General features: G+C 68.8%; 180 protein-coding genes, 6 tRNA genes, 1 other RNA gene and 1 pseudogene. 103 read left to right on the top strand and 85 right to left on the bottom strand.

The annotated features are described in order from the left end of the window. The first annotated feature begins 20 nt into the window (after positions 1 to 20). The 8 genes from serS (at position 21) to ffs (ending at position 2,598) form a co-directional block, all read left to right on the top strand. A complete protein-coding gene (gene serS / locus OV287_RS13905) occupies positions 21 to 1,304 on the top strand; it encodes a serine--tRNA ligase (RefSeq protein WP_267534501.1) in 1,284 nt (427 codons plus the stop codon). 111 nt (positions 1,305 to 1,415) lie between these two features. Beyond that, positions 1,416 to 1,502, top strand: a tRNA-Ser gene (locus tag OV287_RS13900). Between the two features lie 43 nt (positions 1,503 to 1,545). Beyond that, a tRNA-Ser gene (locus OV287_RS13895) sits at positions 1,546 to 1,635 on the top strand. 84 nt (positions 1,636 to 1,719) lie between these two features. Further along, positions 1,720 to 1,796 (top strand) — tRNA-Arg (locus tag OV287_RS13890). 27 nt (positions 1,797 to 1,823) lie between these two features. Then, positions 1,824 to 2,291 carry a tRNA adenosine(34) deaminase TadA gene (tadA, locus tag OV287_RS13885; RefSeq protein WP_043399052.1) on the top strand — a complete coding sequence of 156 codons (468 nt, stop codon included), beginning with the start codon at positions 1,824 to 1,826 and terminating at the stop codon, positions 2,289 to 2,291. 5 nt (positions 2,292 to 2,296) lie between these two features. After that, positions 2,297 to 2,383, top strand: a tRNA-Ser gene (locus OV287_RS13880). Positions 2,384 to 2,396: 13 nt separating this feature from the next. Then, positions 2,397 to 2,483 (top strand) — tRNA-Ser (locus tag OV287_RS13875). Positions 2,484 to 2,505: 22 nt separating this feature from the next. Further along, positions 2,506 to 2,598: signal recognition particle sRNA small type (ffs, locus tag OV287_RS13870), an RNA gene on the top strand. A 52-nt stretch (positions 2,599 to 2,650) separates the two neighbouring features. Here the strand turns inward: ffs and OV287_RS13865 are convergent. Then, the gene (locus tag OV287_RS13865) at positions 2,651 to 4,024 is read right to left on the bottom strand and encodes a glycosyltransferase family protein (protein ID WP_267534500.1); all 1,374 of its coding nucleotides are present in this window, start codon (positions 4,022 to 4,024) and stop codon (positions 2,651 to 2,653) included. Positions 4,025 to 4,302: 278 nt separating this feature from the next. Here OV287_RS13865 and dnaX point away from each other — a divergent pair, with 278 nt between their 5' ends. The 4 genes from dnaX to recR all read left to right on the top strand — a co-directional run bounded on the left by dnaX (position 4,303) and on the right by recR (position 7,519). Further along, on the top strand, positions 4,303 to 5,517 hold the full coding sequence (dnaX, locus tag OV287_RS13860) for a DNA polymerase III subunit gamma/tau (protein WP_267534499.1): 1,215 nt from the start codon (positions 4,303 to 4,305) through the stop codon (positions 5,515 to 5,517). Positions 5,518 to 5,695: 178 nt separating this feature from the next. Further along, entirely contained in the window at positions 5,696 to 6,514 is an 819-nt protein-coding gene (locus tag OV287_RS13855; protein ID WP_267534498.1) for a DNA polymerase III subunit gamma/tau, read from the top strand. Between the two features lie 87 nt (positions 6,515 to 6,601). Then, positions 6,602 to 6,919, top strand: a complete 318-nt coding sequence (locus tag OV287_RS13850) for a YbaB/EbfC family nucleoid-associated protein (protein WP_043399057.1) — start codon at positions 6,602 to 6,604, stop codon at positions 6,917 to 6,919. Between the two features lie 6 nt (positions 6,920 to 6,925). Further along, the gene (recR, locus tag OV287_RS13845) at positions 6,926 to 7,519 is read left to right on the top strand and encodes a recombination mediator RecR (protein WP_267534497.1); all 594 of its coding nucleotides are present in this window, start codon (positions 6,926 to 6,928) and stop codon (positions 7,517 to 7,519) included. A gap of 10 nt (positions 7,520 to 7,529) precedes the next feature. On the opposite strand, the gene OV287_RS13840 is transcribed toward recR, so the two are convergent. From OV287_RS13840 to OV287_RS13830, 3 genes are all read right to left on the bottom strand, one after another. Then, positions 7,530 to 9,326: a protein kinase domain-containing protein gene (locus OV287_RS13840; RefSeq protein ID WP_267534496.1), complete on the bottom strand. Its 1,797-nt coding sequence runs from the start codon at positions 9,324 to 9,326 to the stop codon at positions 7,530 to 7,532. Positions 9,327 to 9,333: 7 nt separating this feature from the next. Continuing rightward, a complete protein-coding gene (locus OV287_RS13835; RefSeq protein WP_267534495.1) occupies positions 9,334 to 11,235 on the bottom strand; it encodes a FecR domain-containing protein in 1,902 nt (633 codons plus the stop codon). Between the two features lie 71 nt (positions 11,236 to 11,306). Then, positions 11,307 to 12,830, bottom strand: a complete 1,524-nt coding sequence (locus OV287_RS13830; protein ID WP_267534494.1) for a carboxypeptidase regulatory-like domain-containing protein — start codon at positions 12,828 to 12,830, stop codon at positions 11,307 to 11,309. A gap of 334 nt (positions 12,831 to 13,164) precedes the next feature. On the opposite strand from OV287_RS13830, the gene mglB reads away from it, so the two are divergent. The 14 genes from mglB to OV287_RS13760 all read left to right on the top strand — a co-directional run bounded on the left by mglB (position 13,165) and on the right by OV287_RS13760 (position 28,513). Then, positions 13,165 to 13,644: a gliding-motility regulator GTPase-activating protein MglB gene (mglB, locus tag OV287_RS13825; protein WP_002626753.1), complete on the top strand. Its 480-nt coding sequence runs from the start codon at positions 13,165 to 13,167 to the stop codon at positions 13,642 to 13,644. A gap of 11 nt (positions 13,645 to 13,655) precedes the next feature. Further along, complete coding sequence (gene mglA, locus OV287_RS13820) at positions 13,656 to 14,243, top strand: gliding-motility regulator Ras-like GTPase MglA (RefSeq protein ID WP_267534493.1); 588 nt, start codon at positions 13,656 to 13,658, stop codon at positions 14,241 to 14,243. Positions 14,244 to 14,292: 49 nt separating this feature from the next. Continuing rightward, positions 14,293 to 15,048 carry a dihydrolipoamide acetyltransferase gene (locus OV287_RS13815; RefSeq protein ID WP_267534492.1) on the top strand — a complete coding sequence of 252 codons (756 nt, stop codon included), beginning with the start codon at positions 14,293 to 14,295 and terminating at the stop codon, positions 15,046 to 15,048. 9 nt (positions 15,049 to 15,057) lie between these two features. Next, positions 15,058 to 17,424 (top strand): tetratricopeptide repeat protein, encoded by a 2,367-nt coding sequence (locus tag OV287_RS13810; RefSeq protein ID WP_267534491.1) that lies wholly within the window; start codon positions 15,058 to 15,060, stop codon positions 17,422 to 17,424. A gap of 22 nt (positions 17,425 to 17,446) precedes the next feature. Further along, positions 17,447 to 18,214, top strand: a complete 768-nt coding sequence (locus OV287_RS13805; protein WP_267534490.1) for a hypothetical protein — start codon at positions 17,447 to 17,449, stop codon at positions 18,212 to 18,214. Further along, on the top strand, positions 18,211 to 18,891 hold the full coding sequence (locus OV287_RS13800; protein WP_267534489.1) for a hypothetical protein: 681 nt from the start codon (positions 18,211 to 18,213) through the stop codon (positions 18,889 to 18,891). The genes OV287_RS13805 and OV287_RS13800 overlap by 4 nt, the downstream gene beginning before the upstream one ends. A 106-nt stretch (positions 18,892 to 18,997) precedes the next feature. After that, a complete protein-coding gene (locus tag OV287_RS13795; protein ID WP_267534488.1) occupies positions 18,998 to 22,300 on the top strand; it encodes a tetratricopeptide repeat protein in 3,303 nt (1,100 codons plus the stop codon). Then, positions 22,297 to 23,688, top strand: a complete 1,392-nt coding sequence (locus OV287_RS13790) for a tetratricopeptide repeat protein (protein ID WP_267534487.1) — start codon at positions 22,297 to 22,299, stop codon at positions 23,686 to 23,688. Before OV287_RS13795 ends, OV287_RS13790 begins: the two co-directional genes overlap by 4 nt. 8 nt (positions 23,689 to 23,696) lie before the next feature. Then, on the top strand, positions 23,697 to 23,990 hold the full coding sequence (locus OV287_RS13785; protein ID WP_267534486.1) for a hypothetical protein: 294 nt from the start codon (positions 23,697 to 23,699) through the stop codon (positions 23,988 to 23,990). A 25-nt stretch (positions 23,991 to 24,015) separates the two neighbouring features. Next, complete coding sequence (locus OV287_RS13780; RefSeq protein ID WP_267534485.1) at positions 24,016 to 25,380, top strand: AgmX/PglI C-terminal domain-containing protein; 1,365 nt, start codon at positions 24,016 to 24,018, stop codon at positions 25,378 to 25,380. Positions 25,381 to 25,418: 38 nt separating this feature from the next. Continuing rightward, complete coding sequence (locus tag OV287_RS13775; RefSeq protein ID WP_267534484.1) at positions 25,419 to 25,868, top strand: cyclic nucleotide-binding domain-containing protein; 450 nt, start codon at positions 25,419 to 25,421, stop codon at positions 25,866 to 25,868. 76 nt (positions 25,869 to 25,944) lie between these two features. Beyond that, the gene (locus OV287_RS13770) at positions 25,945 to 26,502 is read left to right on the top strand and encodes a hypothetical protein (protein ID WP_267534483.1); all 558 of its coding nucleotides are present in this window, start codon (positions 25,945 to 25,947) and stop codon (positions 26,500 to 26,502) included. 120 nt (positions 26,503 to 26,622) lie between these two features. Continuing rightward, positions 26,623 to 27,885, top strand: a complete 1,263-nt coding sequence (locus tag OV287_RS13765) for a hypothetical protein (protein ID WP_267534482.1) — start codon at positions 26,623 to 26,625, stop codon at positions 27,883 to 27,885. A gap of 16 nt (positions 27,886 to 27,901) precedes the next feature. Then, positions 27,902 to 28,513 (top strand): polysaccharide biosynthesis/export family protein, encoded by a 612-nt coding sequence (locus OV287_RS13760; protein WP_267534481.1) that lies wholly within the window; start codon positions 27,902 to 27,904, stop codon positions 28,511 to 28,513. Positions 28,514 to 28,651: 138 nt separating this feature from the next. On the opposite strand, the gene OV287_RS13755 is transcribed toward OV287_RS13760, so the two are convergent. The 6 genes from OV287_RS13755 to OV287_RS13730 form a co-directional block, all read right to left on the bottom strand. Beyond that, on the bottom strand, positions 28,652 to 29,476 hold the full coding sequence (locus OV287_RS13755) for an inositol monophosphatase family protein (protein ID WP_267534480.1): 825 nt from the start codon (positions 29,474 to 29,476) through the stop codon (positions 28,652 to 28,654). Positions 29,477 to 29,493: 17 nt separating this feature from the next. Continuing rightward, the gene (locus OV287_RS13750; protein ID WP_267534479.1) at positions 29,494 to 30,042 is read right to left on the bottom strand and encodes a TlpA family protein disulfide reductase; all 549 of its coding nucleotides are present in this window, start codon (positions 30,040 to 30,042) and stop codon (positions 29,494 to 29,496) included. Positions 30,043 to 30,047: 5 nt separating this feature from the next. Beyond that, a complete protein-coding gene (gene mpl, locus OV287_RS13745; RefSeq protein WP_267534478.1) occupies positions 30,048 to 31,514 on the bottom strand; it encodes a UDP-N-acetylmuramate:L-alanyl-gamma-D-glutamyl-meso-diaminopimelate ligase in 1,467 nt (488 codons plus the stop codon). Then, on the bottom strand, positions 31,507 to 32,682 hold the full coding sequence (locus OV287_RS13740; protein WP_267534477.1) for a serine hydrolase domain-containing protein: 1,176 nt from the start codon (positions 32,680 to 32,682) through the stop codon (positions 31,507 to 31,509). Before OV287_RS13740 ends, mpl begins: the two co-directional genes overlap by 8 nt. Next, positions 32,679 to 33,578, bottom strand: a complete 900-nt coding sequence (locus OV287_RS13735) for a S66 peptidase family protein (RefSeq protein ID WP_267534476.1) — start codon at positions 33,576 to 33,578, stop codon at positions 32,679 to 32,681. Before OV287_RS13735 ends, OV287_RS13740 begins: the two co-directional genes overlap by 4 nt. A 128-nt stretch (positions 33,579 to 33,706) precedes the next feature. Beyond that, a complete protein-coding gene (locus OV287_RS13730; protein ID WP_373371827.1) occupies positions 33,707 to 34,846 on the bottom strand; it encodes an RsmB/NOP family class I SAM-dependent RNA methyltransferase in 1,140 nt (379 codons plus the stop codon). A gap of 198 nt (positions 34,847 to 35,044) precedes the next feature. On the opposite strand from OV287_RS13730, the gene OV287_RS13725 reads away from it, so the two are divergent. Then, a tRNA-Asn gene (locus OV287_RS13725) sits at positions 35,045 to 35,117 on the top strand. A gap of 127 nt (positions 35,118 to 35,244) precedes the next feature. After that, complete coding sequence (locus OV287_RS13720; protein WP_267534475.1) at positions 35,245 to 35,424, top strand: hypothetical protein; 180 nt, start codon at positions 35,245 to 35,247, stop codon at positions 35,422 to 35,424. A 269-nt stretch (positions 35,425 to 35,693) separates the two neighbouring features. On the opposite strand, the gene OV287_RS13715 is transcribed toward OV287_RS13720, so the two are convergent. From OV287_RS13715 to OV287_RS13700, 4 genes are read right to left on the bottom strand one after another with little or no spacing between them, the layout of a single operon-like run. Then, a complete protein-coding gene (locus OV287_RS13715) occupies positions 35,694 to 35,942 on the bottom strand; it encodes a hypothetical protein (protein ID WP_267534474.1) in 249 nt (82 codons plus the stop codon). A 31-nt stretch (positions 35,943 to 35,973) separates the two neighbouring features. After that, entirely contained in the window at positions 35,974 to 36,441 is a 468-nt protein-coding gene (locus tag OV287_RS13710; protein ID WP_267534473.1) for an SMI1/KNR4 family protein, read from the bottom strand. Between the two features lie 16 nt (positions 36,442 to 36,457). Continuing rightward, positions 36,458 to 36,928, bottom strand: coding sequence for an SMI1/KNR4 family protein (locus tag OV287_RS13705; RefSeq protein WP_267534472.1), 471 nt, complete (start codon positions 36,926 to 36,928; stop codon positions 36,458 to 36,460). A gap of 2 nt (positions 36,929 to 36,930) precedes the next feature. After that, entirely contained in the window at positions 36,931 to 37,287 is a 357-nt protein-coding gene (locus OV287_RS13700) for a hypothetical protein (RefSeq protein WP_308809564.1), read from the bottom strand. Positions 37,288 to 37,441: 154 nt separating this feature from the next. Here OV287_RS13700 and OV287_RS13695 point away from each other — a divergent pair, with 154 nt between their 5' ends. From OV287_RS13695 to OV287_RS13675, 5 genes are all read left to right on the top strand, one after another. Continuing rightward, entirely contained in the window at positions 37,442 to 38,470 is a 1,029-nt protein-coding gene (locus OV287_RS13695) for an ABC transporter ATP-binding protein (RefSeq protein WP_267534471.1), read from the top strand. Next, positions 38,467 to 39,303 carry an ABC transporter permease gene (locus OV287_RS13690; protein WP_267534470.1) on the top strand — a complete coding sequence of 279 codons (837 nt, stop codon included), beginning with the start codon at positions 38,467 to 38,469 and terminating at the stop codon, positions 39,301 to 39,303. Before OV287_RS13695 ends, OV287_RS13690 begins: the two co-directional genes overlap by 4 nt. A 2-nt stretch (positions 39,304 to 39,305) precedes the next feature. Beyond that, positions 39,306 to 40,112, top strand: coding sequence for an ABC transporter permease (locus OV287_RS13685; RefSeq protein WP_267534469.1), 807 nt, complete (start codon positions 39,306 to 39,308; stop codon positions 40,110 to 40,112). Positions 40,113 to 40,191: 79 nt separating this feature from the next. Continuing rightward, complete coding sequence (locus tag OV287_RS13680; protein ID WP_267534468.1) at positions 40,192 to 41,568, top strand: cupin-like domain-containing protein; 1,377 nt, start codon at positions 40,192 to 40,194, stop codon at positions 41,566 to 41,568. Positions 41,569 to 41,642: 74 nt separating this feature from the next. Further along, entirely contained in the window at positions 41,643 to 43,022 is a 1,380-nt protein-coding gene (locus tag OV287_RS13675) for a cupin-like domain-containing protein (protein WP_267534467.1), read from the top strand. A 15-nt stretch (positions 43,023 to 43,037) separates the two neighbouring features. Here the strand turns inward: OV287_RS13675 and OV287_RS13670 are convergent, their stop codons facing one another. The 4 genes from OV287_RS13670 to OV287_RS13655 all read right to left on the bottom strand — a co-directional run bounded on the left by OV287_RS13670 (position 43,038) and on the right by OV287_RS13655 (position 47,686). After that, the gene (locus tag OV287_RS13670) at positions 43,038 to 44,393 is read right to left on the bottom strand and encodes a metallopeptidase TldD-related protein (RefSeq protein WP_267534466.1); all 1,356 of its coding nucleotides are present in this window, start codon (positions 44,391 to 44,393) and stop codon (positions 43,038 to 43,040) included. A 189-nt stretch (positions 44,394 to 44,582) separates the two neighbouring features. After that, positions 44,583 to 44,843 carry a hypothetical protein gene (locus OV287_RS13665; RefSeq protein ID WP_267534465.1) on the bottom strand — a complete coding sequence of 87 codons (261 nt, stop codon included), beginning with the start codon at positions 44,841 to 44,843 and terminating at the stop codon, positions 44,583 to 44,585. Between the two features lie 191 nt (positions 44,844 to 45,034). Then, complete coding sequence (locus OV287_RS13660; RefSeq protein ID WP_267534464.1) at positions 45,035 to 46,822, bottom strand: serine/threonine protein kinase; 1,788 nt, start codon at positions 46,820 to 46,822, stop codon at positions 45,035 to 45,037. 12 nt (positions 46,823 to 46,834) lie between these two features. Further along, the gene (locus OV287_RS13655) at positions 46,835 to 47,686 is read right to left on the bottom strand and encodes a DUF2381 family protein (RefSeq protein WP_267534463.1); all 852 of its coding nucleotides are present in this window, start codon (positions 47,684 to 47,686) and stop codon (positions 46,835 to 46,837) included. Positions 47,687 to 47,931: 245 nt separating this feature from the next. On the opposite strand from OV287_RS13655, the gene OV287_RS13650 reads away from it, so the two are divergent. Next, positions 47,932 to 49,212, top strand: coding sequence for a TldD/PmbA family protein (locus tag OV287_RS13650; RefSeq protein ID WP_267534462.1), 1,281 nt, complete (start codon positions 47,932 to 47,934; stop codon positions 49,210 to 49,212). Between the two features lie 39 nt (positions 49,213 to 49,251). On the opposite strand, the gene OV287_RS13645 is transcribed toward OV287_RS13650, so the two are convergent. The 4 genes from OV287_RS13645 to OV287_RS13630 all read right to left on the bottom strand — a co-directional run bounded on the left by OV287_RS13645 (position 49,252) and on the right by OV287_RS13630 (position 53,579). Beyond that, positions 49,252 to 50,331, bottom strand: a complete 1,080-nt coding sequence (locus OV287_RS13645) for a hypothetical protein (RefSeq protein WP_267534461.1) — start codon at positions 50,329 to 50,331, stop codon at positions 49,252 to 49,254. Positions 50,332 to 50,348: 17 nt separating this feature from the next. Beyond that, positions 50,349 to 52,253 (bottom strand): hypothetical protein, encoded by a 1,905-nt coding sequence (locus OV287_RS13640; RefSeq protein WP_267534460.1) that lies wholly within the window; start codon positions 52,251 to 52,253, stop codon positions 50,349 to 50,351. Positions 52,254 to 52,386: 133 nt separating this feature from the next. Continuing rightward, positions 52,387 to 53,394: a Rieske 2Fe-2S domain-containing protein gene (locus OV287_RS13635; protein ID WP_267534459.1), complete on the bottom strand. Its 1,008-nt coding sequence runs from the start codon at positions 53,392 to 53,394 to the stop codon at positions 52,387 to 52,389. A 14-nt stretch (positions 53,395 to 53,408) separates the two neighbouring features. Next, entirely contained in the window at positions 53,409 to 53,579 is a 171-nt protein-coding gene (locus tag OV287_RS13630) for a Xan family putative trans-acting RiPP leader peptide (protein ID WP_267534458.1), read from the bottom strand. Positions 53,580 to 53,713: 134 nt separating this feature from the next. On the opposite strand from OV287_RS13630, the gene OV287_RS13625 reads away from it, so the two are divergent. The 3 genes from OV287_RS13625 (at position 53,714) to OV287_RS13615 (ending at position 76,355) form a co-directional block, all read left to right on the top strand. Further along, on the top strand, positions 53,714 to 54,898 hold the full coding sequence (locus OV287_RS13625; RefSeq protein ID WP_267534457.1) for a cupin-like domain-containing protein: 1,185 nt from the start codon (positions 53,714 to 53,716) through the stop codon (positions 54,896 to 54,898). Positions 54,899 to 55,177: 279 nt separating this feature from the next. After that, positions 55,178 to 56,437: a hypothetical protein gene (locus tag OV287_RS13620; RefSeq protein ID WP_267534456.1), complete on the top strand. Its 1,260-nt coding sequence runs from the start codon at positions 55,178 to 55,180 to the stop codon at positions 56,435 to 56,437. A gap of 19 nt (positions 56,438 to 56,456) precedes the next feature. Continuing rightward, on the top strand, positions 56,457 to 76,355 hold the full coding sequence (locus tag OV287_RS13615; RefSeq protein ID WP_267534455.1) for a non-ribosomal peptide synthetase: 19,899 nt from the start codon (positions 56,457 to 56,459) through the stop codon (positions 76,353 to 76,355). Between the two features lie 58 nt (positions 76,356 to 76,413). Here OV287_RS13615 and OV287_RS13610 read toward each other — a convergent pair whose 3' ends face one another. The 6 genes from OV287_RS13610 to OV287_RS13585 all read right to left on the bottom strand — a co-directional run bounded on the left by OV287_RS13610 (position 76,414) and on the right by OV287_RS13585 (position 86,020). Then, positions 76,414 to 76,872 (bottom strand): Imm26 family immunity protein, encoded by a 459-nt coding sequence (locus OV287_RS13610; RefSeq protein ID WP_267534454.1) that lies wholly within the window; start codon positions 76,870 to 76,872, stop codon positions 76,414 to 76,416. A gap of 3 nt (positions 76,873 to 76,875) precedes the next feature. Continuing rightward, positions 76,876 to 77,694, bottom strand: a complete 819-nt coding sequence (locus OV287_RS13605) for a hypothetical protein (protein ID WP_267534453.1) — start codon at positions 77,692 to 77,694, stop codon at positions 76,876 to 76,878. A gap of 99 nt (positions 77,695 to 77,793) precedes the next feature. Continuing rightward, entirely contained in the window at positions 77,794 to 78,639 is an 846-nt protein-coding gene (locus OV287_RS13600; protein WP_267534452.1) for an outer membrane lipoprotein-sorting protein, read from the bottom strand. Then, positions 78,639 to 79,937 (bottom strand): ABC transporter permease, encoded by a 1,299-nt coding sequence (locus OV287_RS13595; RefSeq protein ID WP_267534451.1) that lies wholly within the window; start codon positions 79,935 to 79,937, stop codon positions 78,639 to 78,641. Before OV287_RS13595 ends, OV287_RS13600 begins: the two co-directional genes overlap by 1 nt. After that, a complete protein-coding gene (locus tag OV287_RS13590; protein WP_267534450.1) occupies positions 79,937 to 81,979 on the bottom strand; it encodes an FtsX-like permease family protein in 2,043 nt (680 codons plus the stop codon). The genes OV287_RS13595 and OV287_RS13590 overlap by 1 nt, the downstream gene beginning before the upstream one ends. 96 nt (positions 81,980 to 82,075) lie before the next feature. After that, the gene (locus tag OV287_RS13585) at positions 82,076 to 86,020 is read right to left on the bottom strand and encodes an SDR family NAD(P)-dependent oxidoreductase (protein ID WP_267534449.1); all 3,945 of its coding nucleotides are present in this window, start codon (positions 86,018 to 86,020) and stop codon (positions 82,076 to 82,078) included. A gap of 114 nt (positions 86,021 to 86,134) precedes the next feature. On the opposite strand from OV287_RS13585, the gene OV287_RS13580 reads away from it, so the two are divergent. Then, positions 86,135 to 87,643: a class I SAM-dependent methyltransferase gene (locus tag OV287_RS13580; RefSeq protein ID WP_267534448.1), complete on the top strand. Its 1,509-nt coding sequence runs from the start codon at positions 86,135 to 86,137 to the stop codon at positions 87,641 to 87,643. A 100-nt stretch (positions 87,644 to 87,743) separates the two neighbouring features. After that, on the top strand, positions 87,744 to 88,715 hold the full coding sequence (locus OV287_RS13575) for a fatty acid desaturase family protein (protein ID WP_267534447.1): 972 nt from the start codon (positions 87,744 to 87,746) through the stop codon (positions 88,713 to 88,715). A gap of 15 nt (positions 88,716 to 88,730) precedes the next feature. Here the strand turns inward: OV287_RS13575 and OV287_RS13570 are convergent, their stop codons facing one another. The 3 genes from OV287_RS13570 to OV287_RS13560 are packed head-to-tail and all read right to left on the bottom strand — an operon-like array spanning position 88,731 to position 92,657. Continuing rightward, positions 88,731 to 89,897 carry a pyridoxal phosphate-dependent aminotransferase gene (locus tag OV287_RS13570; RefSeq protein ID WP_267534446.1) on the bottom strand — a complete coding sequence of 389 codons (1,167 nt, stop codon included), beginning with the start codon at positions 89,895 to 89,897 and terminating at the stop codon, positions 88,731 to 88,733. 35 nt (positions 89,898 to 89,932) lie between these two features. Continuing rightward, positions 89,933 to 91,450, bottom strand: coding sequence for a class I SAM-dependent methyltransferase (locus OV287_RS13565; RefSeq protein WP_267534445.1), 1,518 nt, complete (start codon positions 91,448 to 91,450; stop codon positions 89,933 to 89,935). A gap of 55 nt (positions 91,451 to 91,505) precedes the next feature. Continuing rightward, entirely contained in the window at positions 91,506 to 92,657 is a 1,152-nt protein-coding gene (locus OV287_RS13560) for a cysteine desulfurase family protein (protein ID WP_267534444.1), read from the bottom strand. Between the two features lie 272 nt (positions 92,658 to 92,929). On the opposite strand from OV287_RS13560, the gene rnk reads away from it, so the two are divergent. The 6 genes from rnk to OV287_RS13530 all read left to right on the top strand — a co-directional run bounded on the left by rnk (position 92,930) and on the right by OV287_RS13530 (position 100,067). Continuing rightward, positions 92,930 to 93,334, top strand: coding sequence for a nucleoside diphosphate kinase regulator (gene rnk / locus OV287_RS13555; protein ID WP_267534443.1), 405 nt, complete (start codon positions 92,930 to 92,932; stop codon positions 93,332 to 93,334). A 184-nt stretch (positions 93,335 to 93,518) separates the two neighbouring features. Further along, complete coding sequence (locus OV287_RS13550) at positions 93,519 to 94,994, top strand: anthranilate synthase component I family protein (protein ID WP_267534442.1); 1,476 nt, start codon at positions 93,519 to 93,521, stop codon at positions 94,992 to 94,994. Continuing rightward, a complete protein-coding gene (locus OV287_RS13545; protein WP_267534441.1) occupies positions 94,991 to 95,563 on the top strand; it encodes an anthranilate synthase component II in 573 nt (190 codons plus the stop codon). The genes OV287_RS13550 and OV287_RS13545 overlap by 4 nt, the downstream gene beginning before the upstream one ends. Then, positions 95,560 to 96,375: an aminotransferase class IV gene (locus OV287_RS13540; protein WP_267534440.1), complete on the top strand. Its 816-nt coding sequence runs from the start codon at positions 95,560 to 95,562 to the stop codon at positions 96,373 to 96,375. The genes OV287_RS13545 and OV287_RS13540 overlap by 4 nt, the downstream gene beginning before the upstream one ends. Before the next feature lie 192 nt (positions 96,376 to 96,567). Beyond that, on the top strand, positions 96,568 to 97,533 hold the full coding sequence (locus tag OV287_RS13535) for an ABC transporter substrate-binding protein (RefSeq protein ID WP_267534439.1): 966 nt from the start codon (positions 96,568 to 96,570) through the stop codon (positions 97,531 to 97,533). Next, positions 97,530 to 100,067, top strand: a complete 2,538-nt coding sequence (locus tag OV287_RS13530; RefSeq protein WP_267534438.1) for an ATP-binding protein — start codon at positions 97,530 to 97,532, stop codon at positions 100,065 to 100,067. Before OV287_RS13535 ends, OV287_RS13530 begins: the two co-directional genes overlap by 4 nt. Before the next feature lie 51 nt (positions 100,068 to 100,118). Here the strand turns inward: OV287_RS13530 and OV287_RS13525 are convergent, their stop codons facing one another. After that, positions 100,119 to 100,934, bottom strand: coding sequence for a pseudouridine synthase (locus OV287_RS13525; protein ID WP_267534437.1), 816 nt, complete (start codon positions 100,932 to 100,934; stop codon positions 100,119 to 100,121). Between the two features lie 191 nt (positions 100,935 to 101,125). On the opposite strand from OV287_RS13525, the gene OV287_RS13520 reads away from it, so the two are divergent. From OV287_RS13520 to OV287_RS13510, 3 genes are read left to right on the top strand one after another with little or no spacing between them, the layout of a single operon-like run. Continuing rightward, a complete protein-coding gene (locus tag OV287_RS13520) occupies positions 101,126 to 101,545 on the top strand; it encodes a hypothetical protein (RefSeq protein ID WP_267534436.1) in 420 nt (139 codons plus the stop codon). 10 nt (positions 101,546 to 101,555) lie between these two features. After that, positions 101,556 to 102,032, top strand: a complete 477-nt coding sequence (locus tag OV287_RS13515; RefSeq protein WP_267534435.1) for a phage holin family protein — start codon at positions 101,556 to 101,558, stop codon at positions 102,030 to 102,032. Next, the gene (locus OV287_RS13510; protein WP_267534434.1) at positions 102,029 to 102,907 is read left to right on the top strand and encodes a hypothetical protein; all 879 of its coding nucleotides are present in this window, start codon (positions 102,029 to 102,031) and stop codon (positions 102,905 to 102,907) included. Before OV287_RS13515 ends, OV287_RS13510 begins: the two co-directional genes overlap by 4 nt. An 87-nt stretch (positions 102,908 to 102,994) precedes the next feature. Here OV287_RS13510 and OV287_RS13505 read toward each other — a convergent pair whose 3' ends face one another. The 4 genes from OV287_RS13505 to OV287_RS13490 are packed head-to-tail and all read right to left on the bottom strand — an operon-like array spanning position 102,995 to position 104,969. Next, positions 102,995 to 103,567 (bottom strand): GNAT family N-acetyltransferase, encoded by a 573-nt coding sequence (locus OV287_RS13505; RefSeq protein WP_267534433.1) that lies wholly within the window; start codon positions 103,565 to 103,567, stop codon positions 102,995 to 102,997. A gap of 5 nt (positions 103,568 to 103,572) precedes the next feature. After that, a complete protein-coding gene (locus OV287_RS13500) occupies positions 103,573 to 104,154 on the bottom strand; it encodes a hypothetical protein (protein ID WP_267534432.1) in 582 nt (193 codons plus the stop codon). 33 nt (positions 104,155 to 104,187) lie between these two features. Then, entirely contained in the window at positions 104,188 to 104,682 is a 495-nt protein-coding gene (locus OV287_RS13495; protein ID WP_267534431.1) for a type II TA system antitoxin MqsA family protein, read from the bottom strand. After that, positions 104,679 to 104,969: a DUF4258 domain-containing protein gene (locus OV287_RS13490; RefSeq protein ID WP_267534430.1), complete on the bottom strand. Its 291-nt coding sequence runs from the start codon at positions 104,967 to 104,969 to the stop codon at positions 104,679 to 104,681. The genes OV287_RS13495 and OV287_RS13490 overlap by 4 nt, the downstream gene beginning before the upstream one ends. 183 nt (positions 104,970 to 105,152) lie before the next feature. On the opposite strand from OV287_RS13490, the gene OV287_RS13485 reads away from it, so the two are divergent. The 3 genes from OV287_RS13485 (at position 105,153) to OV287_RS13475 (ending at position 107,518) form a co-directional block, all read left to right on the top strand. Continuing rightward, the gene (locus OV287_RS13485; RefSeq protein ID WP_267534429.1) at positions 105,153 to 106,445 is read left to right on the top strand and encodes a threonine/serine exporter family protein; all 1,293 of its coding nucleotides are present in this window, start codon (positions 105,153 to 105,155) and stop codon (positions 106,443 to 106,445) included. A gap of 138 nt (positions 106,446 to 106,583) precedes the next feature. Beyond that, on the top strand, positions 106,584 to 106,811 hold the full coding sequence (locus OV287_RS13480) for a hypothetical protein (protein WP_267534428.1): 228 nt from the start codon (positions 106,584 to 106,586) through the stop codon (positions 106,809 to 106,811). Then, complete coding sequence (locus OV287_RS13475) at positions 106,808 to 107,518, top strand: biliverdin-producing heme oxygenase (RefSeq protein WP_267534427.1); 711 nt, start codon at positions 106,808 to 106,810, stop codon at positions 107,516 to 107,518. The genes OV287_RS13480 and OV287_RS13475 overlap by 4 nt, the downstream gene beginning before the upstream one ends. A gap of 39 nt (positions 107,519 to 107,557) precedes the next feature. Here the strand turns inward: OV287_RS13475 and xdhB are convergent, their stop codons facing one another. The 3 genes from xdhB to OV287_RS13460 all read right to left on the bottom strand — a co-directional run bounded on the left by xdhB (position 107,558) and on the right by OV287_RS13460 (position 111,928). Then, a complete protein-coding gene (gene xdhB / locus OV287_RS13470; protein ID WP_267534426.1) occupies positions 107,558 to 109,945 on the bottom strand; it encodes a xanthine dehydrogenase molybdopterin binding subunit in 2,388 nt (795 codons plus the stop codon). Between the two features lie 5 nt (positions 109,946 to 109,950). Next, a complete protein-coding gene (gene xdhA / locus OV287_RS13465; RefSeq protein ID WP_267534425.1) occupies positions 109,951 to 111,402 on the bottom strand; it encodes a xanthine dehydrogenase small subunit in 1,452 nt (483 codons plus the stop codon). A 112-nt stretch (positions 111,403 to 111,514) separates the two neighbouring features. Beyond that, complete coding sequence (locus tag OV287_RS13460) at positions 111,515 to 111,928, bottom strand: DoxX family protein (RefSeq protein WP_267534424.1); 414 nt, start codon at positions 111,926 to 111,928, stop codon at positions 111,515 to 111,517. A 115-nt stretch (positions 111,929 to 112,043) separates the two neighbouring features. Between OV287_RS13460 and OV287_RS13455 the strand changes: the two genes are divergently transcribed. Continuing rightward, positions 112,044 to 113,213, top strand: coding sequence for an AI-2E family transporter (locus OV287_RS13455; protein WP_267534423.1), 1,170 nt, complete (start codon positions 112,044 to 112,046; stop codon positions 113,211 to 113,213). A gap of 79 nt (positions 113,214 to 113,292) precedes the next feature. Here OV287_RS13455 and OV287_RS13450 read toward each other — a convergent pair whose 3' ends face one another. Beyond that, complete coding sequence (locus OV287_RS13450; protein WP_267534422.1) at positions 113,293 to 114,924, bottom strand: pre-peptidase C-terminal domain-containing protein; 1,632 nt, start codon at positions 114,922 to 114,924, stop codon at positions 113,293 to 113,295. A gap of 65 nt (positions 114,925 to 114,989) precedes the next feature. Next, positions 114,990 to 115,478 (bottom strand): YqaA family protein, encoded by a 489-nt coding sequence (locus OV287_RS13445; protein ID WP_267534421.1) that lies wholly within the window; start codon positions 115,476 to 115,478, stop codon positions 114,990 to 114,992. A gap of 132 nt (positions 115,479 to 115,610) precedes the next feature. Between OV287_RS13445 and OV287_RS13440 the strand changes: the two genes are divergently transcribed. From OV287_RS13440 to OV287_RS13430, 3 genes are all read left to right on the top strand, one after another. Further along, a complete protein-coding gene (locus OV287_RS13440) occupies positions 115,611 to 117,569 on the top strand; it encodes a trypsin-like serine peptidase (protein WP_267534420.1) in 1,959 nt (652 codons plus the stop codon). Between the two features lie 221 nt (positions 117,570 to 117,790). Further along, the gene (locus tag OV287_RS13435; RefSeq protein WP_267534419.1) at positions 117,791 to 118,483 is read left to right on the top strand and encodes a hypothetical protein; all 693 of its coding nucleotides are present in this window, start codon (positions 117,791 to 117,793) and stop codon (positions 118,481 to 118,483) included. A 4-nt stretch (positions 118,484 to 118,487) separates the two neighbouring features. Then, positions 118,488 to 119,828 (top strand): alkaline phosphatase family protein, encoded by a 1,341-nt coding sequence (locus tag OV287_RS13430; protein WP_267534418.1) that lies wholly within the window; start codon positions 118,488 to 118,490, stop codon positions 119,826 to 119,828. A 15-nt stretch (positions 119,829 to 119,843) separates the two neighbouring features. On the opposite strand, the gene OV287_RS13425 is transcribed toward OV287_RS13430, so the two are convergent. The 4 genes from OV287_RS13425 to OV287_RS13410 form a co-directional block, all read right to left on the bottom strand. Further along, on the bottom strand, positions 119,844 to 120,587 hold the full coding sequence (locus OV287_RS13425; RefSeq protein WP_267534417.1) for a head GIN domain-containing protein: 744 nt from the start codon (positions 120,585 to 120,587) through the stop codon (positions 119,844 to 119,846). A gap of 99 nt (positions 120,588 to 120,686) precedes the next feature. After that, complete coding sequence (locus OV287_RS13420; RefSeq protein ID WP_267534416.1) at positions 120,687 to 121,952, bottom strand: hypothetical protein; 1,266 nt, start codon at positions 121,950 to 121,952, stop codon at positions 120,687 to 120,689. Between the two features lie 76 nt (positions 121,953 to 122,028). Beyond that, a complete protein-coding gene (locus tag OV287_RS13415) occupies positions 122,029 to 122,625 on the bottom strand; it encodes a DUF2378 family protein (protein WP_267534415.1) in 597 nt (198 codons plus the stop codon). A 97-nt stretch (positions 122,626 to 122,722) separates the two neighbouring features. Beyond that, positions 122,723 to 124,363, bottom strand: coding sequence for an AMP-binding protein (locus tag OV287_RS13410; RefSeq protein WP_267534414.1), 1,641 nt, complete (start codon positions 124,361 to 124,363; stop codon positions 122,723 to 122,725). 215 nt (positions 124,364 to 124,578) lie between these two features. On the opposite strand from OV287_RS13410, the gene OV287_RS13405 reads away from it, so the two are divergent. Together OV287_RS13405 and OV287_RS13400 are read left to right on the top strand one after the other, a co-directional pair. Beyond that, a complete protein-coding gene (locus tag OV287_RS13405; RefSeq protein ID WP_267534413.1) occupies positions 124,579 to 125,409 on the top strand; it encodes a BON domain-containing protein in 831 nt (276 codons plus the stop codon). Positions 125,410 to 125,446: 37 nt separating this feature from the next. Next, positions 125,447 to 126,022, top strand: coding sequence for a BON domain-containing protein (locus tag OV287_RS13400; RefSeq protein WP_267534412.1), 576 nt, complete (start codon positions 125,447 to 125,449; stop codon positions 126,020 to 126,022). 30 nt (positions 126,023 to 126,052) lie between these two features. Here OV287_RS13400 and OV287_RS13395 read toward each other — a convergent pair whose 3' ends face one another. Beyond that, positions 126,053 to 127,684 carry a R3H domain-containing nucleic acid-binding protein gene (locus OV287_RS13395; RefSeq protein WP_267534411.1) on the bottom strand — a complete coding sequence of 544 codons (1,632 nt, stop codon included), beginning with the start codon at positions 127,682 to 127,684 and terminating at the stop codon, positions 126,053 to 126,055. Positions 127,685 to 127,889: 205 nt separating this feature from the next. On the opposite strand from OV287_RS13395, the gene OV287_RS13390 reads away from it, so the two are divergent. Next, positions 127,890 to 128,339: a hypothetical protein gene (locus OV287_RS13390; protein WP_267534410.1), complete on the top strand. Its 450-nt coding sequence runs from the start codon at positions 127,890 to 127,892 to the stop codon at positions 128,337 to 128,339. Between the two features lie 30 nt (positions 128,340 to 128,369). Here OV287_RS13390 and OV287_RS13385 read toward each other — a convergent pair whose 3' ends face one another. Then, positions 128,370 to 129,479 (bottom strand): AAA family ATPase, encoded by a 1,110-nt coding sequence (locus OV287_RS13385; RefSeq protein ID WP_267534409.1) that lies wholly within the window; start codon positions 129,477 to 129,479, stop codon positions 128,370 to 128,372. 212 nt (positions 129,480 to 129,691) lie between these two features. Between OV287_RS13385 and OV287_RS13380 the strand changes: the two genes are divergently transcribed. From OV287_RS13380 to OV287_RS13355, 6 genes are all read left to right on the top strand, one after another. Next, positions 129,692 to 130,528, top strand: coding sequence for a hypothetical protein (locus OV287_RS13380; protein ID WP_267534408.1), 837 nt, complete (start codon positions 129,692 to 129,694; stop codon positions 130,526 to 130,528). Next, positions 130,525 to 131,424 carry a type VI immunity family protein gene (locus OV287_RS13375; protein ID WP_267534407.1) on the top strand — a complete coding sequence of 300 codons (900 nt, stop codon included), beginning with the start codon at positions 130,525 to 130,527 and terminating at the stop codon, positions 131,422 to 131,424. Before OV287_RS13380 ends, OV287_RS13375 begins: the two co-directional genes overlap by 4 nt. A gap of 146 nt (positions 131,425 to 131,570) precedes the next feature. After that, positions 131,571 to 132,272 (top strand): DUF2339 domain-containing protein, encoded by a 702-nt coding sequence (locus tag OV287_RS13370; RefSeq protein WP_267534406.1) that lies wholly within the window; start codon positions 131,571 to 131,573, stop codon positions 132,270 to 132,272. A 1-nt stretch (position 132,273) separates the two neighbouring features. Beyond that, positions 132,274 to 132,936 (top strand): hypothetical protein, encoded by a 663-nt coding sequence (locus tag OV287_RS13365; protein WP_267534405.1) that lies wholly within the window; start codon positions 132,274 to 132,276, stop codon positions 132,934 to 132,936. Positions 132,937 to 133,162: 226 nt separating this feature from the next. Beyond that, a complete protein-coding gene (locus OV287_RS13360) occupies positions 133,163 to 135,607 on the top strand; it encodes a lytic transglycosylase domain-containing protein (RefSeq protein WP_267534404.1) in 2,445 nt (814 codons plus the stop codon). Between the two features lie 7 nt (positions 135,608 to 135,614). After that, positions 135,615 to 136,421 (top strand): GNAT family N-acetyltransferase, encoded by an 807-nt coding sequence (locus OV287_RS13355; protein WP_267534403.1) that lies wholly within the window; start codon positions 135,615 to 135,617, stop codon positions 136,419 to 136,421. Between the two features lie 6 nt (positions 136,422 to 136,427). On the opposite strand, the gene OV287_RS13350 is transcribed toward OV287_RS13355, so the two are convergent. Together OV287_RS13350 and OV287_RS13345 are read right to left on the bottom strand one after the other, a co-directional pair. Beyond that, positions 136,428 to 137,267, bottom strand: a complete 840-nt coding sequence (locus OV287_RS13350) for a DUF3014 domain-containing protein (protein WP_267534402.1) — start codon at positions 137,265 to 137,267, stop codon at positions 136,428 to 136,430. After that, positions 137,264 to 138,862 (bottom strand): sigma 54-interacting transcriptional regulator, encoded by a 1,599-nt coding sequence (locus OV287_RS13345; RefSeq protein ID WP_267534401.1) that lies wholly within the window; start codon positions 138,860 to 138,862, stop codon positions 137,264 to 137,266. Before OV287_RS13345 ends, OV287_RS13350 begins: the two co-directional genes overlap by 4 nt. A 225-nt stretch (positions 138,863 to 139,087) precedes the next feature. Between OV287_RS13345 and OV287_RS13340 the strand changes: the two genes are divergently transcribed. The 4 genes from OV287_RS13340 (at position 139,088) to OV287_RS13325 (ending at position 141,507) form a co-directional block, all read left to right on the top strand. Next, on the top strand, positions 139,088 to 139,642 hold the full coding sequence (locus OV287_RS13340) for a peroxiredoxin (RefSeq protein WP_267534400.1): 555 nt from the start codon (positions 139,088 to 139,090) through the stop codon (positions 139,640 to 139,642). A 6-nt stretch (positions 139,643 to 139,648) separates the two neighbouring features. Next, positions 139,649 to 140,176: a carboxymuconolactone decarboxylase family protein gene (locus OV287_RS13335; protein ID WP_267534399.1), complete on the top strand. Its 528-nt coding sequence runs from the start codon at positions 139,649 to 139,651 to the stop codon at positions 140,174 to 140,176. A gap of 126 nt (positions 140,177 to 140,302) precedes the next feature. Then, complete coding sequence (dps, locus tag OV287_RS13330; RefSeq protein WP_267534398.1) at positions 140,303 to 140,779, top strand: DNA starvation/stationary phase protection protein Dps; 477 nt, start codon at positions 140,303 to 140,305, stop codon at positions 140,777 to 140,779. A gap of 68 nt (positions 140,780 to 140,847) precedes the next feature. Further along, complete coding sequence (locus tag OV287_RS13325; RefSeq protein ID WP_267534397.1) at positions 140,848 to 141,507, top strand: hypothetical protein; 660 nt, start codon at positions 140,848 to 140,850, stop codon at positions 141,505 to 141,507. Positions 141,508 to 141,585: 78 nt separating this feature from the next. Here OV287_RS13325 and OV287_RS13320 read toward each other — a convergent pair whose 3' ends face one another. Together OV287_RS13320 and OV287_RS13315 are read right to left on the bottom strand one after the other, a co-directional pair. Next, on the bottom strand, positions 141,586 to 143,823 hold the full coding sequence (locus tag OV287_RS13320) for a prolyl oligopeptidase family serine peptidase (protein ID WP_267534396.1): 2,238 nt from the start codon (positions 143,821 to 143,823) through the stop codon (positions 141,586 to 141,588). A gap of 107 nt (positions 143,824 to 143,930) precedes the next feature. After that, on the bottom strand, positions 143,931 to 146,006 hold the full coding sequence (locus OV287_RS13315) for a M13 family metallopeptidase (protein ID WP_267534395.1): 2,076 nt from the start codon (positions 146,004 to 146,006) through the stop codon (positions 143,931 to 143,933). Positions 146,007 to 146,332: 326 nt separating this feature from the next. Between OV287_RS13315 and chrA the strand changes: the two genes are divergently transcribed. Then, entirely contained in the window at positions 146,333 to 147,508 is a 1,176-nt protein-coding gene (gene chrA, locus OV287_RS13310; RefSeq protein WP_267534394.1) for a chromate efflux transporter, read from the top strand. Positions 147,509 to 147,534: 26 nt separating this feature from the next. Here the strand turns inward: chrA and OV287_RS13305 are convergent, their stop codons facing one another. The 3 genes from OV287_RS13305 to OV287_RS13295 are packed head-to-tail and all read right to left on the bottom strand — an operon-like array spanning position 147,535 to position 149,508. Continuing rightward, entirely contained in the window at positions 147,535 to 147,909 is a 375-nt protein-coding gene (locus OV287_RS13305) for a VOC family protein (protein ID WP_267534393.1), read from the bottom strand. Between the two features lie 49 nt (positions 147,910 to 147,958). Then, complete coding sequence (locus tag OV287_RS13300; RefSeq protein ID WP_267534392.1) at positions 147,959 to 148,654, bottom strand: helix-turn-helix transcriptional regulator; 696 nt, start codon at positions 148,652 to 148,654, stop codon at positions 147,959 to 147,961. A 29-nt stretch (positions 148,655 to 148,683) separates the two neighbouring features. Continuing rightward, positions 148,684 to 149,508 carry a glutathione S-transferase family protein gene (locus OV287_RS13295; protein WP_267534391.1) on the bottom strand — a complete coding sequence of 275 codons (825 nt, stop codon included), beginning with the start codon at positions 149,506 to 149,508 and terminating at the stop codon, positions 148,684 to 148,686. 208 nt (positions 149,509 to 149,716) lie between these two features. Here OV287_RS13295 and OV287_RS13290 point away from each other — a divergent pair, with 208 nt between their 5' ends. Genes OV287_RS13290 through OV287_RS13275 form a run of 4 tightly spaced genes read left to right on the top strand, consistent with a single transcriptional unit; the run spans position 149,717 to position 153,110 of the window. Next, positions 149,717 to 150,523 (top strand): hypothetical protein, encoded by an 807-nt coding sequence (locus OV287_RS13290; RefSeq protein WP_267534390.1) that lies wholly within the window; start codon positions 149,717 to 149,719, stop codon positions 150,521 to 150,523. Between the two features lie 26 nt (positions 150,524 to 150,549). Beyond that, a complete protein-coding gene (locus tag OV287_RS13285; protein WP_267534389.1) occupies positions 150,550 to 151,032 on the top strand; it encodes a hypothetical protein in 483 nt (160 codons plus the stop codon). 45 nt (positions 151,033 to 151,077) lie between these two features. Then, a complete protein-coding gene (locus OV287_RS13280) occupies positions 151,078 to 152,214 on the top strand; it encodes an alpha/beta fold hydrolase (RefSeq protein ID WP_267534388.1) in 1,137 nt (378 codons plus the stop codon). Then, positions 152,211 to 153,110 (top strand): alpha/beta fold hydrolase, encoded by a 900-nt coding sequence (locus OV287_RS13275; RefSeq protein ID WP_267534387.1) that lies wholly within the window; start codon positions 152,211 to 152,213, stop codon positions 153,108 to 153,110. Before OV287_RS13280 ends, OV287_RS13275 begins: the two co-directional genes overlap by 4 nt. A 26-nt stretch (positions 153,111 to 153,136) precedes the next feature. Here OV287_RS13275 and OV287_RS13270 read toward each other — a convergent pair whose 3' ends face one another. Together OV287_RS13270 and OV287_RS13265 are read right to left on the bottom strand one after the other, a co-directional pair. Beyond that, entirely contained in the window at positions 153,137 to 153,571 is a 435-nt protein-coding gene (locus tag OV287_RS13270; RefSeq protein ID WP_267534386.1) for a hypothetical protein, read from the bottom strand. After that, complete coding sequence (locus OV287_RS13265) at positions 153,572 to 154,210, bottom strand: hypothetical protein (RefSeq protein ID WP_267534385.1); 639 nt, start codon at positions 154,208 to 154,210, stop codon at positions 153,572 to 153,574. A 149-nt stretch (positions 154,211 to 154,359) separates the two neighbouring features. Here OV287_RS13265 and OV287_RS13260 point away from each other — a divergent pair, with 149 nt between their 5' ends. The 5 genes from OV287_RS13260 (at position 154,360) to hemA (ending at position 162,298) form a co-directional block, all read left to right on the top strand. Continuing rightward, on the top strand, positions 154,360 to 155,625 hold the full coding sequence (locus OV287_RS13260; RefSeq protein ID WP_267534384.1) for a pyridoxal phosphate-dependent aminotransferase: 1,266 nt from the start codon (positions 154,360 to 154,362) through the stop codon (positions 155,623 to 155,625). Positions 155,626 to 155,933: 308 nt separating this feature from the next. Next, a complete protein-coding gene (locus OV287_RS13255; protein WP_267534383.1) occupies positions 155,934 to 157,493 on the top strand; it encodes a hypothetical protein in 1,560 nt (519 codons plus the stop codon). Between the two features lie 170 nt (positions 157,494 to 157,663). Next, positions 157,664 to 159,190, top strand: coding sequence for a glucose-6-phosphate dehydrogenase (zwf, locus tag OV287_RS13250; RefSeq protein WP_267534382.1), 1,527 nt, complete (start codon positions 157,664 to 157,666; stop codon positions 159,188 to 159,190). Between the two features lie 192 nt (positions 159,191 to 159,382). Then, on the top strand, positions 159,383 to 160,924 hold the full coding sequence (locus OV287_RS13245) for a peroxidase family protein (protein WP_267534381.1): 1,542 nt from the start codon (positions 159,383 to 159,385) through the stop codon (positions 160,922 to 160,924). 123 nt (positions 160,925 to 161,047) lie between these two features. Continuing rightward, the gene (gene hemA, locus OV287_RS13240) at positions 161,048 to 162,298 is read left to right on the top strand and encodes a glutamyl-tRNA reductase (RefSeq protein ID WP_267542341.1); all 1,251 of its coding nucleotides are present in this window, start codon (positions 161,048 to 161,050) and stop codon (positions 162,296 to 162,298) included. Between the two features lie 67 nt (positions 162,299 to 162,365). Here the strand turns inward: hemA and OV287_RS13235 are convergent, their stop codons facing one another. From OV287_RS13235 to OV287_RS13225, 3 genes are all read right to left on the bottom strand, one after another. Then, positions 162,366 to 164,144 carry a di-heme-cytochrome C peroxidase gene (locus OV287_RS13235; RefSeq protein WP_267534380.1) on the bottom strand — a complete coding sequence of 593 codons (1,779 nt, stop codon included), beginning with the start codon at positions 164,142 to 164,144 and terminating at the stop codon, positions 162,366 to 162,368. 170 nt (positions 164,145 to 164,314) lie between these two features. After that, positions 164,315 to 165,721 carry a ribonuclease H-like domain-containing protein gene (locus tag OV287_RS13230; RefSeq protein WP_267534379.1) on the bottom strand — a complete coding sequence of 469 codons (1,407 nt, stop codon included), beginning with the start codon at positions 165,719 to 165,721 and terminating at the stop codon, positions 164,315 to 164,317. Between the two features lie 12 nt (positions 165,722 to 165,733). Continuing rightward, positions 165,734 to 168,151: a DEAD/DEAH box helicase gene (locus tag OV287_RS13225; RefSeq protein ID WP_267534378.1), complete on the bottom strand. Its 2,418-nt coding sequence runs from the start codon at positions 168,149 to 168,151 to the stop codon at positions 165,734 to 165,736. Positions 168,152 to 168,301: 150 nt separating this feature from the next. Between OV287_RS13225 and OV287_RS13220 the strand changes: the two genes are divergently transcribed. After that, positions 168,302 to 168,997 (top strand): phosphoribosyltransferase, encoded by a 696-nt coding sequence (locus tag OV287_RS13220; protein ID WP_267534377.1) that lies wholly within the window; start codon positions 168,302 to 168,304, stop codon positions 168,995 to 168,997. Positions 168,998 to 169,009: 12 nt separating this feature from the next. Here OV287_RS13220 and OV287_RS13215 read toward each other — a convergent pair whose 3' ends face one another. From OV287_RS13215 to OV287_RS13195, 5 genes and pseudogenes are all read right to left on the bottom strand, one after another. Continuing rightward, entirely contained in the window at positions 169,010 to 169,480 is a 471-nt protein-coding gene (locus tag OV287_RS13215) for a hypothetical protein (protein WP_267534376.1), read from the bottom strand. Continuing rightward, entirely contained in the window at positions 169,477 to 170,193 is a 717-nt protein-coding gene (locus OV287_RS13210) for a DNA-3-methyladenine glycosylase family protein (protein ID WP_267534375.1), read from the bottom strand. The genes OV287_RS13215 and OV287_RS13210 overlap by 4 nt, the downstream gene beginning before the upstream one ends. 53 nt (positions 170,194 to 170,246) lie before the next feature. Further along, positions 170,247 to 170,954, bottom strand: coding sequence for a SitI6 family double-CXXCG motif immunity protein (sitI6, locus tag OV287_RS13205; RefSeq protein ID WP_267534374.1), 708 nt, complete (start codon positions 170,952 to 170,954; stop codon positions 170,247 to 170,249). A gap of 19 nt (positions 170,955 to 170,973) precedes the next feature. After that, positions 170,974 to 171,690, bottom strand: a pseudogene (gene sitA6 / locus OV287_RS13200) (SitA6 family polymorphic toxin lipoprotein). Positions 171,691 to 171,720: 30 nt separating this feature from the next. Next, entirely contained in the window at positions 171,721 to 173,229 is a 1,509-nt protein-coding gene (locus OV287_RS13195; RefSeq protein ID WP_267534372.1) for an FAD-dependent oxidoreductase, read from the bottom strand. A gap of 220 nt (positions 173,230 to 173,449) precedes the next feature. Between OV287_RS13195 and OV287_RS13190 the strand changes: the two genes are divergently transcribed. The 3 genes from OV287_RS13190 (at position 173,450) to OV287_RS13180 (ending at position 176,043) form a co-directional block, all read left to right on the top strand. Next, positions 173,450 to 174,769: a sensor histidine kinase gene (locus OV287_RS13190; protein WP_267534371.1), complete on the top strand. Its 1,320-nt coding sequence runs from the start codon at positions 173,450 to 173,452 to the stop codon at positions 174,767 to 174,769. Then, a complete protein-coding gene (locus OV287_RS13185; RefSeq protein WP_267534370.1) occupies positions 174,766 to 175,173 on the top strand; it encodes a response regulator in 408 nt (135 codons plus the stop codon). The genes OV287_RS13190 and OV287_RS13185 overlap by 4 nt, the downstream gene beginning before the upstream one ends. Before the next feature lie 132 nt (positions 175,174 to 175,305). Next, positions 175,306 to 176,043 carry a MerR family transcriptional regulator gene (locus OV287_RS13180; RefSeq protein ID WP_267534369.1) on the top strand — a complete coding sequence of 246 codons (738 nt, stop codon included), beginning with the start codon at positions 175,306 to 175,308 and terminating at the stop codon, positions 176,041 to 176,043. Between the two features lie 31 nt (positions 176,044 to 176,074). On the opposite strand, the gene OV287_RS13175 is transcribed toward OV287_RS13180, so the two are convergent. Genes OV287_RS13175 through OV287_RS13150 form a run of 6 tightly spaced genes read right to left on the bottom strand, consistent with a single transcriptional unit; the run spans position 176,075 to position 181,923 of the window. Further along, a complete protein-coding gene (locus OV287_RS13175) occupies positions 176,075 to 177,013 on the bottom strand; it encodes a hypothetical protein (protein ID WP_267534368.1) in 939 nt (312 codons plus the stop codon). After that, positions 177,010 to 178,812, bottom strand: coding sequence for a motility-associated ABC transporter substrate-binding family protein (locus tag OV287_RS13170; RefSeq protein ID WP_267534367.1), 1,803 nt, complete (start codon positions 178,810 to 178,812; stop codon positions 177,010 to 177,012). Before OV287_RS13170 ends, OV287_RS13175 begins: the two co-directional genes overlap by 4 nt. Beyond that, positions 178,809 to 179,534, bottom strand: coding sequence for an ABC transporter permease (locus OV287_RS13165; RefSeq protein ID WP_267534366.1), 726 nt, complete (start codon positions 179,532 to 179,534; stop codon positions 178,809 to 178,811). Before OV287_RS13165 ends, OV287_RS13170 begins: the two co-directional genes overlap by 4 nt. Then, positions 179,531 to 180,466 (bottom strand): ABC transporter ATP-binding protein, encoded by a 936-nt coding sequence (locus OV287_RS13160; protein WP_267534365.1) that lies wholly within the window; start codon positions 180,464 to 180,466, stop codon positions 179,531 to 179,533. Before OV287_RS13160 ends, OV287_RS13165 begins: the two co-directional genes overlap by 4 nt. Before the next feature lie 48 nt (positions 180,467 to 180,514). Next, positions 180,515 to 181,510: a TIGR01777 family oxidoreductase gene (locus OV287_RS13155; RefSeq protein ID WP_267534364.1), complete on the bottom strand. Its 996-nt coding sequence runs from the start codon at positions 181,508 to 181,510 to the stop codon at positions 180,515 to 180,517. Then, positions 181,486 to 181,923, bottom strand: coding sequence for an SRPBCC family protein (locus OV287_RS13150; RefSeq protein WP_267534363.1), 438 nt, complete (start codon positions 181,921 to 181,923; stop codon positions 181,486 to 181,488). Before OV287_RS13150 ends, OV287_RS13155 begins: the two co-directional genes overlap by 25 nt. 35 nt (positions 181,924 to 181,958) lie before the next feature. On the opposite strand from OV287_RS13150, the gene OV287_RS13145 reads away from it, so the two are divergent. Then, entirely contained in the window at positions 181,959 to 182,930 is a 972-nt protein-coding gene (locus OV287_RS13145) for an L-threonylcarbamoyladenylate synthase (RefSeq protein ID WP_267534362.1), read from the top strand. A gap of 25 nt (positions 182,931 to 182,955) precedes the next feature. Here the strand turns inward: OV287_RS13145 and OV287_RS13140 are convergent, their stop codons facing one another. Both OV287_RS13140 and OV287_RS13135 read right to left on the bottom strand, forming a co-directional pair. Further along, the gene (locus OV287_RS13140) at positions 182,956 to 183,684 is read right to left on the bottom strand and encodes an immunity 52 family protein (RefSeq protein ID WP_267534361.1); all 729 of its coding nucleotides are present in this window, start codon (positions 183,682 to 183,684) and stop codon (positions 182,956 to 182,958) included. Between the two features lie 13 nt (positions 183,685 to 183,697). Continuing rightward, positions 183,698 to 185,386, bottom strand: coding sequence for a Tox-REase-5 domain-containing protein (locus tag OV287_RS13135; RefSeq protein WP_267534360.1), 1,689 nt, complete (start codon positions 185,384 to 185,386; stop codon positions 183,698 to 183,700). A gap of 369 nt (positions 185,387 to 185,755) precedes the next feature. On the opposite strand from OV287_RS13135, the gene OV287_RS13130 reads away from it, so the two are divergent. The 4 genes from OV287_RS13130 (at position 185,756) to OV287_RS13115 (ending at position 190,877) form a co-directional block, all read left to right on the top strand. Next, complete coding sequence (locus tag OV287_RS13130; protein ID WP_267534359.1) at positions 185,756 to 187,972, top strand: serine/threonine protein kinase; 2,217 nt, start codon at positions 185,756 to 185,758, stop codon at positions 187,970 to 187,972. A gap of 61 nt (positions 187,973 to 188,033) precedes the next feature. Next, positions 188,034 to 188,963 (top strand): DUF2381 family protein, encoded by a 930-nt coding sequence (locus tag OV287_RS13125; RefSeq protein WP_267534358.1) that lies wholly within the window; start codon positions 188,034 to 188,036, stop codon positions 188,961 to 188,963. Positions 188,964 to 189,245: 282 nt separating this feature from the next. Next, complete coding sequence (locus tag OV287_RS13120) at positions 189,246 to 189,989, top strand: hypothetical protein (RefSeq protein WP_267534357.1); 744 nt, start codon at positions 189,246 to 189,248, stop codon at positions 189,987 to 189,989. Between the two features lie 87 nt (positions 189,990 to 190,076). Next, positions 190,077 to 190,877 (top strand): hypothetical protein, encoded by an 801-nt coding sequence (locus OV287_RS13115; protein ID WP_267534356.1) that lies wholly within the window; start codon positions 190,077 to 190,079, stop codon positions 190,875 to 190,877. Positions 190,878 to 190,998: 121 nt separating this feature from the next. On the opposite strand, the gene OV287_RS13110 is transcribed toward OV287_RS13115, so the two are convergent. Next, positions 190,999 to 192,282 carry an SEC-C domain-containing protein gene (locus tag OV287_RS13110; RefSeq protein WP_267534355.1) on the bottom strand — a complete coding sequence of 428 codons (1,284 nt, stop codon included), beginning with the start codon at positions 192,280 to 192,282 and terminating at the stop codon, positions 190,999 to 191,001. Between the two features lie 182 nt (positions 192,283 to 192,464). Here OV287_RS13110 and OV287_RS13105 point away from each other — a divergent pair, with 182 nt between their 5' ends. Next, a complete protein-coding gene (locus OV287_RS13105) occupies positions 192,465 to 193,490 on the top strand; it encodes a hypothetical protein (protein ID WP_267534354.1) in 1,026 nt (341 codons plus the stop codon). Here OV287_RS13105 and hemH read toward each other — a convergent pair. The 6 genes from hemH to OV287_RS13075 all read right to left on the bottom strand — a co-directional run bounded on the left by hemH (position 193,432) and on the right by OV287_RS13075 (position 201,773). Beyond that, the gene (hemH, locus tag OV287_RS13100) at positions 193,432 to 194,517 is read right to left on the bottom strand and encodes a ferrochelatase (RefSeq protein ID WP_267534353.1); all 1,086 of its coding nucleotides are present in this window, start codon (positions 194,515 to 194,517) and stop codon (positions 193,432 to 193,434) included. The genes OV287_RS13105 and hemH overlap by 59 nt on opposite strands. A gap of 6 nt (positions 194,518 to 194,523) precedes the next feature. Beyond that, positions 194,524 to 194,907: a Co2+/Mg2+ efflux facilitator ApaG/CorD gene (apaG, locus tag OV287_RS13095; RefSeq protein WP_267534352.1), complete on the bottom strand. Its 384-nt coding sequence runs from the start codon at positions 194,905 to 194,907 to the stop codon at positions 194,524 to 194,526. Between the two features lie 61 nt (positions 194,908 to 194,968). Then, a complete protein-coding gene (locus OV287_RS13090; protein WP_267534351.1) occupies positions 194,969 to 195,958 on the bottom strand; it encodes a TerC family protein in 990 nt (329 codons plus the stop codon). 61 nt (positions 195,959 to 196,019) lie between these two features. Next, the gene (gene glgX / locus OV287_RS13085; RefSeq protein ID WP_267534350.1) at positions 196,020 to 198,176 is read right to left on the bottom strand and encodes a glycogen debranching protein GlgX; all 2,157 of its coding nucleotides are present in this window, start codon (positions 198,174 to 198,176) and stop codon (positions 196,020 to 196,022) included. After that, positions 198,173 to 201,256, bottom strand: coding sequence for a malto-oligosyltrehalose synthase (treY, locus tag OV287_RS13080; protein WP_267542340.1), 3,084 nt, complete (start codon positions 201,254 to 201,256; stop codon positions 198,173 to 198,175). Before treY ends, glgX begins: the two co-directional genes overlap by 4 nt. Before the next feature lie 175 nt (positions 201,257 to 201,431). Beyond that, positions 201,432 to 201,773: an SWIB/MDM2 domain-containing protein gene (locus OV287_RS13075; RefSeq protein WP_267534349.1), complete on the bottom strand. Its 342-nt coding sequence runs from the start codon at positions 201,771 to 201,773 to the stop codon at positions 201,432 to 201,434. A 199-nt stretch (positions 201,774 to 201,972) separates the two neighbouring features. Between OV287_RS13075 and OV287_RS13070 the strand changes: the two genes are divergently transcribed. The 11 genes from OV287_RS13070 (at position 201,973) to OV287_RS13020 (ending at position 215,789) form a co-directional block, all read left to right on the top strand. Then, the gene (locus OV287_RS13070; RefSeq protein WP_267542339.1) at positions 201,973 to 202,950 is read left to right on the top strand and encodes an NAD-dependent epimerase/dehydratase family protein; all 978 of its coding nucleotides are present in this window, start codon (positions 201,973 to 201,975) and stop codon (positions 202,948 to 202,950) included. 57 nt (positions 202,951 to 203,007) lie between these two features. After that, positions 203,008 to 203,880, top strand: coding sequence for a PIG-L family deacetylase (locus tag OV287_RS13065; RefSeq protein ID WP_267534348.1), 873 nt, complete (start codon positions 203,008 to 203,010; stop codon positions 203,878 to 203,880). A gap of 138 nt (positions 203,881 to 204,018) precedes the next feature. Next, complete coding sequence (locus tag OV287_RS13060) at positions 204,019 to 205,479, top strand: DUF2380 domain-containing protein (RefSeq protein WP_267534347.1); 1,461 nt, start codon at positions 204,019 to 204,021, stop codon at positions 205,477 to 205,479. Further along, positions 205,476 to 205,946, top strand: coding sequence for an NUDIX hydrolase (locus OV287_RS13055; RefSeq protein ID WP_267534346.1), 471 nt, complete (start codon positions 205,476 to 205,478; stop codon positions 205,944 to 205,946). Before OV287_RS13060 ends, OV287_RS13055 begins: the two co-directional genes overlap by 4 nt. Before the next feature lie 258 nt (positions 205,947 to 206,204). Beyond that, positions 206,205 to 206,447, top strand: a complete 243-nt coding sequence (locus OV287_RS13050; protein ID WP_267534345.1) for a hypothetical protein — start codon at positions 206,205 to 206,207, stop codon at positions 206,445 to 206,447. A 27-nt stretch (positions 206,448 to 206,474) separates the two neighbouring features. Continuing rightward, positions 206,475 to 206,600: a hypothetical protein gene (locus tag OV287_RS13045; RefSeq protein ID WP_267534344.1), complete on the top strand. Its 126-nt coding sequence runs from the start codon at positions 206,475 to 206,477 to the stop codon at positions 206,598 to 206,600. 129 nt (positions 206,601 to 206,729) lie between these two features. Beyond that, positions 206,730 to 207,608, top strand: a complete 879-nt coding sequence (locus OV287_RS13040) for a hypothetical protein (protein ID WP_267534343.1) — start codon at positions 206,730 to 206,732, stop codon at positions 207,606 to 207,608. Between the two features lie 436 nt (positions 207,609 to 208,044). Beyond that, positions 208,045 to 208,710 carry an HAD family hydrolase gene (locus OV287_RS13035; RefSeq protein ID WP_267534342.1) on the top strand — a complete coding sequence of 222 codons (666 nt, stop codon included), beginning with the start codon at positions 208,045 to 208,047 and terminating at the stop codon, positions 208,708 to 208,710. Positions 208,711 to 208,728: 18 nt separating this feature from the next. Then, complete coding sequence (larAH, locus tag OV287_RS13030; protein ID WP_267534341.1) at positions 208,729 to 210,342, top strand: NPN-dependent hydroxyacid isomerase, LarAH14/15/16 family; 1,614 nt, start codon at positions 208,729 to 208,731, stop codon at positions 210,340 to 210,342. An 18-nt stretch (positions 210,343 to 210,360) separates the two neighbouring features. Then, entirely contained in the window at positions 210,361 to 214,764 is a 4,404-nt protein-coding gene (locus tag OV287_RS13025) for an AMP-binding protein (RefSeq protein ID WP_267534340.1), read from the top strand. Then, positions 214,761 to 215,789 carry an NAD-dependent epimerase/dehydratase family protein gene (locus OV287_RS13020; RefSeq protein WP_267534339.1) on the top strand — a complete coding sequence of 343 codons (1,029 nt, stop codon included), beginning with the start codon at positions 214,761 to 214,763 and terminating at the stop codon, positions 215,787 to 215,789. The genes OV287_RS13025 and OV287_RS13020 overlap by 4 nt, the downstream gene beginning before the upstream one ends. Before the next feature lie 114 nt (positions 215,790 to 215,903). Here the strand turns inward: OV287_RS13020 and OV287_RS13015 are convergent, their stop codons facing one another. Then, positions 215,904 to 216,662, bottom strand: a complete 759-nt coding sequence (locus OV287_RS13015; RefSeq protein WP_308809563.1) for an MBL fold metallo-hydrolase — start codon at positions 216,660 to 216,662, stop codon at positions 215,904 to 215,906. Beyond that, a complete protein-coding gene (locus OV287_RS13010) occupies positions 216,662 to 217,546 on the bottom strand; it encodes a GGDEF domain-containing protein (protein ID WP_267534338.1) in 885 nt (294 codons plus the stop codon). Before OV287_RS13010 ends, OV287_RS13015 begins: the two co-directional genes overlap by 1 nt. A gap of 130 nt (positions 217,547 to 217,676) precedes the next feature. On the opposite strand from OV287_RS13010, the gene glgC reads away from it, so the two are divergent. Further along, positions 217,677 to 218,906: a glucose-1-phosphate adenylyltransferase gene (gene glgC / locus OV287_RS13005; protein ID WP_267534337.1), complete on the top strand. Its 1,230-nt coding sequence runs from the start codon at positions 217,677 to 217,679 to the stop codon at positions 218,904 to 218,906. Between the two features lie 54 nt (positions 218,907 to 218,960). Here glgC and OV287_RS13000 read toward each other — a convergent pair whose 3' ends face one another. Next, a complete protein-coding gene (locus OV287_RS13000; protein ID WP_267534336.1) occupies positions 218,961 to 220,385 on the bottom strand; it encodes an RtcB family protein in 1,425 nt (474 codons plus the stop codon). 290 nt (positions 220,386 to 220,675) lie between these two features. On the opposite strand from OV287_RS13000, the gene OV287_RS12995 reads away from it, so the two are divergent. Both OV287_RS12995 and OV287_RS12990 read left to right on the top strand, forming a co-directional pair. Continuing rightward, complete coding sequence (locus OV287_RS12995; RefSeq protein WP_267534335.1) at positions 220,676 to 223,381, top strand: PAS domain-containing protein; 2,706 nt, start codon at positions 220,676 to 220,678, stop codon at positions 223,379 to 223,381. Positions 223,382 to 224,287: 906 nt separating this feature from the next. Next, the gene (locus OV287_RS12990; protein WP_373371909.1) at positions 224,288 to 225,892 is read left to right on the top strand and encodes a PAS domain-containing sensor histidine kinase; all 1,605 of its coding nucleotides are present in this window, start codon (positions 224,288 to 224,290) and stop codon (positions 225,890 to 225,892) included. On the opposite strand, the gene OV287_RS12985 is transcribed toward OV287_RS12990, so the two are convergent. After that, positions 225,858 to 226,637, bottom strand: coding sequence for an SDR family oxidoreductase (locus OV287_RS12985; RefSeq protein ID WP_267534334.1), 780 nt, complete (start codon positions 226,635 to 226,637; stop codon positions 225,858 to 225,860). The genes OV287_RS12990 and OV287_RS12985 overlap by 35 nt on opposite strands. 15 nt (positions 226,638 to 226,652) lie before the next feature. Continuing rightward, positions 226,653 to 227,813, bottom strand: a complete 1,161-nt coding sequence (gene add / locus OV287_RS12980; RefSeq protein WP_267534333.1) for an adenosine deaminase — start codon at positions 227,811 to 227,813, stop codon at positions 226,653 to 226,655. Positions 227,814 to 227,867: 54 nt separating this feature from the next. Here add and OV287_RS12975 point away from each other — a divergent pair, with 54 nt between their 5' ends. Continuing rightward, positions 227,868 to 228,935, top strand: coding sequence for an outer membrane protein assembly factor BamB family protein (locus OV287_RS12975; RefSeq protein WP_267534332.1), 1,068 nt, complete (start codon positions 227,868 to 227,870; stop codon positions 228,933 to 228,935). A gap of 53 nt (positions 228,936 to 228,988) precedes the next feature. Here the strand turns inward: OV287_RS12975 and OV287_RS12970 are convergent, their stop codons facing one another. After that, positions 228,989 to 230,566 (bottom strand): sensor histidine kinase, encoded by a 1,578-nt coding sequence (locus tag OV287_RS12970; protein ID WP_267534331.1) that lies wholly within the window; start codon positions 230,564 to 230,566, stop codon positions 228,989 to 228,991. Between the last annotated feature and the right edge of the window lie 120 nt (positions 230,567 to 230,686).

The following is a 230,686-nucleotide window of genomic DNA, read 5'->3' as shown; positions in this document are numbered from 1 at the left end:
GACTACAACCCCGGCTCGCCATGTTGGATCTCAAGTACGTCGCGCAGAACTTCGATGCGGTGGTCGCCCGGCTGCAGTCCCGTGGCGGCAGCCTGGACCTCGGCCCCTTCAAGAGCCTCGTGTCGGAACGGCGCGACCTCTATGTGGCCATGGAGTCACTCTCCGCGCGCCGCAACACGGCCAACGAGGAGATGAAGCGCAAGGCCAAGGAGGATCCGGCCGCGCTCGAGGCGCTGCGCGGGGAGATGCGCACCGTCTCCCAGACCATCAAGGAGAAGGAGGCTCGCCTCAAGGAGGTGGAGGAGGAGCTCAGCCGCATCCTGCTGGTCATCCCCAACATCCCCCACGAGTCCGTGCCCGTCGGCGGTGGCGCCGAGGACAACGTCCAGGTGCGCGTCTGGGGCGAGAAGCCCAACCTGCCCTTCACGCCCAAGCAGCACTTCGAGCTGGGCGAGAAGCTGGGGATGCTGGACTTCGAGCGCGCCGCCAAGGTGTCCGGCTCGCGCTTCGCCTTCTACAAGGGAGCGCTCGCCCGGCTGGAGCGAGCCCTGGTGAGCTTCATGATCGACGTGCACACCCCCAAGGGGTACGTCGAGATGCTGCCTCCCTACCTGGTGCTGCGCGAGACGATGATGGGCACCGGCCAGCTCCCCAAGTTCGAGGAGGACGCCTTCAAGACGGTGGGCGAGCCCGAGCGCTTCCTCATCCCCACCGCCGAGGTGCCCGTCACCAACTACCACGCGGATGAGATCCTCGATGGTGAGGTGCTGCCCCGGAAGTACTGCGCCTTCAGCCCGTGCTTCCGGGCCGAGGCAGGCTCGGCGGGCAAGGACACCCGCGGCCTCATCCGCCAGCACCAGTTCCACAAGGTGGAGCTGGTGAAGTTCGCCACCCCGGACACCAGCCTCGACGAGCTGGAGAAGATGACGGACGACGCCTGCGACATTCTCCGGCGCCTCGGACTGCACCACCGGGTGATGCTGCTGTGCACCGGAGACATGGGCTTCGGCGCTCGGAAGACCTACGACATCGAGGTCTGGCTGCCTGGCCAGGGGACGTACCGGGAGATCTCCTCCTGCTCGGACTGCGGCGACTTCCAGGCGCGCCGGGCCAAAATCCGCTACCGCGCCCAGAAGGGGGACAAGCCCCAGCTCCTCCACACGCTCAATGGCAGCGGCCTGGCCGTGGGGCGGACGACCATCGCCATCCTCGAGAACTACCAGCGCGAGGACGGAAGCATCGCCATTCCCGAGGCGTTGGTGCCCTACATGGGAGGCCTCAAGGAACTCCGGCCGTTGTCGTAGGACTCAACGTGCTGTCAGCTTCCGGGGCCCGATATCGTTGTTGCAATGGGCCCCGGATGATGTAGAAGGGCGGCCCACGCAGTTCGGTGGTCCGCGCGGCTTCAAGCAGTTGGAGGAGTGGCCGAGCGGCTGAAGGCAGCGGTCTTGAAAACCGCAGGTGGCGCAAGCTTCCCGTAGGTTCGAATCCTACCTCCTCCGATTTTGTTCTTGTCGTTTGCGGTTCTTTGACAGTAAAGGCTGTGGAGAGATGGCCGAGAGGCTGAAGGCACAGGTTTGCTAAACCTGCATACTCGAAAGGGTATCGAGGGTTCGAATCCCTCTCTCTCCGCCACTCATCTTGGTTGTGGAAGCGCGAAAGAAAGTAGTTGTGGTAGAGAGACGGTGGTTGTAGTAGAGCGGTGCAAGGAAACGGCAAGCTCCCTTAGCTCAGCTGGATAGAGCGTCGGACTACGAATCCGAAGGCCGGAGGTTCGAATCCTCCAGGGAGCGCCAACCTTTCCCCTCTCGTCTCTTCCCCTCATGAGTCTGGATGAAGCTTTCATGCAGCAGGCACTCGCGCTCGCGCGGGAAGCCGCTGGACTCGGGGAAGTTCCTGTCGGTGCTGTGGCCGTTCACGATGGCAAGGTCATCGGGGTCGGCTTCAATCGTCGGGAAATCGACCGCAACCCTCTCGCCCATGCGGAGATCTTCGCGCTGGACGCAGCGGCCAAGGCGTTAGGAGCGTGGCGGCTCACGGGTGTCACCCTGTATGTGACGCTGGAGCCGTGCGCGATGTGCGCTGGAGCGCTGGTTCAGTCGAGGGTCACGCGGTTGGTCTTCGGAACGATGGATCCGAAAGCTGGCGCAGTAGGTTCGCTCTACAACCTCGCCGAGGAGCCCCGGCACAATCACCGGCTCCAAGTGATGAGTGGGATTCTGGCGGACGAGAGCCGCCAAATGCTGAAGGATTTCTTCGAGCGACTGCGCGAGAAGAAACGCGACAAGTGAATATTGGAGAGCTGGCCGAGTGGTCGAAGGCACCTGACTCGAAATCAGGCATACCGGGAACGGTATCGTAGGTTCGAATCCTACGCTCTCCGCTGAGTGTCTTATGGAGAGGTGGCCGAGCGGTTGAAGGCGCACGCCTGGAACGCGTGTATATCTGAAAGGGTATCGTGGGTTCGAATCCCACCCTCTCCGTAGTTGTTGTCGTAACAAAGAGCTTGTGGTCGGGACAACGTGGGGACGTGAACCCCGCCAGGTCCGGAAGGAAGCAACGGTAGCGCACCTCCGCGTGTGTCCCGGCCGTTCTTGTGAAGGAGCCGAGTCTTCTGAAAAGAGGACTCGGCTCCTTCTTTTTTTGCCCTTCAGTCCCGTGCGAGCACCGTCTCGCGGCCCACCCGGCCCACCACCCGGAAGCCCGCCGCCCGGAGCTCGGCGAGAGCACGGCCCTCGAAGGTGACGGCGCGGTTGAAGCGCGTGTCTCGCATGGCCTGCTGGAAGTTGGCGTCGTGGGGCCAGTCGCAGGTGGACCAGGGGATGTTCTTGCCGATGTAGAAGAAGCCCCCTGCACCCCACAGGCCCTCGTTGACGATGAGCAGCCCGCTGGCGCCGTCATCCCGGGTGGCCGCGACGATGGCGCGGAATTGATCTCCCCGCAGGTCCCCCGGTGGGAAGAAGTGTCCCGCCAGCAGCGCGGTGGCCAGAGCCATCGCCCCCAGTCCCCACCTCGAGCGGGCGGACTCACGTCCCAGCACGAGGGCAGCCAGCGCCGGAGCCGCGGCCATGACCAGGAGCACCAGCGCCGGATAGAGGAAGCGCTCCTCCTTATGCGCCGTGGCGGTGATGGCCACGAGGTAGACCCCCGCGCAGAAGAGCGGGAGTGGAACAGCGAACCGCCGGCGTATCGAGGACACGCCCTGGGGCACCACAGCCCAGAACCAGAGGGGCAGTCCCGAGAAGAAGGGCCACAGGTAGAAGACCGGCGGTGAGGCGCCGAACTGCCTCGCGGCCTGCCCGGAGAGCACGTTGAAGTCCACGTAGGCAAAGAAGGAGTGGAAGGGCTTGCCCCACGTCGCCCAATCGAGGGCGCCCAAGCCCAGCGCCACACCCAGTCCCCCGAGGCACGCGAAGGCGAGCACCCGCCAGCGTCGTCCCGCCGCCAGCCAGACGAGCGCCGCCAGGACCACCACCGCCGAGCCGTAGCGCGCCACCACTGCCAGTCCCAGTGCCAGTCCGCCTACCAGGCCCGCACGCACCGGGCGCTCGGTTCGATCCAACGCCTCCAGGGCCACCACCAGGAAGGCGGTGGAGAGGGACTCGCCCAGCGTGCGGCCCGCGAAGACGAGCACCGGCCCATAGAGGCCCATGGCGAGCAGGGCGAAGCGGCCCCCCGAAATTCCGGCACGACGCTCGGCGTAGCGGTACGCGGCCCACAACATCCACGCGTGCAGCGCCACCTGCGGCACAGCGAGCAGCGCCCGGTAGGCCACCGGGTGGGTGAGCCACAACACCTCCGCCAGCCGCAGCAACCACGCGGCCACTCCAGGCATGGCCCAGTTGCGCAGGCCCACGCGCCACTCCCAGGCCAATACTCCGTAGCCGTGAGCGCGGAACCAGGCCGGCTCGAGGAGCTGGTACACCTCGTCCGGGTGGATGCGCCCGAGCTGCGCCACCGCGATGAGCGCGGGCAACAGCCCCACCCCGCCCAGCAACACCCCGAGCGGCCACCATCGACGCACACCAGAGAGCGGCACCTCGGCAGTCGGGACGTCAGAAGGCGGAGGAGCGGAGGCGGGAGCGGGAACGGTCATGGGAGGAATGGCGTCGCGACTCTCTCTGTCCTCCCAAGGAAGCGCAAGGCGTGGAACTCGGCACGGCGGAGCACGACGCGGAGTGAAGCAGCGCCTGACCTCGGGCGTCTCATTTCTGGACTTCTGGGGAGAACTTCAAAAGTAGAGCGTCCAGTGCATGGAAGTCGTGCGCTGGAGTGTTCTCCGTGTTTAGATTCGCCGCCCCCATGAGCTACCTCGTCCTTGCCCGTAAATGGCGCCCTCAGACCTTCGACGACATGACCGGCCAGGAGCACGTGGTCCGGACAGTCGCCAACGCCATCAAGATGAACCGGGTGGCTCACGCCTACCTGTTCTGCGGCCCCCGCGGCGTGGGCAAGACGACCGCCGCCCGCCTGCTCGCCAAGGCCCTCAACTGTGAGAATGGGCCCACCCCCGAGCCGTGTGGCAAGTGCCAGGCGTGCACGGAGATCGCCGCGGGCACCTCGGTGGACGTGGCGGAGATCGACGGTGCCTCCAACAACGGCGTGGAGAACGTCCGGGAGATCCGCGAGAACGCCAAGTACCTGCCGCAGCGCGACCGGCACAAGATCTACATCATCGACGAGGTCCACATGCTCTCGGGAGCGGCGTTCAACGCGCTCCTGAAGACGCTGGAGGAGCCGCCCGGGCACGTGAAGTTCATCTTCGCGACCACCGAGGCGCACAAGCTCCCGGACACCATCCTCTCGCGCTGCCAGCGCCACAACTTCCGCCGCATCTCCGCCGCCGTGATGCTCCAGCGGCTCAAGTACATCTGCGAGCAGGAGAAGGTGGCCATCTCCGAGCGCGCGCTCTCCATGGTGGTGCGCCAGTCAGAGGGAGGCATGCGCGACGCGCTCAGCCTCCTGGATCAGATCTTCTCCGCGTGCGGCCCCGAGCCCAAGGATGAGGACGTCGCCGACGCGCTGGGCACCATCGATCGCACGGTGGTGCAGGACTTCGCCGACGCGCTGGTGCGCAAGGACGCCAGGCGCGTGCTCGAGCGCGTGGAGGAAGTCTTCAACCGCGGCACGGACCTCAAGCGGCTCACGGAGGAATTGGCGCTGCAACTGCGTCACCTCTTCGTCGCCAAGACGCTGGGCGAGGCCCCCGCGGAGCTCGCCGAGTCCGAGCGCAATGCGCTCACCGCGCTGGCCAAGGACGCGGATCCGGCGCAGATCTCCCGTCTCTTCGACGTGGTGCACGGGTGCGTCTGGGACGTGTCTCGCGCGGCCCATCCCCGGCTCGCGCTGGAGATGGCACTGCTCAAGGCCATCCAGCTCTCGCCGGTCGGCTCCATCCCGGAGCTGCTCGCCCGAGTGGATCGCCTCGCCGCCGGGCTCGGTCCCGAGGACGCTCGCAAAGTAGCTGCTGGGGCGCCCGGAGGTCGCTCCAGCTCCGCAAACTTTCGCTCCCACTGAGCGACCCTCAGAGCCCGCCCGAGCCCCTGCCCCACCACCTCGCGCGCCCGAGCCCGCCGCACCTCCCGTGGCGGCTGCGGCACCGTCGCGTCCGTGGGAGGCCCGTGCTCAGGCCCCGTCGGCGCCAGCGCCACGAGCCCCCACGCCCGCGCCTGTCCCCGAGCCCGCCAGGCCCGCCATGGCTCCGGCATCGTCTCCCTTTGGCATGTCCCAAGGGGGCCCCGCGCCCGTCACACGTGCGCCCGAGACTCCCGCTCCCGCGCAGCCTGTGGTGCGCGTGACGAACGTGCGCCTGCCTCCGCAGCCGCCGCAGCCCCCTCCTCCCGTCGACGACGAGCGCTACTTCCCCGAGGAGGGCTCCCCCGAGGGCTGTGCCTCCGGCGAGTGCCTGCCTGACGCGCCGCCCGTATCTCTCCCCGCCGAGCCGGAGCCAGAGGCCGAGTCCGTCCGGCCCTTCGACATCCACCACGCCCCGCGCGCCGCGGCCCCCATCATGGCCGCCTCCGGCCGCGACAATCCCCGGAAGCCGCTCCAGGACCGGTGGCGCGCAACGGTGGACACCGTGCGCGATGCCTCCGGCCGACATGCCAAGTCGCTCGCCTGCGGCCGCCTGCTGTGGATTCGCGAGGGTGAGGTGGCCATCGGCTACACGCCCAAGGACGGCTTCCACAAGACAACCGTGGCCGGGGCCGCTGGGCGCACCATCGTCGAGAAGGCGCTCTCCGAGCACTTCGGCCGCCCCACCAGGCTCGTGGTGCAGGACGCCTCCGAGAACGATACCGAGGGCCCTGGCGCGGGCATCATCAGCATCGCCCAGGAAGACGCCCAGGAGCGCGCCGCCTACGAGAAGAGCACCGAGGGCCGGGTCCGCAGCCATCCCGCGATCCGCGCCACCCTGAAGTTCCTGGGCGGCGAGATCGAACACATCCAGGTGTACGACCAGCCCGCGCGCCCGGTAGCCGCCCCGGCGAACGACCCCAGCGACGAGAGCCCCTGACAACCGGCTCGCCCGACGCTAGGGTGCGCGTTTCGCACCATGCCGAGCGGTCCGCGATGCCCGCTCGAGCGTTCTACGAGGAAGCACATGCCCGGCATCGACCTGAACTACTTCATCCGTCAGGCCAACAAGCTCACGGAGAAGATCGAGCAGCGCAAGAAGGAGCTGGCCGAAGAGACCGTCGAGGCCAAGGCCGGCGACGGCCGCGTCACCGTGGTCGCCAACTGCGTGCAGGAGATCAAGAGCATCAAGATCGACAAGTCGCTCGTCGACCCCAACGACCTGGGCATGCTCGAGGACCTGGTCACCGCCGGCGTCAACGCTGCCCTGGCGAGCAGCCGCGAGAAGATGCAGCGCGAGCTCGGTAAGATCTCCGGCGGCGTGAAGATCCCCGGCATTACTTGATAGCGAATGACTCCTGATCCGCTCAATCGGCTGGTCGCCCAGCTCGCGAAGCTCCCCGGCATCGGGGAGAAGACCGCGCAGCGGCTGGCCTTTCACATCCTGCGCGCCCCCGGTGAGTACGCCCAGGAGCTGTCCCAGGCCATCCGCGAGGTGAAGGAGAAGGTGCACCTGTGCGCCCGGTGTTTCTCCCTCACCGACTCGGAGCTGTGCGGCTTCTGCCGGGACGAACGGCGCGACGAGCGCGTGCTGTGCGTGGTGGAGACGTTCGCGGACCTGATGGCCCTCGAGCGCACCCGCGAGTTCAAGGGGCGCTACCACGTGCTGCACGGCGTGCTCTCGCCGCTGGACGGCGTGGGCCCCGAGCAGCTGCGCATCAAGGAGCTGCTCACGCGTCTGGGGGACGGTCATGTCGAGGAGATCATCCTCGCCACCAACCCGGACGTGGAGGGCGAGGCCACCGCGCTCTACCTCACGCGGCTGCTCAAGCCGATGGGCATCCGGGTGAGTCGCATCGCCCAGGGTCTGCCCATGGGTGGCGACCTTGAGTACGCCGACCAGGCCACGCTGGCGAAGGCGCTCAGCGCCCGGCGCGAGCTGTGAGACGCCCCGGCTACCGCGTCACGCGGTAGCCGAAGGGCAGCACCACCGTCACTTCCTTGTCCCGGTGCGCGGGGAAGCGCAGGCGCTCCACCTGCTTCTCCAGGCACTTGCCCACGGGCCGAGTCGCCAGCGCTCCCTGGGTGGCCGCGTCCGCCTTGCCCGAGGAGAAGATGGTGAAGCGCACCTGGACCTGGCCCTCGTCCGCGGGCAGGTCGCGCTTGTACTGCTCGAAGCACGACATGATGCGCGCTCGGTTGCGATTCACCACCCGCTGGATGTCCGCCGCCTCCAGGGACACGCGCTTCACCGTACGCGCCGACGTCTTCGAGGGAACGGGCTCGGCTGGTGCGGCGGGCGGGGCTTCGGCGGCCTCTGGTGCGGCGGCGAGTGCTGTCTGAGCAGGAGGCGGTACCTGGGCGGACGGCGAGGCCTCCGCGGCGGCACTCCCGGGAGACGTGGCCTCCGGTGACGCGGGAGCGGGCTCCTTGGGAACCGGTGGGGGCAAGGGATTCGAGGGAGCGGCCTGGACCACGGGCTGCGGCGCTGGCTGCGGCACTGGCTCGGCGGGCGTCATCCTGACGTTACGACCCACCACGAACGCTCCACCCGCCAGCAGCAGGCAGCTCGCCACGACGCCCAGGACGATTCCACGCCAGCGCGAAGGGCCAGCCATCGCGCTGTTCTTCCCGGGCCGCGAGGGACCGACGCCCTTCCGCGCCTCGGAGGAGACGGTGGGCATGGAGCCCGACATCCGCGAGGAGTCGACGGTCGTCGCAGGCACGGAGTAACCGGCCTGCTTCAGTGTCGTGATGGTGGGGATGCGCGTCTTCTCCGCGTAGCGCTCCTCGCCGAAGCTGTTGCGCAGGTACGCGGCCAGGTGGGCGCCCGTCGGCCGCTGGGGCTCCCTCGACAGGAGGTGCTCCAGGTCGTCCGCGAACTCCGCGGCGGTGGCGTAGCGCTCGTCGGGATCGTAGGCCATCGCCCGGAGCACCACCATCTCCAGCTCCGGGGACAGGTCGGGCCTCAACTCCCGAGGCGGCTGGAACTGCCCCTCCAACAGCGCGTTGAGCACCGCCAGATCGTTGTCCCGGGCGAAGGGCCGCACATGGGTGAGCGCCTCGTAGAGGCTCACGCCCAGCGCGAAGATGTCCGCGCGCCGGTCCACCGGGTTGCCCCGGGCCTGCTCCGGCGCCATGTAGATGTACTTGCCCTTCACCACGCCGGTGCGCGTCTGGGACTGGCGCGACTCGTACTTGGAGATGCCGAAGTCCAGCACCTTCACCTGGCCCTCGTACGTCACGTACAGATTCGAGGGCGAGATGTCGCGGTGGACGATGTTCAGCTTCCGGCCCGACTCGTCGGCGAAGTCGTGGGCGTAGTGCAGGCCCCGCGCCGCGTCCGCGAGCACGCGCAGCACCAGCGGCACCGGCATGTATTCACCCCGGAAGCTCGCCGTGCGCACCGTGGTGGAGAAGTCCTCCCCCGGGAGGTACTCCATGCAGATGTAGTAGCAGCCGTCGGTGAAGCCCAGGTCCTGGATCTGCACGATGTTGGGGTGGGACAGCTTCGCCGCCAGCCGGGCCTCGTCGCGGAACATGTCCACGAACTCGGGCAGGCCCGACAGGTTGGCGAGCATCCGCTTGATGACGACGTTGCGCTCGAAGCCGTCCGCGCCGAGCCGCTTGGCGAGGAAGATCTCCGCCATGCCGCCCTCGGCCAGCTTGCGCACCAGCACGTACTGGCCATAGGCCTGGAGCTGAGCGTCGGGGCTCCCTCCCGCTACCTTTCCAGCGTCAGGGGTCGTCATGCGGGCCTCACTTCAGGGTGCGCACCGTATAGGCATCCGGTGCACCGGGGCGTGACAGCTTGAAAACAACGAGGGGCGGCTGTCCCTCTGGCTCCACCCAGGTATTGAACCGGTGCTTGGAGTCGAGCGCCAGGGGCCGCCCGTTCACGAAGAGCTTTGTGTCCACTGGAGCCACGCCGGCCACGCGCACACGAGACCCCGCGCGTCCGCCCTCCCGGGGAGTGCTGATGACGAGCATAGGCACCGAGTTGTCGAAGACGAGCTCCAGCTTGTTCATCCGCCCGCCGCGCAACGGCCGTCCATCGGGCGACACCGGGGTGATGGACCACAGGAAGTTGCCCTCCCCGAGGAGGCCGGCCTGAAGCGGAACCTGCGGCGTGGAGGACGAGCGCTCCACCACGGGCTGACCGAGTGCCCCGCTCCGGTACACCGCCACCTTGTAGGACGCGGCGCCCTGCTCTGCCTCACAGGTGAAGGTGACGGCCGGGGGCTTGTCCTGGAAGAAGATGGTCGTCTTCTCCGGCCCCTCGGGCACCCGGTTGCGCAGCCGATCCAGCTCGCCCTTGGTGGAACGCTCCGGTCCGAAGGACGCACTACCCCGCGCCACCTGCGAGCCGTCGGGCCTCAGCACCCGCCAGTACAGCGAGCCCCGAGCCGGCGGCAGCACGTTGACGAAGCTGCTCCGAGACGAGCCCGCGAGCACCGGCTTCTTGAAGCCAGAGTCCGAGGCCACCTCCACCCGCACCTCGCCCGCCTCCTCCCACGTGAGGGCCACTTCCATCGGGCGCCGCTGGAACACCTGCAGGCCCTCCGCGGAAGGCAGCGAGAACAGCGCCCGCTCCAACGCCTCGACCCGCGCGGTGGCCTCGCCCGCCACGGTGGCACGCTCGCCTGCGCGCAGGGGCTTACGAGCCCCACCGCGCACCAGCGTCACGTCACCCGCTCGCGAGTCCACGGTGAAACCGTCTCCGGTGCGCCGCACGTCGAGCCGCGCGGCCCCGTCGCTCTCCAGCGAGAGCCCCGGCAGCACCACCCGGCTGGCACGGCCCGGGGCAAGCATCAGCCCCAGCTCGCCCTTGCGCAGGTCCAACCGCGCCTCATCCGTCGAACCGGCGCGAGACACCGCATCCACCACCAGCTCGCCCCCCGAGCCCAGCGAGAGCGTGGACTCCGAGCCCTCCAGCTTCAGCAGCGCCGTGCCCTGGCGCACGCGCACGCTGTCACCAGCCTTGAGCGCCTCGCCATCCTTATCCACCCCACGCCACCGGGCACTGCCCTTCTGGCGCCACTCGGCGCGGCCCGTCGCGGCGTGCACCGTTACCTCGACGGGCGCCAGCTCCAGCACACGCGTCGTCACCCCCTCCACCTTCACCGACGCCACCTGCCCCTGCTCGGCCCGCACCGTCTGCCCGTTCTTCGCCACCACCTCCACGGTGCCCAGCAGCACTTCCACTCGGCCCTCGTCCTGGCCCACGTCCACCTTCACCGCGCTGCCGTCCGCGCCCACGCGGGTGAGACCAAACGGGGTGAGCAGGGTGAGCTGTACCTTCGGGCCCGCCGGCGCCTGAGCCCGGTCCGCCGGCACCCGCGACAGGACAAAGCCGCGCGACACCGCCACCACCACGCCGCTCGAGTCCTCCTCGAGAACGAAGCGCGCGTCCGGCCCCACCTCCACCGTGCGCCCATCGGCGAAGCGCACCGTGACGGCTCCGTCCGCGCCCGTCTCCACCGCGTCACCGCGCGACAACGGGCCTGGCACCGCGGGCGACTGCCTGCCTCCACGTTCGAGCCGGGCCTCGCCTGTCACCACCACGAGCTGCGCGAGCTCCACCACGCCCGCGTCTGGCACCACCACCTCGGCCGGCTTCTCCGCCACCACCACGGGGTGAGGCGGCGTGGACGGAGGCAACGGCTCCTCATCTCCGCAGGCGGTAGCCAGCAGCAGACACAGGGCGGACACAATGCGAGGGCGGAGGGAGCTCACCGGGACTTGGGGAAGAGATCGACGTTGAAGATGGCCTGTTCGCCCTCGCGGACGGTGACGACCTTGGTCTGGGACAGGTGCCCGGGAGCCGAGAAGATGAGGCGATACCTACCCTGCTTGAGCTGGACCTGGAAAGACCCCCGGACGTCCGTACGGCGGCGAAGCTTCGCCTCGGGGATGACCAGCCAGGCCCGGAGCGGCTTGCCCTTCCGGACGCCGCGCACCTGCCCGGAGAGGGTGGCGAGCGCCCCCTTGCTCGCGGAGACCAGGGTGACGGGCAGCTCCGTCCGCGTCCCCACGACGATGACCACGGCCTCTTGCGCCGCCCGGAAGCCCTCGGCCGAGACGTTCACCTCCACGGGCCCCGGAGCAAGCCCCTCCACGCGGACCCGCCCCGTCGCATCGGTGAAGACCTGGGTGGAGCCTACGGAGACGGCCGCGCCCGCCAGGGGACCCCCACTGCGCGCGTCCACCACGGTGATGCGCAGGGAGCCCACCCGCGGCGGCTCCTGACGCACTCGCACCACCCGCTCCGCGCGACCGCCCGCCGGCACCGTGACGCGCTCTTCCGCGGACACGTAGCCCCCCGCGCTCACCCGCGCGAGCACCTCTCCCCGCGGCAGCACCACGCCCGTCAACCGCCCATCCGCGCCGGCAACACGGGGCTCCTGCTCCATTCCGCCCACCGTCAACACCACCCGGGCATCGGGCAGCGGCCTGCCGGACTCCGCGTCCACCACCGAGAGCACGAGCTCACCCGTCTCCGGTTGCGCGGCCTCCTCGACCCGAGCCTCCCGCGCCCCTCCGCCATAGGAGAGCTCGAACGCCACTCCCGCGCGACTGATGACCTGACGTGACACCGCGCCGTCCGCCGTCGTCAGCGAGTCACGCAGGTACTGGTACTCCAGCGCCAGCGCCCCACCCCACTCACCCCGCCGCAGCACCGGGATGAGCAGCGCGCCCCCGGCCGCGAACCCCTCCGACGTGGAGCCGATCGCCACGGGCAGCTCCCCGCGCACCTCCGCGCGCAGACTCCAAGGCAGCGGCACGAGGACGCGGGCGCCCACCAGCGCGGCATGGCGCGCCGTGGGAACGAGCCGCACCTGTCCCTCGTTGGAGAACACCGGAAGCTGCGCGAAGCCGTAGCCCGCGCTCACCTCGGCACGCACCGGCCCCAGGAAGACGCGCGCCGCGGGCCCCACCGAGGCCCTCAACAGACTGCCTCCGGTGACGAGCTGCGCCTCCTGCGAGAGGCTGAAGCCCTCGCGCTGCACGCTGGCCCACGCCCCCAACCAGCCCTCGCCGAATACCGCGGCCCACAGCGCCACGTCATTGGGCGTCATGCCCCCGTACGACACCGTGGGCCCCACCTCCTGGGCCCCTTGGCGGAAGGCCAGCCCGTAGCGCACCCGCACCGAGGCCTGCTCGGCGGGTACACCCTGGGCCCACGCGCTGATCGGCGCGCCCAGGGTGAGCGCAAGTAGGAGAACGGCGAAAAAGGGACGGGGGCGGAACGGCACGGCCGGAGTATAGTGAATACTCGACAGGTCCCCTCCAAACTGGAAGCGACCGGATTTCCACCCCCCCTCTCCCCTCTCAAAAGATGCCCCTCGCTGGAGTCCCCCTTCCCCCTCCCATGCCGCTGAGCAAGCAACCTCTGTGGGCACGTGCCTGCACGCCAGCCCCGGGAGCACATGGTTCTGCGGAAAGAGGTGGCTTCTTGCCGGGGTGGAAGGGCTTTGCTAAAGCTCCCCGGGTCGGGAGCGCCGCACCTAACCTCCGAAATTCATTCCGGAAACCTTCGGGGGCCGCGGGAGTCAAGGTCGAGCGAGACGCTTAGGAGCGTAAACGCCCATGGGCACGCAACTGGTGATGTACGAAGAGGAGTTCACCAAGATCAACGCGGTTTGCGACCGGCTGACCAAGGACGCGAACGCGAAGGTGGTGTTCCTCGTCGACAAGAACGGGCAACTCATCTCTTCCGCTGGGCAGACGCAGAACATCGATACCACCTCACTGGCGTCGCTGACGGCCGGTAACGTGGCGGCGATGGGCGGCCTCGCGAAGTTGATTGGCGAGAACGAGTTCCCCCATCAATTTCATGAAGGGGCCAAGGACTCGCTGTACATGACCATCGTCGGGAGCCGGGTGGTGCTGGTTGTCATCTTCGACAACCGGACCAGCCTCGGCTTGGTGCGCTTGCGCATCAAGAAGGCCAGTGACGAGCTGACCAAGATCTTCGAGAGCCTCGTGAAGAAGACGGATGGTCCCGGGGTCGGCTCTCCGTTCGCCGAGATTTCCGACGACGATATCGACAACCTCTTCAGCGAGTAACCCGGGAAGCCATGTCCTTCATCAACTACTCGTCTCGCGAAATCAACTGCAAGATCGTCTACTACGGTCCCGGGTTGTGCGGGAAGACGACGAACCTGCAGTACATCTACAACAAGACCGCCGCGGAGACGAAGGGCAAGCTCATCTCGCTCTCCACGGAGACGGACCGCACGCTCTTCTTCGACTTCCTGCCGCTGTCGCTGGGTGAGATCCGCGGCTTCAAGACGCGCTTCCACCTCTACACGGTGCCCGGCCAGGTGTTCTACGACGCCAGCCGCAAGCTCATCCTCAAGGGCGTGGACGGCGTGGTGTTCGTCGCCGACAGCCAGGTGGAGCGCATGGAGGCCAACATGGAGTCGTTGGAGAACCTGCGCATCAACCTGGCCGAGCAGGGCTACGACCTGAACAAGATCCCGTACGTCATCCAGTACAACAAGCGGGACCTGCCCAACGCGGTGACGGTGGAGGAGATGCGCAAGTCGCTCAACCAGCGCAACATCCCCGAGTACCAGGCGGTGGCCCCCACCGGCGTGGGCGTGTTCGACACGCTCAAGGCGGTGGCCAAGCTGGTGCTGACGGAGCTGAAGAAGGGCGGCTGAGCACGCAGGGCGGGCCTTCGGGTCCGCCCGCAGACAAGGTCGCTCTTTCGTGCGCTTCGCATCCCTCACCCTCCGAGTGCTGGCCGTGGCAGGCACGGCCTTGTGGGCCCCTGCCTTCGCGCAGCAGGGCCCTGCTGCTGTTTCTGCCCCCGCGTCCACGGAGGCCTCGGCGCCCGCAACCACGGCCCAGGCTCCCGCGGACACGCAGGTACGTACGGCGGACGAGGCCTTCAACACCCGGGTGAGGACGCTCGAGGAGCAGGTCGTCGACCTGAAGGAGAAGATCTACCGCTCCAAGGCGCGCCTGCAGCTCTTGCAGGAGACGGTGCTCGGAGGAGACCTCTCCACCGGAGCGCGCGCAGTGCTCTTCCACCGCAACGAGATGGGCGACTCGTTCGTGCTGGAGTCGGTGGTGTACGCGCTGGACGGCGCGCCCATCTACACCCGCACGGACGAGACGGCGGAGCTGTCCAAGCGCCAGGAGTTCGAGATTTTCAACGGCCGCATCGTGCCGGGCCAGCACCAGGTGGCGGTGCGGCTCGTCTACCGGGGCCATGGCTTCGGGGTGTTCAGCTACCTCGAGGGCTACCGGTTCAAGGTGCAGTCCAGCTACACCTTCAACGCGGAGCCGGGGAAGGTGACGACGGTGCGCGTGGTGGGATTCGAAAAGGGAGGACTGACCACGGACCTGCAGGACCGGCCGGCGGTGCGCTACGACATCGAGTCGTCGCGCGACTCCGGAAAGCAGCAGCCGGCCTCGGACGCCGCCTCGCCGCCTCCCGCCGCGGCCTCCGAAACGAAGTAGGGGCCGGCCTTGGGTACGTCGCGCCTCCAAGCCCTGCTGCTCGCGGCCACCGCGCTCCTGGCCCCCGGGTCTGCGCGCGCCGAGGAGAAGCCGCCCGCGCCTCGCCCGTCCGCCGTCGAGCTGACCTCACGGCTGGACCAGGTGTCCGGGCAGCTCAAGGCCGCCGAGGAGAACATCCGCTTCGTCGAGACGCAGTACACCCAGCGCCCCGAGCCCGGTGACGACGAGCTGAGGCTGCGGCGCTTCTCCAACGGAGAGATTCAATACCTGCTGGAGGACTGGGCCGCTGCCTCGGTGCTCTTCTACGACCTGGTGGGCGACCCGAAGTTCCGCGCCCAGGGGCGCTACCCGGATGCGCTCTTCTATCTGGGAGACTCCCTCTACCGGCAGCAGAACTACATCGGTGCGCGCATCTACCTGCGCGAGCTGCTCACGCTGAGCGACACGAAGCACTACCGGGATGCGCTCGCGCGCTACCTGGAGATCGCCGGCCGGCTCAACCAGTTCACCGGGCTCGACGAGTACATCGAGCGGGCGCGGCGCTTGTCGGGCGGCCAGCTCCCGCCGGAGCTCGACTACGTCTACGCCAAGTGGCTCTTCAAGCGGACGGACCTGCCAGACCCGGAGCGGCGCCAGCGGGCCCGAGCAGCCTTCCAACCCCTGGCCAGCACCGCCGGGGGGAAGTTCCAGAAGCAGAGCGCGTACTTCCTCGGCGTGCTGTCCGTGCAGGAGGGCGACTACGCGGGTGCCGTGGAGCAGTTCCGGCCCCTGGCCACCGAGGCGGTGCAGGAGCCGGAGCTGCAGCGGCTCAAGGAGCTGGCGAGCCTGTCGCTGGGGCGGCTGCTCTACGAGCTGGGGCGGTATGACGAGGCGCTCGACCGGTACGCGGAGATTCCGCGCGACAGCGAGTCCTTCGTGGACTCGCTCTACGAGATGGCCTGGGTGCACGTGAAGAAGGGGGACTTCGAGAAGGCGAAGAACGCCACCGACATCCTCCTGCTGGTGGGGCCCGAGTCCCCCATCGCCCCCGACGCCCGCATCCTCTTGGGACACCTACAGCTCAAGCTGCGCAAGTACGAGGAGGCCACCGCCACGTACGAGGAGCTCATCAGCACCTACAAGCCGGTGCACGACCAGGTGGACACGCTGCTGAAGGCGAACCAGGACCCTGTCGCGTATTTCGACAAGCTGCTGGCGCGCAACGAGCGCACCCTGGACATCACCACGCTGCTGCCGCCAATGGCGCTCAAGTTCGCCACCACGCAGGTGGAGGTGGCGGACGCGGTGCGGATGCAGAAGGACCTCGACAGCAGCCGGCAGGGCGTGGACGAGTCGAAGGACATCGCCACGCGCATCCTGCAGGCCCTGGACGAGCGCGGCCTCCAGGTGTTCCCCGAGCTGCAGGAGGGCTACCAGCGGGCGGACGCGGTGGACAGCGCGCTGGTGCGGGCGGAGCAGTGGCTGGTGCAGGTGGAGGGCGACGTGCTGCGGGGCCGGTTGCAACCCGAGGAGCTCACCGCGCTGGAGGCCGTGCGCCGCGAGCGCGAGGCCCTGGGCGTGCGCCTGGCCAGCCTGCCCACCAACCAGCAGGAGCTGGAGGCACGGCGGGAGCGGATGCAGGCCCGGGTGGATGAGCTGGATCGCGACGCATTCCAGCTGGGCTTCGAGCTGCAGAGCATGAGCGCCATCTCCACCGCGGTGCGCAAGTGGCTGGAGGACACGCGCGCGGAGCGCACCAGCCAGCCCGAGGATGAGAAGGAGTTCCTCGCCCAGCTTCACAACGAGGAGCAGACGGTGGGGGCGCTCGAGGCCGAGCTGAAGCAGCTCCGCTCTCGTCTGGCGAATGAGCGAGCCTCCGCCAGTGCCTTCGTCTCCGGCGAGGAGGTCCTGCGGGTGCAGTACCGAGAGACGCTCCAGCGCGAGCACGGGCTGCTGACCGCCGCCGAGGCCCGATTGTCTGGGGAGGATGCGGCGCTGGTGGCCCGGACGCACGAGACGCGCCAGCGCTCCGAGGCCCTGCGCACCCGAGTGGACACGGCCCGGCAAGTGCTGCGCGCCCAGGTGCAGCGGCGCGGAGAGGTCATCAAGGGCAAGGTGCTGGCCGAGCAGCAGATCTTGCAGAGCTACCACCAGGAAGTGGCCAGCGTGTCCGGAGACGCGCGCAACCTGGTGGGCCGCATCGCCTTCGAGAGCATCCAGAAGGTGCGCAAGCAGTTCTATGACCTCGTCCTCAAAGCGGACGTGGGGCTGGTGGACGTGGCCTTCACCCGCAAGCAGGACAAGACGACGGAGATCCAAAAGCTCTCCGCGCAGAAGGACAAGGATCTGCGCGACCTGGAGAAGGAGTTCGAGGAAGTCCTCAAGGACGAGAACTAGCCCTGGCCTCTGAAAGGAACACATGTCGTACGAGTGCTCATGGTTACCGGAAGTCCTGCTGGCTTCGGCGCTAATGCTCTCAGGATGTTCAACGCCCCAACCCATTGAAGGCGTCGTGCGCCCCAATTCAGGAGAACCTCCCCTGGAGTTTCTTCCAGGACCGATGCCGGGCTTTGGCTCCTTCGACACCTATTCGGATGCTCTGCTCGCCGCGTGCTCGCTCATTCTTTCAAAACCGAATGCGAACGCTGGGCGCGTTGGAGAGCAGGACTTCCCGCTTCGCTGGAGGATCTCAAGCGAGTACTGTGCTTGGCTCTACTACACCCCTGAGCGCAAGTACGAAATGAGCATGCTGACGGATCAGCATAACCTTGACGATCTGGAGGGGAAGAGAAGCTGCTTGCTCCCTTCATATGTGAAGGATCCACGCTATCCGCCGGAAAGTCTCAAATACATTTTCGCCCTTCACAATCATCCTCACGGAAGCACGATTTCCCGAGACGACATCCGGCTCATTGTCGCCAAAGGGGCGAAGCACGGCTTTGGAAGCTCCACGAAGGACGGGGTATTGCAACTCTCAATCGTCGCGTTCTTCTCGAATAAGGCAACAGAGCCTTCGTGTGACGGCTTTCATCAATACATCCCAGCAGCTCATCAAATCAGGAAGTGGTCCAAGACAGCAGGGCAATGGCATTGCGAGCAAACGGGCATCGTTGATTGGCATACAGATGGGGTCGGATTTTCCATCAAGGAAACGAGTGCCTCCTGCCTTGACAAGGATGTGCCATGAAATATCCACTCATTCTGACCATCCTGCTGACCTCAAGCTGCGCCCTGTTCCCGAAACCGCCTCCAGAAGACCCATCCATCCGGTTCCCGAACTTCTACGAAAACTTCGCAACCATCGTTGGAAAGCAGGGTCAACCGTATGAACTGGACGGTGTGACACTCAGGGCCATCAGCATTGCCGCCAATGACTTCATTCCTCCGGGATACAAAAGCCGGTGGTGCTGGGACAGACAAGAATCTCATCTCTATCGAGTCATTCGCCAGGGAGATATCATCTTCGTGGATATCTCCGCGAACCCAAGGGCTTGTGAACAGAAGGTCATGGTTCTGGACGGGGGCGCGAAGTATGCCATCAGCACCGATGGCCGCATCCTCCGCCGCCTGTTCGACGGTGAGCCCGAGGATTTGAACCCGGCCTCCGAGACCACGGCTCAGGAACCGCGAGGCACTCCTGTTCCAGAATCACAGGTGGGCGGCCTGTTTGGCAGGCCGGATCCCAACCTCCCTTCGTCATGGTTCGACGGAGGCACCCGCCATCCGACCCCGGAGTCCCCACCCACTCCCCCTGCCCCCGACTCACCTGACGCCGGTTCCCCAGTTCCGGACGGCGGCACTCAGGCTCCGGACGGAGGTTCACCGGGAGTCCCGTCCCCGGTTTCCCCGCCTGACGCGGGTTGAGCGGCGAGGAGGTGCTCGGGCCTCCCGCCTGGCCGCTCGCCTGCCTGCCCCGGCCCGACAGTCCTTGGGAGCCATCCACCGCGTTGGCTAGGATGCGGAGAATTCGATGCGCCGCTCCCTGCTCCTCACCCTGCTGACGCTGGCCACCGCGCGCGCCGCCGCGCAGGACGTGGCACGTCCGGAGGCAGCCGCGGAAGCCCCTCCGCAGCAACAGGCCCCCTCTCGCTTCTCCGGCCTGGGCCGCACGCCCGAGCAAGAGAAGCTGCTGGAGGAGCTGAGCGAGGCCGTCCAGCGCTACGAGGAGGAGTCTCGCGAGTACAAGCGGGAGATCCAGCGCCTCATCGAGAGGAAGTACCAGGACAGGCGCGACCGGCTGGCGGACTCGTACGAGCGGGCCATCTCCGACATGGAGGCCCAGGAGCGCCTGGAGCGTCTGGAGGCCATCGCCCGCTTCGAGGAGTTCCTCCGGCGCTACCCCGACGAGCCCCGCTACACGCCGGACGTCATGTTCCGCCTGGCGGAGCTGTACTACGAGCGCTCCAGCGACACGCACCTCGTGGCCATGCGCGAGCACGAGGACAAGCTGCGCGCCCTCCCCGAGAGCGCCGAGCCCCCGCCCGAGCCGCAGCCGGACTTCAACCCGTCCATCACCCTCTACCGGAAGCTCCTCTCCCGCTTCCCGGACTACCGGCTCAACGACGGCGCCTTGTACCTGCTCGGCTATTGCCTGGAGAAACAGAACGCCTTCGAGGACGGCCGCGCCACCTACCAGCAGCTCATCACCCAATACCCCACCAGCCGCTTCACCACCGAGGCGTGGGTGCGCATCGGCGAGTACTACTTCGACGCCTATAACGACCCCGACGCGCTCACCAAGGCCGCCGAGGCGTACGAGGCCGCCATCCGCGACACCTCGCACCCGCTCTACGACAAGGCCCTCTACAAGCTGGGGTGGACGTACTACCGCATGGACCGCTTCGACGAGGCCGTCGACCGGTTCATCGCGCTGGTGGATGTCTACGAGGCCCAGCGCGCCGCCCAGGGCGATGAGGCCGGCGGCGGCGACCTGCGCAACGAGGCGCTCCAGTACACGGCCATCTCCTTCGCCGACGAGACCTGGGGCGGGCTCGACAAGGCCAAGAATTACTTCGCGAAGATCGGCCCCCGCCCCTATGAGCCCGAGGTGTACCGGCGCCTGGGTGACGTCTTCTTCGACCAGACCAACCACGCGGCGGCCATCGACGCTTACAAGTTGGTGCTGGAGAAGGACCCCCTCTCGCCGGAGGCTCCGCAGCTCCAACAGAAGATCGTCCAGGCCTACGAGCGCGACCGCAAGCTGACCGAGTCCTCCCTCGAGGCCCAGAAGCTCTCCGAGCTCTACTCACCCGGCTCCCAGTGGTACCAGAAGCACGAGCGCGACCCGGACGTGCTGGCCACCGCGAACGACCTGACGGAGAAGAGCCTCTACTCCAGCGCCATCTATCACCACCAGCAGGCCCTGGTGTTCAAGCAGGAGGGCAAGTTCGACCAGGCCAAGGCCAGCTTCGAGCTGGCCGCCTCTGGCTACAGCAAGTACCTGGAGCGCTTCCCGCGCAGCAAGAACGCCTACGAGATCGAGTTCTACGCCGCGGAGTGTCTCTACAACTCGCTGCAGTTCGGCGAGGCCGCGAAGCACTACGAGGTGGTGCGCGACTCGACCCAGGGCAACAAGTACTTCGCCGAGTCCGCCTTCAGCGCGGTGCTCTCCTCGCAGAAGCAGCTCGAGGTGGACATCAAGGCCGGCAAGCAGCCCGCCCCCACCCCGCTGCGCTCCAGCGAACGCCCCGAGGGCCAGCCCATCAAGCCCTCGGACCTCACCGCGCTGGAGGCGAAGCTGGTGGCCGCCTCGGACACCCACGTGGCGAAGCTCCCCAAGAGCGAGCGCAGCCCCGGCATCGCCTACAAGGCCGCTGAGCTGTACTACGCCCACGACAACTTCCCCGAGGCGCGCCGCCGCTTCGAAGCCATCGTGAAGGCGTACCCCCAGCACGAGGTGGCCCGCTTCTCCACCAACCTCATCGTGGAGACCTTCCTCATCGACCAGGACTGGAAGAGCGTCGAGGAGGTCAGCGGACAGCTCGCCTCCAACAAGGACGTCATCGACCCCAAGAGCGACCTGCACAAGGACCTGGTCCGCTTCAAGCTCGCTGGCCGCTTCAAGCTCGCCGACCAGCTCCTCGCCGAGGGCAAGTACGAGGAGGCCGCCGCCAAGTACATCGAGCTCGTCAACGAGGCTCCCCGCCACGAGTTCGCCGACAAGGCCCTCAACAACGCCGCCGTGGCCTACGAGAAGACCCAGCGCTTCGACTCGGCCCTCAAGCTCTACGAGCGCATCTACCGCGAGTACCCCTCCTCGCCCCTGGCTGACGGCGCCCTCTTCCGCGTGGCCCTCAACGCGGAGAAATCCTACGACTTCGACAAGGCCGTGGAGAGCTACCAGAAGCTGGTGAAGGACTACCCCGCTTCCAAGGACCGCGAGGCCGCGCTCTTCAACGCCGGCAACCTGCTCGAGGGCCAGCAACGCTACGCCGAGGCCGCCGCCGCCTTCCAGCGCTACGCCGAGCTCTTCCCCAATGCCGAGGACGCACCGCGCAACCAGTACCGCGCCGCCCTCATCCTCGAGAAGCGCGAGGACTGGAAGGGAGAGATCCGCGCGCTGGAGGCCTTCGTGCGCAAGTTCTCCTCCCAACCCGCCCAGGTGGAGTTGGTGGTGGAGGCGAAGCGCCGCATCGGCGATGCGTGGGCGAAGCAGAAGAACGAGAAGGAGGCCCTGCGCGCCTATGCGGCCGCCGCCGACGAGTTCGACCGCCGCAAGCTCCAGCCGGATGCCCAGCCGCGCGCCGCCAATGCCGCCGCATTCAGCCGCTTCCAGCTCGCCGAGGCCGTGTTCCGCGGCTTCGACAAGCTCAAGATCGGCGGCAGGGGCAAGGCGCTCGAGCGCAGCTTCACCGCCAAGCGCAACGGGATGAAGTCCGTCAACGAAGCCTACGCTCGCGTCTACCCCTACAAGCAACTGGAGTGGACACTCGCCGCGCTCTACCGCCGTGGCTACGCCCTGGAGCGCTTCGCCAACACCATCATCGAGACGCCCGTCCCCCCCGAAGTGAAGCGGCTCGGCGAGGAGGCCGTCGTCACCTACCAGGACCTGCTCGCCCAGCAGACGGCGACCCTCGAGGACTCGGCCGTCGAGAGCTACGCCGCCACCATCCAGGAGGCGCGCAAGAGCCGCATCTCCAACGAGTGGACCAAGAAGACGCTCGAGTCGCTCCACCGCTTCCGGCCCAAGGAGTACCCGGTGCTCAAGGAGCCCAAGGAAGCCATCGCCTCGGACCTGCTCTACCCCGAGGGCCTCGTCGGAGGTGGCAAGTGAACGTGCGCCGGTTGCTCGTCCCGGGCCTGCTGCTGCTCGCCTCCGCCTGTGCCACCACGCCCAAGCCGGGCCCCGAGACCCAGGCCGCGGCCTCTTCTCCCTCCGCCCCCGCCACACCGGACGAGGGCACTCCGGCCACCAAGGACGCGGCAAAGGCCCCTGCCCAGAACGACAAGGACGCTGGAAAGAAAGCCGCCGCCCCGCCCTCCGCGGATCTGCTGTCCGTGGCCCAGCGCAGCGAGCTGACCGCCGCGGAGTCCAGCTACAAGACCCAGACCGAGCGCCGCCCGAAGGATGGCACGGCGTGGACGAACCTCGGCATCACCCAGGAGCGTCTGGGCAAGCACGACGAGGCCGAGCGCTCCTACCGCCAGGCGCTGGAGCTCACGCCGGACGCGCAGGCCGCTTGGGACAACCTCGCCCGCCTCCAGTGCCGCACCGGCAAGGCCTCCCAGGCCGAGTCCTGGCTGCGCGAACAGCTCCAGGCGAAGCCGGACGCCATCGCCCCGCGCATCTCGCTCGTGCAGGCGCTGCTGTGCCAGAAGAAGCTCGACGCGGCCGCCACCGAGGCCAAGCGCGTCCTCAAGTCCGAGGAGCGCAACGTGCGGGCCATGCAGCTGCTCGCCCAGGTGTACTACCGCGAGCGCAAGTACGAGCTGGCCAAGATGGTGCTGGAGAACGCTCGCACCATCTCCCCCAACGAGCCCGCCACCCACAACGCCCTCGGGCTGGTGCTGCTCGCGCTCGGGACGAAGCCCGCCGCCCTCGAGTCCTTCAAGAAGGCCTCCGAGCTCAAGCCGGACTTCGCCGAGGCGCGCAACAACCTCGGCGCCCTCCTCAACGAGGCCCAGGACCACGCCGCCGCCGCCAAGGAATTGGAGGCCGCCGTCCAGGCCGCTCCGGACTTCGTCTCCGCTCGCCTCAACCTCGGCAACGCCTACCGCGGCCAGGGGGACTTCGCGCGCGCCCTCGCCGAGTACCAGCAGGTGCTCCGCCTCGCCCCCGCCCTGCCCGACACCTACTTCAACCTCGCCATCCTCCACCTCGACGCCGAGCCCCCGGACCTGGACACGCTCGTCCGCCTCCAGTCCTGCCTCTCCTTCTTCGACCAGTTCCGCGCCCGGGGCGGCCGCGACGAGCGCGTGGACGACTACGTCAAGGACGCCAAGAAGGGCATCGAGAAGGAGGAGCGCCGCCGCGAGCGAGAGAAGCGCGAACAGCTCCGCAAGGCCCAGAAGGCCGAGGAAGACCAGAAGAAGGCCGAAGAGGAGCAGAAGAAGGCCGAGGCCCCTCCTTCCGACAAGTCTCCTACACCTGCCGCCACGAAGGGCACGCCCCCTGCCCGTCCAGCCTCCGGCTCGGGTAAAGTCGCCCAGGACAAGAAGTGAGCCCACCCATGCGCCCTGCCCTCGCCCTCCTGCTCCTGCTCGCCGCCGCGCCCGTGCTCGCACAGGATACCGCTGCGCCCAAGCAGGCCCAGGGCGAGTCCAAGGGCTCCCAGGCGGCCGCACAGAAGGACACCAAGAAGCGCAAGGTCATCCGCCTGGAGGCCATCACCGTCGAGGGCCACATCCAGAAACCCCAGGCCTTCTACATCCTCCAGCGCTCCAACCTGAACTTCGACGAGCTCAACAAGGCCGAGAGCTTCACACCCAAGGTCGTCAAGAGCGTGGAGAAGGAACCCTTCTAGGGTAGGAAGGGCTCCAGAGAAGAACATGGCTTCCCCTCAGCCGCAGAGCCGGATCCTCCGCATCGGCCTCCTCCAGGATGGCCGCATCCTCGAGGAGCGCCACCTCCGTAAGCCCGGTGACTTCACCGTCGGCCAGGATCCGAAGTGCTCCCTCGTGCTGCCCCTGCCGGAGCTGCCCGCCAGCTTCCCCGTCTTCGAGTTCCGCGCCGGCCAGTACAACCTCGTCTTCAACGACGACATGCAGGGCCGGGTGAACCTCGGCTCCTCGGACGTGGACTTCCACACTCTGCGCACGCAGAGCATGGCCATGGAGCGCGGTGACCAGTACGTCCTGCCCCTCCAGGAGAGCGCTCGCGGGGTGGTGGAGCTCGACGAGGATCTCCGCCTCTTCTTCCAGTTCATCCAGCCTACTGCCGAGACCGACAGGCCCCAGCTCCCCCCGGACCTCCAGGGCGGCTCGTGGCGGACCATGGACCGGATGTTCTTCGGCATCCTGGCGGCCTCGCTGCTCCTCCACTTCTCCGGCGCGGCCCTCATCATCGCCTCCGAGCCCCCGCCCGAGCCCGAGCTGGAGCTGGACCAGCTGGATGACCGCTTCGCCCGCGTGCTCATGCCTCCCAAGCAGGAGGAGCCCAAGCAGCAGGCCGCTGACACGGCCCAGGCCGCCGCGGACACCGAGAAGGACAAGCCCAAGGAGAGCGACTCGGACAAGAAGCCCTCCGAGGACACCGCCTCCAAGCCCGCCAGCCCCCAGGAGGCCGCCGCCCGGCGCGCCGAGGTCGCCAAGAAGGTGTCCGGCAAGGGTCTGCTGAAGATTCTCGGCTCCTCGGGTGGCGGGGGCGGAGGAGCGTTCTCCGACGTACTCGGCGGCAGCACCGGCGGCGGAGACATCGCCGAGGCGCTGGCTGGCGCGGGCGGCGTCGGCATCGCCACCGAGGCCTCCGTGGGCGCCAACGGCCCGCGCGGCGGCGGTACGGGCAAGGTGGCCGGCATCGGCGACCTCGGCACCAGCGGCGGCGGCAAGGTGGACCTGGGCTCCAAGAAGGAAGTGGAAGTGTCTGGCCGCGTCACCGCCTCTACCCCCGAGGTGGAGAGCTCCGACGTGGACCGCGAGGCGCTCGCCCGCTACATCAAGACCCGCCTCAAGGCCATCCAGGGCTGCTACGAGAAGGAGCTCAAGCGCAACCCCAGCCTCAAGGGCAAGGTGATGGTGCGCTTCAACATCATGCCTTCCGGGCGTACCGGGGAAATCGAAATCGAGGAAAACACCCTCGGGAACGATGCGGTGGCCAGCTGCATCCGCACGGTGGTGCGCGGCTGGGTGTTCCCCTTCAAACCAGATGACGAAGTCCCGGTGGCCTACCCGTTCGTCTTCACCCCGGCGGGGTAGACTGGCGCCAGCAACCTGCATCCCGGGGGGTGGGGGTCATGGAGAAGCTGGCGATCATTTCATCCTCGCCGCTGTTCGAGATGCTCTCCAGCACGGAGCTGGCGCATCTGTCCGAGCTGGCCGAGCAGCGGACCTACGCCGTCGGGGAGCACATCTTCGAAGAGGGAGAGCTGGGAGACAGCCTCTACGTCATCGTCCGCGGGGAGGTAGAGGTAGTCCGCAGCGACAGCGGCGGGGTGCCCCGGCCCCTCACCGTGCTCACCGCCCCGGACTTCTTCGGGGAGATGAGCGTCATCGACAAGGAGTACCGCTCCGCCACGGTGCGGGCGCGCACGGAGGCGGTACTGTTGCGGCTCACCACGCAGAACCTGGCCACCTTCCGTCAGACGCACCGCGACGGCTTCACCTTCGTGGTCATCAACATCGCGCGCATCCTGTCGGCCCGGGTGCGCGAGGCCAATGCCCGGCTCGCGGCCAGGCAGGCGTGAGGGCGTCCTCGCGTTGACACCCCTCGCTCGCCTCTCTAGCGTCAGGAACATGCCCCGGGGCCCAGGAGTGGAGGACATGCGCTACATCGGAATGCTGGTGGTGGTGCTCGCGAGCGCCCTCTCCCTGGCCCAATCAGCCCCCCGTCCGCCCCCGGCCCCCGCGCCGCTCCAGGCCGAGAAGGCCAGCGACGTGCCGGACGTGACGAAGCTCGAGCGCAGCACCAAGGCGATTGCCACCATGCGCGAGGTGCTCCGCGATGTGCTGGGCAAGCTGGAAGAGGCCCGGCGCGCCAAGGACGTGGTGAAGCTCAACTGCGTCAACGAGAAGCTCACCCAGATCAAGGGCCTGCTGCGCATCTCCGAGCAGTCGGACGTGGCGCTCCAGGAGGCGGTCTCCAGCCGGGACTCCACCTCCAGCGAGCACGAGTACACCAAGGTGATGATCGCCCAGCAGAAGGTGGCCCAGCTGCGCACCGAGGCGGAGAAGTGCATCGGGCAGCTCGCTTTCCGAGCGGACGAGAACATGTCGGTGGAGGTGGAGGAGCCCACCGACCTGCCCGGAGGAGACCCCACCCAGCCGCCCCCCGTGGAGGACGTCGTCGTCCGGCCGCCGCCTGCCAGCGCGGTGAGATGATTCCAGTCTGGTTGCCTCCCCCTCCCCCGAACGGCCGTGGCCGTCGGGGAGCACCCCAAGTCCCTTCGAGCACGGACGATGCGCGTGCTATGACCGGAAGCTCGGGGTCTTGACCGTTTCATGACGCAGCCTGCCAACAAGTGGAGGGCCTTGAGCCTGCTGGCCATGGTGGCGTCGTGGCCCGCCTTCGGGCAGGCGCCTGCCTTGGGCGGCTCCAACACGGGCGGCAACGGCATCAAGGTGGGCGATGGCAGGCTGCACGCCACCTTCGACTTCGAGACGCGCTACGACAGCGCCGCCGGCTACTTCCCGCCTCCGGGCAACACCGACCCCAACGTGGTGTCGGACCAGCTCTCCGGGGAGGCCCTGCTGCACATCCGGCCCGGGCTGAGGCTGGAGCTGCCCGGCAAGAAGGTGTCCCTGGACCTCAAGGGCCACGCCGACTACGTCCACTACACCGGCCTCTTCACCCCTGGCTCGACCGCCACCTCCCACGTGCAGGCACTGGCGGACCTCAACATCGCCTTCAACAAGGAAGGGCAGATCGGCGTGGAGCTGGGGGACAACTTCCAGCGCTCGGACCGGACGCGCAGCGCGGCGATTGGCGCGGGTGTGCTGTCGCTCTTCAACGAGCTGCGGTTGCGCGTGCCGCTGCGACCCGGGGGAGGCGCCATCGAGGTGACGCCCCAGGTGGCCTGGGGGATGGAGCTCTTCCAGCCCATGGGAGCCCTGGCCCCGGTGGGCTGCGGCGGCCCCGAGTGCGACCCGGCCCAGGTGAACAGCTTCGACTACAGCGACCTGAGGGCGGGCGTCGAGGGCCGCTGGCGCTTCCTGCCGAAGACGGCGGTGGTGGCGGACGTCGACTTCAAGCTGCGCGACTACCTCAACGGCGACACCGCGAATGCCCTGGTGCTGCAGGGCAAGGCGGGTCTGGCGGGCCTGGTGACGCCGAAGATCGCCGTGACGGCCACGCTGGGCTGGGGCCAGGACCTGGGAGCGGCCACGCCGGGCACCCTGATCGCCCAGTTGGAGGGCAGCTACCTGGTGAGCCCGACCACGACCCTCAAGGCCGGCTATGCACGGACGCTCGAGCCCGTGGCGGCCTTCGGCCAGTTCCGCGATGACCGCGGGTACCTGGAGGGACAGGCCCTGCTCGGTGGCCGGCTCACCCTCCGGGCCACCACGGCCATGGACTTCCTGAGCTTCCAGGGGGACCGGCGCGACACCCTCTTCAAGTTGGATTTCGGCCCCCAGTACCAGTTCCAGAAATGGCTCATCGGTGGGGCTGGCTACCTGCTGAATACCCGGACGTCGTCGGCCACGGGCGCGGGCATCAACTACTCGCGCCACGAAGGGTATGTTCGGATGACCGTGACGTACTGAGACGGCCTTCTGCGTGATGCGCTCCCTCTCCCTCCTCGTGTTGCTGCTCGGCGCGCTGACCGCGTGCCGCACCACCACCTCCTCCCAGGCGATCGACGCCTCGGCCCTCCCCGAGACGCCCGCCTCTGACGGGGCTGAGACCCGCCGCACGCTCGGCCCGGGAGACCTGGTGGACGTGCGCGTCTACCAGGAGCCGGACCACTCGGGCGTCTGGGCCGTGTCCCCCGAGGGCACCATCGACTACCCGCTGTGCGGCAAGGTTCACCTGGCGGGCCGCACCTCGGGCACCGCCGCGGATGTGCTGCGCGACTGCCTCGCGCGCTACCTGCGCCACCCCGAGGTGTCCGTCGCCATCCGCGAGTACAACTCGAAGAAGGTCTTCGTCTTCGGCGAGGTGCAGAAGCCGGGCACGTTCTCCTACGAGGAGGGCATGACCATCATCGAGGCGGTGACGATGGCCGGAGGCTTCACGAAGCTGGCTTCGCCCAACGGCACCCAGGTGGCACGGCAGGACGAGGGCCAGCAATTGAAGATCCGCGTCCCGGTGAAGGACATCCGGGATGGCGCGGAGAAGAACTTCACCCTGCGCCCAGGCGACATCGTCTACGTGCCGGAGAGCCTCTTCTAGTTCCGCATGCTCCCTCTCCCTCTGGGAGAGGGCGGGGGGTGAGGGTAGTCACCTGCGTAAGACCCTCACCCTAACCCTCTCCCAGAGGGAGAGGGGATATCCACGGGGCCGAGGGATGGACTCCGTCTCAATAGACCCTCAGCCGCGCGGAGCCGGTGGTGTCCAGCCGAGGTCTGCGAGGAACCCTTGGCTCTCGGCGATGAGCGCGGAGGCCAGTCCAGGCGCACACGCGAGTACGTCCCCGATTCCCACCTGGAAGGGAACCCCGTCGATGCGCACCATCGCCCCGCCCGCCTCCTGCACCAGCAGCGAGCCCGCCGCCACGTCCCACGGCTTGAGACCGAACTCGAAGAAGCCATCGAACCGGCCCGCGGCCACATAGGCCAGGTCCAGCGCGGCGCTGCCCGTGCGGCGGATACCCTGCGCCCGGACAATAAAGCGCCGCAACAACCCCATCGGGCCCTCGGGCTTCTGGTGCACGTCATACGGAAAGCCCGTGCACAACAGCGCCTGCGACAGCTCCGTGCAGCCCGAAGCCCTCAGCGGACGTCCGTTGAGCGTGGCCCCCTCTCCTCGTGCGGCGGAGAAGAGCTCATCCAGCATGGGGTTGTAGATGGCGCCGGCCAGCACGCCGCCCGGCCCCTCCACGCCCACGCTCACACAGAAGTGCGGCACCCGGTGCGCGTAGTTCGTGGTGCCATCCAACGGATCCACAATCCACCGCAGCCCCGAGCCCTGCGAGGCCCCGCTCTCCTCGGCCAGCACCGCGTGGCCCGGGTAACGCTGACGGATGAAGCCGAGCACCGCCGCCTCGGCCGCCCGGTCCGCGTCGGTGACCAGGTCAATGCCGCCTTTGTACTCGATGGTGCGCTCGCCCAGGAAACGCTCGGCGAGCACCTTGCCGGCGAGCCGGGCTCCCTCTTCGGCGATGCGGCGCAGGGTGGCGGGCGACTCGTCGGACATGACGGCTCCTCCTTCGTCTACTTCCCAGGCTCGGCGAGCAATTCCTCGATCTCCGCCTGGTACTTGGTCAGGTACTCCTCGGCGAAGCCCTCGTGCATGTAACGCACCCGGCCCTTGCGATCGAGCAGCACCGTGGTGGGCATGCCGCGCACGCGCAGCACCTTCTCCGACACCACGGCGTTGGCATCCAGGAGCACGGGCAGCGTCACCTTCGTCTCCTCGAGAAACGGAGGAATGGCGCGAGCGTCCTCGTCCACGTTGAGCGCGTACACCTTGAGGCCCCGCGCGGCGTAGTGCTTGGCCAGGTCCTGGTACATCGGCAGCGCGTCCTTGCAGGGCTCGCACCAGGTAGCCCACACGTCGAGCAGCACCACGCTGCCCCGATCGCTGGAGATGGCATGAGGCTCACCACCCGGGTAGCGCTTGACGGTGAAGTCCAGCGGGGCGGACTCGGCGGACCCCAGGGCTTCCGAGCTGGAGGCCAGCGAGGGAGCGGTGAGCGACGGCATCTTCTGCGCGCACCCGGAGAGGGCGAGCACGACCAGGACGAGGCGGAAGGGGCGCATGGGGCTCATTTTTCCCCGAAGCGGGCCCGCAGCGCGACGAGCAACTTGTCGATGAAGCCCCCAAAGGCGCCGTTGCTCATGACGAGCAGCACGTCCCCGGGCTGGGACTCACGTGTCACGCGCTCGACGAGCGAGGGCACGTCCGTGGCCGAGTCGGCAACAATCCCCTGGGACTTCAGCGCCTCGGTGACGCGGGGCACATTGAGCTCCTCGTCGACAGGCACCTTGTCGTGACGCTCGGGCACCTTGAGGCTGGCCCGGTTGGCGCCGGTGAAGGCATGGGCGTAGTCCTCCTGGTGGATGTTGCGGCGGCTGGTGTTCGAGCGCGGCTCGAAGATGGCCCACAGCCGGCGCTCCGGGTAGCGGTGGCGGATGGCGGCGATCGTCTCCCGCACCGCCGTGGGGTGGTGCGCGAAGTCATCCACCACCATGATGCCGCCAATCTCCGCACGCACCTCCTGGCGCCGCTTCACCCCTTGGAAGGTGGCCAGCCCCTTGGCGATCTCCTCGAAGGACAGGCCCAGCCCTCGCGCGGCGGCGATGACGCTCAGCGTGTTCTCCACGTTGTGCATGCCGGAGAGCGGCAGCAGGACGGTGCCCAACGCGGTGCCACGCTCCACCACCTCGAAGCGCGCGCCCTCGGGACCAAAGCGCACGTTGCGCGGGGTGTAGTCCGCCTCGGCGCCCTCCTTCGCCACGTACGTCACCACCTGGCCCGGGCACGCCTGCGCCAGCTTCACCGCGTTGGGGTACGCGGAACACACCACCAACCGGCCATCCTTCGGAATCAGCCGGACGAACTTGTCGAACGTGGACTCGTAGTGCGGCAGGTCCCGGAAGATGTCCGCGTGGTCGAACTCCACGCTGGTGAGGATGGCCGTCTTCGGACGGTAGTGCAGGAACTTGGAGCCCTTGTCCCAGTAGGCCGTGTCGTACTCGTCGCCCTCGACGACGAAGTGCGGCCCCTTCCCCACCCGGTAGTTGCCCGAGTAGTTCTGCGTGACGCCGCCCACCAGGAAGGACGGATCCTTCCCCGCCTCCACGAGGACATGGGCAATCAGCGAGGACGTGGTCGTCTTTCCGTGAGTGCCCGCCACCACGACGGAGTGCGCCCGGTCGAGGAAGAGCGAGCCCAGCGCGGCCGGGAAGCTCATCTGCGGAACGCGGCGCTCGCGCACGGCGGTGGCCTCGGGGTTCACCCGGCGGATGACGTTGCCGATGATGACGAGGTCCGGCTTCGCCTTGTCGAGGTTGTCCGGGCTGTAGGGCGTGAGCGCTTGGATGCCCCACGTGCGGAGCATGTCGCTCATGGGCGGGTAGACGTTCTCGTCACTACCGGTGACGTCGTAGCCAGCGGCCTTGAGCATGCCGGCGAACGAGCCCATGCCGGTGCCGGCCACGCCGACGAGGTGGATGCGGCGCACGGCGCCGGGGGTGATGGTTTCGAGGACGTTGCCGTTGTCGTCAGCCATGTGCTTTCGGGGTCAGGTCGTTGAGGCCGAGTGCTTCCACGACAAGGTCGTGGAAGACGGGACGGAATTCACGGATGCGCACTTCCTTGCGGCCATGCGCCACACGGTTGGTGATGAGCGCCACCACGAGGGAGCGGCGCAGGTCCACCCAGAGGCTGGTGCCGGTAAAGCCGAGGTGACCCACCGCGCCCGGAGGCGTGTCGCCGATGAAATGGCCCGCGCTGGACAGGCTCACGGAGGGCGTGTCGAAACCCATGGAGCGGGTGCTTCCTTCCACGAGCGGGTCCTGGGCCAGCGCGCGGTACAAGAGAGGCGCCGGAGCAAGCGAGGGTGCCCCCGCACACCCCTCGAGGATGGCCTGGCCGAAGCGGGCCACGTCCACCGCGGTGCCAAAGAGGCCGGCATGTCCGCTGACTCCATCCATCACCCAGGCGTTGTCGTCATCCACCTCGCCGGGCACGGACGGACGCGAGGGAAGCTCACCCCACATGCCCTCCTGGCCGGGAGCGGGCTCGCGAGGACGTGTGGCTCCGGTGAGCGCGACCCGGCCATCGGTGGGGAAGTCGGTGAGCCGGTGGAAGCGCGCGGAGAGGCCCATGGGCTCGGCGACGTGGCGAGAGAAGAGGACGTCCAGGGACGCACCACCCGCGCGGGCGAGGATCTCCCCCAGGAGGATGAAGCCCACGTCGCTGTAGGCGGTGGCGGTGCGCAGGGGGACCTTGAGCGGTGTGGCCGCGGCGGCCTGGATGACCTCGTCGCGGACGCGGGCGCGGGTGGCCGAAGGACAGCCGGGGTCGAGCAGCTCGGGATGAGAGGTGAGTGCCTGGGCGAAGAAAGGCACGAAGGGAGGCAGGCCCGAGCGGTGATAGAGCAGGTCCGCCACCGTGGCGCCCGCGTCCCCCACGGGCGAGCCCGGGAAGAAGCGGGCCACGGGCGTCTCGGGACCGACCTTGCCCTCGGTCCAGAAGCGCAGGAAGAGCGCGGTGGTGCAAAGCACCTTGGTGACGGAGGCCAGATCGAAGCGGGTGTCTCCCGAGACGTTGCCAGCCACCCCGCCGAAGACCTGGACGCCCCGGTGCAGCACCACGGCCTGGGCGGCCGGGAAGATGCCGAAGCTGACGGACTCCTCCAGGAGGCCCTGGAGGTTGGCGATGGGGTGACTGCTCATGCCTGCACCGCTCCTTCCAGGAAGGTGAGGCGGGCAACGCCGGCATCCAACCGCACCTGGGTGCCGAGAGCGACGGGGTAGTTGGGGATGTCGTGGCCGATGGGGAAACCAGCGGCGCACGGCAGCCCCGTCTCCTCGGCGAGCGAGCGGAGGACCTCCGCGCCACTGTAGGGAGCACCCTTCGACTCGCAGTCGGTGAAGTCGCCGAGCACGATGCCGCGCACCTGGTTGAACACGCCCGCGAGCCGCAGGTGCGTCCAGATGCGGTCGAGCCGATAGGGGGCCTCGCCCACGTCCTCGAGCAGGAGGATGGCCCCGTCGAGCGGCGGCATATAGGGAGTGCCCAGCAACCGGGAGAGGACAGAGAGGTTGCCGCCGAGCAGCGGGCCCTCGACGACGCCGGGGACGTAGGAGGCCTTGCCCTCGAGGGGCGGCGGGGGCTCGGGGGACTCGAGCAGCCGGAAAAGGTACTCCTGGACCTCGGGAGGCTGCTTGCCCAGGTGGGTGACGACGGGCCCGTGGATGGTGACGCGGCCGAGCCCCTGGAGGGGCAGGTGCAAGGCGGTGATGTCGGAGAAGCCGACCAGCGCCGTGGGAGCCATGTCCGAGAGCGGGAGCGACGGGAGCAGGCGCATGACGCCGTAGCCGCCCCGAGCACAGAAGATGGCGCGGGCGTTGCGGTCGGTGAGGGCCCGGGTCAGCTCCTGGGCCCGGCGTGAATCCGGCCCGGCGAGATAGCGCCAGGCCTCGTAGAGCTCCGGCTCATAGACGGGGGAGTAGCGCTGAGCGAGGACGCCGAGACCGACCTCGAAGGTAGGCGGGTCGAAGGGACCAGCGGGGGCGACAATGTGGACGGTGTCGCGAGGACGCAGCAGGGGGGGCTTGAGCCAACGCACGGCGCCTTCATAGCACCGGGGGCGCGCATGTCTCGGGCTTCGAGCGCCCCATGTCCGAGGGACAACCTCCCCTCTCCCTCCGGGGGAGAGCCAGGGTGAGGGTGCCTGCCCGACTCCCCTCCAGCCCCCTACCCCTCCACTCGCTCCAGCACCGCCGCGAAGAACCCATCGGTCCCGTGCAAATGAGGAGCACAAAACAGGAACCCCTCCCGGACACACGACGGGTCCAACCACCCCGCCCCGGGAGGCACGAGCCGGAACCCGGGGGACTCGCGCAGGAACCCGAGGACCACCTCCTCGTTCTCCGCACGATTCACGGTGCAGGTCGCGTAGACCACCCGGCCCCCCGGACGCACGAGGCGGCCCGCGCGCGCGAGGATGTCGTGCTGGACCCGAGGCAGCTCGGACAGGGACGCAGGGTCGAGGCGGAAGCGGAGATCCGGCCCGCGCCGCAGGGAGCCCAGCTCCGAGCATGGGGCATCCACGAGCACCCGGTCGGCGAGCACACCCTCCGGAGGCGCACGGAGCACCTGGACAGTCGAGACCCCTGCCCGGGAACACCGCTGGAGGAGCCGGTCGAGCCGCCCGGCATCCGGGTCGTACGCGAGGAGACGGCCCCGGTTCTCCATGGCGGCGGCGAGCTGGAGCGTCTTGCCTCCGGCACCGGCGCACAGGTCGAGCACGGTCTCCCCGGGCCGGGCCTCGACGAGAAGGCCGAGGAGCTGGCTCCCCTCGTCCTGGACCTCGAAGAGGCCCTCGCGCAGGGAATCGAGCCCATAGAGGTTGGGCTTGGGGCCCACGACGTGGAGCGCGAGGGGGCTGAGGGCACCGGGCCGAGTCTCGACCCCCTCGGCTCGCAACCGTTCCGCCAGGGCAGCACGAGTGGTGCGCAGCGGGTTCACCCGGAGCGTGATGGGCCCGGGGACGTTGAGATGGGCGCAGAAGTCCTCGGCGGCAGGGCCGAATTCGCGGGAGAAGTGCTCGGCGAGCCAGTCCGGGAGGGACCAGCGGAGGGCGAGCGACAGGGGCTCCCCGGCCGCGAGGGGCTGGGGCTCCCCGATACCCGAGAGCCGGACGGCGTCCTCCGGGGAGAGGCCGGCGAGCCGATGCAGGAAGGCGTAGAGGAGCGCGGGGACGGGAGCCTCGGGGTTGCCGAGCAGGAAGCCGAGTCGGCGGCGCCACAGGCCGACGTTGAAGACGACCTCGGCGAGGGCCTGGCGCTGCTCGCGGGAGAGGCTCCGGTGGGCGCGGAGGGTCCGGTCGAGCACGCGCTCCGCGGGACTGCCCGAGAGGACATGGGAGAGGGCCTCGGTGACGATGGGGGTGATTCCATCGAGCGCCGACCAGGGGACCGAGCGAAGCCGGTAGAGCGGGTCAAAACGGGTTGTTGACAGGACGGACTCCGTTCTTTAGAAAGCACTTCGTTGTCGCGGCGGTCCACACCGGCCAACGCGCAGCGGACATATTCCCCGATAGCTCAGCCGGTAGAGCGGGTGACTGTTAATCACTAGGTCCGAGGTTCGAGTCCTCGTCGGGGAGCTGAAATAGGGCGTCAGACGAAAGTCTGGCGCCCTTTTCTTTTGCCCTCCATTGACCGTGGGCACAACACGGGCAACCCCCCCCCGACTACAAAGTCAGCACGAGGGCAACCTCGCGCCGGACGGCCATGGAGCAATTCAAGCGGTTCGAGACCGACCCGGAGCACTACAACCCTGCGGGCTCGCCCCACGAGGAGCCCATCTATCCCAATGCGCCGCTCGCAGCGGAATTCCTCACCTACTCGCGCAACGTGGACAAGAACAGCGCCACCTGGGTGAAGAAGCAGCAGGGCTATCTCGCGTGGTGAGCCGACCAGTTCAAGGGCCGGAACCTGCGGAAGGCCACGCTCCTCGATGACATCCTCCCCTCCGTGGAAGGGGCGAAGGCCCGGGGGCATCGGATCGCGGTCCTCAAGCGCGTCTACTCTTGGTTGCGCAAGGTGAAGCACGTCCTCTCGGTGGCCGAGGATCCGACATTCGGACGGCTCACCGTGCCCCAGGCGAGGCCCGAGCAGTGGAAGCGGGACAAGGTGATTCCCCGGGAGCACTACCTGCTCGCCCACGAGTACCTTGCGCCTCACTGGCGCGACGGGATGGACGTGCAGGCGGGCACCGGCTGGCACGTCTCGGAGCTGGTGCGCTTCGCCAGGATGGGCAGCGTGGAGCCATACCGGGGCGAGGCCGAGGGGATCGCGGGCGTGCTGGTGTGTCCCCAAACCAAGAGCGGCGAGCCCATGCGCACCGCCGTGTCCGCCGAAGTGCTGGAGGCGAGGAAGTTCTCGAAATCGCACGCAGCCGCCAGTCCAACGACTGACAATCCGTGCAAGGAGCACTTGAAGGAGGGCTTGGGGGAGATTTCATTCCCCCAGCCAGTAGAGGCCTCGCCGCGTGCGCAACACCTGCTCCAGGAACTCCGAGAAGGAGCTGGCGACTGGCCCGCAGTATTTCGGGTTGGGCCATGCCTCATGGTAGCCGTCCGTCAGGGGGTAGCGGTCGTTCTCCTGGCGGGCCACGTCCACCAGCACGTAGTTGCCATCCTGGACGTCGCAGATGGCCCACATTGATGCGGGCCCATGCGCGTCATCGTCGTTCTTCTTCCCGAAGATGGCCACCCGAGCTCGGACGATCTCCGAGAGAGGAAGTATCTGGTAGGGAGAATCGGGTAGCCGTTCGATCAACTCGGCACCGTTGCAATGCAGGTAGAAGGCCCGGAGGTCGGGGTCCAGCTTCCAACCCACCCGCCGCTCGAACTCCTCGATCTCCTCGGGCGTGGCGGGCGGATAGGGGAAGTGGTCGCGGGAAACTTCTTCCAGCAGGCGGCTCATGGGCGTGGCCACCGTCTCATTCCCCCAGCCAGTAGAGGCTACGCTGGGTGCGCAGAACCTGCTCCAGGAACTCCGAGAACGAGCTGGCGATCTGCGTGCAGTATTCCGGGTTGGGCCACGTCTCGCGGTCCCCATCAATGAGCGGATACCGCCCGTCTACCTGTCGGCTCACGTCCAAGACGACATAGTTGCCGTCGCGCACGTAGCAGAGTGCGTACATCGAGGCTGGGCCACGCGAATCATCATCCTTTCCACGGATGGCTACTCGTGCCCGGACGATTTTCGACAGGGGCAGAATCTCATAGGGCGAGTCCGGCCACTGAATCAGAGCGGCTCCATTGCATTGCAGGTAGAAGGCCCGCAGGTCCGGGTCCAACTTCCAGCTCACTCGCTGCTCGAACTCCTCGATCTCCTCGGGCGTGGCGGGAGGATTTGGGAAGTGATCGCGGGAGACTTCTTCGAGCAAACTGCTCATGGGCGTGGCCATCGTCAGTTGTCTGTGTAAGGCAGGTCGGGACCCACTGTATTCCAGGGCGCTTTCCCGTCGTAGCAGGCGGGATACTCGTCAGTGAACACCTTGTGGGTGTCTGGCTCGGCGGGGATGATGTTATTGGGATCGGTCGGATCTCCGCCGTGCCAGAGATCCCGGATGTGATGGCCCGGCCAAGAGGTGTCGGCCACGGCAGGCCACTCTCCGAACTTCTTGCTCCACTTCTCTCGGAAGGACTCCCGAATATTGTCCCACTTCTTACGCGCGACCTCCTTCGTCGCCTTCGGCAGTGGGGGGTAGTTGCAGCAGCAGTGATAGACGCCGTAGCGGCTCCCGGCCTTCACGGGAACGGGCAAGACAACGAGGCGTCCCTCCCAGTCGAACTTGAGATCAGAACCTTGAGCATCAGCAAGGTCGCCTCGCCACCTACACGCCCTCATCGCCCCTGGAATTACGGGCCTCACGGTGGGCATCGGGTCTTCCCGGGAACCGTGAGCTAGGATGGCGCCCGTGGCACTGATCGAAGCCCACCAGCTCACCCGCACCTTCCGGGTTCCCGTCAAAGCTCCCGGTTTCCTCGGGGCGGTCCGTCACCTGCTGCGCCCCCAGTACACCGAGCACACCGCGGTGGACCGGCTCGACCTGCGCGTCGAGGCTGGCGAGAGCGTCGCGTACGTCGGCCCCAACGGGGCGGGCAAGTCCACCACGCTCAAGATGCTCACCGGCATCCTCGCGCCTACCAGCGGCCAGGTCCGGGTGCGCGGGGTGGATCCCCACCGCGAGCGCGTCGCCAATGCGCGCACCATCGGCGTGGTCTTCGGCCAGCGCTCCCATCTCTGGTGGGATCTACCCATCCAGGAGTCCCTCCGGCTGCTGGGCGACATCTACGGGGTACCGCGCGAGCGCTTCACCCGCAACCTGGACGAGCTCACCGAGCTGCTGGAGCTCGGCGACCTGCTCGCCAGGCCCGCGCGGCAGCTCTCCCTGGGGCAGCGCATGCGCTGCGAGCTCGCCTCCGCGCTGCTCCATGGTCCGGAGCTGCTCTACCTGGATGAGCCCACCCTCGGCCTCGACGTGGCCGTGAAGGAGCGCGTCCGAGCCTTCATCCGCCACATCAACCGCGAGCGCGGTGTCACGGTGATGCTCACCTCGCATGACCTGGGGGACATCCAGGATCTATGTGAGCGCATGGTGATGATCGACGGCGGCCGGATCCTCTTCGATGGGCCGCTGCGCACCATGAAGGAGCGCTTCGGCCGCACGTGCGCCATCCATCTGGCCCTGCGCGGGCAGCCGCCGGATGCGCTCGCCCTGGCGCGGCAGGCCCTGCCAGAGCTCGCCGCCAGTTGCAGCACCCAGCCCGAGCAGCACCAGCTCGTGGTCCAGTTCGACATGGCCCAGGCCCCGGTCGGCTCGGTGGTGGGCCGGCTGCTGGCCGCGCTCCCCGTCCAGGATCTCCGCGTCCAGGAGCCCAGCATCGACTCCATCCTGCGCGACCTCTACGAGAACCGGCTCCTGCTCCAGGAGCCCCGGCGATGAGCGGCCCCGCCTCCCCGGTGGCACTCCGGCAGGACCCTCGCTCCAAGTACCTCGCGCTGGTGTTCATCGGCGCCCAACGCACGCTCGCCTATCCACGCACCGTCCTGCTCAGCCTCTTGAGCAACACGGTGTGGCTCGCCATCTCCTATTCCTTGTGGAGCGCCGTCTTCGACGGCACCTCGCAGGTGGGCGGCCTCGACTGGGCGCGCATGCGGACGTACCTCCTGCTCGCCCAGTCCGCCAACCTGCTCCTCAACGCGTCCTCCTCCGTCCACCGGATGCTGCGGCTCATCCGCACCGGGGACATCGCCATCGAGCTGCTCCGCCCCTACGACGTCCTGACGTCCCAGCTCGCCTTCTCCGCCGGCGCCGCCCTGGTGGAGGCAGTCCTCGGCACGCTGGTGGCCGTCGGGCTCGGCCTCACCGTACTCGACGTGCTCCCCGCCGCCTCCCCCGCCGCGGCCGCGCTCTTCCTGGCGAGCCTCCTGCTGGGGTTCCTCGTCCGCTTCATGGTGGGCCTCATCACCTCGCTGCTCTGCCTCTGGACGAAGAACTGGCTGGGACTGCACTGGATGCAGGCCGCCCTGTTGAGCGTCTTCTCCGGCGCCCTCGTCCCGCTGGACCTCTACCCCGCCTGGCTGCGCTCCCTCTCTCTGGCCCTCCCCTTCCAGGGCATCATCCACACGCCCATCTCCATCTACCTGGGCGAGCTCCAGGGAAGCGCACTCCTCCAGGCCCTGGGGCTCCAGGCACTCTGGGTGGTGGCGCTCTGGGGACTGGCGCGCCTGCTGTGGAACCCGGGCCGGAAGGCCCTCGACATCCAGGGAGGCTGAGCATGCTCGCGAGGCTCGCACACTGGGTGTGGATCTACTGCCGGCTCCAGTTGCTGCACCTGCGCGTGCAGCTCGAGTACGAGGCCGACTTCTGGCTCGGCATCGTCGCCATGGTGCTGCGCCACACCACCGGCTTCGTCTTCCTCTGGGCGGTGTTCCTCCATGTCCCCCAGGTGCAGGGGTGGGGACAGTGGGAGATGATCTTCCTCTACGCGCTGGCCATCATCCCCATCGGGCTGGTGGAGCTCTTCTACGACGGCCCCTGGGAGCTGACGGGGCTCGTCAACCTGGGAGAGCTGGACGGGCTCCTCCTGCGGCCGCTGCCGGCGGCGCTCCAGGTCATCTGCCATGGCTCGAGCCTCCACGGGCTGGGCAGCGTGGCGCTGGGGCTCGTGCTGCTGGGGCGGGCGGTGTCGGAGCTGAACCTCGCCCTGGCTCCCTGGCAGTACGTCTTCATTGCCGCCACCGTGCTCGGCTCCACGCTGCTGATCGGCTCCCTCAACCTCATGGCCCAGTGCGTGGTCTTCTGGGAGCCCGACACCTCCATGCAGCTCCCCGTGCTGGTGCAGGAGATGTCGGCGATCGCCCGCTACCCCCTCACGCTCTATGGCCGGCTGCTGCAGTGGATCACCACCTGGGTGCTGCCCTTCGCCTTCGTCAGCTACTTCCCTGGCACCGTGCTGCTGCACAAGCCCGAGGCCAACCCCTGGCTGGGATATGGAGCACCGCTCGTCGGGCTCGCGGTCACCGGCGTTGCGGGCCTGCTCTGGACGCACTGCCTCAAGCGCTACCAGGGCGTGGGTGGCTGAGCCGAGGGGGGCGTGGGCTCCTCCCCGTCCCGGAGTCCGGTGCTAGACTCCCGGGGCACCCCCGCGATTGGCTTCCACCATGCTGGCCCCCCTCCCCACCCCAGCCTCCGCGCCCCGAGGCGAGCCCTCCCTCGCGCTGCCCCGCTCCTTCTGGAAGGACTTCTCCCAGCGCCACTGGGATCGCGAGCCCGCCGTCTTCAAGCAGCCCTTCGCCCAGCACTTCTTCACCGGCCAGGAGATCTACGAGGCGTTCCTGGAAGCGGCCCTCCGCATGCGCCGGGGCGAGTACACCACCCCCCTGCGCTTCTTCATCGAGCATGAGGACGGTCCCGACGGGCTGCCTCACTACGGGATGGTGCTCTTCCCCGCCCCCTACCTGCCCACGCGCGAGGATGGAGACCTCCCCAACTACCTGGCGCGGCTGGACAAGCTCCTGGGGGGCAAGCGCTTCGGCCTCGTGCTGAACCGCGCCCAGGGCTTCCACTGGAATCACTGGCTACAGGCAACAACCTTCCTGTCCGGCCTCTACGCGTCCGCCGGCGTGCCCCTGGGCAGCAACGACTCGAGCATCTTCCTGGGCAACTACCGCTACACGCCCTTCGGCATCCACAAGGACAACTCGCACGTCTTCAACTTCGTCGTCGAGGGCACGAAGAGGTACAGCCTCTGGCCCTACGAGGCGCTCTCCGGCCGCGACGAGGTGCCCAAGGGTGTCTCCCTCATCGACAAGCCCTGCTCCATTCTCCTGCGCGACAAGCAGGAGGAGGCGGAGCTGCTGTCCCGCGCGTCCTTCCTCGAGGCGTCCGCGGGCGACGTCACCTACTGGCCCGTCTCCTACTGGCACCGCGCCGAGCCCACCGAGGGCATGTCCCTCAGCATCTCGCTCGGGGTGAGCTTCAGTGCCCCGTACTTCACCGCCGACGCGCCCCCGCATGAGTGGCCCGGCCGCCTGCGTCCCACCGAGATGCCCAGCAGGCGCGCCTGGCAGGTGCCCGCCAGCGTGCGCTCCGCTCTGCGTCAGCGCGGCCAGCGCAAGGCCCTGCTCTCCGCCGAGCGCGAGAGCACCGCCGACTGGGTCCGGCTGCTCACCTGCGGCGCCCTCAATGGCGCTCCGCCCGAGGCCCAGGAGACCCCGCTCTCCCCCGACGAGTGGATCCGCGCCCACCCCGAGCGCCCCATCGTCTGCGTGCCCCTGCCCGACAAGCAGCTCCTGGTGTCCGCCATCGGCCGCTCCTCCACCCTCCCCGGCTCCCCTCTTCTCCGCCGCCGCCTCGAGCGCCTCGTCTCCTCCCTCAACCTGGGCAAGCCCCTGAGCGTCTCCGCCCTCGAGCAGGCCTTCTTCTCCCGCCTGCCCTCCCGGGCCTTCTCCCGCGCCTCCTTCCGCGCCCTGCTCGACGACCTCGTGCGCTGGCGCGCCGTCCAGCGCTGCCCCGCTCCCGGCCGCAAGTCGCGCTGAATCCCTTGGCCGGGCATCCCGGCGCGCCCCTTCCCCATTCTCTCTCCGCGTCTCTTCCTCCCCAGGAAACCACCATGCTGGCTCCCCTCCCCACTCCAGCCCCCGCCCCCCAGGCCGAGCCCTCCCTCGCGCTGCCGCGCTCCTTCTGGAAGGACTTCGCCAAACGCCACTGGAACCGTGAGCCCGCCGTCTTCAAGCGGCCGTTCGGCGACCGGGCCCCCACCACCGGGCAGATGTACGAGGCACTCCTCGACGCCGGAGAGCGCGTGCGCCGGGGCGAGTACACCATGCCCCTGCGCTTCTTCATCGAGCACGAGGAGGGACCCGATGGGCTGCCGTACTACTCGATGCTCATGTCCCTCTCCAACCACATGCCGCGCCCCGAGGATGGCGGCGTCGAGGGATACCTGGCGCGCCTGGACAAGCTGCTCGGCGGCAAGCGCTTCGGCATCGTCTTCAACCGGCTCCAGATGTACCAGTGGACCCACTGGCAGCAGCTCAGCAGCTTCCTGTCCGGCCTCTACGAGCAGGTCGGCGTGCCGCTGGGCAACAACGAGTCGTGCATCTTCTTCGGCAACTACCGCTACACGCCCTTCGGCATCCACAAGGACAACTCGCACGCCTTCAACTTCGTCGTCGAGGGCAAGAAGACCTTCAGCGTCTGGCCCTTCGAGACGCTCGCCAGCCGCCCGGAGGTCCCCAAGGATCCATCCCTCGTCAACAGGCCCTACTCCCTCTTCATGAAGGACAAGGCGGAGGAGGACGCGGTGCTGTCCCGGGCGAACTTCATCGAGGCGACCGCGGGCGACGTCACCTACTGGCCCGTCTCCCACTGGCACCGCGCCGAGCCCACCGGCGGAGGGCTGAACATCAGCATCTCCGTCTCCGCGTGCTCCGCGCCGCCGATGTTCACCTCCATGGCGCCCCCGCATGAGTGGCCCGGCCACCTGCGCCACACCGAGCTACCCGGCAAGCGCACCTGGCAGGTGCCCGCCAGCGTGCGCTCCGCCCTGCGTCAGCGAGGCCAGCGCAAGGCCCTCCTCTCCGCCGAGCGAGAGAGCACCATCGAGTGGGTCCGCTGCCTCACCGCCAACGCCCTGGACGCGGCCCCGCCCGAGGCCCAGGAGGCCCCGCTCGCCCCCGACGAGTGGATCCGCGCCCACCCCGAGCGCCCCATCGTCTGCATGCCCCTGCCCGGCAAGCAGCTCCTGGTGTCCGCCATCGGCCGCTCCTCCACCCTCCCTGGCTCTCCCCTTCTCCGCCGCCGCCTCGAGCGCCTCGTCGCCTCCCTCAACCTGGGCAAGCCCCTGAGCGTCTCCGCCCTCGAGCAGGCCTTCTTCTCCCGCCTCCCCTCCCGGGCCTTCTCCCGTGCTTCCTTCCGCGCCCTGCTCGATGACCTCGTGCGCTGGCGCGCCGTCCAGCGTTGCCCTGCTCCTGGCAAGAAGTCGCGCTGAGCCCAGGCGGGCCGCTCATCCCCCCAGCAGCGGCGGGAGGATGAGCGTCGGAGTGCCACAGCCGTCGGCGGTGGGGAAGAACGCCAGGTCCTCCCCCACGCCGCGCAGCGCACGCAACGTCTCCAGCACTGGCAGGCGAAGCTCCACCGGGGCGAGCCGCTTCACGCGCCGGCCCTCGCGCACCTCCCATCCCCCGGCCATCAGGGACACCACTCCGGGGCGCGGCATCGTGGTGAACGTCTCCACGCGCGCCACCAGCTCCGTGTAGTGCTCCGGGAGCGCGTCCCCCCGAGGAACCACGAAGAGGTTGAGCGCGGAGGGCGTGGGGGGCGAGCCCTCGGCACGCAGGCCCCGGCCATTGGGCTCCACCCCGAGCCGGGCCGCCGTGGCCGCCGAGTGGAGGAACCCCTGGAAGCGGCCCTCGTCGACGAGCCGCAGCGCCCGCGCGGGGGCCCCCTCGTCATCCACGCTCCGCCGCCACACGCCAAGCGGATGGAGCGGCTCATCCACCACCGACAGCACCGAGGGGAAGAGCTTCTTGCCCACCGCGCGCGCCAGGGCGGGAGTCGCCACCGCCACATCTCCCCGCAGCATCCACGCCAGCGCCGCGACGAGCGGGGCCGCGACCGCGGGCCGGAGAATGAGCGGCAGGCCCGGATCCGCCGCCTCCGCGGGCCCCTCCAGCGTCTCCACCGCCTCCGCCAGCCGCGCCCGTAGGGGCTCCAGGTTCCACGCCTCGCCCAGCGGCCCGGCCACCCCATCCACGACGGCCCCGCGCGACGTCTCGCAACGCACGATGGCCTCTTGCCGCGCGTCCAGGCTCCCCTGGAGGACACCCTCGCCGCGCACCAGCAGGGAAGCGCTCGCCGTGCACGTGAGCACCGCCGCCTGCACGACGACACCGGGCGGGAGCACCGTCCGGGCAACGTGCTCCGCCAGCTCCCGGGCCCGCTCACCCGACAGCTCCGGGAGCCCTGGCGGCGACACACCCGGTGCCGGCAGAGCAGGAAGCGGAGCGCGAGCATCCGGCCGCACCCGCTCCGAGGCCACGTTCAGCACGCGCTCGAGGTCCTCGGCTCCACCTACGCTCAGCGCCGCGAAGCCGGTGCCCTCCTCCCGCCACACTCGCGCCGCCGCCGACACGGACTCCCCGCGCGAGAGCGAGAAGCGCCCCGGGCCCACCTCGTACTCCAGCGACAACCGGCGGCTCGCAGTGAGGAAGAGCTCGGCCCTGGTGGGCACCTGGCCGCGCGTGAACGCCTCCATCCGCGCCCGGGCCTCCCCGGCAAGCAGGCCCAGGTCCATCCCCGCGCAGGCGCCTTCTTCTGGCGCTCCCGCGCTCACCGGCCTCTCGTGCTCGCCGCTCGCCATGACAGCGCCATCATGCCCCATCCCACGAGGATGCTGCTCCCTACGGGGAAGTGACCGACAAGCATCCCTCTCCCCTCGGGAGAGGGGCGGGGTGAGGGTGCCCGGGCCCGTTCTCCAACCCGTGGCCCCCCGGTGTGGACAGGGGGTTCAACCCGGGTTCACCTCCGCCTCCGACAAAATCCTTTCCGCTCAGGCGTTTGCCGAGATCACCCACCAGAGCGGAGGCATGAAGAGCATGATCCAACCTCCCCATCTGGCCCCGATGCGCTCCGTGGCGTCGCTCTCGATATGGTTCGGCACCCGGATCATCAGCAGGGCCAGCGCCAGGTATGCCGCGAAACTGAAGACTCCCCCTCGTGGATGGGACAGTCCCATCCAGGGGATGAATCGCATGGCGATGAGGTAGCCCATCAGGTTGAGCACGGCCACCAGGAGCGCGAGCCTTGGCATGAGCCCCGGTGTATTGCGCGCGCCACGGAATCGTCAAACCCTTCTGCCCCTGGGCCCCTCGCCGCGGCAGGCGCTGCGCAAGACGGGCGTTCTCTCCCACCACTTCTGGCTTCGTTCCTTTTTGCAAAGGAACTTTTGCCCACCTACTGAGTCGGTCGATCTCTGACCAGGCAGCGCCGAGAAGCCATTCCTCACGGCCAGTCCCAGACGGCGCTCACCGGCGCCTCGCGGCTAAACAAGGCAGCCCCCTCCTTGGAGTCCTCCCGCTTGGGCACGCGCCCGTCCGGGTTGCCCAGCACGATGCACACGGGGAGCTTCCGCCCATCGGGCAGCACGGCCAGGGTGTAGCGTCCCATGATGGCCGCGCGCGGCACGTTCGCCTCGAGGTCGTAAATTCCGGGCCCCGTCCAGAGACGACCGTGCAGCAGCGTCCCCTCGGGCATGTTGCCGTCTCCCTCCGTGATGCGTCCGATGACAGGGCCATCCGTGTAGACGCCCGGCTCGCTCACATCGCTGGGCTGGTTGATGTCCACGACGGCTAGAAGATCGCTATCGAGACCCGGCCGAAGCTTCAACTCCTGGAACATGGCCTCGGTCGCCTCCTTGGGGCAGTCGGCGGGCGCCGGGGGCTTCACCTGGGCGGCGGGGCAGCCGATGCCGGCGACGGCGCACAGCCATGCAGCGAGGAACCTCGAGGGGGTGGAGGGAGTGGTGGACACGGGTGGGCTTCCTTTCTCGGGGCCAGCCCCAGGCAGCAGCGCCTCGGGTGGGGGCGCAAGTGTGGAGTGCACTAGCCACAAGGCAAGGCCGAGCACGGTCAGGCTCGCGAGCAGGACCAGAGGCCACCTCGCGCGGAGCGGGCGGACAGAGGCAGCGGGCGCCTCCTGATGCACCTCCGCATGGCTCTCTTCCTTCTTGGGCGGCTGAGCTTCTTCCGGAGCCTCGCGTACCGATTCCGGCGGCTGGGCCGGCTGTACCACCACCTCCTGGGGTGATGGCCCCGCCGGACTGCCCTCAACGGCAAAGAGCGGCGTCCTCCATGCGGGGGACTGCCTCTCCTTCTCGGCGGCCTTCTCCAGCGCCTCGAGCAGCGCCTGGGTGTCGGGGTACCGGTCCTCGGGCCGCTTCTCCAGCAGCTTCATGGCGATGTCGCTGAGGGAGCGCGGAGCCAGGGGGTTGAGGACATGGGGCGCGGTTGGGGGCACCGAGGCGATGGCGGCCAGCAGTTCCTTGTCGGGCAGCTCCGGGTTGAAGGGGTGGAGGTCGGTGAGCCCCTGGTAGAGCAACACCCCCAGTGCGTACAAATCCGTGGTCACGCCACCCTGGAAGGGCTCTCCCCGCTTCCACGCCTCCGTGCGCGTGTAGGCCAGGAGCTCGGGCGGCAACAGGTGCAGGACGCCTTCGGGCAGGCCCAGTGTCTTCGTCAGGGCTCCCGGCAGGCGCACGGTGCCGAAGTCGATGAGGAAGGGCCTGCCGTCCTCCCGTCGGATGAGGATGTTCTCTGCCTTCAAGTCCCGGTGGTACACACCGCGTGCGTGCAGCACACCCACGGTGCGCACTACGCCGGAGAAGGTGTCCACCAGCGCGGTGGCGTGAGGAGGCTTGCGCCAGCGCCACTGGTGCCAGGTGTCCCCGTCCACGAAGTCGGTGATGATGAAGGCGTAGCCCTTGGTGGGGTTGGGCCAGAAGTCCACCGCGTACACGCGCAGCAGGTTGGGGTGAGAGGCGTAGGTGAAGAGAGCCGCGGCCTCGTGCGCCAGCCGCCGATAAGCGCTCTTCTCCTCCACGTACTGCTCTTCCGTGAGCTCCTCCTTGGATTGGGTGAGGGGGAGCAGCGCCATCTTCATGGAGTAGGGATGGCCGTCGCGCTCCACCTTGAAGACGCGGGAGGAGCCTCCACGGCCCAGCACCTGGACAATGTGCCAGGGCCCCACCGTGTCGCCGCTTTGGAGGTGGTCCGGGTGCAGGGCTTCCGTCATGGGCTGGCCCTCCTAGAGTTCCACATTGAGGATGGGGACGCGCCTGACACCGCTCTTGTCCAACACTTCGACGCGGAAGACCTGGCCCGCCTTCCAGTAGGGCACCTCTGGCTCTACCGCCACGAGCCCCTCCTCACCGGGTGCGAGCTGAGCCTTGTCCATCTCCACGGAGAGCACCTTCACGGGGGTGCCATCCGCTCGGGTGAGTCTCGCGGAGCCTGGCGCCCAGGGTTTCTGCCCCGGGAGGTTCCGCACACGGACGACGGCGAGAGCCCAGGAGCCAGCGCGGTACCCCATGCCTCTCACCACCTTCAGCCCTCCTTGGATGCCGGGCACATCCTCGGTGCTCCGGGCTACCACTCCATTCCTGTCGATTCGGCCCGAAAACACGAGCCCGGCAGGGCCGCCCGCTCCGTACTGGGCCCTCAGCGCCGCGAGCTCCGCCTCCTTCTCCGCCAGCGCCGCTTCCAGAGCCTCGAGGGTACGCGGGCGGCGCACCACCTCCACCTCCTTGTCCACCAGCGTGGGGTGGGAGACGAGCACGAGCGTGGCAACTGCCGGGGAGGCACCGTCCTTGTAGCGCACCCGCACCACCAGCTTCTCCTCGGCCCCCAGGTCGACAGAGGGCTCCACCGCCACGAGGCGCTCCCCCGCCTCTACCCACCGGAAGCGAGCCGGTCGGCCCTCGAGTTCCAAGGAAGCCTTGTCGATGGGGGCGTCGAAGCGAAGGTAGGTGGCGACGCCGGCCGCCACCCGCGCCTCTGGTGCCGATTCATTGGGATTGCTGGGGAGGACAACCTGCCGCTCCTGGCGCTCGCGAGCCGGGGGCTGAGTCTGAGCCACCGAGGGAGGCGCAAGGGACAAAGCGAGAAGAACGAGGAGCGGACGGGACGTTGGTAGTAGTGCCAGGGTGGTGAACCTCTCCGGTTCACCGTAGCAGATGCCGCACCCCGGGCGGCCAAGTTACCCCAGCCCCGCGTCGCGCTGCCGGTGTTGGGTAGTTCTCTCGCCGTGAGCCCACGAGCTTCTCACCCGCAGCCTGGGCCAGCTCCTTCGGACCTCAGAAAAATGGGTAAGGAGGATTAAAAGGGAGGGAGGAGGTGCGCGGGGTGTCCGACTGGTTCGTGGAGCGGCGCGAGGTGAGGGAGCTCATCCACCAGCCCTCGGGGCTGCGCGTCCAGCCGCCCCTGCTCGAGCGAGGCTACGCGGCCCGCCGGGAGCGGCGCGGAGGGGTGGAGCAGGTGTGGACGGAGGTAACCCGAGACTCGCTCCCAGCCGGCGCGCTGCCCGCGGAGGTGGCGGACGGAGCACGTGCGCTGTTCGCCCCCGGCCCGGCGCTGGTGGAAGGCACCGGGGCCCTGGAGGACGGCGTGCGGCGCCTGGTGGAGCGGGCGCGAGAGGCAGGCGCGGTGCAACTGGACGTGCTGCTGCGCGAGGTGGACCAGAGCACCCTCTTCGCCAGCGAGGACCGCCAGGTCTCCGATCGCAGGCGCTATGCCCTCATCGAGCTGAAGGTCCATGGCGCCACCCCCACGGGGACGGAGGAGCTGTGGCGCTGCGCGGCCTACCCGGATGGCGAGCGGCTCCGCGCGGCCCTGCCAGAGCTGGAGTCCCTGGTGGAGCGGATGGTGCGGCAGCTCCACGAGTGCGCCCCCCTCGTCCCCTGTCCCACGGGTGAGCTCCCCGTGGTGTTCCCCCCTGGCTCGGCCTCTGGCTGCTTCTTCCACGAGGTCTGCGGCCACCCTCTCGAGGGAGACGTCGTCGCCCGGGGCGGCTCCTACCTGGCCCGCCGCCTGGGCCAGCGGGTGGCCGAGCCCTTCGTCTCCATCTCCGACGATCCCACCGATGGGCACGGGGCGCTCGCCTATGGCTGGGATGACGAGGGCAACCCCGCGAGGCCCGTGCACCTCCTCCAGGCCGGCGTCATCGGCTCGCCGCTGCTGGATGGATGCAGCGCCCGGGTCCTGGGCCACGCCCCCAACGGGCACGGCCGACGCGTGGGCTTCAAGCACCCGCCCCTGCCCCGCATGGCCCACACGCGCGTGGAGCCGCACCAGGGCAATCTGGAGAGCCTGCTCGCCGGCATTCCCCACGGGCTGCTGGTGCGCCACCTGCTGCCGCGCCACATGAACCTGCTGTCGGGCGACTTCAGCTTCTACGTCATCGAGGCACAGGAGATCCGCGACGGCCGCCCGGGACGAATGGTGTCGCCGGGCATCCTCAGCGGCAACGGCCTGGAGGCCCTCGCGAGCATCGACGCGGTGGGCGCGGACTCGCAGAACCTGTTCGCCACTCGCGGCTGCCGCAAGCTGGCTCACGGCCCGCTGCCCGTCTCCTTCGGACAGCCGGCCGTGCGCTTCCGGCGGCTCGACTTCCGGCCCTGGCGCTGACGCCCGCTCACCCCGGAGCGGGCCGCACCAGCGTCCGGCCTAACGGCACAGGAAGCTCATGTCCGTGCCCGGCACGTACTCCTCGTCCGGAGGAGGCGGAGGGAAGGAGAGCGAGGGGAAGGCAGACGTGCGCATCACGGACACGCCCGGGCCCACCTGAATGGAGGCGGGGGCCAGGGGGAAGGGCCGCGGACCGAACTCCCCGGGCTGCTCACCCTCGGGGGTGTTCACGGTGTCCTTGAAGCCCAGCGCCACCGGATCCGTGGCGCCCGGCGGGACCACGACGGCGTAGTAGCCCAGGGGGCTGACCGGCTCGGACGAGACGTAGAAGCCCATGGGCGACTGGCCCGCGACGGTGCCCGGCTTCGCCCAGTCCAGCGCGTACACCGTGCCTGGGCCCGCCTCCTTCGTCATCTCCACCCCGCCCAGCGGGTTGTTCTCGAAGTCGAAGAAGAAGCCGGGGGAGAGCACCCAAACGAGCGCCACGCCCCCCGTCAGAAGCTGATTGATGGAGTTGCCCGTGTGGGTGGCCAGAGCGGACAGGGCCCCGGCCTCGCCCACCACCATCGCTATCTGCGAGACGCAGGAGGTGTTGAGCGTACGCAGGGGGCTCAGCGAGGTGGTGGGGTGGTACCTCGCCTGGGGCATGGGCTCGAAGTCGGGCGCGGGGAAGGCCTCCGCGGCGCCGATGACGATGCCGTTCTGGGACGCCTCGGCCCGGATGGCATAGGTGATGGACTCGTCCCTCGGCACGCCCTGCGCCAACTGCCACGTGGCGCCCGGGGTGACAGTGTCGCTGCTGGAGTCGGCCACGGTGCCGCCGTTCATCACGCTCACCTGCGCCCCCACGGGCGTCGCGCGCATCATGTACGGAATCCCGAGGACGAGCATGCGCGGCGGAGGAGGAGGCGCGGTGGGGTCCGAGGGGTCTCCCGGCGGGAAGGTGGCCGCGGCGAAGTGGAAGGCCTCCGGGTCGAAGATGATGCCCGACACGGTGGTCTTCACGGGCGGCAGATCCGTGTAGGGGGTGGACGTCCCGGGCTGGGTCGGAAGCTCGCCGGAGCACCCCGTCAGGGCGGCCGCGAGCATGACACTGGAGATGATGGACGAAGCTCTCATGGCGGTCCTCTCGAATCTCACCTGGTGGGGAGGATGTGGCCGGCCGGCGGGGTCACGCCGTGGCAGGCGTTGGCGCAATTGCCGTAGGCGTTGGGCGTGTTCTGCAAGTCCTCGAACTGCTCCGCGAAGTACTCCGTGCCGTGCGAGCTGATGTGGCAGCTATTGCAGGCGACGAGGCTCGGCCGCACGGCGCTCTCCCGCGTCAGGTGGCAGAAGGTGCAGTCCGACTTGTTCTGCTTGTACTTGCGCGAGTTCATGTGCATGCGGTGGATGAAGTCGGAGACGTGGCCCACCTGCGGCTCGAAGTGGCACGTCTTGCAGGCCTCCACGTTGTCCACCGACAGGCCGTGGTGGAGGTTGTCCAGCGAGTTCACCCCGTTGTGGCAGGTCTGGCAGTTGCCGATCTGCCCCGGATAGGTGGTGGGCTTCTCCTGGCCGACCTGGAAGAAGAAGGAGTCGAGCCGGTTGAGGCGCTCGCCGTCCACGGCCCGGTGCCCCTTGAGCATGATGAGGTAGGTGCCCGGCTTCGCATCATCCGACAGCTTCACCGAGTAGCGCGTGGGCTGCTTGGCGGCCGCGTACCCGGGGAAGGCATCCGGCATGCCGGGGGCCACGTAGAACTGAGGCTCACCCGACACCGGGTAGGAGAAGTAGGGCAGCGCGTAGGTGCCGTACACCGTCTTCAGGTCCTGCAGCGGCCCCACCACCTTGAAACCGGACTCGGTGCTGCTCGTGTCCCGGAAGACGAGCAGCATCTTGTCATTGAAGTAGCCGATGCCGTTGGACTGCCCGCCCATGAAGTCGTTCCAGCTCGGCAGCAGATTCTGCGGGTGCAGGGCATTGCCATCCCCGTCCTGCAGCGACACGAGCAGATCCAACGTATCGCCCGGCATGAAGTACTTGCCGTTCTGCGGCTTGTTGAGGTGGACGGCCTGCTCGAGGCCGAAGCCGCAAGCCACCTTCTCGTTGGTGGCCAGGCCGTCGGCGCCCAGCTTGTAGCAGGAGGTCTCGCGCTCTGCCTCGCGCACGAAGGTGACCGGGAAGAGGAAGGGCTCCTCGGGCATCAGGCTCCAGGTGACGCGGATGACGCCCTCGCCGGCCACGTCCGGCATGCGGAAGGTCTTGAAGGGGTTGGTGGAGTTGGCGAAGGAGACCTTCACCCCCGTGTGGTACACGGGCGGGTTGAACGAGCCCGGCTGGGGCACCGTGTCCCCGGGGAAACGCGGGGCGCCTACGCCGGTCGCCATCCAGCTCGCGCGGGTGCGGCCGGTGCTGGGGCTCTCGGCGAGGAAGTCCTGGCGGCTGTAGGTCTGCGTGGCGCGAATGACTCCCGACGAGTCGAGCACGTCCACCGTCAGGGTGTCGTCATTGGAGAGCATCCACGCGGCGTTCTCGTAGAAGACCTCCCGCTGGAAGCTGCCAAAGCCCAGGCTCTTCCAGTTCTCGCGGCCCACCGTCAGGCCACTCCAGTCCAGGCTCTTGAAGCGCGAGTGCTTGCGCATCCACGTGGCGGGCGCCTGCTTGTCCGCGAAGTCCATGTGGTCGCTGTTGATGAGCGCGTCCGTCATGGACAGCTCTCGCAGGAAGTAGAGCGTGTCGCGAACGACGGTGAGCCGGGCCGTGGGCGGCCGGGCGGGACCGAGCCCGAAGTAGCCGTCGTTGAGGAACTGGCACTGGTCCGGGTAGTTGAAGACGGCCCGACTCAGATCGCCGCGCGTCACCGGCTCGCCGTTGGGCAGGATGGCGCAGCCGTTGAAGGCCAGCAGCGACAAGGAGATGGCCCCGGAGGCGGAGCTCGAGTACGGGTCGAACGCCTTCGCGCCGCGACCACGCGTGCCCTCGTTGTCCTCGACGTTGAAGATGTTACAGCCCGCGACGAACACCACGAGGGGGAGCAGAAGAATCTTCGAGAACGGTTTCATGTGGGACTTGGGTCCTGCGCCTCTCGCCGGGGGGCGACGGGCAGGTGGGGGGAGCGACGACAACGGGGCGCTCGGGGACTCTAACAAGCGTTCAATTGCAAAACCAAGAACCCCCCCGAGGAGCTTCGAGGGCTCATTCCGGAGGAGGCCCGTCAACTGGACGGCCCGTGCGCAACGCGATCACTCCCCGTCGGTACTCGATGGGGAGGCGATCCGCCTTCACGTGGACCTCGCCGGAGAAGTCCAGCGGGTGGGCCTTGGGGCGCTGGCCCTCGGCGATGAGGCGATCCTGCTCGAGGATGGCCAGCTCGGACTTCACGAAGATGTCTGGGAACTGCTTGATGGCCGGGTGGTAGGAGGAAAAATAGAAGCACTGCGCCTTCTCCTCGGACCAGGGCGAGGCGATGGCGTACACCGTGTGTTGGAAGAACAGGGTGGGCTTGAAGGACAGGCGCACGGCGAAGGGAAGCGTCACGTCATAGGTGAGCGTGGTCTTGTCCACCCGCGGCGGCGCCCCCTCGAGGGCCGGAGAGAGCGCGGGATAGGTGATCTGCGTCCGCAGGCCACCGGGCAGCCGCGCCACCTCGTAGGACAGCACCTCCTGCTGCTCCGGGTTACCGAAGGTCCCCTTGTGCACCCAGGACAGGTGGGTGACGTCCAGGATGATCTCCATCAGCCGGCCCGCGGACACCTCCCAGTCCAGCCGCGGGAGCGCGACGGTGGCCACCTTGCCGCTCTCCAGCTCTGGCCACTCCGGCAGCGCCTCCTGGGAGCTCGCATCCAGACAGATCCACACCAGGCCATAGCGCTCCACGGCCCGGAAGGACGCGAGCGCCGCGCGGGCGGGAATGGGCGCACCGGGCTGGGAAGGCACCCGCACACAGCGCCCATCCTGCCCGTACGTCCAGCCATGGAAGGCACACCGCAGGCCCTCGGCGGACACCTCACCAGCGCACAGGTCCGCGCCCCGGTGGGCGCAGTAGCGCTGCGTGGCGGCCACGCCAGAGCCCACCCGCCACACCACCAGCTCCCGTCCCAACAGGCGCGCCGCGAGCGGACGCTCCTTCAGCTCGTGCGAGAACGCGACGGGGTACCAGTAGGGGGAGAAGGCCTCTTCATAGGAGCGCACGCCCGCTTCCATGACGGCTTCCCGGCTCAGGCCAGCGCGAGGGGAGCGATCTTGCTCTCGATCTCCTCGAGCAGGAAGTTGATCTCCTCGAGCTCATCCAGCTTCTCAGGCGCCGCGGCGCTCATGGCCTCGGAAGACGGGGCCTGCTCGGCGGTGACGGATGCAACGGGCGACGCGCTGATCTCTTCCGATGCCATGGGGGGCCTCCTGCACGGGGGGTTGATAATGCTGGCTAGAAGCGGGGATAACTCCCAAGTTCTGATATTCCAGCGAAAGAGGACCTCTGTCAACGTACGGCCGGGGTGAACCCTTCTATTAAAGTGGAAATCTCATGAGCCTGCGCCCGCTGCCCTTCGAGGCCCGCCCCATCCGCCGCCTGCACCGGCCTGAGCCCGGGGAGTTCTGGGCCCACCACAGCCAGGAGCCGGTGGTGCTGACGGGCTGCATGGAGGACTGGAAGCTGCTGAAGGAGCTGAGGGCGCGCGCCACGGCCGGACAGAAGCTGGAGTTCCTGGGCTCGCTGCACGGAGCCGAGCCGGTGCGCTACAGCACACTGCCCCGGGGCACGGGAGGGCACTACCACTTCCAGGACAGCGAGGCGCGGAGCACGACGTACGGCCCACCGCAGCCGCGGGTGCCCTTCGACACGTTCGCGAGCCAGTTGCTGCGCAGCCTCAACGGCGAGTCCGACAGCTACGTGTACCTGCAGGCCATGTTCCTCGACCCGGGGACTCCCCTCTGGGAATCGCTCGGGCCGGGGGTGCTGCCACTGCTCTCCGAGGAGCAGGCGCGCCCGATGCTGTGGGCCGGCTCCGACGGGCAGGTGGTCAACCTGCACTACGACGACTTCCTCAACTTCATCTGCATGCTCGAGGGGACGAAGCGGGTGACGGTGTTCGCGCCCGAGTTGATGCCCTCCATGTACCACGCACCTTTCGATCGCATGCTCAACTACGCCCAGGCGAGCCGCGTGAGGATGCTGGAGCCGGACCTCGAGCGCTTCCCGCTCTTCGAGCAGGCGATGAAGGAGGCCCGGGTGGCGGTGCTCGAGCCCGGCGAGGTGCTCTTCCTGCCCCCCATGTGGTGGCACCACGTGGAGTCGTACGGCTTCAACGTGATGATCAACAACTGGGTGTTCCCCGCGCCGCTGGAGGAGATCATCGCGCTGCAGGAGAACGTGACGAAGGCGCTCCGGCTGTTCCAGGACGCCACGGCCGCGCAACGGGCGGAGGCCCGGGCCCACTACGTGAGGAGCGTGCTCGTCGCGGCGGAGGCGGCCGGCGCACCGGAGTCCGGCGGGGCGCGGGAGGCGGAGGAGCCCCGGCACGCGGCGCACCAGGACGAGACGCGGCGGCTCGCCACGCGGCTCCCGGACAGCCTGCGCCAGCAGCTGACGCGCTACTACGACCAGTTCGTCTTCCAGGTGTCCGGCGAGCCGTTCCCGGGCCAGCCCGGCGCCCTGGCCGCGATGATGGAGCGCAACGCCCAGGGGACGAACTACTTCGCGCGCGACTGAGGCTCGTGCGAGGCCGCGGACCAACACTCCGCGAACGTGGCGTCCAGGGGACGGGAGTGAACCGGCCCTCTCTTTTCCCGCACCATCCGCAATCGATACACTTCGCTTCCCCCCATGCCCCGCCCGCCCCCACTGTCCATCGCAGCCGCGCTGCTGCTCCTCTGTCCGGACCTCGCCGCCGCGGCAGAACGGCGCGACGAGGGGCCAGACACCGCTCCGGTGGAAGCACCCGGAGCGGTCTCCGCACCACCAGTCAGCGCCTCACCACTGGATGAGTGGATGCAGCCGGCCACCATCACCCCCGCCGACGAGAGCGCCGAGACACCGGAGCAGGCCACGCCCGCCCCCGCTCAGGTGCCCATCTTCGACGCGGTCCCCTCGCGAACCGCGGAGGGACAACGGGAGCGGGATCTGCTCACCCTGGGAGGCCTCTACTACCAACGTGCCGAGTTCCTCGGCTTCCAGGGGAGCGAGGGACGGACGATGCAGCCCGTGCTCCCCTCGCTCGCGGATGTCTTCATCGACATCCAGCCCTCGGACGAGCTGCGGGGCTTCGTGCGAGGGCGGCTCCTCTACGATGCGCTGGATCCAGTGCTGTCCACGCCCCAGGTCACCCTGGATCAGTTCTGGTTCCGGTTCGGCCTGGGCAAGCGCGTGTTCTTCACCATCGGCCGCCAGCAGCTCCGGTGGGGCAGCAACAAGGTGTGGAACCCCACCGACTTCCTCCAGGAGCCCAATCCGCGGCCGCTCGATGCGTTGGATCTGCGCACGGGCGTCGACATGCTGAAGGTGAACATCCCCTGGGAGGCCATGGCCTCGAACCTGTGGTTGATCGCCACGGCGGACCTGAAGGGACCCGCCTCCCAGCGGCTGCGCTACGGAGGAGCGGTGAGGGCCGAGGTGACACTCGGGCCGAGCGAGCTGAGCCTCACCGCGGCGTTCCAGCAGGGGCGCCGGCCCCGCTACGGCCTGGGCTGGTCCGTGGGAGTGGGCCCGCTGGACTTCAACACCGAGGTGGCCCTGGTGCGCGACAGCCTCGCACGCACCTGGCAGCTCACCGGGGCGGGCATCTCCGAGCGCCCCTATCTGGGACCGCAGCTGCTGGCCAGCGGCGGCGTGGAGACCACCTTCCGGCTCGGAGACGTGTACCGAGCCAACGTCCGGCTGGAGGGCTTCTACAACGCGCTCGGGTACGAGGACCGCCCCCTGCTCACCTGGGTGCACTCCACGGGGGACTACCGCCCGCTCTTCTTCGGCCGCACCTACGGGCTGATCCAGGTGCGCGTGGATCGCCGCAGCCAGGCCGAGCCCGGCATCGGACTCAGCGTGATGTCCAACCTGAGCGATCGCTCCTACCTGGCACGCGTGGATGGCGGTATCGGCGTGCTGCGCGACGTGAACGTGCAGGCGTACCTCGAGATGCCCTTCGGCGAGCGCGGAAGCGAGTTCCTCTTCGAGCCGGACTCCACCGTGGCGGAGCTGCCTTCCTCGAGCCACATGCTCTTCCGAGCCGGGCTCGGCGTCACCATCCGGATGTAAGGACGATTCACTCCACATCATGGCCTCGCAAAAAGAGTTCGATCAGCTGACTCCTGGTGAGAAGCGCGCGCTGCTCAAGCAGCTCCTCGAGCGCGGACCCCAGGGAGGAACCCAGAGCCAGGGCACGTCCGGTGTGGAGCCCCGGCCCAACGTGGTGCGAGACGCGGGGCCAGCGCGACGTCCGGCGAACGAGCCCCCGGTGCCCTCGTCCGCGCAGGAGCGGATGTGGTTCCTGCATCAGCTCGCGCCGGGAGCGGCGAGCTACAACATCCCCCGGGCAGTGGAGCTGAGCGGAGCGCTGGAGCCCCAGGTGCTGGAGACGGCGCTCCGGCAACTGCTGGCACGCCACGAAGCCCTGCGCTCCGTCTTCCCCTCCTCCGAGGGCCGCCCGCTGGTGGCGCTGCGGCCAGTACCCGAGCGGGTGTTGGCCACGGAGGACCTGACGGCCGAGGCCAACCCGGAGGCGCGGTTGCAGCACCGGCTGCACGAGGAGGCCACGCGCCCCTTCGACGTGGAGCACGGACCGCTCTACCGCTTCCACCTCTTCCGCCTCGCGCCGGACAGGCACGTCTTCGAGCTGGTGCTGCACCACCTGGTGCTGGACGGCTGGAGCTACAACGTGCTGATGCGGGAGCTGGGCGAGCTCTACACCGCGCTCGGCCAACAACGGGCCCCCCGGCTCGCCCCGCTGCCGCTGGAGTACGCCGACTTCGCCGCCTGGCAGCGCACGCCCGCCGCCACGGAGCGCGAGGCACCCCACCTGGATTACTGGAAGCGGCAACTGGCCGGCGCGCCCCACGTGCTGGAGCTGCCCACCGACAAGCCGCGTCCGGCGGTCCGGTTGGAGGAGGGAGTGCAGACCGAGCCGGGCTTGCTGCCCGCCTCGCTCACCGAGTCCGTCCGCGCCCTCTGCCGCGAGCGGCAGGTGACGCCCTTCATGGTGTTCTACGCCGCCTTCGCCGCGCTGCTGTACCGGTACTCGCGGCAGACGGACTTCTGCGTAGGCACGCCCGTCGCCGGCCGCACGCACCTGGCGGTGGAAGGCCTGGTGGGCCTCTTCATCAATACCGTGGTGCTGCGCGGAGCCGTCACCTTCGGCACGCCCTTCTCCACCCTGCTGTCCCAGTCGCGCGAGCAGGTACTGGCCGCCTACGCGCACCAGGAGGCCCCCTTCGAGCGCGTGGTGGAGGCCCTCCAGGTGGAGCGCAGCCTCGGCCGGACGCCACTTGTCCAGGTGATGTTCGACCTGTACCAGGAGGAGCGCTCGCTCGCAGAGGCCCTGCCAGGGCTTTCCGCCCGCCCGGTGCATGTGGACACCGGCACCAGCCAGTTCGACCTCTCCCTCACCGTCATCGAGAGCGCCGCCGGCTTCACGCTCACCGTCCAGTACAGCACCGAGCTGTTCGAGGCCCGCACCGTCCAGCGCATGCTGGAGCACTACCTCCGGATCCTCGAGCACGCCCTGCGCGCTCCCGACACGCACGTGGGCGCCCTCGCACTCCTCTCCACGGCCGAGCACGAGCAGGTCCTCCGCTCCTTCAACGACACCGAGCGGCCCTTCGACTCAGAGGCCACCCTCGTCTCCCTCTTCCTGGACCAGGTGGCCCGCACTCCGGACGCCCCCGCCATCGTGGCCCCCGAGGGCACCCTCTCCTTCCGTGAGCTCGCCGAGCAGTCCTCGCGTCTGGCCTCCCATCTGATCGCCGCGGGTGCACAGCCCGAGTCCGTCGTGGGCCTGTGCCTGGAGCGCTCGCTCGATGCCGTGGTGTCGCTGCTGGCCATCTTCATGAGCGGCGCCGGGTGCCTCCCCCTGGAGGCCTCGCATCCCGCAGCCCGCAGGGCCGCGCTGCTGCGCCAGTCCGGCGCACGCCTCGTCGTCTCACGCTCGGAGCTGTTCTCCGGCGTGGAGCTCGCGGTGCCGCTCGTCTCTCCGGACGTGCGGGCAAGCGAGGCCGTCCTCTCCGCGCCGCCGCGCCGGGCTCGCGCGGAGAACCTCGCCTACCTGCTCTACACCTCCGGCTCCACTGGCGAGCCCAAGGGCGCCGAGCTCACCCACCGCAACGTCGTCCACGCCTTCGCCTCCTTCGATCCTTATTACGTGACGCAGCCCGGTGACTGCTGGGTCGCCTGCGGAAGCTTCTCGTTCGACATGCACCTGGAGGAGGTGCTCTTCAGCCTCACGCGCGGGGCTCGCACCGTGCTGCGCGAGGTCGGCCCGCTGGGGCTCGCGCGCGACATCGTCCGCCACGGCATCACGCACTCCGTCCTCACGCCCTCCTCACTCACCACGGCGCTCGAGGAGCCCGGTGCCCTCGAGGCCTTCCGCTCGATGAAGATGATCGCCCTCGGCGGCGAGGCGATCCCCGAGCAGCTCGTGCAGCAGTTCGCCCTGAGCCGGACGAGTCTCATCAACGCCTACGGCCCCACGGAGACGACCATCTGTGTCGTCGCGGAGCAGGTGCTGCCCGGCCAGCCCGTGCGCCTGGGCCATCCCCTGGAGCGCTCACGCGCGTACGTGCTCGACGAGCACGGCCAGCCCGTTCCCATCGGCATCCCGGGCGAGCTCTTCATCGGTGGCCTGGGCCTGGGCCGTGGCTACCGCGGCCGTCCCGATCTCACCGCCGAGCGCTTCGTCCCGGACCCCTTCTCCAGCACGCCTGGCGCCCGCCTCTACCGCACCGGCGACCGCGTCCACTGGAACGCCGATGGCTCGCTGAGCTTCCTGGGCCGCACCGACTTCCAGGTGAAGGTGCGCGGCGTACGCGTCGAGCTGGAAGAGGTGGAGGCCGCCCTGCTGCGCCAGCCCGGCGTGCGTCAGGCCGCCGTCATCACCCGAGGCGCTGGCCGCGACATGCGCTTGGAGGCCTTCCTCGTGCTGGAGAACGAGTCCGCACTGGCATCGCTGCGCCAGTCGCTGGGACGCGCCCTGCCCGAGGCCATGGTGCCCTCGCGCTTCCATGCCCTGCCCTCCCTCCCCTTCACCACCAGCGGCAAGGTGGACCGCAAGGCGCTCGCGGCATTGCCCGTGGAAGCGCCCGAGTCCCCGTCCCAGGGTGAGCCGCCTCGTGGACCCGTGGAGGAGCTGCTGGCCCAGCTCTTCGGCCAGGTGCTCGGCGTGGAGACGGTGCGCCGCGAGGACAACTTCTTCCACCTCGGCGGCCACTCCCTGAGCGCCACCCGGCTCGTGGCCCGCGTGCGTCAGGCCTTCGGCGCGGAGCTGCCCCTCACCGCCCTCTTCTCCTCGCCCACCGTGGCGGGGCTCGCCCAGGCGTTGTCTCAGCGTCAGGGCCATGGCACGGCCGAGCTGCCCACGCCTACGCCCCTCCCGGTGAACGCGCATCCCGTGCTCTCGCCCGCACAGGAGCGGCTGTGGTTCATCCAGCAGTTCCAGCCCGACTCCAGCGCCTACCACATGCCCGAGGCCGTCGAGCTCTCCGGGCCCCTGGACCCCAGCGCCCTGGAGCAGGCCCTGCGCTGGCTGCTGGCACGTCACCCCGTGCTCCGCCTCGCCATCCCTTCCAACGATGGAAACCCCGCCCCCGTCCTCCTCCCCCTCCCCGAGCAGGTGCTCCGTCATGAATCGCCGAGCAGCCAGTCCGAGGCCGCTTCCCGCCTGCGCCAGGAGGTGGACAGGCCCTTCGATATCGCGCGGGGTCCGCTCTACCGCTGCTGGCTGCTGAAGCTCGCCCCCGAGCGCCACGTCCTGCTGCTCGTCTTCCACCACCTGCTCGTCGACGGCCTCTCCCTCGACATCCTCATGCGCGAGCTCGGGCAGGCCTATGCCGCCTTCCTCCAGCAGCGCCAGCCATCCCTTCCTCCCCCGGGCCTGGACAACGCCTCCGTTGCCCTCTGGCTCCGCTCCCAGCCCGTCCTCTCCCGTGAGGACTCCCAGCTCTCCTTCTGGCAGCGCCAGCTCGCGGACGCTCCCGCCCTCCTCCAGCTTCCCACCGACAAGCCCCGCCCCTCCGTCCTCTCCCACCAGGGCGGCTTCTGCGGCTACCACCCCCTCCCCGCTTCCCTCTCGCGCGACCTCCTCTCCTTCTGCCGTCAGCACCAGGCCACGCCCTTCATGGTGCTGTACGCCGCCTTCGCTTCCCTCCTGCACCGCTACTCCGGCCAGGATGACCTCTGCGTCGGCACTCCCGTCTCCGGCCGCACCCACCCCTCCACCGAGGGCGTCGTCGGCCTGCTGCTCAACACCGTCGTCCTCCGCACCCGCTTCCAGCCCGACGCCTCCTTCTCCTCGCTCCTGGCGCAGGTCCGCTCCTCCACCCTGGAGGCCATCGCGCACCAGGATGTGCCCTTCGAGCGGCTCGTCAGTGCCCTCGGCGTCGAGCGCAGCACCAGTCACACGCCCCTCTTCCAGGTGATGTTCGACCTCAACCGGGTCGAGCATTCCCTGGCCAGCGCGTTCCCCAGCCTCCAGGCCGTCCGGCGGAAGCTGGAGTTCTTCAACAGCCCCTTCGAGCTCACCCTCACGGCCATCGAGTCCCCCGAGGGCTACGAGCTCTTCTTCCAGTACAGCACCGAGCTGTTCGAGGCCGGCACCGTCCAGCGCATGCTGGAGCACTACCTCCGACTCCTCGAGCACGCCCTGCGCGCACCCGACACCCACGTCGGTGCCCTCGCCCTGCTCCCTCCTTCCGAGCGCGAGCAGGTCCTCCGCTCCTTCAACGACACCGAGCGGCCCTTCGACTCCGAGGCCACCCTCGTCTCGCTCTTCCTGGAGCAGGTGGCCCGCACTCCGGACGCCCCCGCCGTTGTCGCCCCCGAGGGCACCCTCTCCTTCCGTGAGCTGGCCGAGCGGTCTTCGCGTCTGGCCTCCCAGCTGATCGCCGCGGGCGCCGGGCCCGAGTCCGTCGTGGGCCTGTGCCTGGAGCGCTCGCTCGATGCCGTGGTGGTGCCCCTCGCCATTCTCATGAGTGGTGCCGGATGCCTCCCCCTGGAGGCCTCGCACCCCGCGGCTCGCCGCGCCGCGCTGCTGCGCCAGTCCGGCGCACGCCTCGTCGTCTCACGCCCGGAGCTGTTCTCTGGCGTGGAGCTCGCGGTGCCGCTCGTCTCTCCGGACGCAGGGGCCAATGAGACCGTCCGCCCCGCCGCGCCGCACCGGGCCCGCGCGGAGAACCTCGCCTACCTGCTCTACACCTCCGGCTCCACCGGCGAGCCCAAGGGCGTGGAGCTCACCCACCGCAACCTCGTCCACGCCTTCGCGGCGTTCGATGCGTATTACGCGACGCGGCCCGGTGACTGCTGGGCTGCCTCCACCAGCCCCTCCTTCGACGTCCACCTCGAGGAGCTGTTCTTCAGCCTCACGCGCGGGGCTCGCACCGTGCTGCGCGAGGTGGGTCCGCTGGGGCTCGCGCGCGACATCCTCCGCCATGGCATCACGCATGTGCCCATCACGCCCTCCTCGCTCGCCACGGCCCTGGAGGAGCCCGGCGCTCTGGAAGCCTTCCGCTCACTCCAGGTGCTCATCCTCGGCGGCGAGGCCTTGCCCGAGCAGATCGTTCAGCAGCTCGCCCCGACTCGCACGAGCCTGCTCAACATGTACGGGCCGACGGAGACGACGCTCGGCATCATCTCGGAGCGGGTGCGGCCCGGCCAGCCCGTGCGCCTGGGCCGTCCCCTGGAGCGCTCGCGGGCCTACGTGCTCGACGAGCACGGCCAGCCCGTTCCCATCGGCGTCCCGGGCGAGCTCTTCATCGGTGGCCAGGGCCTGGGCCGTGGCTACCGCGGCCGTCCCGACCTCACCGCCGAGCGCTTCGTCCCGGATCCGTTCTCCGGTGCTCCCAGCGCCCGCCTCTACCGCACCGGCGACCGCGTCCGCTGGAACGCCGATGGCTCGCTCAGCTTCCTGGGCCGCACCGACTTCCAGGTGAAGGTGCGCGGCGTACGCATCGAATTGGAGGAAGTGGAGACGGCGCTGCTGCGCCAGCCCGGCGTACGTCAGGCCGCTGTCATCACCCGAGGCGCTGGCCGCGACATGCGCCTGGAAGCCTTCCTCGTGCTGGAGAACGAGTCCGCGCTGGCCTCGCTGCGCCAGTCGCTGGGACGCGCCCTGCCCGAGGCCATGGTGCCCTCGCGCCTCCATGCCCTGCCCTCCCTGCCCTTCACCACCAGCGGCAAGGTGGACCGCAAAGCGCTGACCGCGCTTGCCGTGGACGCTGGCCCCCTGGCATCCGAAGGCGAAGCCCCACGCGGGCCCGTGGAGGAGTTGCTGGCCCAGCTCTTCAGCCAGGTGCTCGGCGTGGAGACGGTGTGCCGCGAGGACAGCTTCTTCCACCTCGGCGGCCACTCCTTGAGCGCCACCCGGCTCGTGGCCCGCGTGCGTCAGGCCTTCGGCGTCGAGCTGCCCCTGACCTCTCTCTTCTCCTCGCCCACCGTGGCGGGGCTCGCCCAGGAGTTGTCTCAGAGACAGGGCCACGGCACCGCCGAGCTGCCCGCGCCCACGCCTCGCCCGGCGGACGCGCCTCCCGTGCTCTCGCCCGCGCAGGAGCGGCTGTGGTTCATCCAGCAGCTCAAGCCCGACTCCAGCGCCTACCACATGCCCGAGGCCGTCGAGCTCTCCGGGCCCCTGGACTCCAGCGCCCTGGAGCAGGCCCTGCGCTGGCTGCTGGCGCGTCACCCCGTGCTCCGCCTCGCCGTCCCCTCGCATGACGGCGCTCCGGCTCCCGTCCTCCTTCCCATTCCCGAGCACGTGCTCCGCCACGAATCGGCGAATGAGCCGTCCAACGCGGAGGCGCTGGACCGGTGGCTGCGCGAGAAGTCCCTCGAGCCCTTCGCCATGGAGCGGGGTCCGCTCTACCGCTGCTGGCTGCTGAAGCTCGCCCCCGAGTGCCACGTTCTCCTGCTCGTCTTCCACCACCTGCTCGTCGACGGCCTCTCCCTCGACATCCTCATGCGCGAGCTCGGGCAGGCCTACTCTGCCTTCCTCCAGAAGCAGCAGCCCGCCCTTGCGCCCCCGGGCCTGGACAACGCCTCCGTTGCCCTCTGGCTCCGCTCCCAGCCCGTCCTCTCCCGTGAGGACTCCCAGCTCTCCTTCTGGCAGCGCCAGCTCGCGGACGCTCCCGCACTCCTCCAGCTTCCCACCGACAAGCCCCGCCCCTCCGTCCTCTCCCACCAGGGCGGCTTCTCCGGCTTCCATCCCCTTCCCGCCTCCCTCTCGCGCGACCTCCGCGACTTCTGCCGCCAGCACCAGGCCACTCCCTTCATGGTGCTGTACGCCGCCTTCGCTTCCCTCCTGCACCGCTACTCCGGTCAGGATGACTTTTGCGTCGGCACTCCCGTCTCCGGCCGCACCCACCCCTCCACCGAGGGCGTCGTCGGCCTGCTGCTCAACACCGTCGTCCTCCGCACCCGCTTCCAGCCCGACGCCTCCTTCTCCTCGCTCGTCTCCCATGTCCGCGCGTCTTCCCTCGAGTCCTTCGCGCACCAGGACGTGCCCTTCGAGCGGCTCGTCAGCGCACTCGGTGTCGAGCGCAGCACCAGCCACACGCCCCTCTTCCAGGTCGTGTTCAACCTCAACCGGGTCGAGCACTCCCTGGCCAGCGCGTTCCCCGGCCTCCAGGCCCGCCCCCTGCAACCCGATGCCCTCGGGAGCCCCTTCGAGCTCTCCTTCGTCGTCACCGAGAGCGCCCAGGGCTACACGCTGGCCTGCCGCTACAGCACCGAGCTGTTCGAGGCCGGCACCCTGCAACGCCTGCTGAGCCACTACGAGCAGCTCCTCACCCACGCGCTGCGGGCCCCCGACACCCGCATCGGCGCGCTGCCGCTGCTGACGGACGCGGAGCGCCACCGGCTGCTGGTGGAGTGGAACCAGACGCACGCCAGCAACTCCACGGACGCGTGCCTCCACACGCTCATCGAGGCCCAGGTGGTCCGCGCGCCGCACGTGGCCGCAGTGCGCCTCGGGGACGAGGTGCTCACCTATGGCGAGCTCAACCGCCGCGCCAACCAGCTCGCGCACCAGCTGCGCCGGCTCGGCGTGGGCCCCGAGGTCCGCGTCGGCCTCTGCCTGGAGCGCTCGGTCGAGCAGGTGGTGGCGGTGCTCGCCATCCTCAAGGCGGGCGGTGCCTACGTGCCGTTCGAGCCCTCCACCCCGAAGGAGCGGCTGGCCTTCATGCTCCGGGACTCCCGCGCGCCCGTGCTGATAACCCGGCGGAAGCTCGCCGACGGCCTCTCCGCCCAGGACGTGCGCCTGCTGTGCCTGGACACGCACGGACCGGAGCTCGCGCGCGAGCCCGAGTCCAATCCCCTTCCTCTGAGCGGCCCGGAGCACCTCGCGTACGTCATCTACACCTCGGGCTCCACCGGCATGCCCAAGGGCGTGATGATCCAGCACCGCTCCGTGGTGAACCTGCTGGCGGCGCTCGAGACCGCCATCTACGCCGGGAGCCAGGCGCCGCTGCGGGTGAGCCTCAATGCCCCGCTGTCCTTCGATGCCTCGGTCAAGCAGCTCATCCAGCTCGCCCACGGCCACACGCTCTGCATCATGCCCGAGGAGGCGCGGGGTGACGTGAGCGCGATGCTCTCGTACATCGAGCGCTACCAGTTGGACGTGCTCGACTGCTCTCCCGCGCACCTGCGGTTGCTGCTCGACGAGGGGCTCGGAACGCGGCCCGAGAGCACCCCGCGGCGGGTGCTGGTGGGCGGCGAGGCGCTGAGCGCATCCACCTGGGCCGTGCTCGCGCACCATCCCCGCATCTCCTTCTTCAACGTCTACGGCCCCACCGAGTGCACGGTGGACACCACTGCCTGCGCCGCCAGCAGCAGGCCAGAAGGGCCGACCATCGGCCGGCCCCTGCGCAACGTGCGGGTCTACGTGCTGGACCAGAACCTCCACCCCGTGCCCGTGGGCGTCCCCGGGGAGCTGTTCATCGGAGGCGCCGGGCTCGGCCGCGGCTACCAGGAGCGCCCGGACCTGACGGCGGAGAAGTTCATTCCGGATCCGTTCTCCTCCACGCCCGGAGCACGCCTGTACCGGACGGGAGACCTGGTCCGCTACCTGCCGGACGGTCACATCGAGTACCTGGACCGCATCGACTTCCAGGTGAAGGTGCGCGGCTTCCGCATCGAGCTGGGAGAAGTGGAAGCGGTGCTCGGCCGGCACCCGGCGGTGAGCGAGGCCGCGGTGGTGGTGCACGAGGCCTCGGGAGACAAGCGGCTGGTGGCGTTCCTGGTGCCCAGGAGCGAGCCGGTGCCCGAGGGCGAGCTGCGCGCGTGGCTGAGGCAGTCACTGCCGGAGTACATGGTCCCGGCGGCGCTCGTCCCGCTGGAGCGGATGCCGCTCTCGCGCCACGGCAAGGTGGACCGCAAGGCGCTGGCGGCGCTCGCGGTGGACGCGAGCCCCATGGTCACGGAGGGCGAGGCCCCACGTGGGCCCGTGGAGGAGTTGCTCGCGCAGCTCTTCGGCCAGGTGCTCGGCGTGGAGACGGTGCGCCGTGAGGACGACTTCTTCCACCTCGGCGGACACTCCCTGAGCGCCACCCGGTTGGTGTCACGGGTACGCCAGTCCTTCGGCGTCGAGCTGCCCCTGGTGGCCCTCTTCACCTCGCCCACCGTGGCGGGGCTCGCGCGGGAGCTGTCGCAGCGCCAGGGCCACGGCATGGCCGGACTGTCCGCGCCCACGCCCCGCCCGGCGGACGCGCCTCCCGTGCTGTCCTTCGCGCAGGAGCGCATGTGGTTCCTGCAGCAGCTCCGGCCGGACTCGCACGCCTACCACATCGATGGTGCCGTCGAGGTGGAGGGGCCACTCCAGGCCGACGTGCTGGAACAGGCCCTGCGCTGGCTGCTGGAGCGCCACCCCGTGCTCCGTCTGGCCGTGCCCTCCCAGGAGGGCAATCCCGCCCCCGTCCTGCTGCCCGTTCCCGGGCAGGTGCTGCGTCAGGAGTCTCTGGCCGAACGGCTCGATGCGAAGGAGCGGCTGGCCGAACGGCTCCGCCAAGAGGTGGACCGGCCCTTCGACATGGCTCAGGGCCCGCTCTTCCGCTTCTGGCTGTGGCGGCTCTCCCCCGAGCGCCATGCCCTCCTGCTCGTCTTCCACCACCTGCTGGTGGATGGCCTGTCCATGGGCATCCTGCTGCGTGAGTTGGGGCAGGCCTACGCCGCCTTCCTCCTGCATCAGCCGCCCTCCCTGCCCGCGCCCCTGCTGGACAACTCCGACGTCGCCGCCTGGCAGCGCACTCCCGCTCTCCTCGCACGTGAAGAGGCGCAGCTCCGCTTCTGGCGCTCCCAGCTGGAAGACGCTCCCCGCCTCCTCCAACTGCCCACCGACAAGCCCCGCCCCTCCGTCCTCTCCGACTCGGGCTCCTCCACCTCGTCGCTCCGTCTCCCGGACTCGCTCTCCCATGCCCTCGGTGTCCTGTGCCGCCAGCATCAGGTCACCCCCTTCATGGCCCTCTACGCCGCCTTCTCCGCCCTGCTCTCTCGCTACTGCGGCCAGCAGGACCTCTGTGTCGGCGTCCCTGTCTCCGGCCGCACCCATCCCTCCTCCGAGCAGGTGGTGGGCCTCTTCGTCAACACCCTCGTCCTGCGCTCCCAGCCCAGGCCCGACTCCTCCTTCGCTTCTCTCCTGGCCCAGGTCCGCGCTTCTTCCCTCGACGCCTTCGCACACCAGGACGTCCCCTTCGAGAAGCTCATCTCTCACCTCGGCGTCGAGCGCAGCCCCAACCACTCCCCGCTCTTCCAGGTGATGTTCGACCTCAACCGGGTCGAGCACTCCCTCGCCGACGCGCTCCCCGGGCTCCAGGTGCGCCCGCTGAAGCAGGACATCCTCAGCAGCCCCTTCGACCTGTCCCTCACGGCCATCGAGTCCCCCGAGGGCTACGAGTTCTTCTTCCAGTACAGCACCGAGCTGTTCGAGGCCGGCACCGTGCAGCGTATGCTGGAGCACTACCTCCGGCTCCTCGAGCACGCCCTGCGCGCTCCCGACACGCGCCTGGACGCCCTCTCCCTGCTCGCGCCCTCCGAGCGCCAGCAGGTCCTCTTCTCCTTCAACGACACCCAGCGGCCCTTCGACTCCGAGGCCACCGTCGTCTCTCTGTTCCTGGACCAGGTGGCTCGCACTCCGGAGGCCCCCGCCATCGTGGCCCCCGAGGGCACCCTCTCCTTCCGTGAGCTCGCCGAACAGTCCTCGCGTCTGGCGGCACATCTGATCGCCGCGGGCGCCGGGCCCGAATCCGTCGTGGGCCTGTGCCTGGAGCGCTCGCTCGATGCCGTGGTGTCGCTGTTCGCCATCTTCATGAGCGGCGCTGGGTGCCTCCCGCTGGAGGCCTCGCACCCCGCGGCCCGCCGTGCCGCGCTGCTGCGCCAGTCCGGCGCACGCCTCGTCCTCTCTCGCACCAACTTGTTCTCCGGCGTGACGCTGGAGGTGCCCCTCGTCTCTCCGGACGTGCGGGCAACCGAGGCCGTCCTCTCCACCCCGCCGCGCCGGGCCCGCGCGGAGAACCTCGCCTACCTGCTCTACACCTCCGGCTCCACCGGCGAGCCCAAGGGCGTGGAGCTCACGCACCGCAACGTCGTCCACTGCTTCGCGGCGTTCGATCCGTACTACGCGACGCGGCCCGGTGACTGCTGGGCCTGCTCCGGCAGCCTGTCGTTCGACATCCACCTGGAGGAGGTGCTCTTCAGCCTCACGCGCGGGGCTCGCACCGTGCTGCGCGAGGTCGGCCCGCTGGGGCTCGGACGCGACATCGTCCACCATGGCATCACCCACACCGTCATCACGCCTTCCTCGCTCGCCACGGCCCTGGAGGAACCCGATGCCCTGGAGGCCTTCCGCTCGCTGAAGGTGCTCGTCACCGGAGGCGAGGTGCTGCCGGATCCGCTCGTCCAGCAGCTCGCCCTGACGAAGACGAAGCTGGTCAACACGTACGGCCCCACCGAGACGAGCATCAACGTCGTCGCGGAATTCACCCCGCTGGATCGTCCCGTGCGCCTGGGGCGCCCGCTGGACCGGTGCCGCATCTACGTTCTCGACGAGCGAGGCGAGCCCGTTCCCCCCGGCGTTCCTGGCGAGCTCTTCATCGGGGGTACGCCCCTGGGCCGTGGCTACCGCGGCCGTCCCGAGCTCACCGCCGAGCGCTTCCTCCCAGACCCCTTCTCCGGCGACCCCGGCGCCCGCCTCTACCGCACCGGCGACCGCGTCCGCTGGAACTCCGATGGCTCGCTCAGCTTCCTGGGCCGCACCGACTTCCAGGTGAAGGTGCGCGGCGTGCGCATCGAGCTGGAAGAGGTGGAGGCAGCCCTGCTGCGCCAGCCCGGCGTGCGTCAGGCCGCCGTCATCATCCGGGGCTCTGGCCGCGACATGCGCCTGGAGGCCTTCCTCGTGCTGGAGAACGAATCAGCGCTGGCCTCGCTGCGCCAGTCGCTGGCCCGTGCCCTGCCCGAGGCCATGGTGCCCTCGCGCTTCCATGCCCTGCCCTCCCTGCCCTTCACCACCAGCGGCAAGGTGGACCGCAAGGCGCTCGCGGCCCTGCCCGTGGAGGCTCCCGAGTCCCCGTCCCAGGGTGAGGCCCCACGCGGGCCCGTGGAGGAGTTGCTCGCGCAGCTCTTCGGCCAGGTGCTCAGCGTGGAGACGGTGCGCCGCGAGGACGACTTCTTCCACCTCGGTGGCCACTCCCTGAGCGCCACCCGGCTGGTGGCTCGCGTGCGTCAAGCCTTCGGCGTCGAGCTGCCGCTCACCGCCCTCTTCTCCTCGCCCACCGTAGCGGGACTCGCCCACGAGGTGTCTCAGCGCCAGGGCCACGACACGGCGGAGCTGCCCGCCCCCACGCCCCGCCCAGCGGACGCGCCTCCCGTGCTGTCCTTCGCACAGGAGCGCATGTGGTTCCTGCAGCAGCTCCAGCCGGACTCGCACGCCTACCACATCGATGGCGCCGTCGAGGTGGAGGGGCCACTCCAGGCCGACGTGCTGGAGCAGGCCCTGCGCTGGCTGCTGGCACGTCACCCCGTGCTCCGTCTGGCCGTGCCCTCCCAGGAGGGCAATCCCGCCCCCGTCCTGCTGCCCGTTCCCGAGCGGGTGCTGCATCTCGAGTCCCTGGCCGGGCTGCCCGAGGCAGCCTCCCGCCTGACGGCCCGGCTCCGCCAGGAGGCGGACAAGCCCTTCGACATGGCTCAGGGCCCGCTCTACCGCTTCTGGCTGTGGCGGCTCTCCCCCGGGCGCCATGCCCTCCTGCTCGTCTTCCACCACCTGCTCGTCGACGGCCTCTCCCTCGACATCCTCATGCGCGAGTTGGGTCAGGCCTACGCCGCCTTCCTCCAGCATCAGCCGCCCTCCCTGCCCGCGCCCCTGCTGGACAACTCCGACGTCGCCGCCTGGCAGCGCACTCCCGCTCTCCTCTCCCGTGAAGAGGCGCAGCTGCGCTTCTGGCGCTCCCAGTTGGAAGACGCTCCCCGCCTCCTCCAGCTGCCCACCGACAAGCCCCGCCCCTCCCTCCTCTCCGACTCGGGCTCCTCCACTGCTTCCCTCCGCCTGTCCGAGTCTCTCTCCCAGGCCCTGGGTGCCCTGTGCCGCCAGCATCAGGTCACCCCCTTCATGGCCCTCTACGCCGCCTTCTCCGCCCTGCTCTCGCGCTACTGCGGCCAGCAGGACCTCTGCGTCGGCGTCCCCGTCTCCGGCCGTACCCACCCCTCCTCCGAGCAAGTGGTGGGCCTCTTCGTCAACACCCTCGTCCTGCGCTCCCAGCCCCAGCCTGACGCCTCCTTCGCCTCTCTGCTGGCTCAGGTCCGCACCACCGCCCTGGACGCCTTCGCCCACCAGGACGTCCCCTTCGAGAAGCTCATCTCTCACCTCGGCGTCGAGCGCAGCTCCAACCGCTCCCCGCTGATCCAGGTGGCCTTCGTCTGGAACCGCATCGGCCAATCCATGTCCGATGCACTCCCGGGGCTCGCCACCCGCTCCATCGAGCTCTCCAGCACGGCCTCCAAGTTCGACCTGGCGCTGATCGTCCTGGAGAACGGTCCCTCGCTGGAGATCTCCGCCGACTTCAGCACCGAGCTGTTCGAGGCCAGCACCGTGCAGCGCATGCTGGAGCACTACCTGCGCCTGCTCGAGCACGCGCTGCACGCTCCGGACACCCGCCTCGAGGCGCTGCCGCTGCTCTCCGGTGAGGAGCGCGAGCACGTGGTGCGCTCCTTCAACGACACCTGGAGGCCCTTCGAGACCGGCACCACCTACGCCTCGCTCTTCCAGGCCCAGGCCGCACGCGCCCCCGAGGCTCCCGCCCTGCTCGCCCGCGACGGCGCCCTCACCTACCGCCAGCTCGACGAGCGTGCCACCGCCCTCGCCCACCAGCTGGCGGCCCTGGGCGCGGGCCCCGAGAGCGTCATCGGCGTGTGCCTGGAGCGCTCCAGCGAGCTGCTCGTCTCGCTGCTGGCCATCCTCAAGGCCGGCGCGGCCTACCTGCCCCTGGAGGTGGCCCACCCGGCCTCCCGCCGCACCGCCCTGCTGCGCTCGGCGGGCGCTCGCCTGGTGGTGGCCCGCCCCGAGTCCTTCCCCGAGCCGGTGGAGGGACTCACGTGTGTGGCCCCCGATGCGCACAGGGCCTCGGCGCCGCTGCGTCCGGCCGCTCCGGAGAACCTCGCCCTCGTCCTCTTCACCTCTGGCTCCACGGGCGAGCCCAAGGCCGTGGCCCTCACCCACCGCAACCTCTGCCACCTCTTCGCCGCGGCCGACACCGGCTACCCCTCGCGGCCCGGAGACACCACGCTGGCGGCCGCCTCGGTGGCCTTCGACGTCCACGTGGCGGAGCTGCTCTACCCCCTGGCGCGCGGCGCTCGCATCGTCCTGCGAGAGACCGGTCCGCTGGGCATGGCCCGGGACATCCTCCAGCACCGGGCCACGCACCTGCTCGCCACTCCGTCCGTCCTCTCGGCCGCCCTCGAGGAGCCGGAGGCCCCGGAGGCCCTGCGCGTCCTCTCCTACCTCCAGCTCGGCGGCGAGGCGCCTCCCGAGTCTCTCGTGCAACGGCTCGCCACGGGCCAGCTCCGGCTGCTCAACGGCTACGGGCCCAGCGAGAACACCTGCTTCACCACACTCAGCCCGCTGCGGCCCGGCGCGCCCATCCGCCTGGGCCGCCCCCTCGACAGGGTGCGCCTCTACGTGGTGGATGGGCTCGGTCAGCCCACCCCTCCGGGCGTCCCCGGCGAGCTCTACATCGGAGGAGAGGGCCTCGCGCGCGGCTACCACGGACGCCCCGGCCTCACCGCCGAGCGCTTCGTCCCGGATGCTCTCTCCGGGACTCCGGGCGCGCGCCTCTATCGCACGGGCGACCGCGTCCGCTGGAACGAGGACGGAACGCTCGGCTTCCTGGGCCGCACCGACTTCCAGGTGAAGGTGCGCGGCGTGCGCATCGAGCTGGAGGAGGTGGAGGCCGCCCTGCTGCGCCAGCCCGGAGTGCGCCAGGCAGCGGTGCTCGCGCGCCAGCACGGGAGGGAGCTGCGCCTGGAGGGCTTCATCGCCCGCGCGGACGCCACCTCCGGAGACGCGGAGGCGCTGCGCCAGGCACTGGCCTCGGTGCTGCCGGACGCGATGGTGCCCTCGCGCCTCATCGTGCTCCCCCAACTGCCCCTCACCGCCAACGGCAAGGTGGACCGCAAGGCGCTCGCGGCCCTGCCCGTGGAGCAGTCCGAGGCCGCGTCCCCGGGCGAGCCGCCTCGTGGGCCCGTGGAGGAGTTGCTGGCGCAGCTCTTCAGCCAGGTGCTCGGCGTGGAGACGGTGCGCCGCGAGGATGACTTCTTCCACCTCGGCGGCCACTCCCTGAGCGCCACCCGGCTGGTGGCCCGCGTACGCCAGGCCTTCGGCGTCGAGCTGCCCCTCACCGCCTTCTTCTCCGCGCCCACCGTGGCGGGGCTCGCGGCCCGGCTCGGCACCGCTCCCGGCCGCAAGGCGGAGCGGCTGCTGCCTCCCGAGGGAGAGCGGCCCACGAGCGTCCCGCCCTCGCTGGTGCAAGAGCGGCTCTGGTACGCGCTGCAGCTTCCGGAGGCGCCGCCCTTCGTCGTCATGATCGCCTCCGTGCTCGAAGGCGCGCTCGACGCCGCCGCGCTGGAAGCGGCAATCGTGGGCGTGGTGGAGCGCAACGAGACGCTACGCAGCACCTTCATCCTGCGGGGCGAGACACTCCTGGTCCAGGTGGACACGGCGGCCCGCCCGCGGCTGCTCCGCACGGACCTGTCGCACCTTCCGCCCGAGGAGTCCCTGGCGGTGGCCAATGACATCGCCACGCGCCACGGCCGGCAGCACTTCGAGCTGGCGCGCGGGCCGCTCTACCGCTTCGAGCTCCTCCAACTGGACACGGCGGGCACGCGGCACGTGCTCATCGCCTCCCTCAGCCACCTGGTGATGGATGGCCTGGGCATGCAGTCCTTCCTGGGCGAACTGGCGCGGGCCTACCACGCGACGCTCGCGGGCCAGTCCCCCGCGCTGCCGCCAGCCCTCGTGCAGTACTCGGACTTCGCGCGCTGGCAGCGCGGCCCGGAGCACCTGCGCCAGGTGGAGGAGAGCCTCGAGTCCTGGAAGCAGGCCCTGGCGAACGCGCCTCCGGTGTTAGACCTGCCGCTGGACTTCCCGCGCCGCGCCCCCGCGCTCAACGCCAACATGCGGCCGGTGCGCCTCACGCTGGGCGCTGGGAGTGTGGCCGCGCTCAAGACGCTGGCCCGGCAGGAGGGCGTGTCCACCTTCACCGCCATGCTCGCCCTCACCCAGGCATGGCTGCACCGACTGAGCGGCCAGGAGCACGTGGTGGTGGCCTCGCCCTTCTCGGGACGCCTCCTGCCGGAGACGGAGCGCATGGTGGGCTACTTCGCCAACGTGCTGCCCCTGTGCACGGACCTCTCCGGCGAGCTCTCCTTCCGCGCGCTGCTGAAGCGGACCCGGGACGTGGTGCTGCACGCCACCACCCACCAGGAGATTCCCTTCAAGCGCATCGTGGACGTGGCCCAGCCGGATGCGGACCGCACCGCACCGCCGCTGGCCCAGGCCCTGCTGATGCTCGACACCTTCAGTGCCCCCGGCTTCGCGGGGCTCGCCATGTCGGACCTGGCGGGAGAGGGCATCATCCCGGCCTATGACGTGGTGGTGCACCTGCTGGAGAAGTCCGGGAGCATGGAGTGCACGCTCGCCACCGACGGGGCCCTCTTCACCCCGCGCACGGCCGAGCGCATGAGCGGCGCCTTCGAGCAGCTCTTCTCCGAGGTGGTACGGGCTCCGGACGCGCCGCTGTCGCGGCTGGCGCTGCTTCCGGCCTCGCAGCGCCAGCAGGTGCTGGAGGCGCTCGACGGTGGGACGCAACAGGTGCCGGCCGGGGCCTGCATCCACACGCTCTTCGAGGCCCAGGTGCGCCGCACGCCCGAGGCGCCCGCGGTGGCCCATGGCACCACCACCTGGAGCTACGCCGAGCTCAACGCCCGCGCCAACCTCTTGGCCTCCCGCCTCGTCGCGAGCGGCCTGCGGCCCGAGGAGCGGGTGGGCGTGGTGATGGAGCCCTCCGCGCAGGGGCTCGCGGTGCTGCTGGGCATCCTCAAGGCCGGCGGCGCCTACGTCCCGTTGGATCCAGGCTGGCCGGAGCCCCGCAAGCGTCTGGCGCTCGAGCGCGCGGGAGCACGCACCCTCTGGGTGGACGCGGCGCTGAAGGAGGCCCACGAGGGGCTCGTGTCGCTCGTGGAGGTGCCGCCCCAGCCCGAGCAGATACCGGGGGAGCTCGGCCCCGGGCCCCGGACGGTGTCCGACGCGCAGCTCGCCTACATCATCTTCACCTCCGGCTCCACCGGCGAGCCCAAGGGCGTGATGGTGGAGCACCGCTCGGTGGTGAACCACAACCTGGCCATCGCCGCCCGCTTCGGCCTGCGCCCGGGCGACCGGATGCTGCAGTTCGCCCCGCTCAGCTTCGACGCGGCCGCCGAGGACCTGTACCCACCGCTGGCCGTAGGCGCCACCGTGGTGATGCGCAACGGGCTGGTGCCGGCACATGCCCTCACGCCCTCGCTGGAGCAGGAGGACATCACCATCATCAGCCTGCCGCCCACGTACATCGAGGAGTGGGTGCGGCAGATGGACGCCCTGGGCCAGCGCGTGCCCTCGCGGCTGCGGCTGCTGGCACCCGGTGGAGACGTGCTCAAGCGCGAGACGTACGAGGCCTGGCTGCGCGTGGGCGGCGCGCACGCGCCCTGGCTCAACGTCTACGGCCCCACCGAGTGCACCATCACCTCGGCCACCTGCGACATCCCAGGCGCCGAGGGAGTGGGCACCGACGTCACCTTCCCCATCGGCCGCCCCATCCCCCGCGTCCGTTTCTACCTGCTGGACGAGCACCTCGAGCCGGTGCTCCCGGGGTTGCCGGGCAAGGTGTACATCGCAGGCGCGGCGCTCTCGCGCGGCTACCTCGGCGCGCCGGACATGACGGCCGAGCGCTTCCTGCCGGACCTGTTCTCGGCCGAGCCGGGCGCGCGCATGTACCACACCGGAGACCTGGCCCGGCTGCAGCCCGACGGCCGCCTGCGCTTCCTGGGGCGGGCGGATCATCAGGTGAAGATCCGCGGCTTCCGCATCGAGCTGTCGGAGATAGAGAACTGTCTGCGGCGCTTCCCGAAGGTGGAGGAGGCGGTGGTGCTCGCGCGCACGTCGGCGGCGGGCCTGCAGCAGCTCTGTGCCTGGGTGCAGGCGCCCACCTCGGTCGGGGCGGACGCGCTGCGCTCGCACGTGGCGGCGGAGCTTCCCGCGTACATGGTCCCCGCGGCCTTCGTCGTCATGGAGCAACTGCCGATCAACAACAACGGCAAGGTGGACCGGCGCGCCCTGCCGTCCCCGGAAGCAGCGCCCGCCGCGCCCACGGAGACGCCGGCGGCGTCGCAGGAGCTGGCCTTCCGCTCCACGCTGGAGATGCGGCTGCAGCGCCTGTGGAGTGAGGTGCTGCATCAGCCCGAGGTGGGACCCGGGGACGACTTCTTCCAGATTGGCGGCGACTCGCTGCTCGCCATGCGGCTGTTGGGGCGCATGGAGGAGGAGTTCGGCATGCCGGTGCCGCTGGCCACCCTCTTCCAGAATCCGGTGCTGAAGGACGCGGCGGATGCGCTGGCGGAGCTGCTGGCGGAGGGAGGCGCGCTCTCGAGCGTGGTGCCCCTGCACGGCCCGGACGTTCCGGCGGATGCGCCGGCGATCTTCCTCTTCCACCCGGGTGACGGCGAGCTGCACTACTACCGCCACCTCACGCCGTTGCTGGAGCCGCACCTGCGCTGCTTCGGCATCCAGGCGCCCGAGACGCTCTCCCCACGCACCTTCGCAACCTTCGCCGAGCGCATCGAGGAGTACGTGGCGGACATCCGCGCCATCCAGCCCCAGGGGCCGTACCGGCTGCTGGGCCACTCGTTCGGCGGCTACCCGGCCTACGGCGTGGCGGCGGCGCTCGAGGCGGCGGGGGAGCGGGTGGAGCTGCTGGCGATGATGGACACCATCACCGACCACGTCATGAAGGAAGTGGAGCCGGTGCAGCTCGCGCCGGACCTGGCCATCGCCAAGATGTTCGAGGTGCTCAGCGAGGAGCTGGAGCGCGAGCTGGCCCCGCTGCCGCAGGACGAGCGGTGGGAGCGCGTGGCGACCCGGGCGCGCGACACGGGGGCAGTGGCGGCCCACTTCACGGGGAAGGACCTGGCCCGCCTGTCGCGCATGCTCGAGCTACTGCCGCCGCAGATTCCGGGGTGGCCCGTCCCGGAGCTGCCCCACGCGCGGCTGCGCTTCTTCCGGGCCTCGAGCACGCCCACGCAGGACGAGACGCTCGGATGGAGCCGGTACGTGCCACGCGAGCGCATCGACGTGGTGCTGCTCCCGGGCGGGCACTCCAGCGCCCTGGAGCATCCCGGGGTGAAGGACTTCGTGGCCCGGCTGCTCGCCATGGTGGGAGTCTGCGGGGAGCAGGCGGCGGGGTGAGGCGGGGGGCGCGGCGCCTGCGGAACCATGACAGGTGAAGGGCTCGGACCACCGAGCCCTATCGCAGTCGTACCTTCAGGCGCTCCTCATCGGCATTGGGTCGCCCCAGCAAGGCATCGAGCAGGCGTTCCTCGATGGACTCCTTTTCCCAGACCGCCGCCCGCTCGAGACCCACACATTCCTGGGGCTCGGCGGCTCTCTCGTTGCCGGCGGTGTCGAAGATCGTGCAGCGACGGAAGTCGCCCACGTCCTGCATGAACCGGACGAGAGGCTGAGTCAGGTGCTCCTCGAGTGCTCTCCACCCGATGAACTCCCACGAATCCAAGGCCAGATTGCGGACAGCCGTCTTGAAGAGGATGGGTTTTGACGCGATCCCAGCCAGCTCAGAATCCGGACTTGTGGTTTTGTGTTTGTAGAAGGCGACATAAGGGGATTCAAGCAGCCTTCCGTAACCAAAGGAGCCCTCTGCGAGAGCAATTCTGACAAATGTCCCTGTCTTGTGTTTCTGCTTTCGCATCTCTCAATCTCCGGTGTAGGGGTGGATTTGCCCCCACTTTTTCGAGGCGGCGTCATGGAACAGCCTGCCCAGCGGGTTGTCTTTCGCCACGCCGCGATTGACGTTCTCCGTTCGATATGGCTCTCGAGTATCGGACTGCGCGCCTCCAAAGAAATCAATCAACTGCTGCTCTCTTCCACGAACCCGCCAATAAGCGATATCGCTATATCTATTCGCGTAGTTGAGGGCGGTTCCGACATCGAACTCGTCAAGCACGGCCTGCCGGAACCCAGGGCTCTGCGGCTCACCGCTTTCGTCGGTGTGGTGGTTCGAATCTCGCGTGGCAACTGCTTGTTCAGCCTGCGGACGGAGGGGTTTACGCAGATCGACAACCATGCTTGTGCGCCCCGAGTAGTGGCGGCTGCTTTTGGGGTTGAATTTCGTGTAGGTCGCATAGAGGCGCCCCAGGCTCTCTTTGTCCCTGTCACTGCCGGCTTCTGGAGCTGGCAACGGAGCGGGAGGCGTGCGCACAGGTTTCTCCCTGGCCACCGTGGCTTTGGGCGCATAGCAGCCTTGGACCCATCCATGAATGTCGCCGAAGTGCGTGCCATGGAGCACGGCGCGTGGAATGCCGTTCCCCAAGCCCTCGCCGGAAATGCCCCGGAGCGGCATCGGCGGGGGCGGGGCAACCGGCGCCGCAGGCAGAGTACCCCCCAGCATGACCGGCGTAGAAGCAGCGATTGCGCGGAGCTTTTCCTGGCCGGTGCCGGGACGAACGCCTCTTGTCATGGCGCCACACCCGGCGAGGAACATGAGTAGCAATAGCGCCACCGGGCGTGACATGCGGAAACTCCTGGCGACGACCCTCACCCCCCGCCCTCTCCCAAAGGGAGAGGGAGCATGCGCAACACGACTCCTTCCACGAAGCTCGTGGACACGCCCCTACCGCAGGCGCCCCTCGAGCCACGTCTTGGTGAAGATGTTGGCATCCAAGGGCGCGAGCTGCACGTCCTCGTAACGCACGATGATCTGCGTGCCCTCCTCTTCCTCCAGCTCGAGCACCTCGCGGTAGTGGAGGACGGACTCGCCCGAGATCGGATCCTTCAGCCGCTGGTAGCCGCGGACGACGTCGGTGCGCAGCGTCCGGCCCGATGGCGCATACCCGACGCGCTTGACGATGTTGTTGTCCGCGTCCAGCCACAGCCGCAGCAGGGGGAAGCTGACCTCCGCGCCTTGCTTCGCCGTCAGCAGGAGCTTGCGGAAGGGGGTGCCGCGGATCGTCTCCGAGCCATCCTCCTTGGCGTCATAGTCCTCGGACAGCCGCGGCCGGTCGAAGTCGCCCTCGCACGCGATGGTGCCCACGATGTTGGCGCGCCGCGTGGTGCGCACCCACTGCCCGGTGGAGGCGCTGTACTCCCACAGGTTGCCGCCGATCCGCAGGTACCCGCCGCCCGCCATGTTGCGCGGCTGGGTGATGAGCATGAGGAAGTTCTGCGTCGAGTCGCGGCGGTAGACGTTCATCTCGATGGCCCGCTCGACACCGTCCTTGCGGATCTCCCGGATGCGCACCACGCCCTTGTAGTCGCTGGCCAGGGACATCCGCTTGTCGATGAGGCGAAGCAGCTCGTTGGCCGAAGCCGCGGGGGCGGATGCGGGCGCGGTGGGAGCCGGTGCCGCAGCCGCAGCCGGAGGCGTGGACGGGGACTTGTCCTCCGCGGCCCCCGCCATGGCGGGCAGCAGCACGGAGAGCGTGAGGGCACGGGCGGACACCAGGGCACGCGGTTTCATCACAGGGACTCCATGGCCGAACGGGGTGGGAGCGAGGCGGCACGCGCCGCGGGGAGGATGGAGGCCAGGCCCGCGGCCACGGTGACGAGCACCACGGCGGACACCACCTGGGACAGGTGCGGCTCCAGTGGCAGGGTGCCGCTGAAGAGGAAGCCGGCGAGCGCCTCCGGCAGGGTGACGGACCCCTGCAGGAAGGTGCACCCGACCGCGGCCAGCGCGCCTCCGAGGCTGGAGGCCACCAGTCCCAGCAGCAGGCCCTCCAGCACGAACATGCCCACCACGGCCGGGCGCTGCATGCCCATGGCGCGCAGCGTGCCAATCTCCCGCGTGCGCTCGCGGACGGCCACGTTGAGGGAGACGAAGAGCCCCACCACCACGAGCCCGAAGACGAGCATCCCCACCAAGAACGTCAGGGCGGACAGCCCATCGTTGATGAAGGAGAGGAAGGAGGACTCGTCCTCCCAGGTGGAGACGTCCAGGCGCTGGCCGGCCCAGCCCTCGCGCAGCAGGGGCGTCAGCTTGTCCCCGTAGGCCTCGTGCGAGGCCGGGAGCACCTCGAAGCCCGCCTGGCGCAGCGCCTCACGCAGGCGGCCCGCCAGGGCATCCACGTCCGTCGTCTCGCCGCAGGTGAGCTGGAACACGCCCGCGGCCCGTGGTTGATACCCGCCCAGCTCCCGCAGCGTGGCATTGGAGACGAGGATGCCGGCGGACTCGCCCAGCAGCCCGGCCCGCTCGGTGAGGGCCACCACCTCCACGTCCAGCGCGTTGCGCTTGCCTCCCGCCGTCTGCATGAAGAGCGTGGTGATGTCCCCCTGCTTGACGCGGAGCCGCTCGGCGAGCTGCGTGGAGAGCGCTACCGTGCGCGGCTTCTCCAGCGACTGGAGCGTGCCCTCCTTCAGCTTGAAGTGGTGCAGGGAGTCCTGCTCGCGCGTCACGTCCAGGCCCATCATGTAAGAGCCCGCCCGGTAGCGTCCCGCGCCCGCGGTGGCCTGGCCGCGCCCTCGCTCGCGCAGACGGCACTCCGCGGGCAGCAGGGGCTCCGCCACGGCACGCACCCGGGGGGCGTCGCCGATGACCGGGGCGATGGAGTCGGGGTGCACCTTGAAGTAGCCGCCGATGTTGAGGTCCCCGCTGAGGAACGTCGTCACCACCTCGCGCTGGGTGGCGGCCACGCCCGTCTTCAGGGCCATCACCCCCACGAGCAGCGCACTGGCGCCGGAGATGACACAGAACAGCAGCAGCCCCCGCTCGCGATGCAGCAGGAGGTTGCGAAGGGCGATCCGGAGCACGGCCAACATCAGTCCTCCCTCTGCCGCATGGCCACGATGGGAGTGACCGAGCTACCACGCCACGCCGGCACCAGCGAGGCCCCCATCACCACGGCCGAGCACCCCAGCCCCACGGCGAGCGCGTGCCAGGCCTCGAGCCTCAGGTACAGCACCGGGCCACCGAGGAAGAACTGGAGGGACTCGTCGCGCACGGGGAGCCCCTGGCCCGCGGCGCCCAGCAGCACGGCGGCCCCCAGGGCGATGCCGAGCACGCTCCCCAGGGCCCCCAGCAACAACCCCTCCCACAGCAGGCCGAGGAACACCTGGCTGCGCTGCATGCCTACTGCCCGCAGGGTGCCCACCTCGCCCACCCGCTCGCGCGCCAGCAGCAGCAGCGTCCCGGCCGACACCAGCAGCACGAAGAGCCCCACCAGCAGCGCGAGCGCGAACAGCAGCAGCCGGCTCATCCCCACCAGGCCGCTGACGAAGCCGCCCACCTCCTCCCAGTCCGCCAGTTCCAGCGGGAGCTTCTGCTCTCCGGCGAGCAGGCGGATTCGCTCGACGACGTCCTCGGAGGACACCCCAGGCTTCAACACGAGGGCCGCATGCAGCACCCCGTCCTTCTGCTCCGCGTCGGTGAAGCGCATGGAGGGCCCCGCCGCCTCCCGCTCGAAGACGGGCTCCGCGCCACCAGGCGCCACGGACTCCACGTCCACCACCGTCGGCAGGCCGAAATCGGTGGCCGACATCTCCTGCGCGGAGCCGGACAGGCCGAGCTCATTCAGCAGCCTCTGGGCCTCCTCCGCCTGGGAGCGCGTCATCCGGTCCGACAGCAGGCGCGCGGTGACGAGGTCCACCAGGCTGGTGCTGTTGGCCCGGCTCAGGTCCCCGCCGAGCCCTCGGAAGCGGAACGTCCCCCACACCCGCACCGCGACGCCGGAGCCCACCTCCAGGGCGCCTCGCAGCAACAGGGTGTCCCCGGGCCGCACGCGGTACAGCGGCAGGTGCGGCGCCAGCTCGGCGTAGAAGGCCGCGTAGCGCGTGTCGAAGTTCCCATCATCGAGCGTGAGGAACTCCTTCAGCAGGGCCTCCAACTCTCCCTCGTGCCCCAGCTGGCGCACCAGCACGGCCCGCAGCGCGGAGGCCCGCTCCACGTCCAGCCGCGACAGCAGGTCTCCCAGCTCCGTCAGGTTGCGCTCCACCAGCGTCCGGGCCCGCTCATCGCCCGCGAAGGTGCTCCCCCGCTCGCGCTCGCGCTTCAGCTCGTCCAACCGGGCGGCGATGGGCAGCTTGAAATACTGCTCGTAAGCCCCGTGCCCCAGCAGCAGCCCGCGGGTGCCCGGAGGAGGCAGCTCGCCGGAGACGAGCTCGAAGCGCGAGAAGGCCCGCGCGAACAGCGGCACATCCGTCCCCAGGTAGTCGACGCCGATGGAGGCGCCCTCCCCCGCCTGCCGGGCCACGCGGTTCTCGAGGAACTCGAGCGCTGGCAGGGGCTCCTCGGTGAAGCGCGCCCAGAAGCGCTCCGAGGTCACCTCCTCCAGCGCGAGCAGGTCCTCCCGCGCGGAGACATCGTTCGCGAACGCCTCCTCCCGCCGGTGTGCATCCCGGGCGACTCGCTCCAGGGTGTGCCTCAGGTCCTCCGCGAGCCGCCCCAGCCGGGCCCGACGCTCCTCGGAGGCGGGCTCCCGGGCCACCGCGCGCACCGCGGCGAAGCGCTCATCCAGGTAGTTGCCGCGGAACACCGAGGCCCCGCCCGCCTCCAGCGGCACCACCTCGGCCACGCCCTCCACCGAGCGCAGTCGGGGCTCGAGCGCGGCATAGTCGGGCAGCGGGACGAGCTCCGGCGAGCCCCCGGGCCCCGGCAACAGCTGCGGCACCCCGCCCGAGGCGGAGTGATAGACCTGCAGGTGGCCGGCACCGCTCTCGATGAGGCTCTTGCGCGTCCCCTCGGCGATGCTGCCCACGAGGGCGAGCCCCATCGTCAGCAGAGCCGCCATTCCGGCCGCGAGCAGTCCGACAATCCAGCTCCGGGGGCGCGCCAGGATGTTTCGCAGCGCGAACGACAACACCATCGAGGATGACTCCTGAAGCGGAAGGCGCGCCCGCCGCCCCCAGGAGGATGGGAGTCCTCTGGAGGCGTAGCGGAGCCGGGGGGGCCTGCGAGTCTATCAGGAGGAGTGCAGCGCGTGCAGCAGCAGGGCCACCTGCTCATCCGAGAGATGCGACACGTCCAACTGCTGCGGATCCACGGACTGGCGGAGGTAGGCCGCCAGCTCGGAGACAGAGGGATGGGAGAAGACCGCCACCTCACGCAACCGCAGCCCGGTGCGCTCGTTGACGCGCGCCATCACCCGGGTGGCCTGCAGCGAGCTGCCACCAAGGGAGAAGAAGTCCGAGCCCGCGCCCACCGACTCCACGCCGAGCACCTCGCGGAAGGCGTCCGCCACCACCTGCTCGAAAGGCCCCAGGGGCGAGTCCGCCGCCCCGCCGAAGGCCTCCGCGGCGAGCGCCTGGCGATCCACCGTGCCATCCGAGGACCTGGGGAAGGAGGAGACCGGATGGAGCACTGCGTTGCCGCGCAAGCCATCCGCCGGGGGCTGTCCGTCGGCCCGGGGCGCGACGAAGAGGTGGGCCCGCTCCAGGGGCACCCCGGCGCCCAGACCGGCCAGGCGCCAGGGCAGCGCCGAGCCCTCCACCCCCACCAGCACCTGGGAGTTGTCTGACTCCACCGCGAGTAACAGCGCGGCCAGCGCCTGGGAAGGCTCGAGCATGCGGTAGCCCGGAGGCGAGGCCTTCAAATCCCTGGCCAGGCCCGTGCCCCGGATGGAGCTGAGCGACACCGCCACCGCGGAACGGCCCCCGGCCGCGAGCGCCTGCGCGAAACGGTCGATGAAGCCAGTGGCAGCGCAGTAGCTCGCATGCAGGCCGGCCCCGAGCGTCCCCATCAACGAGGAGGCGAAGACGAGTGGGGCATGCGGCCGCTCGCGGAAGGCGTCGGCGAGGGCCACGGCGCCCAGCACATGCGCCGCGGCGTCCCGAACGAGCGTCTCCGCCGTCTGAGACTCCAGGGGACGGGCCTCGAGGGTGCCGGCGAAGTGGAAGGCGCCGTCGAGGGTACGGCCATGACGGGACTCGGCCTCACGCAGCACCCGCTGGAGGGCCACCGAGTCCGTGAGGTCCACCGGCACGTACTCCGCCGTGCCGAGCTCGCGCTCGAGCGCCTCGGCGATGGCATCCCGCTGCCGGCGGCCCACCAGCAGCAGACGGGCGCCGAGGCTCCGCCGCAGGTAACGGGCCCAGGCCTGCCCCACCCCACCGAGCGCGCCCGTCACCACATAGAACCCCTCGCGCCGCAAGCGCCGGGGCGACTGGAGGGGCGAAGGCACCCAGGGCACATGGGCCCGCTCCCAGCGCTGGCCGTCATGCCAGGACACCTCTCGCGCGACCCGTGGCCCCGAGAGTTCCCCGGCCACGCACCGGGCGGCGGCATCCTCACCGGGCGGCACCCAGAGGACGTGTGCCTCCAGGCCAGACACCTCAGCCATGGCCGACCAGAGCAACCCCGGCACCATGAGGTGGACGGAGGCAGCGGAGAGGGCCCCTTCCGGAGAGAGGACCACGGCCCACAGGCGCACGGGCGCGGCGGCGGCGGGACGGGCCAGGGCCTGGACCAGACGCAGCAGCGGCGCGATGGCCTCCTCCAGGGTGCTCCGCTCCAGACGCCGCGCGTCCGCGGCCGGACCCACCGCGTACACCACATCCCCGGGATGCTGGCCCTGGGCCGCGAGGGACTCGAGGGCCCGCGTCAGGGCCTCACTGGAACCCGGCTCCACCTGGAGCACCTGCCGCCCGGCGGCGTTCGCGCGCAAGGCCCCGGTGAAGCCCGCGCTGGCGAGCACCAGGAGGGGACCGGACGCGGCCGGCGTCTCGGAGGGGCGCCGAACACGCGGCACCCAGCGGGGGACGGCCAGGCACCGGGGCAGGGTCGCGGGCCCGCCGAGGTAGCGCTCCGCCTCGAGCCGCTCCGCGGCCAGCTCTCCCGCCTCGAAGCGGCGCCGGACCTCCGTCCGCCCGCGCTTGCCCAGCTCCGTCTTGGGGAGTTGATGACGGGCGAGCGGCACCAGGTGGTTGACCTGCAACCCGAGCGTGCGCCCCACATGCTCCCGGATGGAGCGAAGCAGCACTCCGAGCGGGGGCGCGTCCGGCGTGGACACGAAGCCGACGAGCAGCTCGTCCGTCTGCGCCCCTCCCACCCGCGTGGGGCACGCCACGGAGAAGGAAGGCAGCACGCCCGGCACCTGCTCCACCACTGCCTCGATGTCCTGGGGGTAGACGTTGTTGCCGTTGATGATGAGGACTTCCTTCTGGCGCCCGGTAAGGGCCATCTGGCCGTCGTGGACGATGGCCAGGTCCCCCGTGCGCAACCACCCGTCCGGGGTGAAGGAGCGGGCGTTGACCTCCGCGTCCTCCAGGTACCCCGTCAGCACGACGGCGCCGCGAACCTGGAGGTGACCTACCCGGCCCTGTGGCACCACCGAGTCCTGGTCATCGACGATGCGGAGCATCGAGCCCGCGGGCGGTGGGCCGAGCAGGACGCAGCCCTCTCCCTCGGGGGTGCGCACCCCGCGCGTCATGGTGTGGTACGAGGACGTCTCGGCCATGCCCCACGCGGGACAGACGGCGTCCTGGCGCAGCCCCTCCCCCGCGAGCAGCGAGGTGAAGCGCCGCACGGTGTCGGCGATGATGGGCTCGCCCCCGCAGCCCAGCACGCGGACGCGCGAGAGGTTCCAGGCGCGGCGTTCCCCGCGGGAGAGCCGATCCACGACGAGGCCATAGGCGAAGTTGGGCGCCCAGCTCATGGTGCCGCCGAACTCGGAGAGCAGGTCCATCCACCGCAGCACGTCGCCGAGCACGTAGTCGCGCGCGACGAGGACATGGGACGTGGCCATGCGCAGGCTGGTGAGGTGGGGGTAGGCCAGCCCGGCGACGTGGTCGAGCGGCATCCAGCTCACGCCCAGGTCCTCCTCGGTGTACCAGCCGCCGGCGCGCATCGCATCGCACATGGCGAGCAGGTTGTCGTGCGTGAGGAGCACGCCCTTGGGGCGCCCGGTGCTGCCCGAGGTGAAGGACAGCACCGCGGGAGAAGCCGGAGTGTGTGCCACCGGCTGGCCGGCGGTGCTCCGGTCCAGCGCCGAGAAGGCGACGGCGCGCAGGCCCAGGGACTCCAGCGCTTGAACGGCCTGGGCCCCGGTGAGCACGAGCGGCCCGCCCAGACGCTCCGACACGGAGAGGATCCGCGCCACGCCGGCATGAGAGCGCTCGAAGGAGGAGGGCCAGGCCATGGGCACGGGCACCACGCCCCCGAGAGTGCAGCCCCAGAAGGCGCGCACGAAGTCCCCGGGCCGATCCAACACGAACATCACCCGCTCGCCCGGCTTCACGCCCAGCACCCTCAACCCGCCCACGAGCCGGAGCGCCTCCTGCCAGAGGTCGGCGAAGCGCAGCGTCTCGCGCCTGCCCTCCACGTCGATGAAGGTGACGGTGCGGTCGGGATGGCGCTCCGACACGTGCCGCAACAGCGCGCCGAGGTCATCCGGGGCACCCGGCGGGGGACGCCGCGGCTCTCCCACGAGGAGGGACGGTTGTCCCGTCTCCACCCCCGCCGCGCGGGAGCCGGCGCGCGCAGCCGGGAGCGGACTCTCTCCGCCCGTTCCGGGGCGCAGGGACTCGGGAAACAGCTCGTCGAAGGGCTCGAAGCGCTCGCTCGCAGGCGCCGGGCCGGCCAGCGCCACCGCCTCGTGACCGGCCTCGTGGAGCCGCGCCTCCAGTTCCTGGAGCCGCGACGAGGTAGCAGGGCTCAGCCGCGAGAGGGCCTCTCCATCGGGCTCACCCGACTCGAGCACGGGGAGAGAGTCGATGAGCGCGACGCATGGAGACGCCTCGCCCAGCCTCTCCCGGAGGAAGGCCTCCAGCGCATCCGCCCGAGTGACTCGCCGCGGCACCACCCAGGCCACCGCCTCCTTCCCCACCCCCATCACGCAGACATCCTGGACCCGGGAATCCGTCAGGAGGAGCTGCTCGATTTCACTGGCCGGCATCATTCGTGGAGCCATGTGCCGGGCATGGTAGCGCACGCCCCGCGAGGTCAGGCAACCGCCCCCCAGGGGCGGGATTGCATGGAGAGGGGCGAAGCAGCGAAGCTGACGTCCCCCCCGAACGAGGTTCCGATGACGGCTCCGCGGAGCGCCACGCCCCCTTCCCTGGCGCAATCTCTGCACTTCTGGGCGCGCAACGCGTCGAACGAGTCGGCGCTGCTGCGCACCTCGCTGTCCGTGGGCCTCTTCGACGCACTGCCGGTGGAGGGCGAGGGCGCCCCCATCACGGTCCAGCAGCTCGCCGAGAAGGTGGGCGCGTCGGTCCGGGGCGTGCGCTCGCTGGTGGAGCTGCTGGTGTGCCTGGGATTGGTGCGGATGGATGACGCACGAGGGTTGGCGCTCACGCGGCCGGTGGCCACCTTCCTGGCGGATCCGCGGTTCCGCGAGCGGCTCCAGGAAGCCTCGGGCTGGTGGGGGCCCATGGGCCGGTTGGAGGAGGCGGTGGAGACTGGAAGGCGCCTCTCCCACGGCGGCTGCTGGGACGTGCTCGGCCTCTACTGGCGGATCTTCCTGGAGAAGGTGCCCTCTCCGTCTCCGGAGGCGGAGGACTTCTTTGACCGCTTCGCGCGCGGGGCGGCCCGCACCTGGCTGCTCGTCACAGCGGGCCGGCTGGGGTTGCTCGAGCAGCTCTCCACGGGCCCCAAGGACGAAGCGGCGCTACTGGCGGCCACGGGCGCCAGTGAGCGGGGCCTGCGCACGATGCTGGACGTGCTGGCGCACCTGGGCATCACCCGGACCGAGGGCACCACGAGCACCTTCACGGAGGAGGCTCGGCAGGTGCTCGACGGCAAGGCGCTGCCGTACCTGCTGCGCTCCTTCTCCGTGTCGGCGCAGTACTGGGAGGCACTGGAGCGACTCGAGGAGACGGTGCGGCACGAGCGCTTCATCCTGGACCTGAAGGATCCCGAGGTGAGCCAGCGCTTCTACGCGGACAACTCCAATCAAATTACCGCGGTGTTCGCCTCGCACTTCCAGCTCAGCCGGCGCGCGGCCGCGACGCTCGCCCAGGTGAAGCCACTGGCGGGGGCGCAGGTGCTGGACATCGGCACGGGCTCGGGAGTGTGGGGCGTGGCCTTCGCACGGACGGAGCCCACCGCGCACGTCACCTACTTCGACCAGGAGGTGGTGCTCGAGCAGGCACGGCGCAACGTGGAGCAGCTCAAGGCGCTGGGGCAGGCGCGCTTCTGGCCGGGCAACCTCTTCACGCAGGACTTCGGCGAGGCCGCGTACGACTTCATCATCCTGCCGCAGGTGCTCAACGTGCTGCGGCCCGAGACCCTGCCGGACATGTTCCGCCGGGTGGCGCGAGCGCTGAAGCCGGACGGCATCCTGGTGATCGCCGAGTACGTGCTGAACGAGCGGCGAGACGGGCCGCTGGACCACCTCTATTTCGGGTTCCGGCGCTTCCTCACCAACGAGGGGGACCTGCTGTCGCACTCGGAGTACGCCGCGCTGCTGGCGGACGCGGGCCTCACCGCGACGGTGTGCCTGCCGCTGCCGACGCAGGAGCTCGTCCTGGCCGCGCGCCCCGGGGTGAACCTGCCTACGCAGCTCGCGCCTCCTCCGCGCGCCGCCGCCTGACGCACTCCGCCATCACCCATTCGGGCCCCGCTCGCTTGCTCGTTCTCTGAGAATCTGTTTAAGCTGGGATTGCACCTTTTCCGTCCCCCCGGAAGGTCTCATGGGCCTGGCGCCGCTGGACAGCACTCGCCGTACGAGCGATGGCCTGGCGCCCGCCGTGCGGGAGCGCTCCAGCTCGGAGGCGTCGCGGCTGAGGGCCAGGTACGCGCGCGAGGTGGCCCGGCTCGGCAACCACGCGCACTCGAAGGCCGAGGGGCTCGGGCACCTGGCGTTCCACATCGGGCTGGCGGTGGTGGCGGCGGTCGCGGCACACGCGCTGCTGGAAGCGAGTCCCGTGGTGGGCTGGTGCCTCTACCCGCTGGTGGCCTTCTTCATCGCCACGCGGTTCCGTGCGCTCGGCAACATGCTGCACGAGGCGTGTCACGGCATGTTCGTGCGCGGCAAGCGCGCCAACCGCGTCTTCGGACACGTGCTGGCCATCATCGATTTGACGGCGCTGGAGCCCTACACGCGCGAGCACTTCACGCACCACCAGCACCTGGGCGACGCGGAGAAGGACCTGGACTTCATCCCCCGCCGCAAGTTCGGGTTCGCCGAGCCTACGGAGCACTTCGTGCGGCGCCACCTGCTTCGGCCGCTGCTGCTCGTCCACCTGCCGTCCTTCGTGCGCCCGGTGCTGTGGAGCCGCACGGACCCGTGGCCGGTGACGCTGGGCCGGTGGACCTTCCTGGCCGGGCTGCTCGCGCTGGCGCAGTGGGGCATTGGCTGGAAGAACTTCCTGCTCTTCTACGGGCTGCCCTACTTCGTTGCCTACCAGGTCATCCGCTACTGGTCGGACGCGGTGGACCACGCGGGAGTGATCGGCGAGGCGGATGAGTTCTACCGCTCGCGCAACCACATCTTCCGATGGGGATTGCTCAACCGGCTGCTCTTCCCGCGCAACGACCAGTACCACCTCACGCACCACCTCTTCCCGGCGGTGCCCACCACTCGGCAGGGGCGTGTGCACACGCTCCTCATGTCGGATCCGGAGTACGCGGACCGCCCGCACTCCTTCTCCGCGCTGCTGTAGAGGAGCGCGGCCAGCTCAGCCGCGGGTGACCCGCTCGATGGCCTCCAGGGCCTCGGGGAAGCGCTCGGGGTGCATGCCCAGGCCCAGCCGGAAGCCATGACCACGCTCCATCGGGTGGGTGCCCGAGGGCTCTCCGTGCTCCATGGAGCTGAGCGGCAGGACGAACACCCCGGCCTCGCCGAGCGCCTGGAGCTTCGCCTCGAACTCCTGGGGGCCCGCGGCGCCTCGCACGCCGATGCAGGTGACGAGACCTCCAGCCGGAGCCACGCCATACACGCCCTGGGAACGCTCCAGGAAGGAAGCCAGGATGCGCCGGTTGCGCCGCCAATCCTCGCGCGCCTCGGTGAGGACAGGGCTGCCTAGGCTCTTGAGCACCTCGTAGGAGATCCACTCGGTGACCGGGTTCACGGTGTGCGTGGTGTAGTTCTTCTCGTTCTGCATGCGCGCCAGCATGGCGGTGTCGCCGACGCACCAGCCGATGCGCAGACCCGGGCAACCCAGGCACTTGATGAAGGAGCCGGTGACGAAGGAGCGCGTGCCCGGGCGGTACACCGTGGTGCCCAGCACCTCGGTCTCCGAGGAGAGGAAGCGATAGTGCTCATCGCCCACGAGCGTGGCGCCGGACGTGTCCACCCAGCGGGAGATGCGCTCCAACAGCTCCGGCTCGAGCACCAACCCGCTCGGGTTGTGGGGATTGTTGATGATGACGACGTCCGGGGACTCGCGCTCCAACCGGGAGAGCCACTCATCCGCATCGACGGAGGGCACGCCGCGCGAGTCCCAGCGCACGGGCAAGCGGACAATCTCCGCGCCCTGCTGCATGGGCAGCTCATAGAGGAGCTGAAACGCGGGCCAGGCGAGGGCCACCTTGCGCGGACGGAGCTGCCGGAAGAGGAGCAGCAAGGCCTCGCTGGTGCCGGTGGTGATGAGGACGTTGTCGCGCTTGGCGCCGGGGTGCATGGCGGCCACGAGGTCGCGCAGGTCGGCACGGCCCCAGTTGGGGCTGTCACGCAGCAGGGTGGAGAGGAACGTGTCCATGGCCTGCTGAGGACTGATGCCGGAGCCGGTGAGCAGCTCCCCCACGGTGCGGGGCCGGGCACCAGACTCCCCGAGGTTGTAGCGCGCGGTGAAGCGCGCGCCCTCGAGGTAGTCCTCCATGAAGAACGAGCGAAGAAGGTCCATGGTGTTCCAGGTGGGAAGGCGGAAGGAAGACGAGCTCAGCGGGCCGGGGCGGCGTCGGGGAAGGAGACGTCCCCGCGCGAAGCGACGACGACCTGCTGGATGGGCATCTCGAAGCTGCGGAAGGACGTGAGGCCCACGGGCACGAGCAGGCGCTGGAAGTCGGGCAGGGACAGCACGTCGCCCTCGTTGGACACGTAGCGGCGCAGCGAGAAGTAGAGCGCGTCCAGGGGACCATCGCGCCGGTCCGTCAGCAGGTAGCCCGAGACGACGAGCAGCCCCCGAGGACGCAGCGCGCGGGCGAGCTTCTGGAACAACGGCAGCAGCGACTCGGGAGGCAGCGCGGGAATGACCTGGGGCAGAAGGATGACGTCGTACTGGGACTCGCCGTAGTCCACGGAGAGGCAGTTGCCGGCCCAGTAGCGCGCGCGCCCATCCAGCTTGAGCTTGGCGATGTTGGGCTTCACCTGCTCGAGGACGTGCTCGGAGTCCAGGTAGGTGACGTGCACGGAGGGGTCGGCCAACCCGAAGGCGGCGCCCCAGACACCCGAGCCGGTGCCCACATCGAGCACGCGAGCGTCCTTCAGCGGGCGCAAGGTGGTGACGAGCTCGGCGGCCTTGCGGCCCAGCTTCACGTGCGAGACGAAGATGCCGGTGATGCGCGAGGCATTGCGCTGGTAGATGCGCCTGGCCGTCTCGGAATCGCGCAGATCCAACCGGAACTTCTGCTGCGTGACGGCCTCGTCCAGGTGCCCGAAGGCCTCCCAGTAGTCCATGGTGGCCGGGAACGCGCTCTGGAAGTACGGAAGGCTGCTCGCGTCGAGGGAGCGGCTGGCCAGCTCGGTGAAGCCGAAGGCCTCGCCTTCCTGCCGGACGAGGCCCATGGACCCGAGCACCCCGAGCAAGACGTGCAGCGCCTCGGGATGGGAGCCCGTGGCCTTCGCCAGCTCCGCGAGCGGCCGGGGACCCGGCACGAGCGCCGCCAACAACCCCACCTCACCGCTCGTCACGAGCGCCTGGGTGCGCAGGAAACCGCGAACGGCCCGATCCTCGTAGTCCGCCTCGACAGGACTCGGCACGGGCTCGCGGGGCGCGAGGAACTGCCGGCGGTACCACCCGAGCAGGTCACGGGACTCGCCCTGCCACTCCACTGGAGCGCCCGTGCGAATGGCCTCGGGCAGCTTCGCGGACACGAGCCACCAACTCCGCGCCTCGAGCATGCGGCTGGCGAAGCGGGCTTCACGCAGGAAGGTGCTCGACACCGGGAGTGAATAGCGATCCGTAGAAGAACCAGCGACCTCGTTCTCGAACCGGACGAACCCAAGTCCCACCAAGGGCTCGATGACGGAGCGCGTGCCCCGAATGTTCGCACCGAGGCGGTTGGCGAGAGTCTCCAGGCTCACCGGCGAAGCGGAGCCCTCAACGGGGATGGTGTTGAACATCCCGAGCGCGAAGGCGCCCAGGAGCGCCGCGGACTCGTTGCTCGCGTCGCGGGCCCAGAAGTTGAGTTGTTGGACGAACGCGGTCTGAGAGGGCGCGGGGGAGGACTCCGCCAAGGCTGACTCCTCGTCGGTGGGGGGGCCCGAGTATGGCGCAGATGGGCTCGGGCTTTCACCTGGGGGGAGGGGCCAGCCGCTTCCAGGCAGAGGCGAGCGCCTCGGCAGCGGCCACCACGTCCTGGTGCGTCGTCGTCCGGCCCAGGGACAGGCGCACCGAGCCGAGCGCCGCCCCGGGCTCGATACCCATGGCCGAGAGGACGGAGGAGGCCGACTCCTCACCCGCGTGGCAGGCCGAGCCCGTGGATGCAGCGACCTCGGGCGCCGCCGCCAGCAGCGCCGTGCCGCTCACACTGGGGAAACGCACGTTGAGTGTGTTGGGTAGCCGCTCCACCGGATGGCCATTGAGCGCCAACCCCGGGACGCGCGCCCGCAGCCGCTCCCACAACTCATCGCGCAGCCCTCGTACCCGCGCCGCCTCCGTCTCCACCGTACGAAGCGCCACGTCGCACGCCACCCCAAGCCCCACGATGGACGCGACATTCTCCGTGCCCGGGCGCAGGCCGCGCTCGTGCCCCGCGCCGAGCAGCACCGGACGCACCGGCGTGCCCTTGCGCACGTACAGCGCCCCCACGCCCTTGGGCGCGCCGAACTTGTGGCCCACCACCGTGAGCAGATCCACGCCCAGCCCATCGACGGACAGCGACAGCTTGCCCACGGACTGGGCTGCATCGGTGTGCACACACACGCCCCGCGCCCGGGCTTCGCGAGCCACCTCGGCGATGGGCTGCAGCACGCCCGTCTCGTTGTTCGAGTGCATGAGCGTGACGAGCGCCGTGTCGCTTCGCAGCGCCGCGACTGCCTCGGAGACGCGGACCCGGCCCTCTCCGTCCACCGGGAGCCAGGTCACCTGCCCGCCGTGCCGCTCCAGCTCGCGGCAGGGCTCGGTAGTAGCCGGGTGCTCGATGACAGAGGTCACCACGTGCCGCTTGTCCGGCAGTGCCGCCAGCACGCCACGGATGGCGAGGTTGTTGGCCTCGGTGCCGTGCGCGACGAAGAAGATCTCCTCCGTCGCCGCGCCAATCAGCGCCGCCACTTGGGAGCGCGCGCGGTCGACAGCCTCTTTCGCCCGGCGCCCATAAACGTGAGCGCTCGACGGATTGCCAAAGTGCTCGCGGAGGTACGGCACCATGGCGTCGACCACCTCGGGCAGCAGCGGCGCGGTGGCGTTGTGGTCCAGATAGATAGGCTCTCGAGGCGTGTCCATTCCGCCCGGCATCCTCGCCCATCCCGAGGGTCTCCAGTGAGGCGCTCGTCATACAAGCCTTGGGACAACCTACGCGCCATTTCAACGGCGAGCGGGAGCCAGCGAGCCTCGACGCACTGCGTCTGCATTGCCCCGAGTCGCTCAGTCCCTGACGTGCCGTCAGGTTTGCGCCCGGCGGGACGTCAGGTTTCAGACGCCCTGCCGCCATGCAGGCACGGCTCGAGTCCCGCTTGGTTGACCGGCCACACGCAGGGTCAAAGGATTGAGTCGTGATGAGTACGCAAGAGCCGAGGATCGTGGTCACGACGACTGACATGGAGCGGCTGCGGACCCTCATCGACACGACCGCGGGCGACAAGGCGGACGTGCTCGATGCAGAACTGCTGCGCGCGGAGGTCGTCGAGCCGACGCAGGTACCGCCGGACGTCGTCACCATGAACAGCCGGGTGGTGTACCGGGACGAGGACACGGGGGAGACGCGGGAGGTGACGCTCTCCTATCCGCAGGACGCGTCACTGGAGCAGGGGCGTGTGTCCGTGCTGGCGCCCGTAGGAGCGGCGCTGCTCGGGCTGTCGGTGGGGCAGGAGATCGACTGGCAGCTGCCAGGCGGGAAGAACAAGCGCCTGCGGGTCATCTCGGTCACCTACCAGCCGCAGGCCGCGGGCCACCACCACTGAATCCACTCCCCAATCTCCCCTCCCCCATTTCCCCTCTCCCTCCGGGAGAGGAGCCCCCCGTCGTTCAAAGGGGGGGCAAGCCCCCCGGGGTGAGGGTATCCGTGCCCTGGGTTGAATCCCGCGACCGAGGGACAGGAGGACCCTGAGCGCGAGCCGGGTGACCTCTGCTACAAGCCGTCGGCGCATGCCGGTGTCCCCCGCCCCGCCCCTGTCCCCACTGAGCCGAGAGCGCTTCGAGGCGCTCGTCGCGGAGGGCTACAATCAGGTTCCGCTCGTCCGCACGGTGGAGCTCCATGGCATGAGGCCGGTGGACCTGCTGCGCGCGCTGCCCGCGGGACACCGCTTCCTGCTGGAGAGCACACGGACCTCCAGTGAGGGCCGCTATTCCTTCGTGGGCTCAAAGCCCTTCCTCACCTTCCGGGCCAAGGGCCCGCGGTGCGAAATCAACGGTGAGCCCCACCCGGGCGAGCCACTCTCCACGCTGCGCGAGTTGCTGAAGCGCTGGCGAGGACTCCGGCTGCCGGGGATGCCACTCTTCTGCGGCGGCGCGGTGGGCTTCTTCGCCTACGAGGCCGCCCACTATTTCGAATCCCTGCCGAGCCACCCGAACGACGATCTGGGCATTCCGGACATCGCACTGGACTTCGTGGACACCTTCCTGGCGGTGGACTCGCAGGAGGGCCACACGCTCGTGGTGGCCACGGGTGCGGACTACGACGACTGCACGCAGCGGGTGGAGACACTGGAGCGCGTGGTACGCGAGGCGGTGGCTGCCGGGCCCCCTGCCCCCACCTGGCGCCTCGCGGACGAACAGACCCCGGACGTGAGCTGGCACTCCAACTTCACCCGGGAGGACTACCTGCGCGCGGTGGAGCGCGTGCGCGAGTACATCCGCGCGGGAGACACGTACCAGGTGAACCTCTCGCAGCGGCTGGAGGTAGAGCCGCGGTTGTCCGCGCTGGAGCTGTACGAGGCCCTGTCCACGCTCAGCCCCGTGCACTTCGCCAGCTACCTGGAGCTGGACGGCTTCGAGGTGGTGAGCGCCTCGCCCGAGCGGCTGGTGCGGGTGGAGGACGGCCGGGCCCTCACGAGGCCCATCGCGGGAACGCGCCGCAAGGGGACGCCGGAGGAGAACGCCCGCTTCGTGCACGAGCTGCGCACCAACGAGAAGGAGCGCGCCGAGCACGCAATGCTGGTGGACCTGGAGCGCAACGACCTGGGGCGCGTCTGCGCCTACGGTAGCGTCCAGGTGACGAAGCTGATGGAGATCACCGAGTACTCCCACGTCATCCACATCGAGTCCGAAGTCGTGGGCCGGGTGGCGCCGGGGGTGGAGCCGCTCGACGTGGTGGCGGCGGTGTTCCCCGGAGGCACCATCACCGGCGTGCCGAAGATTCGCACCATGCAGATCATCACCGAGCTGGAGCCTCAAGCCCGAGGCCTCTACACGGGCTCGCTCGGGTACGTGAGCTTCACGGGTGAGTTGGACCTGAACATCGTCATCCGCACCATGGTGCTCAAGGGCGGCAAGGCGCACGTGCAGGTGGGCGCGGGCATCGTCCACGACTCGGAGCCGAGGCGCGAGTACCAGGAGACGCTGCACAAGGCACGCTCGCTGCTGCTCGCACTGTCCGCGCGCCCTGAGGGAGACGCGGCATGATGCTGCTCATCGACAACTTCGACTCATTCACCTTCAACCTCGTGCAGGCGCTGGGAGGGCTCGGAGCGGAGCTGAAGGTGGTCCGCAACAATGCCCTCACGATCGCCGAGGTGGAGGCGATGCGACCGGACCACATCGTCATCTCCCCTGGCCCATGCACGCCAGACGAGGCCGGCATCTCGATGGAGGTCATCCGGACCTTCGCGGGGCGAGTGCCGCTCCTCGGGGTGTGCCTGGGCCACCAGTCGCTTGGGCAGGTGTTTGGCGGGCGCGTCGTGCGGGCGCCGGTGCCCGTCCATGGGAAGACGGCCGACATCCACCACGATGGCCGGGGCGTCTTCCGAGGCCTGCCGCAACCGTTCGTCGCCGCGCGCTATCACTCGCTGGTGGTGGACCGGGCGAGCCTCCCAGATTGCCTGGAGGTCTCGGCCTGGTGCGGTGAGTTGGTGATGGGCCTGCGCCACCGCGAGTACCCGTGGCTGGAGGGCATTCAGTTCCATCCCGAGTCCTTCCTCACGCCGCACGGGAACCAGCTGCTCGCCAACTTCCTGGAGGCGCGCCTCGGATGATTGGGACGGTCGCGGTGAACGGCGAAGTGCGCCGGATGGAGGACCTGCGGCTCCAGGACTTCCTCCAGTCCTTCTTCTTCGGCGCGGGCTTCTTCGAGACGCTCCTCGTCGAGGAGGGCGCCCCAATGTTCCTCGAGCGTCACCTCGCGCGGCTCCGCTCGAGCCTCGAGGCCCATGCGGGCTGCGTGCACTCGCCTCCGCCGGAGGTGCTCACCGCCGGGGCTGTCCGTGAGGCGCTGCGCCGATGCCTGGAGGCAGATGCCAACTTGGGACCGCGATTCACCGGCGTGGCCAAGCTGGTGGCGGGAGATGAACGGCTGCTGCTGTCCTTCCGGCCCCTACCGCAGCGCCCCACGGGCGAGGGCGTTGTCCTCGATACAGTGGAGGATCGCTGCTACCGCCGGGGTGACCCCACCCTGAATCACAAGAGCGTCTCGTACCTGCGGCAGTACGCGCACCTCGGGCGGGGCACCGTCTTCGTCAACGAAGCCGGGGAGCTCTGCGAGGTTCCGAATGGAAACCTCTTCTTCCTCGTGGGGGACACCGTAGTGACGCCACCGCTGGAGGCCCCGTGCCTCCCCGGCATCATCCGCTCCGTGCTGCTGGAGAAAGGACGGCTCGGAGGAATGCCCGTCGAGGAGCGTGCGATGCGCCGGGAGGAGGTAGAGGGTGTGCGCGGCTGCATCCTCACCAACTCCGTGAGTCTCGCCCTGGCCGTCTCGCGACTGCTCGGGAGGGAGCTGCCCGGAAGCCACGCGCTGGCCGAGAATGCCCGCGCCGTCGTGCGGGAGTACGCACAGCAGGAAACGTGACGGCAGAGCGCGTGGTGTTGAGCCCCAAGCACTCGCGCTGCCCCAAAAGCCCACTTCCCGAGGAGGCCCCCATTCCGCCTATACGCGGAGCCACCGTCCAGGATACCGCTTCCCGATGTGCCCGCTCCGGACGGCTTGCTGTCTCCCCGTCAAGTCCCAAGCGTTTGACGTGGCGCTACAGGAAGAGAGCCCGTGCAAAACCTCGCCCGGCTGTTCAGTTTGATCCTGCTCCTCTCCATACCGGCCTGCACCCACGAGGAGAAGGAGCCCCTGCGCGTTGGCACCATCCTCTGGCCAGGTAGCGAGCCCATCTTCCTCGCGCGGGACCTCGGCTACATCGACGACGGCTCGATCCGCCTGGTGGAGTACACCACCCTGGGCGAGGCCAGCCGTGAGTTCCGCAACGGGATGCTCGATGCGGCATTCATCACGTTCGACATCGCCCTCCAACTCCAACAACAGGGCATCGAGCCACGGGTGGTGCTCGTCATCGACTATTCGGAAGGCGCGGATGCCATCGTCGCACGTCCGGGGGTTCGGCGGCTCGAGGATCTCCGGGGCAAACGGGTCGCGGTGGAAGACATGGTGGTGAGCATCTACGTGCTCGGCCGGGCCCTGAAGATGGCGGGGCTCCAGCCCTCGGACATCCAGGTCGTCCGGATACCGGTCGACCAGCAACTGCGCAGCTATGAATCCGGACAGGTGGATGCCGTGGTCACCTATGAACCCTTCGTGGACAAGCTGCGCGCCGCGGGAGCCCACACGATCTTCGACAGCCGTCAGCTCCCCGGGGAGATCGTGGACGTGCTGGTGGTGAACAAGGACGTCCTCGAGAAGAGCCCCGAGCAGGTCGAGCAACTGGTCCAGGGCTGGCTCCAGGCCCGGCACTATCTGGAGGAGCACCCGGCCGACGCCCTGGCCCGGATGAGCCCCCGCCTCGATACGAGCCCCTCCGAGCTCGCCTCCATGTTCGACAAGCTGCGGATGCTCTCCCTGGAGGAGAATCTCAGCCTGCTGGGGAAACCCTCCTCACCCCTCGTCGAATCGGCGCGGCAGCTCCAGCGATTCATGCTGGAGGAAGGGCTGCTGCGCGAGCCGGTGCAACCCGAGCAGATGCTGGACGCGCGCCCTCTCGAGGCGCTCCAGGAGAGCCGATGATGAAGCGCCCCCGGCGTAGCAGCACCGGGGAGCGTCCGGGACACCTGCCCAGGCTGCCTCCGCTTCCTCCGCTTCCTCCGCTGCGCATCTCCATCCCGCTGGTGCTGCTGCTCTTCGCGGCCACGTTGGGCATCCTCGACCTGCGGCAGAACTCGAGCCTCGCCTCCCGCCGTGTGGAGGAGGACTCCATCCATGAACTCTCCCGGCTCCTGAACGAGAAACAGGAGCACCTGGAGCTCCTCCTGCGGCTGAGCGAGCTCGAGCGGGTCCGGGAGTCGGTGGCCAGTCTCGGTTCGGATACGCACGTGAAGTCTGCGCTGATCTTCGACGACGCCGGCAAGGTGCTCGCCTCGACCCGGCGCGCGGAGATAGGCAAGCAGGCCCGGGAGCTCTACCCCGAGCTGTTCACCCGGGAAGCGAAGCAGCGAGCACACCAGACCCGCGAGAACCTCATCCCGAGCATCCAGGTCACCCCGGATCGTCAGGCCCTCGTGGCCTGGTTCCCGGTGATGAGCCCCCCAAGCCCCAAGCACCTCACCCCCTCGGCGGTCTGGGTGCTCACCGTCGAGCGGGACCTCACCAGCCTCAAGGCGCGGGCACACAATCAGGTACGGATGACCGTGGTGCAGCGCAGTGGTCTGCTCGCGGTGCTCGCGGGGATGCTCTGGCTCTTCTTCCACTTCGCCCTCACCCGCCGGGTGGACCGGCTGGTCACCACCGCCCGCCGCTTCGCCGTGCGCGACTGGGAAGCACGCAGTGAGCTCTCCGGGAGCGACGAGCTCGCCTTGGTGGGACGCGCTTTCGACGAGATGGGCGAGCAGCTCCGCGCGACCCTGACCCAGCTCGAGGAGAGCGAGTCCCAGGTCCGGTTGTTGCTCGACTCAGCCGCGGAGGGCATCTTCGGGTTGGACCTCGACGGGCGTACCACCCTGGTCAACCGCTCCGCCGCCCAGATGCTCGGCTATTCGGACGCGCAAGAGCTGCTGGGGCTCAATGCGCACGAGACGTGGCACTACGCCCACGCGGATGGCTCGGCCTACCCCGAAAGCGAGTGCCCCATCCTCCAAGCGCTGCGCATCGATGCCAAGAACCACGTCGAGCGGGATTTCCTCTGGCGCAAGGACGGCACGCGCCTGGCGGTGGAGTACTGGTCCTACCCCATCCATCAGAGGGGTCAGCGAATCGGCGCCGTTGCGACGTTCGTGGACATCACCGCGCGCCAGCGCGCCGAGGATGCCCAGCGTTTCCTCATCGACGTCAGCACGCAACTGGCGGAGCTGCTCGACGAGAAGAGCACCCTGGAGCGCGTGGCGCGGCTGGCCATTCCCCAGCTCGGCCAGTGGTGCGTCATCGACATGGTGGACGACGAGGGCCTCATCCACCGCGTGGCCGAGGTGCACCAGGACCCGGCCCGGCAGGAGCTGCTCCGCGAGCTGGCGAAGCACCCCCCTCCCAGCGGGAACACGCTCCAGCCCACCGCGCACGTGCTGAGCACCGGCAGGCCAATCCTCGGGGACGAGGCCACCCAGGCGCTGCTCCACACTGGCAAGTCCGGCGCGGCATACACGGAGTTGCTGCAACGGCTCGGCACGAGGACCGCCATCGCCCTCCCCGTCACCGTACGGGGGCAGACGCTGGCGGCCCTGCTCCTGGTCTCGGACACACCAGGTTTCCAGTACGGCCCGCTCGAGCTGGAGCTCGCCGAGGAGCTCGCCCGGCGAGCCTCGGTCGCCATGGACAATGCCCGGCTCTACCACCAGTCCCTGGAGGCGGTGCGCTTGCGCGAGGACTTCCTCTCCGTGGCTTCCCACGAGCTGAACACGCCCCTCACGCCCCTGCGCCTGCACCTGCAGACGATCCGGCGCGCGTTGGCCCCCTCCCACGAAGGAGACTCCTCCACCCTCCTGCTCCCGAAGGTGGACAAGGCGCTTGGACAGGTGAAGCGTCTGTCCCAACTCGTCAATGACCTGCTCGACGTCTCACGCCTCTCCGCTGGCCGGCTCCACCTGCAATTGGAGGAGGTGGACCTGGAGGCGCTCACCCGGGAGCTGGCCGAGCGGTTCTCAGAGCAGGCCACCGCCGCCGGCTGCCCACTCCTCGTCACCAGCGAGGGGCCCACCGTCGGCCACTGGGACCGGACGCGCCTGGAGCAGATCCTCACCAACCTCATCACCAACGCACTGAAGTACGGCGTGGGCAAGCCGGTGGAGTTCCACGTTGCCTCATCCGAGGGGAGGGCACGCTGGAGCATCCGGGACCACGGCATCGGAATCGCAGCCAAGGACCTCGAGCGCATCTTCGGACGTTTCGAGCGGGCAGTCTCCACCCGGCAGTACGGAGGATTGGGGCTGGGCCTCTACATCTCGCGAGCCATCGTCCGCGCGCTCGGGGGAGACATCCATGTCGAGAGCCAGCCGGGAACCGGAGCCCTCTTCACCGTCGAGCTGCCACTCGAACCCGCCTGGGACGCGCAGGGCCCGGAGACCCCCTCCCGGGACATGACGGGAAGAGGCCCTCCCATGTCGGGCCCCTGAGCGGCAGGCTGGGAAATCCATAGGCCACGTCGAGCCGGATGTTCACCACCCTCACCCTGGCCCTCTCCCAGAGGGAGAGGGGAAACCGAGGCCCTGCTCCACCTCGGCGTCCGTGAGCAGGCGAAAGGCCCCCTCCGGCACGTCGAGGACGAGGTCGCCCACAGCCTCGCGGTGCAGCGTCCTCACCGGGTGCCCCACCGCCGCCAGCATCCGCTTCACCTGGTGGTGTCGCCCCTCGGTGAGCACCAGCTCGACCCGATCGGGGGCCAGCAGCCGGGCGCCCGCTGGCCTGGTCGGTCCATCCTCGAGCAGCAGGCCCTCGTGCAGCCGCTGGAGTGCCGCTTCCGAGGGTCTCCCCGCGACGTCCGCCACGTACCGCTTGGGCACGTGCGTCTCTGGCGAGGTCGCGTGCGCCACCAGTCGCTCCTCATTGGTGAAGAGCAAGAGGCCGGTGGTGTCCCGGTCCAGCCGCCCCACCGCGTACCACTCATGGCCTCGCAGTTCCGGCGGCAGCACCGCGCGCAGCCGCTCGAAGACGGTGCCAATGCCCTCGGGATCGTTCCCATGCACCACCACCTCCGCGGGCTTGTGGAACATCAGCGCCAGCGTCCGCGCCTCTAGCGAGCGCGGCGTTCCATCCACCCGCACCACGCTGCCCGCGTGCACCGGCGCGAAGGGCTCTCGCTCCACGCGCCCGTCCACCTCCACCCGTCCTTCACGAATGGCCTGCTCCGCCTCGGCCCGGGGCATCACCCCCGCACGGCCCAAGGCCCGCGCCAGCCAGTCCGCGCGGATCCCCTCCGGCACCGGCTCCTGGCGCCGCCTCGCGGCTTCCAGCCACCGCGGCGTCTTCGGCTTCCTCGCCATCAGCCCATCCCCTTCTGGTCCACGCGCATCCCATTCCTATTCCCGAGGCCCAGGTGCAGCCCTCCGCTGCCTGCTTCGCGAGCGATTTTCATCCCATTCCTGGCGCCTGCCTGGGCGTGCCTAGCTTGAAACATGCGTGGGCCATTCCTGTAGGTGGCCCACCTCATTCCAACCTACTCGGAGGAGAGCGCATGGCAACCGTGACGCAAGGAGGAATCCAGGGTTCCAGCTATACCGGCACCGGCCCATCCATCGCAACGGAGCAAGACACCGGCTTCGCCACCCAGGGCAAGGAGCAGGTGAAGCGCGTCACCGGGGTGACCCGGGATCGCGTCTACCATCAGATTGACGACCGGAAAGGCGAGCTCATCAAGAACCTCCAGGGCTTCGTCTCCACGCTGGAGAACGCCTCGCAGAACGCGGACGGCTTCTCTCAGCAGCTGCTCGATGGCGCCGTGGGCTACGTGCGCAAGTTCTCGGATCGCATCGAGAACGGCAGCACCGAGGAGCTGGTGCGTGATGCGAAGCAGTTCATCCGCGAGAAGCCCGCGCCCTTCTTCGTCGGCTGCGTTGCCCTGGGGTTCCTCGCCGCCCGCATCCTGAAGGATTAGGGAGGCCACGATGCAACCCGGTAATCCAGACACTCGAAGAGGCTTCGACTACGAGGAGCGCACCGTCCCTGGTGACGGCATGTCGGGACGCGACTTAGGGTCCCTGCTGGGCGAGTTCTTCGAACAGGGCAAGCGGCTCATCCGCGCGGAGATCGCCCTGGCGAAGACCGAGCTGCGCCAGGAGGTGACGAAGGTCAAGGCAGGCGGCGTGATGGTAGGCGTGGGCGGCCTGCTGCTGTTCATCGGCGCCCTCACCTTCGCGGCCTTTGCCTGCGTCCTGCTCGACCTGGTGATGCCGCTATGGGCCGCCACGCTCATCGTCACGGTGGCCTTCCTCGCTATTGGCGCAGGCCTCGCCATGGCCGGCATCAAGCGCATCAAGGAAATCCACCCACCCAACCAGACCATTCAAACCTTGAAGGAGGACAGTCAATGGGCGAGCAGGACGTTCCAATCCGTGAAATCTCAGATGCACGGGCACGCATGAGCGAGCTCGCCGATGAGCTGGCCCGGCGCATGGAGCCAGAGCACCTCAAGGCGATTGCCGCGGACAAGGTGTCGGACCTCAAGGAGCAAGCCAAGGACAGGGCGACGGAGAAGGTGGACGAACTCAAGGCACAAGCCAAGGAGACGGTGATGCGCAAGGGTTATGAGGTGAAGGAACGGGCAGACACGCCCAAGGGCTGGAGCATGTTGGGAGCGATCATCGGCGCCGGCGTGGGCTCGATGCTGATGAAGAAGGCCTTCGACGTGCGTCACCAGTCGGACTGGAACACCCGGATGTACGGCGATTATGACCGGGAAACCCCCTCTCTGGTCCCCGCGCCGGATGGTGGCTTGATGCGACCCACCGGCGATATGCGGGGCTCGCTGGGCAGCGACGTGGGAGGCAGCCAGCTGAAGGAGCGTGCCTCGGAGGCGGTGGACATGGCGAAGGACAAGGCCGCCGAACTCAAGGACCGCGCCAGCGGCCTGGTGGACCGGGCCATGGACAAGGCCCATGGGCTTCGCGAGCACATTCCGGACCGGGGGCAGATGCGGCACCAGGCCTCGGACTGGTACAGCACCGTTTCCGAGAACCCAGTGTTGCTGGCCATCGGTGGCCTCGCCATTGGCGCGCTGTTCGCCAGCTTCATCCCGGTGAGCAACCGTGAGCGCCAGCTCATGGAGCCGGCCAAGGCCAAGGTGAAGGAGCGCATCTCCGAGCTCGGCGAGCAGCTCGAGAGCAAGCTCTCGGGTCAGACCGGAGACGAGAGCGTCCGCGAGGAGGAGCTCCAGGCCTCGGCCTCCTCGGAGAGCGAGCGGGAGCGCGGCACCATTCCGCCCCTGCCTCCGCTCGATGACTACACCTCCGTGCACTGAGCCGGGCTCTCTCTGAAGAGAGACTGGGCGCGGAGACACGGAGCGCACGAGGCCGGACGGGGCGGCAATCGCCTCGCCGGCCTTGCGCTATCCGCCCACCGGAGCCGTGGGGAGGGCCCGCCATTCACGGTCGAGCATGGCGTAGATGAGGGAGTCGCACCACTCGCCCTTGTAGATGGCGTTCTCGCGGAAGTGGGCCTCCTTGCGCATGCCCAGCTTCTCCATCACGCGGAACGAGCCGGGGTTGCGCGGGTCACAGTCGGCCCACATGCGGTGCAAGCCGAGCGTCCCGAAGCCGAAGTCCACGAGGGCCCGCGCCGCCTCGGTGATGTAGCCCCTGCCCCACTGAGAGCGGTCGAGGATGTACCAGAGGCAGGCCTCGCGCAGCTCGGGGTCGGTGATGCGAATGCCGCAACGCCCGATGAGCCGGTGACCATCGCGCAGCACCACAGCCAGGTCATAGACGTGCCGCGGCGTCTCACGCGCCTGGGTCATGACGCGGAGGATGTAGTCCCGGCTCTCCTCGGGAGTGCGGACACCATGGGATTGGTAGCGCACCACCTCGGGGTCCGACTCGTAGGGGTGGGTGAAGCACCAGTCGTCCTCCTCGAACTCGCGCAGCAGCAGGCGGGGTGTGAGCAGGGGCGTGGTGAACAGCATGACGATCAGGACTCCGGGCCCGGGGTACCGGCGAAGAAGGGATGGGCCTTTCCCTGCTCGTCCACGAAGGTGAAGTCCTGGAAGCGCGAGGCCTCTGGAGCATCCGGGTGCTGGCGAGCTTCCGCGAGCTGCGCGTGCGACAGGGAGGAGAGGTCGTCCTCCTTCACGCCGGCGAGCGCGAGGAAGCCGGGGCGGCTGTCCCCGTCACGCAGGAGCGTGGGCCGGTGTCCCTTGAAGTCGAGGGCGGTGGACACGCGCTGGAGGGCGGCATGAGCCTGGGAGAGTTGCTTCGCGGTGCGCATGCGCAGGGCCACCTCCTCGCGAGTCTGGCAGATGCCGTCCACGTGGACGCTGACGCGCAGCGAGTCCTGACTGATGGAGAAGACGAAGACGCGGCTCTTGGGGAGCTCGCCGGAGAGGGCCGTGGCGGCCTCCTCGGCGGCCTCGCCCTCGACGCGGGGCCACAGCCGCAGCGCCTTGCCCGGACCGGCGGTGAGGAAGGCCGGCAACTGGCGGGAGCCAAGCCAGCGCTGCACCTTGGTACGGACCGCTCCCAACACGATGAATCCCTGCGCGGTGTCACTCATGGGTCGTAAGAGCACGGTGAAGTGGCGCGTTCGTCAAGAAGGAACGATTCGCCACGCCTGAGAACCCTTGCCTTCTTCGAGAACCATCCGGATCGGCCTGGCCTCGACGAGCCCGGTCTCCTCGAGCGGGTATTCTTCGACAGGCCGGTCCACCATCACCATGAGACGCAAAAGCCTCTCCGCGGGCTGTCCCATGGGCGCCGGAGCATCGACGCGCTCCCACTTGGAAACGGTCGTCTTGTCGACGCCCATCTTGTCCGCGAAGTCCTTGCTGGAGAGGCCCAGATACTTCCGGAGGAAGCGGATCTCCTTCGGACCGAGCTTTTCCCGGCGTCGGGCAACCGCCATCGCCAGCTGACGGTGCATCTCCGCAATCTTATAGATGCCCAGCTGACGCTCGCCGCACTTGAGACACCGGTAGACCATGACCCCTTTCAAGGTGACGCCATCCAGACCGATGAGCTCGTCCTTGACGTTCTCCCGGGTCCCCTTCATGGGCGTGCCGCACGCAAGACAGTTGCTGTTCACCGGTTCCTCCGCATGGCGGTCACTACAACGAGCGTGTTCTCGTCACGAAAGGCGATGATGACGCGAATCTTCGATGTCTCGACGTGATACCGCCAGCTCCCATTCTCCCACTCGGGTTCACGCACCACGCCTCCGCGAAGCACGTTCTCCACGTCCCGGCGCGAGAGCTCATCCTTCCGCATCTCGTCTTCAGCATGTCTGCTGAAAAAGACCCATCCGCCTTCCAGGATGGATCTGATCAGCTTTTTCGCGTCACCCGCCCGAAGGTGACCTGTCACATCACTCATTGGAGAAATACCAACTATTGGAGAAACTTCAACTGCCCTCGCCTGCTCTCCGGGCGTTCTGCAAGCTGCTCGCCAGTCCGGCGCCCAAGGGAGCCCAGGCGTCCGCTACCCCGAAGCACGGCTCCTAGAAGAGACGGCGGGTCTCCTGCGTAGACGAAGCAACGGAGCGGGCGGGCAGTGAGAGTGACGAAGGCTTCGTTTGACTCCCCCGAGGGCCTCTGCCATGTGCGCGGCGTGCTCCCGGCAGAACAGCTCGTCGCGCTCCAGTCGCCGCCTCCCGTCCCCGCGGTGTCGTTCACGCTGCGGCTCGGACAGGCGCTGCACCGCTATGGCACTCCCGCCCACCGGCTGGAGGAGCAGATGCGCTTGGTGTCCCAACGGCTGGGCCTGGAGGCCCGATTCTTCTCCACCCCCACCTCCATCTTCGCGTCCTTCGGTCCCCCCGAGGCCCTGCAGACCTCCCTCATCCGCGTGGAGCCCGGAGAGATGGACCTCGGTCGCCTCGCACGCCTCGATGCGCTCGCGAGCGCCGTCATCCGGGGTGACCTCTCTCCCGAAGAGGGCGCCGAGCGCGTGGAGTCCATCCTCGCCGAGCCTCCTCGTCACGGCAGTCCCCTGCTCCTGTTGTGCTGGGCCCTGGCCGCGGTGGGTGGTGCGCGCCTCTTCGGTGGCGGCCCCCGCGAGATGGGCGTGGCCGCGTTGATCAGCCTCCTCATCGGCGGGTTGGATCTATGGACGCGCCGACAGTCCTCCACCATGTGGGTGCTGGAGCCGGTGGCCGCCATCCTCTCCTCGGCCCTGGCCGTCATCGCCGCGAGCCTCGTGGGGCCGCTGTCCGTGCAGATCGTCACCCTGGCGGGCCTCATCGTGCTGCTGCCCGGCCTCAGCCTGACGGTGGCCCTCAACGAGCTCGCCACGCGCAACCTCATCTCCGGCACGTCACGGCTCACCGGCGCGGCGCTCGTGTTCCTCGAGCTCGGCTTTGGCGTGGCGCTGGGCACCCGGCTCGCGGAGTGGTTCCCCCTTCCCGCGAAGCTCGGCCCTGTGCCCGCGCTCCCCGGCTGGACGGAGCCACTCGCCCTCGCGTCGATGCTGTTCGGCGTGAGCGTCCTCTTCCGCGCCCGCCCCCAGGATTGGGGAGGAATCGCAGTCACTGGCACCCTGGCCTACGTAGGCTCGCGCCTGGGCTCCCAGGTGCTGGGCACCCAGCTCGGCGCGTTCGTCGGAGCGCTCATCGTGGGGCTCGTCACCAACCTGCTCGCCCGCCTGCGCAACCGCCCCGCTGACATCACCCTCGTGCCCGCCATCATGGTGCTCGTGCCCGGCAGCATCGGCTTCCGCAGCATGGAGTCCCTGCTCGCCCGCGATGTGCTCGCCGGCGTGGACACCGCCTTCTCCATGCTCATGGTGGCCGTGGCCCTCGTGGCCGGCCTCCTGTTCGCCAACGCCCTCGTCCAGCCGCGCACGGTGCGCTGAGCCCCCCACCCCCAGGGTCCGCTGTCGAACACCGCACCGCCCCACGCTTGACCGCTCCCCCGCCGTCTGGCATCTTCATTTTGAAAACGAAAATCAGAATCAATTTCAACAATCCCTGAAGCGCCGAGGAGCTTCCACATGCCAACGCCCCCCTGCTGCCGCACCATCCTGGCCCGCAGTCCCAGCGCGGAGGTGGCGCGCTGCTCGTGCGGACACATCCATCTGAGCCTCGGGCCGATGACGATCCGCATGGACGAGGGAACGCTGCACGGGATGTGGCACACGTTGGGAGACGCGCTCCGGGCACTCTCCCCGGCGCCCGAGACCCACCCCGAGCCGGCGACCACGGGGGGGTGGAAGCAGTGAACACATTGACGGAGCTGCTGCGGCAGGCCACCGCCCATGAGGTGCGCGCCGCGCTCAGCACTCCCTTCGCTCAGCGGCTCGCGCGGGGGGAGCTGGACCGGACGCACTACATGCGGCTGCTGGCCAACCTCCAGGCCCTCTACGCGGAGCTGGAGTGGGCCCTCATGTGGAACCGCCAGCATCCAGCGGTGGGTCCACTCTGCTTGCCTGAGCTGTGGCGCAACGAGCTGCTGCAGGACGATCTGCGCACCCTGCTCGGCCCAAGCTGGTATTCGAGCGCACCTCGACAAGACACGGTGGCGCAGGTGGAGCGGCTCGGTCTGCTCTGCGATGAAGCCCCTGCCTTACTCGCCGCGCATGCCTGGGTGCTCTACGCCACGGACCTGCCCGGAGCCAGCCAGGGCGGTGCCGGGATTGCCCGTGCGCTCGGGTTGCGCGGCAAGGAGGGAACGGTCTTCCTCCGCTATGCCACCCACCTCGACGGAGCGTCCTACCGGGCGCACCTGCTCGACACGCTCGACCAGCTGCGCCTGGACGAGCGCTCCCGCGAGGCGCTCGCCAAAGAGGCCCGGCTCGCCGTGCGCGGAGTGCACGCGCTCTTCGAGGTACTGGGCCGGAATCTCACCGCGGCCCAGGAACGGCGCGAGCGTGTGAAGCCGGGAGGCTGGTGGCTACGGCCGCTGGCGCTGGCGCGCGGAATGTCCTGAGCGCCCGGCGTCGAGGGCCGAGCGCTCCAGCTCCGCGCTTCAGGCCGGGCCGTTCGGACTCGCTCCCGCGGCCCGCGCCATCTCCACCGCGCGGAGAATCGCCTCCGGGGTCGCGGGAGAGGCCAGATCCACCGGGGTGCGCGGCGGCCCGAAGGCGGCGACCGCATGCCGCAGCGCCGTCACCGCTCCGATGGCCAGCATGAACGGGGGCTCACCCACCGCCTTGCTGCCATGGATGGAGCTGTCCTGCGGCGCGCGCTCCAGCAGGGCGACGCGGAAGTCCTCGGGCGCGTCCCCCACCGCCGGAATCTTGTACGTGTCCGGCGAGTGCGTGACGAGCCGTCCCTTCGCGTCGAACAGCACCTCCTCGCACGTGAGCCACCCCACGCCCTGGATGAAGGCGCCCTCCACCTGGCCCCGGTCGATGCTCGGAACCAGCGAGGTGCCCACGTCGTGGAGGATGTCCACGCGGCGCACGCGGTGCTCGCCGGTGAGGCCACTCACCTCCACCTCCACCACGGCGGCTCCGAAGGCGTAGTAGTGGAAGGGCTTGCCGCGCCCGGCCACCCGGTCATACGAGATGTCCGGCGTGCGGTAGTAGCCCGTGGCCGACAGCGACACCTGCGCCAGATACGCGGCGTGCACCACCTCGGCGAAGGTCACCGAGCGCTCGGGGCGAGCGGGCAGGAAGACTCGGCCCCCGGCGAAGGCAATCGAGTCCAGCTCGCCGCCCCGCTCGAGCTGCAAGAGACGGCCGGCCACCGGGCGCAGCCGCTCGCGGATCACCTCGCAGGCCTGCTTCACCGCCATGCCGTTGAGGTCCGAGCCACTGGAGGCCGCCGTGGCCGAGGTGTTGGGCACCTTGTCCGTAGCGGTGTTCATCACCCGGACGCGCTCGGTGGGGACGCCCAGCTCATGGGCACAAACGGCCCGCATCTTGGTGTGCAGCCCCTGCCCCATCTCGGTGCCACCGTGATTGAGCTGCACGCTGCCGTCCGTGTACACGACCACCAGGGCCCCGGCCTGGTTGAGGAAGCTCGTGGTGAAGGAGATGCCGAACTTCACCGGCTGGAAGCCGATGCCCCGCTTCGTCCACCGTGAGCTGGCGTTGAAGGCCTCTATCTCCGCGCGGCGGCGGGCGTAGTTGCTGGAGGCCATCAGCTCCGTGTGGATGCGCGGCAGGCGGTTGCCCTCCACGGCCTGTCCGTAATGGGTGAGGTTGTGGGGGGCCTCGCCGTAGTAGTTGCGCTCGCGCACCACGGCGGGGTCCAACCCGAGCAGCTCGGCGGCGCGGTTGAGCACCTCCTCCATCACGAACATGCCCTGGGGCCCGCCGAAGCCGCGGAAGGCCGTGTTGGAGGGCAGGTTCGTGCGGGCCACCCGGCCGGTAAACCGCAGGGCCGGGACGAAGTACGCGTTGTCCAGGTGGAAGAGCGCCCGGTCCAGGATGGCGTGCGACAGGTCCGTGCTCCATCCACCGTCCGAGAACAGCTCGACCTCGAGCGCGAGCAGCCGTCCCGAGGGATCGAGCCCGGCCGAATAGCGGGCCCAGAAGGGATGGCGCTTACCCGTGAAGGCCATGTCCTGGTCACGGTTGAGCCACACCTTCACTGGCCGACCGGTGACGCGTGCGCCCAGGGCCGCCAGGGCCGCGAAGGGCGCGGCCTGCGTCTCCTTGCCGCCGAAGCCGCCTCCCATGCGCGGCACCTCCACCACCACCTGGTGCCGCCCCGTCCCCAACACGTGGGCGACGATGGCCTGCACCTCCGAGGGGTGCTGGGTAGAGCTCCACAGGTGCACCGCGCCGTCCTCACCGGGCACCGCCAGCGACGCCTGCGTCTCCAGGTAGAAGTGGTCCTGGGCACCCGTCATGCACTCGCCGGACAGGCGCACGGGCGCGGCGGCGAGCGCGGCGTCCGGCTCTCCCCGGCCAATGCTGTGCGGGGTCGTGAGGAAGGCACCGGCCTCTACCGCCGCCTTCAGGGTCAGGAGCGCGGGCAGCGACTCGTACTCCACCTCCACCAACGCGGCGGCACGGCGAGCCAGGGCGGCGTTCTCCGCCAGCACCACCGCCACCGTCTGCCCCTGGAAGTGCACCTCGTCTTCGGCCATCAGGGGCTCGTCGTGGATGACGGGGCCCACCTGGTTCTCCCCGGGGATGTCCTCGGCGAAGAGCACGGCGTGGACGCCGGGGAGGGCCCGGGCGCGCGAGGCATCCCTGCGAAGAATCCGGGCATGCGCGTGCGGCGAGGTGACGAGGTGCCCGGCCAACATCCCCGGCGGCGAGGGCAGGTCGTCCACATAGAGGGCCTCGCCACTGGTGTGCTTCAGGCCACTCTCGTGCGGGGCCGGGGCGTGCAAGGGCGTGGGGGTCGGCTCGGACTGCTGGCCGCGGGCGGCGTCAGGAGAAAAAGGAAGCGTGCTCATCCGGGTCACCTCACCTGCACCGTGGCCGAGTGGCCCTCCGCGAGCCGGGGCACCGGCGTGGAGAGCGTCTCGTGGAAGAAGCCGCGCAGCAGGTTCTTCGCCACCTGCGCGCGGTACCAGGCCGAACCCCGATGGTCAGACAGGGGCTTGAAGTCCTCGTCCAGCCGGGCCACGGCCGCCTCGAGCGTGGCCTCCGTCCAGGGCTGGCCCACCAGCGCGGCCTCCGTGCGCCGGGCCCGCGCGGGCGTCGCCGCCATGCCTCCGTAGGCCAACCGCGCCTCGGTCACCTTCCCCTCACCGTCCACCACCACCCGGAAGCCCGCGGACACAGCGCTGATGTCCAGCTCGCGCCGCTTGGACACCTTGTACGCAGTGGCCCGCGCGCCCTCCGGCTGCGCCGGCACGTCCACGCAGGCCAGCACCTCCCCGCGCCCGAGCGCCGTACGCCGGTAGCCCTGGAAGAAGTCCTCCAGCGGCATCCGCCGCTCTCCCGCCCGCGAGCGCAGCACTGCCTCGGCCCCCAGGGAGATCAGTACCGGCGCCATGTCTCCAATGGGCGAAGCGGTGCACAGGTTGCCGCCCAGCGTCGCGCGGTTCTTGATCTGCCGCGAGCCGAAGTAGCGCAGCATCCGCTCCAGGGGCCGGCATGCGACGCGCGCGTAGTCCTCCAGGTCCGTCAGCCAGGCGGTAGCGCCCAGGCGGTGCCCTCCGGCGCGAGGCTCCAGCACGTGCAGCTCGGGCAGGGCCTCCAGCGAGACCAGCAGCGGAGGCTCCGCGTAGCGCTTCGTCACCTCCAGCGACAGGTCCGTCCCCCCCATCACGAAGCGCGCGTCCGGGTGCTTGTCCAGCACGTCCCAGAGGGCGTCCAGCGAGCCGGGGGTGAAGAAGCGCTGGGCACCGGCCTCATAGGCCAGCGCCATGGGCTCGGGCCGCGTCTCCGCGAGCGCGCGGGCGAAACGGTCCTGGGGGCGCAGACCGGCCACCTGACCCGCGGCCTCGCGGATGGGCCGGTAGCCAGTGCAGCGGCAGAGGTTGCCGCACATCTGCGCGTCCAGCTTCCAGGGCTCGTCCATGTCCCGGCGGTGACAGGCCTCCAGCATGGCCATGGTGATGCCCGGGGTACAGTAGCCGCACTGGGAGCCCAGCTCGCGCGCCAGCGTCTCCTGGACGACGTGGTACTTGCCGCCCTCCTTGAGGGCCTCCACCGTGTAGACGCGCTTGCCCTGCACCATGGGCAGCAGCACCAGGCACGAGTTCACCGAGCGCAGCGCAGGTGTCCCCTGGCTGTCCTGCTCCAGCACGACGACGGTGCAGGCCCCGCAGTCGCCCTCGGCACAACCCTCCTTGGTGCCGGTGAGGTGCACGCGGTCGCGCAGGTAGCGCAGCAGCGTGGTGGTGGGAGAGAGCCCCGTCTCCTCGACGGGCTTGTCATTCAGGAAGAAGCGCAGGCGTTCCATGGGCCTCCTCCGGTCCCCCCCGATGCGAGAGGGCCGGGGGGGCCAGCCTACTACGGCTCGCGCCCGTGGGAACCCGACTTGAGTGGGCCGGGGGTGCCCGGCGCCAGACGGTTCAGCCCCGCAGGACCAGGAGGGCCACGATGCTGACGAGGAAATACGGCACCAGGCCCGAGGCCCCCGCGTAGTCCTTGGCCATGCGCTGGCCGAAGAAGAGGGCCACGAAGGACAGCCCGGAGAGGGCCGCACCCCACAGGGCCACCCGGGTGCTGCCGGAGAGCACCAGCACCACTACCCCGGCCGCACTCGCCGCGCCGGCGGCCAGCTCCAACAGGGTGAGGGAGGCCAACATGGGGGCCACCACCCCGCGCAGGGGGGTCTTGGAGAAGTGTCCGGTGAGCCACCCCAGATTGCCCTTCCAGTCGATGACCTTGTCCAGACCGGACTGGAGGAAGGTGATGGCGAGGAAGAGGACGCACAGCGTCTGGGCGAGCCAGAGGGGGAAGAGGTTCGAGTCGAGAGACGGCATGGGCGCACTCTACCCGGCCTGCCTGCTTCCCCAAGAGGCGAGCGGCGTCCGAAAGCCGCCAGCCGGGCGGCCCCCACCCCTACCGGTCACCGGGGAGCGCCCCCATCGTCCGGCCATGGCCACTGAACAAGGCGCCCGGAGAGTCCTCATCGGGCTCATCCTGCTATCCATCGCCCTGGTGTTATGGGTCTTCTCCCCCTTCTTCGAGGCCTTCTTCCTGGCCGCGGTGCTCGCCGGGGCCTTGTACGGCCTGCACCGGTGGCTGACGCGGCACCTGCGCGGGAAGAGCGGGATCTCGGCCGGCCTCATCACTGTGGGCGTCATCGTGGCCCTGCTCGCCCCCCTCGCCAGCCTCACGGCCTTCCTGGTCTCCGAGATCGTCAAGGGGGTGAACTTCATCGCCGACATCGTGGAGAGGCGAGGCCTGGAGGGACTGCTGACCTACGTCCCCGGCCCGCTGAAGGAGCCCGCCGGGAGGATGTTGGATCGCTTCCAGGAGCAGAGCGCCGGACTGTGGCAGACCCTGCAGGAGCAGGTAAGTGCCCGGGGCGCCACCGCGGCCCAGACGGTGGGTGGAGTGGTGATAACCACCGGCACGGTGATCTTCCAGATCGTGATGATGCTCATCGCGTTCTACTTCCTGCTGGTGCAGGGCAAGCAACTCGTCGCGTGGCTGGAGAGCGTGTCCCCCCTCAAGCGCGGTCAGACGACGGAGCTGCTGATGGAGTTCCGCCGCGTCACCAAGTCGGTGCTGATCTCCAGCATCCTCACCGCGGGCGTGCAGGCGGTAGCGGCCCTGGTGGGCTACATCATCACCCGGGTGCCGGTTCCCATCTTCTTCGCGGCGGTGACGTTCTTCTTCGCCCTCATCCCCGCGGTCGGAGCCGCCGTGGTGTGCGTGGCCGCTGCCCTGCTGCTGCTGGCCACCGGGCACCCCGTGGCCGCCATCGTGCTGGCCGTCTGGGGCGTCGTCGTGGTGGGGCTCTCCGACAACGTCGTCAAGCCGCTGCTGGCCAAGCGCGGCATGCACATGCACGGCGCCATCGTCTTCTTCTCGCTGCTCGGAGGCCTGGCCGTCTTCGGCGCCATCGGCCTGCTGCTGGGGCCGCTCATCGTGGCCCTCTTCCTCGCCGTGCTGCGCATCTACGAGCGCGACTACGGCCGGCCCAGCTACCGCCCCGGAGACCCCTCCACGCCTCCGCAGAACAAGCCCACCGTGGCGGAGGGCGAGGAATTCGAACCCGCTGGGCACACGGATGAGCACCTGGTGGAGGGGCACCACTGACCCTCCGGTGAGGGAGGGCCAATCTCCCGTACTCCCGGTGCCGATACGCGCCCGGGAGCCCTCGACGCACCGCGGGGGACTACGGCTGGACGCCGGCCCCCGTCACGAGGAGCGAGTAGCTGCTCATCGTGCCCGCGTAGCCCACCACCTTCACGTAGTACGTGCCCGCGGAGGGGGCGTTGTAGCTGGCCACCTCGGGGTTGCTCGTGGTGTAGCCGCGCGCCGCGAAGAAGTTCAGGTCGGACTCGGTGTACAGGTACCAGTCCAGGTCCGCGCCACCCGGCATGGTGAGCTTCACCGTGACGGTGCCCGGCGTGGTCACCGTGAACTTGAACCAGTCCACGTCCGTGCTGGTGGAGAGGCTCCCACTCACACTGGTGCCCGCGCCCACGCGCCCGCTGGCAGTCGCGGCGGTGTTGTTGGACTCTGTCTCCTGGGTGATGGCGTTCGTGGGGTCCGGCGTGGGGGTGGTCGTAATGGTGAAGGCCGCGTTGCTGGAATCGGTGATGGACGTGTTCGCCGCGTCGCTCACCCGCACCCTCGCCGCCGTGGTCGCGCTGCCCGGCACCACCCAGGTGTAGGTGCCCGCGGAGGCCGGCGTGCTGGCGGAGATGACGTTCCAGGTGCTCCCGTTCAGCGTGTACTCGAGCTTCACGTTGGTGATGTTGGTCGCCGTCCACGTGATGGCCTGGCTGCTGCCGGCCGCCCAGCTCTCCCCACCATTGGGAGACCCCACCGTCACGCTCCCCACGGGCGTCGTCCCATCGTCCCCGGGGAGGAGGAAGTCCTTGATGATGCCCATGTGCTGCATGTTGGTGGAGCCGCTGTCACTCGACTGCGCGGGAGAAATCTCCGAGATGGGCGAGTACACGCGCGTGTCCACCACCAGGCCCCCGCTGAACGAGCTGGAGCCAATAACGGTGGCCGTCTGGTAGGCGAGCAGATCCGAGTCCACCAGCACGTGGTCGTACGGCTTGGAGCGGCCGGCGTTGGTGTTGACGTTGCCGTTCTTGTCCGCCGGGTACGGGGCGCTGGTGGTCACCACCTGGCTGAAGGTGCCAAAGGCGCTCTCGGTGCGGGAGTCGGTGTTGAAGTCACCACCGATGGACAGGTAGTCCCCCGTGGGGATGTTGTCCTTGATGCGCTGCACCAGGCTGACGGCCTCTTCGTTGCGGACGCCACTTCCCGAGGTGAGCAGGTGCACGCTCACCACCCAGAGGTCCTTGGGGCCGGGGATGTCGATGCGCGCCCAGGCGAAGTCACGGTTGCCGACCTTCGGGTCGGTCCACTCGCCCGCGCTGATGATGGGCCAGCGGCTGATGATGCCGTTGGGAATCTGCGCCCCCGTCTCCCGGTAGTAGTAGAAGCCCGTCCCGAAGGCCGTATCCACGAAGCTCCGGATGGCGGTGTCCGAGTTGTTCCCGTAGTTGAACTCCTGGATCGCCACCACGTCCGGCTTCGTGCCCTGGAAGATGCGGATGCCGTGACCCGGGTCATAGCTCTGGTTGTTGCCGCTGGAGATGTTGGCGGCCATCAGGCGCAGCCGGAACTCACCGAGCGAGGACCGGCTGGTGGACAGCTCCTCCTCGGGCACCCTCTGCGGGTCCACGGAAGTGCCCTCTCCGCAGGCGGCGAGAACCAGGGAGAGCAGCGGGACCAGCAGCCAGGGGCCGAGGCCCGCTCGCTTCGAGGAGAGGTGGGACTGTCGCATCGGAAACACTTCCTGCCCGCCACATGCGGGCTCTGAGGGGAAAGGCGGGCCCCATCATCGCAGTCTCACGGTGAAATTCCAGTGGGAGAAGCCGCTACGGCGGACAGGGCGACAAAGAGGTAGCGCAGCCCCTTGCCCACAGTGACGAAGCCGACGAAGGGCCCCCAGCGCACGCCCACGAGGCCGGCGGCGAGCACGAAGACATCTCCCACCACGGGAACCCAGGCGAGGACGAGCACCGGGGCGCCCCAGGTGGCCAGCCGCGCCTGGGCCCGCGCCAGGCGGGGACCCTCGCGGGCACGGCGGCGCTGCACCCAACGTCCCAGCGGGCCACCGCCTCCGCGCGCCACCCAGCGACCCAGGACATAGATGGTGACGGCCCCAAGCACGTTGCCCACGGTGGCCACCCCCACGGCCGGAGCCGGGGGCACCCCGCCATAGACGAGCGCGGCGAGCACCGCCTCGGAGGGCGCCGGCAGCACCGAGCCGGCCACCATCGCCACGAGGAAGAGCCCCGGCAGTCCCCAATCGGCCAACGTGGACGCGTCCGGCATCGTGGCGCCCACTTTAGGACCATCCAGGGGACATCCGTGCAGCCACGAACTCCCTGCACACCTGAGAGGGCTGGACGCCTGCCCGCGCATTCCTACCTTCCAGCCGACTCCCCGCCCGTACCGAGGTCCCCCATGAACTCCCTGGCATGTCTTGCCGTGAGCCTCGCGCTCGGCGTCACCCCGTGGGCTCCGGCACGTGAGCGCGGGCCGGTGTGCGAAGCCTCTCCCGCCTCACAGAGCCTCCAGAAGGTGGGCGAGGAGGTGGTGCGCCGCCTCGAGTCACCGCACCCGTATGCAGCGGTGGAGCAGCGCGCCGCCAACGGAGCGCTCCATACCGACACGCTCCACCACTCCGGGGCCACATACATCGCCCCGCACTTCGCCATGCTCGAGCTAGAGGAGGGGGACTACGTCATCATCCGCTCCCCGGACGGCTCGCGCTCCTGGCGCTACGACAACTCCCACCCAGGCGCACGCGATGGCTTCTGGGGCGTCCCCATTCCGGGAGACACCGCCCTCATCGAGCTGCACAGTCCGACGGTGAATCGCCGGGGCGTGCTCAACAAGTACGGCTATCGCATCGACAGGTACGCGCGCGGCTACAGCGCCCAGGAGTCGGGCACTCGAGGGGTCCAGACCGAGTCCCTGTGCGGCGTGGACGACTCTGGTTGGGCGCGGTGCTACGAGGGCAGCGAGCCGCAAATCTACAACCACGGCCGGGCCGTGGCGCGCCTGCTCATCAACGGCACCAACGCGTGCACCGGCTGGCTCGTGGGCAACCAGGGCCACCTGCTGACGAACAACCACTGCATCAGCACGGCCACGGACGCGCAGAACACCACCTACGAGTTCATGGCCGAGGGCGCCACCTGCGCCACCAGCTGTGCCTCGTGGGGCGCCTGCCCGGGCACGGTGGTGGCCACCAGCGCCACGCTGGTGAAGACGGACGCCCCGCGGGACTACACGCTGCTGCAGCTACCCACCAACCCCACCAGCACCTACGGTTTCCTCCAGCTGCGCGCCACGAGCGCGGTGGTGGACGAGCGCATCTACGTCCCCCAGCACCCGGCGGCCTACGGCAAGAAGATAGCCGTCACCTCCACCGCCACGCCCGACGCCTCCGGCTACGCCGAGGTGTACAGCCTCAACGAGCTGGCCTGCCAGAGCGGCGGTCCCAGTGACATCGGCTACTACGCGGACACCCAGGGCGGCTCCTCGGGCTCGCCGGTGATTGGCTACGCGGACCACCAGGTGGTGTCGCTGCACCACTGCGCCCAATGCCCCAACCGGGGCGTGCCCATCCAGGCGGTCATCACCCACCTGGGCAGCAGTCTGCCGCCGTGCGCCCTCCGCAGCGACACGTGCCCGGACCCGTGGGGCGCCAACGGCGAGCCCCCTCCCCCACCGCCTCCGCCTCCCCCGCCGCCAGCCGAGTCCTTCACCTACAACGCCACCAACACCAACAGCGCTCAGCAGAACACGGTGAACAAGAGCCTCACCTTCAACGCGGGTGACGTGGTGGAGGTGGGCACCTGCAACCTCACCGGCGCCACCGCCAATGGTGACACCTACCTGCGGCTGTTCGACGGCTCGGGCCTCCTGGCCGCTGCCAACGACGATGCCTGCGGCGGCCACTCGTCCTACTTCAAGTACACCGTACCCACGGGCAAGGGCGGCACCTACCAGGTCCGCGCCGGCTGCTACTCCAGCAGCAGCTGTGACGGCACCGTGGTGTGGAAGATCACCGCCAGCACCCCGCCGCCCGGACCCAGCACGGGAGCCTTCACATACACCGCCAGCAACACCAACAACGCCACCCGCAACACCACCAACCGGAACGTCGTGGCTGCCGAAGGACAGACAATCAAGCTCGGCACCTGCACCGTGGCGGGCGCCTCCGGCAGCGGTGACACGTACCTGCGGCTCTACACCTCCACCGGTACCCTGGTGCGCGCCAACGACAATGCGTGCGGCTCGCTCTCGTACCTGAGCTACACCGTCCCGGCAGGCGCGGGAGGCCTGTACCAACTCCGCGCCGGCTGCGCCTCCAACCGCAGTTGCAGCGGCACGGTGGCCTACACCATCCAATAGGCTCCGGCTCCCGGGCGCGTTCGCTGAAAAGGTGTCCAACTGTTGGACAACTTTTCACGGCGTGCACCCAGGGCGCCTGCCCCCTCTGCTGTCAGGTACAGGAGAGTCGCGGCCGGTAACACGTCACAACTGGGGCGCCGTCCTTCATCCTCCTGGGGCGCCCTCGCTTGGGGGCGCGCCAGCCGCCCATCGCGGAACCTGGGCACGGGGGAGGTATGAGCGTGACATCGAGACAGGGCCCTTGGAGCGGGCTTCGGGGCCGCCCGCTGGGGCTCCTGGTGAGCATCCTGTTCGCGACCCTGCTGAGCGGCTGTCCCAAACCTCACATCCACCGCTTCACCACATCGCCCCCGGTAGCCTGCCCTGGCGACGAGGTCACCCTGCACTGGGAGACGAACGGGCCCGTCCACCTCGAGTCCACTCCCGAGGTAGCGAAGCTCGGCAGGAAGGGCGGCACAGGCAAGCAGACGGTCACCATCAGCGGGCCCACCACCTTCCGCATCGAGGTCTCCCGTGTCTTCGGACTGCGCAAGGAGATGACCGAGAGCGAGGTGCTCTCCCCTCCGAAGGACCTCGAGTACGGCATCGTCGATGCCGAGGGCCAGGGTCGCTTCACGTGCTCGACCCAGACAGGTGCCCTGGAGTCCTCCTTCCAGCTCGACGACAGCCACATCTCGCCCAACGTGCGCATCGGGCAGGTGCTGAACATGAACGTGCGCACACTGGTCATCCGCAAGGGCGAGGCGTCCGAGTCCGTGGCCGAGGGAGCCACCGCACCGGGCTTCGAAGGACAGCCGGCCCAGGGACTCTGGCGGCTGCGCGTCCCGCTCGACGAGGGCGAGAGCTGCGAGGACGCGCTCGAGTCGGTGGATGGCCGGCTGATCATCAAACTCCAGCTCTCCTGCCCGAGGTGAAACCATGGCCACGCTCGATGGAATCCGGACGATTGTGCTCCTGATGCTGGAGAACAGGTCCTTCGATCACATGCTCGGGCACCTGTCGCTGGAGAATCCCCAGACAGACGTGGACGGGCTGCGCAACCCCGACACCAATCCGCGCTACGCCAACGTCTTCCAGAACCGCGTCTACCGGCCCTTCCTCATCGGGGACGAGGCCTCGGTCATCCGGGATCCACCGCACAGCCGCCACCTGGTGAACGTCCAGATGGCTCGGAGCCCCAGCGGCAAGAAGTTCCGCATGTCGGGCTTCGCCGATGCCTATTTCCAGTACACCCAGCACCAGGCCGAGCACCCGCCCCCCATGGGCTACTTCGATTCACGCGGGGCCTGGATGACGTCCTTCCTGGCTCGGGAGTACTGCGCGTGCGACCGCTGGTTCACGCCCCTGCCCTCGGACACCCAGCCCAACCGCTGCATGGCCTTCACCGGCACCACGCTGATCGAGGACACCGGCTCCCGCCTCATCCCGCACCGCGAGCACGTCTTCGACTGGCTGAACCAGCACGGCGTCCGGTGGCGCGTCTACCATGACGGGCCTCCCTTCTTCCTGCTGTTCGGCCGGTTCCACGAGTTGGTGGGAGACAAGTACCGCCCCTTCAGCGAGTTCGCGGTCGACATGCTCAGAGAGGATCCAGACCAGGCGCCGCAGGTCATCTTCCTCGAGCCGCGCTACTTCGACTTCTTCTGGTCGAGCGCACCGCCCAACTGCAACCATCCGCTCGCCCGTGTCGACCACGGTGAGGCACTCCTGCATCAGGTGTACTCGGCGCTCACGAGCAACCCGAAGAAGTGGGCCCACACCCTGTTCATCCACACCTACGACGAGCACGGCGGCTTCTTCGACCACGTGCCGCCACTGCTCATCGACAATCCCCCACCGCCGGGAGCGAACTTCACGGAAGGCTTCAAGACGACTGGCCCTCGAGTCCCCGGGCTGCTCGTGTCCCCCTGGGTCCAACCGGGAAAGGCCTTCCACGGCAACCTCGACCACACGTCCATCCTGCAGCTGCTCGCGGAGAAGTTCGGCTCGGGCCCGGAGGACTACTCGGCCTCCGTCAACAACCGCCGAGCGCAGGGAATCCAGAGCCTGTCCGAGGCCATCGCCAATACACCGGCCCTCGGGCCCATTCCCACCCGAGCCCCACGGCCCACCTCGCCCATGCCTCCCATGAAGCGGCAGCCAAAGGCTCCCAATGAGCGCGCCTTCCAGGATGCCGCCCGCGAGCTCCTCCAGCACGAGGGGCCCATCGCGACCTCGGCGAAATACCCGGACCTGGTCGGAGCCCCCCTCACGCCTTGAGGACGCCTCCAGCGGCTACTCGAAGTCGAGCGTCGAGCCGCCGCTGAGCTCCTCCTTCAGCACCGTGGGCCGGCCGATGATGCGCACCTCGCTCCCTCCAGAGGCCGAGACGCGCAGCGACTCCGAGACCCGCAGCTCCGTGGTGCCTCCACCACTGGAGGTGAGCGTGGCATCCCGCGAGGTGAGCGAACGCGCCCGCAGGTTGCTCCCTCCCGACATGTCGCTCTCCACCCGGGTGGCGCTGCCCGCCAGCGTCACGTCGGACCCTCCGCTCACCTCCATCGAGAAGGACTCGGTGTCGAGACCGGACATCTTCACCGTGCCACCTCCGCTCACCTCGAGCGAGAAGGACGCGGGGCTGACGTCACCACTCACCTCCACCTTGCCACCTCCGGAGCCCGAGAGGGCCTCCAGGCTCGGCACCGTCACCTCCACACGCAGGGGATTGCGCGAGTTCCAGCCCAACACCTCTTCCTGGCTGAAGTAGACGCGAAGCCCGCTCGAGCCCAACGGCTCCGTGCGCAGCAGCTTCACCAGGTTGTCATCCCCCACCAAACGCACCTTCTGCGGCTGGTTCGGGTCCACCACCACCGTGGCCTCGATGCCGTCATTCACCTCGAGCGACACGAACCCGGGAAGCTGCCGCTCCTCCTGTACCAGGTTGCCACTGCCCTGCACCTGCGGCCCGAGCCAGCAGCCGCTCAAGGCCACCACCAGCAACGACATCCCCATCCACGGTCCGCGAGCATTGCGCTTCATGGTCTGACTCCCAGGCGTTCTGACCGGTGACGCCGGCCTTTGGACGCTGAAACACCGCGCCGGCCAGAAGCTGTCACCGGGACCATGAAAAAAGAGCCGTCACGCCGCCGCGGCGTGGTCCAGCGAGCGCCAGGTGCCCAGCGCCCAGTCCTGCTCGTCCGGGTCGTCGAAGCTGACGACACACAGCGCCCGGTGCGCGCCGGCCTCGCACAGCGCGGTGAGCCGACAATCCCCCGGCTCCACGTGCAGCGTGGCCCGTCCACTCACCCGCTCTCCCTGGTGCTGGAACTCGTACGGCAGTGACTGCTCGGGACCCGGGGCAATGCCCTGCACGTCGTCCTGCAGCGGCACGAAGCGCACGCTGCGGCGGTGGTCTCGCGCCACCCAGCTCCCATCCGCCAGCCGCTGCTCGGCGAGCGAGCCAGGAATGCGAATCTCCCAGCCCTCGGGGAGTGTCACCTGCACGGCGCCACGCCGGTAGCCGATGAGCGGACCCGAGGGCGCCGCGGCGGCGCGACGGGAGACCTCTTCCGCCAGCGTGCCGCCAATGCCGAGATAGCCCAGCACCTGCTGCCACTCGCGCCACGGATAGGAAAGCTCCGGCTCCTCCCGCCACGCGGACTCCAACAACCGGGCCACGTCGCGGAAGAGGTGACGCTCCTCCTCGAGCAAGGGCGGGCGCCACACCATCTCCGTCCAGATGCGGCTGAGCGCCCGGCCCAGCTTCGTCGCGGCGCCCTGGCCGGGCTCCCACCACGGGAAGATGTCCCGGCCGCACAGCGGATCCTCCTGCACGGCGCGCAGCCACGCCTCGTCTCGCGGGCCCATGGGCGTCAGCAGCGCTCCGGGGTGCTCGAAGCCATGCCCGGCACGCAGCGAGAGCGTGGCCCCCGAGTGCCCATGTCTCCGGAAGTCCAGCACCCGGCCAGCCATCGTCCCCAGCCAGGCGAGCATGTGCGGGGCGATGTCGCTTGGATCTCCCGTATGGAAATAACCCGTGGGGTCTCCCACTCCGGCAAGGGTGAGGGCCGGATCCGCCCAGTCCACATGGAAGGCGTCCCCCAGGGCATGGAGCAGATCGCACAGGTAGCGGTGATAGCCCGGTCCCACCATGGAGGTATTGGCCAGGACGACCACTCGCCCCTGCCCGGCGGCCACGATGGCCACCTCCTCGGCGGCCGGGTGCAGGCGCAGGAACAAAATGGGGCCCCGAGGGCCCTCCACCGTGCGCGAGCTCTCCAGCAGCTCCTCCGCCGCATCCCTCACCCAGCGCTCCACCCGCCGCAGCCAGGGCCAGGGCGCTTCCGGCGCCGAGAAGAGCCCCTCGCCTCCGTACCAGCCTGCCAGCAGCAGCTTCACACCCATGGCGTCCTCTTTGCTCCCTCGGGCCGCGGCTCCCTCTCCACCCAACGGGTGGACTGGAGGAAATATGTCGGCCCCCTCACAGCCAGCGGATGTCGTAGTCAACGTCCAGCGGTGCCAGCCTGCGCCCCTGCACCACCGAGTCCCTGGCCGTTGACTGCTCCATCGCCGCGATGAGGACGCCTTCGTTGTACTCCAGGGGCAAAAAGTCCCGGCGTGCCATCAGCCGCGCCTGCTTCTCCCCGAGCCGCTCCACGGAGCGGTCGCCGTAGCTCAGCGAGGCCCGGTAGGCACTGGGAAAGCTCGCGAGCAGCCGATGTGGATCCGTCCCGGCCAGCGCCATCATCGTCTTGCCCACGGTGGAGTGGAGGAAGTCCGCCGTGGCCCGGCGCCCAAGCTGGCGCAGGACCCGGCCCCGCCCTTCATGAGTCGGACCGAGCAGCTCCGCGGCGATGAAGATGACCTTGAGGAAGTCCGCCACCGGGTAGCTGAAGAAGTCGACGTACTGCTTCCCCCCTGCGGCCGCATGGCACCTCGCCCGAGCCACTTCGCCTCCCAACGCGCGCACCGCCTCGAACGCACCGTTGAAGAACATGCCGCGGCACGTATCCATGGGCGTGGTCAGGGGCAGTAGCTGCTCCAATCCGGGGACGGGAATGGGGGCGGAGGTGGACACGGTCGGCGACTCCAAGGGGGGGCATGCCAGGGGGCTAGCGCTGGGGTTCCTGGCAAGGGGGGCATACCATTAGAGCCCAAAACCTGCCTTTCCGGTGTCAGGCTGTGCGGATGGCCGCAGCGGTCTCCAGCCCCAGCTCCGCCACCGCCATCTCCCGCATCCGGAATTTCTGGATTTTTCCAGTAACCGTCATTGGGAACTCGTCCACGAACTTCCAGAAGCGGGGAATCTTGAAGGTGGAGATGCGACCGGTGCAGTAGCGGACCAGCTCCTCCTGGGTGACGGTGGCGCCGGGCTTGGGCTTCACCCAGGCCATCACCTCCTCGCCGTACTTCTCGCTGGGCACGCCGATCACCTGCGCCTCGCTGACGGCGGGGTGCGTGTGGAGGAACTCCTCTATCTCGCGCGGGTACACGTTCTCGCCGCCGCGGATGATCATGTCCTTGATGCGGCCGACGATCTTCACGTAGCCGTCCTCGTCCATGGTGGCGAGATCGCCGGTGTGCATCCAGCCGGCCGCGTCGATGGAGGTGCGGGTGGCCTCGGGGTTGTTCCAGTAGCCGAGCATCACGCTGTAGCCGCGCGTGCACAGCTCGCCGGGCAAGCCGCGAGGCACCACCGCCCCCGTGGCCGCGTCGACAATCTTCACCTCCACGTGCGGGTGCACACGCCCCACGGTGGTCACGCGCTTGTCCAGGGGATCATCCAGCGAGCTCTGCGTGGACACGGGCGACGTCTCCGTCATGCCGTAGCAGATGGTGACCTCGCGCATGTTCATGCGCGACTGCACGTTCTTCATCACCTCGATGGGGCACGGCGAGCCGGCCATGATGCCAGTGCGCAGCGAGGAGAAGTTGAACTCGCCAATGCGCGGGTGGTCCAGCTCGGCGATGAACATGGTGGGTACGCCGTAGAGCGCGGTACAGCGCTCGGCGCCCACCGTCTGCAGCACCGCGAGCGCGTCAAACGCCTCTCCCGGAATCACCATGGTGGAGCCGTGGGAGATACAGGCCAGGTTGCCCATCACCATGCCGAAGCAGTGGTAGAAAGGCACGGGGATGCAGACGCGGTCCTCCGCCCCGAGCCCCAACGCCTCCCCCACGAAGAAGCCGTTGTTGAGGACGTTGTGGTGGCTGAGCGTGGCGCCCTTGGGGAAGCCCGTGGTGCCGGACGTGTACTGGATGTTGATGGGGTCGTCGAACTGGAGCGTGGCCTCGCGAGCCGTGAGCGTGCGCTCGCTGACGCGGGTGGCGTTCTCGAGCAGCAGCTTCCAGTCGTCGTCCAGCACCAGGGAGACGCGCAGGTTCGGGCAGCGCGGGCGCACCTCCTCCAACATCTTGCGGTAGTCCGTCTGGCGGAAGCCGCGCGAGAGCAGCAGCACGCTGGTGCCGGACTGGTTGAGCGCGTACTCCAGCTCCGCCGTCTTGTAGGCGGGGTTGAGGTTCACGAGGATGGCGCCAATTCGGGCCGCGGCGAACTGGGCCACCACCCACTCGAAACGGTTGGGGGACCAGAGGCCCACCCGGTCCCCCTTCTCCACGCCGAAGGCCAGCAGGCCCAGGGCCACCTTCGTCGTCTCGTCCCAGAGCTGACGCCACGTGGCGCGGTAGCCCTGGGAGACGACGACGAGCGCCTCGCGATCGCCACAGCGCTCGACCGTGCGGCGCAGGTTCTGGCCAATGGTCTCCCCGAGCAGCGGGGTGGTGCTGGTTCCGTGGACGTAGGAAGGAGAGGGCATGGCCGATGATGTTCGCGAGTTGGCACCGCCCGCAAGCGTCCGTTCCCGGAGGAATGCACTGGGAGATGGATGGTGAGCGGAGGCCTCGTCCTGCGGGGAGGGAGAGCCGAACAGCCCGCGTCGAACGCCCCCTTGCCGTGGGTGCGAGCCAGTACGACCCTCTGAGCGATCCAACCTCCAAGGGGGCGGCGATGGCGGACAGGCGGCGATCGGACATGGAGTGGCAGGGTCGGAGCCAGGACCCGGAGCGGAGTAACCGGCGTGACGTCACGGAGCGCGGGCGGGACATGGGCCGCGTGCGTGGTTACAGCGGCGAGGACCGAGGCACAGGCCGTGGCCGTGACGAGTACCGGGGCCGCAGTCGCGCTGGAGGTGGCGGAGGAATGCGGCGAGGCGGCTTCAGCGACGAGGACGTGGGCCGCTACGGCCGGGGCTATGAATACGGCGGTGACGAGGACCGCGGTCGCTTCGACCAGGACAGCCGCGAGGAGTACCGCCGCGGAGGGCTGATGCGGGGCACGGCAGGGCACCGCCGTGCGGGTGGACCCGGAGATGAGTTCGGCGAGGGCTTCTGGAACTACGAGCCTCCGCGCGTGCAGTCCTCTTACCTCGAGCAGCGTCCGCGCACCGGCTACGCCACCAGCCCCACGCGCGACATGGACCGGGAGATGGGCCACGGTGCCGGCCGCGGCGGCATGCAGGGCGCCTACCCCTACGACGAGCAGTCCCCCGAGCTGCCCCGCAGACAGGGCCGCGGACCGCGCAGCTACCAGCGCTCGGATGACCGCATCCGCGAGGACATCTGCGACCGGTTGATGCAGGGCTGGATGGATGCCGACGACGTGACCGTCCGGGTGGAGAAGGGCGAGGTCACCCTCTCCGGCATGGTGAAGAGCCGGGAGGAGAAGCGCGCCATCGAGGACCTGGCCGAGGAAGTGCTCGGGGTGAAGGAGGTCAACAACGAGCTCCGAGTCGCCCGCGAGCCGCAGCGCGAGGAAGACAGGGGCACGAGGCAGGACCGGGGAGACCGGCAGTTGCACTCGTAAGGCGGAGCCCCACGCATCCGACAGGAGAGAAGTTCACATGGCACAGCGAGACAAAGACAGCTACGGCCAGGAGCACCGCTACCCCGTGCGCGTGCAGCGAATGGAGCGCCCGGAGCAGGACTACAGAATGCAGCGCGGAGAGACAGGCCGCCCGGGCTATGGCTCGTTCGGCCCCGAGCGCGGCTACAACCAGGGAGGCTACGGGGGGATCAGCGCCTACGAGCGCGGCTACACCCCTCGCAGCTACGACGCGAAGCTGGACAGGATGGAGGGGAAGAGGCGGGGCCCCATCCGTCCGCCGCGCGGCTACCAGCGCTCGGATGACCGCATCCGCGAGGACATCTGCGAGCGGCTCATGGAGGGCCCCGTGGACGTGGGCGACGTGGAGGTCACCGTCAGCAACGGCGAGGTGACCCTGAGCGGCACGGTGGTGGAGCGCTGGGAGAAGCGGGCCATCGAGGACATCGCCGTCAACGTGCGCGGCGTGCACGATGTCCACAACCGCGTGCGCGTGCGGCCCCAAGCAGACCAAGGGGCGACCCGAGACATGTCGCGGCCGCGCGACGAGCAGCCGCGGGAGTCGAAGGAGGAGCAGCCGCACATGGGCGGCTGAGGCTCCACCAAGCGCGCGGGGGAGTCCGGCTCAGGCCAGGCCCTCCGCGCCCGCCTCCCCTTCCATCTCCTGCTGCTCGCGAGGGATATCCACCAGCGCACCGAGCGGATAGATGATGAGGTGGCGTTGGGGCTCGCTGCCGTGGCTCACCGTCTCCAGGTGGTAGCGCGACACGAGCCGGTGCTGCAGCTTGCGCAGCCGGGGAGGCCTCGGGGCCAGGGGCACCACCACTCCCTCGCTCAGCACGCGCTGGATGGCGTGCTCGGCTTCCATCACCGCCTCGCGCACCTGGTCCTCGTCCACGCCCTCGGCGATGAGGAAGATGTCGCGCAGCACCCGCCGCATCTCCGACGAGCTGTTGCGCTTGATGGCCAGCACGCGCGCCTCCGTCTTCTCCGTGAGCTTGCGCAGCTTCGGATCATTGGCGCGCGAGCGCAGCGTGAGGACGACATCCGCGTTCTCCAGCCGGCCCACCACGCGCGCATCCGCCCCCAGGTCGCGCAGCACCCGCTCGAGCAAGTCGCGGCTGGCCGCATGGGCGTAGACGCGCGTGGTGCCCTGGCGCAGACCGGGCTGGTGGCGCCGCGCTGAGGCCGCCACCCGGGAAGGAGGCTCAGCGGGCCGGGCCGCCGGCAGCGGGGCCACCGACTGCGGCTCCTCCTTCACTTCCACCTCGCCCTCGACGAGCTGACGCCGCTCGCCGCCCACGTTCTCCCCTGCCAGCAGCCGATCCACCGACTGCGCCGTGTCGCGATGCACCAGCACCTCGTCGCGGCTCACCATCTCCACCACCACGTCGAAGGTGGGCGGAGCTCGGCGCTCGTTGATCGTCTTCTGCGTGTGGCGGCGCCGCGCCTCCTCGTCGCTGAGCGTGACGGTGTGCACGCCGCCGACCAGGTCCGACAGCGTGGGGTTGAGCACCAGGTTCTCCAGCGTGTTGCCATGGGCCGTGGCCACGAGCTGCACGCCTCGCTCGGCGATGGTGCGGGCCGCGGAGGCCTCGGCCGAGGTGCCAATCTCATCGACGATGATGGCCTCGGGCATGTGGTTCTCCACCGCCTCGATCATCACGTCGTGCTGCCGGTCCGGCCGCGACACCTGCATGCGGCGCGCGCCGCCGATGCCCGGGTGGGGGATGTCGCCGTCCCCGCCAATCTCGTTGGAGGTGTCCACCACCATGACGCGCTTGCCCAGGTCATCGGCGAGCACGCGGGCCACCTCGCGCAGCTTGGTCGTCTTACCCACCCCGGGCCGGCCGAGCAGCAGGATGTTCAGGCCCGAGGCGATGAGATCCTTCAGCATGTCGATGGTGCCGAAGATGGCGCGACCCACGCGCAGCGTGAGGCCCACCACCTTGCTCTGCCGGTTGCGGATGGCGGAGACGCGATGAAGGGTGCGCTCGATACCGGCGCGGTTGTCCTCACTCACCGTGCCCACCTGAGACAGCACGTGCTCCAGGTCCTTGCGAGAGATGGGGGATTCGGAGAGGCGCACCACTCGCCCGGTGAGCCGAGCTTCGGGCGGGCGGCCGAGGTCCATCACCACCTCGAGCACTTCCCCAGGAGGCAGGTCCCGGACCGCGGCCTGCAGCGGCTCGGGCAGGACGCCCACGAGGAGCTGAAAGTCGTCATCAGGAACGGCACTGGCGTCGCGTGGACTCATAACGTGTCTAAAGGTGAATCCTTCCGAGTCGGGTTGCACGTGGTCTAGCGGCCGGGGGGCAGCGGAGCACCCGATGCTAGCGGGCATCCAGGGGCAGCGCTGCTCTCTCGTGACTGGGTGAGACCGCAGGCCCTGCATAGCTCACAAAAGGGGCATGACTGGAGGGCTCCCCGCCCCCCAGCCTCCACGCCCGAGGAGCGACCCCATGGCCCGGTACCACAAGGACACGGACACCCAAGGCATCACGAACAACGGCAAGACCCCTGGCAAGACGAAGGGAGAGATGAGCATCCGCGAAGCCGCCGCGCAGGAGATGCCGGAGCAGCACCTGGAGACGAGCATGCCGGGGACGGTGGTGCACGGCTTCGGAAGCGGCCAGCCCGAGACAATGAAGCGGCACACCGGCAGCGGAGAGAGCTGGACGCCAGGCACCGGAGACAAGGTGACGGCGCTTGTCGAGCAGCTCTTCCAGCTCCCGTTCCAGGCGCAGCTCGGGGTGATGCGGATGATCGCCTCCCGGATTCTCGGGGCCATGGACGCCCGGGATCAGGAGGCCTTCATCAACGACCTGCGCATGGAGGTCGACAGCGAAGCAACGGGTGACACGCGCACGCGGGCGCAGTCCATGAGCACCGAGGACATCCAAGGTACGTGAGCGACCGCCTCTATCGCGAGAAGCCCCTGGCTACACCTCCGGTGCCTCGTGGCCCTCCACCACGGTGGCACCGGCCTCCTTCGTCAGCCGCACCGGGTCCGTGCGCGAGCGCTTCGCGATGGCCTGGGCCAGGGGCTCCGCGTGCGTTGTCACCCAGACCTGGCTGTGCATGGAGGCGTCCACGATGAGCCGTCCGAGGGGCTCGAGCAGATCCGGGTGCAGGCTCGTCTCCGGCTCGTTGAGCGCGAGGAAGGCGGGCGGCCTCGGGCTCAGCAGCGCCGCCAGCAGACACAGGTAGCGCAACGTGCCGTCCGATAGCTCGCGCGCCGCCAGCGGACGCAGCAACCCCGGCTGGTGGAGGAACAGACTGAAGCGGCCCTGCGGCGCCTGTATCTCCAACCGCGAGCCCGGGAAGGCATCCTCGAGGGCCCGCTCCAGCCCCGCCTCGTCTCCAATCTCGATGATGGTCTGTAGCGCGGCGGCCAGGTCCCTCCCGTCATGGGCCAGCACGGGCGTGCGCACGCCCACCTGCGGCGAGCGCTGGGGCGCCTCCGGGTCCGTCCGGAAGTGGTGGTAGAAGCGCCACATCCGCAACGCGCGCTGCAGCTCGGCCAGACGCGGGAAGCGGTGCGGCTCGGCGAGCTGCGCCATCACTGACTCGCCGGCCCAGAGCTGCATCGGGAAGGTGGTGCGGTTGCCCTCTGAGTCCCGCAGGAAGGCGGTGCGGTCCTTGCGCTCCATCAACACCGCGCGCCGCTTGGCTTCCACCGTCCACAGGTGCTCCTCCTTCACTTCTGGGTCCAGGTTGAAGAGGCTCGGAGTGTCACGGTCCTTGCCCGAGGTGGGCGGCACCGGGCCGAGGCTCAGCTCGTAGGCGAGGTCATCCAGGGTGACGCCCACCGTCATGCGCACGGGCTTCTTGTCGCGAGAGCCCGCCCACAACACGCTGGGCACGCCGCCCTCCTCCGCGAGCGCTTGCGCCAGCCGACCATCGGCCGCCGCGGATAAAAGGTAGAGCGAGCGGTAGAGGTTCGTCTTCCCGCTACCGTTAGGCCCCACAATGACGGTGAGCGGCCTCACGGGGAGCACGAGCTGGCGCACCGAGCGGTACCCGGAGACCTCGAGCTGGGTGATGGGCATGGCGCCACACACCCTAAGCCAACCGACGCGAGCGGCACGCGGAGGATGCGAAGCACGGGCCTCAGTGACTGGACTCGGTGCTCACTTGTCATGATGACAAGTGAAGAAATGAAAATATGTAAGATAAAAACATCTTCACTTGTCATGATGACGAGTGAAGCGTGAGCCGGGGTCTATTCGCCTCGCCGTCATACCCCAGGAGACATCGCGACATGTCCACCCGGTTCGTTGCCCCACCGCTGCTTGGACCGCCAGTCCTGGTCGCGCTCACGCTGCTGGCGGGATGCATCGGAGTGAGCCCCCATGTACCGAGCTACTACGCGCAGAGCACGGACTCGGCGACGAGCGGCTGTCTGCGCAACCCCGCTTGTTACAACACGAGACCGGGCGAGGAGGCGGTCATCCCCTGGCTATCGCGCGCAGTGGATGCCGCCCGCACCGCCACTACCGTGGAGATGGTGCTGCAAGACGCGGAGATCAAACTCGTCGAGCAGACTCTGGTCCAATGCGCCCAGGCGGCGAACGAGCAGGTCAACAAGGAGGATGAGGAACTCCGGGGACGGGAGCCTACTGCGGAGCAGTGCCGTCAGGTGGTCCGCCGGGAGGGCAACACGGAGGTGACGCGAGCCATGGACCTCGGGGCCAGGAAGCACAAGCTGGCGCTCGACTGTGTACGGGCGGCGTTCGCGGAACGCTTCTCGGACAACGTCAGCCTGGAGCCCACCTACCAGAAGGATCCCTCCACGGGACTGTGGCGATGGATTGACCCCGCGCAGGTAGCGGAGTGGCTGAAGCTCGGGCTGAAGAGCCAACTCTGGGGCTCGCTGGTGCCCGACCTCGTCCTGCATGCCTCGCGCAATCCGAACCAGGTCCAGCGCGTCTATGACTTCAAGTTCCCCTGTCCTTCCGGCAAGCCTCCTTCCTGGGGGCGATATGCCAAGGGCCACCCCCACCATCCGAAGAGCCAGAAAGAGATGTACGAAGAGGCGCTCCTCGGAGGAGAAACCAGCAACGCCAATTCCGTCACTACCAATGGAATCCAGCGATGAGTGACCACTACCCGCGTGTACGAATCGACAGGAGCTACAAGGAACAAAAGCTCCTCTGCATCCGCGAAAGCGTGAGCATCACCTTCTACATGAAGCGCTCCCACCAGGAGGTGGTGCATCAGGTGCTCAACGCCCTGGACGTGTACCGCCGTGCGGTGGGCCCCCAGGCGCTCACCAGTTACCCCCATCCCTACAACGAGACCTGGTATGACCTCGATGACAAGGGCTGGGCCTACATCCGGCAGCACATGCTCGAGGAGCCCGCCGCCTATCCCTGGCTGTGCAGTGAAACCCTGGGGTACGAGTTCCTTTACGACGGGCTTCTGCTCGAGGTCTACGAAGGGGACCCCACAAGTCAGGTGTCCTTCTACCTCCCCACGGAATACCTGGAGGAGCACGGACCGGAGCGCGTGCGGGAACTGGCGCTGGAGCTGGCGGCGGAACTGCCCTTCAACTCCGGCCACGCGGGGCTCTGCTTCCACTTCCCAGAGACCATCATGGGTATCACCCGCCCCATCCGTGACCTGGCCTTCCGCTACCCCGGCCTGGACATCCCAAGAGCGCGCTCATCCGCCAGTTCCATCGGTACGCGGCTGGATGGGGTGCACTGGCTCAACTTCCTGGGCCCACCCTTGTTGGGGGTGCTGGGGGGAGCCGCCAGCCTGCGAGAGCGCCTGCACTCACCCGGCACCACAGTGCAGGAGCTCGCTGGAGAGCGGGTGCTGGTGACACTGGGGAAATGGCCGGAGGCGGGCGACACGGAGCAGGGCCACACGCTGCCCGCCTACCGGGAGCTGGCACGCATCCTGGACCCCTGGCTGTACATGAGCCGCTGCATCCTGGACGGCTTCAGCAAAGAGGACATGCTCCGCTGGCAGCGCCGTTTCCTCGACTGACGGCACGCTGCACACCCGCGCTCAGGCCTGTGTGCGCCGTTGCACAACCGCTACACACCGTGCCCCGCCCTTCCCTCTGCGTGACGCACGGCGCCACGGTTGGCTCGCACGGTGCAAGGGACCCTCACCCCGGAGGGTCCGAATCCATGAACGCAACGATGTCGACGAAGTGGGATGTGCGAGTGATGGCCGTGGCGGGCGCGGGGATGCTGGGGCTCGCGGGCGTGTTCCTGTGGCGAGACTTGCAGGTGCCTCACGAGCTGCTGCTCGCGGTGGCCGCGGTGCTGGCCTCGACCGTGGCTCTCGCCGAAGTACCTCGTGAGCGCCCGCTCGTCGGTCCCATCGCGCTGCTCACCACCGGCCTCATGGGCGGCCTCTGGTACGCGGCGGCCAAGTCCGGGCTGCTGCTCGTGGGCCTGGGCCTCACCGTGCTCGCCTCGGTCATCACCGTGGCGCGCACCTGGCGCCGCACCGAGGCGCGCGAGGACAAGCTGCAGGGCTGCCTCCTCTGGTACGGGCTGACGGTGGCGGTGATCGCCACTTCCTGGTCCTTCTACTTCCACTTCTTCACCCTGGGCTTCGCCGCCGATGACATCTCCCGCCGGCTGGTGCTCACCCTCGGCTGGCTCGCCGCGGGCGTGGGCCTCGTGGTGTACGGCCGCATGCGCGACGAGAGCGTCATCCGCGACGCGGGCTTCGCCTTCATCGCCATGGCCCTGGGCAAGGCGCTCGCCTACGACACCACGCACCTGAGCGGCACGCTGCGCGTCGCGTGCCTGGCCGTCGCGGGCGCGCTCATGCTCGGCGGCGCGTGGCTGTCCTCCCACCGCACGGCTCGGAGCGCGTGACATGCACCCCCTCGCCGCACTCGTGATGATGCTCGCCGCGGGCACTCCCGAGGGTCGCTGCTTCGTCCCCTCGGACCAGACGGCGGGATGGAAACGCGTGGTGCTGCCGGAAGAAGCCCCGGCCCTCGCCGCCCCGGCGGACGTGGACCAGTTCCGCTCCGGCGAGCCCGCGCTCCTCTTCGAGCAAGACGCCTCCGCATACATCGGCGCAGACTCGGAGCGCCCGGGCCGCATGGCCTACCACTTCCGGGTGCCCCGCGATGGGCGCAGGCTGGAGCTCGGTTTCCTCGGGGACCTGCGCGGCGCGAAGGTGGATGCCGTGGCGTACGCGGGCGGCTTCTCCTTCCCGCTGCTCGACGAGAAGCGGCTCGCGGGGACGCAGCTCGCGCTGGAGTGGAACATGGAGGGAGTGGACCAGGTGATGGTGTCCGTGCACCACCACTTGCGCGAGAAGCCCATCGTGCGCACGTGGCGCGTGGGCCGATGGTTGAAGCCCGGGGAGGATCCGGCCATGCCCGAGTCCTTCCGCACTCCACGCTCGCTCTACTTCCTCCACCCGGGGGGCCGGCGACTGGAGCTGTGCGACGCGCCGGGACGCACACCACGGCTCACCCGCTGGCCCGAGAGCGCCAACGCCTCCGAGGTAACACTGCGCCGGCCGTGAGTCCTCGTGCACGGTGAGAAGGACCCCTCTCAGGTTTTGAGAGCGGGCGAGCCACGCGGATGAGCTGTCGCGTAGCTCGCCCGCCTGCTCCCTGGCGTGCATGTGTGACGTGCACGAGACAACGCAGGCGAGCAAGGCGCCGTGCTCCCACACTCCCGGTCCCAGCAAGCCATTCCTATTTCCACGTCCTCACGCGCGGTGCGTGCCTCGAACAAGGGGAATGGGTGTGGGACTGGAACACGCGACGCTCCGAGGCCTCCTGCGGTACGCGAATCGGCTGATGAGCTGGCCGCTCGTGGCGGCCCTCTGGGTGGCGCCCGCTGCCCGGGCAGAAGCCCCGCAGCAACAGCAGCAGCAGCAACCCCCGGCTGGAGACATCTCCAATCTCGCCGAGAGTGCTTCCTCCAAGCATCAGCTCCCCTCCTCCATGGACAGCGAGAGCGAGGAAGCAGAGCCAGAGTTCACCATCGGGCCCACCGAGCCCGTGGCGCCCGGAGAGCGCCGCTGGGTGCGCAGATTCGAGCGCACGGACCTCAAGTCCTACTTCGCCGAGGGGGAGCTGGCGAAGGCGAAGGACGCATATGACGGGGGCCGCTACCGCACCGCGCTCAAGTTGCTGGAGACGCAGGAGGCCACGCCGCCGGTGCGCTACCTCCGGGCGACGAGCGCGCTGCGCATGGGCCAATGGGCCACCGCGGCCGAGCAACTCGCGGCCCTGGCGGAGAGCCACCCACCCCTGCGCGACTACTGTCACTTCGAGGCGGCGCGAGCCTATGAGCGGATGCGCAAGTGGACGGAGGCTGTCCACCACTATGGGGCCGTGTCCCCCGGCGCGCGGCGCTATGAGGACGCGCGCTTTGGCATGGCGTACATCCTGGAGAAGAAGAAGCGGGACTACGCCGGGGCCGTGGCGGCGCTCACGCCCATTGTCCAGACGGACTCGCCCAAGCCGAACAACCCCCGGCAGGCCGAGGCGTGGCTGACCATCGCCCGGCTGGCGCGCTACCAGGCCGACTACAACGGCGAGCACCGGGCGCATCTGGCCGTCTGGGCGCTCCACCCCTTCTCCCGGCAGGTGCCCGCGGCCATCAAGGGCCTGCGCGACTTGCCCTACGTGCCCAAGTGGAAGGTGGCGCGCGCGGAGACGCTGCTCTCCCTGCACCACAACCGCGAGGCACTGGACATGCTGGAGCGGATGCTCCCGAAGCTGGAGCTGCCGGATGCGCTCGCCTGCCGCGCGCACTTCGCCTACGGCACGGCCCTGCGCAAGGAGCGCAAGCACTCGCTGGCCATCCGCGCGCTGCGGCCCGTCGTCGAGCAGTGCCAGGACGCCGCGCTGCGCCCGCGCGCCCTCTTCGTGCTGGGCTACTCGGAGTCGGTGGTGGAGCCGGACACCTCCATCTCCACCTATCTGAAGCTCGCCCAGGAGTATCCGCTGCACCCGTACGCGGATGACTCGCTCTTCTACGCGGCGCACAAGGCGCTCGAGCGCGGCAACAAGGCGGCGGCCATGGCCGCGCTGGACCAGCTCATCTCCCACCACCCGGACGGCAACTTCGCTGCCGAGGCCCTCTTCCAGCGCTTCTGGGTGTACCGCGCCGAGAGTCAGCAGGACGCGGCGCTCGAGGCCCTCTCCCGGATTGAAGAGCTCAAGGGCAAGGGCTCCACGCACGAGTCGGTGCAGCGCGCCCGCTACTGGCGCTCGCGCACGCTGCTGTCGCTGGGCCGCTCCGAGGAGGCCCACGCGCTGATGGAGCGGGTGGCGGCCGAGGGAGCGGCCACGTGGTACGGGCTGATGGCGCGCTCGCGTCTGGCAGCCGAGGCGCCGGAGCGGGCCCGCGCCGTCAATGAGCGGCTGCGCAGCCCCATGGGTGCCATGGACGTCTGGCCCCTGGACGCGGGCAACCTCGCGGAGGATCCGCACTTCGTCACGGGCATCGAGCTGCTGAAGCTGGAGCACCGGGAGGCGGCCTCGGAGTTGCTGGCGGTGGACCGCAAGGGCCGCAGCGAAGAGTCCATCCGGCTGCTCTTCCACATCCTCCACACCTCCGGCTACGAGCGGTATGCGCGCTCCATCGCCTGGGCCCTGCGTCGCGAGGGGCTGGCTGCGCCCACCGAGGCCGAGACGCGCCTCATCTACGCGGCGGCCTATCCGCACGCCTTCCGCAACCTGGTGGTGCAGCACAGCCGGGCGGCGCGGGTGAACCCGGACCTGATGCAGGCCCTCATCCGCGAGGAGAGCGCCTTCAACCCCAACGCACGCTCGCCCACGGGAGCGCTGGGACTGGCCCAGCTCATGCCGGCCACGGCCTTCGCGGTGGCGCGCCAGCTCAACGTGCCGCTGGCCACGCCCGCGGCGCTGCTGGAGCCCCGGGAGAACATCCGCCTGGGCTCGGCGTACCTGGGCAGCCTGCAGCGGCGCTTCGCGGGCAACCCGGCCTACGCGGTGGCCAGCTACAACGCCGGCCCCGGCGCGGTGGACCGCTGGCTGTCCCGCTTCCCCGATGCCGAGCTGGATGAATGGGTGGAGCAGATTCCCGTGGAGGAGACGCGCCACTACGTGAAGCGCGTCCTTGGCAGCGCCTCGGCCTATCAGTTGCTCTACGCCTCGGGAAAGATGACCACGCTGGCCTTCGGGGAGCGCGGCTCCAATAATGCGGGCTCTCGCTGAGCCCGGCATGTCCCACGACGAGATCCACGAGTCCAACACCCAGTTCCACGGCGCCTGGCGATTCTTCGCCAGGAAAAGTCTTTCCGGGGACGTACTCGACCTGCCCGAAGTGAGCATCGCGTCGAGCAACGTCTCGTGGTCGATGATGAACGCGGCCTTCCTCCCCACCCCGGTGGAGACGGAGGAGGCCCTGAAGCGGGCGGCGGCCACCGCGGCCCGCCACCTGGCTCCCCGCGGCCGGGGGTGGATGCTCGCCCTCTGTGAGAGCTGGGTGCCCCCGCGCCTGCGAGAGCGGGCCGGAGAGCTGTTCGCCCCCTACGGGTTGAAGCTGTCGCTGGTGGCCACCGGAATGGTGGCCGAGCGCCTCTCCCCGCCCATTCGGCCCCAGCCGGTGATGGAGGTGCGCCAGACGAAGGACTCCCAGGGGCGCTGCGACCTCGCCGACGTCAACTCACGCTGCTACGACATGTCGCTTCCCTCGGGACGCGAGTCCTTCGACGTGCCGGGCCTCTTCGAGGGGAACGCCCAGGGCTTCGTCGGCTACCGCCAGGGAGAGGCCGCCACCAGCGCGGCCATCATCCGGGTGGACGACGTGGCCTATGTCTCGATGGTGGCCACCCTGCCCTCGCAACGGCAACTCGGCTGCGCCGAGGCCATCATGCGTCATGGGCTCGCCGAGGCGGAACGGGCGTGGGGCATCCAGCGCACGGTGCTGCACGCCACTCCGGCGGGACTGCCCGTGTACCGCCGCATGGGCTACCGGCCCGTGACGCGCTTCCACTTCTACATGGCGGAGCCCTCACAGAGCCGGTGAGCCGACTCAGCGGCTGGCGCGAGGCAACGCGAGAGCCCCTTGCAGCTTGCGCAGCTTCGCCTGAATGACGCGGGCGTTGCCCGGCCCCATGCGCAGCAGGTGCTTCTGCGCGACGCTGAGCTGCTCCAGCTCCGGGGCCGCGTAGGCGTAGTTCACCCCTGGCGTGTCCACCACCTCGAGCTCGGCTTCGGGCACCGGGGTGTCCACCAGCCGCTGGATGGCGTTGGCGAGCGTCTGGTCAAAGCGCTGGCCGGGGCGGCTGATCTCCTTGTAGGCCGCGTCGATGAGCGGCTTGAGCGTATGGTACGTCCGCACACTGGCCTGCGTGTCGAGCGAGGTGAAGACGCGCGACACCACGTCGTAGCGGGCGTAGCTCTCGGGGGCGATGAAGGTGCGGCCCTCGCGCTCGACGACCTGGAAGGTGCCCTGGGGCGCCATGAAGGAGAGCGCGGCGCGCGGGCTCTCCCCCTCCGCGATGTTGCCGGCGGCCGTGGTGAAGCGCCGGACCAGGTCCTCGGTGGAGGCGAGCCACTTCTGCAGCTCGGGGATGGGGGACAGCGGGCCCACCAGCTCGCGCACGCGGGCATCGCTCTGGCCCAGCGGAGGCAGGGGCACGGAGGGCTCTGGAGTCGCTTGCGGCTCGGCGGGCGTAGGGGCCGCGGCCACGGGTTGGGAAGGCGAGGCGGCGGGAGGCGGCATCTCGGGCTTGCCGCGCAGAACGAGCCAGAGGATGCCCAGGCCCACCACGACGAGGGCGGCCATGCCCACCACCAGGGGCTTGCGCGAGGAACCGGGACTGGGTGCACCGGCGGGTGCCCCTTGGGGCTGCTGCGGGTCGCTCATCATTCCTCCACAGAAGGGTGTGGCATTGCCACGTACTGCTCCATCCGAGTGATGCCCAGCTTCTTCATCCGACTCTGCAGCGTGGAGGGTTTGAGACCCAACAACGACGCGGCGCCGCCCGGCCCGTAAATACGGCCCTGCGTCAGCGTCAGGACACGCAGGATGTGCTGGCGCTGCACCTCCTCCAGCGTGGGCACGGCGCCCTCCACCAGCGGCGGAGCCTCCACGGCGGCCTTCGCACCCGGCACGCGCAGGGGCAGCTCAAACGCCTCGGCCCCCAGCTCCGCCTTGCGCGACAGGATGGTGGCGCGCTCCAGGGCATTGGCCAGCTCGCGGATGTTGCCCGGCCAGTCGTACGCCGCGAGACGGGCAATCCCCTCTGCCGACACCTTCATTCCCCGCCGCCCGGTGCGCTTCGCCTGCTCCTCCAGAAGGAAAGCGCACAGCAGGGGCAGGTCCTCCAACCGCTCGCGCAGCGGAAGCAGCCGCAGCGGGAAGACGCTCAACCGGTAGTACAGGTCCTCTCGGAAGCGCCGCTGGGCGATGGCCTGCTGCAGGTCCACGTGCGTGGCCGCGAGAATCCGCACGTCCGCGCGCACCGTCCGATCGCTCCCCACCGGCTCGAAGGTCTTCTCCTGCAAGGCCCGCAGCAGCTTGGCCTGCAGCTCCACCGGCAGCTCGCCCACCTCGTCCAGGAAGAGCGTGCCCCCATGCGCCATCTGGAAGCGCCCGGCCCTGTCCCGCGTGGCGCCGGTGTAGGCCCCCTTCACATGGCCGAACAGCTCGCTCTCCAGCAGCCCCGCGGGAATGGCCGCACAGTTGAGTGTCACGAAGGGGGCGTCAGCCCGCGAGCTCCAGCGGTGCACCGCCCGCGCCAGCCGCTCCTTGCCCGTCCCCGTCTCGCCCAGCAGCAGCACCGGCGTGTCCGTCTCCGCCACCTGCTTCGCCCGCCGCGCCAGCTCGCGCACCGCCGTGCTCCGCGACGCCTCCAGCACCCCCACGTCGTCCCCGCCGAGCTGCGACTCCAGCAGCCGCGCGTGCTCATGCTCCCGCCGGTGCAGCCGCTCGAAGGTGCTCTTCTGCTGAGTCTCCTGCAGCGTGGTGGCCAGCATCTGCCCGTACACCTCCACCAGCTCCACCACCGACTGCGGATACGTCTCGCACTCCGTCCGGTCCAGCGTCAGCAGCCCGTAGCAGCTCTCCCCCGCACACAGCGGCACCACCATGCACGAGTGCCCGGGCGGCAGGTCCAACACCCCATCAAAGGGATCTCCGTCTCCGTGCGAGTGGTCCTCGTGGGTGAAGGCGCGCGCCCGGCGTGTCTCCAGCGCCTGGCGCAGCGTGGGAAAGTCCGTCAGCTTCAGCTCGTGGTGCCGCACCTTGTCCGAGGCCAGGGGCCCCCGTGCCGCCACCGCCACCAGCTTTCCTTCTCGCAGCAAGAAGAGGGTGGCCAGGTCGAAACGCACCACTCGTGTGAGCCAGTCCAGCCCCCGGCGCAGCAGCTCCGCCACGGTCTCCTCGGAGGCCGCCAGCTCGGCCAGGTCCCGGGCCTGCTCGCTCAAACCACTTCGCGTCACAGAAACGATGTCATCCGCCATGCGTCTTCTTAAATAACCGGGGCGCCACCGAAATGTCAGTGGCGCCGGGTACCGAAATTTCGGTATGCACCGGTCCGGCGGGTCCATCCGGGGAGTGGGTAGGAGTCAACCCTTTGGAATCACAGGTGGAGTTTCCCTGGCACGGACGCTGCTCTCAGTAGTACGCGAAGAAACCCTGTCCGGTCTGCCAGCAGGCAGGCCTCAACCCCCAAGGAGTCGAATCACATGCTGACCGTTGGCGACAAGCTTCCCGCGTTCAACCTCACCTCGGTGGTGAGCCTGGAGAAGGGCAAGGAGTTCAAGGAGCTCACCCAGGACAGCTTCAAGGGCAAGTGGCTGGTGCTCTTCTCCTGGCCCAAGGACTTCACCTTCATCTGCCCGACGGAGATCGCCGAGTTCGGTAAGCGCGACAAGGACTTCCAGGACCGCAACGCGCAGGTGCTCGGCCTGAGCACCGACAGCGAGTACGTGCACCACGCGTGGCGCACGCACCACCCGGACCTGAAGAACCTGCCCTTCCCGATGCTGGCGGACATCAAGCGCGAGCTGAGCGCGGGCCTGGGCATCCTGCACAAGGACGCGGGCGTGGCGCTGCGCGCGACCTTCATCATCGATCCGCAGGGCATCATCCGGCACGTGTCGGTGAACGACCTGTCGGTGGGCCGTAACGTGAGCGAGACCCTGCGCACCCTGGACGCGTTCCAGACGGACGAGCTGTGCCCCTGCAACTGGCAGAAGGGCGAGGAGACCCTCACCAAGAAGCTGGCGAAGGCGGGGTAATACGCCATGGCGTCGCTCGAAGTCGTTCGCGGTGAGCTGGCGGATGCCCATAAGGACACCCGCCTGAATCTCCAGTCCGTTCTGGAGAACAACAGCCTGACCCCCGAGCAGCGCTGGGGAGTGGCCGTGGCATGTGCCTTCGCGGCTCGTAACGAGCTCATCAAGAAGGCCATGCTGCACGAGGCCCGTCAGGCCCTGGGCGAGAAGGCCGATCCCGTTATCGAGGACGCGCGTGCCGCGGCCTCGCTGATGGGGATGAACAACGTCTACTACCGGTTCCGCCACATGGTGGGGAAGGAGTCCTACTCCACCAAGCGGGCCGGTCTGCGGATGAATCGGCTGGTGCAGGTGCTCACCAACAAGGTGGACTTCGAGCTCGTCTGCCTGGCGGTGAGCGCCATCAACGGCTGCGAGATGTGCGTCCAGTCCCACGAGAAGGTCGTCATCGACGGCGGCCTCTCGGAGGACCAGGTGCACGACGCTGTCCGCATCGCCTCGGTCGTCCACGCGGCGGCGGTGGGCCTCGAGTCGTAGGCGTTCCGCTACACGCTGACATCAGACGCGCCCTCCGGTGGCAACTCCGGGGGGCGCGTCACATTTTGGGCTCGCGCATCCATCTTCAGAACCGCTACGACGAACCTCTACGAAAGGAACGAACGTATGTACCGAAGCCCGAGTCCCCTCTCTGAGCAGACCCGCTCCGCCGTCTCCGCCACGCTCAACGAGCGGCTGGCCGATGGTCTGGATCTGCACAGCCAAATCAAGGTCGCGCACTGGAACATCAAGGGCCCGCAGTTCGCGGCGCTCCACCCGCTCTTCGAGACCTTCGCGGTGAGCCTGGCGGCCCACAACGACTCGGTGGCCGAGCGCGCGGTGACGCTGGGCGGCAAGGCGTACGGCACCAGCCGGCACGTGGCGAAGACGAGCCGCCTGCCGGACTACCCGCAGGACACGTCGAGGGACCTGGAGCACGTGCGGCTGCTGGCCGACCGCATCGAGGCGTACCTGACGGGCGCGCGCGAGGGCCGCAAGGTGGCCGAGCAGCACCAGGACACGGACACGGTGGACCTGCTCACCGGCATCATCACCGAGTTCGAGAAGCACGCCTGGTTCCTGCGCGCCTCGCTGGAAGGCTGAGGCTGGCGTGACCGGCCTGGCCATACCGAGCTAACCTCCGCGTCGCGGTCAACGCGAGGAGCCTCGATATGTCAGGCCGGGATTCACCTCGTCCCCAGGCAGCGCCACCCGAGGGGCGGGAGACGGAGGCGCCGGGCCTCCGCGCGGTGGAAGCGGCGGACGCCAAAGCGGCTGCTCCAGGCGGCGACAAGCGCTCGCTGAGCAACGCGGAGGTGGAACTGCTGCGCGGGGTGTTCGGCGACGGTCTCGACTACAAGCCGATGCGCCTGGTGCGGATGGCCCCCTTCATCGCGAGCATCAACGGCAGCCGGGCCTTCGTGCTGGGCAACAGCCTCAACCTGCCCCCCGTCGACTACGACTCCCTGTCGCGCGGGGAGAAGACGAAGGCGTGGCTGCTCGTCCACGAGTGCACCCACGTCTGGCAGTACCAGCACCACGGCCTGGGCTACGTGGTCGAGTCGCTGTGGGCGCAGGGCTTCGGCGACGGCTACGACTACGTGAAGGCGCTGCGCGCGGGGAAGCCCTGGAAGAAGATGAACCCCGAGCAGCAGGCCCAGCTCATCCAAGACGCCTTCCATGGCGGGTACTTCGAGGTGCCCGGGGTGCGCTTCGGCGCGGTGGGCGGCAAGAGCGCGGTGCTGCGCTACAGTGGAAAGACCCCCGACGGCTTCACCGACTACACGTCCATCCTCGTCGCGGCCGTGGAGGAGCTCCGCAAGCCCGCCTGAGGCGCTCGGCCGGAGACGAAAAAGCGGGCAGACACCCGGGAATGCGCCCGGATGGCTGCCCGCTTCAGCGCCAAGGAATTAGCGCGACTGGTCGCCCGCGACGGCCTGACCGCTGCCCAGACCCATCTGGTGCAGCGTGAAGGCCCACAGGTCCGTGTACTCCTCGATGATCTTCCCGGTGGGCTTGCCCGCGCCGTGACCCGCCTTGGTCTCGATGCGGATGAGCACCGGAGCCTCACCGGCCTGCGCCGCCTGGGCAGCCGCGGTGAACTTGAAGCTGTGGCCCGGCACCACGCGGTCATCGTGGTCCGCGGTATGGACGAGCATCGCGGGGTAGCGCGTGCCCGCCTTCAGGTTGTGCAGCGGCGAGTACGCATGGAGCGCCTTGAACTCCTCCGGGTTCTCCGAGGAGCCGTAGTCGCTCGTCCACGCCCAGCCGATGGTGAACTTGTGGAAGCGCAGCATGTCCATCACGCCCACGCCCGGCAGGGCCACGCCGAACAGGTCCGGACGCTGCGTCACCGCCGCGCCCACCAGCAGACCACCGTTGGAGCGGCCGGAGATGGCCAGGCGCTGGGACGTGGTGTACTTGTTGGCGATCAGCCACTCGCCTGCGGCGATGAAGTCGTCGAAGACGTTCTGCTTCTTCAGCTTCGTGCCGGCCTCGTGCCACTCACGGCCGTACTCGCCACCGCCGCGCAGGTTGGCCACGGCGTAGACGCCGCCCTGCTCCATCCACACCAGGTTGGCCACGCTGAAGGCCGGCGTCATCGGAGCGTTGAAGCCACCGTAGCCGTACAGCATCGTGGGGTTCGTCCCATCCAGCTTCAGCCCCTTCTTGTGGCTGAGGAACATGGGGACGCGGGTGCCATCCTTGCTCGTGTAGAACACCTGCGTCGTCTCGTACTGCGACGGCTCGAACTTCACCTTCGGCGCCTTGAACACCTGGCTCTGGCCGGTCTTCAAGTCATAGCGGTAGATGGTGGTCGGCGAGGTGTAGCCGGTAAAGGCGTAGAAGGTCTCCGTGTCCTCGCGCTTGCCGCCGAAGCCGAAGGTGGTGCCCAGGCCGGGCAGCGCCAGCTCGCCCTTGGCCTTGCCGTCACGCGAGTACAGCCGCACCTGCGAGTGAGCGTCCTTCATCACGCTGACGACGAACTGGTCGTTGATGAAGCTCACGGTGGACAGCGTCTCCGCGCCCTGGGGGATGAGCTCCTTCCAGTTCTTGCGCTCCGACTTGCGCAGATCGACGGCGACGAGGCGGCCGCGCGGCGCCTCCAGGTCCGTCTTGAAATAGAAGAGCGTGCCGTCGTTGCCGACGTAGTCGTACTCCGCCTCCCAGTCCTTGAGCAGCTCGACGACCTTGGACCTGGTGTCCTTCAGGTCCTTGTAGAAGACGAGGTTCTTCGTCTGGGTGCCGTGCGAGACGTTGATGACGAGGTAGCGCCCGTCATTGGTGACGAAGCCGCTGAAGCCCCACTCCTTCTGGTCCTTGCGCTCGTAGACGAGGACGTCCTCGGCCTGCGCCGTGCCCAGCTTGTGGAAGTAGAGCTTCTGGAAGTAGTTGGTGCCGCTCAGCGCCTCGCCGGCCTTGGGCTCGTCGTAGCGGCTGTAGAAGAAGCCCTTGCCGTCCTTCGTCCAGGAGGCGCCGGAGAACTTCACCCACTTGACGACGTCCGGCAGGTCCTTGCCCGTGCGCACGTCACGAACGCGGATTTCCTTCCAGTCGCTTCCAGCGTTGGCCACGCCGTACGCCATCAGGTTGCCATCCTGGGTGATGGACAGGCCCGCGAGGGCCACCGTGCCATCCGCGGACAGCGTGTTCGGATCCAACAGCACCCGGGGCTCGGCCTCGAGCGAGTCGGCCGTGTAGAGCACGGACTGGGACTGCAGGCCGTTGTTGCGGTTGAAGAAGTAGCGGTTGCCCTCGCGCCAGGGCACTCCGTACTTCTCGTAGTCCCACAGCTCCGTCATCCGCTGCTTGAGCTGCGTGCGGAGGGGGATCTTCTCCAGATAGCCAAAGGCGAGCTGGTTCTGAGCCTCAATCCACTGGCGAGACTCGGGCGAGTCAGGGTTCTCCAACCAGCGGTACGGATCGGCCACCTGGGTGCCGTGGTAGTCATCCACCACGTTGTCCTTGCGCGCGGCCGGATAGCTCGGGCGCGACGAGGACTGGGCGGGAGCGCTTGCCGTGGAAGCGGCAGGAGCGGCGGCGGGCTGGGACGCGCTGGGGGCCTGGGCATCCAGCTGCGTCGGAGCGTGGCTGCAGTTCGTGAGCCAGAGGGCACACGCGGCGGCGGAGAAAGTGAGAATTCTCATGGTGGCGCGCGAACCTACCAGCCCGGGGGCGTATTTCCGAAACGGGCCAGTCCCTCCATGACCCGCCGCGTCGGAAACGCCCCCGGCTGCACGCCTTCACTTCAAAATTACCAGACCTTCACGCGTCTCTCGGGAGGCAGGTAAGCGCCGTCGCCCTCCTTCACCCCGAAGGCGGAGTAGAACTCGGGCATGTTGCGCACCACGCCGTTCACCCGGTACTCGCCCGGCGAGTGCGGATCCGTGAGGAGGATCTGCCGCAGGGCATCGTCGCGGTGGAGCGTGCGCCACACCTGAGCCCAGCCGAGGAAGAAGCGCTGGTCACCGGTGAAGCCCTCGATGGCCGGAGCCTCCTGGCCCTCCAGCGACAGCTTGTAGGCCTTGAAGGCCACGGTGAGGCCGCTCAGGTCGCCGATGTTCTCACCCAGGGTCAGCTTGCCGTTGACGTTCATCCCCTTCAGCGGAGTGAACGCCGAGTACTGGTCAGCCAGCATGCCGGTGCGCTGCTGGAAGGCGGCCTTGTCCTCCGCGGTCCACCAGTCGCGCAGGTTGCCGTCGCCGTCGGAGCGGCTGCCCTGGTCATCGAAGCCGTGGCTGATCTCGTGCCCGATGACGCCGCCGATGGCGCCGTAGTTCACCGCATCATCCGCCTCGGGGTTGAAGAAGGGAGGCTGGAGGATGGCGGCCGGGAAGACGATCTCGTTCATCGTCGAGCTGTAGTAGGCATTCACCGTCTGCGGCGTCATGCCCCACTCGAGCCGGTCGATGGGCTTGCCGAGCTTGTCGAGGTTGCGGCGGAAGTCGAACTCGACGGCGCGCTTCACGTTGCCCACCAGGTCATCCTTGCTGACGGTGAGCGCGGAGTAGTCCCGCCACTTCTCCGGGTAGCCGATCTTCACGTTGAACTTCGCCAGCTTGGCCTTGGCCTGGGTCTTGGTGTCCGGGCTCATCCACTCGAGCTGGTCGATGCCCTTCTCGAAGGTGACGCGCAGGTTCTTCACCAGCTCCTGCATGCGGGCCTTGCTCTGGGGGCTGAAGTGACGCTCCACGTAGAGCTTGCCGAGCACCTCGCCCAGCGCGCCGTCCACCGTCTCCACGCCGCGCTTCCAGCGGGGGCGGTTCTCCTGGAGGCCCTGGAGCGTCGTGCCGCGGAAGACGAACTCGGCCTGCTCGAACGGAGTGCTCAGCAGGGACGCCATGTCGTCGAGCAGCTTGAAGGTGAGGTACTGCTTGAGCGTGGGCAGCGGCGTCGTCGCCAGCGCCGCGTCCATGGCCTGGAAGTAGTCCGGCTGGCGAACAATGACGCCCGGCGTCTTCTCCGCCCCCAGCGCCTTCAGGTAACGCGTCCACGAGAAGCCCGGCGTGAGCTTCTCCAGCTCGGCCACGCTCTTGAGGTTGTAGGTGGCCTCGCGGTCGCGGTTGCGCACGCGGTCCCAGTGCTTCTCCGCGAGCGACGTCTCGAGGGCCATGATGGCCTTGGCCGCACCGGCCGGGTCCTTCTCACCCGCCTGGCCCAGCAGCGTCTCGATATAGGTGAGGTACGCGGCGCGCGTCTCGACGAAGCGCGGCTCCTGCTTGAAGTAGTAATCGCGATCCGGCAGGCCCAGCCCGCTCTGGTTGACGTAGAAGATGTAGCGGGTCGTCTGCTTCGCGTCCTGGCCCACGAACTGGGTGAACGGCGTCTGGACGCCCATGCGCGCCAGCGCCGCGAACAGCTCCGGCAGCCCCTGCTTGTCCTGGAGCGCGGCAATGCGGTCGAGGTCCCCGCGCAGCGGCTGGAGGCCGAGCGACTCGATGCGCGCCGTGTCCATGAAGCTCTGGTAGAAGTCACCGACCTTCTGCGGCTCGGTACCGGGCTTCTTGTCCTGGGTGGCGGCGGCCTCCTCGATGATGGCGCGCAGGGCAACCTCGCTCTGGTCGCGCAGCTCGATGAAGGAGCCATAGCGGGCCTTGTCCGCGGGGATCTCGGCCGTCTTCAGCCACGTGCCGTTGACGTAGCGGAAGAAGTCGTCCTGCGGGCGCACGCTGGAATCGAAGTTCTTGGTGTCGACGCCGAGAGACCGGGGCTGGGAGGCCTGGACGGCCACTTCCGGCTGGGTATTGCGCGAGCTGGCCGTGCATCCCAGGAGGAGGCAGGCGCCGAGCGTGGGAGCCCAGGAATGGCGGAGGGGCTTCTTGCTGTTCATGCGTTCTCGCTGTGCTGTGTCGGGTGAGACGAAGGTAGGTAACTCCGGGAGTGGCGGGGAATTCCCAGACCCGCTCGGATTCCACCCTCCTTCGGGTGGCGCGCATGCTGCCCGAGCCCCTCGCAAGGCGTCCACCCGCCCTCCGTGCACCCCCTTCGACACGGAGCGTCGACACAGGGCGTCGTGACGAGAATGAGCCGCGACAGCACACGGAATCCGTGCGAAGAGCGCTTCGATCGCCTTTCCGAAGGCATCCAGAAGTTTCTCTACCCGAGGGAGCTGGGAATGGGCCGCTTCACGAAGATTGCTGGAGCGGAGCGGCGGAAGTGAGCGACGTGACGCACCAGCCCCCCAGCGGAAGGACAGGGGCGCTGCGGGAGCTGGCGTTGCTCTTCCTGAGGTTGGGGACGACGGCCTTCGGCGGCCCGGCAGCTCACATCGCGATGATGGAGGACGAGGTCGTCCGGCGCCGGAAGTGGCTCACGCGCGAGGAGTTCTTGGATCTGCTCGGGGCCGCCAACCTCATCCCCGGACCGAACTCGACCGAGCTGGCCATCCATATCGGCCACCGGAGGGCGGGCTGGAGCGGCCTGGTGGTAGCGGGCACGTGCTTCATCCTCCCAGCGTTCCTCATCGTGTCTGTCATCGGCTGGGTGTACACGCGCTTCGGGCAGCTCCCGCAGGTGGAGCACCTGCTGTATGGCGTGAAGCCCGTCATCATCGCCGTGGTGCTGCAGGCCATCTGGGGACTGACACGCGGGGCGGTGAAGACGAAGCTGCTGGCCGCGGTGGGCGTGGTCTGCGTGGCGCTGGGCTTCCTGGGCGTGAACGAGCTGCTCCTGCTGCTGCTCGCGGGCGGCTTCGTGACGCTGTGGCGTCTGGTGTCCCGGAGGATTGAGGGTGGAGGCGGAGCGCCCCCAGCGGTGATGGCGCTCCTTCCGGGCCTGCCGCTGGGCGGAATGGTGGCGGCGACGGCGGCCCCGGGCTTCAGCCTCGGAGGCCTCTTCCTCTTCTTCCTGAAGGTGGGCTCCATCCTCTACGGCAGCGGCTACGTGCTGCTGGCCTTCCTGCGCGCGGACCTGGTCGAACGTTGGGGATGGCTCACGGAGACGCAATTGCTGGACGCGGTAGCGGTGGGCCAGGTGACGCCCGGGCCCGTCTTCACCACGGCCACCTTCATCGGCTACGTGCTGGGAGGGCCCTCGGGCGCGGTGGTGGCCACGGTGGGCATCTTCCTGCCCGCCTTCTTCTTCGTCGCAGTGAGCGGACCGCTGGTGCCCCGCATGCGCCGCTCATGGGTGACGGGCGCATTCCTCGACGGCGTCAACGTGGCCTCGCTGGCGCTGATGGCCACCGTCACCTGGCAGCTCGGGCGCGCGGCCCTGGTCGACGTGTGGACAGTGGGCCTCGCGCTTCTCAGTGCCATGCTGCTCATCCACTACCGCGTCAACTCCGCGTGGCTCGTGCTGGGTGGCGCGGTCGTGGGACTGTTGGTGGGTTGAGCCCGTAACGCGGGCGCTCGTTGTCCCTAACGCGGATTGTTGGCGAGGACGAAGGGACGGAGGCGATGCCCGTCCGGGTCCTCGACCACGAAGGTGAAGCCGAAATCCATGTCAGTGGGCTCCTGCACCACCTTGAGGCCGAGCCGGGTCCACTCGGCATAGGTCGCGCGGACGGAGTCCTTGCTCTCTTCGCTGAACGAGATCTCGACACCACCGGCGGGCTTCGGTGTCGGCTTCATCTCGTCGGCGAGCCAGAGGCCGATTTTCAGACCGGTCGGCAGCACATAGAGCACGAAGGTCTTGGACCTCTCGACCGGCTCGCGGCCGAGGAGCTTCGAATAGAGCTCGGCGCTCTTGAGCGGATCGCGGACGGCAAGCAGCAGGTAATTGAGGGTACGCATGGGCATCTCCATCGGGTTGTTGATGGGGATGGTTTGCGCCTGGCCACTGTCAGTTTCCGGCAGTAGCGGGAATGTTCTGCCTGGCCCGCCACTCCTTGACCAGCACGGCCCGGCGGCGCGGATAGCGCTCGTCCTTCGGCTCGACCGACTGGATGCGGTCGACGCGGAAGGCACGGTAATCCTGCCGGAGCTCGCACCAGGCGGCGAGCACCAGCACCTTGTCGAAGAAGCCAATCAGCAATGGCCAGATGGTGCGGGTCGTGCCAGCGCCGTCATTGTCGCGATAGGTGATGATGAGCTTCTGCTCCTTGCGGAGCGCGGCGCGGATCACCGAGGCATCGATGGCGACCGGCTCGCCGCGGAACATCGGCACGGTGAGGGTGGCGGCATCGACGCTCTCGCGGAGGTCGTCGGGCAGCACGGCACGGATTTTCGACACGGCGTTGGCCGCCGCGGCTCCAAGCCGCGCATCGCCCCGCACCGCGACCCAGCGCGAACCGAGCACCAGTGCCTCGAGCTCATCGACCGAGAACATCAGTGGAGGCAGGGTGAAGCCAGGGCGCAGCACATAACCGAGGCCCGGTTCACCCTGGATATCGGCGCCCTGCGCCTGCAGCGTCGCGATATCGCGATAGAGGGTACGGATGGAGATACCAAGCTCCTCGGCCAGCGCCGGGCCGGTGATGGGCGCACGGTGGCGGCGCAGCAACTGGAGGAGATCGAGCAGGCGGGAGGCTCGAGACATGGCGAGGACAGTAGCGCGGAAGCACGGACTCAGCCGTTCGCTGCCTCGGCGTGGGAGTTGAAGCCCCGCGCCGGGCGCCGCCTGTCCTCCCGGTAGCGCCGCAGCACCCACTGGCCCGCCGGCCTCGCCAGAACGGACGCGCGCAGCTCGGCGAGTGCCTTCGGCACATCCTCGGCGGGCCGCACCGTGTACGGCGAGCCCTCGGCCGCCACCAGCGGGCTGTAGAGCGACGCTGCCGCGATGTCCGCAATCGACAGGGACGAGCCCACCAGGTAGCGCGACGGGTCCCCCTGAATCTCCCGCTCCAGCCTGTCCAGCCCCTCCTGGATCTTCACCCGCGACTCCTCCACCTTGTCGGGCATCAGCGCGTACTGGCGCCGGATGGCCACCTTGATGACGGGGAGCAGCGCCGTTCCCACCAGGCGCAGCGGCAGCGGGAACGCGCCGAACATGAGCGGCTTGATATCCGCACCACTGGCGAAGAGTGTCGCGTACACCCAGCGGCGCACGTGCTTGCCGGCCACCTCGTCGAAGTAGGTCTCCAACTCGAGCACCCGCTCGCGCTCGGGCCCCTCGGCGGGAATCAGCGAGGGAGCCGACAGGTGAGCCCGCTCCAGGTGCAGGGCGATGTCCGTGGAGTCCGTAACGACGGTGCCCCGGTCCACCAGCACGGGCACCGTGCCCCGACCGCCCTTCGTCAGGCGCTTCGTCACGAAACGGTGCGGGCCGGGAATCAGGTTCTCGATGACGTAGGGAATCCCCTTCGCGTCGAGGTTCCAGCGGGTCTTCTCGCAGTAGTGCGAGATGGGGAACTGGTACAGCGTGATGCCAGGTCGAGACATGCGGGGGAGCATGCCGTTTTCCAGGCCCCGCGGTACAGCCAGCCGCTCACGGTCATTGCCCAGCTCTCGTGACAGAGCCGCCCCGACGGTGTGTACCCTCTTGCACAAACTCCTACCCGCACGCTTGGCGCTCCAGGGGGTTGCACGGAGGGCACGCGAGTTGCTCTGTCAGGCCGCTGCCCCCCTGTGTCCGGGCCCCCAAGCAGAGGAAAATGCCCCCATGAGAATCCGCGCCTGCCTCGCCCTCGTCATCCTCGCCACCGCCTGCGGCCGCGAGCCCCCCACCCAGGAGGAGATTGAAGACGCGAAGTCACGGGTGGACCTGGCGGTCCACGCGGCCCATCAGGCTCGCATTGCGCTCGAGCTGCTCGGAATCCTTCCCGTCTACACCTGCGGCGAGGAGCGGCGCACCTTCGTGGGCCGGGCCGCCGAGGGCGCTCACGCGAAGGTGGCCTGTCTCACCGCCACCGCCGAGGCCCAGAGCGAGTCCTCGGACGCGGTGGTGTTCTCCTTCCCCGAGGGCGGCTGCTCGGTGAACGGGCACACCGTGTCGGGACAGAGCGCCTTCATCTACCAAGGGGGTGAGGAGCGAATGGACCTCTTCGCCGACCTGCACGGGCTGAAGGTGGACGGTCATGAGCTCCAGGCCAAGGTGGGTTACGGCACCTGCGGCGACGAGGAGCGCTTCTGGACCGAGGCCGCCGGCAACCTGCCGGACCGGGCCGGCAGCAGCTACCGCGTGGACGGGCGGGTGGGCCTGCGCAATGGCATGCCCGTCTTTGGGAGCACCTCGCTCGTGTTCGACGGGCCGGGCGAAGTGTCCGGGCCGATGGGCACGGACCGTGTCACCTTCACCGCCCTGGAGTACGAGGTGGGTGAGTTCCTGCCCAAGAAGGGCCAGGCCCTCATCGAGACGGCTCGGGGACACCGCGTGAAGGTGGACTTCAGCGAGGTGCTGTGGCGCCTGGGCAAGGTGGAGGTGGAGATCGACGACAAGGCGCCGGTGACGGTCCCCATCGTCCGCTGAGCCGGGCCCGAGGTAGACTGCTCGGCATGTCCGCCTCCGATTCCCGCCCCTCCCCTGGCCTGCTCGCCCGCGCCCTCAAGAAGGTCGGCGAGCTCACCAGCCCGGAAACCCGCTCGGGCAAGGTCTTCAGCAAGGCCGAGCAGGGTCTCACCCAGGTGGCCGCGCGCCTCGCCGAGAGCCCCACCTTCCTGCGCGTCAGCGGCGGGCTCATGCGCCGTGGCTTCACCCTGCAGATCCGCCGCACTTCACTCATGGAGAAGACGTTGCACTCGCTGCGCGTGCCCACCGCCACCGAGGTCGACTCCCTGCGCGACCAGCTTCGCCGCATGGGCGACCAGGTGGAGGCCCTGGGCTCGCAGCTCGAGCACGTCGTGGAGCTGTTGGAGCGCCAGGAGCAGCCCCCGGCCGCCTCCCGCTCTGTCTCCAGCACTCTCTCCCCCTCGGGTGCCGAGCCCGAGCCCGAGCCCGTCCCCGCGCCGCGCCGCCGCCGGTCCGGCTCAGCCAGGTAGGACACCTGTTATGGTCGCGGACACTCTTCCTCCTGGAGCCCTCTCGTGAATCGGCCCGCCCAAGCCTTCCAGCGGATCCGCTCGTTCGTCTCGTCCCAGGTCGACGTCTCGCGCTCTCTCGCGCAGGCCCTGCAGGACCGCTCCATCAATCCGTACCCGTACCTCAAACCCATCTTCGAGAAGGCCGCCGGGGTGCGCGAGCCGCCCATCAGTCCCACCCCGCACTCGGTGGTGTACACGCGCGGCAGCATGCGCCTGTTGCGCTACGCCCCGACCCGGCGCCGCTACCGCACGCCCATCCTCTTCGTCTACTCGCTCATCAACCGCTGGTACATCCTCGACTTCCTCCCCGGCCGCAGCCTCATCGAGTACCTCACCCACCAGGGCTATGACGTCTACGCCATCGACTGGGGCTTCGCCGGGCAGGATGAGCAGAGCCTCTCCTGGAGCGAGCTGCTCGGCGGGCACATCCGCAGCGCCGTGCGCTGGACACAGCGCGTGAGCGGCAGCGACGACGTGACGCTCTACGGCTACTGCATGGGCGGCACCATGGCCCTGGCCTACACCGCGCTCTACCCTGAGGGCGTGAGCAACCTGGTGGTGCAGGCCACCCCGGTGGACTTCACCAAGGGCGGCATCTACTCGCTGTGGACGCAGCCTCAGCACTTCGACGTGGACTCGCTGGTGGACGCCTATGGCAACGTGCCCACCTACGTGCTGGAGAGCGGCTTCTTCATGGCCGGCCCCGTCCAGCGCATCACCAAGTGGCTCGACGTGTGCCGGCAGATCGACGACCCGGCCTACGTCACCACCTTCCTCGCGCTGGAGCGCTGGGGCTCCGACGCCGTCCCCTTCCCGGGCGAGGTCTACCGGCAGTACATGCGTGACTGCTACCAGCAGAACCTCTTCTGCCAGAACCGGATGGAGGTGGGTGGCGAGCGGGTGGACCTGGGAAGCATCCAGTGCCCCGTGCTCAACATCATCGCGGAGCATGACAACATCGCCCCACCGGCCATGAGCGAGCCGCTGCCAGGCCTGGTGGGCACGAAGGATTGCGAGACGATGCATTTCCCGGTGGGCCACATCGGCCTGTCGGCCTCCAGCAAGGCGCCGGTGAAGGTGTGGCCGCGCGTCGCCGGCTGGATGGGCCCGCGCTCGCAGCCGATGGAGGGCGGGGAATGAACGAGGCACAGGTACGGCAGCAGCAGGTACTGTCGCGAGAGGGCTCCGTGCGGCTGCGCGACGGGCGCAAGCTGACCTACGTCGAGTCCGGGAACCTGGAGGGGCAGCCTGTCATCTTCATGCATGGCAACCCGGGCTCGCGCTACATGCGGCACCCGGATGATGCGCTCACGGCCAGCCTGGGGGTACGGCTCATCACCCCGGACCGTCCGGGCTACGGGCAGTCGGACTTCAAGAAGGGCCGCACTCTGCTGGACATGCCGGCGGACATCGAGCAACTGGCCAACACGCTGGGGCTGGGCCGCTTCGCCGTGATGGGCGTGTCCGCGGGAGGCCCCTACGTGGCGGCCTGCGCGTACCGCCTGGGTGAGCGGCTCACGGGCGCGGCCATCGTCTCCGGCTCGGCGCCCTTCAACCGCACCGACGCCATGGCGGGCGTCAACCGGGACTACCGCGCCGCCTACAGCATGGCCATGTGGCCGGGCTGGCTGCTGGAGCCGGTGATGCGCCTGCACGACCGGAGCGTCCGCCGCAAGCCCGACTCCGCCCTGGTCGCCCTGATGAGGGAGTGCTCGGCGGATGACCGGGCCGTGCTGTCGGACCCGGCCATCGCGAAACAGGTGAAGGGCTTCCGCTTCGAGGCCTCGCGCCAGGGCGTGCAGGGGATGATTCAAGAGGCCCGGCTGCTCACCTCACCGTGGGGCTTCCCGCTGGAGGACATCCGCATCCCAGTGCACCTCTGGTACTGGGAGGGCGACTCCATCGTGCCGCTGCAGATGGGTCGCTACCTGCACTCGCGCATCCCGAGCACGGTGCCCCACTTCCTGCCGGGCGGAGGACACTTCTCCCTCTACTCGAACTGGAAGGACATCCTCACCTCACTGGTGCGTGCCTGACGAGGGCCGAGCCGCCGAGGGCTTTTCTACTCCATCGCCAGAATGCGCCCCCGCGCGTCCACAGCGTAGACGGCACCGGCATCGAGAACGATCGCATCGATGCCGCACCTCGAAATCACGGGGAAGAAGCGGACGAAGTAGAGTTCCTCGCTGGCCTGAAGAACCGACGTATCGTACGTGTCCCAGCGAGACAGACATTCCCCGAGCAGCGCATTGTCTGCATTTACCTTGCTCCCGGGTGGCAGGAACTCATCCATTGCCACCTTGACCGCCTGCATCGCCGGCCCGCGCAGGTGCGCTCCCTTCTCGAAGGAATTGGGGAACTTCACCTTCTCGGCCTCTTCGGGAGGCGCCCACTCCGCTTTCTGGTGTCTGTAGATTCCCAGGAATCCACAACCCATCCAGGAGCCCGAACAGAAGAGCACGACAAGATACAACCATCTCATGTTCCACTCGCCCAATCAGGGTAGCCAATCCTGCCCATCCAACAACTCGACCTCACCGTAGAAGCCAGTAGCCCTACCAATGGGCATCCATCGCCCTTCGCGCAGGGCCATGACGAATCGCGTCGTATTGTTATACAGATAGGCTCTACACTCCCCGGTTTTTTCCTTGAAGAAGAGTAGCAACTCACGATCCCAGATCCGCCCCGTCTGGCCATCAACGAAACGTGTGGGACGCCAGTGCCTCGATTCGCTGGTATCCTCGCTTGAGAACTTACGGTTGTTCGGATGGGAGTGAGCCGCGCCCAGGATGATGGCGTCCTTGTGCTCGGGATCGTCAAGTGATCTGGGCATTTCACAAAATTTCCTCCCTCCCTCCTTGGTGCCCCCGATGTCGGAGAGATAGCTGAGGAAGAACGCGTCCTCTGCCCCCGAGTAATAGTGCAGCGCGCAGTACTCGAAGCCGTAGGCACCGTTCGATGCTCCCGGCTGGCGGGTCATGATCTCACAGGCGTTCGCGGCCAGTTCCTCCGACGTCTTGAACGGTCCCGCCAGCGGCCCAGCGACCTGAAGCCACCCATCTTCCCTGCGGTGTACTCGGACGTTGGGGTTGGGGGCCGAGCATCCCCAAGAGCCCCCCACCAGCCAGAGCAGCACCCAGCAACAGCACCTGAACATACCGCCTCCCTGAAAGCCCTCTTCGAAGTGGGAGGAACAGTTCCAAGGTTATCAGGGGACCACACGAAGAACGAGCATGGACGATTCGCTAGCTGAAGGCCCCACCGTTCTCCGCTAGCGTCCGGGGCGTGAGCGACGACACCAGCCTGCCAGCGTTCCGCACCGTGCCGCGCACGGGCGTCATTTATGTCACCACCGAGGCCACGCGCCGAGGCTACCGGGGGGGAGACCCCGACTGGTGCAACCTCGGCCAGGGCCAGCCCGAGACGGGCGATCTGCCCGGCTCCCCGCCCCGGATCAGCAGCGTCACCGTGGACGTGAACGACCTGGAGTACGCCCCCGTGGCCGGCCTCTGGGAAGTCCGCGAGGCCATTGCCTCCCTCTACAACCGGCTCTACCGGCGCGGCCTGCCGAGCCAGTACTCCGCCGAGAACGTCTCCCTCTCCGGCGGAGGCCGGGCGGCCCTCACCCGCGCCGCGGCCAGCCTCGGCAGCGTCAACCTCGGCCACTTCCTCCCGGACTACACCGCCTACGAGGAGCTGCTGGACGTCTTCAAGGCCTTCACCGCCATCCCCATCCTCCTCGAGGGCGAGCGCGGCTACGCCTTCACGCACGAGGACCTGCGCCGAGAGATTCAGGGCCGCGGCCTCTCCGCCCTCCTCTTCTCCAACCCCTGCAACCCCACCGGCAAGCTGGTGCAGGGCGACGAGCTTGCGCGCTGGGTGTCCGTCTCCCGGGAACTGGACTGCTCCCTGCTCATCGACGAGTTCTACTCGCACTACCTGTGGACGAGCCGCCCCGGCCACCTCCCGGTGGAGAGCGCCGCCCGCTACGTGGAGGACGTCAACAAGGACCCCATCGTCCTCTTCGACGGCTTCACCAAGAACTGGCGCTACCCGGGCTGGCGCATGACGTGGACGGTGGGCCCGCGCCAGGTCATCGACGCGGTGTCCAGCGCGGGCAGCTTCCTGGATGGAGGCGGCAGCCGGCCCCTGCAGCGCGCCGCGATTCCCCTGCTGGAGGAGCAGTTGGTGGTGAAGGAGACGCTCGCCATCAACCAACACTTCCGGGAGAAGCGCGATCGCTTCCACTCGCGCCTGGAGCGGCTGGGCATCCGCACGGACCGTCCGCCCGATGGCACCTTCTACGTCTGGGGCAACGTGGCTGGGCTGCCTGCGCCCCTCAACGACGGCATGGGCTTCTTCCGCGCCGCGCTCGACGAGAAGATCATCACCGTCCCCGGTGAGTTCTTCGACGTGAACCCCGGCAAGCGGCGCGCCCGCCCCTCGCGCTTCCGCAGCTACGTGCGCCTGTCCTTCGGCCCCCCCATGGAGGTGCTGGAGAAGGCCCTGGGCCGCTTGGAGGCCCTGGTGCTCCGCTATACCGGCAGCTAGTAACGATCCCGGTGGGTGCCTTCCTGCCCGCCGGCCAGGCCTCACTGGAAGCGGAATGGAAGCGGGTGCTGCTGCGCAACCACGGCATCCGCTTTGAGTAACCGCCTTCAACCCCGCCGACCGCCACTGCTTCGGCGGCACGGCTGGTGCCGGCTCAAGCTGTGGCGGCGCCACCACCTGAAGCGCGGCTTGGTGTTAAGGCGCCGCGCTCACAAACCTCATCACGGCAACTCCATTGGAAATGGGTGGCCTGGAATGCACACGCGTGCGCCGGCTCCCCATCCACTCCCAACACTTGGAGCAACCGAATGAGCATGATGCGGTGGAATGAGGATGAGGCACGCCGACTGATTCTCGGGCAGATGGTGTCGCTGATCGACGGAATGCGGACGCAGTCCATCCGCTCCAGCACGGGAAAATTCCGTAAGCGCGAGCCGATCTCCGTCTTCCGGCCCCAGACGCTCCAGGAGTTGATGGCCCAGGTGGAGGGGGAGCTGGAGAAGCTCGTCGCCGAACACGGCCAGCTCCGCGACTTCGCGGAGTCCATGCGCACCCTGCTGCGGCGCATGCCCGACGCCAGCCTCCTGGAGATGTACGACGCGGTGATGGACGCCGCGGAGCAGTGGCTGGGTGACGTGGCAATCGAGGACGCCGACGGAGTGCGCTCCGACGAGCAGCACCCTACTCAGCTCGAGGAGGTCTCCCTCCTCATCGACGACCTGCGCCGCGAGCGCCGCAAGCCCACCCGCCGCGAGAAGCTGGCCATCCACATGGCGCACGAGGCACTCGCCAACGGCTCCCGCCTGCAGCTGCCCTACAAGCCCCTGCCCATCCCCGGCTTCGGCGACACGCAGACGTACATGTCCGTCACCGACCCAGGTGAGGGCCACATCGCCGGCACCACCACCCGCGAGGACTGGATGCGCGGCGTGCTCGTCCACGTGGAGCACCTGGAGCGCGGACACCAGGATCGCGAGTCCGTGGAGTCCTACCGGATTCCCCGCATCCTCAACGTGGCCAAGGTGCGGCTGCACGTGGCCGGGCGCGCGCCGGTGACCAGCTTCATTGGCCGGCCCATGTTCGACAGCGGCAAGTTCCACCTGGACCTGTGGAAGACGGTGCAGACCATGTCCGGCACCTGCACCGCCATGTTCCAGATGGGCGTGGCCGAGTGCAAGGTCGCCATGGATCGCATGACGGCCTCGCAGATCATCGAGTTCATGCGCGGCCTGCGCAGCAACATCCTGCGCGATACACGCACCCAGCTCCTGTCCGCGGCCTTCAACCTCAACACCCCCCTCGTGGATGACCGCGACGGCCGCTCGCGCGTGGTGACGAACCGCAAGGAGATCGGCCTGCTGGGCATCGAGCTCGTCAAGGCCGGTGGCTTCGACAAGGTCACCTGGGACGGCGCGGCGGACACCTACCCCAGCCTCCCGGTGATGGAGCAGCTCACCCACGCCGAAGCGCTGGAGCTCGTCCACCGGGCGCACGAGCGCGGGCTGCGCACCTACTTCTCCGCAGGCTTCCGCTACCCCCACATCCCCCTGGCCGTCTACACTGGCGTGGACGGAGTGGGCATCGGCGGCGCGCAGATCCTCCGGTACATGGACTCGCAGACCGGCTTCCACGGCCCCTTCCAGCCGGAGAACATCTCGCGCATCCTCGCCATCCGCGACGAGGCCGCGCGCAGCCCGCTGGGACGCGCCGCCGCCCTGCTGGCCCGGCTCGACTGGCTGTCCTCCCAGCGCCGCCTGGACGACCGCCAGGAGGAGTACCGCGCCGGCCTCTACGAGGCCCTCTCCCGCCAACAGGTGGACTCGGTCCTCCAGGGATTCGATGCCCAGGGCTGGACCGCCACCGTCTGAGCAGCCCCTGTCCCACCCCTGAAGGGCCGAGGGACCCGCCGGGCGCGACCGCGAGCAACTGGTCCGATGGTCGGACCAGTCGGTGCCGCGCGCGTCCGGAGGGCGCCCTCGCCCGAGTCCCGTTCCCGAGAGCGCCCCACCGGGGTGCACCACCCCTTGGAGTCACGTCCATGCAGTCCGCAGCATTTCGGATGGAAGAACCCCTGTCGTCCGAGGCCTCCATGCGAGCCGAGCCCTGCGCCTTCGTCCTCTTCGGCGCGTCTGGAGACCTGGCGCGGCGCAAGCTCCTCCCCGCGCTCTACCGGTTGGCGCTGGAGGGCTACCTGCCTCCAGAGTCCGCAATCGTCGGCGCGGCCATCCAGCACATGAGCACCGAGCAGTTCCGCGCCAGCATGCGCGAGGCCCTCGAGCGCTCCCCCGAGGCCGGCCACGTGGACGAGACAGCCTGGCGCGCCTTCTCCCGCCGGCTCCACTACGTCCCCATGGACATCTCCAGCGCCGAGGACTACCGGCACCTGGGCTCGGTGCTCGAGCACGTGGACCGCGAGTATGGCACGCGCGGCAACCGCATCTTCTATCTGTCGCTCGCGCCCGCGCTCCACGCCGAGGCCGTGCGCCACCTGGGAGAGACCGGGCTGACGCACGCCCACTCGCCCGCCTGGGTCCGTCTCGTGGTGGAGAAGCCCTTCGGCACCGACCTCGAGACGGCGCGCTCCCTCAACCAGGGCATCCACCGCTACCTCGACGAGTCGAGCGTCTACCGGATGGACCATTACCTGGGGAAGGAGATGGTGCAGAACCTGCTCGTGCTGCGCTTCGCCAACCGCATCTTCGAGCCGCTGTGGGACCGCAGGCACATTGACCACGTGCAAATCACCAGCGCGGAGACGGTGGGCGTGGAGGGACGCGGCGGGTACTACGAGAAGGCGGGCGTGGTGCGCGACATGCTGCAGAACCACCTGCTTCAGGTGCTCGCGATGCTGGCCATGGAGCCCCCGTCGAGCCTGTCACCCGAGGCGGTGCACAACGCGAAACGCGAGGTGATGGCGTCGGCGCGAGCCTTCACACCCGAGCGCATCCGCACCGAGTGCGTGCGCGGCCAGTACGGCCCGGGGCACATCTCCGGCCAGCCCGTGCCCGGCTACCGGCAGGAGCCCGGCGTCGAGCCCAGCTCGCGCACTGAGACCTTCGCGATGCTGACCATGCGCTTCGACAACCCGCGGTGGGCCGGAGTGCCCTTCTACGTGCGCTCGGGAAAGCGGCTGGCCCAGCGGCTGACGGAGGTGGTGGTCCAGTTCAAGGATGGTCCGCTGGCCCGGGGCACGCCCAACCAGCTTCACCTGCGCATCCAGCCCGACGAAGGCATTGCCCTGCGCTTCGCTACGAAGGCTCCGGGGCGGGCGGTGCACCACCATGATGTGGCCCTGGACTTCCGCTACGGGTCCACCTTCGGAACCCGGCTGGCCGAGGCCTATGAGCGACTGCTGCTGGACTGCATGCTCGGCGTCTCCACGCACTACGTGCGCAATGACCTGGTCGAGCGCGGCTGGGAGCTCGTCATGCCCCTGCTGGAGGCCTGGGGTGCGGCGCATGACGAGCTGCCACTCTCCACTTATGCCGCAGGCACGTGGGGCCCGGCCGCCGCGAGCCACCTCTTGGAGGCCCACGGCCGGTGCTGGAGCGCCAACCAGGCCTGAATGAGCTCGTGAGGCTGCTCGCCTTGCGAGGAGACAGGTTCGGCTCCGCTTTCGGTCACTTCGCCCCGCAGTCCATCACAGTCCACCCCCTGCCTCTCTACCTTGCCAGCAGGAGGCGGAACCTCAATGACCGGGACGCATGCCAATCGCCTCCTGAGCATGACCGGCGTCTCGCAGTCAGGAGCAACCACGATGTTGCATGGTGAAACCCAAGTTCGAGGCCACAACCCTCCCGAGTCGCAGTTTCATGATCGAGGACGCTTCGGCCGGCTCTTTCCGGGTCTGCCGGTCTTCGCCCCCGACAATGACAAGGTCCGTGAGGCGCTCTTCGAGCTCGGCAGGCGCGGGGGCTTGATGGACGCCCTGGACACCCCGCCTCCGGCGACGGTGCCGCCACCGCCGCCGACGCAACTGCCCAGCAACCCCAACAATGATGCCATCCTCGCGGGCTTCACGTTCTTCGGGCAGTTCACCGACCACGATCTGACGTTCGATCCGACTTCCATCCTGGAGCGGCAAAACGACCCGGAGGCCATCGAGAACTTCCGCACGCCGGCGTTCGAGTTGGACAACGTGTATGGCTCCGGCCCGCGGGTCTCGCGCCACCTCTACGACATCAATGATCCGGCGAAGTTCCTCATCGAGAAGCTCGCCGGCCCCGGCTCCAACGATGACATGCCGCGCAACAGCCAGAACACCGCGCTCATCGCGGATCCACGCAACGACGAGAACACCATCGTCTCGCAGTTCCACGTGGCCATCCTCAAGTTCCACAACGCCGTCGTCGATCACCTGCGCAAGAAGAACCCCAACGACCCGCAGGTCTTCGAGAAGGCCCAGCGGATGGTGCGCTGGCACTACCAGTGGATCATCCTCCACGACTTCCTCCCGAAGATCGTCGGGGAGAAGGTGTTGGCTGACGTGCTGGACGACCGCCCGCGGGAGCGGTTCTTCCGGTGGAGGCACGAGCCCTTCATCCCGGTGGAGTTCTCGGTCGCCGCCTACCGCTTCGGGCACAGCCAGGTGCGTCCCGCCTACGGGGTCAACAACGACGGCTTCGCCGCGCCCATCTTCGACGATGCCCTGGCTCCGACTGCGGCGGACCCGAACGATCTGCGCGGGGGCAAGCGCGCCTTGCGGCGGTTCGTGGACTGGTCGCGATTCTTCGAGGGACTCGGAGGCGACCCCACCAGGCGCAACCCCAGCAAGCTCATCGACGCCCGGCTGTCGACCCGGCTCTTCAACCTGCTCCCCGGGGCGCCTGGCCAGGTGAGTGGGGCCAACCTGAAGACGATCACCAATCCCGAGTCGCTCGCGCAGCGCAACCTGCTGCGGAGCCTGGCCCTCCGGCTCCCCTCGGGTCAGGCCATGGCGAAGCGCCTGGGCATCAAGCCCCTGAAGCTCGATGAACTGGCCCAGTTCAAAGTCGGGTTCGAGACCTCCAGTCCGCCCTGGTACTACATCCTCAGGGAGTCGGAGCTGGATGCGGGCAACAACGGCGTACGGCTCGGGCCGGTGGGCGCGCGCATCGTGGCCGAGGTCTTCATCGGCGTGCTCCGGGGCGACCGGTTCTCGTTCCTCAACGCCAACCCGAACTGGAAGCCGGAGCTCGCCAACTCCGAGGGCAAGTTCCTCATGGCGGACCTGCTGAAGTTCGCTGGCTTCCCGGTGGTGCCCGTGCCGGCCCCGGCGCCCCCGGCGCCCCCGGCTCCCCCGGCTCCCCCTGCGCCGTAACACCCTGAACGGGGGCCCTCATTCATACGAGGGCCCCCTCTTTTTCTTCAGCTTCCACCCGGAGCAGGACGGACCATGAACGCACGCGAACCAGGCCATTCCTCGTCGAGGACGTCGAAGACGGTGGAGTTGCTGTGCATCGGGCTGTCCTACCGGACGGCGCCGCTGACGGTCCGCGAGCGGCTGGCGCTGCCCGGGGACCAGCAGGTGGAGCTGCTGCGACGGCTCGGTCAGGTTCCCGCCGAGGCCCTGCTCATCTCCACCTGCAATCGGGTGGAGCTGTACCTGGCCTCGCCAGATGTGGCCCGAGCGCGCCAGCTCGCTCGCGAGGAGTTGGGTCGGCTGGGTGGCCCGGAGGTGCTCGAGCAGCTCTATGAGCACCAGGGCGAGGCCGCGCTGACGCACCTCTTCCGTGTGGCCTCCAGCCTGGACTCCATGGTGCTGGGCGAAGCACAGGTGTTGGGCCAGGTGAAGGATGCCCTCGAGCACAGCCAGGTGGCAGGCACGGTACATGGCGAGCTGTCGCGCATGTTCGCCGCGGCCTTCCGGTGCGCCAAGCGGGTGCGCACAGTGACGGCCATCGGCATGGCGGCTACGTCCATGGCCAGTGCGGCTGTGACACTCGTCAACAAGGCCTGGGATGGGCTCGCGGAGCGGACGGTGCTGGTGGTGGGGGCGGGCGAGATGTCCTCACTGGCTGCGCGGCACCTGCGGCGGGCGGGAGTAGGCCGCCTGGTGGTGGTCAACCGCACGCTCGCGCGCGCCGAGGCCCTCGCCTCCGAGGTGGGTGGCACCGCGCGTCCGCTCGAGGAGCTGTTCACCCTGCTCGCCACCGCCGACGTGGTGGTGAGCGGGACGTCCTCGCCAGTGCCGCTCTTCACTCGGGAGAACGTAGCGCCGGTGCTCGAGACGCGGCAGCGGCCGCTCGTCATGGTGGACCTGGCTGTGCCACGCGACATCGCTCCCGAGGTGGGCTCGATGAAGCGGGTGCACGTCCTCGACGTGGACGACATCCAGCGTTTCGTCCTGGAGAACTCGGCAGCCCGGGCCGAGGAGGCTCGGAAGGCAGAGGCACTGGTGGCCGAGGAGGTGGCCCGCTTCATGCGCGAGCGGGCTGTGCGCGACGGCGTGCCCGTTCTCTCCCGCCTGCGCCAGCGCGCTGACACCATCGCTCGTGCCGAGGTGGAGCGCACGCTCTCCTCGCTCGGCGAGTCGCTCTCCGACAAGCAGCGCAAGAGCGTCGAAGCCATGGCACGCGCCATCATCAACAAGTTGCTGCATGAGCCCACGGCGCGTCTGCGGGCGGTGGGCACCGAGCAGGAAGACATGCTGCTGGCCCATGTCACCGCGGAGTTGTTCGGCCTCCACGACTGACCTTCCTGGCCGTTCTCTCACCAGCCGGCCAGGCCTCCGGGCAAGCAGATACACGCCTCTAACGGCCTCAGAGCGACTTCAGGTACTCGATCAGATCGCGCTTTTCTTCGTCGGACAGGCCAGTCCCATACTCATGCCCTCCGTTGCCGTTTCCGGGCATCGACACGTCGAAGATGAAGCGGGCCTTGCCTGGCACTTCGGTGACGTAGCCGACCTTCTCCGGGTCGTACTCGTGCTGGCCCAAGGGGAAGCGCGCTGGGCGCCTCGCCGCGGGCAGCAGGAGATCCCACAGCGTGGGCACCGAGCCATTGTGCAGATAGGGCGGGCTCGCCCAGATGCCCGCCAGCGGCCGGGACACATACCCCAGGGGAGCGCGCCAATAGACAATGCTCGGCTCCAAGGGGTTGATCTCCGACTGGCTCAGCGCCTCTCGTGCGTAAGCCCGCTGCTTCACCCGCGAGAGCAGGTCCTGCAACGCCGCGGGGAACTCCAGGTCCCCCACCATCGACGCGAAGCTCCGCGCCCGGTTCCCATCCGTGCCCACGACCTCCAGGGGAATGACTCCCGGCTTCTCATGGCACTCCTGACAGTTCTGGGCGAAGAGCCCGCTCCCGCGCTCGATGCGCGCTGCATCCAGTGCCCCGAAGGCGTCCTCCGGCCATCGGGGAGAGACAATCTTGCGCGAGAGCCGCTCCAGCTCCGCCAGGTTGCGCGGCAGGACGGAGGACTCGAAGGTCCGGCGATCAACCACCGCCCCCATGCCGAGCGCCTGGCCAATGTTGCGCTCCATGATCGAGTTGGTGTTTCCATCCCAATGCAGCCACGGGCTCGTCTGGAACTCCCAGAGACAGGGATAGCTCACCGGAGCGTCCAGCACACCCGCCACCTGGGGCCCGAACAGCACGCCGCGCGCCACGCCGAAGGCATCCACCCGGCCAGGGCCCGCATAGGTGGCGAACTTCAGCTTGCCCAGCCGCATGAAGTACAGCAGGTGTCCTCGCAGCACCCGGATGGCATCCGGCACCGTGCGCACCTGCCTGCGGCTCAGCTCGTGGACGTACTGTCCAAGCTGCTCATCGAACTCCCGCAGGCGCGCCGGCTCGGGCCCGAGCATCGGCGGCCGACAGGGGCTCAGCTCCTGCGAGCCGCAGTACCACTCCACTTCGGCCTTGAGCTTCTCCCGAGCGCTCGAGCTCCCATCCGGGAGGAGGTCCGTATCGGGATAAGCCTCCTGCAGCCGGTCATCACTCACCTCCTCCAGACGTGGCGGCGCGCCCGTGCGCGTCTGCTCGGGCAGGTACACAGCCAGCCGTTGGAGAAACGCCAGGAGTTGCGCCCGGTCCACGAGCGTCCTGGACATCACCTCGACGGCCTCTCGGTTGAAGTCCTCCATATTGAGGAGGCTCGGCGCACCATCCACCCGCACCCGGGCGTCGCGGTAATGGAACTCACCCACGTGGCAGGCCGCACAGTTGGTGCCCACGCGCGCCACGGGATGACGCTCGGTAGCGGGCACGAGCGCCACTCCCACCGGCAAGCCCTCGGGACTGTCCGGGTCCGCCAGCAGGCCAAAGCGCTCGGGCGCATCCAAGAAGGACTGGAAACTGTCCCCTCGCCCTTCCAGCGTGCTCCGGCTCGGCAAAGCGCGGAGCACGGCGAGCCAGAGGTGCTCATTGCCCTGAGCCAGGTGGTAGAAGCCCTCGCGCTCCCGCTGGGACAGCCCGGCCGGCGGGCCACTGCCTCCCGTGTCAGGTGGTGGGGAGGTGCGTGGAGCTGATGCACAGCTCCCCAGCACCCCCGCGAGGACCAGCCAGACGAGCCCCCCCCCTGCATTCCTGCCGTCCATGGCGACACCTCCGCGTCTCCCCAGTGGGAGAATCAGGCGCGCCCTACTTTGGAGGTACCGAAGTGCGGTTCAAGTGCCCGCGTGTGCCTCCCATACCCAGGCCGGATGGAAGCACCAACTGTCTGACAATGCATTGACCCGAAAGGGAGGCTTGCTCCGTCCACTCCCGCTCACTTGCTGAAGTCCAACGCATACTCACGCGACACACGGGAGAGCTTGCGCTCCAGACGCTCGACACGGCGCCGCAGCGCGTCGGCGCTCTCCGCGGGTGCGGCGAGCTGCGCGTGGTGCAGGGCGCGCGGGAGGTCCTTGAGGCCGTGCTCGTACAGCTTGGCCAGCGAGAGGTGGAGGGGCGCTGCCTGGTCCGCCCGCGCCGACGCGAGCGCCCGCTGCAGGTTCGCCACTGCCGTCCGGTCATCCCCCACCCGGCGTGACAGGCGAGAGGCCAGCGCGAGCGCCTCGGTGCCCACGGCCCCGGAGTCTCCTGCGGCGGCGGCCCGGGCAAAGGCATGGGCCCGCTCGTAGTCCCGCGCTCGGAGCGCCACGCCCGCGAAGCCCAACAAGTCGCGCGGATCCTCGCCCTCGGCGCCGCTCGCCCGGAAGCGCCGCACCAGCACGCCCAGCAGCGCCGCCAGCAGCAGCAGGTCGTTTGCGTTGTGCTCCAGCACCGGAGTGAGCGCCGAGCCATCCGCGCCCCGCAGGAAGCGGAAGTAGAGGTCCGGAATCAGCGACCCGTCCACGTCCCCCACCCGGTGGTACCCGAGCACCTGCTCCTCCAGGTGCACCAGCCGCGTCCCGGAGCCGCGGTACTTGAAGACGCGCCGCGCGCAGTGCAGCAGGTCCAGGTGTGGCAGATCGGCGGGAGGGGCCACGCGGTTGAGCACGAAGCGCGTGCGCAGCAGCGGCCAGTCGAAGCTCTTGCCGTTGAACGTCACCAGGCAGGAGGACTCCGCCATGCGCCCGGCCAGTGCCCGCAGCATCGGCGCCTCCTCGCCCAGCTTGTTCAGGAAGAGCTGGTGTACCCGGAGCGAGCGGCCCTCAAACCACGCCAGGCCCACCAGGAAAGGCACGGTGCCCGTTCCTCCCGCGAGCCCCGTCGTCTCCGTGTCGAGGAAGAGCATCCGCTGGAAGTCCACGCCCGCCAGCCCCGGCTGCAACGCGAGGCTCGCCACCAGCGGAGACTCCACGTCCAGGGCCTCCGCGAGCGGTGCGTTGCCATGCTGATGGTCCGGAGACAACACACGCTCGGCGACATGGATGAGGCCATGCGGTGTCGTCCGCGACTCCACGGGAAGGGGACCTGGACGCGGCGCCTGAGAGGGACCCCGGCGCGCCACCGCTGCGCCCTGACGCTCGGCCCAATCGCCGAGCATGCGGCGCAGCGCCACCACGCGCGGGTCCAGCTCCTTCCGAGGCTCCGCCGGGGCGGGCGTCTCCACGGGCGCGGGAGGCACCTCTACCGGAGGGGCGGCTGACACTTCACCCGCTGGGGCTTCCGGAGCAGGAGACGGCTTCGCCCCTGGCTTGCCGCCAGGACCGATGCCGCCAAGCCGAGCCAGCTTGCGTTTCAAGTCCACGGCGCACCTCGCCTACTGAAGGGCCACGACCCCAAGGGCCGAGAGGATTTCCAGACCAAGCCGCTTGCGCGGGTGGGTATCCACCGGAGCGCTCCCGGGCATGGCGCCCGCGGCCGGACCGATGCACGCGGGGCACCCGTCCTCGCAGCCGCACGACTCGAGCAGCCGCCGCGCACGCCGCAACAGCTCGTCTCGCTGGTCAAACAGGCGCGCGGCCAACCCCACCCCACCGGGGATGTTGTCGTAGAGGAAGATGGTCGGGTCGAACCCCACGCCTCCGTCCTTGCGCGGCGGTCCGTCCGCGTCGTCCTTGCTCCCGAGCGTCTTGCCCAGGTCCCTTGGGTCGATCATCAACCCCACGCAGGCCACCGTCCGCAGCGCGCTGGCGATGCCTCGGAGCGCATCGATGACGGCGGGCCTCGGCGCGCCCAGCGAGCGCACCACGCTCTCCGGTACGGTGAGCCAGAGCGACGTGGTGTGCATCTGCATCTCGGGCAGGTTCACGTCGCCGTAACCCACGTTCTCGTGCGTGTGGTACTTGATCTTCTTGTAGCCCACCACCTTCTCGATGACGCTCACCTCGCCCATGCCCGCCTGGAGATCCGGGCCCATGGCGGCGCCCTGGTCCTCCTGGATGACATTGACGCGCACGTACGTCATCGCATCGGTGAAGTAGTCCGGCGCCACCTTGCGCACGTAGGCCTTGTGGTTCTCGTAGTCGAAACGCTCGACCTGATACTGCTCGGCCTCGTGCTGGTAGATGGCCTGCTCGTGCAGCATCGTGTGCGCCGAGCGGAAGTCCATCTCCGCCAGCGTCCGGTCCGTGCCCAGCTCGATGATGACCACGTTGTCCCAGCCTACGCTGCGCAGCGAGACGTGGTTGGCCGGGTACGCGTCCGCGGACCAGTGGAACATCCGCTTGCCCTCAGCGCCCGGCGTGGGGTGCACCACCTCGTGCTGTGCGAGGTACCCGAGCGCGTCCGCCGTGGACTCGGCCGGCACATCCCCGAAGGTGTCTCCCTCCTCGAAGGGCAGCTCGAAGGCGGCGCACTTGAGGTGCTGGACGAGGATCTCCACGTTGTCCGGATCGATGCGCGCGTGCTCCACCGGGGCACCGGTGAGCGAGCGCGGGTCCCCCGCGAGGTACTGGTCCAACGGCGCGCTGGAGGTGACGAGGAGTGCGAGGCTGCCCGCGCCCCGGCGTCCCGCGCGGCCGAAGCGCTGCATCAGCGCCGCCACCGAGCCCGGGTAGCCCGCGCACACCACCGCGTCCAGCGAGCCGATGTCGATGCCCAGCTCCAGCGCGTTGGTGGCCACCACGCAGCGCACCTCACCGGCGCGCATGGCGGCCTCGGTGGCCCGGCGCGTCCCCGGCAGGTAGCCGCCGCGGTAACCCTGGATGAGGTTCGGGTCCATCTTGTCCGCGATGAACTGGTCGCGGAGGTACTTGAGCATCACCTCGATGTTGTTGCGCGACTGGCCGAAGAGCAGCGTGGAGACTTCGGCACGCACCAGGTCCGACACCAGCCGCACCGCGCTCTTGAGGTAGCTGGCGCGGATGCCCAGCTCCGCGTTCACCACCGGCGGGTTGTAGACCATGACCCGGCGCTCTCCGGCGGGAGCACCGCTCTCGGAGACGAGCGCCACCTCGCGTCCCAGCATCCGCTCGGCGTGCGCCTTCGGGTTGCCGATGGTGGCCGAGGCCAGGACGAACACCGGCGACGAGCCGTGGAAGGCCGCCACACGCTGCAGCCGGCGCAGCACGTTGGCCAGGTGCGAGCCGAAGACGCCCCGGTACGTGTGCAGCTCGTCGATGACGACGTAGCGCAGGTTGGAGAAGAGCCGCGCCCAGTTGGCGTGGTGCGGGAGGATGCCGGTGTGCAACATGTCCGGGTTGGTGAGCACCACGCCGCTGCGCTCGCGAGCCGCTCGCCGCGCATCCCCCGGCGTGTCGCCGTCGAAGGTGATGGCGCCGTGCTCCAGACCCGCCTCGCGCATGAAGACGCGCAGCGACTCCTCCTGGTCCCGGGAGAGCGCCTTGGTGGGGAAGAGGTAGAGGGCGCGCGCCCCCGGCTCCCGTGCGAAACGGTCCAGCAGCGGCAGGTTGTAGCAGAGGCTCTTGCCCGAGGCCGTGGGCGTGGCGATCACCAGGCTGCGCCCGGAGCGCGCGAGTCGGTAGGCCTCGGCCTGGTGGGAGAAGAGCTGCTCGATGCCGCGGCTCCGGAGGGCCTCGCGCACCTGGGGCGCCACCTCATCGGGGATGGGCGCATAGGAGCCGGAGCGGGCCGGCGCCACCTCGTCGAGGACGAAGCTGGGCGAGAGCTGTCTGTCGTCGCGCCAGCCCTGGAGGACCGCGTCGAGACCGCGGGGACCCGACCAGGGCTTGCGCCGGGAACCGGTGAAAGCGCCTTCTTCCTTCTCTCGCTTCATGGGGCCGGGCACTGTACAGACGTGCACCCGGCGAGGCAACGCACGAGCGCACTCCTTCCAGGGGAGCGTCCCGGCGAGCGTCGTGACATGGACGCGCGGGTGGCTTCTCCGCATTGCAGCGACTGGGAGTGCACCGCACGTTGTGCGCAAATGGATGCTCCTTTCCTCCACCGGACCGAGGCTGGGGAGAGGCTGGCCCGGTCCCTCCCGCACCTCGCCGGGCGCGAGGACGTCACCGTGCTCGCCCTGCCCCACAGTGGCGTTCCCGTGGCCTTCGAGGTCGCCCGTGCTCTCGAGGCGCCGCTGGACCTGGCCGTCGTCCAGCCCATCCTCCACGCGATGGGACCGCCCCGGCACGAGGTGACACTCGGGTTGCTGGGCTTTCCCGAGTCCTTGCAGCTCCACGAGGCAACGCTCAACGCGCTGAAACTCTCCGACGAGGCGCTCAGTCAGGCCCTGTCCCGCGCCCGCCAGCAGCTGCGCCAGCGCCTGCGCGCCATGCGGCCGAGTGCTCCAGCGCCTCCGCTCGCGGGAAGGACCGTGGTCGTCGTGGATGATGGCACAGCCGCGGGAGTGGCACTCCGGCGCGCCGCCGGACTCCTCCGGAGAGCCGGTGCGCGCACCCTGGTAGCCGCCGTCCCCATGGCCTCCGAGGAGGCGCTGCGCCTGCTTGCCACCGAGTTCGAGGAGGTCATCTGCTGCTCCCAGCCAGAGCCCTTCGTCTCCGTGCCGAGCGGATACGAGCGCTACCCCGACGTCACGGATGCGCAGGTGCGCGAGTTGTTGACACGGGCCAGGGAAGGATACGCGCCGCGGAAGATGGCTCCCAGGGACGTTCGGATTTGAGGGGCTGGACCCCTACTGGCCTTCCGCTTCCGGCCGGGGACCGAACTGCTGCCGGACCCGCTCAGCGGGAGCGTGGAGTCCCGCTTCCTCGAGACACCTGGCCGCCCAGACGCCCGCTGCGTCCAAGCGGGAGACGATGGTGTACGGAACGGGCGGTGGCTTGAAGTGGAAGATGACGCCCATCGTCAACCGGACCAGGGGCGAGGTGACGACGTACGCAATGCCCAGCACGGTCTGGCGCATGAGCGCCTCGTTCTGCTTGAGCCATTCCACCTGCCGCTGCCGCTGCTCGCTCGAGACCTGACCGAGAGTGCTCACGTCGAAGATGAGGGCGTGCCGCTCCTGCCGCTGCATGAACTGGGTAGACCTGGAGAGATAGTCCTCGGCCTGCTGGGGAGAGAGCTCGCCAGTGAGCCGCACCACCATCAGCGGCCACAGCGAGTCATCGAAAGTGACAGACCCAGTGGGAGGCAGTCCCGTCACGCCCTCCCTCCACCGGGGGCACCGGGCTTGTCCAGCTCCAACGAGCGCCACAGGTACCAGCTCGCCACCGAGCGCCACGGGCGCCAACGCTCACCGTACGCCAGCAGCTCCTTCGGGCGCGGCATCTCCTCGAGGCCGAACGTGCGCATGAAGCCCTTGCGGATGCCGTAGTCATCCACCGGCAGCACGTCCGGCCGGCCCAACCGGAACATGAGCAGCATCTCCACCGTCCACTGCCCGATGCCGCGCACCTTCGTGAGGTGCTCCACCAGCTCGGCGTCGCTCATGCGCTTCGCGCGGGCCAGCGTGGGCACCTCGCCCTCCAGCGACTTCGCCGCCAGGTCTCGCAGCGCCGCCGTCTTCGCGCCCGACAGGCCCGCCTCGCGCAGGCTCTCCACCGGATGAGCGAGCACGGCCTCGGGCGTGAAGCTCCGCCCCTTGCCCACGCGCTCGCAGACGCGCCCGAAGATGGTGGCCGCCGCCTTGCCCGTGAGCTGCTGGTAGACGATGGACTCCGCCAGCGCCAGGAAGGGGCTCTGGATCGAATTCACCTTCATGCGGAAGGGCCCCACCTGCTTCATCAACGCGCCGAGCGTCGGATCCGCCTTCACCAGCACTCTGCGCGCCGCGGGCGTGAAGCCCTCGGGCAGGAGGCTGTCGGCGGAGGGAAGGGAGTCGGTGGCAGGGAGAGCACGAGCGGTCGCGGCGGGCATGAGCTCATCGTGATACCCGCGCGAGCCCCGCACAGCAACAGGCGCAGCGCGTCCTACTTCACTGGCAGAGGCTGGAAAACTACACCATCCAGGCCCAGGCGCTTGCTGGCGTCGGCGAAGCGCTTCGTGCAGACGATCACCTGGGAGAAATCCTCCAGCCGGAACAAATCCAGGTCCCTCGGAAGAGTGGTGGCATCCAGCAGGAGGTCATCGGGCAACGGAATAGAACTCCGGCCACAGCGCGAACAGGGTGGTTGGTAATCAGGAGGCAGACAATCCCGGTGCAGGCGGCCCATCGGGAGGATTTCCAACTCGAACAACTCAGGCGAGTTGCGCTGGCGGAAGCGTAGCTCAGTACGGCAGCCCTTGAGTCCTCGGATGTCCTTGGCCTGAAGCTTCTCCAGTGCGTCGCGCTGCACCAGCAATGAGAAATAGCTCATAACGAACGACCCGAAACGGCCCTGCGCCTTACCAACCAATGGGCCAAAATCCGACCCAGGTTCCAAAATGGCCCCCGGAGGTAGCAGGGGACGTACCAGTTCACACAGTCGTTCATACTCCTCGATGGGCTCGGGCCGGGCCTCCTCGAAATCGGCCAGGGCTGCCACCGGAGTCAGGTCCACGGAGGGGTATATGAAGCCGGCACTCCAAGTGGCATCGCAGGCTGGGCAGTGAACTCCCGGCAGCCCCCACTTGTGCACGGCATCAACGAAGCCCGTGTAACCTGCAGACCTGTCTTCCTCGATGACGAAGTATTGCATACGTACAATCACCATAAACTCAATCGCAATAGTAGGGTACGAGCGGCCCGTTCACGCCAAAGCGCATCATGAGCTCGCCCGCGAACCGCCACATGTCCTCCGCCTTGGCGGTTTTGCGGTTCTTGATCATGAAATCCCGCCACGCTTAGTTCCATTGCCCGCCGTTGGGCCCACCACTGTGCAGCCATCTATGGAAACTTTGGGGGATTCGAATGGTGAAGGCATGGATGTCGAGGCCCTCGCGCTTGAACCACCTGGCCAGCCCTGGCTCTTGCGGGAAGATATGGTGCTTCTCGAAGGGCTCGCGTGGGATGAGGCACTGGCTGAGGTAGAGCCTGCGCTTGCTCAACTCCCGGGTCTTCCAGTTGTGCCACGGGATTTCGAAGACAGGAGACGCGTAGCGGGGCTCGGCCAGGGGGTGCCCCCACCAGCGGCTCGCGTTAGGACCCGGCCCCAGAGGCAAGGGGAGCATCGGCTCCGTCTGCGGCACCAGCACCTGTGCCAGGAGTACGGGGTGGTCATCACCCTCCGTGACATCCTGGCAGCGCCAGATGGCACAGCGCTCCTCGTCACACAGCGGCACCACGCATGTCGGGTCGGCGCGAGCATCCTCCCACGATGAGGACACGGCCTTGGGTGCCTCGACGTCCTCGCGCTCTACGGGCGCCGAGGTGACACAGGCGGTCAGCAGCAGGCCGAGGAGCGCAAGGCCCCTCCCAGAGCACAAGAAGGTCATGCGGCCCATGTTACGGGCCGCTGCCCCGGCTCAACGGATCTTCTTCGACGGCAGGCCCTTCACGGCCGGGCCGTTGAGCACCTCGCCCGTCGGGCTGTAGCGGGCCCCGTGGCAGGGGCAATCCCAGGAGCGCTCGCCCTTGTTCCAGTGCACGTGACATCCCAAGTGCGTGCACACCGGGCTCACCGCGTGCACCGCCCCGCTCTCCTCGCGGAACACGGCCACCTTCTTCCCGTCCACCTCCAGGATGCGGCCCTCTCCAGGCGGCACCTCGGACAGGTCGTGCCCGTCCGGTTTCGCCAGCCGGTCCGCCACGAAGCGGAAGGCCACCTCCGCGTTCTCCTGGATGAAGTCCTTGGCCCCCGCCTTCGGCTTCACCCGCGTGGCGTCGTACAGCGCCGCGTACGGGTTCTGCCTCTCGAGGATCAGGTCCGTCAGAATCATCCCCGCCAGCGTCCCGAACGTCATGCCCGTGCCCGAGAAGCCCGTGGCCACCCAGACGTGCCGCGAGTTGCTGTTGCGCCCGATGTACGCCAGTCCATCCGCCGGCTCGATGACCTGGCCGGACCAGCGGTACTCAAGCTGCGTCACCGGGAAGCGCCGCCGCGTGTACTCCTCCAGCGCCGCGTAGTGGCGGTCCGTGTCCTCCTCCGTCCCCACCTTGTGGTCCTCACCACCGACGATGACGTAGTCCACGCCCTCCACCCGCTGCGTGCGGATGTAGTGATACGGCTCCTGGCTGTCGTAATAGAGCCCCGCCTCCAACGGACCCTCGAGCCGCCCCGCCACCGAATACGTCCGGTACGGATACAGCTTGGTGTGCAGGAAGACGCGGTTGAGCGGCGTCGTCGTGGCCTCCACCACGTCCCGACAGGTGATGATGCCCCGCGCGGTGTGCACCCGGCATGGCACCCCCTCGTACAGCTCCGTGACCTGCGTCTCCTCGAAGATGTGGCTGCCGTCCCCCAGAATCCCCTCCGCGAGCGCCAGCAGGTACTCGCGCGGGTGGAACTGCGCTTGATCCTCCACGCGCAGCGCCAACTTCACCGGGTATGGCAGCGGCACCTCGTTCGTCAGTGCGCACATCAGCCCCGCCTGCCGCGCCGCGGTCGCCTCGCGCTCCAGCTCTCTCGCCTCCCGCTCCGTCTCCGCGTAGCGGTACCCGGGCAGCCGCTGGAAGCCGCAGGAGATCCGCAGCCGCTCCACCAGCCCGGCGATCTGCTCGATGGCGGCGCGGGTGGACTGGGCGGCCATCCTCGCCCCCATCTCCCCAAAGTCCGAGGTCAGGGTGGAATAGGGCGTATCCAGCAGCTCGGTGAGGTGCGCCGTCGTCTGCCCCGTCTGCCCCGTCAGCAGCCGGTGCATCTCCACCACCGCCACCTTTTTGCCTTCCTGTTTGAGCAGGTACGCCGTGGTGAGCCCGGCGAGGCCTCCGCCGATCACCACCACATCCACCTCGAGATCCCCCTGCAGCGCCGGGTAGCGCCGCGCCGGGGCCGACACCGTCCACAACGACTTGTGCGTGCGCTCTTCCACCATGCCCCAAAGGCTAGGAACGAGGCCGGGGGCCGGTAGAGCGAGCGGCCGGGCTCCCTCGCATGCCTGCCTGTCCTCCACTGAAGCCTCGGGATGTGCAAGAACCAACACCCGGGTCTACCGGATGTTGGCCAGTGGGGTGCTGTTGGCGCACAACCGTGGGGATCCTCTGCTCTACTGACTAGTAACAACTTCGACCCTGAGGACCCCGGAGCGCCGCGTCTTGCCATCCACCGCTGCCCTGCCGTCGCCGTCCGCGCCCGGCCCCGAGGCGCGACTCGCCTTCGCCGAGCTGTTGCTCGGTTGCGAGGATGCCAGGATCTGCGCCGAGGCCGCGGTGGCGTGGCTCATCCACCACGCCCAGCTGAACCAGGTGCTGTGCCTGGCTCCCGATGAGTCGGACTCGCACTGTCTGGTCCCCCTGGCCTGGCACGGGCTGCCCACCCCCGAGGGCTTCACGCTCGCCCTGCATGACGTGAAGCACCCGCTGGTGGAAGCGCTCCAGTGGAGCGAGCCCCGCTGGTTCCATCCCGGCCAGCTCCCGCCGGAGCTGCCGCTGTCCAGTCACGGCCTCTTCACCCTGTCGCTCGGCCGCGCCACCTCGGGGACGCCCGCGCCTGGGCTGCTGCTGGTGGCCGCGCCCGAGCCGGTGCTCTCGCCCGACGCACCGTGGCTCGCCGGCAACCTGGGCGTCCACCTCACCCGGCTGTACAAGGGCCGCCAGCTTATGCGGCTCGAGGAAGCCTCCACCGAGCTGGCCGCCCGAGTGAACGCCGCCACCGAGGAGCTGGCCACGCAGAACGAGCTGCTGCGCCGCCAGGCCATCCAGCTCGAGCAGGCGAGTGCTGCCAAGTCGCAGTTCCTCGCCAACATGTCCCATGAGCTGCGCACGCCGCTCAACGCCATCCTCGGCTACACCAACATGCTGCTGCAGGGCGTCAACGGCGAGCTCGCCCCACCCCAGCGCCGCAGCCTCACCCGCATCGACTCCAACGGCCGTCACCTGTTGGAGATCATCAACGAGATCCTCGACATCACCCGCATCGAAGCGGGGCGAATGCCGCTGCACCTGTCCGAGTTCCGCATTCCTGAGCTCATCCAGGAGGTCATGGCCGAGTTGGATCCCATCATCGTGCGCTCGAAGCTGGCCGTGAGCGCGTCGTTGGATCCCAACCTGCCTCCGGTGTACAGCGATCGTCAGAAGGTGAAGCAGATCGTCGTCAACCTCCTGTCCAACGCCCTGAAGTTCACCCACGAGGGCGCAGTCAAGGTGCTGGCCTCTTACGAGGTGGCCACCGCCGCGCTGCACATCTCGGTGGCGGATACGGGAATCGGGATCGATCCCATCCACCAGGAGAAGATCTGGGAAGACTTCCAGCAGGTGGATAGTTCCCCCACACGGGCCTATGGCGGAACGGGCCTGGGGCTCTCCATCTGCCGCCGGCTTGCGGCTATGCTCGATGGGCGCATCTCGCTCAAGAGCGCTGTGGCGCAGGGCTCGACGTTCACGCTGCACCTTCCACGACGCACGAGGCGGACATGAACAGCCCAGCTCTCAACGACCCCGCGCCCCTCGTGCTGATCGTCGATGACTACCAGGATGCCCGCGAGATGTACGCGGAGTACCTCGAGTACTCCGGCTACCGGGTAGCCGAGGCGCGCAACGGGCTGGAGGCCGTGGAGAAGGCCTTCGCGCTGCACCCGGCCCTCATCCTCATGGACCTGTCCCTGCCGGTGATGGATGGCTGGGAGGCCACGCGCCGCCTCAAGGGTGATGCCCGCACGCGCTCCATCCCCGTGGTGGCCCTCACCGGCCACGCGCTGGACGGACACTCGCGCGAGGCCCAAGACGCCGGCTGCGATGCCTACGTCACCAAGCCGTGCCTGCCGGATGCGCTGGTGCGCGAGGTACAGCGAGTGCTGGCCACCGTGGCTCCGGCCGCGTAGCCGCTCGCGCTCACGACGCCCGACCGGCTGCCAGGCGGACAGGCTCTGATTTTCCCCCTTGAGCCTCACGCGACGTGAGGGTGTACCCATCCTCGCAGCCACACACCGGTGTGGTCGAAAGGAGCGTGCACCATGCAGCCCGAACCCCTGAAAGTAGGCGAGCTCGCCCGGCGGACCGGGCTGTCCATCCGTACCCTGCACCACTACGACGAGCTGGGCCTGCTCTCGCCGTCGCTGCGCACGGCATCCGGCTATCGGCTCTACACCCCGGAGGATATCGCCCGACTGCAGCGCATCCTGTCCCTCCGCCAGCTCGGCTTCTCACTGGAGGAGATCAAGCGCTGCATCGACGAGCCCGGCTATTCGCCCGTCCGAGTGCTCGAGCTGCACCTCGCCCGGGCTCGCGAGCAGCTCGCCCTCCAACAGGAGCTGTGCAAGCGCCTGGAAGCGCTCGCCACGCAGCTCCGCTCGGCGGAGACACCGTCCGTCGATCAACTCGTTCAAACCATTGAGGTCATGACCATGTTCGAGAAGTACTACACCCCGGAGCAGCTCCAGGAGCTCGAGGCGCGCCGCCAGACCCTGGGAGAGGACGCCATCCGCGAGGTCCAGGAGGAGTGGCCTCGGCTCATCGCCCAGGTGAAAGCCGAGCTGGAGAAGGGCACCGACCCGACCAGTGAGCCCGTACTGAAGCTCGCTCGGCGCTGGCAGGAGCTCATCCAGGCCTTCACCGGCGGCAACCCCGGCATCGAGAAGTCGCTGAACAGCATGTACCAGCAGGAGCCGGGCATGGGCGCCAGGTTCGGGATGGAGCCGCAGCTCATGTCCTACGTGGGTCGCGCCATGGCCGCGCTGAAGAAGCCCGAGTAGTGCGCCCGCCCTTCACCGGCCGCGGGGCCACTCAGCGCCCCGTGGCCACCTTCTCCGCCTCCAGCACGATGGAGTCCGCCCAGGGGGGCAGCTTCGCCCAGCCGGCAGTGTGCTCGGTGCGTGCGTAGAACTCGCCGCCCGCGCCCCGCGCCACGGTGAGCTGGCCGAGGCGCTGGTCCCCCCGCAGGTACTCCACACGGAAGGACTCCCGAGGCTCCCCCCCGGGAGGAACCTCTCCTCGACCGAGGAAGTCCGTCTGCGCTGGTGAGAGCAACCACACGCGCTCGTGCCACTTCCAGGCTGTCTCGTCCGGCGAGTCCGGGGCTTCCCGGGGCAGGAACTCCGCCGGCCGCTGTGCCCGCGCGCGAACGAGGAAGGTGCGCGAGGTGCTCCCCACGGTGATGGTGAGGGCGTCGTACTCGCTAGCCCCGAAGGTGTGCAGCGTCCGGTCCACCAGCCGGTGGGCGGCATTCTCCAAGTCGGGCAGCAGTGAGGGAGGCAGGAGGAAGACGTGTCCATCCATCTCGCGCCGCAGATACGGACTGCCCCAACCACTCGAGGAGGCTGCCAGGGTGAAGGTGTGCTCTCCGCTGGACAGCTTCACCGCCAGCTTCCGGTGGCTGTCCTTCAACCCCACCTCGGCAAGCCTCTCCGCGTCCAGCACGCCCAGGCTCCGCGTGGCCAGCAGCGGCGCGAAGCGGGCGAAGAGCTGTTCCGCTATCTCGTTGGCGCGCAGCTCCCGCTTCGCCCCTAACCGCAGCCACAGCTCGCCGTCCTTCGTTCCCTCACGGAACAGCTCCACCTGGACGGACGCATCCTCGTAGCGCACGCGCTCCAGCGCCCGCTTCGGCGCGTCCAGCACCACCACCTCACCGGGAGCACCGACTGGCTCGCGCTGCCAGACGAAGAAGGCCGCGGCCAGTCCCGCCGCCGCCAGCACCCCTTGCAGCACCACGCCCCGCGCCCTCATCGCGTCCCTCTCCGTCTCCGGCGCCGCGTCACGAGGAAGCCCGCCCCCAGCACCAGCGCGGGAGCGAGGAAGACGGCCGAGTAGAACCACACCACGTCCTGCTGGCGGGAGTGCTGCACGGGCACGTCCTCCTCGTTGGACAGCACACCTGCCAGCTCCTCCTCACCGAGGAGCCAGAGCACCGTGTCCATCAGCAGGTAGGGGTTGCCATAGGCGCGCGGGCCCGCGTCGGTCATCACGTCCGAGTCGCCCATGGCTACTACGCGCGCGGGCGAAGCACCCGAGACGCCGGCCTTCTGCACCGCCACCACCAGGGGCCAGGCTCGCCGCGGCTCTCCCTCGTCCGGGGTGAAGTCGTGGTTGGTGTCCTGGAACGTCTCCGCGGGTGCCCGCACCGAGACATCGTGCGTCACCCCCTTGGGCAGGGGCTGCTCGGACTCCAGTGCCGCCGCGCCGGCGAAGACGATCGCCGCGTCGCTGCCCAAAGAGGCCAGGGTCGCGACGGAGGCGTGGGAGGAGAAGCTCGCCGTCACCAGGTTGCCGCGGTCACTCCGCTGGTGGCTCATGCGCAGGTGGCGCAGCTCATTGGCGAGCGGCACGCGCAGCAGCTTCAACCCCAGCGGCTCCAGCAACGGCTCGAGGCCAGGCCCCTCCGGCTCCAGCGCGAGCCACAGCCGCCCGCCGTGCTCCACGTACCGGCGCAGCGCGGCGAGCGCCTCCGGAGAGAAGTCCCGCTCAGGCCCCACCACCGCCACCACGGCTGCGTCGCGAGGCACCTCCGTTCCCAGCCCCTCGGCCATGCCCAGCGTGCGCACCTCCACGTTCAGCACGCGCAGCCACTCCTCGAGCTGAGACAGACCGGGTCGCGCCTTCTCCAGGGCCGTGGCCGCCTGGGGTTCCAAGCCCCGCTCGCCCTGCCCCGCCGTGAGGTACAGCACCCGCCGGGGACGAGACACCACGCGCAGCCGCCGGTACACATCCTCGTCCAGTCGCTGCAACTGCCCTCGAGCACGCTCCAACTCCAGCGGCACCTTCAGCCGCTCGTGGCGAGGGCCCCGGCTGAACACCACGGAGCCGTTCTCCCCCACGCCCAGCGCCTTCGCCCGGGCCCGCTCCACCGCCTGGTCCAGCACCTCCACCTCGAGGTACCCGGACTCTCGCGCCAGCTCGCGGAAGTACTGCTCCAGCGCCTGCCGCACATCGTTGGCAGGGGGAAAGAAGAGTGTCACCCGCACCGGCTCGGGAAGGCGGCGCGCCAGCAGGCGGGTGGCAGCACCCGGCCGGGCCGTGCGGAAGTACGCCAGGTCCCACGAGACATCCGCCTGGGTGGCCACGTACATGGTCGAGAAGGCGAAGATGAGCGCGAAGGCCAGTCCCAGCCCCGAGTGGAGCGCGGCACGCACCCTGCCCGATTGCAGCACCGGCGCTCGTGCCATGGCCGCCGCTGCCAGCTCCACCAGCACAAGTGGCAGCAGCGTGGTGGTCAGCAGCGCGGGGAAGAGCGCCCGCAGCACCACCGCCACGGAGCCCTTCGCGCCCAACTGGAAGAAGTAGAGCGCAAGGCTGAGCCCTCCCAGCAGGAAGAGGCCAAGCAGCCAGCGCTCCAGCACCCGCCACTCGCCCGAGGCCCGCGCCACCCTCGCCCCGCGCCACGCCACCGCGAGCCCCACCAGCGCCAGCCCGAGCCCACTCAGCACAAGTCGCACCGTGCCCGCGCCCGCCACGCGCTCGCCGAAGAAGAGGGCCAACAGGCCCACTCCATACAGGACGGACACCCAAGGCGTGGGCCGGAGACTCATCGCCACCTCCGCGCCTGGAGCACCTGGGTGGCGGCGAGCAGGGCCACGTAGGTGACGAGCAGGTAGTAGACGACGTCGCGCACGTGCACCACGCCCGCCTGGAAGGGCTGGAAGTGCTGGTTCCACAGCGCCAGCGCGCTGAAGACGTCCGAGAGGGGCTGCTCGGTGATGCGAGCCAGCAGCCAGCACGTCAGCAGCGCCACCAGCATGCACCCGGAGAGGACGGCGGCCAGCACCTGATTGCGCGCCAGTGCCGAGCCGAACGTGCCGATGGCCAGCGACGCGCTTCCCAGCAGCAACAGCCCCAGGTAGCCGGCGGCGATGTGCCCCAGGGACAGCTTGCCGTGCACCATCACCAATAGCGGCATGAACACCGTGGCCAGCGTCATCAGCGCCAGGAAGGCCAGCGCCGAGAGGAACTTGCCCAACACAATCTCGTGGTCCTTCACCGGCGAGGAGTACAGCAGCAGCAACGTGCCCGCTTGTCGCTCCTCGGCCAGCAGCCGCATGGAGATGAAGACCGAGGCCACCATCGTGGTGCCGCTGGAGAACAGGAAGAAGAGCGAGAGCACCTCCGAGGAGCGCTTGCTCACTCCGCCCAGCGCGTAGGCGTTGAAGAGCAGGCCGTCCACCGCCACCACCATGGCGATGATGATGTAGCCCTGGAAGGTGCGCAGGTAGGCCGCCAGCTCCCGGCGCGCGATGAGCAGCGTCCGCCTCATCGCGCGGCCTCCTCCCCACCCTGGGTGAGCCGCAGGAAGAGCGACTCGAGCTTCTCCGCCCCCCGGTCCAGCCGCAGCAGCGCCAGGCCTGCGCCCACCACCGCCTCGGCCACCCTTGGCCGCAAGTCCGCCGGGGCGTCCACCCGGAGCGTCACCACGCCCTCGGCCTCCCCCATCACGCGCACCGGCCCCACGCCCGCGAGCGCCGCCAGCACCCGCTCCCGCTCTCCTCTCACCTCCACCTCGATGAAGCCCCCGCCTCCCAACTGCTGGCCCAGCTCCTCCTCGGTGCCCTGCGCCACGAGCTCCCCTTCCTTGATGACCAGGAGCCGATCACACGTCTGACTGATCTCCGGCAGCAGGTGACTGGAGACGAGCACCGTGTGCTCCGCTCCTCGGAGCCCCCGGATGAGCGTGCGCATCTCCACCATCTGCCGGGGATCCAACCCGCTGCCCGGCTCATCGAGCAGGAGCAACGCCGGCCGATGGACGAGCGCCTGCGCCACCCCCACGCGCTGCCGATAGCCATGGCTCAGCGAGGAGATGGGCGCGTCGTCCACGTCGCGCAGGCCCGTCTTCTCCTCGGCTTCAGTGACGCGAGCAGCCACCTCGCGCGACGGCACGCCGCGCAGCCCCGCCACGAAGGCGAGGAACTCCCCCACCCCCATCTCATCATAGAGAGGTGGCGTGTCCGGGAGGAAGCCGATGCGCTGGCGCACCTCGTGCGGGTGCTCCACCACGTCGTAGCCGTCGATGACGGCCCGCCCCGAGGTGGGCAGCAGCACGCACCCCAGAATCTTCAGGGTGGTCGTCTTCCCCGCGCCGTTGAGCCCCAGGAAGCCGATGACCTCGCCCCGCTCGATGCGAAAGGAGAGGTCGCGGATGGCCGCGTGGCTGCCGTAGTAGCGGGTCAGCCCCTCGACGTGAATCATCGAGCCGTTCTTCCGCGCGGCCCGGGGGAAGTCAAGGCGGGCGCGCCCTCAGCCGTGGCGAAAGCGCGGCCCCTCGGTCGTCTTCCCCAGCGTGAAGCGCAGGGTCTGCTCCAGCGTGGGGTGGAGGAAGGTGAAGCCCTGGCGCTCGGCTACCTCCGGGCGGATATGGGCGCTGAGCAGGAGCGTCTCCTGGCCCATCTCTCCGAAGGCGGCACGCACCGCGGAGGCGGGCAGCGGCATCACCGCCGGCCGGGAGAGCACCTGTCCGAGCGTCCGGGCCAGCTCCTCCTGGCGAACGGCCTGGGGCGCCACCGCGTTGACGGGCCCGCGCAGGCCCGGGGTGAACAGGGCGAAGTGGACGAGGCCGATGACGTCTTCGAGCGACACCCAGCTCATCCACTGCCGCCCATCCCCAATGCGACCGCCGGCCCCGGCCTGGAAGGCGGGCAGCATCTTCGCCAGCGCACCGCCCCGGGCACTCAGCACCACGCCCAAGCGCAGGTGCACCACGCGGATGCCGGCCCGCTCCGCCGGGGCAGTGGCCGCCTCCCACTCGCGCGTCACGTCCGCGAGGAACCCCTCCCCGTGCGGGCTGGACTCGGTGAGCACCTCTTCGCCCCGGCTGCCGTAGAAGCCCATGGCCGACGCGCTCACCAGCACCTTCGGCGGACGCGCCAGACGCGCGAGCGACTCGCACAACACCCGGGTGCCCTCCACGCGGCTGCGCCGGATGAGCTCCTTGCGCTCCTCCGTCCAGCGTCCCTCGCCGATGGGCGCCCCCGCCAGGTGCACCACCGCGTCCACGCCCTCCAGCGCCACCATGTCCATCTCGCCCTTGCCCGGTGCCCAGGCAATGTCCCCGGCCTCGGGCCGGCCTCGCACCAGCCGCCGCACCCGGTGGCCTCCCGTCGAGAGGAAGGACACCAATGCGCTGCCCACCAACCCCGATGCGCCGCTCACCGCCACCGTCAACGGCGGCTGGCCGGCGAAGGCCGCGTGGCGTCGCAGGTCCTCACGCGTCACCGCATGGCGGTAGGCGAACATCCGCTCCAGCCGCTGCCGCGCGTAGCTCCACCCACCATCTGCCCGAGCACCCCCACCGGCAGCGCGTACTCCACCTCGTCCTCCAGCACGCCGGTGCCCGCGGGCTCGTCCCACATGCGGTGGGTGTGCACCCACCGGGCAAAGGGCCCCGACTCCTGCATGTCCTGGAAGAGCGAGCCGGGGATGTAGCGGGTGTGCCTCGCCACCCACCGCAGGGACGCCGGCCCCATCCTCATGCGCAGCACCACCCGCGTGCCCTCGCGGATGCCCTCTCCCTGGCGCTCCACCACCTCGACTGGCTCCCAGGGAGGCGTCAGGCGCTGGAATGCTCCCTCGCGGGCATGCCAGGCGAACACTTCCCCGGCATCCACGGGCATCTGGCTGCGCGCCTCGAACACCTGTGACTTGCCCATTGTCCCCTCTGGGCGCCAGATTGCGCCCAACAGGTATGATTACCTCGGACATCCTCATACGGGCAGTAGAAACCCTTCGGCGCGGCGGCGTCATCGCCCTGCCAACAGAGACGGTCTACGGACTGGCGGCCAATTGCGAGGACGAGCTGGCCGTGCGCCGCGTCTTCGCCATCAAGGGGCGTCCCGCCACCCACCCCCTCATCGTCCATGTGGCCCGCGCCGCGGAGCTGCCCTCCTGGGCACGCCAGGTGCCCGACGAGGCCTGGCGCCTCGCGGAGGCCTTCTGGCCGGGCCCCCTCACGCTCGTGCTGCCGCGCACCTCGCGCGCCACGGACGCGGTGACGGGGGGCCAGGACACGGTGGCCATTCGCGTCCCCAACCACCCCGTGGCCCTGGCCGTGCTGGACGCCCTGGGGGGAGGGGTGGCCGCGCCGAGCGCCAACCGCTTCGGCCGGGTGAGCCCCACCACGGCGGAGCACGTGCGGGCGGACCTGGGGGACGAGGTGGACCTCATCCTCGACGGGGGCCCGTGCACGGTGGGCGTGGAGTCCACCATCGTGGATTTGAGCGGCAAGGAGCCGGCGGTGCTGCGCCCCGGAGGCCTGGCGGTAGAGGAGCTCGAGCGCGTGCTTGGGCGCAGGGTGCCGGTACGGATCTCGGCCACGGTGCGAGTCTCGGGCAACCTCGCCTCCCACTATGCGCCGCGAGCGGGGGTGGTGCTCTCCGAGCCCGCGGACGTGGCCTCTCGCGTGGCGGCCCTGCGCTCCCAGGGGCACAACGTGGGCGTGCTGGGCCCACCAGGCCTCACGCTGCCTCCGGGAGTGCCCCGCTACGACGTGCCAGAGGATCCGGCCGGCGCGGCGCGCACTCTCTACACCCGGCTGCGCGAAGCAGACGAACAGGGCCATGACGTGCTGGTGGCCTGCCTGCCGCGCGCCGAGGGCCTGGGCATCGCCGTGAGGGACCGTCTGGCCCGCGCCGCCGCCCCCCGGCCTCCTGGGGGCTGAGGAGTTTCGGGAGGGGCGAGCCGGCTCAGGTGGCCGGACGCCCGGAAACAACGGGGTTGAGCAATCCTTCCGCGAACAACGCGTCCTGAACACGTCGGGCCAAGGCGACGTGCTCGGGATTTGACGCCGTGATGCGCTCGGGAGAAAGCAAGACGAGCGTGCCCTTGTCCTCCACCGGTTGCACTCGCACCGGCTCCGGAAGAGGAGGTACCGCCCCCCGGCTGCGGGATACGTACGTCAACCACCCCACGAAGGTTCCGGCATGCCCATTCTCGGAAAGGGTATCCCGCAGGGCAGCAGAGGTGACAACACACCAATCCGGCTCCCAAGCCAGCACCATGGCACGCAGCACCTCCGCGAGCACGGACACCGTGAGCACGCGCTCCTCCTCCGACCCAGCAGAAGGCAGATAGAGAAGGCACGCATTGCTATAGAAGTTCGAGCAAGAGCCGCATGTCAGACTCATCATGCCGCCATGCCCATCCTCTTCGTGCCCTGTCCAGGCAGAGAAGGAAAACCCATCTGGGCCATTTTGATATGCCTTCTTCTTGAAGAATCGCATGAAGGCTTCAAATGTGGGCTCGAACTGGAGTTGTAGCGCCTTCTTGAGCGAGCCCGCCTGCTCGAACCAGCGGGCATAAATGGAATCGCAACTGGAGAGATGGCGAAAGAAGGCTTCCGCCCGTCTCGAGGACTGCTCAGCGGATTCTTTGCGGCAGGCCCAGTAGGTCCCTGCGAAATAGGTTTCTTTCATGAAGCGCTCCACCTCATGGGATGGGTGGGGTGTAGACTACTTCGATACCAATAACACCGTCCGCCTTGAACAGCCTTTGGAGGATGTCCACCATTTTGGGCTCCGCCACGTGCCAACGAATGGGGACTCCGTTAGCAACCCGCAACTGCCGCTGAGCCTGCTTGACGAGTCGCTTCGCCCCCCTGAAATACCGCTTGGGGTCAAGATTCGCGTCGAAGTGCTTGTCGTAGCCCAGGCCCTTGGTCTCCTTCAGTATGCCCTGGTTGAAGCCGTCGAAGTCCGCCTTCTCGCCGTTGCGCCACACGCGGTACACCCAGCCTGCGGGCGCCTTCGTCACCTTGTGCTGGAAGGCGCGCGAGCGCGGCGACATCCGCTCGTTCTTGGGCACCCACTGGCCCGGCCCTCCCACCGGCGGCACCCAGTTACCGCCTCCGCCCCCGCCTACCTTCGCCAGGTGCATGCCCCAAGTAACGCTCAGCCCCTGGCCCGCCACGGAGACGGCCCGCCCCGGCACCGCCACCAGCCGCAGCACCAGCTCTCCTCTCTTCGTCAGCGTCAGCAGGGGCACCGACAGCCGGCCGAGCTTCTCCCCCCACGTCACCGCCTTCACCGCTCCCGTCCCTGCGGTTCCCACCGTCAGCAGCACGTGCGCCATCAGCCGCGACATCGTGCGCACCCGCTCTCCCCTCGGCTTCTGGCGGAAGTCCTCCCAGTACTCGGGGGCATTCTGGAAGAGCACCCGCACCGCTCCCGGCAGTTGCGCCAGGCCCTCAACCGATTCGACGGGGTGGAAGACGAGCCGGGCAAGGCCCTCGAGCGTCTCCCCCAGCGCCAGCCCCGCCCCCTCCAGCGCCGGCAGCACTACCCCATCATCCGGCACATAGGGGCCCAGCGGCTTCGCGCCTCGGGGCACCTCCAACCCCGCGTCCACCGGCCACAGTTGCCCGTCTTCCACCGCGTAGAAGGGGCCCACCTCGTAGTTGCCCGCGCGCAGCGTGCCGTCCTTGCCCAGCCACACCTCGCCCGCTCGCTGCACCGCCTCGCCCGTCACCACCTGCACCAGGTAGCCGTCTGGCCTCACCACCCTCAGCCAGTGGAAGCGGTCCATGCGCGCGTGCAACTCCTGGCGCGTCACCGGCCCCGGCCCTGTCGCCACCTCCAGCAGCAGGTGCGCCGCCATGCGCTGGCGGGGAAACTCCCCCAGCCCTGCCTCCGCCTCCACCAGGTGCCCCAGCAACTGCACCGCCTGCTCGGGCGACAGGGTGCGCCCATCCTTCGGCAGCGCCTCGTCAGGCACCCCCACCTGGTGCAGCAGTCCCTGGAAGTAGTCCCGGCTGAAGGGCACCGCGGAGGGGCGTCCGTCGCCTACCCCATCGGGCCATCCCACCGGGCCTTCGCCCCTGTCCTCCGGCGGTGCGTCCGCCAGGGCGAGCGCGGCACTGCCCTCCAACTCGAAGTCGTCCTCCGGTTCGTCGTCCTCGTCGGGCTCGGGAGAGGAGGCGGGTGGTGCGAAGGCCTGCGCGGAGTCGAGCGCCCGTTGCTGGTGCGTTTCGGTATGGCGGTGGGCGCGTGGACTGGCAAAGCGCCCGGCCCGAGGCGCGCCCGAGGCGCACCCACCCAACACCAGCAAGGCCAGGGTGAGCAACACCGAGGTACAGCTCCCCCACCCGTTGGGGTGGGCGCCAGCAGAACGCGGGGACATAAGGGCCTTTCGGGAAGAGCGTAGCCCCACTCGTACCCGCCCTCGCTGACCTTCCCGGCGTACTCCTCCCTGCCTCGGCCCGGTCGCTGACGTGCGGTCCGCAACGAGCACTCCATGAGCGTGGAGCACTCGTGCTGCTTCATCCGAGGCACCTTCGTCCCGGGCCCGCACTTGTCATCATGACAAGTGAAGACGCATGAGTATGTGTGATAAAAACAACTTCACTTGCCATGATGACAAGTCACCTCCCACCTGGGGAAGGGGTCTTCAGACTGGCACCCGGTGATGGAGGAGGGGCGAGGGCGGCGTCCGCGCGCACCGGCTTTCAGCGGTCATGTTAAGCTGGCCCACCTCGGAGGTGAGGCGCGCATGAGCGAGGCCGGGACGCACAGCGCTGGAGACGAGCCGCAAGGGTTGGAAGTACCGCCGCACCTTCAGCGGGACTCGCCGGAGCGTTACCAGCCCCGGCCGGGCCTGGAGGTGGCCGGTTACGAGTTGCAGGCGAAGCTGGGCAGCGGCGGCCAGGGCACCGTGTTCCGCGCCGTGCGCGAGGGCCGCACCTATGCGGTGAAGTTCCTCTTGCTGCCGCGTGGCCGGCACTGGGCCCTGCGCGAGCGGGACGTCATGCTCAAGCTGAGCGAGGCGGGCGGCCTGCCCCTGGTGGAGCATGGCCAGTGGCCCGAGCACCAGCCCCTCTTCCTCTTCCTCGTCATGCCCTACGTGCGCGGGCTGCCGCTGGGCGTGTGGACTGGCGTGCACAACCCCGACTCGCTCCAGATGGCGCTCCTCTTCCGCCAGGGCGCGCGCCAGCTCTCGGCGGTACACGCGGCCGGAATCATCCACCGCGACGTGAAGGGGGCCAACCTGCTGGTGTACGGCGAAGGCCGCCTGGTGCTGGTGGACTTCGGCGTGTCCACCTACGAGGGCGCCCCTCCGGTGACGGGGGCCTTTCCCCCAGGCACCTGGTCCTACCTCAGCCCTCGTGTGTGGCGCGCCTGGCGCGGCGTGGAGTCCTCCCGCCCCTGCCCGGCCGATGACCTCTGGGCACTCGGGGTGGAGCTGTACGCGCAGCTCACGGGCCGGCTGCCCTTCCTGGGCGGCGAGGACAAGCTGGTGCACGCCATCCTCCACGAGGAGCCGCCGGTGCCGCACGAGCTCAACCCTCGGGTGCCCAGGGAGTTGGGCGAGGTGTGCTGGCGCATGCTGCGCAAGCGGCCCGAGGAGCGGTACGCGGACGCGCTCGCGGTGGATGCGGCGCTGGGCGAGGCGTTGAAGCAGGCGGACGGGGCGTGGCGCACACCGCTGTGCGAGGCCTGGGGGCAGCACCACGCCACCACCGTGCGCGAGCGCGACATGTGGGCGGGTGGGGACGCGCTGGCGCTCTACGCGCGGCTGGCCTCCTACGAGCACCTGCCCGTGCGCGGCAAGCCGCGTCCTCTGGATGAAGTGTCCACCCTCGCCTCGGACGGGGAGCCGCCAGCGCCTGGTGCCCCCGACGCTCTGCCCGTGCGAGAGGAAGCCTCGGAACGGGCCATTGCGCCAGAGGCGGACAGGCCCCAGGCGGCCCCGGAGGAGACCGCGCCGCTCGCAGGGCAGCAGGTCCCGAGTGAGGCGGACGCGCCGCGAACGGAGACACCACCACCTGCGCTCACCCTCGAGGCCGCCTTGCCCGCCACTCGCTCGCGGTGCTTGCCTCAGGCCGCTGCGCGCTCGCGGCGGGTGCGCCTGGCCGCCGGGGTGGTGTTGATGCTGGGCCTCGGCGCAGGGCTCGCCGTGTACCTGCCACCGCGTGCCTCCGTTACCACGCTACCTCTGGGGACACCGCGCGCCAGCCTACCGTTGGAGTTCTTTCCTATCACCCTGGAGCCGGAGGGCCAGGAAGTGGCGCCCCTGCGGAAGCGGCCAGAAGGTGACGGCGGCGCGGCGCCCGCAGTGGCGGCAACCCCCGCGCCCGTCGCCCGTGCGACGCGCTCCCAGGAGACGCGCGTGAAGAAGAAGACTCCAGCGAAGGCTCCCGCTCCCCCTCAGCCGCCGAAGGAGGCGGACTCCCTGGCCGCGAAGGTGGGCGCGGCCGTGCTCACCTGCACCCTGGGCAGCGGCTGCCCCAGCGCCACCACCACGCCTCAGGTTCAGCCCCCGCCCCCCTCGCTCCCGCCTTCCCCGCTCCCGCCTCCCGCCGAGTGCCCACCGGGGGCCGCGCAGGCCATGAAGGAGCTGGGCCTCCTCTACCGTGGCTCCATCGGGCACGGTCACACTCAAGGCGCCGACCGCATCATCACCGTGCGCCCGGGCCCGGTGACCCTGCGTCTGTCGGGCGCCGACTACTGGGGCAAGCTGCCTGAGGGCACCCTGTTCACCGGCGAGCGCATCTTCGCCGAGCGCGTGCATGGCCGCTTCACCCAGGCGTACACGCCCGACGGACACACGTATCCGGTGTGTCTGGAGTTCAAGTCCGGAGGCGATCCGGTGTGGGGCTGGGAGAAATTCGAAGGCAGTGGCCAGGACACCGCCAGGATCGAGAGCTTCGGGCAACTCCATCCTGTGGAGCGCTTCGGGGAGGCGTGGCGGTACAAGAAACGGGAGTAAAGGCAGGGGCCGACTTTGGAAGTCTCTGCTACTCTGGGTCACTCCGGAGGTCGCCCCACCGATGTCCCCGCTTGCTCGCCGCCCCCTGCTGCTCGCGCTCCTCACGGCCACGTCCGCCCCGGCGCTGCCCCTCTCCAAGGAGTGGGACACGCCGGGCGTGCGCCACCTGGAGCTCACCGCGGAGAACGCGCGGGAGCAGCACCCGGTGCGCATCAGTCCCGGCCAGCCCACCAACCTGCTGTTCAACGCGCCGCTGCAACCCGGCGGGGTGACGGTGGAGGGCGAGCAGTGGGTGGACGTGGCGGTGAACGGAAAGCTGGGCATGGTGATGCTGCTGCCCTCGGGCACGCTGCCAGGGGACAAGCCGCTCACAGTGACGGTGCGCTTCGCCGATGGGCAGGTGCCCGCGAGCGTCACCTTTCTGCTGGTGGAGCACTCCACCCGGGCCGAGCACCTCGTGCGGGTGTACCGCGAAACCCGCTCTTGCGAGTCCCACTGTCAGGAGTCCCGGCAGCAGCGCGAGCGGGCCGAGCGGTGCGAGGCCGAGCTGGAGCAGGAACGCAGCCGCCCGGAGGAGGCGCGCCCCGCGGGACTCACGGACCTGTTCGACGCCGGGCTGGTGGGTGAGGGCGACGGCATCGCGGTGCTGCGCCTCACCACCATCACCCAACGTCCCGGCGAGACGCTCAAGGTGCTGAAGGCCTGGAGCTACCGCGCCGTGCGGCAGGGCCATGTCGCGGTGGAGTTGCTGGTGGAGAACACGGGCCCCCTGCCCTGGACGGCGGAGGGAGCGGAACTCGTGAGCAAGGAAGGCGTACGGCTGCGGGTGGGGCGGGTGTGGCAGCCCGAGACCATCGCTCCGGGAGCACAGAGGCGGCTCGCGGTGGAGGCAGAGGCCACGGTGGAACAGACCCAGGGCACCTTCATCCTCGAGCTGAGCGGGCCGGGCGGCGCGCACTCCCTCACCGTGAGCGAAGTGACGTTCCCCTGAGATGGGGCCGAAGAGAATCGCCGGCCCGCGCGTGTCCTGCTCCCGGCGGCAGGCCGTCCGAGACTCACATCCTGAGAGGGTAGTGAACAGGAGCGGTCAGGCGAGCTGACGGAGCCAGCCGAAAGTTCGCTCCCCGCGCCAGTGCTTGGGTTTCACAACGAATCCCTTGGCCTCGTCCCAATGCTTCACCACCGCGATATCGATGCCGCTTTCCTTGGCCGATGCCTGCACCCGCTCCCCGTATCATCCACTGGGATGAGATCGGGGAGGAGCATGTTGGACATGAAGAGCAGTGGAACCAGGACGAGGAGCACCTTGGAGCTGGCGGGTTTTCTCCTGGTTCTCGTGGCAGCCCTCGGAGCCCAGGCGGAGCCGCCCTCCTCCAAGCTCCCCGGCCGTAACCCGGACTCCAAGGAGCCCTGGGGCGCTTTTCTTGGCAAGGTCGCACATGAGGTCATTGGCATGGAGTACCGCGTGCAGCGCTCCTCCAACCGCGTCTTCCTCAACACCATCAGCCTCTCCAAAATTGTGGAGGAGGGGAAGTTGGGGGACCCCGAGCGTCTTTCATCGCTCGTGAGGCTCTTGCGCCCGGACATCACCGATACTGACGCCCTCGTGCTCTTCGAGGTCAAGCCGGACAATGAAGAGGGGCGCATGGAAGGGAGAGAACAGGCGGGGCGCTACCTGGCGGCCCTGAATAAGGCTGTCGAGCCTGACAAGAAGCTGGCGGGAGGCACCGGCTTCGAGGGGTCGCTCTTCCTCGAATTCGAGAACGGGGGCGCACTCTGGCAGTTGTCCTGGCGCACACCAGAGCCCGGAGTGACGCTGTACCGCTGGAGCTACCGGCGCAAGAAGCCCCATGCCTCCTGGAAGGAGCGGGCGGCCCAGAAGGAAGAGGAGTTGCCCAGGGAAGAGATAGAGCAGCGCGGTGAGTTGGCCGAGCAGGCGATCCGGGGCGCCTATGAAGGGGGCGAACGGCCCAAGGGCTTCCAGGGCCAGGTCTACCTGCCTGTGGACTGCCGCTGAGCGGGCGGGAGGCGTCTGCCGCCCTCGGAGCGAGCGAAGTGCCTGGCGCTTGAGGAGTGTCTGACCGCTGTGGTAGGGCGAAAAGCCATGACCACGGAACACTCCCCAGTGCTTGAGTTTCCAGCGTGGCTCTACGGCACCACCGCCGCCATCCTCCGCAAGGCGAGAGCCGAGGGCCGCTGGTGGGCCCGGGAGTACCTCGAGACCGGTGCCTTTCCCCAGCCCCGGCAGATGCGCCAGGTGGCGCCGGGCGAGGTGCTGGTGGTGCACTCGGGGGCCGAATTCAACTTGGGCCGCACACGCTGGTGGGTGCACCTGTTCGGCGAGGTCTTCATGGACTTGAATGAAGGCGTCCCGAAGGAGGAGCGTCAACGCATGAGGGAGTCCTTCGAGTCCTTCTGCCTGGGCACCCCGTGGGGCGTCCTCTACCAAGCCGTGTCTCCGTACCCTCCGTGGAGCGCGGAGCGCGTGGCGAACCGGCTCGCCTCGGTGCTTCGCTTCTGGGACGTGCTCCAGGGCCCTCGCTACGCGTTCTGGCCCGGGAAGAAGTACACGCTGGAAGAGCTCATGGACGATATCTACCGCAAGACCCTGGAGGCCTGGTGTCCCGGAGGCCCTGCCTCGGTCCGCGAGCACCTGGCCCTGACGGTGGAGCGCATGGCTCGCGCGACCCGAGAGGATTGCGAGGAGGCCGTGCTCCGGGTGATGCCTGTCGTAGTGGAGGCGAACACCGATCTCAAACACCGCGAGGTGCTCAGCGCCCCGGACTTCCTGCGCGAGCGCCTCCGCGCGCTTCCCCCGAAGGACTTCGAGGATATTTCCAGCGCCGACAAATACGCGGTGAACGGGCAGTTGTACGCCTGGGACAGGGAGTTGGGGCGTCATTAGCAACGGACAAGGCCCACGGTCGTCATCGGCATGCTGGGCACCCCGCCCACCAAGAGGCCGACCGTTGCGCATCATCGGATTCACTGACGGTGCTGTGTAGACGACGCCTGGCTGCCCCAGTTCAACACCCTCTGAAGAGGGTGCCACGCGAAGGCCCCTCTCCGCGCAGCACGGCCTGGAGCCGCCGCACGCGCTGCTCGGCCCCATGCGCATCGCGTGCCGCCAGCTTCAGCCGGTAGGGCTCCAGGTCCTCCGCACTCCACCGCTCACGCCGTTGCAGCTCGTGCACCAGCTCGGCCTCCCCCTCGAAACGCTCGAGCAACTGTGCTTCGCACGCCTTCGCGAACATCGCGAAGAAGGCCAGCGGGCGAATCTGGAGGGTCTTGTACGCCCACTCGAACCAATGCTGCGCCTCCGGGAGTGACGAGCGGTCACGGCTGGCTGCTTCCACCCTCGTCAGGATGGCCTGCTTCACCTCCTCGTCGAGCTTCGCCAGCAGGGCCGCGACATCCACGAGCTCCGCTTCCTCGGGCTCTATCCGCAGGGGCTCGCGCAACACCACCGTCAGCCACAGCCACTCCTCGCCGTACAGCACCTCGGGCGTCCGGCCCTCGATGATGGAGAGCAGGAGCGCCTTCTCGTACTTCTCCAGCAGCTCCACCAACTCCGGGTCCGCATCCGCGGCGGCCTTCATCGCCGCCGTCATCTCCTCGGGTTCCTCCATGGCGCGCTGCATGGCCCGCGCGCTCATCCCCTGCCCTCGCGCCCTGCCAGGTTCCACACCCAGGGCCCACTCCACTGCAGCCTGCATACGGCAGCGGCGCTCCACCCACTCCGAGACCTGCTCCATCATCAGCCACAACACCATCCCCAGCCGCCTGGACGTGTACAGCGGATGGCGGGGAGCACCCCGCATCGCCAGGACCGCCATGGCCAGCGCGCGCCGCTCCTCCGGCGTCCGCTCCGGCGCCATCAGCGCCCGGCGGAACTCCTGCGCGAAGCGCTCCACGCGCTCGGGGTTGAGCAGTTCCGGAGCGCAACGGTCGAACAGCCGGGCCCTCCGCTCGTCCATGTCCTTCACCTCCGCCGTCACCCGGTAGATGTGCCGCTCGACGACGGGAACGAACTCATCCCAGGACCAGCGCAGCGACGCCAGCGGCCCGCCCTCCACGAACATGTCCCGCAGCAGGGCCATCCCCTCGGTGGCCTGCTGGATGCGGTTGGGAGACGTCAGCAGCTCCTCGGCCAGGACCGCGGCCTCGGCGGTGACCTCGTCCACCCCGGTAGGCCGCCCCCGGCGCAGAGGAACGTAGCTGTCCCAGCCAACGCGCCGATAGCCACTCACGCAGCACCGCTTGAACTTCTGACCACTGCCGCAAGGGCACGGATCGTTCCGAGAAGGCATGGCGCCACCACGTAGCACGCCAGACTCCAGAAGTCTCCCCCACCGACACTACTTCTCCCGACCTCCCCGCGGCCAGGCAGGCATGCCCCCCGGGGCCGAGCCCCCCTCCGCCCCATTCCCTCGCTTCAACCCTCCGCCACTCTGCCGTAGACTCCTGGACACTGATGACCAGGAGCTATTTCTTGAACCGGCGCATCCTCGGCCTGCTCGCCGCCCTCAGCCTGACCTCCGCCTGTACGGAGGAGCCCGTCGGCGCGATGACCCCCATCCCCCGTCCGGCGGACATGCCCGCCGACACGGCGAAGAAGGCCGAGGCACCCAAGCCGGCCCCCGCCCCCGCCCCCGAGCCGCCACCGGACCCCTCCAAGGTGGTGCTGCGCTGGAAGCTCGACGCCCCCACCGCCTTCCGCCTCACCACCACCGCCTCCGAGTCCGCGCCGGCCCCGGCCGCCAAGGGCAAGAAGGGCAAGAAGGACGCGGAGTCCGAGCCCAAGGCCAGCACGGGTGAGGTGACCGCCATCTTCGTGCTGCAGAAGACCGAGTCGGGCGACTACGCCTTCCGCATCGTCCCCGAGGGCAAGGGCGGGGAGGCGGACCAGGGCACCATGAGCGAGCGCGGCTTCGTGATGGACGGGCTGGCTGGGCCGCTGCGCAACACGGCCGTGCTGGTGCTGGAGCTGCCGAGAGATCCCGTGGGCCCGGACACCACCTGGCGCCTGGGCACGGACCTGGTGGACTTGAGCTCCGTGCAGGGCTTCGTCGAGAAGAAGGCCGAGCGGCGCAACCAGGTGAAGCTCACCGCGCTCACCCCCGCCGAGAATGGGGAGCAGGTGGCGACGCTCGAGTACGACCTGTCCGAGAGCCTCTCCGGAGAGCTGCGCGCCACCCGAACCCTGAGCAAGGCGGCGATGGCAAAGCTCGCCGCGAAGAAGAACGGGCACTCGCACGATGACGGGCACGACCACGGCGAGGAGGAGGAAGCCTCGAGCCCGGCGGACGGGAAGTCCGCCACCGCCGAGATTCGGGTGAAGGGCCGGGGCGAGTTCCTCGTGAAGGCGGGCCGCTGGCGCTCCTGGGAGGCCACGTTCACCACGAACATCGAGGGCACCACCGTGCCCGGCCTGGCGGATGGCGAGCGTACGCTGCGCCTCACCCCGCTCGACTCGGTGCCTCCGGAGCTGCTGCCGCAGGCACAGGCGAAGCCGTAGCCGGCGCTTCCGACTCGCGCACCAGCCGGACCACGGCGTCCACCCAGGCGGGGTGCGAGTTGAGCGAGGGGACGAGGGTGAGGGACTCGCCCCCGCTCGCGAGGAACTGATCGCGCCCGCGGATGGCCACCTCCTCCACCGTCTCCAGGCAGTCGGCGACGAAGGCCGGGCACATCACCGCCAGGCGCTTCACCCCGCGCGCGGCCAGCTCCGGAAGCACCACGTCCGTGTACGGCTTCACCCACGGCGTGCGCCCCAGGCGGGACTGGAAGGACACGCTCCAGCCCTCGGGGCCCAGCCCCAACTTGCTGGCCAGCCCCCGCGCCGTGGCGAAGCACTGGGCCCGGTAGCAGTGGCGGTTGGCCTCGGTGAGCACGTCACAGCACCCCTTCGAGTCCAGGCAGTGCCGCCCCGAGGGGTCGCTCTTGCGGATGTGGCGCTCGGGCACCCCGTGGAAGCTGAAGAGGACGTGCTCCGCCCGTGCCTCGGAGATGACGGGGCGGGCCACCTCGGTGAAGGCGTCCAGGAAGGCCGGGTGCGAGTGGAAGGCTGGCACCGCGCGCACGTTGGGCACGTCCCAGGGCTCGGACAGCACCTCGTAGGTGCGCGCCAGGGACGAGGCCGAGGAGGACGCGGCCTCCTGGGGATAGAGGGGCAGCACGGTGAAGTCAGAGACTCCCTTGGCCCTCAGCCGCGCCACCGCGTCCGGCAGGGACGGGTTGCCGTAGCGCATGGCCAGCTCCACCTCGTAGTCGCCGGCGAGCCGCCCAGCCACCGCGGCCGTCAGGGCCGTGGAGTGCACCATCAGCGGCGAGCCCTGCTCCATCCAGATGGTGCGGTAGGCATGCGCGCTCTTGGGCGAGCGGAACGGCAGGATGGCGAAGTTGAGCAGAAACCAGCGGCCCACGGGGTTGATGTCCAGCACCCGCGGATCACTGAGGAACTCGCGCAGGTAGCGGCGGACGGGGCCGGTTTCGGGGGCATCTGGAGTGCCCAGGTTGACCAGGAGGAGTCCCTTGCGTGCCATGTCTGGTCAGTGCAGGGAATGCGGTTGTGTGAGGGCGAACTCGCCTATCCGAGCCTCGAACTGGCGACCGTCCGGGCGCTCCATCGTATAGGAGCCCCTCATGGAGCCGAACGGGGTGCGGAGCTGGGCCCAGCTCGTGTACTCGAAGCGCTCCCCGGGGGCCAACCGCGGCTGCTTGCCCACCACGCCATCGCCCCTCACCTCCTCCACCTTTCCCGAGGCGTCGGTGATGATCCAATGGCGGCTGCGCAGCTGAGCGGGCTCACTGCCCACGTTGACGATCTCCACCGTGTACATGAAGGCGTACTGGTGGGACTCGGGGGCGCTGCGCTCCGGCCAGAACGTGGGCTTCACGGTGACGCGGATGCCTTCGGTAGTGACGGAGGACATGCGACACAATTGGCTGGCCCGCCGCCCGGACGCAAGCCAAACAAACCAGCCAGTCCGGGGCTTAGCGCCCGGCCTCTTCGCGATCCCTCCCGGGCTGCGTCACGTCCGTCGGGACACCAGGCTCCTCGGCCGCCTTGGGCCAGATGAGCGAGGCCACGATGGAGGCCAGCAGCACCCCGCCAATGACGCCCAGCGACAGGCCGATGGAGACGTGGATGTCGAAGTAGGTGATGAGCATCTTCGTGCCCACGAAGCCGAGGATGACGGCCAGGCCCACCTTGAGCAGGTGGAACTTGTCCATCAGGCTCGACACCACGAAGAAGAGCGAGCGCAGGCCGAGGATGGCGCACACGTTGGACGTGTAGACGATGAAGGGATCCTGGCTGATGCCCAGCACGGCGGGGATGGAGTCCAGGGCGAAGAGCAGGTCCGTGGCCTCCACCACCAGCAGCACCAGGAAGAGCGGCGTCACCTTGCGCCGGCCGTCCTCGATGGTGAAGAAGTTGCTGCCCTCCCCCTGGCGGGCCACTGGCAGCATGCGCCGGGCAATCCGGACGATCAGCGTCTGCTCGGGGTCGGCGGCGGCGTCGTCCTTGGAGAAGGCCATCTTCAGGGCGGTGAAGACGAGGAAGGCGCCGAAGATGTAGAGCAGCCAGTGGAAGCGCTGGACGAGCGCGGTGCCGGTGATGATGAGCACCGCGCGCATGATGAAGGCGCCGACGATGCCCCAGAAGAGCACCCGGTGCTGAACCTCGGGCACCACCCGGAAGTAGGAGAACACCATCAGGAAGACGAAGAGGTTGTCGACGGAGAGCGAGTACTCGACAACGTAGGCCGTCACCCACTGCAGCGCCTGCTCGCGGTTCCAGTAGCCGAAGTAGAACAGGCCGCCGCAGAAGAGCAGGCTGATGGTGATCCACACGCCCGTCCAGGCACCGGCCTCCTTCGGCGACACCGCGTGCTGCTTGCGGTGGAAGACCCCCAGGTCGAGCGCCAGCATGGCGATGACGAAGAGGTTGAAGCCGATCCAGAGCGCGCTTTGAGTGTTCACGGGCCCCCGTATAACGGGGTAGGAGGCCCGCCGTCGACTACCTTGAAGGTCCTACGGTCTCCTACTCCCGCCGGGGGGCCTCGTCCGTAGCCGGGCGGCGCAGCACCACCAGGGCCCGGCCGGCCACCATCACCGAGCCGCCCGCCGGGGTATGGGTGTGCAGCGTCACGCGGGACTCGCCGGTGTCCACGACCTCCTCCCAGTCCGCGCCCCACTCGATGGCCGGGAGATGGAAGGTGATGGGCTCGTGGTGCGCATTCATCAGCACCAGCAGTGTGTCCCCGACGATGCGGTTGCCCTCGTCGTCCGGGGTGACGATGGCATCGCCGCCCAGCAGGAAGGAGATGGAGCGCACATAGGGCTTCTCCCAGTCCTCCTTCTTCATCTCCTGCCCATCCGGGCGGAACCAGGCCAGGTCCTTGAGCTCGCTGTCCCACAGGCGCGAGCCGCGGAAGAACTTGCGCTTGGTGAGCACCGGCTGTTCGCGGCGCAGCTGGCTGAGCTGGATGGTGAAGTCCAGCAGCTTGCGCTGGGGCTCGGTGAGGTTCCAGTCCACCCAGGACAGCTCGTTGTCCTGGCAATAGGCGTTGTTGTTGCCGCGCTGGGTGCGGCCCAGCTCGTCGCCGGCCAGCAGCATGGGCACGCCCTGGGACAGGAAGAGCGTGGCCAGGAAGTTGCGCTTCTGCTGCTCGCGCAGGGCGTTGATCTCCGGGTCCTTCGTCTCGCCCTCCACGCCGCAGTTCCACGAGTGGTTGTCGTTGGCCCCGTCCCGGTTCTCCTCCAGGTTGGCCTCGTTGTGCTTCTGGCTGTAGGTGACGAGGTCGTGCAGGGTGAAGCCGTCGTGCGCGGTGATGAAGTTGACGCTCGCGGTGGGCTTGCGGCCGCTCAGCGCGTACAGGTCCGACGAGCCGGTGATGCGGTAGCCGATCTCCGCCGCCTGCCGGTCGTCGCCCTTCCAGTAGCGGCGGATGGTGTCGCGGTACTTACCGTTCCACTCGCTCCAGAGGACGGGGAAGTTGCCCACCTGGTAGCCGAAGTCGCCCACGTCCCAGGGCTCGGCGATGAGCTTCACGCGGCTGAGCACGGGATCCTGGTGCACCATCTGGAAGAAGGCGGCTCGGGTGTCGTAGCCGTGCCGGTCGCGGCCCAGGGTGGTGGCCAGGTCGAAGCGGAAACCATCCACGTGCATCACCTCCACCCAGTAGCGCAGCGAGTCCATGACGAGCTTGAGCGCGTACGGGTGGGTGGCGTTCCACGAGTTCCCGGTGCCGGTGAAGTCCTGGAAGTAGCGCGGGTCCTTCTCCATCAGCCGGTAGTAGGCGGTGTTGTCCAGGCCCTTGAAGGACAGGGTGGGCCCGAGGTGATTGCCCTCGCTGGTGTGGTTGTAGACGACGTCGAGGATGACCTCGATGCCGGCGCGGTGGAGCGCCTTCACCATGGCCTTGAACTCAGCGACCTGGCCGCCGCGCGAGCCGGAGGAGCTGAAGCGCGCGTCCGGGGAGAAGTAGCCCAGGGTGCTGTAGCCCCAGTAGTTGGTGAAGCCCTTGTCGACGAGGAAGGGCTCGTCCACGTGGGTGTGGATGGGGAGCAGCTCCAGCGCGGTGACACCCAGCTTGCACAGGTGCTCGATGAGGGCCGGGTGGCCCAGGGCCGCGTAGGTGCCGCGCAGGTGCTCGGGGATGTTGGGGTGGAGCTTCGTGAGGCCCTTCACGTGGGCCTCGTAGATGAGCGAGCGGTGCAGCGGCACCGCGGGAGAGTTGTCCCCCTCCCAGTCGAAGTCATCGGTGAGCACCACCGCCTTCGGGACACCGGCAGCGCTGTCGCGGATGTCGAAGGCGAGATCCTGATCCTCCTCACCAGGCTCGTAGGCGTAGACGGGAGCGGAGAAGTCCACCTGCCCGTGCAGGGCACGAGCGTACGGGTCTACCAGCAGCTTATGCGGATTGAAGCGCAGGCCACGCCGGGGCTCGTAGGCACCGTGGGCACGGAAACCATAGAGGGTGCCCGTCTGCAGCCCCGGGATGAAGCCGTGCCACACGTGCTGTGTCTGCTCGGGCAGCACGTAGCGGCGCACCTCGCGCGCGGGGTTGTCCGGATCGAAGACACACACCTCCACCTTCCGCGCATGCTCGCTGAAGACGGCGAAGTTGACTCCGTTACCAAGGTACGTGGCGCCCAGGGGATACGGCTTGCCCGGAAGCACCTCGGCCCGATTCATCCATCGCTCCTCTCCAGCAGCACCAGCGGGAAGCCCGCCAGTAGCGGCGCCAGGGGCAGCACCGCGCTGCCCGCGTGACGCCCCGGCCGCACCTCCTGGCCGGTGAAAACGTCCCGGAACGTCATGCTCGCATAGGACTCGGGCAATGCCAGGGACGTTTCTTCATAGGCCCCTACAAGGCCTCCAGGGGACTCCAGGGCGGAGAGGGTGTAGCGCGGTGCGGCGCAGAGGACCGAGGAGAGGCCGTGCTCACGGGCGAAGGCCACGACCGCATCGGCGCGAGGGCCCACCAGGTTCAACGTCCGGTACCCCCCATGGCGGAAGAGGGCCGTCTGGCGCCGGCGCAGGCGCAGAGCCTCGGCCAGCACGAAGAGCTTGATGCGGCCATCGTCCATGTCCCTCACCAGCCGGGAGCACAGCCCGAGGCGATCCGCTTCCGCTTCTCGGTCCAGGGCCTCCAGCAGCCGGGTGCGCAGGCCATAGTCCACGGGCCGGCGGTTGTCAGGGTCCACCAGGGACAGGTCCCACAGCTCGCAGCCCTGGTAGGTGTCCACCACCCCGGGAGAGCCCAGCTTCAGCAGCAGCTGCCCGAGCGCGTTGTGCTGGCCGGCCCGCTCGATGCGGCGCTTGAAGGCCTGGAGCTCCTCGAGGAAGGGACGGCTACGGCCCTCGTCCAGACAGGCCTCCACGAAGCGCGACACCCCCTCCTCGTAGGCCGAGTCCGGGTTGGTCCACGAGGTGCGGACCTTGGCCTCCTTGATGGCCTTGAGCAGGTAGTCGCGGATGCGGCCGCGGAGTTCCATGAGCCCCTCGGAGGAGAGGGACGGGCCCATGGGCCAGGCTCCCACCACCGTCTGGTAGAAGAGGTATTCGTCGTTGAGGGACGGAGCGGGGCCACCGGGCAGCTCCGTCCGGTGGGCTCGCGTGAGACGAGACCAGTGCTCCACCCGAGCGCGCCACTCGTCGGGCAGCTCGGAGAGGACGTTGATGCGCGCACGCACGTCCTCGCTGCGCTTGGTGTCGTGCGTGCTGGTGGTGAGCATGCTCGCCGGCCAGTGGACCGCGCGCTCCTGGTTACGGGCATGGAAGACGTCGGTACTGGTGCCGAAATGCTCCGGCTCCCCGCCCACCTCATTCAACGAGCCGAGCCGGTGGTAGACGTAGAAGACGGTGTCCTCCAGCCCCTTGGCCATCACCGGGCCCGTCACCTGCTGCACCTTCATGGCGAAGGCCAGCATCTCCGCCCGCTCGTGCGGCCCCAGGTGCTCCGGGTAGCGCCGCAGCAGCACGTCCCCCAGGAAGTCGAAGATGGTGGCGTTGACGGTGGCGTTGCGCGCCTTGGCATGACGCAGCGTGTCCCGGATGTAGCGCACGTCGCGCTCGTCCAGCTCCGGCCGCCAGTCGTCCACGTAGGTGCGGTAGACGGGGAAGAGCGCGATGAACTCCGACAGCGCTCGCCGCAGACTGTTGAGGGTGAAGTCCCGCGTGCGCCGGTTCATCTCCGAGATGCGGTTGAGCCGGTGGGCGAGCATGTTCAGCTCGCTCGACATGAAGTCGCGCAGGATGAGGCGCTTCTTCTCGTAGACCAGCTCCTCGAAGTGGGGCGCCTCGCCGATGAAGTGGTGGTAGGCCTCCGTCAGCGGCACCTCGGCGTCCGGCCGCACGAAGACGCCCCCCACCGCGTTGGCGAAGCGGTAGCCGGTGGTGCCGTGCACGGCCCAGTCCTCGGGAATGCGCTCGCGGCCTCCTTGAATCTTCTCCACCACCACGTAGAGCGCCTTGCGCAGCGGCGAGTCCGAGTGGGCCCCCGCCTCTCCCTGCCAGCGCTCGCGCAGCCGCTGCTCCACCTCCGGCCAGTGCTCCGCTCGGTGGGCGTGCTCAGCATCGAAGAGGGCCCGCGCCCGCTCCACGAAGTACTGCTCCTGCAGGTTGAGGAAGTAGGCCGTGGGATCGTAGAGCCCATCCGGGTGGTCGATGCGCAGCCCGGTGATGCAGCCCTGACGCAGCCAGTCGAAGATGCGCTGGTGGGCCTCGGTGAAGACGTCTGGATCCTCCACCCGGATGGCCGCCAACCCGTTGATGTCGAAGAAGCGGCGGTAGTTGATCTCCTCCCCCGCCACGCGCCAGTGAGCCAGCCGGTAGCTGCAACCCGCCAGCAGGTCGTCCAGCGCATCAAAGGAGCGCGTGTTGCCCGGGGTGCCATTGAAGGACTCCACGTTGGCCTCGATGTGGCGGGCCACCTCGGGGCTGGAGCTGGCGAGTGCCGCCAACCGGCGCTTGACGACCTCCTTCTCCCGGTTGCGCTCGATGACCCGGGCACGCTCGGTCTCCGTGCGCGGAGGCAGGTGACCAATGGCGGTGAGGATGGAGTGCAGCTCGATGAGGTGCGGGTTCTCGGCCTGCAGCCGGCCCTCAAGCTCCTCCAAGCCGTGCCGCAGCACCTTCCCGTACTGTCGAGGAGCCAACGGAAGCAGGCGGTCGTAGTAGTGGATGAAGAAGGCCCCCTCCCGGAAGCCCAGCTTCAGCTCGCCGCGCTCCAGCACCATGCCGTACTGGTCCCCCAGCACCGGCAGGAGGACCTTGGCCTCCAGCTCGTCCTTCACCGGGCTCCAGTCGATGTCGAAGAAGCGCGCGTACAGGGACGAAGGGCCGTTCTCCAGCACGTCGAACCAGAGCGGGTTGAAGGAGTCGATGCCCATGTGGTTGGGCACCACGTCCAGCACCTGGCCAAGCCCGTGCTCGCGCACCATGGAGCAGAAGGCCGCGTGCGCCTCAGGCGAGCCCACCTCGGAGTTGAGCTGTTTGTGGTCCACGCAGTCATAGCCGTGGGTGCTGCCTGGGCTCGCCTTGAGGTAGGGCGAGCAATACACGTCCGTCACCCCCAGCCGGGCCAGGTAGGGCACCACCTCGCGCGCCGCGGTGAAGGGAAAGCCCTTGTGAAGCTGCAGCCGGTAGGTGGACAGCGGCGTGGTCCGTGACAGCAGCTCCTCGCGCACGCGCCCGTACAGCGTTCCCGCCAGGGCCTCGACGCTCGCCTGCCCCACGTCTCCACCCGACACAGCCGTCCCCTCGAGTCGCATATGTCCCAGTCGTAGGACTGCCGGGCTCATCTGACCACCACGGAGACGCTCTTCCGCACGCTATCCAACGCTCTCCAGCCGCTTGCTCCCTCGGAGGTTGTTCTCCTGAAAGTGCAGAGGGCCCGCCACATGGTGGCGAGCCCTCCGGGGAGACAGCGACTGCCGGTCAGGCGGCTCAGGTCAGGTTCTTGTTCACCAGCGCCGTCATCTCAAACATGGTGACGGACTTCTTGCCACCGAAGATGGGCTTGAGCTTGTCGTCGGCGTTGATCTGCCGCTTGTTCTTCGCGTCCTGGAGGTTGTTCTTCTTGATGTAGTCCCAGATCTTGCTGACGACCTGGGTGCGGGGAATCGGCTTGTTGCCGACGATCTCCGCGAGAGCGGCGGACGGCGTCATCTCCTTCATGAACGCCGCGTTGGGCTTGCGCTTGGCACCCGCGGCAGCGGTCTTCTTGGCGGCGGGAGCCTTCTTCGCGGCAGGAGCCTTCTTCGCGGCGGTGGTCTTCTTGGCGGCCATTTCGTTCGGATCTCCTCCCCCTGTTCGAGTGTCCGGGGGCTTTGCACGGCTGGTTCACACCCTGAGCCGTCGAGCGCGTCGTAACACGCCCGAGGCCGAAAATCAGCCCTCCGCTGCATTTTTCCCTCTGAGGGCCGAGATGAAAATAGTGTTTCTCCCTCGGAAAGGAAGAGTGTTTTCTCGGGGAAAGCACACCATGTTGAACACACTCGTCACTGGCGCGAACGGTTTCCTGGGCTCCTGGCTGGTGCGCGCACTGCTCGCGCGGGGACATGTAGCAGCCTGTCTCGTGCGTCCCGGAAGCGACGTCTCAGGTCTGGTCGGGTTGGAGTACGAGAGGTTGGAGGGAGATGTGATGGACGCCTCCAGCCTCGCCCGGGCAGTCCAGGGACGGGACGTGGTCTTCCACCTGGCGGGCCTGCGCCGCGCCGCCACCCGGGAGGACTTCATGCGCATAAACGCCGAGGGAACGCGGCGAATATGCGAGGCGATGGTGGCCACCGGAGCCCGGCCCCGGCTGGTGCTGGCCAGCTCCCTGGGCGCCTCGGGGCCCTCTACGCCCGGCAGGCCCAAGGTAGAGGAGGACCCGCTCCAACCTGCCGAGTGGTACGGGGAGAGCAAGGCCGAGGCCGAGCGCATCGCCTTCTCGTATGCGGACCGACTGCCGGTGACGGTGGTGCGCCCGCCCCGCATCGTGGGGCCGGGGGACCAGGAGAACCTCACCCTCTTCAAGCTGGTATCCCGGGGCCTGCGGCTGGAGCTGGGCGGGGGTCCTCGGCCGCTGACGCTGGTGGACGTGGAGGATGTGGTGGACCTGCTCCTGCTTCTGGCGGAGCGGGACGAGGCCCTCGGCCAAGCCTTCTTCGTAGGTCACCCCCAGCCCCTCACCCTGGAAGAATTGCAGGGACTCGTGGCCGAGGCGCTGAGCGTCCAACCGCGAACAGTCCGGGTGTCCCCGGCCGTGCTGACGGCGCTGGCCACCGTGGCGGATGGGGTGTCGCAGGTGACGGGCCGGCGCCTGCCCCTCAACCGGAAGTTCGCGCGACAGCTCCTCGCACCGGCCTGGACATGCTCGAGCGCCAAGGCCGAGCGGGTGCTGGGCTTCCGCGCCACGCGGGACGTGGCCGACTCTCTCCGCCGCAGCGCCCATTGGTACAAAGAGCGCGGGTGGTTGTGAGGAGATGGGGAGCGCGCGTGGCTTGACCGAGCACAGCGGCTCCTGTCTGCTCGCGCGGTGCACTCCCCTCCCCCTCCGCGGCTGCTGCTGGTGACGGCCCACCCGGACGACGAGACGCTCTTCGGCGGCACCGTGTACAAGCTCTCCCGCTCGCTCGGAGCGCAGGTGGACCTGGTGGTGTTCACCCGAGGCGAGGGGGGCTACCGGACCGCTACCCTGGCCGAGCCCCTGTATGGGCTGAAGCTCACGGACCCGGAGGTAGCGCGCGTCCACCTCCCACGCATCCGCGAGCAGGAGCTTCGGGCCGCGGCTCGCCTCCTCGGGCTGCGCGAGTGCGTCTTCCTGGACCAGCCAGACCCTGGCTACACCCTGGCCGCGGACGCCGCGCCCGGTGAGGGCTGGGACACTGAGCACATCCGGCGCCGGCTACGCGAGGTGTTGCTCCAGGGCCGGTACGACTTCGTCTTCGTGATGCTGCCCCTGCCCCAGACGCACGCGCACCACCGCGACGCGGCCCTGCTTGCGTTGGAGGTGGTGGCCGGCCTGTCACCGCACGAGCGACCACTGGTCCTTGGCGCCACCGGGCATACTCGCCGCGCCGAGGTTGCCGAGCAGAATCGCCAGGGGTTCCCCATCCCAGAGGCCGAGGGCTTCGCGTACAGCGGTGTGCCGGGCCATCCGCTCGCGGACGTGCGCCCGGGAGTGGTGTTCGAGTTCGACCGCACGCGCAAGTTCGGGTTCCGCGACCGGCTCGACTACAACATCGTGGTCGACTGGGCCATCGCCGAGCACAAGACGCAGGGCGTGATGCAGTTGCGCCGGGGCGCCATCGAGCTGGAGCGCTACTGGTACCTCGCGCTCAACCCCGAGCAGGGAATCGCGCGGGCCCGCGCCCTCTTCGAGCGCCTGGAGCAGCCACCTCCCGGCTGAGCAGGTGCTCGCGCGATATGGGGCCACGGTGGCGAGTGCCCGGCAGGGAGCACCGGCTCCGTGCTGTCCAGGCCGCCGGGGCTCGTCGGGAGCGCCCGCTAGAGTGGAAGCCCTTTCCCCGAGACGATGATGACACCGATGCTGTTGCCACGTCCCCGGTGGGCGTTACCTCTGCTCGCCCTGCTCCTGCTGTCCACCGGCTGCGCGTCCTGGACACCACCCCCTGGCCAGAGAACGAGCCTGCGTTACTCGCCTCGCGAGGCGGAGACTCCATCCCTGGTGCTGGGACCCGGCCGGGGGGCGGGAACGGATGGGGCACGCCCCCGCGACGCCGTGGAGCCCGCGCGGCGGGGTGCCCTGGCGGCCCACCTGGCGTTCACCCGTGCCTTGGGCGACGTGTCCAGCTCCACCCGCCGAATCTCCGTCGAGCTCTCCAGACTCGAGGCCAGCAAGCGCGGCATCGCCGGCCCCTACCCCGAGCTGTTCGTTCCCTTCGTGGAGTACGGCCTCCAACAACTGCGGTGGATTGACGCCGAGCTCGCCGCCGCCACCCAGCTGTCCACCATGGCCTCGGAGATGGAAGACCCGGACATGCAACTGGCCCTCTTGCGCCTGGGGGGTCCCCGGCTGCAGGCCGCCATGATGGGCTCCATGCTGCTCGCCGTCTGGCTCGACTTCCTCCACCTCTCCGACGTGCTGCTCGCGCAGCACCCGTCCTACAGCGTGGAGCGGCTGTTCCAACAGATGAATGGCTGGCGGACGGTGCTCGGCCCCACCATGACGGCGCTCGCCTCCCGGGAGCCGGGGCAGGCCGAGGCCGCGGCAGCCGACCTTCCCGCGCTCATCGGCCACCTCACCGGCGAGTTCGCCGCGACCCGGGAGCGCGTGCTCAGGTCGGGGGAGAACCTCCAGAAGATGCTGCTGGTGAAGGAGCTCCTCGAATCGCTGGCCCTGGGCTCGGCGATGAAGATGGCCCTGCCCCGGCTGTTGGGGCCAGCCACCTCCGCCACGCTGAGCGTGGGGCTCGTGATGGGCTCCAACGGCGTGATGATGGGCACGCGAATAGTCGTCTCCGCCGAGTGGGTGGAGATGATGCGCCAGCTGGTGCGGGCGGGCGTCATCTCGCTTCCGGCCGTCAGCGCTGCGGTGCGGATTCACTCCGGCCATGTGATGATGGCCGAGGCGTACGGCGACCTGCCCAAGGGCGTGCGCGAGGCGCTGGGCGATGGACCCGAGGTGCGGGCCATGCGGGTGACGGGCAGAGCAGGAGCCGGCATGGCCGAGCCCCCGGAGCACCACGTGCTACCGCAAGAGTTCCGCGAGTGGTTTGAGAAGCGCGGCTTCACTGGCGAGATGAGCATCGACCAGTTCTGCGTCAGAATGGAACAGGCACGCCACGAGGCGATCCATGGTGGTGGCGACTGGCGCCTGGGTCGCACTTGGGCGGGCGAATGGAATCGGTTGATCATGAGCGAGTTGCGGGACGCCGAGATGGCTGCTGGCCGGATGTTGACGCGGAACGAGATCCTGAACATCGTCGCGGAGTTCATGAAGGACTACGGCATTCCGATGAACTTCATACGCTGGAGAGGGCGATGAGCGACGGACATGCCTGGCAGGGCCACTGGAAGGTCCGGCTATATGAACGGGTCCGTGAACGCGGTTTCACTTCGCTCACCGCATTCGCCGAGGCACGCCCTGCCATCCCGCTGTACTTGCTGGCCGAGGAGCTTGGCAAGGATGACGTCGCCGGAGTGCAGGTGTTGAGCGGGTTGCTCGCCGAGGCGGAGCGGAGCCATCGGGTCACACGCTTCGAACGCGATGTGCTCGTGCGGCAGTTGTCCCAGAGTCTCCCCGAGGGTTGGCCGGCCGTGATGGACGACGCCAATCGTTTCAAGGTTGCCAAGGCACTAGCCCGCTGGATTGGCTACACCCCAGAAGCCCATCAGGATCGCGCCAGGCAGATCATGGCGGCGCTCCTCGCGACACCGCCGCCACCCGGCTGGCGCCCGCTCGGTCCCGACGACGAGCTGCTGCGCACGCTCCTGCCCGACGAGGAAGTCTGAACCTCCCCCATGGAGAGGAACACCGACCCGGTCTCTTCGCGGGAGGACGGAAACGATGCATCCAGCGACGAGACGTCCCCGACCGCACGCGCCGCTCACTTGTCATTATGACAAGTGAAGAACAAATCATCCTACATATTCATTTATCTTCGCTTATCATGATGACAAGTGGCGAGTTCGCGAGCCTATAGGCCGTGACGGGGGCAACCCCAGACGTACGCACACCATCGCGACGCGGCCCTGCTCGCGCTGGAGGTGGTGGCCGGCCTGCCGCCGCACGAGCGGCCACTGGTCCTCGGCGCCACCGGCCATACCCGCCGCGCCGAGGTGGCCGCGCAGAACCGCCAGGGGTTCCCCATCCCGGAGGCCGAGGGCTTCACGTACACCGGAGTGCCGAGCCATCCGCTCGCGGACGTCCACCCGGGTACCGTGTTCGAGTTCGACCGCACGCGCAGGTTCGGGTTCCACGACCGGCTCGACTACAACATCGTGGTCGACTGAGCCATCGCCGAGCACAAGACACAGGGCGTGATGCAGTTGCGCCGGGGCGCCATCGAGCTGGAGCGCTACTGGTACCTCGCGCTCAACCCCGAGCAGGGAATCGCGCGGGCCCGCGCCCTCTTCGAGCGCCTGGAGCAGCCACCTCCCGGCTGAGCAGGTGACCTCGTGACGCGGAGCCACGGTGGCTGGTGCCCGGTAGGGAGCACCGACACCGTGCTGTCCAGGGTTTCGGGGCTTGTCAGGAGCACTCGCTAGAGTGGCAGCCCTCTCTCGGAGGCGCTGATGTCACCGATGCTGCCGCCACGTCCCCGGTGGGCAGTCCTTCTGCTCGCCATGGCCCTGCTGTCCACCGGCTGCGCGTCCATGACGCCACCTCCTGGCCAGGGGACGCGCCTGCGCTACTCGCCTCGCGAGGCAGAGACTCCACATTGCATGGCCTCTCCCTCATCCCTGGTGCCGAAGCCCGAGATGCCGCAATGGCCGCACCACCGCCAGGGAGTACATGAGGAGGTGGGCCCTGGCCGGGGGGACGCCGTGGAGCCCGCGCGGCAGGGCGCACTGGCGACCCACCTGGCGTTCGTCCGTGCCTTGGGCGACGTGTCCACCTCCACCCGCCGCATCTCCGGTGAGCTGTCCAGACTTGGGACCAGCAAGCAGGGCATTGCCGGCCGGTTCCCCGAGCTGTTCGTTCCCTTCGTGGAATACGGCATCCAGCAACTGCGATGGATTGACGCCGAGCTCGCCGCCGCCACCCGGCTATCCACCTTGGCTTCGGAGATGGAGGACCCGGACATGCAACTGGCTCTCGTGCGCCTGGGGGGTCCCCGGCTGCAGGCCGCCATGATGGGCTCCATGCTGCTCGCCGCCTGGCTCGACTTTCTCCACCTCGCCGACGTCGTGCTCACGCAGAGCCCGTCCTACAGCGTGGAGCGGGTGTTCCTGCAGCTGAGCCACCTACGAACGATGATCGGACCCGCCATGGCGGCGCTCGCCTCCCGGGAGCCAGGGCAGGTCGAGGCCGCGGCAGCCGACCTTCCCGCGCTCATCGGTCACCTCACCGGCGAGTTCGCCGCGACCCAGGGCTCAGGTCGGGGGGAGAGCCTCCAGAAGATGCTGCTGGTGAAGAGCTCCTCGAATCGCTGGCCATGGGCTCGGCGATGAGAGTGGTTCGAGAATGGATGACCAGCGGTGAGAGACGCCTGCCCACCGCTCACTCGTCGTCGACCACGACTGAAGCATCAAATATCCTACACATCAGACATTCTACACTCGTGGTCGACTACGAATGACCCGCGCCAGCAGGTTTGAAGCACGGGCCTCCACCGCGCGAGCAACTGTCCTGATGACAGATGCCATGGGCGGTCACGGCCCCTCCGCTGCACGCACGGGCTCCTCGTTCCCACACGCGCCCGCTTGCCCCTCGTCTGCGCAGTCAACTCGCCGGGCTCATCCATCTCAGAAGCCCGCATGACTGCCAGGTTGCTCGCCCGCACCGCGTAGCGGCCTTCGCACCAACCCCTCGCTCTTTCAGCGAATTCGGGGCCCTATCGCGCGGTTGACACACGCCTGACTCAGGTGTCAGGAAGCCCGCCTGCCCATGCCCGCGAAAGCTGCCTTCTACGATGTCGACGGGACGCTGATTAAAACCAACGTCGTCCACGTCTACGCCTATTACGCCATGAACCGGGGCTCCCTCCTGGGCATCGCTGGGAGGACCCTGGCCACCGCCGCCAGCGTGCCCCTCTTCGCGGCCATGGATGCGTTGGACCGGAAGACCTTCAACGAGTTCTTCTACCGCTACTACGCCGGCCTGTCCGAGGACCGCCTCATCTCCGTGGCCGAGGACATGTTCGAGGACGTCCTCAAGCCGGCCATCTACGAGCAGACGCGCGACCTCATCGACCAGGCGCGCCGCGTCGGTTGCCGCATCGTGCTCGTCACCGGAGCGCTGGACTTCAGCATGCGCCCGCTGGCCCGCTACCTGGGCGCCGACGACATGATCGCCAACAAGATGCAGTTCGTGGGCGGCAAGGCCACCGGCAAGGTCATTCCCCCCATCATCGAGGGCGCCAACAAGGCCAACGCCATCCGCGCCTACTGTGTCCGCGAGGGCCTGGCGCTCGACCAATGCCACGGCTACTCCGACAGCGCCTCCGATTACGCCATGTTGTCCGTGGTGGGCCGCCCCAACGCCGTCAATCCGGACATGCGCCTGCGTTCCATCGCCCGGGCCTACAACTGGCCCATCCTCGACCTCAAGTAACCGAAAGTTCCGCTCGACATGCGCCCGCTCAAGACGCTCCAGAAGCTCTACGACGAGGAAAGCCAGGTGGTCATCACCGAGAAGGGCAGCCCCCCGCGGGCGCTCTTCTACGGAGAGAACTTCCTCCTCGAGGATCTGCCCGTGGGCACCCGGGTCATCTTCCCCCGGCCGCCCCTGGCCGGTGTGCCCAACGTGAAGGCCGCCATCCGCTGGGCCATCAACCACCCCGAGGGCATGGAGCCGCTGCACGCCCTGCTGCGCCCGGGGATGAAGCTCACCTGCGTCATCGACGACATCTCCGTCCCGCTGCCGCCCATGGCGACGCCGGACGTGCGCCAGACCATCCTCGAGGTGGTGCTGGAGCTGTGCGCCGACTCGGGCGTGGATGACGTCCACCTCATCATCGCCAACGCCCTGCACCGCCGCATGACGGAGGGCGAGATGCGGCGCATGGTGGGTCAGAAGATCTACGACGCCTTCTACCCGGACCGGTACTACAACCATGACGCCGAGGATCCGGACGGCATCGTGGAGCTGGAGCGCACGCCGTGCGGCTCGCACGTGGTGGCCGTCAACCGGCGCGTGGCCGAGAGCGACCTCATCGTCTACGTGAACGTGAACTTCGTGCCGATGAATGGCGGCCACAAGTCCATGGGCACCGGCGTGGCCAACTACGCCAGCCTCCGGGCGCACCACAACCCGAAGACGATCCGCGAGTCCAAGAGCTACATGGAGCCGGGGCACAGCGAGCTGTACCGGCGCAACGAGCGGATTGGCCGGGCCATCGACAAGCACCTCAAGGTGTTCCACATCGAGACGGCGCTGAACAACCGCATGTTCGGCCCCGGCGTGGACTTCCTCCACAAGAGGGAGGAGGACTACACCGAGGGAGACCGGCTGAAGTTCCAGGCCATGCGCTACGCGCTCTCCAAGCTGCCGCGCGCGGCGGCGCGCACGGTGCTCAACTCCATCCCCGCGCCCTATGACGTGACGGGCGTGTTCGCCGGAGCCACCGAGCCCACCCACGCCAAGACGTTGGAGAAGAGCTGGCAGCAGTACGTGGTGCCGGTGCAGGGGCAGAGCGACATCGTCATCTTCCCCATCCCGTTCATCTCGCCCTACAGCGTCAACTCCATCCTCAACCCGCTGCTGGTGCAGGTGATGGGGCTGGGCTACTTCTTCAACCTCAACCGCGGCGTGCCGCTGGTGAAGAAGGGCGGAGTGATCATCCTCACCCACCCGGCCTTCGACGAGTTCGATCCGGTCCAGCACCCCAGCTACATCGAGTTCTTCAACCGCGTGCTGCCCGAGACGCGCGACGCCGTGCAGATCGAGCAGAAGTACGAGCGCGAGTTCGCGGAGAACCCCAGCTACGTGCACCTGTACCGCAAGGGCAACGCCTACCACGGCGTGCACCCGCTCTACATGTGGTACTGGGGCGAGAACGGCCGCCAGCACGCGGGCAAGGTCATCGTCGCTGGCGGGGAGAACAACCACGTCCCGGAGCTGCTCGGCTGGGACCGTACCGACACCCTCACCGAGGCCATCGAGGAGGCGCGCGGCTTCATGGGCCGCTCGGCCAGCATCAGCCTGCTGCGCATCGCCCCCACCGTCATGGTCGACGTGAAGTAACCCTCTGGGCTCCCCACGATGAGTGTTTCCGAGCTGAACGTCACCGAGGTCTTCACCGGCAAGCGCCTGCTATTCGCGGGCTCCACCGGCTTCGTGGGCAAGGTCACCCTGTCCATGCTCCTGTCGCGCTACGGCGAGACGCTGGACAAGCTCTATGTGCTGGTGCGCAAGGGCAGTGCCCCCTCCGCCGAGCGGCGCTTCTACGACAAGGTGGCCACCAGCGAGCCCTTCCAGCCGCTGCGGGACACCTATGGCGAGGAGGGCGCGATCGAGTTCATCCGCCGCAAGGTGGAGGTGCTCGACGGCGACATCACCGACCCGCTCATGGGCCTCACCCGGGAGCAGGCGGATGAGCTCACCGGCAAGGTGCACGCCATCGTCAACTGCGCGGGCCTGGTGTCCTTCAACCCGTCGCTGGAGGTGGGCCTCAACGTCAACACCCACGGCGTGAAGTACACCGTGGAGCTGGCGCTCAAGTGGAACGTGCCGCTCATCCACATGTCCACCGCGTTCGTGGCGGGCAACCGCAGCGGGCTCGTCTTCGAGGACGAGGAGGTGGTGGGCTACTTCCCGCGCCGCGACGAGATGGACGGGCGCGACTTCAGCCTGGAGCAGGAGCTGGCGGACGCGGAGAAGATCGTCGCCCGGCTGCGCGAGCAGGCGGATGACAAGGCGCTGGCGTCCACCTTCCGCAAGAAGGCGCTGGAGCGGCTGGAGCAGGAGGGCCGCGACGCCACGGACGAGAAGACGCTGCGGCTGGCCATGGGCCGCGAGCGCAAGCTGTGGCTCACCGGCGAGCTGGTGCGCGCCGGCATGGAGCGGGCGAAGCACTGGGGCTGGCCCAACACGTACACGTACACCAAGAGCCTGGGCGAGCAGGTGATGGCCAGCACGCCGGGCCTGCGCTACGCCATCGTCCGGCCCTCCATCGTCGAGTCCGCCCAGCACTTCCCCTTCCCCGGGTGGAACGAGGGCTTCACCACCTCGGCGCCGCTGGCCTTCGCCGGCATCAAGGGCCACCGCAACATCCCCGCCGGGGACAAGGCCATCCTGGACATCATCCCGGTGGACCACGTGGCCGGCGCCACCATCGGCATCACCGCGCACTGCATGCAGGTGGAGGAGCGGCGCGTCTACAACCTGGCCTCGGGTGACATCAACCCGTTCTACGCCAGCCGCTCCATCGAGTTGGTGGGCCTGTACCGGCGCCGCTACTACCGCAACAGGGACACGGGCAACGCGCTGATGAACGAGGTGCGCTCGCGCGTGGAGCCCGTGCCGGTGAGCCGCGCGGTGTTCGAGAACCTCAGCGCCCCCATGTTCGTCAAGGGCGCTCGCTTCCTGCGGCAGGTCATCGACGAGGTGAAGCCGGCCTGGGGCGCCCCCCGCATCCAGGCCGCGCTGGAGAAGGCCAAGGAGACGCTGGACGAGGTGGAGAACCAGGCCATGAGCCTGGTGGGGCTCATCGAGCTCTTCCTCCCCTTCCTCTACGACAACCGCTACGTCTTCCGCTGCGACAACACCCGCTCGGTGTACGCGCGCATGGCCCACCATGACCGGGTCCGCATTCCCTGGGCTCCGGAGGCCATCGACTGGCGCGTCTACTTCCTCGACACCCACCTGCCCGGCCTGGAGAAGTGGGTGTTCCCCGGCCTCGAGGAGGAGACGAAGAAGCGCACCGTCATCCCCGCCAGCCGCGACCTGCTGGAGATGCTCGAGGCCAGCGTCAACGCGTGGCGCCACCGGGTGGCGTTCCGCTACGCCGCGGACGAGAAGGAAGAGCGCCTCACCTATGGCGAGGTGAACCGCTACGCCAACCGCGTGGGCAGCTTCCTGATGAAGGAAGGCGTCAAGCGCGGCGAGCGGGTGATGCTGCTGGGGGAGAACCGGCCCGAGTGGCCCGTCTCCTACTTCGGCATTCTGCGCGCGGGCGGCACCGCCGTCCCCGTGGACTCGAGCCTCACCGAGACGGAGATCGTCAACATCGCCCGCCGCGCCGAGGCGAAGGTGCTGCTGCTCACGGAGGAGTCCGCCAAGGACCTGCCGGGCCTGGAGGAGGCGCTCACCGGCGCGGGCCTGTCCACGCGCGTGGCCAGCATGGCCGAGGCGATGAGTGGAGACCCCGCGTACCCGGACAACATCGGGCCGGTGCGCCGCACGGCCGCCCCGGACGACGTGGCCAGCCTCATCTTCACCTCGGGCACCACGGGCACGCCCAAGGGCGTGATGCTCACCCACCGCAACTTCGCCTCCCTCATCGCGAAGCTGGCGGGCGCCTTCAACGTGGGCGTGGGTGACTCCGTCCTCTCCGTGCTGCCCCTGCACCACACCTTCGAGTTCTCCGCCGGCTTCCTCACGCCCTTCTCGCGCGGCACGGAGATTACGTACATCGACGAGCTCACCTCGGACCGGCTGGGCGAGGTGTTCGAGTCGGGCCACGTGACGGCGATGATCGGCGTACCCGCGCTCTGGCAGCTCCTGCACCGCAAGGTGACGCAGGAGATGGCCAGCCGGCCGCCCCTGGTGGAGCAGACCATCAAGTCGCTCATGTCGGCGCACGGCGAGCTGCGCAACCGCAGCAGCCTCAACCTGGGCAAGCTGCTCTTCTGGCCGGTGCACCGCAAGTTCGGCGGGAAGATCAAGTTCCTGGTGTCCGGAGGCTCGGCGCTGCCGGACGACGTGCACAAGGCCTTCCACCAGCTCGGCTTCAACATCATCGAGGGCTATGGCCTCACCGAGGCCTCTCCGGTGCTGACGGTGTCCGAGACGAACGTCAACAAGCGGCTGCCGGGCACGGTGGGCAAGGCGCTGCCCGGCGTGGAGCTGAAGATCCTGGAGCCGGACAACGAGGGCATCGGCGAGGTGCTCGCCCGCGGCCCCAACGTCATGGCCGGCTACTTCGGCGACAAGGAGGCCACCGACGCCGTCCTCAAAGAGGGCTGGCTCTACACCGGAGACCTGGGGCGCCTGGACGCCGAGGGCCGGCTGTACCTGGTGGGCCGCAAGAAGGACGTCATCATCGATGCCAACGGGAAGAACGTGTACCCGGACGAGCTCGAGGAGACGTACGGCATCCATCCGCACATCAAGGAGCTGTCCATCGTCGGCCTGCTGGACGAGGCCGGCGGGGAGAAGGTGGCCTGCCTGTGCGTGCCGGACTACAAGGAGCGGCCTCGCGAGGAGGTGCGGCGCGACCTGGAGGAGCACTTCCGCAAGACGGGCCAGGAGATGCCCTTCTACCGCCGCGTGAAGGTGCTGCGCTTCTGGGACGGCGAGCTGCCCCGCACGTCGTCGCGCAAGGTGAAGCGCAAGGTGGTGGTGGAGGAGCTCAAGCGGCTGGAGAAGCTGGCCTCCTCGGGCGAGAAGGCCCGCGAGAAGGTGCAGAGCAGCGGCGGCGTCTCCGACTGGCTCTACCCGCTCATCGCCGAGGTGGTGAACAAGCCCCTCTCCGACATCCGCCCCGAGGCCCGCCTGTCGGTGGACCTCGGCCTGGACTCGCTGATGCTCACCGAGCTGTCGGTGGCCCTGGAGCAGGCCGGCGTGCCGCTGCCCGCGGTGAATGACCTGACGCACGTGCAGACGGTGGAGGACCTGCGCAAGCTGGTGGTGTCCAGCGGCCGCCGGCCCACCGTGGAGACGCGCGCCAAGGACATCTCCCGCGAGACCGAGAAGGCCGAGGAGATGGAGATTCCGGTGCCGGAGCCCCTCGTCGCGGTGGGCCGGCAGCTCGTGCGGCTGGGCCAGCAGGCGATTTTTGGCGGCCTGTTCGACGTGAAGGTGACGGGCAAGCCCTTCATCCCGATGAACCGCAACTTCCTCGTCATCGCCAACCACTCGAGCCACCTGGACATGGGGCTCGTCAAGGTGGTGCTCGGCGATCAGGGACAGCGGCTCACCACGCTGGCGGCCCGTGACTACTTCTTCGATACGCCGCTCAAGCGCGCGTACTTCGAGAACTTCACGGACCTCATCCCCATGGACCGGCACGGCTCGCTGCGCGAGTCGCTCCGGTTGGCCGGCAACGCCCTGCGCCAGGGCTTCAACCTGCTCATCTTCCCCGAGGGCACGCGCTCGGTGACGGGCGAGCTGCTCGAGTTCAAGCCCACCCTGGGCTACCTGGCGCTCACCTACGGGGTGGACGTGCTGCCCATCTACCTGAAGGGCGCCTTCGAGGCGCTGCCCAAGGGCAGCATGGTGCCCAAGTCGCGCGAGCTGGAGGCCCACATCGGGCCCGCGCTCACGTACGAGATGCTGCGCGCCAAGACGCAGGGCATGGCGCGCTCGGAGAGCTACCGCTACGCCACCAAGCTGGCGGAGGACTCCATCCAGGCGCTCGCCGCGGGCCGCGCGCTGAGCTTCGATGAATCGGCGACGGTCGAGGATCAGCGCCGCGCGCTGTCCACGGGAGGGAGCGAGTCGTGAAGCTGCTCGTCACCGGAGGCACGGGTTTCCTGGGCACGCACCTGGTGCCGCGGCTGGTGGCCGCGGGGCATGAGGTGCGCATCATCGGCCGCTCCAAGCCGATGGGCCCGGGCTTCGACAAGGTGGAGTACGTCCGGGGAGACCTGAAGGATCGCGAGGCGGTGCGGCGCGCGCTCGAGGGCGTGGAGGCCGTCTACCACCTGGCGGGGCTCGTCTCCTTCCAGGACAAGGACGCGCGGCGCATGTACGAGCTGCACGTGGACTCCACGCGCGAGCTGCTGCGCGACGTGCGCGAGGCCGGTGTGAAGCGCGTCATCCTCGCCTCCACCTCGGGCACCATCGCCGTGTCCAAGGAGGAGCGCGTTGGCACGGAGGACGACGGCTACCCCATCGAGGTGGTGGGACGCTGGCCGTACTACCTGTCGAAGATCTACGAGGAGAAGCTCGCGCTCGAGTACTGCCGCCAGCACGCCATTCCCCTGGTGGTGCTCAACCCGAGCCTGCTGATGGGCCCGGGGGATGACCGGCTCTCCTCCACGTGGACGGTGATGAAGTTCCTGCAGGGTGAGCTCCCCGCCATGCCGGGTGGTGGCATGTCCTTCGTGGACGCGCGCGACGCGGCGGACGCCTTCGTCAACGCGCTCACACGGGGCGAGGTGTACGGGCGCCACCTGCTGGGCGTGAACATGTCCATGCCGGACTTCTTCGAGCGCCTGGAGCGCCTGTCGGGCGTGAAGGCGCCTCGGCTGAAGCTGCCCCCGAAGGTGAACGTGCTCGGGGCCAAGGTGCTGGAGCAAGTGGCGAAGTGGCGCGGGATGAAGCCCACGTTGGATCCGCAGGAAGTGGACATCGGCGAGCACTGGTTCTGGCTGGACTCCTCGAAGGCCGAGCGCGAGCTGGGCTTCAAGGCGCGAGACGTCCACGAGACGCTGCACGACACGGTGCAGTACCTGTACACGCGGATGGCCCCGGGTCACCTGCCGGGAACCAAGGGCAAGCTCGAGGAGCTGCGCGAGGGGACCTGAGCGGTACACCCTCACCCTGACCCTCTCCCAGAGGGAGAGGGAATTGGCTCAGACCCTCTCCCTCTGGGAGAGGGACGGGGTGAGGGTATGGGTGGACTCGGGTTGGAACGAGGGCTACTTCAGCAGCGCCCGCAGCTTCAGCCGCGCGTTGCTCGTCAGTCCGGTGTGCCCATCCGCGATGCGCGTGAACGGCACGTCCCTCAACTGCTTCAGCGACGCCAGGTTCTGCACCGTGCTCTCCGAGAACACCACGGGCGCCAGCACCACTTCACCGCCACCACCCAGCAGTGAGTCCCCGGTAAACAGAAGGTCCCGCCACAGGTACATCACGCTGCCCGGCGTGTGTCCCGGCACGTGGTAGACGCGCACCTGCTCCCCATCCACGTCCAGCGTCTGCCCCTCCTGCACCTCCTCGAGGCGCTCGGGCACCGCTGGCGCCTTCATGAAGCGCGCGAGGAACTGGCCCGCCAGGCTGTGCAGCTTCCGCTCGCCGCGCACCACCTCGGCCTCGCCCGGCCCCACCAGCACGCGCGCTCGGGGGAACAGGTGCGCCGCGCTCCAGTGGTCCTGGTGTCCGTGCGTCACCAACACCGTGTGCACGTCCTCCCGCTTCAGCCCCGCCTGGCGCAGCTCGGCCAGCAACTGCTCGCCGCTCGCATCGCCCCCGGTGTCGATGAGCGCCGCCCCGTTCCGGGTTCGCATCACCCACGCGTAGGACTGGCCATCGCTCAGGCCCACCACCTCGGGCGCCGCTTCAATCCGCCGCTCGGTGGCCTTGGGCAGCTGCTTCCACGCCGCCCCTGCCGCCAACAGCCCGAGGCCTCCCAACACCAACAGGCCCCGCAACACCCCGGATGGACGGCCTTCGGCCACTACCAGACCACCCGGTTCCGGCCCGTCTTCTTCGCCTTGTACAGGTTCGCGTCCGCCACCTTGATGAACTGCAGCGGCTCCACCATGTCCGGCGTCATGTCCGCCACCCCCAGCGACAGGGTGACCGGAATGTCCTGGTTCTCGAAGACGAACTGCTTCTTCTCGATCGTCTGGCGAATCTTCTCCGCGAAGATGCGCGCCTTCTCCAACCCGTCCTCGGGGACGACGAGCGCGAACTCCTCGCCGCCGTAGCGCGCGAAGCACTGCTCCTTGCGCACCATCCGCTTGATGGTCTGCGACAGCTCGCGCAGCACGTGGTCACCCGCCAGGTGCCCGTGCACGTCGTTGATCTTCTTGAAGAAGTCGATGTCGAACATCATCAGCGTCAGGGGGCGCCCGTACCGGTGGCACCGCCCCATCTCCCTCTCCAGGTACTCGAGGAAGTAACGCTTGTTGTTCACCCCGGTGAGCCCATCCTGGATGGTCAGCGTGTAGATGGTCTCGTGGTACTGCAGCTCCACGTTGTCACCGGTGAGGAACTTGAAGATGGACCCTCCCACCTTGATGAGATCGCCACTTCGCAGCGGCGTCTCCTGCGTCACCTCCTGGTCGTTGAGGTAGGTGCCGTTGGTGGAGGCCAGGTCCTTCACGAACATCCGCCCCTGCTTGCGGATGATCATGGCGTGCCTGCGCGACACGTTGTCGAGGTCCACCACGATGTGGTTTCCCTCTTCCCGCCCGATGGTGAACTCGGTTTCCTGGAGCGCGTACTTCTTCCCCAGCTCCGGCCCGTGGATCTGCACGATGCAGCATTCCTCGTCGACGGGGGTCGCCAGTTCCTTGATCGAGGAGATCTTGGTTACTCGGGTTTCGTCGCCAGCCATCGCCTAGAAGACATAGCACGGCTGACCCGGTGGAAGCCACGAGGGCCATGCCCGCCCCCCGGTTTGGCTACTCAACGAAGCCTCCCGAGCGGCCTTGAAGGGCCATTCCCCCCAGATAACGTGCCTGGATATGGCCAAACTGCTGGCAATGATCCTCGCAGGGGGCGCCGGAACCCGGCTGGAACCCCTCACCCGTGAGCGCGCCAAGCCCGCCGTCCCCTTCGGCGGCCGCTACCGCATCATCGACTTCGTGCTGTCCAACTTCGCCAACTCCGGCATCTACCGGATGAAGGTGCTCACCCAGTACAAGAGCGACTCGCTCAACAAGCACCTGTCCCGGGCCTGGCGGATGTCGGCCTTCCTCGGCCACTACGTGGAAACCGTCCCCGCCCAGATGCGGACCGGCATGGACTGGTACAAGGGCAGCGTCGACGCCATCTACCAGAACCTCAACCTCATCACCGACGAGGAGCCGGACCACATCTTCGTCTTCGGCGCGGACCACGTCTACCGGATGGACTGCCGGCAGATGCTGGACTTCCACACCTCCCGGAAGGCCGCCTGCACCGTGGCCGCCATCCCCGTCCCCATCGAGGAGGGCAAGGAGTTCGGCATCATCGACGTGGGCCCCGACGGCCGGATGAAGGGCTTCGTGGAGAAGCCCAAGAACCCGCCCCCCATGCCCGGCAACCCCAAGTACTGCCTGGCCTCCATGGGCAACTACCTCTTCTCCACCGACTCGCTGGTGAAGGAAGTGGTGCGCGACGCCGCCGCCGAGGCCAGCGCCCATGACTTCGGCAAGTCCATCATCAGCCAGCTCTACAAGCACGAGCCGGTGTACGTGTACGACTTCGCCCAGAACGTCATCGCCGGTCAGGAGGAGAAGGAGCGCGGTTACTGGCGGGATGTGGGGAACATTGACACCTACTACCAGTCCAACATGGACCTGGTGGAGGTGGACCCCGTCTTCAACCTCTACAACGACCGCTGGCCCATCTACACCCAGCCCAACAACTTCCCACCGGCCAAGTTCGTCTTCGCTGACCGGGAGAACAGCCGGGTGGGCCACTGCACGGACTCGCTGGTGAGCGAGGGCTGCATCATCTCCGGCGGCCATGCGCACCGCTCGGTGCTCTCGCCCAAGGTGCGCATCAACTCGTTCTCCGAGGTGCAGGAGTCCATCCTCTTCGAGAACGTCACCATCGGGCGGCGCTGCCGGATCCGCCGCGCCATCATCGACAAGAACGTGGAGATCCCCCCGGGGATGACCATCGGGTACGACCTGGACGAGGACCGCCGCCGCTTCCACGTCACCCCCGGCGGCGTCGTGGTCATCCCCAAGGGCATGAAGGTGGCCTGAGCCACCCGGAGGAGGGAGGAGCGCCCGGAACCCAGACGCTCCCCCCTCGGGAAGTCAGGCCTTGAAGGTCATCAGCGGGGCCATCCGCGCCACCTCCCGGACGATGCCCGCCTCCACCTGCGAGGCCACCACCGGCCCAATGGGCTTGTAGGCCGCCGGCGCCTCCTCGATGCGGCGCTCGGCCCGGAGGCTGATGCAATCCACCCCCGTGAGGCCCAGCGCCTCCTCGCGCTTGTCCGCCCCGCCCCGCGCCATGGAGAAGCGCGAGCGCGCCCGCCCCGCTCCATGCGACGCCGAGGCCAGCGCCTCCGCGTTGCCCAACCCCACCATCAGGTAGGACGCCGCCCCCATGGAGCCGGGGATGATGACCGGCTGCTCCGCCTCCGCCGGGCACGCACCCTTGCGCGCCAGCCACCCGCCCTCCCACGGCAGGGTGATGTTGTGCGGCACGTCGTAGACGAGCGGCGCCTCCACGTCCCCGAACAGCTCCCGCAGGGTGAGCCGCAGCAGCTCCGCCAGCAGCAGCCGGTTGAGGAAGGCGTAGTTGGCCGCCGTCGCCTCGGCCCGCAGGTACTCGCGCACCTGCTCCGGCTCCGCCAGCGGCAGAATCCCGCTCTCAGGGAAGGGCGCCCCCACCGGCCAGGCCGCCCTCGTCCGCTCCAGCCACGTGAGCCCCACGTGCCTGCCCATGTCCCGCGAGCCCGAGTGGATCATGAACGCCAGCTGCCCCTCGCGCACACCCCACTCCCACGCCCGCGCCCGGTCCACCACCGCCTCCACCCGCTGCACCTCGACGAAGTGGTTGCCCCCGCCGATGGTGGCCAGCCCCGGGTCCCTCACCACGCCCTCCCGGCGCAGCCCCGTAGGCGCCCACGCCGGGTCTCCCTCGAGCGCCCCGCCCAGGTACACCCGCGCCGACTCCCGGTCGAGCTGACCCAGGTCCGCCTTCGCCACCATGCCCAGCGGCGCCTCCATCGTCTCCAGGAGCCAGCCGGGCAGGCCGTCGCGCAGGAGCGCCTCCACCGCGCGCGAGCCCAGTGCCACGTCCCGCGTGCCGAAGAAGTAGTGGCCCTTCATCCGCTCGACGAAGGCGTCGCGCCGGGCGAGGAAGGTCTCCACGGGGAGATCCGCGACGTGCAAGCGCATGCCGCAGTTGATGTCGGTGCCCACCGCGGCGGGCACCACCAGCCCCTCCGTATGCACCACCGAGCCGATGGCCACCCCGGAGTCTCCCGGGTGGAAGTCCGGCGTGGCGCGCACCCGCTTCACGGTGCCGCCGCCCGGGTGCTTCAGCGCGGCGAGCGCGGCGAGCTGCTGGAAGGCCTTGCCCTCTACGGGCAGGTCCGGTGGGAGAAGCACCTCGGCGGGCGGCGCATTCGCATCGCCCTGGAGGCGCACAGTGTAGACACGACCGTCGTACGTCACATCGAGCCCCTCACGGGCGAGTGCCCGTAGGAGCCGGTTCAAGTTCGGCTGCATGACCTTCTCGGAATCTGGCCCGCGCCCAGAGGGGCACGGGGGACCTGTGCGAATGGATTCGAGACCTCGGGTCAGCAGCCGCGGTCGTGGACGCCGGAGCGTCCGCTGTCTCCACCTACGTCACGGCCCACTCACACCTGACACACCCAAGGCAGCCGGGCAGGACAGGGAGGAGACAAACCGACTTTGTCATACACATGACGTGTTGCAGATTTGATGTGGCAGAGAGGAGCTTCGTCGCAAGGGGAGCAGAGGAGCCCATGACGACAGTCGACGGGCATGGATGTGAAATGAGTATGGAGGCGTCCATCCGCTCCTTCCCCGAGCTGCTCCTCCAGGTAGGCAGGAGCCTCCATGCCACGGTGATTGTCGACCTCGAGGGCCGGATTGCCCGGATAGACAGCGCGCTGGCGGCTGCCGCGGAGTGGGGGGACGGAGTGCCTCCCGAGGGACGAGACCTGGAGGAGGTGCTCCTCCTAATACCCTGGCTCACGAAGGCCCTGCGTACGGCCCTCACCGGAACGGAGACGGTCAGCGAGGGCGGCGTGCGGGACCAGCTGATGCGGGCCGTGGTGCTTCCCGTCTTCGGAGACGACGGTCAGTGCCTGGGCGCCTGCGCCCGCCTGAGCGAGAGCGACCCCACGAAGCCCTGGCCGGCCCACCACGCGGCCCTGGAGCAGGAGCTCACCCGAACCCAGCGACAGTACGAAGAGCTCATCAACACCATCGACGGCGTCGTCTGGGAAGCCGATGTGGACTTCCACTTCACCTTCGTCAACAAACAGTCGGAGCGCCTGCTCGGCTATCCCCACCGCCAATGGACGCAGGAGCCGGACTTCTGGAGGAACCACGTCCATCCCGAGGACCGTGAGTGGGCCCAGGCCTACTGCATGAAGGCGAGCCGGGAGCACAGACCCTACGAGTTCGAGTACCGCATGCTGGCCGCGGATGAACGTGTCGTCTGGCTGCGGACCATCGTCACGGTGCTCGCCGAGGAAGGACGGCCCCCGAGGCTGCGCGGCATCATGGTGGATGTCACCGAGCAACGCCGGGCCCGGGAGAGTCTGGAGCAGTCCTCCTCGCTGGTGCGCGCCACACTCGAGTCCATCGCCGATGCCGTGCTCGCGCTGGACACGCACCGGCGGGTCACGGCCTACAACAAGCGGTTCCAGCAGCTCTGGCAGCTCCCCGATGACGTCCTGGAGGGGGGACCGGACGCGGAGAATACCCTCGCGGCCGCGCTCCACCTGGTCAAGGAGCCGAAGCGCTTCGCTGACAGGATCCGTGAGGTGTACGCGAATCCGACCCTGGAGGAAGTCGACACCGTCGAGATGGCCGACGGGCGCATCCTCGAGCGAACCACGCGGCCCCAACGGCTGGGAACCGCCATCATCGGCCGCATCTGGAGCTACCGCGACGTGACGGCGGAGCACCAGGCCCGGGAGAAGCTGGAGCAGTCCGCCTCGCTGCTGCGCACCACGTTCGACTCCATCGCGGATGGCGTGGTCGCGGTGGGCGCCAACAAGAAGATCACCGCCTACAACAAGCGATTCCAGCAGCTCTGGCGAATCCCCGATGGCGCGCTGCTGGAGAACCTGGACGCAGTGCAAGCCGTCCTCGCCGCCGCCCCCCTGGTCAAGAACCCGGAGCGGTTCGTCTCGCGGCTTCGAGAGATGTTCGAGCTCTCCGACGTGGCGGACGTCGGCACCGTCGAGCTCCGCGACGGGCGCATCCTCGAGCGCACCTCGCTGCCCCAACGGCTGGGAGGCACCATCATCGGGCGCGTCTGGAGCTACCGGGATGTCACGGAGGAGCGCATCGCCAAGGCGGAGCAGGAGCGGTTGCTCGCGGCCGAGCAGACCGCACGCGAGCAACTGGAGGAGTCGTTCGCCGTGCTCGACACCTTCCTGAACAACTCGCCCGTCGGCATGGGCTTCCTCGACCGCAACCTGCGCTTCATCCAGGTCAACGACGCACTGGCCGCGCTCCACGGCAAGACCCGGGAGCAGGAGCTGGGCCGGCCTTTCCGCGAGATGGCCCCCCTCGTGGCGGCCAACGTCGAGCCCCTCATCTACCAGGTCATGGAGACCGGCAAGCCCATCATCGGGCTCGACATGGCGCTCGAGGTCCCGGCCACCCCGGGCCAGTTGCGCTACTGGCGCGTCAGCTACTACCCCGTCCGGACGACGAGCGGCAGGATCGTGGGCATCGGCGTCGTGGTCGTCGAGCTCTCAGCGGAGCGCCGCGCCCAGCAGGAGCGGGAGCGGCTGCTGCTCGAGGCCCATGAGGCCATTCAAATCCGGGATGACTTCCTCGCCGTCGCCTCGCACGAGCTGAAGACGCCCCTCACGCCCCTCAAGCTCCACCTGCAGCGGCTCCAGAAACGGTGCGCCTCCGGACAGCCCATCCCACCCGAGTACGCGGAGAAGGCGCTCGACCAGGTGGAGCGGCTCTCGGGGTTGATCTCCGACATGCTGGACTCCTCGCAGATCGAAGCGGGGCGGCTGGAACTGGAGCGTGAGCCCGTGCCGCTCCGGGAGGTGCTCCGCGAAGCCCTGGCCGAGATCCGCCCGACCTGTCTCCATCACCCGATGGAGTATGAGGAAGGCGCGGAGGAGCTCATCGTCCTGGGAGACCGGGACCGGCTCAAGCAGGTGCTGATGAACCTGCTGGAGAACGCGCGCAAGTACAGCCCCATGAAAGGCCCGATTCGCGTCACGCTCACCCGGAACGAAGCGGAGGCCCTCGTCTCCGTCTCGGACTCGGGAATCGGCATCCCGGAGGATCAACTGGCGCACCTCTTCGAGCGCTTCTTCCGGGCCAGCAACGCACCTGTCTCGGGCTTCGGAGGGTTGGGACTCGGGCTCTACATCTGCCGGCACATCGTCGAGCGTCTCGGCGGCCGCATCTGGGCGGAGAGCCAGGCTCACCAGGGCACCACCTTCCGCTTCACCCTCCCATTACAAGCCCAGGTCCCCGGTGGAAACGCGTCCTGAACCCCTCCGAGGCCGCGCCTGACCGAATGGTCAGCAAGGAGGCCGCGATTCCTTGGAACCCCACGGGTGTTGAATGCCCATGAAGCCGGGATCGTCCGGCACGCAGGGGAGCATCAGCATTCGGGCGGCACCCGCGCTACGCTGGATGGCGAATCAAAAAGGAGAGCCATGGCCCACATACAGAGGAGTGCGGAGCGCCCGGATGTGACAAATCTGGCGAGCCCCTCACCGCTGCTCTGGATGGGGGGAGGCCTCCCACCGCAATTCCGCTGGGCGAGCCCCTCCCTCATACAGGCCCTCGGCTACCCCCTCGGGGCGTGGAAGACGCAGGACTTCGTCTCCCAGCTCGTGCACCCGGATGACCTCGGCAGGCTGCTGGAGGCATGGAGCACGGTATCCAGGACGGGCGAGTCCCAGACGCTCGAGCTGCGAGCAGTCCCAGCCAAGGGAGGGCTCGTCCGCCTGGCGGTCGAGCTGAACGCGGTCGAGCCCTCGCCGGAGGGTGATGGGGAGCTCATCGGCACTGTCAGTGTCCTCTCCCCCCTGCTCCGGCCCGAGCGCCTGGAGCGAACGGATGGGAGCGAGGAAGGCGAGGGGCGCCCCCCTGCAGCCTGTGTCCACCTGAAGCTGGCCGAGTCCGCCAGCGCCGAGGCGGACTTCCGCGAGACGCTGGACGGACTGCCCGGCCCCGCCTGGATGGTGGGCGAAGACCTGTCCATGACGTGGTGCAGGCCGACGCAAGGCGCCGAGGCCATGCTGTGCTCCGCAGCACGCGCCGCGGACCCGCAGGGCTGGGCCTCGGCCCACCGCCGGGCCCTCACCGGAGAGGCGGTGGGTTTCGACTTCGCTACCTGCGGGAACACCTACCGCTGCCAGGTGGGGCCGGTGAGAGACACTCAGGGAGCCATCATCGCGGCCCTCGGTGTTGCCACCGACGTCTCCGACCTCGATGAAGTGGCCCGGGAGCTCACCCGCACCCAGCGTCTGCACGAGGAGCTCATCGACGCCATCGACGGCATCGTCTGGGAGACCGACGCGAGCTTCCGCTTCACCTTCGTCAGCAAGCAGGCCGAGCGCCTCCTGGGCTACCCCATCGAGAAGTGGATGAACGAGCCGGACTTCTGGCTGTCGCACCTGTACCCCGACGACCGGGACTGGGCCCCCGCCTTCTGCATGAAGGCCGCCACGGAGTGCAGGCCCCACGAGTTCGAGTACCGGATGTTGGCAGCCGACGGGAGCACCGTGTGGCTGCGCGACATCGTCACCGTCATCTCCGAGAACGGAGTCTTCCGCCAGCTCCGGGGCATCATGGTGGACGTCACCGCGCAGCGTCAGGCCCGCGAGGAGCTGGAGCACTCGGTCTCGCTGCTGCGCGCCACCCTGGACTCGACGGCGGATGGCGTCATCGTCCTGACCCAGGACTGGCGCGTCACCGCCTTCAACGGGAGGTTCCAGGAGCTCTGGAACATCCCCCAGCCCCTGATGGAAGCCCGGGACGGGAAGGTGCTGAGCGCGATCATGCTCCCCCAGATCGTGAATCGGGAGCACATCCAAGAAAGAACCCAGCTCCTGCTGTCGACTCCCGAGATGGAGGGCATGGACGTCCTGGAGCTGGTGGATGGGCGCATCATCGAGCGTTACTCGCGCCCCCAGCGGCTGGGAGACACCATCGTCGGCCGAGTCTGGAGCTACCGGGACGTAACGGCGGAGCGTCGCGCGCAGGCGGAGAGCGAGCGGCTGCTGCGCGAGGCCCGGGAGGCCGTCCGCGTGAGGGATGACTTCCTGTCCATCGCCTCCCACGAGCTGAAGACCCCTCTGACCCCCCTCAAGCTCCACCTCCAGGTGCTGAAACGCCACCAGGCGTCTGAGCAGCCCATCCCAGGCCAGCACACGGAGAAGGCGCTCGCTCAGGTGGCACGGCTCTCCGGGCTCATCAACGATCTGCTGGACACCTCGCGCATCCAAGCGGGCCGGCTGGAGCTGCGGCAAGAGCCCGTGTCACTCCGCGAGCTCACCCACGAGGTGCTGACGGACCTGCGCACGGACAGCCCCCACCACACGCTCGTGTACGAGGAGCCCAGCAAGCCGCTCGTCATCCAAGGCGACCGGAGCCGACTCGCGCAGGTGCTGGTGAACCTGCTGGAGAACGCCCTCAAGTACAGCCCCACGGGCGGCACCATCCGCGTCCACGTGGAGCGCGAGGGGGAACAGGCCCACGTCTCGGTGGCGGACTCGGGCATCGGCATCCCGCCGGACCAGAAGGCCCTGCTCTTCGAGCGCTTCTTCCGGGCGCGCAACGCCCCCATCTCTGGCTTCGGAGGGCTGGGACTCGGCCTCTATATCTGCCGCGACATCGTCGAGCGCCACGGTGGCCGCATCTGGGTGGAGAGCGAGGTGGGCAAGGGCTCGACGTTCCACTTCACCCTCCCAGGACTGGAGAATGAGGTGGCCGAGGCCTCCCCTGCCGACACCGAGGCTACACAGCCGGAGACAGCCCCCCATCCACGTTGAGGGCCGTACCCGTCACATACCCGGCCCTCGGCGAGAGAAGGAAGGCCACCACGTCGGCGAACTCCTCGGCCCGGCCCATCCGGCCCAGGGGAATGCCCGCGTCCTTCGCCATCTTCGTGTAGAGCCCCTCCACCGGCTGCCCCGAGGCCGCCGCCTTGCGCGCCCACTGGCCGCTCTCGATGAGCCCCACCAGCACCGCGTTCACCCGGATGCTCGCGGGGCCCAGCTCCTTGGACAGCGCCTTGGTGAGCGCCATGCCCGCCGCCCGGGACACCGAGGACGGCACCGAGTTCGCCCCCGGCGCCTTCGCCGCGATGGCCAGCACGTTGACGATGGAGCCGCCGCCCCCCGCGCGCAGGTGGGGCAGCACCCGCCGCGAAGTGCGCACCGCGGCGAAGAGCTTGAGCTCCAGGTCCGCCTCCCACGCCGCGTCATCCACCTCGGCGAAGGGCCGCGCCGCCGCGGTGCCGGCGTTGTTCACCAACCCATCCACCCTCCCCCACCGCTCCACCGCCGCCTCCACGAAGCGGTCCACGTCGTCCGGGCGGGTGATGTCCGTCACCCGCGTCAGCACGTCACCGCCCGCCTCGCGCAGAATTGCCGCCGTGGACTCCAGCCGCTCGGCGCCTCGGGCGCAGAGGGCGACTCGGGCCCCCTCGCGCACCAGGCGCAGGGCCACCGCCGCCCCCAGCCCCTCCGAGCCGCCCGTCACCAGCACCACCTTCCCACCGAGCTCCAGGTCCATGGCGTCCTTCCCGGCTCACGCCGGCTGCTTCACCGAGTGCGGCCGCTTCTCGAAGGCCGCCAGCGTCTGGGCGATCTCCTCGTTCACCTGACGCAGCAGATCCTGCTTCTCGCGGAACGGCAGGAAGGCGCTCTTGAAGCCGGAGACGAGGATGGTGGTCAGGTCCTCCAGCGCCAGCCCCAGCTCCTTGTGCGCCACCCACAGCTCCTTGGTCACCGTGGTGTCGGTGATGAGGCGGTTGTCGGTGTTGATCGTCACGCGCAGGCCGTAGTCGAAGTAGAACTTGAGCGGGTGCGCATCCAGGCTCGGCACCGCCCCCGTCTGCACGTTGGAGGTGGGGCACACCTCCAGGGGGATGCGGTGGTCGTTCACGTAGTTGAGCAAGTCGCCGTCCTCGCGCAGCCGGGTGCCATGGCCGATGCGGTGGGCGCCCAGGTAGTGGATGGCCTGGGAGATGGACTCGGGCCCGAAGGCCTCGCCCGCGTGCGCCGTGCAGTTGACGTTGTTCTTGAGGATGAGCTGGAAGGCGTCCTTGTGGTCCTTGGCCGGGAAGTTCGCCTCGGCGCCCGCCAGGTCGAAACCGATGACACCCCGGTTCTTGTAGGCCACCGACAGCTCCGCCAGCCGCATGGACGTCTGCGGGTTGATGTGGCGGATGCCGCAGATGATGACGCCGTACTTGATGCCCGTCTCGCGCTTGGCGACCCGCAGGCCCTCGAGCACCGAGTCGATGACGGTGGTCATCTTCAGGCCCTTCTGCAGGTGCAGCGCCGGGGAGTAGCGCACCTCCAGGTAGCGCACGTTCTCGGCCGCCGCGTCCACCGCCAGCTCATAGGCCGAGCGGTAGAGGGCCTCGGCCGTCTGCAGCACCGAGAGCGTCACGTCGAAGGCCACCAGGTAGTCCTCGAGGTTCTTGCACACCTCGCCCATGTGGATGGCCCGGGCCAGGCCGTCCTCGGTGTCCGCGGGCAGCTTCACCTTCTGCTGCTCGCCCAGCTCCAGAATCGTCTTGAGCCGCATGGAGCCATCGAGGTGACAGTGCAGGTCCGTCTTGGGCAGCGCGTGGAGCAGCTCCTCGGTGACGGGGATGGCCGGGGGCGGGGCCCAGTCCGCCCGGCGGGCGGCTGAGGGAATACCAGTCGAGCTGGGGAGCTCGTCGTCGCGAATTGAAGCCATGTCAGGTTCCTTCCTTGCCAACCATCCTAGGGTCCTGAAGATCCTCCCTCAACCATGCCGCCACCCCGCCGTCAGCGCCTCCTCTTACTGCTCGCCATGGCGGCGCTGATGGCCGCCTGCCGGCAACCCACCGACAAGCTCTTCACCTTCTCCTCTGACGCGCCCTCCCGTGCGGGGCTGGTGCCCCTGGAAGACGGCGTCCTGGTGGGCAACGAGGCCGGCCGCCTCCTGCGGTTGGACCCCAAAGGAGAGGCCCCCTGGCGCGTGGAGCTGGGCCGCGAGGTCGCCGCGCCCCCCACGGTCTCGGGAGACAGTGTCATCGTGGGAACGGTTGGCGGGACCCTCGTCAGCCTCGCGCTCGGTGACGGGATGGAGCGCTGGCGCCTCACCGGGCAGCCGCCCGTGCTCACCCCGCTCGTCTCTGACGCGGGCTCCACCTACGTCGTGGCCCCGGATGGCGCCGTGCGCGCCCTCGCCGTGGACTCGGGCGAGGTGCGCTGGCGCCGCCCCCTCCCCCAGGGTGTCCCCCGCCCCGAGGCCACCCGACCCTTCCCCCCTCCCGTGCTCGCAGGGGGCGTCTTGGTGGTAGCGCTCGGGGACGCGGGGCTGTTCGCGCTGTCGCCCCAGGATGGCACCGTGCGCTGGCGCCAGCCGCTGACCCAGGTGCTCGGGATGGAGGCGCAGGGCGAGCTGCTGTACGTCTCCACCCGGAAGGGCGAGGTGCTCGCACTCGGGCTCGCCGATGGGAAGGTGCGCTGGCGGCAGACCCCCGCCTCCGCGCTCTCGAGCCCCCCGAGCCTCGCCCAGGGTCACCTCTGGGTGGGCACCGAGGACAAGCTGCTGCTGGCCCTCTCGCCCCAGGACGGGCGCGAGTCCCTCCGGCTCACCCTGCCCGCCCCGCTGGTGACGCAGGTGGCCGAGTTCCGCGAGTGGGTGTTGGTGCCCACCCGCGACAGCCAGGGCTGGCTGCTCGCGCTCAAGCCCCGAGAAGAGCCTCCCGTCTTCACCCTGAGGCTGGATACGCCGCTGCTCACCCGGCCCGTGGTGCTCGGGGACCAGCTCTTCGTCCTGGGACAGGACGGGCGGGTGCTCTCGTGGCGGCTCCAACCCCCGAAGCCGTGAGCGGAAGGCGCCGGCCGGTCACCTCCGGGCGCAGCCGACCTGATGGACGGGCCTCAGCTGGCGGGAGCCATCAACTCGGAGACCTGAGCACCGTGGAGGGGAAGCTCGATGGTGAAGGTGGCGCCCTGTCCTGGTCCCGCGCTCACCACGGAGAGACGACCGTGGAGTTCCTGAGCGGCCAGGGCGCTGATGTGAAGGCCAAAGCCGTGCCCGGTCTTCTTCGTGGTGAAGCCCTGGGAGAACATCCGCGTCAGGTACTCCGGCGCGATGCCTACACCGTTGTCCTCTACCTCGATGCGCAGCTGGGCACCTCCCGCGCAGGGACGGACACGAATCGTCAGCCGCTTGCCAGGCGTCGTGCTGTCCATGAGCGCATGCCGCGCATTGCTCAGCAGATTGAGGAGGATCTGCAGCAACTTGTGCCGATCCACCTCGATGGGGGGCACCTCGGCGTACTCGCGCCGCACGTCGATGCCCAGCCGCTCGAACTCCCCGCCGCTGAGGCGCAACGCATCGTTGATGAGCTGGGGCACCGTCACCTGCTCCACCACTCCACCGTACCGAGCGTGCTGCTGCTGCATGCTGACGACGGACCTGATGTGCTCCACGCTCTCGCCCAGGGCCTTCATCTCCGTCAGGAGCGACTCGCGCTCGGCCACCAACTGCGCCGAGAGCGCGCCGAGATAGGCCGGCAGCATCGAGCCTCGAGGATCTGTGGTGAGGAAGGCCGGCAGCTCCGCGGCGTGCTGGTCCAGCAGTTCGGTGGCCTGGACCAGCTTGGAGATCCGTGAGCCGCGCAGCCGATCCGTCACGACACCAATCGAGGTGTTCACGCTGTTGATCGCATTGCCCACGTTGTGCAGCACACCGGTGGCAACCTCCGACATCCCAGCCTGGCGCGACACATCCAGCAGGGTGCGATGCAGCTCGCTGAGCTTGGCCTCGGCCTCCTTCCGAGCCTTGATGTCCCGCTCGAGCGCGGCATGAGTCGTGGCATGCGCGTTGCTATACAACCACCCAACTGCCCACCCCGCGAACATGCAGATGGCAGCGAGGACGTGCATCACCCACTCGTAGCCATGAGTGAGGGGTGGTGGCTCCGAGCCGAAGCGCTGGCGCCAGAACGGGTGGCCGACTCCGACAATCAGGACCATCGGAACGAGGGTGACGAGCCCCAGGCGGGGTCCCAGCAGGTACACCGTCAGGCTCGTGATCAACATCATCACCGCATGCGCGGAGAGATAGGTGTCATTCGCGACGAAGGCGGTCAGCATGGACGTGAACGCCATGAACACGCTCACGAGCAGCGCCGGGAGGCGGGGCGAGGACACTCTGCGCAGACTCCACAGCGCCGATGCATAGCCGGCGAACGCGGAGACTCCCGCGATGACGTAGTACGAGGACAGCCCCCCCAGGATGAAGGCTATGGTGATCAAGCCGGAGATCAGGACCAGCGAGAGGGAAGCACCCGCCAGCACCCGGCTGCGGCCGAATTCCTCGAGCGGCGCCCGGCGTAACTCCTCCGATAGGAATCCATCCAGCCACGAGAGGAAGCCCTTGGCCCGTCTGCCCGGTAGAGCGAGTGCACCCGGCTCCGCTGGCGGAATCTCCTCGCTGGATGTGCTCGGCATGTTCGGGTGCCCCCCCAATAGGCTTGCCTCACTTCAACCTGGCGCGAAGGCGGGGACCATTCTAGCCAGGAGCTCTTCCCTGAACGAGTTGGTCCCCGAGCATGGATACGGGGCAAGCAG

It is taken from the genome of Archangium lansingense, from assembly GCF_026626635.1.
In the GTDB taxonomy this organism is placed as follows: Bacteria; Myxococcota; Myxococcia; order Myxococcales; family Myxococcaceae; genus Archangium; species Archangium lansingense.
Note: the sequence above shows the minus strand (reverse complement) of the source record. Positions and strands in the feature narration are given on the sequence as shown.

Excerpts from the sequence above, each read along its gene's own strand:
- serS (WP_267534501.1), top strand. The coding sequence starts at position 21 with ATGTTGGATCTCAAGTACGTCGCGCAGAACTTCGATGCGGTGGTCGCC.
- tadA (WP_043399052.1), top strand. The coding sequence starts at position 1,824 with ATGAGTCTGGATGAAGCTTTCATGCAGCAGGCACTCGCGCTCGCGCGG.
- dnaX (WP_267534499.1), top strand. The coding sequence starts at position 4,303 with ATGAGCTACCTCGTCCTTGCCCGTAAATGGCGCCCTCAGACCTTCGAC.
- OV287_RS13855 (WP_267534498.1), top strand. The coding sequence starts at position 5,696 with ATGGCTCCGGCATCGTCTCCCTTTGGCATGTCCCAAGGGGGCCCCGCG.
- OV287_RS13850 (WP_043399057.1), top strand. The coding sequence starts at position 6,602 with ATGCCCGGCATCGACCTGAACTACTTCATCCGTCAGGCCAACAAGCTC.
- recR (WP_267534497.1), top strand. The coding sequence starts at position 6,926 with ATGACTCCTGATCCGCTCAATCGGCTGGTCGCCCAGCTCGCGAAGCTC.
- OV287_RS13840 (WP_267534496.1), bottom strand. The coding sequence starts at position 9,326 with ATGACGACCCCTGACGCTGGAAAGGTAGCGGGAGGGAGCCCCGACGCT.
- mglB (WP_002626753.1), top strand. The coding sequence starts at position 13,165 with ATGGGCACGCAACTGGTGATGTACGAAGAGGAGTTCACCAAGATCAAC.
- mglA (WP_267534493.1), top strand. The coding sequence starts at position 13,656 with ATGTCCTTCATCAACTACTCGTCTCGCGAAATCAACTGCAAGATCGTC.
- OV287_RS13805 (WP_267534490.1), top strand. The coding sequence starts at position 17,447 with ATGTCGTACGAGTGCTCATGGTTACCGGAAGTCCTGCTGGCTTCGGCG.
- OV287_RS13800 (WP_267534489.1), top strand. The coding sequence starts at position 18,211 with ATGAAATATCCACTCATTCTGACCATCCTGCTGACCTCAAGCTGCGCC.
- OV287_RS13795 (WP_267534488.1), top strand. The coding sequence starts at position 18,998 with ATGCGCCGCTCCCTGCTCCTCACCCTGCTGACGCTGGCCACCGCGCGC.
- OV287_RS13785 (WP_267534486.1), top strand. The coding sequence starts at position 23,697 with ATGCGCCCTGCCCTCGCCCTCCTGCTCCTGCTCGCCGCCGCGCCCGTG.
- OV287_RS13780 (WP_267534485.1), top strand. The coding sequence starts at position 24,016 with ATGGCTTCCCCTCAGCCGCAGAGCCGGATCCTCCGCATCGGCCTCCTC.
- OV287_RS13775 (WP_267534484.1), top strand. The coding sequence starts at position 25,419 with ATGGAGAAGCTGGCGATCATTTCATCCTCGCCGCTGTTCGAGATGCTC.
- OV287_RS13770 (WP_267534483.1), top strand. The coding sequence starts at position 25,945 with ATGCGCTACATCGGAATGCTGGTGGTGGTGCTCGCGAGCGCCCTCTCC.
- OV287_RS13765 (WP_267534482.1), top strand. The coding sequence starts at position 26,623 with ATGACGCAGCCTGCCAACAAGTGGAGGGCCTTGAGCCTGCTGGCCATG.
- OV287_RS13760 (WP_267534481.1), top strand. The coding sequence starts at position 27,902 with ATGCGCTCCCTCTCCCTCCTCGTGTTGCTGCTCGGCGCGCTGACCGCG.
- OV287_RS13755 (WP_267534480.1), bottom strand. The coding sequence starts at position 29,476 with ATGTCCGACGAGTCGCCCGCCACCCTGCGCCGCATCGCCGAAGAGGGA.
- OV287_RS13750 (WP_267534479.1), bottom strand. The coding sequence starts at position 30,042 with ATGCGCCCCTTCCGCCTCGTCCTGGTCGTGCTCGCCCTCTCCGGGTGC.
- mpl (WP_267534478.1), bottom strand. The coding sequence starts at position 31,514 with ATGGCTGACGACAACGGCAACGTCCTCGAAACCATCACCCCCGGCGCC.
- OV287_RS13740 (WP_267534477.1), bottom strand. The coding sequence starts at position 32,682 with ATGAGCAGTCACCCCATCGCCAACCTCCAGGGCCTCCTGGAGGAGTCC.
- OV287_RS13720 (WP_267534475.1), top strand. The coding sequence starts at position 35,245 with ATGGAGCAATTCAAGCGGTTCGAGACCGACCCGGAGCACTACAACCCT.
- OV287_RS13710 (WP_267534473.1), bottom strand. The coding sequence starts at position 36,441 with ATGAGCCGCCTGCTGGAAGAAGTTTCCCGCGACCACTTCCCCTATCCG.
- OV287_RS13705 (WP_267534472.1), bottom strand. The coding sequence starts at position 36,928 with ATGGCCACGCCCATGAGCAGTTTGCTCGAAGAAGTCTCCCGCGATCAC.
- OV287_RS13690 (WP_267534470.1), top strand. The coding sequence starts at position 38,467 with ATGAGCGGCCCCGCCTCCCCGGTGGCACTCCGGCAGGACCCTCGCTCC.
- OV287_RS13685 (WP_267534469.1), top strand. The coding sequence starts at position 39,306 with ATGCTCGCGAGGCTCGCACACTGGGTGTGGATCTACTGCCGGCTCCAG.
- OV287_RS13680 (WP_267534468.1), top strand. The coding sequence starts at position 40,192 with ATGCTGGCCCCCCTCCCCACCCCAGCCTCCGCGCCCCGAGGCGAGCCC.
- OV287_RS13675 (WP_267534467.1), top strand. The coding sequence starts at position 41,643 with ATGCTGGCTCCCCTCCCCACTCCAGCCCCCGCCCCCCAGGCCGAGCCC.
- OV287_RS13670 (WP_267534466.1), bottom strand. The coding sequence starts at position 44,393 with ATGGCGAGCGGCGAGCACGAGAGGCCGGTGAGCGCGGGAGCGCCAGAA.
- OV287_RS13665 (WP_267534465.1), bottom strand. The coding sequence starts at position 44,843 with ATGCCAAGGCTCGCGCTCCTGGTGGCCGTGCTCAACCTGATGGGCTAC.
- OV287_RS13660 (WP_267534464.1), bottom strand. The coding sequence starts at position 46,822 with ATGACGGAAGCCCTGCACCCGGACCACCTCCAAAGCGGCGACACGGTG.
- OV287_RS13645 (WP_267534461.1), bottom strand. The coding sequence starts at position 50,331 with ATGAGAGCTTCGTCCATCATCTCCAGTGTCATGCTCGCGGCCGCCCTG.
- OV287_RS13640 (WP_267534460.1), bottom strand. The coding sequence starts at position 52,253 with ATGAAACCGTTCTCGAAGATTCTTCTGCTCCCCCTCGTGGTGTTCGTC.
- OV287_RS13635 (WP_267534459.1), bottom strand. The coding sequence starts at position 53,394 with ATGGAAGCGGGCGTGCGCTCCTATGAAGAGGCCTTCTCCCCCTACTGG.
- OV287_RS13630 (WP_267534458.1), bottom strand. The coding sequence starts at position 53,579 with ATGGCATCGGAAGAGATCAGCGCGTCGCCCGTTGCATCCGTCACCGCC.
- OV287_RS13625 (WP_267534457.1), top strand. The coding sequence starts at position 53,714 with ATGAGCCTGCGCCCGCTGCCCTTCGAGGCCCGCCCCATCCGCCGCCTG.
- OV287_RS13620 (WP_267534456.1), top strand. The coding sequence starts at position 55,178 with ATGCAGCCGGCCACCATCACCCCCGCCGACGAGAGCGCCGAGACACCG.
- OV287_RS13615 (WP_267534455.1), top strand. The coding sequence starts at position 56,457 with ATGGCCTCGCAAAAAGAGTTCGATCAGCTGACTCCTGGTGAGAAGCGC.
- OV287_RS13610 (WP_267534454.1), bottom strand. The coding sequence starts at position 76,872 with ATGCGAAAGCAGAAACACAAGACAGGGACATTTGTCAGAATTGCTCTC.
- OV287_RS13605 (WP_267534453.1), bottom strand. The coding sequence starts at position 77,694 with ATGTCACGCCCGGTGGCGCTATTGCTACTCATGTTCCTCGCCGGGTGT.
- OV287_RS13600 (WP_267534452.1), bottom strand. The coding sequence starts at position 78,639 with ATGAAACCGCGTGCCCTGGTGTCCGCCCGTGCCCTCACGCTCTCCGTG.
- OV287_RS13595 (WP_267534451.1), bottom strand. The coding sequence starts at position 79,937 with ATGTTGGCCGTGCTCCGGATCGCCCTTCGCAACCTCCTGCTGCATCGC.
- OV287_RS13590 (WP_267534450.1), bottom strand. The coding sequence starts at position 81,979 with ATGGTGTTGTCGTTCGCGCTGCGAAACATCCTGGCGCGCCCCCGGAGC.
- OV287_RS13585 (WP_267534449.1), bottom strand. The coding sequence starts at position 86,020 with ATGGCTCCACGAATGATGCCGGCCAGTGAAATCGAGCAGCTCCTCCTG.
- OV287_RS13580 (WP_267534448.1), top strand. The coding sequence starts at position 86,135 with ATGACGGCTCCGCGGAGCGCCACGCCCCCTTCCCTGGCGCAATCTCTG.
- OV287_RS13575 (WP_267534447.1), top strand. The coding sequence starts at position 87,744 with ATGGGCCTGGCGCCGCTGGACAGCACTCGCCGTACGAGCGATGGCCTG.
- OV287_RS13570 (WP_267534446.1), bottom strand. The coding sequence starts at position 89,897 with ATGGACCTTCTTCGCTCGTTCTTCATGGAGGACTACCTCGAGGGCGCG.
- OV287_RS13560 (WP_267534444.1), bottom strand. The coding sequence starts at position 92,657 with ATGGACACGCCTCGAGAGCCTATCTATCTGGACCACAACGCCACCGCG.
- rnk (WP_267534443.1), top strand. The coding sequence starts at position 92,930 with ATGAGTACGCAAGAGCCGAGGATCGTGGTCACGACGACTGACATGGAG.
- OV287_RS13550 (WP_267534442.1), top strand. The coding sequence starts at position 93,519 with ATGCCGGTGTCCCCCGCCCCGCCCCTGTCCCCACTGAGCCGAGAGCGC.
- OV287_RS13545 (WP_267534441.1), top strand. The coding sequence starts at position 94,991 with ATGATGCTGCTCATCGACAACTTCGACTCATTCACCTTCAACCTCGTG.
- OV287_RS13540 (WP_267534440.1), top strand. The coding sequence starts at position 95,560 with ATGATTGGGACGGTCGCGGTGAACGGCGAAGTGCGCCGGATGGAGGAC.
- OV287_RS13530 (WP_267534438.1), top strand. The coding sequence starts at position 97,530 with ATGATGAAGCGCCCCCGGCGTAGCAGCACCGGGGAGCGTCCGGGACAC.
- OV287_RS13525 (WP_267534437.1), bottom strand. The coding sequence starts at position 100,934 with ATGGCGAGGAAGCCGAAGACGCCGCGGTGGCTGGAAGCCGCGAGGCGG.
- OV287_RS13520 (WP_267534436.1), top strand. The coding sequence starts at position 101,126 with ATGGCAACCGTGACGCAAGGAGGAATCCAGGGTTCCAGCTATACCGGC.
- OV287_RS13515 (WP_267534435.1), top strand. The coding sequence starts at position 101,556 with ATGCAACCCGGTAATCCAGACACTCGAAGAGGCTTCGACTACGAGGAG.
- OV287_RS13510 (WP_267534434.1), top strand. The coding sequence starts at position 102,029 with ATGAGCGAGCTCGCCGATGAGCTGGCCCGGCGCATGGAGCCAGAGCAC.
- OV287_RS13505 (WP_267534433.1), bottom strand. The coding sequence starts at position 103,567 with ATGCTGTTCACCACGCCCCTGCTCACACCCCGCCTGCTGCTGCGCGAG.
- OV287_RS13500 (WP_267534432.1), bottom strand. The coding sequence starts at position 104,154 with ATGAGTGACACCGCGCAGGGATTCATCGTGTTGGGAGCGGTCCGTACC.
- OV287_RS13490 (WP_267534430.1), bottom strand. The coding sequence starts at position 104,969 with ATGAGTGATGTGACAGGTCACCTTCGGGCGGGTGACGCGAAAAAGCTG.
- OV287_RS13480 (WP_267534428.1), top strand. The coding sequence starts at position 106,584 with ATGCCAACGCCCCCCTGCTGCCGCACCATCCTGGCCCGCAGTCCCAGC.
- xdhB (WP_267534426.1), bottom strand. The coding sequence starts at position 109,945 with ATGAGCACGCTTCCTTTTTCTCCTGACGCCGCCCGCGGCCAGCAGTCC.
- xdhA (WP_267534425.1), bottom strand. The coding sequence starts at position 111,402 with ATGGAACGCCTGCGCTTCTTCCTGAATGACAAGCCCGTCGAGGAGACG.
- OV287_RS13460 (WP_267534424.1), bottom strand. The coding sequence starts at position 111,928 with ATGCCGTCTCTCGACTCGAACCTCTTCCCCCTCTGGCTCGCCCAGACG.
- OV287_RS13455 (WP_267534423.1), top strand. The coding sequence starts at position 112,044 with ATGGCCACTGAACAAGGCGCCCGGAGAGTCCTCATCGGGCTCATCCTG.
- OV287_RS13450 (WP_267534422.1), bottom strand. The coding sequence starts at position 114,924 with ATGCGACAGTCCCACCTCTCCTCGAAGCGAGCGGGCCTCGGCCCCTGG.
- OV287_RS13445 (WP_267534421.1), bottom strand. The coding sequence starts at position 115,478 with ATGCCGGACGCGTCCACGTTGGCCGATTGGGGACTGCCGGGGCTCTTC.
- OV287_RS13440 (WP_267534420.1), top strand. The coding sequence starts at position 115,611 with ATGAACTCCCTGGCATGTCTTGCCGTGAGCCTCGCGCTCGGCGTCACC.
- OV287_RS13430 (WP_267534418.1), top strand. The coding sequence starts at position 118,488 with ATGGCCACGCTCGATGGAATCCGGACGATTGTGCTCCTGATGCTGGAG.
- OV287_RS13425 (WP_267534417.1), bottom strand. The coding sequence starts at position 120,587 with ATGAAGCGCAATGCTCGCGGACCGTGGATGGGGATGTCGTTGCTGGTG.
- OV287_RS13420 (WP_267534416.1), bottom strand. The coding sequence starts at position 121,952 with ATGGGTGTGAAGCTGCTGCTGGCAGGCTGGTACGGAGGCGAGGGGCTC.
- OV287_RS13410 (WP_267534414.1), bottom strand. The coding sequence starts at position 124,363 with ATGCCCTCTCCTTCCTACGTCCACGGAACCAGCACCACCCCGCTGCTC.
- OV287_RS13405 (WP_267534413.1), top strand. The coding sequence starts at position 124,579 with ATGGAGTGGCAGGGTCGGAGCCAGGACCCGGAGCGGAGTAACCGGCGT.
- OV287_RS13400 (WP_267534412.1), top strand. The coding sequence starts at position 125,447 with ATGGCACAGCGAGACAAAGACAGCTACGGCCAGGAGCACCGCTACCCC.
- OV287_RS13395 (WP_267534411.1), bottom strand. The coding sequence starts at position 127,684 with ATGAGTCCACGCGACGCCAGTGCCGTTCCTGATGACGACTTTCAGCTC.
- OV287_RS13390 (WP_267534410.1), top strand. The coding sequence starts at position 127,890 with ATGGCCCGGTACCACAAGGACACGGACACCCAAGGCATCACGAACAAC.
- OV287_RS13385 (WP_267534409.1), bottom strand. The coding sequence starts at position 129,479 with ATGCCCATCACCCAGCTCGAGGTCTCCGGGTACCGCTCGGTGCGCCAG.
- OV287_RS13380 (WP_267534408.1), top strand. The coding sequence starts at position 129,692 with ATGTCCACCCGGTTCGTTGCCCCACCGCTGCTTGGACCGCCAGTCCTG.
- OV287_RS13375 (WP_267534407.1), top strand. The coding sequence starts at position 130,525 with ATGAGTGACCACTACCCGCGTGTACGAATCGACAGGAGCTACAAGGAA.
- OV287_RS13370 (WP_267534406.1), top strand. The coding sequence starts at position 131,571 with ATGAACGCAACGATGTCGACGAAGTGGGATGTGCGAGTGATGGCCGTG.
- OV287_RS13365 (WP_267534405.1), top strand. The coding sequence starts at position 132,274 with ATGCACCCCCTCGCCGCACTCGTGATGATGCTCGCCGCGGGCACTCCC.
- OV287_RS13355 (WP_267534403.1), top strand. The coding sequence starts at position 135,615 with ATGTCCCACGACGAGATCCACGAGTCCAACACCCAGTTCCACGGCGCC.
- OV287_RS13350 (WP_267534402.1), bottom strand. The coding sequence starts at position 137,267 with ATGATGAGCGACCCGCAGCAGCCCCAAGGGGCACCCGCCGGTGCACCC.
- OV287_RS13345 (WP_267534401.1), bottom strand. The coding sequence starts at position 138,862 with ATGGCGGATGACATCGTTTCTGTGACGCGAAGTGGTTTGAGCGAGCAG.
- OV287_RS13340 (WP_267534400.1), top strand. The coding sequence starts at position 139,088 with ATGCTGACCGTTGGCGACAAGCTTCCCGCGTTCAACCTCACCTCGGTG.
- OV287_RS13335 (WP_267534399.1), top strand. The coding sequence starts at position 139,649 with ATGGCGTCGCTCGAAGTCGTTCGCGGTGAGCTGGCGGATGCCCATAAG.
- dps (WP_267534398.1), top strand. The coding sequence starts at position 140,303 with ATGTACCGAAGCCCGAGTCCCCTCTCTGAGCAGACCCGCTCCGCCGTC.
- OV287_RS13325 (WP_267534397.1), top strand. The coding sequence starts at position 140,848 with ATGTCAGGCCGGGATTCACCTCGTCCCCAGGCAGCGCCACCCGAGGGG.
- OV287_RS13320 (WP_267534396.1), bottom strand. The coding sequence starts at position 143,823 with ATGAGAATTCTCACTTTCTCCGCCGCCGCGTGTGCCCTCTGGCTCACG.
- OV287_RS13315 (WP_267534395.1), bottom strand. The coding sequence starts at position 146,006 with ATGAACAGCAAGAAGCCCCTCCGCCATTCCTGGGCTCCCACGCTCGGC.
- OV287_RS13305 (WP_267534393.1), bottom strand. The coding sequence starts at position 147,909 with ATGCGTACCCTCAATTACCTGCTGCTTGCCGTCCGCGATCCGCTCAAG.
- OV287_RS13300 (WP_267534392.1), bottom strand. The coding sequence starts at position 148,654 with ATGTCTCGAGCCTCCCGCCTGCTCGATCTCCTCCAGTTGCTGCGCCGC.
- OV287_RS13295 (WP_267534391.1), bottom strand. The coding sequence starts at position 149,508 with ATGCTCCCCCGCATGTCTCGACCTGGCATCACGCTGTACCAGTTCCCC.
- OV287_RS13290 (WP_267534390.1), top strand. The coding sequence starts at position 149,717 with ATGAGAATCCGCGCCTGCCTCGCCCTCGTCATCCTCGCCACCGCCTGC.
- OV287_RS13285 (WP_267534389.1), top strand. The coding sequence starts at position 150,550 with ATGTCCGCCTCCGATTCCCGCCCCTCCCCTGGCCTGCTCGCCCGCGCC.
- OV287_RS13275 (WP_267534387.1), top strand. The coding sequence starts at position 152,211 with ATGAACGAGGCACAGGTACGGCAGCAGCAGGTACTGTCGCGAGAGGGC.
- OV287_RS13255 (WP_267534383.1), top strand. The coding sequence starts at position 155,934 with ATGAGCATGATGCGGTGGAATGAGGATGAGGCACGCCGACTGATTCTC.
- zwf (WP_267534382.1), top strand. The coding sequence starts at position 157,664 with ATGCAGTCCGCAGCATTTCGGATGGAAGAACCCCTGTCGTCCGAGGCC.
- OV287_RS13245 (WP_267534381.1), top strand. The coding sequence starts at position 159,383 with ATGTTGCATGGTGAAACCCAAGTTCGAGGCCACAACCCTCCCGAGTCG.
- OV287_RS13235 (WP_267534380.1), bottom strand. The coding sequence starts at position 164,144 with ATGGACGGCAGGAATGCAGGGGGGGGGCTCGTCTGGCTGGTCCTCGCG.
- OV287_RS13225 (WP_267534378.1), bottom strand. The coding sequence starts at position 168,151 with ATGAAGCGAGAGAAGGAAGAAGGCGCTTTCACCGGTTCCCGGCGCAAG.
- OV287_RS13220 (WP_267534377.1), top strand. The coding sequence starts at position 168,302 with ATGGATGCTCCTTTCCTCCACCGGACCGAGGCTGGGGAGAGGCTGGCC.
- OV287_RS13210 (WP_267534375.1), bottom strand. The coding sequence starts at position 170,193 with ATGCCCGCCGCGACCGCTCGTGCTCTCCCTGCCACCGACTCCCTTCCC.
- sitI6 (WP_267534374.1), bottom strand. The coding sequence starts at position 170,954 with ATGCAATACTTCGTCATCGAGGAAGACAGGTCTGCAGGTTACACGGGC.
- OV287_RS13195 (WP_267534372.1), bottom strand. The coding sequence starts at position 173,229 with ATGGTGGAAGAGCGCACGCACAAGTCGTTGTGGACGGTGTCGGCCCCG.
- OV287_RS13185 (WP_267534370.1), top strand. The coding sequence starts at position 174,766 with ATGAACAGCCCAGCTCTCAACGACCCCGCGCCCCTCGTGCTGATCGTC.
- OV287_RS13180 (WP_267534369.1), top strand. The coding sequence starts at position 175,306 with ATGCAGCCCGAACCCCTGAAAGTAGGCGAGCTCGCCCGGCGGACCGGG.
- OV287_RS13175 (WP_267534368.1), bottom strand. The coding sequence starts at position 177,013 with ATGAGGGCGCGGGGCGTGGTGCTGCAAGGGGTGCTGGCGGCGGCGGGA.
- OV287_RS13170 (WP_267534367.1), bottom strand. The coding sequence starts at position 178,812 with ATGAGTCTCCGGCCCACGCCTTGGGTGTCCGTCCTGTATGGAGTGGGC.
- OV287_RS13165 (WP_267534366.1), bottom strand. The coding sequence starts at position 179,534 with ATGAGGCGGACGCTGCTCATCGCGCGCCGGGAGCTGGCGGCCTACCTG.
- OV287_RS13160 (WP_267534365.1), bottom strand. The coding sequence starts at position 180,466 with ATGATTCACGTCGAGGGGCTGACCCGCTACTACGGCAGCCACGCGGCC.
- OV287_RS13155 (WP_267534364.1), bottom strand. The coding sequence starts at position 181,510 with ATGTTCGCCTACCGCCATGCGGTGACGCGTGAGGACCTGCGACGCCAC.
- OV287_RS13150 (WP_267534363.1), bottom strand. The coding sequence starts at position 181,923 with ATGGGCAAGTCACAGGTGTTCGAGGCGCGCAGCCAGATGCCCGTGGAT.
- OV287_RS13145 (WP_267534362.1), top strand. The coding sequence starts at position 181,959 with ATGATTACCTCGGACATCCTCATACGGGCAGTAGAAACCCTTCGGCGC.
- OV287_RS13140 (WP_267534361.1), bottom strand. The coding sequence starts at position 183,684 with ATGAAAGAAACCTATTTCGCAGGGACCTACTGGGCCTGCCGCAAAGAA.
- OV287_RS13135 (WP_267534360.1), bottom strand. The coding sequence starts at position 185,386 with ATGTCCCCGCGTTCTGCTGGCGCCCACCCCAACGGGTGGGGGAGCTGT.
- OV287_RS13130 (WP_267534359.1), top strand. The coding sequence starts at position 185,756 with ATGAGCGAGGCCGGGACGCACAGCGCTGGAGACGAGCCGCAAGGGTTG.
- OV287_RS13125 (WP_267534358.1), top strand. The coding sequence starts at position 188,034 with ATGTCCCCGCTTGCTCGCCGCCCCCTGCTGCTCGCGCTCCTCACGGCC.
- OV287_RS13120 (WP_267534357.1), top strand. The coding sequence starts at position 189,246 with ATGAAGAGCAGTGGAACCAGGACGAGGAGCACCTTGGAGCTGGCGGGT.
- OV287_RS13115 (WP_267534356.1), top strand. The coding sequence starts at position 190,077 with ATGACCACGGAACACTCCCCAGTGCTTGAGTTTCCAGCGTGGCTCTAC.
- OV287_RS13110 (WP_267534355.1), bottom strand. The coding sequence starts at position 192,282 with ATGCCTTCTCGGAACGATCCGTGCCCTTGCGGCAGTGGTCAGAAGTTC.
- hemH (WP_267534353.1), bottom strand. The coding sequence starts at position 194,517 with ATGGCACGCAAGGGACTCCTCCTGGTCAACCTGGGCACTCCAGATGCC.
- apaG (WP_267534352.1), bottom strand. The coding sequence starts at position 194,907 with ATGTCCTCCGTCACTACCGAAGGCATCCGCGTCACCGTGAAGCCCACG.
- glgX (WP_267534350.1), bottom strand. The coding sequence starts at position 198,176 with ATGAATCGGGCCGAGGTGCTTCCGGGCAAGCCGTATCCCCTGGGCGCC.
- treY (WP_267542340.1), bottom strand. The coding sequence starts at position 201,256 with ATGCGACTCGAGGGGACGGCTGTGTCGGGTGGAGACGTGGGGCAGGCG.
- OV287_RS13075 (WP_267534349.1), bottom strand. The coding sequence starts at position 201,773 with ATGGCCGCCAAGAAGACCACCGCCGCGAAGAAGGCTCCTGCCGCGAAG.
- OV287_RS13060 (WP_267534347.1), top strand. The coding sequence starts at position 204,019 with ATGCTGTTGCCACGTCCCCGGTGGGCGTTACCTCTGCTCGCCCTGCTC.
- OV287_RS13055 (WP_267534346.1), top strand. The coding sequence starts at position 205,476 with ATGAGCGACGGACATGCCTGGCAGGGCCACTGGAAGGTCCGGCTATAT.
- OV287_RS13040 (WP_267534343.1), top strand. The coding sequence starts at position 206,730 with ATGTCACCGATGCTGCCGCCACGTCCCCGGTGGGCAGTCCTTCTGCTC.
- OV287_RS13035 (WP_267534342.1), top strand. The coding sequence starts at position 208,045 with ATGCCCGCGAAAGCTGCCTTCTACGATGTCGACGGGACGCTGATTAAA.
- larAH (WP_267534341.1), top strand. The coding sequence starts at position 208,729 with ATGCGCCCGCTCAAGACGCTCCAGAAGCTCTACGACGAGGAAAGCCAG.
- OV287_RS13025 (WP_267534340.1), top strand. The coding sequence starts at position 210,361 with ATGAGTGTTTCCGAGCTGAACGTCACCGAGGTCTTCACCGGCAAGCGC.
- OV287_RS13010 (WP_267534338.1), bottom strand. The coding sequence starts at position 217,546 with ATGGCTGGCGACGAAACCCGAGTAACCAAGATCTCCTCGATCAAGGAA.
- glgC (WP_267534337.1), top strand. The coding sequence starts at position 217,677 with ATGGCCAAACTGCTGGCAATGATCCTCGCAGGGGGCGCCGGAACCCGG.
- OV287_RS13000 (WP_267534336.1), bottom strand. The coding sequence starts at position 220,385 with ATGCAGCCGAACTTGAACCGGCTCCTACGGGCACTCGCCCGTGAGGGG.
- OV287_RS12995 (WP_267534335.1), top strand. The coding sequence starts at position 220,676 with ATGAGTATGGAGGCGTCCATCCGCTCCTTCCCCGAGCTGCTCCTCCAG.
- OV287_RS12985 (WP_267534334.1), bottom strand. The coding sequence starts at position 226,637 with ATGGACCTGGAGCTCGGTGGGAAGGTGGTGCTGGTGACGGGCGGCTCG.
- add (WP_267534333.1), bottom strand. The coding sequence starts at position 227,813 with ATGGCTTCAATTCGCGACGACGAGCTCCCCAGCTCGACTGGTATTCCC.
- OV287_RS12975 (WP_267534332.1), top strand. The coding sequence starts at position 227,868 with ATGCCGCCACCCCGCCGTCAGCGCCTCCTCTTACTGCTCGCCATGGCG.
- OV287_RS12970 (WP_267534331.1), bottom strand. The coding sequence starts at position 230,566 with ATGCCGAGCACATCCAGCGAGGAGATTCCGCCAGCGGAGCCGGGTGCA.